The organism is Pseudomonas sp. SBT1-2 (assembly GCF_028640875.1).
Classification (GTDB): domain Bacteria; phylum Pseudomonadota; class Gammaproteobacteria; order Pseudomonadales; family Pseudomonadaceae; genus Aquipseudomonas; species Aquipseudomonas chlororaphis_I.
This window is the reverse complement of record NZ_JAQZAA010000109.1, coordinates 9,618-240,303: the sequence shown is the minus strand read 5'-3', so window position 1 is coordinate 240,303 and position 230,686 is coordinate 9,618. Positions and strand designations below refer to the sequence as shown.

Annotated in this window: 189 protein-coding genes and 2 pseudogenes (1 of these 191 running past the window's edge); 79 read left to right on the top strand and 112 right to left on the bottom strand. The window is 64.7% G+C overall.

The genetic code is table 11. From position 1 onward, the window contains the following. The 18 genes from nirB to PVZ78_RS24640 all read right to left on the bottom strand — a co-directional run. Positions 1–212, bottom strand: partial view of a nitrite reductase large subunit NirB gene (gene nirB / locus PVZ78_RS24725; protein WP_273829419.1) — the start only. 2,350 nt of this gene lie to the left of the window's left edge; the window shows 212 of its 2,562 coding nt (coding positions 1–212); it begins with the start codon at positions 210–212; its stop codon lies off the left edge, out of view. A 392-nt stretch (positions 213–604) separates the two neighbouring features. Beyond that, positions 605–1,219 (bottom strand): RraA family protein, encoded by a 615-nt coding sequence (locus tag PVZ78_RS24720; protein WP_273829418.1) that lies wholly within the window; start codon positions 1,217–1,219, stop codon positions 605–607. Further along, positions 1,216–1,995 carry an IucA/IucC family C-terminal-domain containing protein gene (locus tag PVZ78_RS24715; RefSeq protein ID WP_273829417.1) on the bottom strand — a complete coding sequence of 260 codons (780 nt, stop codon included), beginning with the start codon at positions 1,993–1,995 and terminating at the stop codon, positions 1,216–1,218. Before PVZ78_RS24715 ends, PVZ78_RS24720 begins: the two co-directional genes overlap by 4 nt. Next, positions 1,992–2,783 (bottom strand): ABC transporter ATP-binding protein, encoded by a 792-nt coding sequence (locus tag PVZ78_RS24710; RefSeq protein WP_009043984.1) that lies wholly within the window; start codon positions 2,781–2,783, stop codon positions 1,992–1,994. The genes PVZ78_RS24715 and PVZ78_RS24710 overlap by 4 nt, the downstream gene beginning before the upstream one ends. A gap of 10 nt (positions 2,784–2,793) precedes the next feature. Continuing rightward, entirely contained in the window at positions 2,794–3,825 is a 1,032-nt protein-coding gene (locus PVZ78_RS24705) for a FecCD family ABC transporter permease (protein ID WP_038632590.1), read from the bottom strand. Further along, positions 3,818–4,807 carry a FecCD family ABC transporter permease gene (locus PVZ78_RS24700; RefSeq protein ID WP_273829416.1) on the bottom strand — a complete coding sequence of 330 codons (990 nt, stop codon included), beginning with the start codon at positions 4,805–4,807 and terminating at the stop codon, positions 3,818–3,820. Before PVZ78_RS24700 ends, PVZ78_RS24705 begins: the two co-directional genes overlap by 8 nt. Then, complete coding sequence (locus PVZ78_RS24695) at positions 4,804–5,694, bottom strand: ABC transporter substrate-binding protein (RefSeq protein ID WP_124313606.1); 891 nt, start codon at positions 5,692–5,694, stop codon at positions 4,804–4,806. The genes PVZ78_RS24700 and PVZ78_RS24695 overlap by 4 nt, the downstream gene beginning before the upstream one ends. Then, positions 5,687–7,555 (bottom strand): IucA/IucC family protein, encoded by a 1,869-nt coding sequence (locus tag PVZ78_RS24690; protein WP_273829415.1) that lies wholly within the window; start codon positions 7,553–7,555, stop codon positions 5,687–5,689. The genes PVZ78_RS24695 and PVZ78_RS24690 overlap by 8 nt, the downstream gene beginning before the upstream one ends. Positions 7,556–7,559: 4 nt before the next feature. Then, the gene (locus PVZ78_RS24685) at positions 7,560–8,333 is read right to left on the bottom strand and encodes an HpcH/HpaI aldolase family protein (RefSeq protein ID WP_202338210.1); all 774 of its coding nucleotides are present in this window, start codon (positions 8,331–8,333) and stop codon (positions 7,560–7,562) included. Beyond that, on the bottom strand, positions 8,327–10,195 hold the full coding sequence (locus PVZ78_RS24680; RefSeq protein ID WP_273829414.1) for an IucA/IucC family protein: 1,869 nt from the start codon (positions 10,193–10,195) through the stop codon (positions 8,327–8,329). The genes PVZ78_RS24685 and PVZ78_RS24680 overlap by 7 nt, the downstream gene beginning before the upstream one ends. Before the next feature lie 18 nt (positions 10,196–10,213). Then, on the bottom strand, positions 10,214–11,632 hold the full coding sequence (locus tag PVZ78_RS24675; protein WP_273829413.1) for a DHA2 family efflux MFS transporter permease subunit: 1,419 nt from the start codon (positions 11,630–11,632) through the stop codon (positions 10,214–10,216). Then, the gene (locus PVZ78_RS24670) at positions 11,629–12,849 is read right to left on the bottom strand and encodes a type III PLP-dependent enzyme (RefSeq protein WP_273829412.1); all 1,221 of its coding nucleotides are present in this window, start codon (positions 12,847–12,849) and stop codon (positions 11,629–11,631) included. The genes PVZ78_RS24675 and PVZ78_RS24670 overlap by 4 nt, the downstream gene beginning before the upstream one ends. Then, entirely contained in the window at positions 12,842–14,641 is a 1,800-nt protein-coding gene (locus tag PVZ78_RS24665; protein WP_273829411.1) for an IucA/IucC family protein, read from the bottom strand. The genes PVZ78_RS24670 and PVZ78_RS24665 overlap by 8 nt, the downstream gene beginning before the upstream one ends. A 223-nt stretch (positions 14,642–14,864) precedes the next feature. Continuing rightward, a complete protein-coding gene (locus tag PVZ78_RS24660) occupies positions 14,865–16,241 on the bottom strand; it encodes a diaminobutyrate--2-oxoglutarate transaminase (RefSeq protein ID WP_273829410.1) in 1,377 nt (458 codons plus the stop codon). 363 nt (positions 16,242–16,604) lie between these two features. Then, positions 16,605–19,028 (bottom strand): TonB-dependent receptor, encoded by a 2,424-nt coding sequence (locus PVZ78_RS24655; RefSeq protein WP_273829409.1) that lies wholly within the window; start codon positions 19,026–19,028, stop codon positions 16,605–16,607. A 68-nt stretch (positions 19,029–19,096) separates the two neighbouring features. Then, entirely contained in the window at positions 19,097–20,071 is a 975-nt protein-coding gene (locus tag PVZ78_RS24650) for a FecR domain-containing protein (protein ID WP_273829408.1), read from the bottom strand. Beyond that, complete coding sequence (locus tag PVZ78_RS24645; RefSeq protein ID WP_007925423.1) at positions 20,071–20,580, bottom strand: sigma-70 family RNA polymerase sigma factor; 510 nt, start codon at positions 20,578–20,580, stop codon at positions 20,071–20,073. The genes PVZ78_RS24650 and PVZ78_RS24645 overlap by 1 nt, the downstream gene beginning before the upstream one ends. Before the next feature lie 228 nt (positions 20,581–20,808). Next, complete coding sequence (locus tag PVZ78_RS24640; RefSeq protein WP_273829407.1) at positions 20,809–22,953, bottom strand: phosphocholine-specific phospholipase C; 2,145 nt, start codon at positions 22,951–22,953, stop codon at positions 20,809–20,811. A gap of 290 nt (positions 22,954–23,243) precedes the next feature. Between PVZ78_RS24640 and PVZ78_RS24635 the strand changes: the two genes are divergently transcribed. Beyond that, on the top strand, positions 23,244–25,952 hold the full coding sequence (locus PVZ78_RS24635) for a membrane protein (RefSeq protein WP_009049147.1): 2,709 nt from the start codon (positions 23,244–23,246) through the stop codon (positions 25,950–25,952). A gap of 45 nt (positions 25,953–25,997) precedes the next feature. On the opposite strand, the gene PVZ78_RS24630 is transcribed toward PVZ78_RS24635, so the two are convergent. After that, positions 25,998–26,903, bottom strand: a complete 906-nt coding sequence (locus PVZ78_RS24630; protein ID WP_009049148.1) for a helix-turn-helix domain-containing protein — start codon at positions 26,901–26,903, stop codon at positions 25,998–26,000. A 162-nt stretch (positions 26,904–27,065) separates the two neighbouring features. On the opposite strand from PVZ78_RS24630, the gene PVZ78_RS24625 reads away from it, so the two are divergent. From PVZ78_RS24625 to PVZ78_RS24610, 4 genes are all read left to right on the top strand, one after another. Then, the gene (locus PVZ78_RS24625) at positions 27,066–28,424 is read left to right on the top strand and encodes a glutamine synthetase family protein (RefSeq protein WP_009049149.1); all 1,359 of its coding nucleotides are present in this window, start codon (positions 27,066–27,068) and stop codon (positions 28,422–28,424) included. 264 nt (positions 28,425–28,688) lie between these two features. Then, positions 28,689–29,777 (top strand): polyamine ABC transporter substrate-binding protein, encoded by a 1,089-nt coding sequence (locus tag PVZ78_RS24620; protein WP_053269127.1) that lies wholly within the window; start codon positions 28,689–28,691, stop codon positions 29,775–29,777. Then, a complete protein-coding gene (locus PVZ78_RS24615; protein ID WP_053269128.1) occupies positions 29,774–31,087 on the top strand; it encodes an NAD(P)/FAD-dependent oxidoreductase in 1,314 nt (437 codons plus the stop codon). Before PVZ78_RS24620 ends, PVZ78_RS24615 begins: the two co-directional genes overlap by 4 nt. A gap of 246 nt (positions 31,088–31,333) precedes the next feature. Further along, complete coding sequence (locus tag PVZ78_RS24610) at positions 31,334–31,639, top strand: YceK/YidQ family lipoprotein (protein WP_028684074.1); 306 nt, start codon at positions 31,334–31,336, stop codon at positions 31,637–31,639. A 206-nt stretch (positions 31,640–31,845) separates the two neighbouring features. On the opposite strand, the gene PVZ78_RS24605 is transcribed toward PVZ78_RS24610, so the two are convergent. Then, positions 31,846–32,613 carry an EAL domain-containing protein gene (locus PVZ78_RS24605; RefSeq protein WP_053269129.1) on the bottom strand — a complete coding sequence of 256 codons (768 nt, stop codon included), beginning with the start codon at positions 32,611–32,613 and terminating at the stop codon, positions 31,846–31,848. A 249-nt stretch (positions 32,614–32,862) separates the two neighbouring features. Here PVZ78_RS24605 and PVZ78_RS24600 point away from each other — a divergent pair, with 249 nt between their 5' ends. Beyond that, positions 32,863–33,867: an AraC family transcriptional regulator gene (locus tag PVZ78_RS24600; protein WP_016705170.1), complete on the top strand. Its 1,005-nt coding sequence runs from the start codon at positions 32,863–32,865 to the stop codon at positions 33,865–33,867. A 135-nt stretch (positions 33,868–34,002) separates the two neighbouring features. On the opposite strand, the gene PVZ78_RS24595 is transcribed toward PVZ78_RS24600, so the two are convergent. Continuing rightward, positions 34,003–34,527 carry an SgcJ/EcaC family oxidoreductase gene (locus PVZ78_RS24595; RefSeq protein WP_009049155.1) on the bottom strand — a complete coding sequence of 175 codons (525 nt, stop codon included), beginning with the start codon at positions 34,525–34,527 and terminating at the stop codon, positions 34,003–34,005. Positions 34,528–34,697: 170 nt separating this feature from the next. Here PVZ78_RS24595 and PVZ78_RS24590 point away from each other — a divergent pair, with 170 nt between their 5' ends. From PVZ78_RS24590 to PVZ78_RS24575, 4 genes are read left to right on the top strand one after another with little or no spacing between them, the layout of a single operon-like run. After that, positions 34,698–35,882 carry a sensor histidine kinase gene (locus PVZ78_RS24590; protein WP_038632621.1) on the top strand — a complete coding sequence of 395 codons (1,185 nt, stop codon included), beginning with the start codon at positions 34,698–34,700 and terminating at the stop codon, positions 35,880–35,882. Further along, positions 35,879–36,553 carry a response regulator gene (locus PVZ78_RS24585; RefSeq protein WP_009049157.1) on the top strand — a complete coding sequence of 225 codons (675 nt, stop codon included), beginning with the start codon at positions 35,879–35,881 and terminating at the stop codon, positions 36,551–36,553. The genes PVZ78_RS24590 and PVZ78_RS24585 overlap by 4 nt, the downstream gene beginning before the upstream one ends. Continuing rightward, positions 36,550–38,907 (top strand): ATP-binding protein, encoded by a 2,358-nt coding sequence (locus tag PVZ78_RS24580; RefSeq protein WP_273829406.1) that lies wholly within the window; start codon positions 36,550–36,552, stop codon positions 38,905–38,907. The genes PVZ78_RS24585 and PVZ78_RS24580 overlap by 4 nt, the downstream gene beginning before the upstream one ends. Continuing rightward, positions 38,904–39,356: a response regulator gene (locus PVZ78_RS24575; RefSeq protein ID WP_009049159.1), complete on the top strand. Its 453-nt coding sequence runs from the start codon at positions 38,904–38,906 to the stop codon at positions 39,354–39,356. Before PVZ78_RS24580 ends, PVZ78_RS24575 begins: the two co-directional genes overlap by 4 nt. Positions 39,357–39,370: 14 nt before the next feature. Here PVZ78_RS24575 and PVZ78_RS24570 read toward each other — a convergent pair whose 3' ends face one another. The 7 genes from PVZ78_RS24570 to gabT form a co-directional block, all read right to left on the bottom strand. Then, positions 39,371–40,627, bottom strand: coding sequence for a T6SS phospholipase effector Tle1-like catalytic domain-containing protein (locus PVZ78_RS24570; protein WP_273829405.1), 1,257 nt, complete (start codon positions 40,625–40,627; stop codon positions 39,371–39,373). 205 nt (positions 40,628–40,832) lie between these two features. Next, entirely contained in the window at positions 40,833–42,176 is a 1,344-nt protein-coding gene (locus tag PVZ78_RS24565; RefSeq protein WP_028684081.1) for an OprD family porin, read from the bottom strand. Positions 42,177–42,257: 81 nt separating this feature from the next. Further along, positions 42,258–43,463, bottom strand: a complete 1,206-nt coding sequence (locus tag PVZ78_RS24560; RefSeq protein WP_038632625.1) for a DUF1624 domain-containing protein — start codon at positions 43,461–43,463, stop codon at positions 42,258–42,260. Between the two features lie 78 nt (positions 43,464–43,541). Then, entirely contained in the window at positions 43,542–44,324 is a 783-nt protein-coding gene (locus tag PVZ78_RS24555; RefSeq protein ID WP_241191494.1) for a DUF4198 domain-containing protein, read from the bottom strand. A gap of 434 nt (positions 44,325–44,758) precedes the next feature. Continuing rightward, entirely contained in the window at positions 44,759–45,247 is a 489-nt protein-coding gene (locus PVZ78_RS24550) for an Lrp/AsnC family transcriptional regulator (protein ID WP_009049164.1), read from the bottom strand. Positions 45,248–45,290: 43 nt separating this feature from the next. After that, a complete protein-coding gene (locus PVZ78_RS24545) occupies positions 45,291–45,950 on the bottom strand; it encodes a hypothetical protein (RefSeq protein ID WP_009049165.1) in 660 nt (219 codons plus the stop codon). A gap of 96 nt (positions 45,951–46,046) precedes the next feature. Then, the gene (gene gabT, locus PVZ78_RS24540; RefSeq protein WP_009049166.1) at positions 46,047–47,336 is read right to left on the bottom strand and encodes a 4-aminobutyrate--2-oxoglutarate transaminase; all 1,290 of its coding nucleotides are present in this window, start codon (positions 47,334–47,336) and stop codon (positions 46,047–46,049) included. Between the two features lie 274 nt (positions 47,337–47,610). Here gabT and PVZ78_RS24535 point away from each other — a divergent pair, with 274 nt between their 5' ends. Then, complete coding sequence (locus PVZ78_RS24535; protein ID WP_009049167.1) at positions 47,611–48,534, top strand: 2-hydroxyacid dehydrogenase; 924 nt, start codon at positions 47,611–47,613, stop codon at positions 48,532–48,534. A gap of 801 nt (positions 48,535–49,335) precedes the next feature. Here the strand turns inward: PVZ78_RS24535 and PVZ78_RS24530 are convergent. The 13 genes from PVZ78_RS24530 to PVZ78_RS24470 form a co-directional block, all read right to left on the bottom strand. Beyond that, complete coding sequence (locus PVZ78_RS24530) at positions 49,336–50,415, bottom strand: tartrate dehydrogenase (RefSeq protein WP_009049168.1); 1,080 nt, start codon at positions 50,413–50,415, stop codon at positions 49,336–49,338. Positions 50,416–50,448: 33 nt separating this feature from the next. After that, positions 50,449–51,906 carry an NAD-dependent succinate-semialdehyde dehydrogenase gene (locus tag PVZ78_RS24525; RefSeq protein WP_198918935.1) on the bottom strand — a complete coding sequence of 486 codons (1,458 nt, stop codon included), beginning with the start codon at positions 51,904–51,906 and terminating at the stop codon, positions 50,449–50,451. Between the two features lie 258 nt (positions 51,907–52,164). Further along, on the bottom strand, positions 52,165–53,322 hold the full coding sequence (gene argE, locus PVZ78_RS24520) for an acetylornithine deacetylase (RefSeq protein ID WP_009049170.1): 1,158 nt from the start codon (positions 53,320–53,322) through the stop codon (positions 52,165–52,167). Beyond that, a complete protein-coding gene (locus PVZ78_RS24515; RefSeq protein WP_009049171.1) occupies positions 53,319–54,473 on the bottom strand; it encodes an NAD(P)/FAD-dependent oxidoreductase in 1,155 nt (384 codons plus the stop codon). The genes argE (PVZ78_RS24520) and PVZ78_RS24515 overlap by 4 nt, the downstream gene beginning before the upstream one ends. Next, positions 54,470–55,876, bottom strand: coding sequence for an FAD/NAD(P)-dependent oxidoreductase (locus PVZ78_RS24510; protein WP_273829404.1), 1,407 nt, complete (start codon positions 55,874–55,876; stop codon positions 54,470–54,472). The genes PVZ78_RS24515 and PVZ78_RS24510 overlap by 4 nt, the downstream gene beginning before the upstream one ends. After that, positions 55,858–56,166: a (2Fe-2S)-binding protein gene (locus PVZ78_RS24505; protein WP_009049173.1), complete on the bottom strand. Its 309-nt coding sequence runs from the start codon at positions 56,164–56,166 to the stop codon at positions 55,858–55,860. Before PVZ78_RS24505 ends, PVZ78_RS24510 begins: the two co-directional genes overlap by 19 nt. After that, entirely contained in the window at positions 56,163–58,004 is a 1,842-nt protein-coding gene (locus PVZ78_RS24500; protein WP_273829403.1) for an ABC transporter ATP-binding protein, read from the bottom strand. The genes PVZ78_RS24505 and PVZ78_RS24500 overlap by 4 nt, the downstream gene beginning before the upstream one ends. 1 nt (position 58,005) lies before the next feature. Beyond that, positions 58,006–58,881: an ABC transporter permease gene (locus tag PVZ78_RS24495; RefSeq protein ID WP_028684087.1), complete on the bottom strand. Its 876-nt coding sequence runs from the start codon at positions 58,879–58,881 to the stop codon at positions 58,006–58,008. Beyond that, entirely contained in the window at positions 58,878–59,834 is a 957-nt protein-coding gene (locus PVZ78_RS24490) for an ABC transporter permease (protein WP_009049176.1), read from the bottom strand. Before PVZ78_RS24490 ends, PVZ78_RS24495 begins: the two co-directional genes overlap by 4 nt. 48 nt (positions 59,835–59,882) lie before the next feature. Then, positions 59,883–61,520 (bottom strand): ABC transporter substrate-binding protein, encoded by a 1,638-nt coding sequence (locus tag PVZ78_RS24485; RefSeq protein ID WP_273829402.1) that lies wholly within the window; start codon positions 61,518–61,520, stop codon positions 59,883–59,885. A gap of 89 nt (positions 61,521–61,609) precedes the next feature. Next, complete coding sequence (locus PVZ78_RS24480; protein WP_081361332.1) at positions 61,610–62,884, bottom strand: NAD(P)/FAD-dependent oxidoreductase; 1,275 nt, start codon at positions 62,882–62,884, stop codon at positions 61,610–61,612. Between the two features lie 42 nt (positions 62,885–62,926). Continuing rightward, the gene (locus PVZ78_RS24475; RefSeq protein WP_009049179.1) at positions 62,927–63,595 is read right to left on the bottom strand and encodes a haloacid dehalogenase type II; all 669 of its coding nucleotides are present in this window, start codon (positions 63,593–63,595) and stop codon (positions 62,927–62,929) included. 453 nt (positions 63,596–64,048) lie between these two features. After that, positions 64,049–65,521, bottom strand: a complete 1,473-nt coding sequence (locus PVZ78_RS24470) for an aldehyde dehydrogenase family protein (protein WP_124301648.1) — start codon at positions 65,519–65,521, stop codon at positions 64,049–64,051. 267 nt (positions 65,522–65,788) lie between these two features. Between PVZ78_RS24470 and PVZ78_RS24465 the strand changes: the two genes are divergently transcribed. Both PVZ78_RS24465 and PVZ78_RS24460 read left to right on the top strand, forming a co-directional pair. Next, positions 65,789–66,646: a GNAT family N-acetyltransferase gene (locus PVZ78_RS24465; protein ID WP_273829401.1), complete on the top strand. Its 858-nt coding sequence runs from the start codon at positions 65,789–65,791 to the stop codon at positions 66,644–66,646. Between the two features lie 61 nt (positions 66,647–66,707). Then, a complete protein-coding gene (locus PVZ78_RS24460; RefSeq protein ID WP_016705151.1) occupies positions 66,708–67,433 on the top strand; it encodes a cupin domain-containing protein in 726 nt (241 codons plus the stop codon). Positions 67,434–67,501: 68 nt separating this feature from the next. On the opposite strand, the gene PVZ78_RS24455 is transcribed toward PVZ78_RS24460, so the two are convergent. From PVZ78_RS24455 to PVZ78_RS24415, 9 genes are all read right to left on the bottom strand, one after another. Next, positions 67,502–67,750, bottom strand: coding sequence for a hypothetical protein (locus tag PVZ78_RS24455; protein ID WP_038632647.1), 249 nt, complete (start codon positions 67,748–67,750; stop codon positions 67,502–67,504). A 195-nt stretch (positions 67,751–67,945) separates the two neighbouring features. Continuing rightward, positions 67,946–68,845: a polysaccharide deacetylase family protein gene (locus tag PVZ78_RS24450; RefSeq protein ID WP_101282556.1), complete on the bottom strand. Its 900-nt coding sequence runs from the start codon at positions 68,843–68,845 to the stop codon at positions 67,946–67,948. Between the two features lie 157 nt (positions 68,846–69,002). Then, positions 69,003–69,689: a phosphoribosyltransferase gene (locus tag PVZ78_RS24445; RefSeq protein WP_124301650.1), complete on the bottom strand. Its 687-nt coding sequence runs from the start codon at positions 69,687–69,689 to the stop codon at positions 69,003–69,005. A gap of 23 nt (positions 69,690–69,712) precedes the next feature. After that, entirely contained in the window at positions 69,713–70,603 is an 891-nt protein-coding gene (locus PVZ78_RS24440; RefSeq protein WP_016705147.1) for a universal stress protein, read from the bottom strand. 130 nt (positions 70,604–70,733) lie between these two features. Next, on the bottom strand, positions 70,734–71,501 hold the full coding sequence (locus PVZ78_RS24435; protein ID WP_273829400.1) for an ABC transporter permease: 768 nt from the start codon (positions 71,499–71,501) through the stop codon (positions 70,734–70,736). Next, the gene (locus PVZ78_RS24430; RefSeq protein WP_009049188.1) at positions 71,501–72,700 is read right to left on the bottom strand and encodes an ABC transporter substrate-binding protein; all 1,200 of its coding nucleotides are present in this window, start codon (positions 72,698–72,700) and stop codon (positions 71,501–71,503) included. Before PVZ78_RS24430 ends, PVZ78_RS24435 begins: the two co-directional genes overlap by 1 nt. A 141-nt stretch (positions 72,701–72,841) precedes the next feature. After that, on the bottom strand, positions 72,842–73,648 hold the full coding sequence (locus PVZ78_RS24425) for an ABC transporter ATP-binding protein (RefSeq protein WP_124301651.1): 807 nt from the start codon (positions 73,646–73,648) through the stop codon (positions 72,842–72,844). Then, entirely contained in the window at positions 73,645–74,715 is a 1,071-nt protein-coding gene (locus tag PVZ78_RS24420) for an acyl-CoA dehydrogenase family protein (RefSeq protein WP_273829399.1), read from the bottom strand. Before PVZ78_RS24420 ends, PVZ78_RS24425 begins: the two co-directional genes overlap by 4 nt. A gap of 63 nt (positions 74,716–74,778) precedes the next feature. Then, positions 74,779–75,339 (bottom strand): carboxymuconolactone decarboxylase family protein, encoded by a 561-nt coding sequence (locus tag PVZ78_RS24415; RefSeq protein ID WP_110176906.1) that lies wholly within the window; start codon positions 75,337–75,339, stop codon positions 74,779–74,781. Between the two features lie 104 nt (positions 75,340–75,443). Between PVZ78_RS24415 and PVZ78_RS24410 the strand changes: the two genes are divergently transcribed. Beyond that, complete coding sequence (locus PVZ78_RS24410; RefSeq protein WP_124301653.1) at positions 75,444–76,367, top strand: AraC family transcriptional regulator; 924 nt, start codon at positions 75,444–75,446, stop codon at positions 76,365–76,367. 24 nt (positions 76,368–76,391) lie between these two features. Here the strand turns inward: PVZ78_RS24410 and PVZ78_RS24405 are convergent, their stop codons facing one another. Further along, complete coding sequence (locus PVZ78_RS24405) at positions 76,392–77,339, bottom strand: ABC transporter substrate-binding protein (RefSeq protein WP_273829398.1); 948 nt, start codon at positions 77,337–77,339, stop codon at positions 76,392–76,394. Positions 77,340–77,677: 338 nt separating this feature from the next. On the opposite strand from PVZ78_RS24405, the gene PVZ78_RS24400 reads away from it, so the two are divergent. From PVZ78_RS24400 to PVZ78_RS24380, 5 genes are all read left to right on the top strand, one after another. Beyond that, positions 77,678–78,670 (top strand): aliphatic sulfonate ABC transporter substrate-binding protein, encoded by a 993-nt coding sequence (locus tag PVZ78_RS24400; RefSeq protein WP_273829397.1) that lies wholly within the window; start codon positions 77,678–77,680, stop codon positions 78,668–78,670. 64 nt (positions 78,671–78,734) lie between these two features. Beyond that, on the top strand, positions 78,735–79,583 hold the full coding sequence (locus tag PVZ78_RS24395; protein ID WP_273829396.1) for an ABC transporter permease: 849 nt from the start codon (positions 78,735–78,737) through the stop codon (positions 79,581–79,583). Positions 79,584–79,601: 18 nt separating this feature from the next. After that, positions 79,602–80,315 carry an ABC transporter ATP-binding protein gene (locus tag PVZ78_RS24390; protein ID WP_053269150.1) on the top strand — a complete coding sequence of 238 codons (714 nt, stop codon included), beginning with the start codon at positions 79,602–79,604 and terminating at the stop codon, positions 80,313–80,315. 133 nt (positions 80,316–80,448) lie between these two features. After that, on the top strand, positions 80,449–80,610 hold the full coding sequence (locus tag PVZ78_RS24385; protein WP_009049197.1) for a hypothetical protein: 162 nt from the start codon (positions 80,449–80,451) through the stop codon (positions 80,608–80,610). 53 nt (positions 80,611–80,663) lie between these two features. Beyond that, the gene (locus PVZ78_RS24380) at positions 80,664–81,254 is read left to right on the top strand and encodes a helix-turn-helix domain-containing protein (RefSeq protein ID WP_371356831.1); all 591 of its coding nucleotides are present in this window, start codon (positions 80,664–80,666) and stop codon (positions 81,252–81,254) included. Positions 81,255–81,397: 143 nt separating this feature from the next. Here PVZ78_RS24380 and PVZ78_RS24375 read toward each other — a convergent pair whose 3' ends face one another. Beyond that, positions 81,398–81,907, bottom strand: coding sequence for a hypothetical protein (locus PVZ78_RS24375; protein ID WP_016705135.1), 510 nt, complete (start codon positions 81,905–81,907; stop codon positions 81,398–81,400). A 66-nt stretch (positions 81,908–81,973) separates the two neighbouring features. Between PVZ78_RS24375 and PVZ78_RS24370 the strand changes: the two genes are divergently transcribed. Further along, entirely contained in the window at positions 81,974–82,147 is a 174-nt protein-coding gene (locus tag PVZ78_RS24370; protein ID WP_016705134.1) for a hypothetical protein, read from the top strand. Positions 82,148–82,276: 129 nt separating this feature from the next. On the opposite strand, the gene PVZ78_RS24365 is transcribed toward PVZ78_RS24370, so the two are convergent. Then, complete coding sequence (locus PVZ78_RS24365; RefSeq protein WP_009049200.1) at positions 82,277–82,492, bottom strand: TOBE domain-containing protein; 216 nt, start codon at positions 82,490–82,492, stop codon at positions 82,277–82,279. Between the two features lie 207 nt (positions 82,493–82,699). Between PVZ78_RS24365 and PVZ78_RS24360 the strand changes: the two genes are divergently transcribed. The 6 genes from PVZ78_RS24360 to PVZ78_RS24335 all read left to right on the top strand — a co-directional run bounded on the left by PVZ78_RS24360 (position 82,700) and on the right by PVZ78_RS24335 (position 92,179). Further along, complete coding sequence (locus PVZ78_RS24360; protein WP_009049201.1) at positions 82,700–83,521, top strand: aldo/keto reductase; 822 nt, start codon at positions 82,700–82,702, stop codon at positions 83,519–83,521. A 146-nt stretch (positions 83,522–83,667) separates the two neighbouring features. After that, positions 83,668–86,496 (top strand): response regulator, encoded by a 2,829-nt coding sequence (locus PVZ78_RS24355; RefSeq protein WP_016705133.1) that lies wholly within the window; start codon positions 83,668–83,670, stop codon positions 86,494–86,496. Further along, on the top strand, positions 86,483–87,673 hold the full coding sequence (locus tag PVZ78_RS24350; protein ID WP_009049203.1) for an EAL domain-containing response regulator: 1,191 nt from the start codon (positions 86,483–86,485) through the stop codon (positions 87,671–87,673). Before PVZ78_RS24355 ends, PVZ78_RS24350 begins: the two co-directional genes overlap by 14 nt. 111 nt (positions 87,674–87,784) lie before the next feature. Beyond that, positions 87,785–91,000: a hybrid sensor histidine kinase/response regulator gene (locus tag PVZ78_RS24345; protein ID WP_103330683.1), complete on the top strand. Its 3,216-nt coding sequence runs from the start codon at positions 87,785–87,787 to the stop codon at positions 90,998–91,000. Between the two features lie 74 nt (positions 91,001–91,074). Further along, positions 91,075–91,722: a response regulator gene (locus tag PVZ78_RS24340; protein ID WP_009049205.1), complete on the top strand. Its 648-nt coding sequence runs from the start codon at positions 91,075–91,077 to the stop codon at positions 91,720–91,722. 43 nt (positions 91,723–91,765) lie between these two features. After that, positions 91,766–92,179, top strand: a complete 414-nt coding sequence (locus PVZ78_RS24335) for a TIGR03067 domain-containing protein (RefSeq protein WP_028684103.1) — start codon at positions 91,766–91,768, stop codon at positions 92,177–92,179. 25 nt (positions 92,180–92,204) lie between these two features. On the opposite strand, the gene PVZ78_RS24330 is transcribed toward PVZ78_RS24335, so the two are convergent. Next, on the bottom strand, positions 92,205–92,831 hold the full coding sequence (locus PVZ78_RS24330) for a TetR/AcrR family transcriptional regulator (RefSeq protein ID WP_009049207.1): 627 nt from the start codon (positions 92,829–92,831) through the stop codon (positions 92,205–92,207). 73 nt (positions 92,832–92,904) lie between these two features. Here PVZ78_RS24330 and PVZ78_RS24325 point away from each other — a divergent pair, with 73 nt between their 5' ends. Further along, positions 92,905–94,113 carry a serine hydrolase domain-containing protein gene (locus tag PVZ78_RS24325; RefSeq protein ID WP_041983606.1) on the top strand — a complete coding sequence of 403 codons (1,209 nt, stop codon included), beginning with the start codon at positions 92,905–92,907 and terminating at the stop codon, positions 94,111–94,113. On the opposite strand, the gene PVZ78_RS24320 is transcribed toward PVZ78_RS24325, so the two are convergent. Together PVZ78_RS24320 and PVZ78_RS24315 are read right to left on the bottom strand one after the other, a co-directional pair. Then, positions 94,098–96,386 carry an ATP-dependent DNA helicase gene (locus PVZ78_RS24320; RefSeq protein WP_273829395.1) on the bottom strand — a complete coding sequence of 763 codons (2,289 nt, stop codon included), beginning with the start codon at positions 96,384–96,386 and terminating at the stop codon, positions 94,098–94,100. The genes PVZ78_RS24325 and PVZ78_RS24320 overlap by 16 nt on opposite strands. Beyond that, the gene (locus PVZ78_RS24315; RefSeq protein ID WP_101282569.1) at positions 96,383–98,035 is read right to left on the bottom strand and encodes a VRR-NUC domain-containing protein; all 1,653 of its coding nucleotides are present in this window, start codon (positions 98,033–98,035) and stop codon (positions 96,383–96,385) included. Before PVZ78_RS24315 ends, PVZ78_RS24320 begins: the two co-directional genes overlap by 4 nt. Before the next feature lie 218 nt (positions 98,036–98,253). Between PVZ78_RS24315 and PVZ78_RS24310 the strand changes: the two genes are divergently transcribed. Next, positions 98,254–98,478: a YgdI/YgdR family lipoprotein gene (locus PVZ78_RS24310; protein WP_007922767.1), complete on the top strand. Its 225-nt coding sequence runs from the start codon at positions 98,254–98,256 to the stop codon at positions 98,476–98,478. Positions 98,479–98,499: 21 nt separating this feature from the next. Here PVZ78_RS24310 and PVZ78_RS24305 read toward each other — a convergent pair whose 3' ends face one another. The 12 genes from PVZ78_RS24305 to PVZ78_RS24250 all read right to left on the bottom strand — a co-directional run bounded on the left by PVZ78_RS24305 (position 98,500) and on the right by PVZ78_RS24250 (position 118,695). Further along, positions 98,500–98,892, bottom strand: coding sequence for a hypothetical protein (locus tag PVZ78_RS24305; RefSeq protein ID WP_016705125.1), 393 nt, complete (start codon positions 98,890–98,892; stop codon positions 98,500–98,502). A gap of 310 nt (positions 98,893–99,202) precedes the next feature. Continuing rightward, positions 99,203–101,056: a polyurethane esterase gene (locus tag PVZ78_RS24300; protein WP_273829394.1), complete on the bottom strand. Its 1,854-nt coding sequence runs from the start codon at positions 101,054–101,056 to the stop codon at positions 99,203–99,205. 107 nt (positions 101,057–101,163) lie between these two features. Further along, positions 101,164–102,864, bottom strand: coding sequence for a polyurethane esterase (locus PVZ78_RS24295; protein ID WP_041983598.1), 1,701 nt, complete (start codon positions 102,862–102,864; stop codon positions 101,164–101,166). Between the two features lie 37 nt (positions 102,865–102,901). Then, positions 102,902–105,985: an autotransporter serine protease gene (locus tag PVZ78_RS24290; RefSeq protein WP_273829393.1), complete on the bottom strand. Its 3,084-nt coding sequence runs from the start codon at positions 105,983–105,985 to the stop codon at positions 102,902–102,904. 196 nt (positions 105,986–106,181) lie between these two features. Further along, positions 106,182–109,169 (bottom strand): autotransporter serine peptidase EprS, encoded by a 2,988-nt coding sequence (eprS, locus tag PVZ78_RS24285; protein WP_273829392.1) that lies wholly within the window; start codon positions 109,167–109,169, stop codon positions 106,182–106,184. Between the two features lie 72 nt (positions 109,170–109,241). Then, on the bottom strand, positions 109,242–110,597 hold the full coding sequence (locus tag PVZ78_RS24280) for a TolC family outer membrane protein (RefSeq protein ID WP_273829391.1): 1,356 nt from the start codon (positions 110,595–110,597) through the stop codon (positions 109,242–109,244). Positions 110,598–110,599: 2 nt separating this feature from the next. Then, positions 110,600–111,916 carry an HlyD family type I secretion periplasmic adaptor subunit gene (locus PVZ78_RS24275; RefSeq protein WP_009049217.1) on the bottom strand — a complete coding sequence of 439 codons (1,317 nt, stop codon included), beginning with the start codon at positions 111,914–111,916 and terminating at the stop codon, positions 110,600–110,602. A 14-nt stretch (positions 111,917–111,930) separates the two neighbouring features. After that, entirely contained in the window at positions 111,931–113,745 is a 1,815-nt protein-coding gene (locus PVZ78_RS24270) for a type I secretion system permease/ATPase (RefSeq protein ID WP_009049218.1), read from the bottom strand. Between the two features lie 238 nt (positions 113,746–113,983). After that, positions 113,984–114,367: an AprI/Inh family metalloprotease inhibitor gene (locus PVZ78_RS24265; protein WP_009049219.1), complete on the bottom strand. Its 384-nt coding sequence runs from the start codon at positions 114,365–114,367 to the stop codon at positions 113,984–113,986. Positions 114,368–114,472: 105 nt separating this feature from the next. Further along, entirely contained in the window at positions 114,473–115,921 is a 1,449-nt protein-coding gene (locus PVZ78_RS24260; RefSeq protein WP_009049220.1) for a serralysin family metalloprotease, read from the bottom strand. Positions 115,922–116,220: 299 nt separating this feature from the next. Then, entirely contained in the window at positions 116,221–117,321 is a 1,101-nt protein-coding gene (locus PVZ78_RS24255) for a DmpA family aminopeptidase (protein ID WP_038632682.1), read from the bottom strand. Positions 117,322–117,330: 9 nt separating this feature from the next. After that, entirely contained in the window at positions 117,331–118,695 is a 1,365-nt protein-coding gene (locus tag PVZ78_RS24250; RefSeq protein WP_273829390.1) for an APC family permease, read from the bottom strand. 230 nt (positions 118,696–118,925) lie between these two features. On the opposite strand from PVZ78_RS24250, the gene PVZ78_RS24245 reads away from it, so the two are divergent. Next, on the top strand, positions 118,926–119,729 hold the full coding sequence (locus tag PVZ78_RS24245; protein WP_009049223.1) for a helix-turn-helix transcriptional regulator: 804 nt from the start codon (positions 118,926–118,928) through the stop codon (positions 119,727–119,729). Positions 119,730–119,898: 169 nt separating this feature from the next. Here PVZ78_RS24245 and feaR read toward each other — a convergent pair whose 3' ends face one another. The 4 genes from feaR to PVZ78_RS24225 all read right to left on the bottom strand — a co-directional run bounded on the left by feaR (position 119,899) and on the right by PVZ78_RS24225 (position 124,781). Beyond that, positions 119,899–120,837 carry a transcriptional regulator FeaR gene (gene feaR / locus PVZ78_RS24240; RefSeq protein ID WP_041983590.1) on the bottom strand — a complete coding sequence of 313 codons (939 nt, stop codon included), beginning with the start codon at positions 120,835–120,837 and terminating at the stop codon, positions 119,899–119,901. 148 nt (positions 120,838–120,985) lie between these two features. After that, positions 120,986–121,579: a DUF3156 family protein gene (locus tag PVZ78_RS24235; RefSeq protein ID WP_029527385.1), complete on the bottom strand. Its 594-nt coding sequence runs from the start codon at positions 121,577–121,579 to the stop codon at positions 120,986–120,988. Further along, entirely contained in the window at positions 121,545–123,071 is a 1,527-nt protein-coding gene (locus PVZ78_RS24230; RefSeq protein WP_273829389.1) for an APC family permease, read from the bottom strand. The genes PVZ78_RS24235 and PVZ78_RS24230 overlap by 35 nt, the downstream gene beginning before the upstream one ends. A gap of 222 nt (positions 123,072–123,293) precedes the next feature. Next, complete coding sequence (locus PVZ78_RS24225) at positions 123,294–124,781, bottom strand: aldehyde dehydrogenase family protein (protein WP_273829388.1); 1,488 nt, start codon at positions 124,779–124,781, stop codon at positions 123,294–123,296. A gap of 590 nt (positions 124,782–125,371) precedes the next feature. On the opposite strand from PVZ78_RS24225, the gene PVZ78_RS24220 reads away from it, so the two are divergent. The 6 genes from PVZ78_RS24220 (at position 125,372) to PVZ78_RS24195 (ending at position 132,272) form a co-directional block, all read left to right on the top strand. After that, on the top strand, positions 125,372–126,706 hold the full coding sequence (locus tag PVZ78_RS24220) for an aspartate aminotransferase family protein (protein ID WP_009049228.1): 1,335 nt from the start codon (positions 125,372–125,374) through the stop codon (positions 126,704–126,706). 161 nt (positions 126,707–126,867) lie between these two features. Next, on the top strand, positions 126,868–127,557 hold the full coding sequence (locus PVZ78_RS24215) for a helix-turn-helix transcriptional regulator (RefSeq protein ID WP_016703851.1): 690 nt from the start codon (positions 126,868–126,870) through the stop codon (positions 127,555–127,557). 91 nt (positions 127,558–127,648) lie between these two features. Continuing rightward, on the top strand, positions 127,649–128,464 hold the full coding sequence (locus PVZ78_RS24210; RefSeq protein ID WP_273829387.1) for a molybdenum cofactor biosynthesis F family protein: 816 nt from the start codon (positions 127,649–127,651) through the stop codon (positions 128,462–128,464). 220 nt (positions 128,465–128,684) lie between these two features. Beyond that, entirely contained in the window at positions 128,685–130,067 is a 1,383-nt protein-coding gene (locus tag PVZ78_RS24205) for an aspartate aminotransferase family protein (protein WP_257373550.1), read from the top strand. Then, on the top strand, positions 130,064–130,828 hold the full coding sequence (locus tag PVZ78_RS24200) for an SDR family oxidoreductase (RefSeq protein WP_053269168.1): 765 nt from the start codon (positions 130,064–130,066) through the stop codon (positions 130,826–130,828). Before PVZ78_RS24205 ends, PVZ78_RS24200 begins: the two co-directional genes overlap by 4 nt. Before the next feature lie 241 nt (positions 130,829–131,069). Next, positions 131,070–132,272 carry an MFS transporter gene (locus tag PVZ78_RS24195; protein WP_273829386.1) on the top strand — a complete coding sequence of 401 codons (1,203 nt, stop codon included), beginning with the start codon at positions 131,070–131,072 and terminating at the stop codon, positions 132,270–132,272. A 44-nt stretch (positions 132,273–132,316) separates the two neighbouring features. Here PVZ78_RS24195 and PVZ78_RS24190 read toward each other — a convergent pair whose 3' ends face one another. The 4 genes from PVZ78_RS24190 to PVZ78_RS24175 are packed head-to-tail and all read right to left on the bottom strand — an operon-like array spanning position 132,317 to position 136,116. After that, positions 132,317–133,411 carry a polyamine ABC transporter substrate-binding protein gene (locus tag PVZ78_RS24190; protein ID WP_009049234.1) on the bottom strand — a complete coding sequence of 365 codons (1,095 nt, stop codon included), beginning with the start codon at positions 133,409–133,411 and terminating at the stop codon, positions 132,317–132,319. Between the two features lie 47 nt (positions 133,412–133,458). After that, positions 133,459–133,800 (bottom strand): cupin domain-containing protein, encoded by a 342-nt coding sequence (locus PVZ78_RS24185; RefSeq protein WP_009049235.1) that lies wholly within the window; start codon positions 133,798–133,800, stop codon positions 133,459–133,461. A 42-nt stretch (positions 133,801–133,842) separates the two neighbouring features. Next, on the bottom strand, positions 133,843–135,249 hold the full coding sequence (locus PVZ78_RS24180; RefSeq protein WP_053269170.1) for an NAD(P)/FAD-dependent oxidoreductase: 1,407 nt from the start codon (positions 135,247–135,249) through the stop codon (positions 133,843–133,845). A 51-nt stretch (positions 135,250–135,300) separates the two neighbouring features. Continuing rightward, positions 135,301–136,116 (bottom strand): helix-turn-helix domain-containing protein, encoded by an 816-nt coding sequence (locus PVZ78_RS24175; RefSeq protein ID WP_273829385.1) that lies wholly within the window; start codon positions 136,114–136,116, stop codon positions 135,301–135,303. Positions 136,117–136,393: 277 nt separating this feature from the next. Between PVZ78_RS24175 and PVZ78_RS24170 the strand changes: the two genes are divergently transcribed. Continuing rightward, entirely contained in the window at positions 136,394–136,663 is a 270-nt protein-coding gene (locus PVZ78_RS24170; protein WP_007924808.1) for a DUF1652 domain-containing protein, read from the top strand. Between the two features lie 61 nt (positions 136,664–136,724). Here PVZ78_RS24170 and PVZ78_RS24165 read toward each other — a convergent pair whose 3' ends face one another. Beyond that, a complete protein-coding gene (locus PVZ78_RS24165) occupies positions 136,725–139,184 on the bottom strand; it encodes a UvrD-helicase domain-containing protein (RefSeq protein WP_273829384.1) in 2,460 nt (819 codons plus the stop codon). Between the two features lie 278 nt (positions 139,185–139,462). Here PVZ78_RS24165 and PVZ78_RS24160 point away from each other — a divergent pair, with 278 nt between their 5' ends. Beyond that, a complete protein-coding gene (locus tag PVZ78_RS24160) occupies positions 139,463–140,158 on the top strand; it encodes a pirin family protein (protein ID WP_124313657.1) in 696 nt (231 codons plus the stop codon). 204 nt (positions 140,159–140,362) lie between these two features. Here PVZ78_RS24160 and pgm read toward each other — a convergent pair whose 3' ends face one another. Both pgm and PVZ78_RS24150 read right to left on the bottom strand, forming a co-directional pair. Then, the gene (gene pgm / locus PVZ78_RS24155) at positions 140,363–142,006 is read right to left on the bottom strand and encodes a phosphoglucomutase (alpha-D-glucose-1,6-bisphosphate-dependent) (protein ID WP_016703843.1); all 1,644 of its coding nucleotides are present in this window, start codon (positions 142,004–142,006) and stop codon (positions 140,363–140,365) included. Between the two features lie 237 nt (positions 142,007–142,243). After that, entirely contained in the window at positions 142,244–143,266 is a 1,023-nt protein-coding gene (locus tag PVZ78_RS24150) for a zinc-dependent alcohol dehydrogenase family protein (RefSeq protein WP_016703842.1), read from the bottom strand. A gap of 269 nt (positions 143,267–143,535) precedes the next feature. Between PVZ78_RS24150 and PVZ78_RS24145 the strand changes: the two genes are divergently transcribed. Then, positions 143,536–144,450: a LysR family transcriptional regulator gene (locus tag PVZ78_RS24145; protein WP_273829383.1), complete on the top strand. Its 915-nt coding sequence runs from the start codon at positions 143,536–143,538 to the stop codon at positions 144,448–144,450. A 153-nt stretch (positions 144,451–144,603) separates the two neighbouring features. Beyond that, positions 144,604–144,897, top strand: a pseudogene (locus PVZ78_RS24140) (Arm DNA-binding domain-containing protein); the annotation flags it as partial. Positions 144,898–145,037: 140 nt separating this feature from the next. On the opposite strand, the gene PVZ78_RS24135 reads toward PVZ78_RS24140, so the two are convergent. After that, positions 145,038–145,259: a hypothetical protein gene (locus tag PVZ78_RS24135; protein WP_273829382.1), complete on the bottom strand. Its 222-nt coding sequence runs from the start codon at positions 145,257–145,259 to the stop codon at positions 145,038–145,040. A gap of 82 nt (positions 145,260–145,341) precedes the next feature. Here PVZ78_RS24135 and PVZ78_RS24130 point away from each other — a divergent pair, with 82 nt between their 5' ends. From PVZ78_RS24130 to PVZ78_RS24105, 6 genes are all read left to right on the top strand, one after another. Further along, positions 145,342–145,632 (top strand): type II toxin-antitoxin system ParD family antitoxin, encoded by a 291-nt coding sequence (locus tag PVZ78_RS24130; protein ID WP_273829381.1) that lies wholly within the window; start codon positions 145,342–145,344, stop codon positions 145,630–145,632. A gap of 2 nt (positions 145,633–145,634) precedes the next feature. Continuing rightward, a complete protein-coding gene (locus PVZ78_RS24125; RefSeq protein WP_273829380.1) occupies positions 145,635–145,991 on the top strand; it encodes a type II toxin-antitoxin system RelE/ParE family toxin in 357 nt (118 codons plus the stop codon). 730 nt (positions 145,992–146,721) lie between these two features. Continuing rightward, positions 146,722–147,801, top strand: coding sequence for a DNA sulfur modification protein DndB (dndB, locus tag PVZ78_RS24120; RefSeq protein WP_273829379.1), 1,080 nt, complete (start codon positions 146,722–146,724; stop codon positions 147,799–147,801). Beyond that, positions 147,801–149,327 carry a DNA phosphorothioation system sulfurtransferase DndC gene (dndC, locus tag PVZ78_RS24115; RefSeq protein ID WP_273829378.1) on the top strand — a complete coding sequence of 509 codons (1,527 nt, stop codon included), beginning with the start codon at positions 147,801–147,803 and terminating at the stop codon, positions 149,325–149,327. The genes dndB and dndC overlap by 1 nt, the downstream gene beginning before the upstream one ends. Further along, positions 149,324–151,336: a DNA sulfur modification protein DndD gene (gene dndD / locus PVZ78_RS24110; RefSeq protein WP_273829377.1), complete on the top strand. Its 2,013-nt coding sequence runs from the start codon at positions 149,324–149,326 to the stop codon at positions 151,334–151,336. Before dndC ends, dndD begins: the two co-directional genes overlap by 4 nt. Then, positions 151,333–151,695 carry a DndE family protein gene (locus PVZ78_RS24105; RefSeq protein ID WP_273829376.1) on the top strand — a complete coding sequence of 121 codons (363 nt, stop codon included), beginning with the start codon at positions 151,333–151,335 and terminating at the stop codon, positions 151,693–151,695. The genes dndD and PVZ78_RS24105 overlap by 4 nt, the downstream gene beginning before the upstream one ends. A gap of 264 nt (positions 151,696–151,959) precedes the next feature. Here PVZ78_RS24105 and PVZ78_RS24100 read toward each other — a convergent pair whose 3' ends face one another. Further along, entirely contained in the window at positions 151,960–153,156 is a 1,197-nt protein-coding gene (locus PVZ78_RS24100) for a DGQHR domain-containing protein (protein ID WP_273829375.1), read from the bottom strand. Further along, positions 153,153–153,692, bottom strand: a complete 540-nt coding sequence (locus PVZ78_RS24095; protein ID WP_273829374.1) for a hypothetical protein — start codon at positions 153,690–153,692, stop codon at positions 153,153–153,155. Before PVZ78_RS24095 ends, PVZ78_RS24100 begins: the two co-directional genes overlap by 4 nt. 1,241 nt (positions 153,693–154,933) lie before the next feature. On the opposite strand from PVZ78_RS24095, the pseudogene PVZ78_RS24090 reads away from it, so the two are divergent. Beyond that, positions 154,934–155,116: pseudogene (locus PVZ78_RS24090) on the top strand (transposase); the annotation flags it as partial. Positions 155,117–155,550: 434 nt separating this feature from the next. Next, on the top strand, positions 155,551–155,796 hold the full coding sequence (locus PVZ78_RS24085) for a hypothetical protein (protein ID WP_273829373.1): 246 nt from the start codon (positions 155,551–155,553) through the stop codon (positions 155,794–155,796). 434 nt (positions 155,797–156,230) lie between these two features. On the opposite strand, the gene PVZ78_RS24080 is transcribed toward PVZ78_RS24085, so the two are convergent. From PVZ78_RS24080 to PVZ78_RS24070, 3 genes are read right to left on the bottom strand one after another with little or no spacing between them, the layout of a single operon-like run. Then, positions 156,231–157,565: an MFS transporter gene (locus PVZ78_RS24080; protein ID WP_273829372.1), complete on the bottom strand. Its 1,335-nt coding sequence runs from the start codon at positions 157,563–157,565 to the stop codon at positions 156,231–156,233. Between the two features lie 43 nt (positions 157,566–157,608). Then, on the bottom strand, positions 157,609–159,150 hold the full coding sequence (locus tag PVZ78_RS24075; RefSeq protein WP_273829371.1) for a class I adenylate-forming enzyme family protein: 1,542 nt from the start codon (positions 159,148–159,150) through the stop codon (positions 157,609–157,611). A gap of 2 nt (positions 159,151–159,152) precedes the next feature. Further along, the gene (locus tag PVZ78_RS24070; RefSeq protein ID WP_028682599.1) at positions 159,153–160,331 is read right to left on the bottom strand and encodes an acetyl-CoA acetyltransferase; all 1,179 of its coding nucleotides are present in this window, start codon (positions 160,329–160,331) and stop codon (positions 159,153–159,155) included. Positions 160,332–160,481: 150 nt separating this feature from the next. Between PVZ78_RS24070 and PVZ78_RS24065 the strand changes: the two genes are divergently transcribed. Continuing rightward, positions 160,482–161,054 (top strand): LuxR C-terminal-related transcriptional regulator, encoded by a 573-nt coding sequence (locus tag PVZ78_RS24065; protein WP_038632737.1) that lies wholly within the window; start codon positions 160,482–160,484, stop codon positions 161,052–161,054. A 235-nt stretch (positions 161,055–161,289) separates the two neighbouring features. Here the strand turns inward: PVZ78_RS24065 and PVZ78_RS24060 are convergent, their stop codons facing one another. Both PVZ78_RS24060 and PVZ78_RS24055 read right to left on the bottom strand, forming a co-directional pair. Further along, on the bottom strand, positions 161,290–162,348 hold the full coding sequence (locus PVZ78_RS24060) for a chitinase (RefSeq protein WP_273829370.1): 1,059 nt from the start codon (positions 162,346–162,348) through the stop codon (positions 161,290–161,292). Between the two features lie 37 nt (positions 162,349–162,385). Continuing rightward, complete coding sequence (locus PVZ78_RS24055) at positions 162,386–163,021, bottom strand: lytic polysaccharide monooxygenase auxiliary activity family 9 protein (protein ID WP_273829369.1); 636 nt, start codon at positions 163,019–163,021, stop codon at positions 162,386–162,388. A 352-nt stretch (positions 163,022–163,373) separates the two neighbouring features. On the opposite strand from PVZ78_RS24055, the gene PVZ78_RS24050 reads away from it, so the two are divergent. Beyond that, complete coding sequence (locus PVZ78_RS24050) at positions 163,374–164,285, top strand: LysR substrate-binding domain-containing protein (protein WP_028682595.1); 912 nt, start codon at positions 163,374–163,376, stop codon at positions 164,283–164,285. Between the two features lie 59 nt (positions 164,286–164,344). On the opposite strand, the gene PVZ78_RS24045 is transcribed toward PVZ78_RS24050, so the two are convergent. From PVZ78_RS24045 to PVZ78_RS24000, 10 genes are all read right to left on the bottom strand, one after another. After that, a complete protein-coding gene (locus tag PVZ78_RS24045; protein ID WP_273829368.1) occupies positions 164,345–165,385 on the bottom strand; it encodes an ABC transporter substrate-binding protein in 1,041 nt (346 codons plus the stop codon). A gap of 54 nt (positions 165,386–165,439) precedes the next feature. Beyond that, complete coding sequence (locus tag PVZ78_RS24040; protein ID WP_273829367.1) at positions 165,440–166,822, bottom strand: aspartate aminotransferase family protein; 1,383 nt, start codon at positions 166,820–166,822, stop codon at positions 165,440–165,442. Then, on the bottom strand, positions 166,819–168,255 hold the full coding sequence (locus PVZ78_RS24035) for an APC family permease (protein WP_273829366.1): 1,437 nt from the start codon (positions 168,253–168,255) through the stop codon (positions 166,819–166,821). Before PVZ78_RS24035 ends, PVZ78_RS24040 begins: the two co-directional genes overlap by 4 nt. A 57-nt stretch (positions 168,256–168,312) precedes the next feature. Next, a complete protein-coding gene (locus PVZ78_RS24030) occupies positions 168,313–169,836 on the bottom strand; it encodes an aldehyde dehydrogenase (RefSeq protein ID WP_443218363.1) in 1,524 nt (507 codons plus the stop codon). Beyond that, positions 169,833–170,996, bottom strand: coding sequence for an acetylornithine deacetylase (argE, locus tag PVZ78_RS24025; protein ID WP_273829364.1), 1,164 nt, complete (start codon positions 170,994–170,996; stop codon positions 169,833–169,835). Before argE (PVZ78_RS24025) ends, PVZ78_RS24030 begins: the two co-directional genes overlap by 4 nt. Continuing rightward, positions 170,989–171,663, bottom strand: coding sequence for a DUF1028 domain-containing protein (locus tag PVZ78_RS24020; RefSeq protein ID WP_273829363.1), 675 nt, complete (start codon positions 171,661–171,663; stop codon positions 170,989–170,991). Before PVZ78_RS24020 ends, argE (PVZ78_RS24025) begins: the two co-directional genes overlap by 8 nt. A gap of 10 nt (positions 171,664–171,673) precedes the next feature. After that, positions 171,674–172,084: a RidA family protein gene (locus tag PVZ78_RS24015; protein ID WP_007924833.1), complete on the bottom strand. Its 411-nt coding sequence runs from the start codon at positions 172,082–172,084 to the stop codon at positions 171,674–171,676. Continuing rightward, a complete protein-coding gene (locus tag PVZ78_RS24010; RefSeq protein ID WP_273829362.1) occupies positions 172,084–173,400 on the bottom strand; it encodes a flavin-containing monooxygenase in 1,317 nt (438 codons plus the stop codon). The genes PVZ78_RS24015 and PVZ78_RS24010 overlap by 1 nt, the downstream gene beginning before the upstream one ends. A 144-nt stretch (positions 173,401–173,544) precedes the next feature. Beyond that, positions 173,545–174,864, bottom strand: coding sequence for an LLM class flavin-dependent oxidoreductase (locus PVZ78_RS24005; RefSeq protein WP_016703833.1), 1,320 nt, complete (start codon positions 174,862–174,864; stop codon positions 173,545–173,547). Between the two features lie 16 nt (positions 174,865–174,880). Continuing rightward, entirely contained in the window at positions 174,881–175,843 is a 963-nt protein-coding gene (locus tag PVZ78_RS24000; RefSeq protein ID WP_273829361.1) for an ABC transporter substrate-binding protein, read from the bottom strand. A gap of 507 nt (positions 175,844–176,350) precedes the next feature. Here PVZ78_RS24000 and mexE point away from each other — a divergent pair. Genes mexE through PVZ78_RS23985 form a run of 3 tightly spaced genes read left to right on the top strand, consistent with a single transcriptional unit; the run spans position 176,351 to position 182,220 of the window. Continuing rightward, positions 176,351–177,607 carry a multidrug efflux RND transporter periplasmic adaptor subunit MexE gene (mexE, locus tag PVZ78_RS23995; protein ID WP_101282605.1) on the top strand — a complete coding sequence of 419 codons (1,257 nt, stop codon included), beginning with the start codon at positions 176,351–176,353 and terminating at the stop codon, positions 177,605–177,607. Between the two features lie 15 nt (positions 177,608–177,622). Continuing rightward, positions 177,623–180,802, top strand: coding sequence for an efflux RND transporter permease subunit (locus PVZ78_RS23990; protein WP_273829360.1), 3,180 nt, complete (start codon positions 177,623–177,625; stop codon positions 180,800–180,802). Next, a complete protein-coding gene (locus tag PVZ78_RS23985) occupies positions 180,799–182,220 on the top strand; it encodes an efflux transporter outer membrane subunit (RefSeq protein WP_273829359.1) in 1,422 nt (473 codons plus the stop codon). Before PVZ78_RS23990 ends, PVZ78_RS23985 begins: the two co-directional genes overlap by 4 nt. A gap of 200 nt (positions 182,221–182,420) precedes the next feature. On the opposite strand, the gene PVZ78_RS23980 is transcribed toward PVZ78_RS23985, so the two are convergent. The 3 genes from PVZ78_RS23980 to PVZ78_RS23970 are packed head-to-tail and all read right to left on the bottom strand — an operon-like array spanning position 182,421 to position 185,705. Further along, on the bottom strand, positions 182,421–183,368 hold the full coding sequence (locus tag PVZ78_RS23980) for an HlyD family efflux transporter periplasmic adaptor subunit (protein ID WP_053269184.1): 948 nt from the start codon (positions 183,366–183,368) through the stop codon (positions 182,421–182,423). Continuing rightward, positions 183,365–183,568 (bottom strand): DUF1656 domain-containing protein, encoded by a 204-nt coding sequence (locus tag PVZ78_RS23975; protein WP_007924845.1) that lies wholly within the window; start codon positions 183,566–183,568, stop codon positions 183,365–183,367. The genes PVZ78_RS23980 and PVZ78_RS23975 overlap by 4 nt, the downstream gene beginning before the upstream one ends. Beyond that, entirely contained in the window at positions 183,558–185,705 is a 2,148-nt protein-coding gene (locus PVZ78_RS23970) for an FUSC family protein (protein ID WP_273829358.1), read from the bottom strand. Before PVZ78_RS23970 ends, PVZ78_RS23975 begins: the two co-directional genes overlap by 11 nt. Before the next feature lie 290 nt (positions 185,706–185,995). On the opposite strand from PVZ78_RS23970, the gene PVZ78_RS23965 reads away from it, so the two are divergent. Continuing rightward, the gene (locus tag PVZ78_RS23965; RefSeq protein ID WP_273829357.1) at positions 185,996–187,051 is read left to right on the top strand and encodes a tetratricopeptide repeat protein; all 1,056 of its coding nucleotides are present in this window, start codon (positions 185,996–185,998) and stop codon (positions 187,049–187,051) included. A gap of 205 nt (positions 187,052–187,256) precedes the next feature. Here PVZ78_RS23965 and PVZ78_RS23960 read toward each other — a convergent pair whose 3' ends face one another. The 5 genes from PVZ78_RS23960 to PVZ78_RS23940 form a co-directional block, all read right to left on the bottom strand. Further along, entirely contained in the window at positions 187,257–187,634 is a 378-nt protein-coding gene (locus PVZ78_RS23960) for a response regulator (protein ID WP_009049261.1), read from the bottom strand. A gap of 78 nt (positions 187,635–187,712) precedes the next feature. After that, entirely contained in the window at positions 187,713–188,894 is a 1,182-nt protein-coding gene (locus PVZ78_RS23955; protein ID WP_016703827.1) for a hybrid sensor histidine kinase/response regulator, read from the bottom strand. Continuing rightward, positions 188,888–189,493, bottom strand: a complete 606-nt coding sequence (locus PVZ78_RS23950; RefSeq protein ID WP_273829356.1) for a chemotaxis protein CheB — start codon at positions 189,491–189,493, stop codon at positions 188,888–188,890. Before PVZ78_RS23950 ends, PVZ78_RS23955 begins: the two co-directional genes overlap by 7 nt. Then, positions 189,490–190,305, bottom strand: a complete 816-nt coding sequence (locus tag PVZ78_RS23945) for a CheR family methyltransferase (protein WP_273829355.1) — start codon at positions 190,303–190,305, stop codon at positions 189,490–189,492. The genes PVZ78_RS23950 and PVZ78_RS23945 overlap by 4 nt, the downstream gene beginning before the upstream one ends. Continuing rightward, positions 190,305–193,802, bottom strand: coding sequence for a response regulator (locus PVZ78_RS23940; protein WP_273829354.1), 3,498 nt, complete (start codon positions 193,800–193,802; stop codon positions 190,305–190,307). The genes PVZ78_RS23945 and PVZ78_RS23940 overlap by 1 nt, the downstream gene beginning before the upstream one ends. Positions 193,803–194,064: 262 nt before the next feature. On the opposite strand from PVZ78_RS23940, the gene PVZ78_RS23935 reads away from it, so the two are divergent. The 8 genes from PVZ78_RS23935 (at position 194,065) to PVZ78_RS23900 (ending at position 202,986) form a co-directional block, all read left to right on the top strand. Beyond that, on the top strand, positions 194,065–194,424 hold the full coding sequence (locus PVZ78_RS23935; RefSeq protein ID WP_009049266.1) for a response regulator: 360 nt from the start codon (positions 194,065–194,067) through the stop codon (positions 194,422–194,424). Positions 194,425–194,552: 128 nt separating this feature from the next. Next, positions 194,553–195,845, top strand: a complete 1,293-nt coding sequence (locus tag PVZ78_RS23930) for a glycosyltransferase (RefSeq protein ID WP_009049267.1) — start codon at positions 194,553–194,555, stop codon at positions 195,843–195,845. Positions 195,846–196,126: 281 nt separating this feature from the next. Then, positions 196,127–197,032, top strand: coding sequence for an AraC family transcriptional regulator (locus PVZ78_RS23925; protein ID WP_009049268.1), 906 nt, complete (start codon positions 196,127–196,129; stop codon positions 197,030–197,032). Positions 197,033–197,276: 244 nt separating this feature from the next. Further along, positions 197,277–198,119, top strand: coding sequence for an iron uptake transporter permease EfeU (gene efeU, locus PVZ78_RS23920; protein ID WP_273829353.1), 843 nt, complete (start codon positions 197,277–197,279; stop codon positions 198,117–198,119). A gap of 9 nt (positions 198,120–198,128) precedes the next feature. Beyond that, positions 198,129–199,328 (top strand): iron uptake system protein EfeO, encoded by a 1,200-nt coding sequence (efeO, locus tag PVZ78_RS23915; protein WP_038632764.1) that lies wholly within the window; start codon positions 198,129–198,131, stop codon positions 199,326–199,328. 18 nt (positions 199,329–199,346) lie between these two features. Continuing rightward, complete coding sequence (gene efeB / locus PVZ78_RS23910; protein ID WP_273829352.1) at positions 199,347–200,669, top strand: iron uptake transporter deferrochelatase/peroxidase subunit; 1,323 nt, start codon at positions 199,347–199,349, stop codon at positions 200,667–200,669. 32 nt (positions 200,670–200,701) lie between these two features. Further along, positions 200,702–201,526: an iron uptake system protein EfeO gene (efeO, locus tag PVZ78_RS23905; protein ID WP_273829351.1), complete on the top strand. Its 825-nt coding sequence runs from the start codon at positions 200,702–200,704 to the stop codon at positions 201,524–201,526. 260 nt (positions 201,527–201,786) lie between these two features. Then, a complete protein-coding gene (locus PVZ78_RS23900) occupies positions 201,787–202,986 on the top strand; it encodes an MFS transporter (protein WP_273829350.1) in 1,200 nt (399 codons plus the stop codon). A gap of 234 nt (positions 202,987–203,220) precedes the next feature. On the opposite strand, the gene pssA is transcribed toward PVZ78_RS23900, so the two are convergent. After that, positions 203,221–204,564 carry a CDP-diacylglycerol--serine O-phosphatidyltransferase gene (pssA, locus tag PVZ78_RS23895; protein WP_009049274.1) on the bottom strand — a complete coding sequence of 448 codons (1,344 nt, stop codon included), beginning with the start codon at positions 204,562–204,564 and terminating at the stop codon, positions 203,221–203,223. Between the two features lie 206 nt (positions 204,565–204,770). On the opposite strand from pssA, the gene PVZ78_RS23890 reads away from it, so the two are divergent. After that, entirely contained in the window at positions 204,771–205,349 is a 579-nt protein-coding gene (locus PVZ78_RS23890; RefSeq protein ID WP_273829434.1) for a TetR/AcrR family transcriptional regulator, read from the top strand. A 56-nt stretch (positions 205,350–205,405) separates the two neighbouring features. After that, positions 205,406–205,885: a nuclear transport factor 2 family protein gene (locus tag PVZ78_RS23885; protein ID WP_009049276.1), complete on the top strand. Its 480-nt coding sequence runs from the start codon at positions 205,406–205,408 to the stop codon at positions 205,883–205,885. 108 nt (positions 205,886–205,993) lie between these two features. Here PVZ78_RS23885 and sfnG read toward each other — a convergent pair whose 3' ends face one another. After that, on the bottom strand, positions 205,994–207,088 hold the full coding sequence (gene sfnG, locus PVZ78_RS23880; RefSeq protein ID WP_009049277.1) for a dimethylsulfone monooxygenase SfnG: 1,095 nt from the start codon (positions 207,086–207,088) through the stop codon (positions 205,994–205,996). Positions 207,089–207,469: 381 nt separating this feature from the next. On the opposite strand from sfnG, the gene PVZ78_RS23875 reads away from it, so the two are divergent. Both PVZ78_RS23875 and PVZ78_RS23870 read left to right on the top strand, forming a co-directional pair. Further along, positions 207,470–208,708, top strand: a complete 1,239-nt coding sequence (locus tag PVZ78_RS23875) for an acyl-CoA dehydrogenase family protein (protein WP_273829349.1) — start codon at positions 207,470–207,472, stop codon at positions 208,706–208,708. A gap of 226 nt (positions 208,709–208,934) precedes the next feature. Continuing rightward, the gene (locus PVZ78_RS23870; RefSeq protein ID WP_009044159.1) at positions 208,935–209,714 is read left to right on the top strand and encodes a TSUP family transporter; all 780 of its coding nucleotides are present in this window, start codon (positions 208,935–208,937) and stop codon (positions 209,712–209,714) included. Positions 209,715–209,789: 75 nt separating this feature from the next. Here the strand turns inward: PVZ78_RS23870 and nudC are convergent, their stop codons facing one another. The 3 genes from nudC to PVZ78_RS23855 form a co-directional block, all read right to left on the bottom strand. Next, positions 209,790–210,620: an NAD(+) diphosphatase gene (gene nudC, locus PVZ78_RS23865; RefSeq protein WP_009049279.1), complete on the bottom strand. Its 831-nt coding sequence runs from the start codon at positions 210,618–210,620 to the stop codon at positions 209,790–209,792. Between the two features lie 6 nt (positions 210,621–210,626). After that, positions 210,627–211,439: a crotonase/enoyl-CoA hydratase family protein gene (locus PVZ78_RS23860; RefSeq protein WP_009049280.1), complete on the bottom strand. Its 813-nt coding sequence runs from the start codon at positions 211,437–211,439 to the stop codon at positions 210,627–210,629. A 270-nt stretch (positions 211,440–211,709) separates the two neighbouring features. Further along, a complete protein-coding gene (locus PVZ78_RS23855; RefSeq protein WP_273829348.1) occupies positions 211,710–212,492 on the bottom strand; it encodes a class I SAM-dependent methyltransferase in 783 nt (260 codons plus the stop codon). 145 nt (positions 212,493–212,637) lie between these two features. Between PVZ78_RS23855 and PVZ78_RS23850 the strand changes: the two genes are divergently transcribed. Together PVZ78_RS23850 and pncA are read left to right on the top strand one after the other, a co-directional pair. Beyond that, on the top strand, positions 212,638–212,874 hold the full coding sequence (locus PVZ78_RS23850) for a hypothetical protein (protein WP_041983473.1): 237 nt from the start codon (positions 212,638–212,640) through the stop codon (positions 212,872–212,874). Between the two features lie 103 nt (positions 212,875–212,977). Continuing rightward, entirely contained in the window at positions 212,978–213,640 is a 663-nt protein-coding gene (pncA, locus tag PVZ78_RS23845) for a bifunctional nicotinamidase/pyrazinamidase (RefSeq protein WP_016704153.1), read from the top strand. A 62-nt stretch (positions 213,641–213,702) separates the two neighbouring features. Here the strand turns inward: pncA and PVZ78_RS23840 are convergent, their stop codons facing one another. Together PVZ78_RS23840 and PVZ78_RS23835 are read right to left on the bottom strand one after the other, a co-directional pair. After that, positions 213,703–215,004: an ATP-binding protein gene (locus PVZ78_RS23840; RefSeq protein WP_009049284.1), complete on the bottom strand. Its 1,302-nt coding sequence runs from the start codon at positions 215,002–215,004 to the stop codon at positions 213,703–213,705. A 4-nt stretch (positions 215,005–215,008) separates the two neighbouring features. Further along, positions 215,009–215,710, bottom strand: a complete 702-nt coding sequence (locus tag PVZ78_RS23835; RefSeq protein WP_007926528.1) for a response regulator transcription factor — start codon at positions 215,708–215,710, stop codon at positions 215,009–215,011. Between the two features lie 216 nt (positions 215,711–215,926). Here PVZ78_RS23835 and PVZ78_RS23830 point away from each other — a divergent pair, with 216 nt between their 5' ends. The 12 genes from PVZ78_RS23830 to PVZ78_RS23775 all read left to right on the top strand — a co-directional run bounded on the left by PVZ78_RS23830 (position 215,927) and on the right by PVZ78_RS23775 (position 230,648). Next, a complete protein-coding gene (locus PVZ78_RS23830) occupies positions 215,927–217,084 on the top strand; it encodes an efflux RND transporter periplasmic adaptor subunit (RefSeq protein ID WP_009049285.1) in 1,158 nt (385 codons plus the stop codon). A gap of 12 nt (positions 217,085–217,096) precedes the next feature. Then, positions 217,097–220,225 (top strand): efflux RND transporter permease subunit, encoded by a 3,129-nt coding sequence (locus PVZ78_RS23825; protein WP_273829347.1) that lies wholly within the window; start codon positions 217,097–217,099, stop codon positions 220,223–220,225. Between the two features lie 163 nt (positions 220,226–220,388). Beyond that, positions 220,389–221,030 carry a DUF1345 domain-containing protein gene (locus PVZ78_RS23820; RefSeq protein ID WP_009049287.1) on the top strand — a complete coding sequence of 214 codons (642 nt, stop codon included), beginning with the start codon at positions 220,389–220,391 and terminating at the stop codon, positions 221,028–221,030. A 75-nt stretch (positions 221,031–221,105) separates the two neighbouring features. Further along, positions 221,106–221,945, top strand: coding sequence for an AraC family transcriptional regulator (locus PVZ78_RS23815; RefSeq protein WP_009049288.1), 840 nt, complete (start codon positions 221,106–221,108; stop codon positions 221,943–221,945). Positions 221,946–221,997: 52 nt separating this feature from the next. Beyond that, the gene (locus tag PVZ78_RS23810) at positions 221,998–222,612 is read left to right on the top strand and encodes a LysE family translocator (RefSeq protein WP_009049289.1); all 615 of its coding nucleotides are present in this window, start codon (positions 221,998–222,000) and stop codon (positions 222,610–222,612) included. 274 nt (positions 222,613–222,886) lie between these two features. Beyond that, on the top strand, positions 222,887–223,831 hold the full coding sequence (locus tag PVZ78_RS23805; RefSeq protein WP_009049290.1) for a choline ABC transporter substrate-binding protein: 945 nt from the start codon (positions 222,887–222,889) through the stop codon (positions 223,829–223,831). Between the two features lie 128 nt (positions 223,832–223,959). Continuing rightward, a complete protein-coding gene (locus PVZ78_RS23800) occupies positions 223,960–224,886 on the top strand; it encodes an alpha/beta hydrolase (RefSeq protein ID WP_273829346.1) in 927 nt (308 codons plus the stop codon). A 319-nt stretch (positions 224,887–225,205) separates the two neighbouring features. Then, positions 225,206–226,270 (top strand): LacI family DNA-binding transcriptional regulator, encoded by a 1,065-nt coding sequence (locus PVZ78_RS23795; protein WP_273829345.1) that lies wholly within the window; start codon positions 225,206–225,208, stop codon positions 226,268–226,270. A 225-nt stretch (positions 226,271–226,495) separates the two neighbouring features. Beyond that, a complete protein-coding gene (locus tag PVZ78_RS23790; RefSeq protein WP_029526986.1) occupies positions 226,496–227,278 on the top strand; it encodes a sugar phosphate isomerase/epimerase family protein in 783 nt (260 codons plus the stop codon). Continuing rightward, the gene (locus tag PVZ78_RS23785) at positions 227,271–228,257 is read left to right on the top strand and encodes a sugar kinase (RefSeq protein WP_038578645.1); all 987 of its coding nucleotides are present in this window, start codon (positions 227,271–227,273) and stop codon (positions 228,255–228,257) included. The genes PVZ78_RS23790 and PVZ78_RS23785 overlap by 8 nt, the downstream gene beginning before the upstream one ends. A gap of 83 nt (positions 228,258–228,340) precedes the next feature. Next, positions 228,341–229,636, top strand: a complete 1,296-nt coding sequence (locus PVZ78_RS23780) for an MFS transporter (RefSeq protein WP_096374469.1) — start codon at positions 228,341–228,343, stop codon at positions 229,634–229,636. Between the two features lie 19 nt (positions 229,637–229,655). After that, on the top strand, positions 229,656–230,648 hold the full coding sequence (locus PVZ78_RS23775) for a 2-hydroxyacid dehydrogenase (protein ID WP_273829344.1): 993 nt from the start codon (positions 229,656–229,658) through the stop codon (positions 230,646–230,648). Positions 230,649–230,686: the final 38 nt, after the last annotated feature.

The following is a 230,686-nucleotide window of genomic DNA, read 5'->3' as shown; positions in this document are numbered from 1 at the left end:
AGGGCCAGGGATTCGGCGTCGCGACCGGTGAAATACTCGGACAGGTGCACCCGGTCGTAGGCGCGCATCGGCTCTTCGCTGAAGACGTGCAGGCGGTACTGCTCGAGGGCGCCGCGCGCCACCAGTTGTTCGACGCAATGATGCCCGACCATGCCGTTGCCGATCACGATCAGGGTTTTGTGTGTGTTCAAAGGGGCAACAATGGCATTCATAAATAGCACCCGACCCAAGCCAATCACGGTTTTTTTAAAGCAAAAAAAAGCGCCTGAAACCTCACGGTTTCAGGCGCCTTTGCCTGTTATTTGCGGTGTGCGATCGGGCTGCTGTGCCTGATTCACCGAGTGCCCATGGCCTGTTGGCCGATCGATCCGCGTTGACCGATGGGGCGGCCCGCCCGCGACATGCGCGGTGGGGCGTTATCGGCTGTCTTGCAGCCTTTGTGCCAGGCTGCGCCGCACGCCTTGAAACGCCGTGCTGGCGGGCTTGCGCGGCCATTCTGCAAGGCTCCCGGATAGCCTGCCCTGGGCCAGGAATCGCCTTAGCCTGGTGCAAGGTCGGGTCGGCGACGCCTTATAAAAGTGCAAATCCACCGCCGCGCCCCAACTCAGCCAATAGAAGCCAGACGCTGCAAGAACGCCGCGCGCCGCTCGCGGTCCAGCGCCTCCTTGACCAACAACTGCGGCAACAGCGCCTCGGCCCGTTGCCCGTCGAGGATAAACACCCCGTCGTCGTCGCCGATGGCGATATCCCCCGGGTTGACCCGCACCCCAGCCACCTCGATGGGCAGGTTGACCTTCCCTTGCTGGCCGATCCCCCGGGTGGTGTAGGCGCTGACGCCACGGCTGAACACCGGCAGGCGATGCTCGCGCAGGGCGGCGACATCGGTGACCGCGCCCTCCACCACCACCCCGGAAAGGCCCTTGATCAACCCGGCCAGGGTCCGCAGTTCGCCCCAGCAGGCGCACTCCTCATCGCCCACGCACTGGATCACCAGCACATCCCCCGGTTCGCTGAGCAGCAGCGCATCGCGCAGGATGGCGCCATCCGGGGCGAAGACCTTGACCGTGACCACAGTGCCGAGCATGCGCAGGCCGTCGAACAGCGGGCGGATACCGCGCAGGTAACCCTCGTCGCCAAAGTGGCCAAGGGTCGAAGGCGCGATGCCGCGGTAATGCTCGAGCAAGGCAGCACTGGCGGGTGGTTGGCGCGGAGCGATCATCGGCATTTCCTCGGGCGCAGCAGCGGGCAGGTGGAGCAGTATTCGGCGGGCTCAGTGGCCTCGTAATAGAAGCAGCAGGTGCGGCGAAAGCGGATGCTCTTGCCCTCCTCCAACTGCGTCGGCGGGCGGCGGAAGTGCCGCAGTGGGTTGTAGTCCAGGCCGAACAGCGGCGGTGCGGCCTCGTGCAGCAGCCAGTCGAAGTCCGCCTCATGACGCAGGCGGATCAGCGGGTCCTCGACCTTGCTCATGCGTTTTTCGTACAGCGAATAGACCCGTACCGCGGTGTTTTCCCAGAGGATGCGCCGGGAAATGCCGCTGACCCGGTTGAAGGTCTGCCACAGCGGCGCCAGCACTCCGGCGAACAACGACTCGACAATGGACGCGCGCCAGGTTTCGCGTTCGCCCGCGGCATAAACCTGCGGAGCCCGGTCCGGCAGCGGCATCGACGAAGTCCAGAGGCCGTCGTCGTGGCCGTACTCGATCACGCAATCGTCCAGGGACAGCAGCAGGCCCTGGTCGCACACCGACATGGCGTACAGGCAGGCGCCGGTGGCGAGGAAGGAAAAACGCTTGGCCAGCAGCGAGGCGGTGATCCCTCGGGTCGGCGAACCGATCACCGGCCCCAGCTGGTCGAGTAGCGCGATACAGGTTTCATCGTCAAGCAAGGCCCGGGCACTGAGGGAGCGCTGCCGGTCACATTGCGCCATGGGTTTCAGGCGCAGCGACCCGGATAGCACGCTCCAGTCTTGCGCGTTGAAGGCGGCTTGCAGGCTCATTGCGGCAGTTCCCGGCCAAAGGGAATGCACAGCGGCGTGCCGAAAAACGGATCGGGGATGATCCGGCAATTGAGGTCGAACACCTGCTTGACCAGTTCCTCGGTCAGAATCTCTGCCGGCCGGCCCTGGGCGAACGCGGTGCGCTGGTGCACCGCCACCATATGGTCGGCGTAGCGGCAGGCCAGGTTGAGGTCGTGCAGGACCATGACGATGGTCTTGTTCTCCTGGCGATTGAGCTCGCGCAACAGGTCCAGCACCTCGATCTGGTGCGCCAGGTCGAGAAAGGTGGTGGGCTCGTCGAGCAGCACGATCTCGGTGTCCTGGGCCAGGGTCATGGCGATCCACACCCGCTGGCGCTGGCCGCCGGACAAGGCGTCCACCGGCCGCTCCGCCAGGGCCTGCACGCCGGTCTGCAACAGGGCGCGCTCGACCATGGCTTCATCCTGGGCCGACCATTGCTGCATCCAGTTCTGGTAGGGATAACGCCCCAGGGCCACCAGCTGGCGCACGGTGATGCCTTCGGGGGCGCTGGGCATCTGCGGCAGGATCGCCAGTTCCCGCGCCACCGCCGCGGTGGATTTGCGCTGGATATCCTCGCCATTGAGGATCACCGAGCCCTGCTGCGGCTTGAGCAGCCGCGCCAGGGATTTGAGCAGGGTGCTCTTGCCGCAGCCGTTGCTGCCGATCAGCACCGACACCTGGCCCGCCGGCAGTTGCAGGTCCAGCCCGTCGATAATCACCTGGCGCTGATAGCCCAGGGTCAGTTGCTGGGTTGCCATCGAGGACATCGGGAATTCCTTAGTGCCGCTGGTTGATCAAAAGATAAAGAAAGAACGGCGTGCCCAGCACCGCGACGAAGATCCCCGCCGGCAGATCCAGGGGCAGGAACAGGGTGCGCCCGATCAGGTCGGCGAGCATCACCAGGTTGGCGCCGACCAGCGCCGCCATCACCGCTTGCCCGGCGAAACCCGGGGCCACCAGGCGCTTGGCGATATGCGGCGCAATCAGCCCGACAAAGGCAATCGCCCCGCCCCAGGCCACCGCCGCCCCGGCCAGGGCCACGCTCACCAGCAGCAGGCCGGCGCGCAGCCACTGTACCCGCACGCCGATGCCCTGGGCCAAGGCGTCGTCCAGTTGTTGCACCCGCACCTGGCGCGCCAGCCACACCAGCAACGGCAGGATCGCCAGCAGCCAGCCGCCCAGGGCCCGCGGCTCCGGCCAGCTGGCGCCGTAGACGCTGCCGGTGAGCCAGACATAGGCCGACAAGGTGGTGGTCAGCGGGCTGAACACCAGGACAAAGGTGGTCACCGCCGCCAGCAGCGCCGACACGCCGACGCCGATCAGCACCAGGCGCAGCGGCGAGGTGCCCTGCTTCCAGGCCAGCAGGTAAATGGCCAGGGCCGCCAGCCCGGCGCCGAGCATCGCCGCCAGTGGCAAGAACTGCGGGCCCAGCAGCAGGGAAAAGAACGACAGGTACAGCACCGCCGCGGCACTGGCGCCGCTGGTGATGCCCAGCAGATCGGGGGACGCCAGCGGGTTGCGGATGATGCTCTGCAAAATCAGGCCGGACACCGCCAGCGCCGCGCCGACCAGGGCCGCCAGCAGCAGGCGCGGCAGGCGCAGTTGCTCGACGATAAACAGCAGGCGCTCATCGCCGCCGTGCCACAGCAGCTCCAGCACGGTCAGCGGCGACAGCTTGAGTTTGCCCAGGGACAAGGCGCCGAGCATCACCAGCGCCGTCGCCAGCAGCGCCAGCGACAGCCGCCACAGGGTCGCCAGGTCGATGCGCCGCGAGAAACCGGCGCTGCGCAGGGTCAGGGTCTTACTCATAACGACCTCCACGGCGCGCCAGGAAAATAAAGAACGGTGCGCCGAACAACGCGGTCATCACCCCCACCGGCACCTCCTGCGGCAGGATCACCAGGCGCCCCAGGGTGTCGGCCAGCAGCAGGAGGATCGCTCCCAGCACCGCGCACCCCGGCAGCAACCAGCGGTGGTCGATGGACAGGCCCTTGCGCACCATGTGCGGCACCAGCAGGCCGATGAAACCGATGCTGCCCGCCAGCGCCACCGCACTGCCCGCCAGGCCGATGATCAGCACGCTCATCAGCCAGCGGATCAACCCGGTGCGCTGCCCGAGGCCGATGGCGATGGCTTCGCCGGCGTTGAGCACATTGACCTGCCCGGCCAGCAGCAACGACCCCAGCAAGGCCAGCAACACGCCCACCAGCAGCGGCGCGGCCAGCGCCAGGTCACGCTCGGACAACGACCCGGCGAGCCAGAACAGCACGGTGTCCAACCCCTCCTCGTTGACCACCAGCAACGCCTGGCTGAAGGCGGAAAACAACGCGGTGATCGCCGCCCCGGCGAGCACGATGCGTAGCGGGTTGAGGCTGCCCTGCCCGCGATTGCCGATCAGCCACACCAGGCTGCCGGCCAGCGCGGCGCCGATAAAGGCGCACCACAACCACTGGCTCATGGACGACAAGGCAAACAGCGACGAGCAGAGGATGATCGCAAAGGTCGCCCCGGCATTCACCCCGAACAGCCCCGGCGACGCCAGCGGGTTGCGGGTCAGCGCCTGCATCAGCGCCCCCGCCACCGCCAGGCTCGCGCCCACGGCGACAGCCATCAGGGTGCGCGCCAAGCGGCTGCTGAAGATCAACTGCTGGCCGGCGCTCAGGCTGTCCGGTTGCAGCAGGCCCTTGAGCAGTTGCGACGGCTCGATCCAGGTCGCCCCGGCCGCCAGGCTCAGGCCGGCGCACAGCAGCAGGACGACACACGCCAGGCCGAGTTTCAGGCCACGGCTCATGAAGGCGCCACCAGGCGGGCAATGTCGTCGAGCATCAGGTTGGCGCCGAGGATTCCGCCGGAGAAACTCCAGGCGATGCCATCCACCCGCCACACCTGCTGCTGTTGCACGGCGCGCAGCTGCTGCCAGAACGGGTAATGCACCAGCCGTTCATAGTTGTGCTGCACCGCCTGGCTGTCTCGCTGGAATACAAAAAACAGGTCGGCATCGACCACGGGCAAGTTCTCTTTGCTGGTGAGTTTGATATAGGTGCCGCGGGACTCGCGGGCGACCGGGTTCCAGGCGAAGCCCAGCTCAGTGAGCACCGAGCCGGCGAAACTGCTCGGCAGGTAACTGCGGATATGGTCTTCGCGCACATCCAGCACCGACACCGTAGGCGGCCAGCGCCCGGCGAAATTTGCCTGCAACTGCTCGCGCAAGCGCGCCACCCGCTGCTGCCATTGCCCCAGCAGGCTGCTGGCCTGCTGTTGCCGGTTCAGGGCCGCGCCCATCAGCGCCAGGGTGCGCTTGAACTCGAAGACTTCCTCGAGCATCAGCACCGTGCCCATGCGCTCGAGCAGCGGCGCGATGCGCTGGTGGCGAAAGCGCGAGGCGACGATCACGTCCGGCTCCAGCAGCACGATGTCCTCCAGGCTGGGCTGGGTTTCCAGGCCGACATGAGGAACATTCGCCAGCGCCGGGCGCAGGTAGCGGAAGGTCGGTTTCTCGCTCGACGACTCCACCACGCCGCAAGGCGTCACGCCCAACGCCACGGCGCTGTCGGTGGCGCCCTGGAACAGGGTGACCAGGCGCAACGGTTCGGCGCGGGCGATCCGGGGCAATGCCAGCAGCCCCAGGGACAGGCGCAACAGCGTGCGCCTGCAAGGATGGAGCAGCGGATCAGGCATCGGCGGCCAGCCGCTGGAACGGGTTGACCACTTCGCCCTTGCCGAACGGCATGCTGCCCGGGCCGCCGGCGCGTTCGATCATCGGCGTCAGCAGCAGCTTCTGCGGCCAGCGCGGCGCTTCGAACAGCTGGTGCCTGATCATCGCCCGCGCCTCGTCGTCGAAGTCGATGCTCTGCAGCAGCCCGTCCAGTACCTGGCGCAAGGCGCTCCACAATGCAGTCGCCGGCAAGGCGTAGACCTGGGCCAGGGTGTCGATGATCGCCCGCACGTTGACCTGGATCGCCAGGGTCTGCAGCCAGAACAGCAGGTCCTCGGGACGCTGGTGGTACAGGGTGTTGGCGTGGCCTTTCTTGATCCGGTACTCCGGGTCGGCCATGCCGTTGCGCTCCAGCCACGGCACGAAGATGCGCAGCGAATCGTGGTCGCGCAGCAGCAGGCCCTGGGCCTGGCCGGCCTTCCACACCAGCACCGCGTTCTGCCCGTGCACCTCGCCGAGCATGCCGAGGCGGAACATCCGCAGGTTGACGTCGAAGAAGCGCTGGCACAGCTCGCTGAACAGGGTCAGCACCGAAGCCTGGGTCACTGGCAGTTGGCGGTACTGCATCCATTCATCGAAGAAGTGCCGGTTGCTGCCGGGCAATGGCGTGCCCAGGGCGGCCATCGGCAGCAGGCGGCAGTCCGGGTCGTCGAGCAAGGCTTGCGGGTAACCGCGGACCATCGCCGACAGGTGCCGCGGCGCCTCGTCGAACAGGGTCGCCTGGGGCGGCATGAAAGCCCACCACTTGCTCTCGTCGCACAGGTGCAGGCTCTGCTCCAGCACCGGGTCGAGGCGCCGTACCTGATGCAGCAGCGCCTCGCTGAGGCCGCCGTTGATCATCTTCACCGCCGGCAGGTAACGCGAGGCGCCCAGGGAGTAGATGGCCATGGGCAGCTTCAGGTAGTCGGCGCTGGCGAAACAAGGGGTCATCGAGCGCAGCGACGAAGTAGCGAACACCGTGGCTTCGCTGAAGTCCAGGCGCTGGCAGTCGCCACGGGCGAAGGCATCGCCCAGTTGCGCCTGCAACACATGCTCGAACTGCCACGGGTGCACCGGCAAGGCTAGGTGGCTGTCACCGATACCGCGCTCGCGCAGTTCACCGGCCAGGCGTGCCTGCAAGGCTTCGGGCAACAGGTAGCGCGCCGGGTAGACCTGCTCCAGGTCCGTCACGCCCTCGCCGCCTTGCAGCAGGTCCTTGCGCACCGCCACCCAGTTCAGCGCCACCGGCTGGGCGAACTCGGCCTGGTACTGCTGGTATTCGGCCTGCAGCAAACCCTGCTTGGCCTTGGCCAGCGGGTGGTACGGACGATCGCGCAGCGAAGCCCACTGCTCCATGGTGCGGAAAAAGGTAGCGCCGTCCTGGGCCATCAGGCCCTGGTGGTCGACCCGGTGCTCCAGGGACAAGGCGGTCTGCCAGACGCTGATATGCAGCACTTCGAGGAACAGCGTCAGGCCCTTTTCGTTGTCCTGGAAACGCGGGCCCATGCCGGTGAATACGCGGCGCATGAAGTCCACCGGGCCCAGCGCGGTCCAGCGCTGCTCCTGGCGGGCCAGCACCTGCGTGCCCGGGACCTTCTCCCACTGCTGGGTGATGCCCGGGCGCAGGGCGATGCTGATAAAGCGCTGCTCCTGGGCGTCGCAGCACCATTCCCAGATCCGCTGCCGGGCATCCGCGCCTTCAAGGGCTGGGGCTTCAGGATGGGCCTGGCGCCATTGGCTGGCCGTCAGCAACGGCAAGGGTTCGCGGCCAAAGAAGTCTTCGGCCAGCAGGCAATCGATCAGGTCCTGCATCACCAGTTCGGCGGCCATGGTTGTGAAGTTCATCGGATCAGTTTCCTTCTAGAGAAAGGGTGGCCAACCTGGCCTGGAGAGCACGAAAGGCAATGCCGCGTTCGTCGCCGAGGACAAAGGCGCGGACCCCGCGCTCGCGCCAGCGGCCCAGATCGCCCTGCTGTCGGGGAATCGCGCAGTACGGCACGCCGGCATGGTCCGCCGCCTGCCAGGCATCGAGCAGGGCCTGCTGGACCGCCGGCTGGTCGATCTGCCAGGGCGTGCCGAGGGATTGCGAGAGGTCGGCCGCGCCTTCGAGAATCATGTCCAGGCCCGGCACCGCGGCGATCTGCGCGGCGTTGCGCACGCCGGCGGCGCTTTCGATCATCGCCACCAGCATGATCTGTTCGTTAGCCTCGGCCACGTACTGCGCCAGGCTGTGCTTGCCGAAGCTGCCGGGGCGCCCGGCGTTGAGGCTGCGCTGGCCCAGCGGGTGGTATTTGCAGGCGGCAATCGCCGCCTGCAACTGCTCGGCGGATTCGATCATCGGCAGCACGATGCCCTGGGCGCCGCCGTCGAGCAGGCGCAGCAGGGTCTTGGGGTTGAGGTCGGCGACCCGCACCAGCGGCGTCAGCTCATATGCTTCGGCGGTGCGGATCATGTGCTCGACGGTTTCCGGATTGATCAGCACGTGCTCCATGTCGATGATCACGAAGTCGAACCCGGCCTCGGCGATCAGCTCGATGGCCGCCGGCGCCGGGATCGAGCTGATCAGCCCGTACACCGCCTGCCCGGCCGCCAGTTTGCGTTTCAGCTGGTTGCTTCTCAGCATGCTTGCGGCCTGTAGGCGTGGAGTGGATTGGGCACCGACTTGAAGCGCCGTTCAACGTCGCCCAGCAGGCGGCGCTTGGTCAGCTCTTCCACCTCGTAGCTCGGCGCGAACACGTCGAACAGGCCGAAACGGTCGCGGTGCTGGGGATGGGCGTTCTGGTAGTCGAGAATTACGTCGGCGGTCATCTGCCAGAACTGGCCTTCGTCGAGCGGGTAGTGCTGGCGCAGGAAGATCGCCATCTCCGCCAGGCAGATGAAGAAGAAGCAGTCGCAGGAGAAATCGCGCACCGCGTTGACGTCGTCGGTGAGGATGAAAGAGTTGCGGTTGAGCTTGGCGTGGCTGGCCGGCAGCGGCACCAGCTCCGGGCACAGCTCGGGACGCGCCAGGTGCGCCGGCGAGTAACGCACGCCGTCGTGGAAGTCCTTGAGGGCGATGCGCTGCGGCCAGCCCTGTTTGACGATCAGCACGATGTTCTGGCCGTGGGACTCCATGCCGATGCCTTCGGCGTAGAGCATGTGGATGATCGGCGGCACCGTCACCTGCAGCAGCTGGCGGGTCCAGGCCTGCAAGCCGTACTGGCGGATCCAGGCATCGATGAACGGCTGCTGCGGCCCCGTGCCGTAGCGGTTCTCCACATGGCTCAGGCCGTTGAACGGCACGGCCTGCTCGTCGGCCTTCAGGTACTGATGGATGCTTTCGCGCCAGATCGCCCCCAGGGTGCCGTAGGCCTGGGGCCCGCGGGACTCAGGGAGGTGCTGGTAGTCGAAGCTGACCCCGGCCACTTCGCCGAGGATCACGAAGTCCAGCTGGCGCGCGGTGCTGTCGCTGGCGATCAGCTGTTGCAGCCAGTCGGTGATGATCGGCCCGTTCATCACTGTGTGCCGGGCCAGGATGCGCGTGCTGGAAGTGTTGGTCATGCTCATCGCCAGCTTGACGTAGGGCCGCTGCTTGGCCGTGGCGTTGGCCAGGGTGCGGATCGACTGCTGGGCCTTGTACTGGTCGTCCGAGGTGCCGAGGTAGATCAGCTCGCCGCTGAGCAGCTCCGGGTAGAAGGTCGAGACAATCAGGTTTTCCCACTGCCACGGGTGCACCGGCAGCAGTTGGTAGTCGTCCAGCGCCCGGCCCTGGCTGGCCAGTTGTCGCTCGACCTGCTGCCAGCGTTCGGCGCCCAGTTCCTGGCGGATAAAGGCCGGGAAATCGAGTTTTTGCGAATGGTTGAGCGAGGCCCGGTTGCGCGCCACCGCCAGCCACACCACGGCGATCGGCGTGGCGAACTCCGGGCCGTAGGCCTGGTTGTCCGCCAGGGAAAAACCGATGCGCGACTTGTAGCACGGGTGGTAGCTGTGGGCGTCCATGAAGTGCTGCTCCAGGGCGTCCACGTCCAGCTGGTGGGCCGGCTTTTCGGCCTGGTACCCCTGGCTGCGGGCTTGCAGGTCCTTGAGCTGGGTCTGCTCCAGTTCCTGGATGAAGCGCCCCAAGTGCGGGCTGTCCTGGTAGTCGCCGAGCAGCTCGGCCAGGGCCTGGTGCAGGTCCGGCACGCTGCGCTGGCCGTGGCTGTCGAAGCGTTCCAGGCTGGCGGAATCGAGGCGGATCAAATCGAAGCTGGCGCTGAGCAGGCCGTTGCAGTGGTACTCCACCCGCTCCTGGCGGCCATCGACGCCGAGCACCACAAAACGCCGCTGGCCGCCGTCCAGCGGCTGGCTGTCGAACGCCAGCACGCCTTCGTACAGCAGGGTCTGCAACAGCTGGCCGACCACCCGCTGCTGCACTTTTTCGTCGATACGCCCATCCACCGCGGCCAGCCAGGCGCCGGGGCTGGAGTGCTGGCTTGAGGTTGTCGAGATTGCAGTCGCCATGTTCATACCTTGTGCAAAGAAGGGTTAACGGTGTTCGAGCGCGCCGGGCACTGCCTCGGCGGTCTCGTCGGAAAGGGGAAAACGCCAGGCACAGGGCAGTGCCAGCAGGATCAGCAGGCCGGTGACCACGAACACCTCGCTGATGGCGCCCGACATGCCCGCCTGCTGGGCCTGCAAGCCACCATCGACGAGGCGAAACTCCAGCCACAGCGAGGCGATGACAATGGCCAGGGACGACACCAGGCGCCGCGAGATGTTGTTCATCGCCGCGCCCTGGGTGACCATCGGCTCGGGCAAGGCATTCAGCCCGGCGGTGGTCACCGGCATGTAGGACAGGCCCAGGCCGGCGCCGCGCAGCATCATCAGCACGAACACCAGGCCGATCGCCGCATCGGCCCGGAGCAGGCCCAGGGCCAGGGTCGACAGGCCGGTCAGCAGCAGGCCGATCGACACCACCAGCCGCGGCCCGTGGCGATCCAGGGCGCTGCCGCCCATGCGCCCGAACAGGCTGGCGAACACCGCGGTACAGAGCAGCGCCAGGCCGGTCCAGAGGGCGCTGTAGCCGAGCACCGTCTGCACCAGCAACGGCAGCAGCACCAGGCACTCGAACATGCCCACCGACTGCACCACGGCGATGATCACGCTCAGGCGATAACCGCGCAGGGCGAAGATCCGCAGGTTGAGCAACGGCGCCTCGCGGCGCAGCTCCAGGCGCACGAAGGCCACCAGGCACAGCAGCGCCACCAGCAGCATGCCCAGGTTCATCGGGTCCACCAGCCCGGCGGCGTGGTGCAGGCGGCTGATGGCGATCATCAGCAGGCCGATGCCCGAGGCGATCAGCAGGTAGCCGGCCAGGTCGAACGGCTTGCGTTCGGCCGGTTCGGCAGCCGGCAGGACCGCAAGGCCCATCAGCAGCGCGACGACGCCGATCGGCACGTTCATCAAAAACAGCGAGCGCCAGCTGAACCACTCCAGCAGCAGGCTGCCGCACAGCGGGCCCACCGCCGGCGCGAGCATCACCGCCGCGCCCCACAGGCCAGTGACCCGGCCGCGCTCGTCCTTGGCGTACACCGAGAAGATGATCGCCAGGGACAGCGGGATCATCAGCCCGCTGGCAATGCCCTGCACCACCCGCGCGGCGATCACCAGGGCAATCGAATCAGCCAATGCACCGAGCAGCGAACCGCCGATGAACAGCGCCACGCCCCACAGGTACAGGCGCCGGCGGCCCAGGCGCTGGCTGAGGAAACTGGTCAGCGGCATGGTCATGCCCATGCTGGTCATGAAGGCCGCGACTATCCAGGTGGCCATCAGCGGGCCGATGGCGAACGCCTCCATGAACGCCGGCAGCGCCGGGTTCAACGAGCTGTTGTTGAGGCTGACGGTCAGGGTGCCGAGCAGCACGTTGACCACCACCCAGCTACGCGGTGCGTTGAAGCTCACAGCGCGGCTCCTTCGAGCAATTCACCCTGGCGCAGGAAGTGCTGCGCCGGCCGTGGATGGCAGAGGAAATCGGCGTGGGAAATGTTGTAGCCATAGGCCCCGGCCATGGGCAGCACCAGCAGGTCGCCGACGCTGACGCCCTTGAGCGGCTGGGAGCGGCTCAGCACATCCTTGGGCGTGCACAGCTGACCGACCACGGTCCAGGCCTGCTCCGCGGTGTGCGCCGGCTGCGGCGTGCGCGGCAGGTGAATCAACGGGTGGTTGTGGCTCTGCGCCGCGGGCAGGCGGAACTGGTGGGTGCCGCCGCGGCACACCAGGAAGTGCTCGCCATGGCTGGTCTTGGTGTCCAGCACCTCGATCACGTAGTAACCGCAGAAGGCGCTGATAAAGCGCCCCGGCTCGAAGCGCAGGATCGGCGCCTCGCTGCCCTGCTCCGCCAGCCGGCGTTCCAGGTAGCGGCACAGGCGCTGCCAGTCGAACTGCTGGCCGCTGAGGTAATCGACGCCGATGCCGCCGCCGACATTCAGGTGGGTCAGTTGTTCGGGGTGCGCCGCCAGGGCCTTCCACAGCGGCCAGCGTTGCAGATAGAAGTCCAGCAACTGCTCATGGCGCTCCACCGACTGCTGGTGGGACATGGCGTGTACATGGAAACCCTTGAGGCGCAGATGGCTGGCCCGCTCAACTCTTTGCACGGCCTCGGCCAGTTCCGCCTCGTCGATGCCAAATGGCGTGGCGGTGCCGGCCATGGCCAGCCGGCTCGACTGGTTCTGCGGCAACTGCGGGTTGATGCGGATGAATACCGGCTGCACCCGCCCGACTTCCACGGCCAAGCGTTGCAGGCGCTCGATCTCGTTGAGGCTTTCCAGGTGCACCGCTTCCACCTGCTGGGCCAGGGCCGCGCGCAGGTCGGAATCGAGCTTGCCGGGGCCGGAAAACACATAGGGCTTGCGAGTCGGACAGGCCACCACCCGCTCGATCTCGCCGCCCGAGGAAATCTCGAAACCGCTGACCAGCGGGGCCAGCGCCGCCAGCACCGGCGCCTCGCTGTTGGCCTTGATTGCGTAATACAGCTCGACCCCGGCCGGCAACGCCGCCATCACCCGGCGCACATGGGCCTGCAAGGCATCCAGATCGTAGATAAAGGCCGCCAGCGGATCGGCACTGCCGGCCCGGGCCTGGTCGATGGCGTTCAGGACTGCCTGGGACAACTCAGCCATAACGGGCCTCCTCGCTCCACGGCGAACTCAGGTTGACGTAGCCGGCCTGGCGATCGGCCTTGGCGGCCAGGCGCACCTTGAGGTTGGTCTTGCAGGCAATCGGCTGGCCGGCGATCAGCGCGTCCAGCTCCGGCGCCGGGCGCACCAGCTCGTCACGGATGCGCCGCAGTTGCTGCTCGACCCGTTGCCACATCAGCGGCGCCAGGTGCGGGCGTTCCCAGCTCAGGGCCAGCACCGCTTCCGACAGGTTGTTGATCAGCAGGCAGTAGGTAATGCGGCTCCAGCCCTGCTCGCGGGAATACAGCAGCGACTGGCGCACCCGCGGGTGCAGGCCGACCTCGATCTGCGCCATGCCCAGCTCATCGGTGAGCTTGACCCCCTCGAAGTCCCGCAACAGCAGCTGTTGCGGCTGGCCCTGGTCGTGGATCAGCACGCTGTTCTGCAGGTGCGGCTCCATCACCACGCCGTGGTTGAAGAACAGCGCCAGCACCGGCCGCAGCAGCAGCGCCTGGTACTGGTCGAACCAGTCCACCAGTTGTTCGTCCGCCAGTGGCTGGGCGTTGAAGCCTTGCAGGAAGTCATGCACCAGCGGCCGCGAATGGATGTCGCGGGCAAACAGGGTGCCGGCCATCACGCTGCGCTCGGCGCCGGCGCGGCGGCAGAAGTTCTCCCGCAGGATCGCCCCGGTCTGTTCGCGGAACCAGTGGGCATCGGCTTCGCTGGCCTGCAGCGGCGCCCAGCTCATGGAACCCGGCTCGGCCACCGCCGACAGCCCGCCCAAGGTTTCGGCCTGGGTCCGCTGCAGGCGCTGGAACAGCTGGTCGATGATCAGTGTGCTTTCCAGCTCGTACCAGGCGTTCTTGCGCACGCAATTGGTGATGCGCACGTTCAGCGAGCCCTTGATGAAAAAGTCGTGGTTCTCGATGTACCAGGTGCGCATCGATGCCGTCGGGCTGGCGAGCGGCCCGGTGGCCCCATGGTCGACCACCTCGCCCAGCTCCAGCAGGCGCTGCACCCGGCGGTCCTGCATGAACAGCTCGGCCTGCACCGGGTGCATGCAGATCATCGCGTGCCCCGGGCGCGCCCGGCCCTGGTCGGCGAAACCGGCCATCACCTGCTCCTCGCTGAGGCCGCTGGCGGTCACCCGCAAACCCTGGCGCGGCACCTCGAACAGGTGCAGCGCGGTCTCGGCCTGGAATTCCGGGGCGTAGGTTTCCTGGGCCAGGTGGGCCGGCCACAGCCGCGCCTTGGGCGCCGGGTGGTTAGGGTGACCGAACCACAGGCCCTGTTCGCTGGCCAGGTAGCCGCTCAGTGGCGCCGGGCCCTGGCCGTCCATGTTGTGGGCGACGATGGCGGCGGTCAGCAGCTGGCTTTGCAGGACCTGGTCCAGCAGCTCGTCGTTGCTGGCCCGGGTCATGTGTTCGCAGGCGCCGAGCAATTGCTCGACGAACTCGGCGAAGGCCAGGCAACGCCAGGTCTCGCCCTCGCGCCGGGCATACACATCCGACAGGTAACGATGGCTGCCCAAGTGATCGCGGCGATCGACCATGACGAAGAACTGCTGCTGGTTGGGCAGGTCGATGGTCAGCGGGATGCCCTTCCATTCCAGGCCGTCCAGGTAACTGCCGGGGGCAATGCCCTGCATCTGTGTCGGCCAGCTGTAACTGAGGCAGTTTTCCGGCAAGGCGAACTCTTTGATCAGGCAATTGAGCAAGGCGCGTGTGGTCGCCAGTTCACTGACCATCTTCGATAAAACATGCTTTGATGAAACATCGCGATCTGAATAATTCATAGGTGCTCCACAGTAGCCCGTGCGGTCACTGGCTGCGTAATGTCGCGGCAAATGGTTAGTTGCTCTTCGGCCACACTGAAAAGCCGACAGATACCCGTCGGACGAAATCGTCCGCTTACACTTTCAAATAAAAATTTTCATCTGACAGTTTTTTCTATCAGGAACTTAAAGTGTGAAAAACGACACACTTTTATCGACTTCGGTTAATCCCCGAAACAGCCCTTCAAGAACGGCTCTGCAATAAAGCGTCCGCCACTGCGCGGGTAAACCGCTGGATAACCTGCTGGCACTGTTCGTCGTCGATGACCAGCGGCGGCAACAGGCGAATCACGTTGCCCCGGCGTCCGCCGCGCTCCAGCAGCAGGCCCTGTTTGAAGCAGTGCTGCTGGATGGCCACGGCCAGGCTCGGGTCCGACGGGAAATGCCCGTGACGGTCGGCCGGCTGGCGCTCGTCGACGATCTCGATGCCCAGCATCAGGCCGCGCCCGCGCACCTGGCCCAGGGCCGGATAGTTCTGTTGCAAGGCCATCAATTGCTCCTTGAGCCACTGCCCGCGGCGCTCGGCCAGGGCCGCGATGTTCTGCTCGCGCAGCACCTGCAGGGTCGCCAGGCCCGCGGCCATGGCCATCTGGTTGCCGCGGAAGGTGCCGGCGTGGTTGCCCGGCTCCCAGGCATCGAACTCGCGCTTGATGCCCAGCACCGCCATCGGCAGGCCGCCGCCCACCGCCTTGGACATGACGATCATGTCCGGCTCGATGCCGGCGTGCTCGAAGGCGAACATCTTGCCGGTGCGGGCAAAACCGGCCTGCACTTCGTCGAGGATCAGCACGATGCCGTGCTTGCGGGTCACTTCGCGGATCGCCCGCAGCCAGCTGGCCGGCGCGCAGTTGACCCCGCCCTCGCCCTGCACGGCCTCGAGAATCACCGCCGCCGGCAAGGACACGCCGCTTTCCACGTCCTCGATGAACTGAGTGAAGTAATGGGTCAGCGCCTCGACCCCGGCCTCGCCGCCGATGCCCAGCGGGCAACGGTATTCGTGGGGGTACGGCATGAACTGCACCCCCGGCATCAGGCCGGCGATGGCGTTCTTCGGCGCGGTATTGCCGGTCAGCGCCAGGGCGCCGTGGGTCATGCCGTGGTAGGCCCCGGAGAAACTGATGACGTTGTGCCGCCCAGTGTGGGTCTTGGCCAGTTTCAGCGCCGCTTCCACCGCGTCCGCCCCCGACGGCCCGCAGAATTGCAGGCAGTAGTCGCGCCCCTGGCCCGGCAGCAGGCTGAGCAGGGTTTCGCTGAAGGCGTCCTTGACCGCGGTGGTCAGGTCCAGGGTGTGCATGGGCAGGCCCGAGGCCAGGAAGCTGTCGAGGCTGGCCATGATCGCCGGGTGGTTGTGCCCCAGGGCCAGGGTGCCGGCGCCGGCCAGGCAATCCAGGTAGGTCTTGCCTTCGACGTCGGTGACCCAGACCCCGTGTGCCTTGGCGATGGCCAGCGGCAACTTGCGCGGATAACTGCGCACATTGGATTCGAACTTGCCTTGCCGGGCCAGATAGTCGGCATTGGTTTTTTGCAGAGGACTAGTGCGCAATATGCCATCATTCAACATCTGTTCACCCTCGTTAAATTCGACATGCAAATTATTATCATTAATAAAAAGGTGCAACTGCTTATTCGAACTTATTTGGAAATTTACATAGCCCTTCCAGTGCATAAGTTAAATAGCGCGCACACGCCAACAACCAAGTTGATAAACCTGGGAAAAGTCATTAACGATGCCATGAGTTAGCCATGTTATTGCCATCTTCCTGACAACTTCGTTAGTTGCCATTAAATGGCCAATACCTCATTCAAGAGGCCGGCAAGTTCATCATGTAATAACGGGCATACATCCTTCCTCGACCGGGGAACCGGTCATGGCCGATCGATACGGCGGCGCGCCCTTCCCTGTGGCGCTTGTCCGCATCGCTTCTCAGAAACCTACGGTTGCCGAGAGCAACAGGGTCCGTGGCGTCGCCAGGGTCAAGCCCGGCTCGCTGTCGTCCGAGGCCCCCGCCGAACTCCAGTAACGCTTGTCCAGCACGTTCTCGACATTGGCGCGCAAGGTGATGTCCTTGTCGTCGAGCTTGAATGCGTAGCGCGCACCCAGGTCGAAACGCTCCCAGGAGTCGATTTCCTTGCTGTTGGCCTGGTCCAGGTACTGCGAGCTGGAATAGATGCCGCGCGCGGTCAGGGTCAGGCCCTGGACTTTCGGCACATCCCATTCGGCACCCAGGTTGACGTTGTACTTCGGCGTGGCCGGCGCCCGGTTGCCGTCGAAGGTGCCGTTGGTGGTGTCCTTCAGTTCGCTGTCGATGTACATCACCCCGCCCAGCAGGCGGAAGCCCTTGAGCGGCTCGCCGAACACGCTCAACTCGACGCCGTCGTTCTGGCGCTTGCCGTTCGGGCCGAAGACCCGGGTAGTGGCGTTGGTCTCGTAGGCCGGCTGCTTGATGCGGAACACCGCGGCGGTCAGGGCGAACGCCCCAGCGTCGTACTTGGCGCCGGCCTCGACCTGGCGGCTGATGAACGGCGGGAAGATTTCGTCTTCGTTGATCGAGGTCGACGGCGCGATCTTGCCCTGGCTCAGGCCTTCCATGTAGTTGACGTACAGCGACAACTGATCGGTGGCCTTGAACAGCAGGCCACCCGAAGGCGAGACCTTTTCCTCGTCGTAGGCGGTGTCGCCTTTGACGCCGTCGCTCCAGTCGTCGACCTTGACCCGCTGCCAGCGCGCGCCGAGGGTCAGCAGCAGGCGGTCATCGAAGAAGCCCAGGGTGTCGGACAGCGCCACGCCGCTGAAGCGGTTCTCGGTGTAGACCTTGGGGTCCAAACGCGTCGGCCGCGACGGGGTCGGCGTCGGCCGTGGGTTGTAGAGGTTGCTGGGGGATGCGGCATAGCGCGCGCCGCCGTTTTCGAAATCCATGTAGAAGTAGCTGGCCGCCAGGTTGACCTCATGGCTCACCGGGCCGGTATGGAACCAGCTGCGCACGCCCGCCGTGGTGGTGCGCACGTTTTCGTCGCGGGTGAAGTCGCGGGGCTGGACGCTGAAGTCGCCGGCGTCGTTGGTGATCGACACGGCATGACGGAGGAAGTCGTGGTTACTTTTGCGCGCGCCGACGCCGCCGTACAGCATGACCGAATCATTGACGTCGTATTCGGCGTTGACCGTGCCGAAGGTGTCCTTGGTCCGCGCCTTGCTCCAGGACTGCGCATAGTTGTGTCGCACATCGTCGGCGTCCGGCACCTTGGCGTTGGCGCCGATCTGCACCCGCTCCTGGGGCGCATCGGTATCGCGCTCGGTGTGGCCGATGTCCGTCGACAGGCGCAGGCGTTCGCCACGGAAGTCCAGGCCCAGCACCGCCATCTCGCGGTCGACGCTCTGGTGATCCCACTTGGTGTCGCCGGACTGCTTGACCGCGTTCAGGCGCACGCCGAACTTGTTGTCCTCGCCGAAGCGCCGGCCGATGTCCACCGCGCCGCCGACCTGGCTGTCGGAGGCGTAGCTGCCGGTGAATTCGGTGATGGGCTTGTCGGTGGCGCGCTTGGGCACCACGTTGATCCCGCCGCCGACGCTGCCCCGCGGCGAGATGCCGTTGATCAGCTGGGTCGGGCCCTTGAGGATGTCCACCCGGTCGGCCATTTCCATGTCGATGGTGTAGGTCGGCAGCACGCCATACAGGCCGTTGTAGGCGACATCGCTGTTGAACAGGCTGAAGCCGCGGATGGTGAACTGCTCGTAGCGGCCGCCCGCCGGGTTGGTGGCGCGCACCGAGGGGTCGCTGGCGATCAGGTCGCCGAGGGTCCGCGCCTGCTGGTTCTTCACCACCTCGCTGGTGTAGGTGGTCATGCTGAACGGCGTTTCCATGAAGTCCTTCGAGCCCAGCAGGCCCTGGGAACCCCGGCGCGCCACCTGGCCGCCGGCGAAGACGTCGCTGTCGGTCGCGCCGCTGGCACCGAGAATCGAGGTCGGCGCCAGTTGCAGGCTGCCGCCTTGCGGCGCCGGGGTGAGGATATAAGCCTGCTCGCCCACCGGTTGCAGTTGCAGGCCGGAACCTTGCAGCAAACGGGCAAAGCCCTCTTCCACCCCGTACTCGCCGGACAGGCCGCTGCTGTTGCGCCCGCTGACCAGCTGCGGGTCCACCGACAGGTTGACCCCCGCCAGGCCGGCGAAACGGGTCAGCGCGGCGCTCAGCGGGCCGGCCGGCACCTGATAGCTGCGCCGCGCGGCATCGTCGGCCCAGCTGGCCTGGATGAAGAACGGACTGGAACTGAGGGACAGCATGAGGCCCAAGTGCAACAACGGGCGCAGGCCGGGGGCAACCGGGCGCAAACGGTAAGGCAATACTGCGGGCATGGGAGGAAGCTCTCGTTTTTTGTTCACTTACCTGGAATGACCGGCGAGGCGAAAAAAAGGGACAGGCTTCAGCCAATATTTTTTGGCGGGGTGTTTTTCGGCTGGCTTTTCTGCGGGATCAGCGTCACCCAGTAGCGGGTGCGCGAATGCACTTGCAGCGGCAGGCTGGCGGCCAGCAGCGACAGCACGCGGTCGGTGTTGTCGAGACGGAAGCTGCCGGTGACGCGCAAGGCTTCCAGTTCCGGGTCCCAGCGCAGCAGGCCCGGACGATAGCGACTCAGCTCGCGCAGGAAGTCCCCCAGCGGCTGGTTCTGCGCCATCAGCACGCCGTCGCGCCAGCCCGGCAACTGCGCGTCGAAGGCATCGATCTGCCCGACGCCCTCCGCGCGCAGCCGGACCCGCTGGCCTTCGCGCAACACCAGTTGCGGCCCGAACAAGGGTTGCAACTGCACCGAGCCGCTGACCACCGACACCCGGCAATCGTGCTCGTTGAGGCGCACGCAGACTTCGCTGCGGCTGACGATGATGCGCCCGTAACGCGCCTGGATGGTCAGCGGCGCGCTGCCCGCCACCTTGAGCGCCATCTCGCCGCGCACCAGGGTCACTTGCCGGGCGCCGAGGTCGACGTTGACCGCGCTGGCGGTGTTCAGCTGCAAGGAGCTGCCATCGGCCAGGGGCACTGTGCGGTGTTCACCGGTGCTGGTCTGCAGGTCGGCGCGCCACACGTCCAGCGGTAACTGGCGGGTCAGCAGCCAGGCGGTCGGCACCAGTGCGGCGACGCCGAGGGCGCGCTTGAGTACCGCGCGCCGCGACGGCTCGGGACGATCCAGGGTGGCCAGCGCCAGGGCCGAGGGCAGCGCGGAGAAGCGCTGGCGCAGCAGTTGCGCCTTCTGCCAGGCGCTTTCGTGACGGCTGTTGCTGTTGCGCCAGTGCTGCAAGCGGGCGTGATCGTCGGCGTTGGCCGCGCCGGATTCCAGCAGTGCCAGCCACTGGGCCGCGGCGCGGGCCACCTCGCGGGTTTCGCTGGACGGCGCCGAGCGCATCACAGCTCCACCAGCAGGCAGTGTTCGTAGGCCTGGGCCATATAGCGCTTGACGGTGCGTTCCGAGACGTCGAGGCGTTCGGCGATCTCGCGGTAGCCCAGCCCTTCCAGCTGGCTCCAGAGAAATGCCCGGCGCACCAGGGGCGGCAGGCCATCGAGCAGTTCGTCGAGGGCTTGCAGGGTTTCCAGCAGCACCCAGCGCTGTTCCGGGGACGGCACGCTGTCTTCGGGCAGGCTGGCCAGCGCGTCCAGGTAGGCCTGTTCGAGTTTGCGCCGGGTGTAGAAGTTGCTCAGCAGGCGCTTGCCCACGGTCACCAGGTAGGCCCGCGGCTCGCGCAGGTCGACCAGTTGCTGGGAGCTGGTGAGCACGCGCAGGAAGGTGTCCTGGCTCAGGTCCGCCGCATCCCAGGCGTTGCCCATGCGCTGGCGCAACCAACTCTCGAGCCAGCTTCGATGGTCGCGGTACAGGGCATGTAGGCTTTGCTCCGGTGGCGTCGCTGCTTCAATCATGTCAAGAGCCCTGCGCGAAGGATTATTCAAATGAGACTGATTCTAATTAATATTCATAAGGCAAACCAAGTCCTTTCGTGTGATACGCGTCTAGTTTTCATCTGACGGGGAAAATCGGCGGGCGCCCTGGGACCATGGTCCCAGGGGCATGCAGCGTTCCAGGCGCAGGGCCTGGTCGGGGGCTGGAACAGCGCCCGGCCCCTTGCGGGCCGGGCACGGGTGCGTGGGTTACACGCCCATCAACGGGTCGCTGATGCTGTGGGCACCGGTTTCCAGGCGCCCGGCCAGGCGCCGCAGCCAGCCGCCCTCGGCACGCACGGTCAGGTCGTACCAGCCGCCGCTGGCCTGGCAGGCGAACATCTGGTGGATCTCGCTGCGCCCGGGCACGTCGAAGCGCCATGGCCCCTGATGGGTGTAGGGGCAACGGTCGATGGTGATCGACACCGGCTCCTTACCCGGGTTGCTCAGGGTCAGCTGCAGGTTGTTGCCGCGGCTGAACATCGACACCTCGGGCTGACGCTCCAGCAGGTTGCCGTGGAAGCTGCGGTGGAAACCGTTGGGCCCCAGCAGCCACAGCTTGTAGTGCCCGGCGGTCTGCCAGCTGTCCTTGAGCTGCTTGCCCGCCTCCACCGTATAACGACGGGGAATGTCCAGCAGGTGCAGGCGATCGTAGACATGGAACACCGCGCCCTGCTCCCCGCTGTTCTGCAGGCTCAGGGTCAGGCTCAACGCCTTGCGCTTGGCCTTGGCTTCGACATTCAGCCGATACGGCAAGGCCCGCGACGGCCGGGCCACGCGCTGCTGCTGCGGCAGTTGCTGGCGGCTGGCGTCCGGCAGCGGCACCTGGGCCAGTTGTTCCTGGCGCTGGCGCAGCAGGTCCGCGGCCTGGCGGGTGGTGGTGTGCAGCGGCGGGAGGATCTCGCTGTTGGGATTGACGAAGTTGAAGGCCGAGGTCAGGTCGCCGCACACCGCGCGGCGCCAGGCGCTGATGTTCGGCTCGCGCACGCCGAAGCGCTTCTCGAGAAATTGCAGGACCGAGGTGTGGTCGAACGCCTGGGAGTTGACCCAGCCGCCGCGGCTCCACGGCGACAGCACCAGCATCGGCACCCGCGGGCCCGGGCCGTAGATGCCGCCGTCCGGGCGCGGTTGCTGGGTGGTCCCCGGTGGCGCCGGGTGGGTGAACACCTCGCTGTCGAAATCCACCGTCGACTTGCCGGCGAAGCTGCCGTCCAGGCGGCGTGAAGGCGCCGAGGGCGACGGCACATGGTCGAAGAAACCGTCGTTCTCGTCGTAGTTGACCAGCAGCACGGTCTTGCTCCAGACCTCGGGGTTGTCGGTCAGCGCCTTGAGGATTTCCTGGGTGAACCAGCCGCCCTGCACCGGGCTCGACGGCCCCGGGTGCTCGGAATAGGTGGCCGGCGCGACGATCCAGCTGACCTGGGGCAGCTTGCCCTGCTGCACATCGTTGCGAAACCCCGCGATCATGCCCTCCAGGTCGCTGCCGCTGCGGGCCGGCAAGGTGTTGCCATTGCCCTTGTACAGCGGCACCCGGGCATTCAGCGCGTCGCTGTAAGGCACGAAGGCGGTGAAGTCTTCCGGCGGCTGCGCCGGGTTGCCGGCCGCCACGCTGGCGCGGCGGTACTGGCGGAAACCGGCCAGCGGGTTGTCGCCGAAGTTGTCCGGCAGGTACTGGTAGATCTTCCAGCTGACGCCCCGCTCTTCCAGGCGCTCGGGGTAGGTTTTCCAGGTGTAGCCGACGTCCACCGCGCCCGGGCCGTCCCATTCGTTGACCACCGACGCCACGTTGGCCCCGGTCGGACCATTGGTGCCGGTCCAGTGGAACAGGCGGTTGGGGTTGGTCCCGGCGTGCACCGAACAGTGGTAGGCATCGCACAGGGTGAAGGTGTTGGCCAGGGCGAACTGGAACGGCAGCTCCTGTTCGCGGTAGTAGCCCATGGAGGTGTTGGTCTTGAAGGTCGGCCAGGCGCTCATGCGCCCGCTGCCCCAGGCCGCGTGCTCGTCGATCCACGAATGCGGCGTGCCGTTGACCCGCTGCGCGTTGCCCCGCGAGCTGTCCAGGTGATACGGCAGCACCACGCGCCCGACGCCCTGCTGCTCCCACACCGAACGCTTGCCGGGCAGCGGGATGGTGAAGCGATCGCTGAAACCGCGGACCCCGGGCAAGGTGCCGAAGTAATGGTCGAAGGAGCGGTTTTCCTGCATCAGGATCACCACGTGCTCGACGTCGCGAATGGTGCCGGTGCGGTTGTTGGCGGGGATCGCCAGGGCCTGGCGGATGGAGTCTGGCAGTAAGGTAAAGGCCGATCCGATGGCGGCGGCCTGCATGAGCTTCCTGCGAGTGAGAGTAGGCATACGCGGTTGAATTCCTTGAAGTTACAGGGCGGGAAATAGCGACCCACGCAAAGTAGTGACCTCAAGTAACAAGCAAGTTACACGGCGGTTGCAGGCCGGGGTCAAGGCATTCATTGATCCTGATACAGCCGCATTAACCCTCTAAACCTATGATTTTTAATTACATTTCTAAATAAAGAATATTTCGTGAACTTCATCCAGAGTTGCTCCTTGTATTCGGAAAAATCTGACGGCGTTCTGCTTTAATCCTATTTGCACAATGCCACTACTTCAGTTTGCAAGGAGCAATCATGGACTCGACCCAGCACTACGAGGGGGAAAGGAAGCGCATCGAGAACCGCCGTGCTGCGTTGGGTCTCAAATACCTTCCCGCGCCGGACGGCCAGCCCCTCAAGACCTGGGGCCTGGCGCTGTCCGGCGGCGGCATCCGCAGCGCCACCTTTTGCCTGGGAGTGCTGCAGGCGATGGCCCGGGCCAACGCGCCGGAACAGGCCAACCCACGCAAGTCGAGAACAGCGCAAGACAACCTCACCACCACCCTGCTGCCGCGTTTCGACTACCTCTCCACGGTCAGCGGCGGCGGTTATATCGGCAGTTTCTTCTCCAGCCTGTTCATCCCCAATCGCCTGCGCCGCGAGCAGGCCCAGGAGCGCGCCGAAGCCTCGCACCTGTCGCCCGCCCAGCAAGCGGCCAGGACCGCCGCGATCAACGCCTATGAGGTGCTGCACTACGAGCCGCCGGGACGCATCAGCACCGCCATCGACTTTTCCAGCGAAAAAGACATCGGCAAGGGCCCCACCGCCTGGCTCCGGGAGAACGGCCGCTACCTGACTCCGACCGGCTCGGGGGACGCGCTCTACGCCCTGGCGATCACCTGGCGCAACTGGCTGTCGCTGCACTTCGTCATCGGCATGCCGATCGTCCTGCTGCTGTCGTTGCTGATGCTGTTGCAGGTGAAGTACCTGCCCAATCTGTTCCTGCTGCCCGGCGCGCTGTTCATCCTCGGCTTGCTGCCCTGCTGCCTGGCCTACTGGCTGGTGCTGCCGAAAAACAGCCTGAGCAATCCGCCGGCCCTGAGCAACCTGGCAGCCGCGGCCTGCACGGTGATGGCGCTGCTCTTCGTCGGTATCTGGGCGCTGCTGCAACAACCGGACGACAGGCCGAACGTGCGCTACCTGTTCCTCGGGTTCGCCGCCATCGCGCTGCTGGGCATCGTCTACGCCTGGCTGCTGATCTGGCACCTGAAGTACCGGACCCGCAAGGCCAACGACGAAGACGGGATCTTTACCGTGCGCAACTACCGGGTCGCAGTCACCCGGGTGCTGTCGCAGGTCATCATGGCCCTCGGCGCGCTGCTGTTCGCCGCGTTCCTGGTGTCGCTCTCCGAAGCGATCTACCTGCACCTGCAGAGCCTGACCCAGGGCACCGTCGGCATCCTTGCGTTGCTGATCTGGTTGGTGCGCCGCCTGGCGCTGTTGCGGGACGAGAAGAGCCTGCCGGACTGGCTGCGCCTGCTGCCCCTGGAGGTCATGAGCCTGATCGGCGGCCTGCTGTTGCTGGCCGCGGTCTGCCTGGTGTGGATGCTGTTCGTTCTGTGGGTCACCGCCGATGGCGGTATCCGCCTGCAGGAAGATGGCTATGTGCTGCGGCTGGCCGTGCTGGCGGGTGTCGCGGCGGCCCTGACCTGGGTCAGCAGCCGCTTCGTCGGCTTCCTCAATACCTCGTCCTTGCAGTCCTACTACAGCGCCCGCCTGGTTCGCGCCTACATGGGCGCCACCAACGGCAAGCGCTTCGACGGCACGCCCGAGCAACGGCGCAAGCACATGAGCGTGGCCGAGCCGCTGAGCAACGACGACATCAGCGTCGAGCACTACTACGGCACGCCCAGCGCCGGCCCGCTGCACCTGATCAACGTGACCATGAACCTCACGGTCGACCCGGCCGAACAACTGGTGCAGCGCGATCGCAAAGGCAAGCCGCTGTGCCTGGCGCCGGGCAGCGTCAAGGGCGAAGGGAGCTTCATCCTCGACGGCAAGGTCTATCAGCGCGACGTGGACAACATCCCCGCTTCGGAAATCGCCTACCCGCTGACCATCGGCCAATGGATAGGCGTTTCCGGCGCGGCCTTCACCACCGGCCTGGGACGCGCCACCAGCCTCGGCATGTCGCTGCTGCTGGGCCTGGCCAACGTGCGCCTGGGCAACTGGTGGCCCAGCGGCTTTATCGAGGACAGGCCGGAAAAACCCAAGCAGTCCCTGGGCCTGAAGCTGTCGCACTGGCTACCGACCCAGACCTACCTGTTCTACGAATTGACCGCGCACTTCCATGGCCATCGGCGCGACTATCAGTACCTCTCCGACGGCGGCCACTTCGAGAACACCGCGGCCTACGAACTGCTGCGCGAGGCACGCCAGGTCGAGCTGATCGTGATGTGCGACTGTGGCTGCGACCCCGATTACCAGTTCGACGACCTGAGCAACCTCATCCGCCTGGCGCGCATCGACCATGGCCTGGAGATCAGGGAAGACACGCAGATCGCCGATGACGAGATGCTGGGCAAGGTGTTCGCGCGCATGGAGTACTTCAAGACCGCGCCTTCGCCGGCGGACCTGCATTGCGCGCTGCTGCTCAACGTCTACGCCTGCACCAAGCCAGACACCCTGATCAGCCGCATCCTGGTGCTCAAGCCACGGCTGATCGCCTCGGTATCGCCGGACGTGCAGAACTACGCGCTGATCAACCAGTCCTTCCCCAACCAGCCCACCGTCGACCAGTTCTTCGACGAAGCGCAGTTCGAGAGCTATCGCAAGCTCGGCTTGAGCATTGGCCAGGAAGTCTTCGGCAATGGGCTCAACGGCAATACCATCGCCCAGGCGCTGTGGCGCTACCTGCGCGAGCACCCTGAGGGAAGCGCGCACGAGGATGACCAGGCCAGGCCGCCGCGGCCGAGCCGCAACGGCCAGCGCCGCCCTTCGGCCGACCGCGATCCCCGCGCATGAGGCACGAAATGGCGACCAGCCTGCGGGCCCACGGTCAGCCAAGCCTCAACGCTGGCCGCGACGCAGGGTCTCGCTCGGCAGTTCCTTGAACAGCGCGCGGTAGCTGCTGGAAAACCGCCCGAGGTGCCAGAACGACCAGCGCATGGCCACCTCGGCCACGGTGGTTTCGTCCGGGCCGCGGCTGAGCAGTTCGCGGTGCGCGCTGTTCAACCGGCGCAGGCGCAGCCACTGGGTCGGCGCCATGCCGGCGAAGGCCCTGAACGCGCCTTGCAACTGGCGCAGGGAAACCCCGGCCACCTGCGACAGCTCCAGCAGGTTGAGGCTGTCTTCCGGGCCGTCCGCCGCCCATTCCGCGACCCGCTGCATGATCGCCCGCTCCTCGGCGCGCCGGCGCAGGCCGCCGCCGTCCAGGCGCACACAGGCGTTGTCGAGGATAAACAGGCAGTCGTCGAGCAGCTGCTGGGTCAGCGCTTCGCGACTTGGTGGGTCGAGGGTCTGCGACAGGCGCGTCAGGGTCGCGCTGAGCCAGCGGCTGAACAAGGCGTTCTGCCCGCAGTTGAGCGGCGCCAGGAACAGGCCGTCGAGGCGCTGCGCGTCGAGGCCATGGCCGCGGACGAATTCCGGGCCGAACACCACGGCGATTTCCTGGTAGTTCTCCGGGGTGATCCAGATGTTGCGGCTCTCGCCGTTGAGCAGGTACAGGGCGTTGTCGCTGCGATCGAAACAGAACGCCAGGGAGTCCTCGGGCGCGCTGAAATTCTGCTCGACCCGGGTGTTCATGCACTCCTCGTAGATCTGCACCCCTTGCAGGTCCAGGTAACGCACCTGCCCGGCGAAATGCCCGGGCGACATCTGCTGGTAATGCTGCACCCAACCCGGGGTGGCACGGATCTGATCGGCCACATCGAAGGTGTTGAAGGCCTGGACCTGAAGAGCTGTCGACGCTGTCATGAAGGGACCTTGCGCACTCTTTTGGTGCGCTTTGGTGCTGCTTAAAGTGGATAGATGGAACCGCAAGGCTTGCCCAAGATAGTCGCCAACGCGCCACAGGGGAAGCCTTGCCGGGCCAGCCCAAGCACTGGCGCGTCACCGACAATCATTGACGAGGTCCTTATGAATGCCCCTTTCGATCAGCTGTCTGCCTGGCTGAAAGAACACAAGATTACCGAAGTGGAATGCGTGGTCAGCGACCTGACCGGCATCGCCCGCGGCAAGATAGCGCCCACCAACAAGTTCCTGCATGAGCGAGGCATGCGCCTGCCGGAAAGTGTGCTGTTGCAAACGGTAACCGGGGACTTCGTCGACGACGATATCTACTACGACCTGCTGGACCCGGCCGACATCGACATGGTCTGCCGCCCCGACGCCTCGGGCATTTACCTGGTGCCCTGGGCCATCGAGCCGACCGCCATCGTCATCCACGACACCTTCGACAAGTTCGGCAACCCTATCGAGCTGTCGCCGCGCAACGTGCTGAAGAAAGTTTTGCAGCTGTACGCCGACAAAGGCTGGCAGCCGATCGTCGCGCCGGAAATGGAGTTCTACCTGACCCAGCGCTGCGAAGACCCGGACCTGCCGCTGAAGGCGCCGCTGGGCCGCTCCGGCCGGGCCGAAAGCGGACGCCAGTCGTTCTCCATCGACGCCGCCAACGAATTCGATCCGCTGTTCGAGGACGTCTACGACTGGTGCGAAGCCCAGGGCCTGGACCTCGACACGCTGATCCACGAAGACGGCCCGGCGCAGATGGAAATCAACTTCCGCCACGGCGACGCCCTCGACCTGGCCGACCAGATCACCGTGTTCAAGCGCACCCTGCGCGAGGCCGCGCTCAAGCACAACGTCACCGCCACCTTCATGGCCAAGCCGGTGGCCGACGAACCTGGCAGCGCCATGCACCTGCACCAGAGCGTGGTCGACAGCGCCACCGGCAAGCCGATCTTCGCCGACGCCGAGGGCCGCATGAGCGAGCTGTTCCGTCATCACATCGGCGGCCTGCAGAAATACATCCCCCAGGTGCTGCCGATGTTCGCGCCCAACGTCAATTCGTTCCGCCGCTTCCTGCCGGACACCTCGGCGCCGGTCAACGTCGAATGGGGCGAAGAGAACCGCACCGTTGGCCTGCGGGTGCCGACCTCCAGCCCGGAAGCCATGCGCGTGGAAAACCGCCTGCCCGGCGCCGACGCCAACCCCTACCTGGCCATCGCCGCCAGCCTGCTGTGCGGTTACCTGGGCATGGTCGAGGGCATCGAGCCGAGCGCCGCGGTGGAAGGCCGGGCCTACGAGCGGCGCAACCTGCGCCTGCCGATCACCATCGAAGACGCCCTGACCCGCATGGAAGAGTGCCCGACCCTCGAGCGCTACCTGGGCAGCAAGTTCGTGCGCGGCTACGTGGCGGTGAAACGCGCCGAGCACGAGAACTTCAAGCGCGTGATCAGCTCCTGGGAACGCGAGTTCCTGTTGCTCAGCGTCTGAGGCTTGCGCGCACTGCTGCGCACACCGTTGTAGCCGCTGTGGAGCGCCAGCGAGGCTGCGATCGATGGCGCAGCCATCGCCAGACCGTCGCACGCGGTGTACCTGATGCAAGGCGGTTGCCGGGTTTGCGTCGGCTGCGCCGCCGATCGCAGCCTCGCTGGCGCTCGGCAGCGGCTACAGGGCTACAGGAGGGCTACAGGGGGACCGGGCTACAGGGCTTCATGAATTTGGCAAACCAATAACAACCGCAAAAGGGGTATCGCTATGCGTCTATGGAAATCGGTGGTTCCGCTGGCCCTGACGGTGCTGTTCGGCGCCACGGCCCAGGCTGAATCGAAAGTCAGCGTGTACAACTGGACCGACTATATCGGCGAGACCACCCTCGCCGACTTCCAGGCAAAAACCGGGACCCGGGTGATCTACGACGTCTTCGACTCCAACGAAACCCTGGAAGGCAAGCTGCTGGCCGGCCGCACCGGCTATGACGTGGTGGTGCCGTCCAACCACTTCCTGGCGCGGCAGGTCAAGGCCGGGGCCTTTCTCAAGCTGGACCGCGCGCAGTTGCCGAACTGGCAGAACCTCGACCCGAAACTGCTGGCCCTGCTGGAGCAGAACGACCCCGGCAACCAGTACTCGGTGCCTTACCTGTGGGGCACCAACGGCATCGGCTACAACGTCGACAAGGTCAAGCAGGTGCTGGGCGTCGACAGGATCGATTCCTGGGCGGTGTTCTTCGAACCGGAGAACCTGAAGAAGCTCAGCCAGTGCGGCGTGTCGATGATGGACTCGCCGGACGAAGTGTTCCCGGCGGTGCTCAACTATATGGGCCTGGACCCGCGCAGCGAAAACCCCGCGGACTACAAGAAGGCCGAAGCCAAGCTGCTGGCGATCCGTCCCTACATCACCTACTTCCACTCCTCCAAGTACGTCTCGGACCTGGCCAACGGCAATATCTGCCTGGCCTTCGGTTATTCCGGCGACGTGTTCCAGGCCGCCAATCGCGCCAAGGAAGCCAAGAACGGGGTGAAGATCGCCTATTCGATTCCCAAGGAAGGCAGCAACCTGTGGTTCGACCTGCTGGCGATCCCGGCGGACGCGAGCAACCCCAAGGAGGCTCATGCCTTCATCAACTACCTGCTGGACCCGAACGTGATCGCCAAGGTCAGCGCCTATGTCGGCTACGCCAACCCCAACCCGGCGTCCCAGCAATTCATGGACCCTGAGCTGGTGAACAACCCCGAGGTCTACCCACCCCAGGCGGTGCTCGACAAGCTGTATATCTCCAGCACCCAGAGCCCGCAGACCATGCGCCTGATGACCCGCGCCTGGAGCAAAGTGAAGTCCAACAAATGAACCAGCACAGCCACGCGCAACACACCCGCTCCTACTACGCCGCCTCGGCCAACGCGCTGCCGGACTACCCGCCCCTGAATACTGACCTAAATGCAGACCTGAGCGCCGATGTCTGCGTGATCGGCGGCGGTTTCACCGGGGTCAACACCGCCATCGAACTGGCGCAGCGCGGCCTGTCGGTGATCCTCCTGGAAGCCCGGCGCATCGGCTGGGGCGCCAGCGGGCGCAACGGCGGGCAACTGATCCGCGGTATCGGCCACGACGTCAGCGGTTTTGCCCGCTACGTCGGCGCCGAGGGCGTGCGCTACCTGGAGCAGGCCGGCATCGACTCGGTAGCGCTGGTCGGCCAGCGCGTGCGCGAACACGGCATCGACTGCGACCTGCGCTGGGGCTTCTGCGAGCTGGCCAATACCCCGGCGCAGTTCGCGGCGTTCCAGGCCGAGCAGGAGCATCTGGCGGCGCTGGGCTACGTGCATGAAACCCGCCTGGTGGCCCCGCAGGACATGGCCCAGGTGGTGGCCTCGTCGCGCTATGCCGGGGGCCTGGTGGACATGGGTTCCGGGCACCTGCACCCGCTCAACCTGGTGCTCGGCGAGGCCGCCCTGGCCCGGTCGCTGGGGGTGCGGATCTTCGAGCAGAGCCCGGTGCTGGAGCTGATCCACGGCGACAGCGTGCAGGTGCGCTGCGCCAACGGCACGGTGCGCGCCGGCAGCCTGGTGCTGGCCTGCAACGCCCACCTGGATGACCTGGAGCCACGGCTGAGCGGCAAGGTGTTGCCGGCGGGCAGCTATATCGTCGCCACCGAGCCCCTGGCGCCGGCCCTGGCCGCCGAACTGATCCCGCAGAACCTGGCGCTCTGTGACCAGAAGGTCGGCCTCGACTACTACCGGCTCTCGGCGGACCGGCGCCTGCTGTTCGGCGGCGCCTGTCACTACTCCGGGCGTGACCCGGCGGACATCGGCGCCTACATGCGACCCAAGCTGCTCAAGGTATTCCCACAACTGGCGCACGTGGGCATCGACTATCAATGGGGCGGCAAGATCGGCATCACCGCCAACCGCTTCCCCCAGGTCGGGCGCCTGCGCCAGTACCCCAACGTGTATTACGCCCAGGGTTACTCCGGGCACGGGGTCAACGTCACCCACTGGACCGCGCGCCTGCTGGCCGAAGCCATCCACGCCGGCCACAGCCGAGGCCTGGATATCTTCAGCGCAGTGCCGCACATGACCTTCCCCGGCGGCCCGGCCCTGCGCGCGCCGCTGCTGGCGCTGGGCATGCTGTGGCATCGGTTGCGCGAGGTGCTGGGCTAAGGCAGTAACTGCGCAAGCGAATGGACCACCGCTATCACGAGCAAGCTTCGCTCCTACAGAAGCGAGTGCCAGATACGGACTACCGGGCGCTCCACAAACCTGTAGGAGCCAGCGGGCGGCGATCCGGCTTGCCGGCGATGGCGTCATCGAATGCGCCGCCATCATCCCTGGCAGCTCGCTGCGATCATTGCCACACAGGCTGGCCTGAAACCTCGAGCGGTGCGAAGATGCGCGCCGCAAACCGGCTTGCTAAGGAATGGCATCATCAAAGCGCTCACTGCTCTCGTCCTGCTTGGGACACTCGCCCTCTCGGGCTGCGGCACCCTGATGGCCCGTGCCAGCAATCAGTACATCTCCTACGACTTCTACAAAGGCACCCAGCAGAATATCCAGCTGCTGACCATGCGTGACGCCCGCGGCTACGACGGCTACGCCACGATCTACTGCTGGATGAGCATCGTCTGCCCGCTGGTGGCGGTGGTGAGCCTGCCGGTGGATGCTGCGGTCGATACCGTGCTGCTGCCCTACGACGCCAAGGGCGTTTATTACTGAAGCCGCGTTTGGTCGATAGCGGCATGGGTGAATGGACCACCGCTATCGCGAGCAAGCTTCGCTCCTACAGAAGCGAGTGCCAGATACGGACTACCGGGCGCTCCACAAACCTGTAGGAGCCAGCGGGCGGCGATCCGGCTTGCCAGCGATAGCGATCTCAAATGCGCCGCTGTCATCCCTGGCAAACATCGGCAAACCGTCACCACTCAGCCCGCCACCACAGGCTCGGCCAGCACCCCACGCAACCGGCACGGCGCGCCCAGGCGGTCGAGCCGTGGCCGGCCGAACAGGTAGCCCTGCCCCCACTCGCCGCCGCAGGCGGTGGCGAGGGCGCGGTCGGCTTCGCTCTCGATGCCTTCGATGATCACGCAAGGCGCCAGGGTCTTGCACAGCTGCACCAGGTGTTTCAGGGTCTGCACGCTGTTGGGTTCGCTGCGGGCGCGTTGCAGGTAACCCTGGTCGATCTTGACCATGTCGGGGCGGGTCTGGCGGATGAATTCCAGGGTGCCCAGGCCTGCGCCGAAGTCGTCCACCGCCACCCGGCAGCCCAGCTCGCGCAGGCACAGGACAAACTCGATGGCCGCCTCGGGGCTCGGCGGCGTGGCGCTTTCGGTGATTTCGATCACCAGGCGCGCAGCCACCGAAGGCGCGTCGCGCAACTGCGCGAGGGTGGCGGACCAGAACGGATCGATGATCGCGCTCTGCGCCGAGATATTGCAGCCCAGGCGCAGGTGCTCGTCCTCCAGCAGGCGCTCGATCACGCACCCCACCACGCTGCGGTCCAGCTCGCGCATCACCTGATGGCGCTCGAGCATGGCGAACGGGTAGACACCCTTGCCCGGCTGCTCGACATGGCGCAGCAAACCTTCCTGGTACAGCACCCGGTTGGCGTCGGGCAGCCACACCACCGGCTGGAAGGCCAGCGCCAGTCGCCCCTGCGCCAGTTCCCGATAAAAGTCTTTGACGCTTTGCATGACAGATCCGTAGTCGAAGCGGCGACAGCGCGCCGGGTGGGTTGGCCAGGATGCGTCGGCGCGCCCGACGAGATAATGGCTCATTGCCACTTATGATCCCCCCTGCCCGAGCGGCTCGAAAGTGTTCCCGGATACCTTTCGTTTGTCCTTGGAAACACCGCACCGCCCTTTCTCGACTGTGGCCCAGGGTTTATTGCGATCATGCGCCGGCGCCAATGACATCAATTAGCCACCAGTCCAGGAAGTACTATGCACAGAATGACCGGCACCAGTTTCCGGGTGCTTGCCGATGTCCTGACCGATGCCGGCGTCAAGGTCGAGGCCTTGCTCAAGCGCCACGGCAGCAGCCACCAGGAGGCCTGTGAAAACCCCACGGGCGTCAGGCTGGAGCTGGTCTACGCGGTGCTGCAGGACGCCGTGCACCTCTGCGGCAACCCGGACCTCGGCCTGCTGGCGTACACCAAGGCCCACCCGGCCAACCTGGAAGTGCTCGGCTATGCGCTGATGTCCGGCGCCACCCTGGACACCGCGCTGCAACGCCTGGTGGACTATCACTCGCTGGTCAGCAACGGCTTTTACCTGTGCCTGGAGCGCAGCCCCCAGGCCGTCACCCTGATCGGCTTCGACCTCGCCCTCGAACCGGGCCTGGTGCCGCGGGCCTTCATCGATGCCGGCGCCGCGCAGACCCTGGGCCTGGTGCACTGGCTACTGCCCGGGCGCAAGCCGCAACCGCTGGCGGCGAGCTTCACCTACCCGCGGCCGGCGGACACCCGTGCCCTGGAGCGCCTGCTGGGGCCCAACCTGCAGTTCGACGCGCCCTACAACAGCCTGAGCTTCAGCCCGCGCGATTGCGCGACCGCCCTGCCCAGCGCCGACCCGGCCCTGGACGTGCTGCACATGGAATACGCGCGCAGTCGCCTCAAGCTGCTGCTCGATGGCTCGATGACCGCGCAGGTAAGGCGGGTACTGTCCGAACGCCTGGCCCAGGGCGGGCCCAGCGACCTGCGGCATATCGCGCAGTTGGTGGGGGTCAGCAGCCGCAGCCTGCAACGGCGCCTGGGCAGCGAGGACATGCACTTCTCGGCCCTGCTCGACGAGGCACGGCTGATGCTCGCCCACAGTTTCCTGCGCAACTCGGCGCGCAGCGTCAAGTACATCGGCGCCCTGCTCGGCTTTCGCGACCAGAGCAGCTTTCACAAGGCCTGCCGCCGCTGGTTCGGCATGACCCCGGGGCGTTATCGCCAGGAAGGCTGAACACAAACGACCAAACAAAAACTGTAGGAGCGAGCTTGCTCGCGATGGACGTTAACGATTGCGCGTACCGACTGGATGAACGCGGCGCTCTTGAGTCCATCGCGAGCAAGCTCGCTCCTACAGGGGGGGCAGGATTCAGCGATGGCTGGCCTGCAATGGCGGCTGCGCCTGGGGCATGGCCGAAGAGTGGTGGTTGAGGATCTTCCACTGGCCGTCGATGCGCTCGTAGAGGAAGGTGTAGCGCGCCTGCACCTGGCGGGTCGCGCCACCGGCTTCGTGCAGGGTGAAGGTGTAGACGCCGCTGTCCATGGCCGCGTCCGGGCCCAGGTGGCGGATTTCCCGGTAGTTGATCTGGCCCACCGGCTTGCCCGCGAGGAAATGCTCGAAGTAATCCTGGATCTGCGCCGGGGTGGTGCGCACCTGATTCGATACGGTTGGCTGAAGGATCGCGTCGGCGGCGTAAAGACTGGTTACGTTTTTTGCGCTGCCGGTTTGCAGGGCCGCGTTCCAGCGATCGAACAGGCCGGCGATCTCCCGGTCGCCCTGGCTCTGCGGCTGCGCGGCGACGGTGCGGTACACATAAGGCGTGGCGTCCAGGGCCTGGGCCAGGGGCGCGGTCAGGGCCAGCAACAGGGCAATGGCGGGGGTTGGCAGTTTCATCGGAAGGCTCCAGTGGGTTTCAATGCGCCCACTTTGCCCACCCGGCACAACCTCGCCATCGGCCAACCGGTGCCGGCGGCCTATGCCATTCGGCAGATAGGCCCACAGCCGGCAAGCAGGTCTAATGCCTGCTCGCGAGCGCACGCCCTTCACGCTGGAGCCTGTTTTTCATGCAAAGCCCGACTCACGACCCCGGCAGCGCCCTGGCCATTCGCAGCCAGTATCGCCAGTCGCAAAGCCGCGCGGCGCGCCTGCGCCTGTTGGTGGACACCGGCCAGGAACTGACCCAGTTGCCGCCCGCGGCCATGCGCCAGCGCGCCCTGCAACGGGCCTGTGCCTTTATGGCGATGGACCACGGCCTGCTGCTGGAATGGCACGCCGCCCAGCCGCCCCGGGCCACCGCCCAGCATGGCAGCAGCGAACGCCTGGCTGCCCTGCACCCGTTGGCCAAGTCTGCGACCCTGCACCCCGAATGGCTGCCGCAGACCGATGCCGCCCTGCCCCAGGTGCTGCGCATTCCCCTGCCCGGCGCCGACGGCCAGGCCTTCGGCGCGCTGCTGCTGGCCAACAGCGTGGCCCTGGCCGCGCCCGACAGCGAGGACCTGGAATCCCTGCAACTGCTGGCCACCCTGTTGGCCGCGCACCTGGAAAACCAGCGCTTGCTCCAAGCCCTGCAAGCCCGGGAACGGACCATGTCGGAGCTGGTGCACCGGCTGTTCAGCGCCCAGGAGGACGAACGCAAGCGCGTGGCCTACGACCTGCACGACGGCCTCGCGCAAACCCTGGCCGGGCTGCACCAGCGCCTGCAAGGTTTTGCCGGACGCTGTCCGACATTGCCGCAAGAACTGCACAGCGAACTGCAAACCATCCTGACCCTGGCCCAGGGTTGCGTCGGCGAGGGCCGGCAGTTGATCGGCGGCCTGCGCCCCAACGTGCTGGACGACTTTGGCCTGTACAAGGCCATCGACAAGGAAGCCGACCGCCTGCGCGACGCTGGCATCGAAGTGCACTGGCAGCAACAGTCCGGCGCACGCCTGCCGGGTGCCAGCGAGATCGCCCTGTTCCGCATCGCCCAGGAAGGCATCAACAACATCCTCAAGCATGCCCGGGCCAGCCGCGCCGAGTTGAGCCTGCAACTGGCCGATGGCCAGGCCCGGCTGACGCTGGCAGACAACGGCGTCGGCTTTGCCCTGGACAGCCCGCTGTCCAGCTGCGGCGGCCAGCACCTGGGGCTGGCGGCGATGCAGGAGCGCGCCAGCCTGCTGGGCGGCGAGCTGTCCTGGCACAGCACCCCTGGCGATGGCACCCGCCTGCAAGCCCGGGTGCCGCTGCCCACAGTTGGAGAACACCCATGAGCCCTGCCCTGCGCCTGGTGCTGGCTGACGACCATGAAGTCACCCGCACCGGCTTTGTCGCCCTGCTCGCCGGCCACCCGGAATTCGAGGTGGTCGGCCAGGCCCGCGATGGCCAGGAAGCCCTCGAGCTGTGCGAGCGCCTGCAACCGGACATCGCCATCCTCGACATCCGCATGCCGCTGCTCAACGGCCTGGGCGCGGCGCGCCTGCTGCAACAGCGGCAACCGGCGATCAAGGTGGTGATCTTCACCATGGACGACAGCCCCGATCACCTGGAAGCGGCGATTGCCGCCGGCGCGGTCGGCTACCTGCTCAAGGACGCCAGCCGCAGCGAAGTGCTCGGCGCCCTGCAACGGGTGGCCCAGGGCGAGGAAGCCCTCAACAGCACAGTCAGCGCCCGGCTGCTGCGGCGCATGGCCGAACGCAACGCCGGCGGCAACGGCGGCACCCAAGTCGTCGCCCTGACCGCCCGCGAACGCCAGGTGCTGGGGCTGGTGGCCGGCGGTTTCAGCAACCGCGAGATCGGCGAAAAGCTCGGCATCACCACCGGCACCGCCAAGGCCCATGTGGAGCGGGTGATCGGCAAGCTCGGCGCGGCGGACCGGACCCAGGCCGCGGTGCGTGGCATCGCCCTGGGGCTGGTGGCGCAGCCCGCGGGAGACTGGCCATGAGGCTGCTGGCGAGCCGGCATTGGCTCGACCTGCCCCTGCGCAGCAAGGCGCTGGTGGTGATCTCCCTGCCGCTGGTGATCCTGCTGCTGTCGCTGGTGCTGATCTACATCACCGAACGCCAGACCGCCCGCGCCGAGGAAGACGTGCGCCGGGTGCTGCTGGTGCAGGGCGATATCCAGACCGTGCACACCCTGCTGGCCGAAGCGGCGGCCAGCGTGCGCGGCTACCTGCTGACCCGCCGCGAAGACTTCCTGCCCAGCTACGAGCGCGCCCAGCCGCTGATCCAGGCCGCGCTGCAACGGCTGGACAGCAACATTCGCGATGCGCGCATGCGCGATCACCTCAAGGCCATCGCCCCGCTGATCGGCCACAAGCTCGACGGCCTGGTCGCCCTGCGCAACGGCCGGCCCGATGACAGCGCCAGCATCACGGCGATCCTGATCGAGAACAAACAGGTGCTGGACGTGCTGCGCGAGCAGATCAGCGCCATGCGCATCCGCGAAGACGGCTTGCTCGCCGAGCGCAGCGCCGCGGCCTCGGCGACCCGCATGCGCCTGCTGATGGCCACGCTGCTGGCGGCGCTCTGCGGCCTGTTCGGGGCGATTGTCGCGGTGCTGTTCTTGTCCAAGGGCATCGTCGCCCGGGTGCAGCAGGTGCAAGGCAACGCCCAGCGCCTGGCCCTCGGCCAACCGCTGCGCCCGCAGGCCCCGGAACAGGACGAGATCGGCCAGCTCGGCACCCGCCTGGTGGAGGCCGGGCAACTGCTGGCCGAGCGCGAGCGGGCCCTGCGCGACAACGAAGAGCGCCTGCGGCTGATCATCGACGGGGTCAAGGACTACGGGATCTTCGCCCTCGACACCCAGGGCCGGGTCACCACCTGGAACGCCGGCGCCGAGCGGATCAAGGGCTACCGCGAGCAGGAAATCCTCGGCCGACACTTCTCGCTGTTCTACCTGGCGGAAGAATGCCCGGCGCACCCGGACATGGCCCTGCGCGAGGCCACCCGCGACGGCCATTACATGGAAGAGGCCTGGCGCTGCCGCAAGGACGGCAGCCGCTTCTGGGCCAGCGTGGTGATCACCGCGCAGTACGATGCCAGCGGCGCGTTGCGCGGCTTCTCGAAGATCACCCGCGACATCACCGACCGCCGCGCCGCGGAAATCGCCCTGCGCACCGCCCGCGAAGAAGCCGAAAGCGCCAGCCGCGCCAAGAGCGAATTCCTCTCGCGCATGAGCCACGAACTGCGCACCCCGCTCAATGCCATCCTCGGTTTCGCCCAGTTGCTGGACATGGACTCGCCCAGCGGCCAGCGGCCCCAGGTCGGGCATATCCTGCGCGCCGGCCAGCACCTGCTGACCCTGATCAACGAGGTGCTGGACATCGCCCGCATCGAGGCCGGGCACTTGCCGCTGACTGTCGAGCCGATCGCCCTGGCCTCGGCGCTGCACGAGGCCCTGACCCTGGTCTCGCCAATGGCCACCGACGCTGGCATCCAGCTCGCTGCCCTGCCCGCGCTGAGCGAACACAGCGGGGTGATCGCCGACCGCCAGCGGCTGATCCAGGTGCTGCTCAACCTGCTGTCCAACGCCATCAAGTACAACCGGCCCCAGGGCCAGGTGCGGATCGCGGTCAAGGTCCTGGGCCCGCGGGTCGAGGTGGCGGTCAGCGACACCGGCGCCGGCATTCCCCTGGAGCGCCTGGACCAGCTGTTCCGGCCCTTCGAACGCCTGGGTGCCGACCCGCGGGTGGAAGGCACCGGCCTGGGCCTGGCCCTGAGCAAGAGCCTGCTGGAAATGATGGACGGCAGCCTGCGGGTCCACAGCACGCCGGGCCAGGGTTGCTGCTTTACCTTGCAACTGCCGTTTGTCCAGGTGGCCGCGGCCGGCGCGCACCGCCCCCTGGAACAGCAGGCCCTGGAGCAGCAGGCGCTGGAGCAATCGGTGTCGGTGCTGCCGGCCCGGGTCGAGACCGTGGAATACCGTGGCCAGGTGCTGTGCATCGAAGACAACCTGTCGAGCCTGGCGCTGATCGAAACCCTGCTGCAACGCCGCCCCGGCATTCGCCTGCTGTCGAGCATGCAGGGCCAGATGGGCCTGGACCTGGCGCGTCAACATGCGCCGCAACTGATCCTGCTGGACGTCAGCCTGCCGGACCTTGCGGGCCTGGAGGTGCTGCGCCGGCTGCGGGAGTCGCCGAGCACCGCCAGCACCCCGGTGCTGATGATCACCGCCGACGCCAGCGCCCTGACCCACCGCGCCCTGCTGCAGGCCGGGGCCACGGCGATCCTGACCAAGCCCATTCATATCCCGGCGTTTCTCGCCCACCTTGAGCAACATCTACCGGAGCCCGCATGAACCACGATTTGCGCATCCTGATCATCGACGACCAGCGCCCCAACCTCGACCTGATGGAGCAGCTGCTGGCCCGCGAAGGCCTGCACAACGTGCTGAGCAGCACCCAGCCGCTGCGCACCCTGGACCTGTTCAACAGCTTCGAGCCGGACCTGGTGATCCTCGACCTGCACATGCCCGAGTTCGATGGCTTCGCCGTGCTCGAACAGCTCAACCGGCGGATCCCGGCCGACGACTACCTGCCGATCCTGGTGCTGACCGCCGACGCCACCCGCGACACCCGCCTGCGGGCCCTGGCCCTGGGCGCCCGCGACTTCATCAGCAAGCCGCTGGACGCCCTGGAAACCCTGCTGCGGATCTGGAACCTGCTGGAAACCCGCGCCCTGTACAAAGCCCTGCGCCAGCAGGTACCGGCGCAGCAGATCGAGCTGCTGCGCCGGCATCGGCAGTGAGTGGGCTGTCGACCCTAGAGGTTGTACTCATCCAGCCTCGGCGAGTCGCCCACCTGCTCGATCGACTCGGAATCGATGTCCGGCAGGTTTTGCGGCTGGTAGCTCAGTTGGCTGCCCCACGGCTGGTCGCTGTTCAGCGGCCCCTTCAGCCGAGCGGCCACTGAGGCATGGACCCGGATTTTCTGTCCGTTTTCAGGGGTGGGAATCTCCCGCGACCGGGCTTTGCCGAACGGCGGCATCGAACCGTACTCACGGGTTCGCTTGTGGGTCTTCGGGTTCCAGACCAGGCGCGGCACCCACTCGGCGATCAGCCAGTTGCGGGTCAGGGAATTGTGGGCCTGGGCCAGCGGATCCTGTAGCACAGAGGCTGGATAGAGTTCAGCGCGACAGGCCTCGACATCGATGCTCAACCCGGCCTCCAGGCACTCGCCGATCATCCAGCGCAAGGCAATCAACGCCAGTTGCGACTCGCCGACCGGGTAACCGCCACCAATATCGGCATGCACGCCGGCGAACCAGACCTGCTTCAGGTTCACGTTCTTGTCCTCTGTCCAGAGGTTCTGGCGGAAAAAGCTGCGGCGCTCGTCCAGGGACACCGCATGGCGGATGATCTTCACGTCCTCGTTCCTGCGGGTGTAGGGAACGATCAGCGGGTCATACACCCAGCCCACCGAACTCACGGTGTCGAACAGCCCGAGAAAGTGAATGCTCACCTTCCGGGCAAAGCTGCCCTTGAACGCCTCCATCAAGTCGAAGTCCGGCTTTTTATCCGCGCTCATGCGCCACCAGGTGTAACTCATGGCCCGTTGGCGATTCGGTTTGGAATTATCAGCGGATCGCTGGCGAGTGGTCAGCAGTGACCAGGCAAAGTCCATCAACTGGACCTGATGGGCCGGCAACAGGCCAATGGTATACAGCAGCGCCGCCAGCACCCGCACCGCGTAGGAGCCGCGGGAGAAACCGAAAAGGAAGATCTGGTCGCCGTCCCTGTAGTTCTCCATCAGGAAGCGATAGGCATTGAGCACGTTGCGCTTGATACCCCAGCCGAACATCAGCCCGGCGATGCGCGACGGCACCTTCTGCCATTCGAACAGGGTTTCGCTGAGCCCGAAGGTGCCCACGCCCTGGTCGTAATAGGCCAGCAGCGTTTCGCTGTCCTTGGGCAGCGAGCGAAACAGCCGGACCACGTTGGTCGGCTCGTCACTGAAACGGTTGTTGGTGCCGTCGATGCAAACAATCAGCTGGCGCGCCTTGATCCTTGTGTTGTCCACGACCTGGTTCCCTCGAGAGTCGTCAAGTGAGGTTCCCGCGCGGCCAGTCGGCCAGGCGAGGACCGGTGTCACCCTACGTCCGTGTCATGACAACTGCTGCGGTAAAGCCTGAAGGGCTATCCAAGGCATAGCAGCATTAACGGCGCCCGGCCATAAAAACCCCTCCACCGGGAGGGGCTGGTCACCGACAAGCCTTGCCTGGGCGCTAGAACCTGCCGCCCAACGGATACTCGATCGCCAGCCGCAGCTGGTCGGCATCCAGTTCGGCCTGGGCCTTGTTGCCGCGGTGCACGGCGTGGCGCAGGGTGACGGCGAGGTTTTTCGCCGGCCCGGACTGCACCACGTACTTGGCCTGCAGGTCGCGCTCCCAGTGCTTGCCGCCTTCGCCGTAGCCCAGCCAGGCGTAGCCGCCGCGCGGGTCCATGTGGCTGCCGTCGATGCCGCTGCCGCGCACATACAGGGCACTGAAAGTCAGGCCGGGAACCTGGTAGCCGGCCATGTTGAGGTCGTAGCGGGCCTGCCAGGAGGCTTCTTCAGGGGCGTTGAAGTCCGACAGGGCCACCGCGTTACTGAGCAGGATCGCGCCGCGGGTGACGTAGTCGTAAGGCGTGTCGCCGTCGACCTTCTGGTAGCCCAGGCCAAAGCTGTGGGCGCCGCTCCTGTAGGTCGACATCAGGCTCCAGGTGGTGTTGTCGATGCGCCCGGACAGGGCCTTGCCGGTGTCCTGGGTGCGGTACAGGTTGAAATCGAACGTCAGGTCCTGGCCCTGGCTCAGCGGCAGGTTGTAGAGCGCGCCAAGGTACTGCTGGCGCCAGGTGTCTTCGTACAAGGCGCTGAACAGGCTGGCGTTGAGGCCCTTGATCGAGGTGTTGCGCACGCCGATCAGGTCGAAGCTGTCGCCCTGCTTGCCGTTGGAATAATTGACCACGAAACCCTGGTCGTGGCTGCTGGCGTTACGGTCGGTGCTTTCGTTGAAGTGGCCGCCGTACAGCGTGGTATTGCTCAGTTCGCGGCTGGTGAGGAACCAGCCGGTGGCGGTCTCGGGCAGCAGGCGGCTGTCGGAGGAACCGAACACCGGGGTCTTGACCCGCTGCTCGCCGTAGCGCAGTTCGGTGGAGGAAAAACGCAGCTTGGCCACCGCGCCGCCACGGCTGAATTCATCCTTGGGATGGCCGTCGTTGTCCACTCCCAGCAGCCGCGCCTTGCCGGCCCGGCCACCGCCGCTGTCGAGTTTCCAGCCGGAATAGACGTGGGCATCCAGGCCGAAGCCGAGCGTGCCCTGGGTGAAACCGGAGCTGTAGTCGGCCATCAGGCCGTAAGCCCACTCCTGCGCCAGGTCGCTGCGTTCGGCGCGGGGTTTGTAGGCATTGCGCGCGCCGTTGCTCAAGGAACCGTGCTCATAGTCGCGACGGTCGTAGAGGCTGCGGTTGAACAGGCTCCACTGGCTGTCTTCGATAAAACCCTTGGCATTGTCCTGCTCCGCGGCCAGCGCGAGCAGGCTCTGGCCTCCCAATGCCAACAGCAGGGTGTGTCGGGTCAAGGTCTTCACTGTCGAACTCCCGAAAATCGATAAATGGCGGGCGATATCAGGCAGTGCGCCGCTGTACGGGCGCACCACCGGGACCCCAACTCAGAGGTATTTGAGGATCGCGATATCGCGGCGACGCTGCTTGAGGCCTGCGAACCAGCGTGTCGGGAAGAACAGCAGCACGCCGAGGATCAGGCTCCACAGCCAGACCCCGGACAGGTTGTCGAAGCCGTAGTAAGTGCCCTGGTTGGCGCCCCAGATGGCCACGGCCACCAGGTACATGGCCTTGAGCACGTACAGGTGCAGCAGGTAGAAGAACATCGGCGCGCCGCCGTAGATCGCCAGTTGCGCGGTCGACCAGCGTTCCTGGACCCTCTCGAAGTACGCCAGGAGGATCAGCCCCAGGCCCAGGGTCGGCATCAGGAACATCAGCGACGGCGGGTATTTCTTGGCGCTCATGAAGCTCATGAAGGTGCGCAGCGCATCGCCGGTCTGGACCCAGGGCTTCTCGCCGTAGACGTTCAGGTAGCGAATGAACACGAAGGCCACCAGCAGGCCGACGCCGACCTTGAGCAACCGCGAAATCCGCGCCGCCGGTTGCATGTCCTTGCCGAACCACGGGCCGATGGCCCAGCCCAGCAGGATCACCCCGATCCACGGCAGCACCGGGTACGTGGTGCGGGCCCGGGTGAACTCGGTGATGTCGATGAACACCCGCTGGTGCAGGATCGACCAGGGCACGAAGAACGGCGACTCGGGGCCCACCACCACGTCATCCAGCAGGTTGTGCCCGGCGACTATGGCCACCCCCAGGACGATCAGCCAGCCGCGTTTGAAGTGCAGCAGGCCGGCCAGCACGATCATGCAGATGCCGATGCACCAGATCACCTGCAGCCACAGGGTCTTGGGCGGGAACTCGGCGTTCCAGGCAAAACACACGAAGGTCAGTTCGAGGAACACCAGGAACAGGCCGCGCTTGAGCAGGAACACCGAGGTTTCCCCGAGGCTGTGTTTCTGGCTGTAGAGCCAGGCCGACAGGCCGGTGAGGAAGATGAACACCGGCGCGCAGATCTCGCTGAGCAGGCGGGTGAAATACAGGTCCGGGGTCACGCTCAGGGCGTCGATCGGGTCGGTGACCTGGCGATGCAGGAGGAAGGTCTCGCGCACGTGGTCCACCAGCATGCACAGCATGACGAAGCCGCGCAGGGCATCGATCGCCAGCATCCGCGTATTGGCCTTGGCCACGCTGCCCGCCAGCGCAGGGGACGCAACGCCCGCCTGCCCTGCCAATCCAGTAGAAAGGGTCATATCAGTCACTCATGTTGAAGGTCGTTAAGCCTGGGCAACCCCCTGTCGCCGACACGGCACAGGGGTCGGGGCAGCGGGTCAGGATTGCTTTTTCAAGCGCGCGACTTCCGAGGCCGGCAGCGTTGCAGGCGCCCGTGGCAACGGCGGCTTGCCCTGTGGCTGGTGGAACGACAGCGTGGAACTGAAGCTCTTGAGGTCGTAGGCCTCGGCCTGGCTGTCCGGGCCCTGGCGAGTGCCCGGGGTGCGGTCCTTGTATTCGGCGGCCACCACATAGGTGCCCTGCCACGGCAGCGCGAAGCTGACCTTGCCGTCCTGGTCGCTGGTCTGGGTGAAGACCTCGCCGGAGCCGGTTTCCAGGATCACTTCCTGGGCGGCCAGCGGCTTGAGTTCATAGAACACCTGGAACTGCGCCTTGCCCGCGGCGGCCACGCCGGTGGGGACGATGTCCAGCGCCAGTTCCGGCTGGCGCGCGCGCAGGTCGCCGACCCAGCGGGTGGCGGGCGTCCAATGAGTCTTGAGGGTCTTGCCGCCTTCATGCAGGTCGAAGAGCGGATACTGCGAGTCCTGCGCCAGCAGGCTTTCATCGGCCCTGGGCTGATGGTCAACGCTGAACGACTGGCGTTGCAGGCCCAGACTCAGACCCAATGCCGGGGCCGGCAGCGGATTCGCCGCCGACCAGCCCTTGAGCTGGCGGAAGCGATCGAGGCCACCGGGGGTCACTTCCAGCATGTTCTTGTCGTACTCGCCGTAATACAGCGTCAGGGGCTGCCCCGGCGTGTGTTCGTACCAGATCTGGTGAGCCTGGGTACCGCTGGCCAGCATCAGCGCGCCCAGCCCTATCAAGGTGTTTGCCGTGCTCATTCGCATCGTGTTGCGCTCCTTTGTGCTCTCATTCAACGAATCGCCGCCCCCGCTCTGATGGCGTTGAACTTCCCGGGGCGACGATGCGCACCTACCACTGGCTGGCATTACAGCGCAGGCCGTTCTGTGCTTTGTTCCGATTTGCCGCGGCACAAGCCCGTTGCCTGCTGTTTTCTCCAGGCAAACAGCGATTTATGCGGTGTGCGCCAGGCTGAAGCATCCAGGGGTAAGCGGTGCGTGGATTGTCCGATCGGGGTGCACGCGAGGCCTGCATGGCCGGTGTCGCTTGCTTGCGCGCAACCCGCTGTGCACTCACCGGCCAGGCAAAATGGCCGGCCCAGACGCAAGCGCGCCCGGTGAGAGGCGCGCGCATGAGTGATTGATCAGACGGCAAAATGTTATCAGATAACATTTCACTTTGAGAGAAGAACGAGTCAGTGGCGCAATAATTTACGCAGGGGCACGCCGTCTTTGAGGACCGGCGACTTGATGACGATGTAGCTGAAGTACTTCGAGATACCGATGTTTTTGTCCAGCAGGCTTTCCACCACCTCCTGGTAATGCTGGATGCTGCGGGTCATGAACCGCACCAGATAGTCGTAGCCGCCGCTGATCAGATGGCACTCCAGCACCTCGTCCACCAGGCGGATATTGGACTCGAACTTGGCGAAGTCCTCGCGCTTGTGGTCGCTCAGGGTGATCTCGGTGAACACCGTGACCGAGTCGGTGATCTTGGCCAGGTTCAGGTGTGCCTTGTAGCTGGAAATGTAGCCGGCCGATTCCAGGCGCTTGACCCGCTGCAGACACGGACTGGCCGACAACCCCACGGCGTCGGCGAGGCTGACATTGGTCATGCGTCCGTCTTTTTGCAGCTCAACCAAGATGTTGATATCAATACGGTCCAGTTTGACTAAACCTTCCATCGTTTACCTCTTGATTGCTGTGGGATGCAATCGACAAGCAAGATCAGCGCCGTAACGACGCCTGATGCTGGGCCACCAGGTCGGCCATGCTGTTGATGCAGTAGTCGGCGGCGCAGGGTTGCGGGTTGCGGCTGCCGGCACGGCAGATCAGGCACAGGCCCGCCGTCGCTTGCGCCGCGGCGGCCGGCGGCCGGGTCACCTGGAGAATGTCCTGGGCCCGCAGGTCGTTGTCCGCCAGCCACTGGCGATCCTGCAACGGCTGGCTGGCCAGGGAGATGAAATCGTCCTGGGCGATCCCCAGCCGCTCGCACAGCAGCGCGCGATCCTCGGCATCGCGATCGCCCTGCACCAGCAGCCGATAGAACTTGCGCAGGTACAGCATCGCCCCCGGTGCATCCTCGAACAGAGACCAGCCCGCCACCGAGCGGGCGAAGCTCATGCCCTCCTCCCATGACGCCTTCAGGCCCCAGCGTTCGGCCAGCTGGCGATGGGCGAAACACAGCAGGCCGCTGAACCCCAGCTCGGCGAAGCGCGGGTACAGGCCCCGCACCGTCTCGGCGAACTCGCCCAGCACCTGCTCCTTGTCCGGTTGCCCGCGGCGACTGTCGAGCAAGGGTTGCAAGGCCGCCCAGACCCCCGAGTCACGGTCCACCAGGACCGCGTCGCAGTCGATCAGCAACGCACGATAATCAGTCAGCCCCATGGCGTGTACAGCCTCCTATGATGCGTTCCATCGATCCATGCTCCAAAAATGCCCATCGGTGGCGCCCGGCAGCCCGGCGCCGACCGGGGCATCAGCTCAGTTCAAGACTCGTGCCAGCGCGGCGTCGAGAATCGCCAGGGCTTCGTCGATCTGCTCGGGAGTTGTTACCAGCGGTGCCAGGAAGCGCAGGACGTTACGGTGCACCCCGCACTTGATCACCAGCAACCCACCCAGGCGCGCCTGGTCGATCAGCCGTTGCGTCAACTCGGCATCGGGGCTGTGCGCCGCATCGTTCTTGACCAGTTCCAGCGCCAGCATGAAACCGCTGCCACGCACATCGCCGATGCACGGGTACAGCCTCTGCAGGCTCAGCAACCCTTCGCGCAGGCGCAAGCCCAGCGCCACGCCACGGGCCAGCAACTGTTCCTCTTCGTAGGCATCCAGCACCGCCAGCGCCGCGGCGCAGGCCAGGGCGTTGCCGCCGTAGGTGCCACCGAGGCCGCCGGGCAGCGGCGCGTCCATGATCTGCGCCTTGCCCACCACGCCGGACAACGGCAAGCCACCGGCCAGGCTCTTGGCCACGGTGACCAGGTCCGGCTGGATATCGGCGTGCTGGAAGCCGAACCAGCTGCCGGTGCGGCCGAAGCCGGTCTGGATTTCATCGAGGATCAGCACGATACCGTGTTGCGTCGCCAGGGCGCGCAAGGCCTGGAGGAACTCCGCCGGAGCGGCGAGGAAACCGCCGTCGCCCTGCACCGGTTCGATGATGATCGCCGCCACGCGCTCGGGTGCGACCTGGGTGGCGAACAGCTCCTGCAACGCCTGCAGGGCCATCTCGCTGCTGACCCCGCGATAGGCGTTCGGGTACGGCGTATGGAACACCTCGGGGGCGGTGCCGAAGTTCTGCTTGTACGGCTGGCTCATGCCGGTCAGCGTGCTGCCGAGCAAGGTGCGGCCATGGAAACCGCCACGAAAGGCGATCACCGCCGAACGCTGGGTATGGGCGCGGGCGATCTTCACCGCGTTCTCCACGGCCTCGGCGCCAGAGGTGAAGAATGCCGCCTTGTAGGGCTCGGCGCCGCCGATCATCTGGCTCAGGCGCCGGGCCAGGTCCAGGTACGGTTTGTAGGCCACCACCTGGAAGCAGGCGTGGGAGACTTTCTGCAACTGCGCCTGCACCGCCGCCACTACCCGCGGGTGGTTGTGGCCGATGTTCAACACGCCGATCCCGCCGACGAAATCCAGATAGCGCTCGCCGTCCACGTCCCACACCTGGGAGCCCTCGGCGCGGTCGATGACCAGCGGATGGGCAGTGACCACGCCCCGCGGCACGAACTGATCGCGCTGCTGGAGCAAATGAGGTGTTTCGTCGACCTTGCTATTCATGGCGTTCCTCATACTGAGCCAGGCAACCGGGAAGCGGTTGCGATGGCTTCAGATTAAGGCTTCGGCGGAACCGACTTAGCCGAACTTGGCCCCTGAGAAATCCGGATCCACTGTTTTCACCCCGGCAAACGGCAGATTCCTTCAGCCCCGCCGAATCTGCCGGCCAGGGCCTCGAAGCGCGCGGCACAAGGCGTTCGCACGCGGCCTTTCGACAGATCCTGCTTTGCCGTTGCGGCATCATGAAACCCATCCCTCCATCGATCAGGAACCGCCCATGGCCCTCCTCTATAAAGCTGACCCCGTGCGTGGCGAACACTGGCGAGCGCTGTTCGCCGAACAGGCCCCGGACATTCAATGGCGTGCCTGGCCGGACCTCGGCAACCCCGAGGACATCCGCTACCTGGCGGCCTGGCAGGCGCCGGACGACCTGAGCCTTTTACCTAACCTCGAGGTGCTGTTCGCCCTCTCGGCCGGGGTCGATCAGCTGGACCTCGCGCGCCTGCCGCCGGACTTGCCGGTGGTGCGCCTGCTGGACCCGGGCATCACCCGGGGCATGTGCGAATACGCCAGCTTCGCCGTGCTCAGCCTGCACCGCGACATGCTGCGCTACCGGCAGCAGCAGTTCGCCCGCTGCTGGCAGGCGCACCTGCTGCAACCGGCGGCGCAACGCCGGGTCGGGGTCATGGGCCTGGGCCAACAGGCGCAGCAGATCCTCGCCACCCTGCGGCCGCTGGGGTTCGCGCTGTCCGGCTGGGCCCGCAGCGCCCATCGCATCGACGGCGTGCAGTGTTTCGCCGGCAACCAGCAGCTGCCGGCCTTTCTCAGCCAGTGCGACATCCTGCTGTGCGTGCTGCCCCTGACCGAACAGACCCAGGGCATCCTCGACCGCGAGCTGTTCCGCCAACTGCCCCGCGGCGCGGCGCTGATCAACATGGGCCGTGGCGGCCACCTGGTGGAGCAGGACTTGCTCGACGCCCTGGCCAGCGGCCAGCTCAGCGGCGCGGTGCTCGACGTCCTGCAACAGGAGCCGGCCCCGGCCGAACACCCGTTCTGGGATCACCCGCAGATCCTCCTGACCCCGCACATCGCCGCCATGACCCAGCCGGAAAGCGCCTTCGCCGTGCTGCTGGACAATATCCGCCGCCACCAGCGCGGCGAACCGATGCTCGGGCAGATCGACCGCAGCCAGGGTTATTGAAAGCCCCCGCGATCGTGTAGCCGCTGGCGCAGCCGTCGTAAAACCAGTGACAGCGGTGCGTCAGGGCTATCCAGCGTGCAGGTTTGGCGGGCTGGCGCCCGATCGCAGCCTGCGGCAGCGGCTACAGGGTTCGGCGTTCGGCGAAGAACGCAGGAACCCCGCCCTCGCTGTAGCCGCTGGCGCAGCCGTCGCAAACCGCTGACCGCGGTGTATCAGAGCGATCCGGGACGCAGGTTTGGCGGGCTGGCGCCCGATCGCAGCCTGCGGCAGCGGCTACAGGGTTCGGTGTCGACAAAGAACGCAGGAGCCCCGCAATCGCTGTAGCCGCTGGCGCAGCCTGCGATCGACGGCGCAGCCGTCGCAAGACCGCTGACCGCGGTGCGTCAGAGCGATCCGGGATGCAGGTTTGGCGGGCTAACGCCCGATCGCAGCCTTCGGCAGCGGCTACAGGGTTCGGCGTTCGGCAAAGCACGCAGGAACCCCGCCCTCGCTGTAGCCGCTGGCGCAGCCTGCGATCGGCGGCGCAGCCGTCGCAAGACCGCTGACCGCGATGCGTCAGGGCGATCCGGGACGCAGGTTTGGCGGGCTGGCGCCCGATCGCAGCCTTCGGCAGCGGCTACAGGGTTCGGTGTCGACAAAGAACGAAGGAACCCCACAATCGCTGTAGCCGCTGGCGCAGCCTGCGATCGGCGGCGCAGCCGTCGCAAACCGCTGACCGCGGTGTATCAGGCTGGTCCGGGATACGGTTTAGGCGGGCGCCAGCTCAGAACGCCGCCCGCACTAGCCGCTACAGGGTGGGGCTCAGAGCCTCTCGGCAATCGCCGCGCCCACCTCCTGGGTCGAGGCCTGGCCACCCAGGTCCGGGGTGATCGGGCCCTGGGCGATCACTTGTTCGATGGCCTCGAGAATCCCGTCGTGGGCGGCGCGATAACGCTGGTCACCGTTGCCGAGGAAATCCAGCATCAGCGCGCCAGACCAGATCATCGCGATCGGGTTGGCGATATTGCGCCCGTAGATGTCCGGCGCCGAGCCGTGCACCGGCTCGAACAGCGACGGGAAGCGCCGCTGCGGATCGAGGTTGGCCGAGGGCGCGATACCGATGGTGCCGGCACAGGCCGGGCCGAGGTCGGAGAGAATGTCGCCGAACAGGTTGGAGGCCACCACCACGTCGAAACGCTCCGGTTGCAGGACAAAACGCGCGCAGAGAATATCGATGTGCTGCTTGTCCCAGCTCACCTGCGGGTACTGCTCGGCCATCAGCGCCGTGCGCTCGTCCCAGTACGGCATGCTGATGGAAATCCCGTTGGACTTGGTCGCCGCCGTCAGGCGCTTGCGCGGCCGGGTCTGGGCCAGGTCGAAGGCGTACTTGAGAATGCGGTCCACGCCACGCCGGGTGAACACCGACTCCTGCAGCACGAACTCATGCTCGGTGCCCTCGAACATCTTGCCGCCCACCGAGGAATACTCGCCCTCGGTGTTCTCGCGGACCACCACGAAATCGATGTCCCCCGGCTCGCGCCCGGCCAGCGGGCACGGCACCCCGGGGAACAGCCGCACCGGGCGGATATTCACGTACTGGTCGAAGTCGCGGCGGAACTTGAGCAGCGACCCCCACAGGGAAATATGGTCCGGCACCTTGTCCGGCCAGCCCACGGCGCCGAAGTAGATGGCGTCGAAATCCTTGAGCCGCTCGAACCAGTCCTCGGGCATCATCCGCCCGTGCTCCAGGTAGTAATCGCAGTGCGCCCAGTCCAGCACCTCGATCTGCAGGTCCAGCTGCCACTTGCGCGCCGCCTGCCGCAGCACCCGCAATCCTTCTGGCAATACTTCCTTGCCGATTCCGTCGCCGGCGATGGCGGCGATCCTGAATGCCTTGCTCATGTCGCATGTCTCCTCGAAGTCGGTGCGGGCCGGTCACAGGCCGCCGATGTGGAAAGCCTTGATTTCCAGGTATTCGTCCAGGCCGTACTTGCTGCCTTCGCGGCCCAGGCCCGATTGCTTGATGCCGCCGAACGGCGCCACTTCCATGGAGATGATCCCGGTGTTGAGGCCGACCATGCCGAACTCCAGCGCTTCGCCGAAACGCCAGGAGCGGCGCAGGTCCTGGGTGAAGTAGTAGGCACCCAGCCCGTAGGGCGTGGCGTTGGCGATGGCCAGCGCCTCGGCCTCGTCGTGGAAGCGCATCAGCGGCGCCACCGGGCCGAAGGTTTCCTCGTGGGCCAGGAGCATCTCGGTGTTGGCCTCGCCCAGCACCGTGGGCTGCACGAACTGGCTTTCGCCCTGGGGAATCCCGCCGCACAGCAGGGTCGCGCCCTTGCCCAGGGCATCGTCGATATGCCGGGCGACCTTGCTCACCGCCGCGGCATTGATCAGCGGGCCGATGCTCACGCCTGGCTCCAGGCCGTTGCCGACCTTGAGCTTGGCCACCTCTTCCACCAGGCGCTGGGCAAAACGCTGGTAGATGCCGTCCTGGACCAGGATGCGGTTGGCGCAGACACAGGTCTGCCCGGCGTTGCGGAACTTGCTCTGCATGATTCCGGCGATCGCCTGTTCCAGGTCGGCGTCGTCGAACACCACGAACGGCGCGTTACCGCCCAGCTCCAGGCTCAGGCGCTTGATGTGCTCGGCGCTCTGGCGCATCAACAGACGGCCGACCGCGGTGGAACCGGTGAAGGAAATCTTGCGCACCGCCGGGTTGCCGGTCAGCTCTTCGCCGATCCCGGTCGGCATGCCCGTAAGCACACTGAACACCCCCGGCGGAATCCCCACCCGCTCGGCCAGCACCGCCAGGGCCAGGGCCGACAGCGGCGTAAGGTCGGAAGGCTTGACGATGATCGGGCAGCCGGCGGCCAGGGCCGGCGCGCATTTGCGGGTGATCATCGCGTTGGGGAAATTCCACGGGGTGATGGCCGCGCAGACCCCCACGGGCTGCTTGAGGGTCAGCAGGCGCCGGTCGCCAGCGGGCGCCGGCAGGGTGTCGCCGCAGATGCGCCGCGCCTCCTCGGCGAACCATTTGACGAAACCCGCGCCGTAGCGGATTTCGCCTTGGGCTTCGGCGAAAGGCTTGCCCTGTTCGGCGGTCATGATCAGGGCCAGGTCGTCGAGGTTGTCGAGCATGGCCTGGTACCAGCGCTCCAGCAGCTGTGCCCGCTCCGCCGCCGAGCGCGCGCGCCAGGCCGGCCAGGCGCGTTCGGCGGCGGCGATGGCCAGGCGGGTCTGCGCGCCCTGCAGGGCCGGCACCCGGGCCAGGCATTCGCCGCTGGCCGGGTCGAGCACCGCCAGGGTCGCACCATCGTCGGCGGCCACCCACTGCCCGTCGATATAGGCCAGTTCCACCAAGAGGCTTGGGTCTTTCAAACGATTCTTGAGCATGGTCGAGTCCTGTTCCGAGACAGCCTCCAGTCTAAGCAGGCGCCACAGCCCAGGATGCTGAAAGCGCCGGGCCGACAGCGTCGGATGCTGAAAAACGCGGCGGCGCAGCAGGCTCTACCGAGCATATGAACAGCGCCCTGTAGCCACTGGCGCAGCCGGCGCAAAACAGATAACCACGGTGCGTCAGATCGATCCGGGATACAGGCTTGGCGGGCTAGCGCCCGATCGCCGCCTCCGGCAGCGGCTACAGGTGACCGCTCAACGTTTCAGGGAACCCAGCAGGCCTTCGAGAAAACGCTGGCCGGCGTCCATCTGGCTGACCTCGATGAACTCGTCGGGCTTGTGCGCCTGTTCGATGGAGCCCGGGCCGCAGACCACCACCGGGATGTCCAGGCGCTGGCTGAACAGGCCGCCTTCGGTGCCGAAGCCGACCTTGGCGTAGCCAGTGCCCGGCGCGGCGAAGGCGTGGAGCAAACGCACCGCCTCGACACTCGGATGGGTCTCCAGCCCCGGGTAGACATTGAGGGTTTCGATCTCGATGGCCGCCACCTCGGAGACCTTGCGGGCCTCGCGCACGATCAGCTCGGCGCGTTCGCGCATCTGTTCGAGGAACTGCTCGAGATCGTCCGCCGGCAGGTTGCGCACCTCGAAATCCAGGGTGCACAGGTTCGGCACTATGTTCAGCGCCTTGCCGCCGCCGATCTGCCCGACGTGCACGGTGCTGTAGGGAATGTCGTAGTCGGCGTCGCGCGCGCCCTGCTCGCGCAGACGCTGCTGGCTGTCGCGCAAACCGGCGATGAAATCGCAGGCCAGGTGAATCGCGTTGGCCGCCAGCGGCGCCAGGGAGGAATGCGCTTCCTGGCCACGGCAATAGGCGCGGTACGACCCCTTGCCCTTGTGCCCGAGCACGAACTGCATGCGCGTGGGTTCGCCGATCAGGCACAGGAACGGCCGCACCGGCGCCAGGTGCAGCACGTCCAGCAGGCGGCGCACGCCGACGCAACCGATTTCCTCGTCATGGGACAGCGCCAGTTGCAGCGGCCGGCTCAAGGTGCTGTCGGCGGCATCGAGCATGGCGTCTATGGCCAGGGCGATAAACCCCTTCATGTCGCAGCTGCCGCGCCCGTAGAGGCGCCCGCCTTGCTCGGTGACCTGGAACGCCGGCAGGGTCCAGGCCTGGCCGGCGACGGGCACCACGTCGGTGTGCCCGGACAGCAGGATCCCCGGCAGCTCCCGCGGCCCGGTGCTGGCGAACAGGTTGGCCTTGCGCCCGCTTTCGTCCTTGACGATCAGCGACTCGATGCCCTTGCCCAGCAGCAGCTCGCGCACGTATTCGATCAGCGCCAGGTTCGACTCCGAGGACACGGTGTCGAAGGCGATCAGGCGCTTGAGGATCTCCAGTACCCGGGGTTTCATGAGGCCTTGCTCCGTTGTGCGGTTGTGCCGGCGAAGCGGCGAATCGAAAAGGGCTCGATCGGGGTGCTGGTGCTGCCGGTGGCGATCAGCTCGGCCATCACGTCGCCGACGCCCGGGCCGAGCTGGAAGCCGTGGCCGCAGAAACCGAAGGCGTAGTACAGGCCGTCGACCTGGCCACTGGGGCCCATGATCGGCAGCGAGTCGGGCAGATAACCTTCGATGCCGCTCCAGACGCGGATGATGTTGAGGTTGCCGACGCCCGGCAGCAGCCGGCGCATCTGCTGGATCTGGTTGAGGATGCTGCGCGGTTCGACCTGGGCGCGCCGTGTGAGCATGTCCGGTTTGCTGCGGTAGCCGCCGCCGATGATGATGTTGCCGCGGGGAATCTGGCGGAAGTAGATCACCTCCTCGGGGATCTTGGTGTAGACCCCGATCACCGTCGGCAAGGCGTAAGGCACCGGCTCGGTGACCGCCATCTGCGGGCCGTTGGTGTCCAGCGGCACCGGCTCGCCGAACTGCTCGGAGAGTTTCTGGCCCCAGGCGCCGGCGGTGATCAGCAGGCGTTCGGCGCTGAACTGGCGACCGTCGGTGGTGCCGACCCGGAACCCGCCGCCGACCTTCTGCACCTCGGCCACTTCGGTGCGCTCTTCGATCCGCGCGCCGGCGCGCACCGCCGCCCGGGCAAAGGCCGGGGCCGCCAGGCGCGGGTTGGCATGGCCGTCATGGGGCGCGTAGGAGCCGCCCTTGACGTCCGGCCCGAGGAACGGAAAACGCTCGTGCAGCTCGCGGCCGCGATAGATCTTCAGGTCCAGCTGCCGCGCCTCGGGCGCCGCGGCATAGGCCTCGAGCTCAGCGATCTCGTCCTCGCGGTAACACACCCGCATATGGCCGCTGGCGATGAACTCCAGGTCGTCGTCGATCAGTTCCGGCAGGCGCCTCCACAGGGCCCAGGAACGGTTGGCCAGCTCCAGCTGGCCGAGATAACGCCCCTGGCGCCGCACGTTGCCGAAGTTCACCCCGCTGGCGTACTGGCCGATCTGGTCGCGCTCCAGCAGGGTCACCGACTGGCCGCGCTGGCGCAGGAAAAACGCCGCCGCCGAGCCCATCAGGCCGCCGCCGACAATCAGTACATCGGACTGTTGCACCGTCATGGCGTCACCTCCCCGGTGAGCATCGAAAGGGGCTTGACCGGAGCCTGGCCTCGCTGCCGGCCCACCTCCTGCACCGCGACCCCGGCCGCGGCGGCGATCACCTCGGCCCCGGCCTGGGAACAGTAGCGCCCCTGGCAGCGGCCCATGCCGACCCGGCTGAAGGCCTTGGCGCGGTTGACTTCGCAGGCGCCCTTCTCGCGCACCGTGCGCCGCAGTTCGCCGGCGCTGATCATCTCGCAACGGCAGACGATGGCGGTGTCCGGCAGCGCCTCGGCCTGGGCGCTCGGCCAGGGAAAAGCCTGGGCCAGGCCGAGGCGGAACTGGTCCATCACCGCCAGGGCCTGGCGCTGTTCGTCGCGTTCCGCGGCGTTGACCGGCAGTTGCAGATCCTCGAGCAGGGCCAGCGCCGCGAGGCGCCCGGCGTGTTCGGCGGCGTCGGCGCCACGGATCTTCGCCCCGTCGCCGGCGGCATAGACCCCGCTGACACTGGTGCGCCCGGCCTCGTCGAGCTCCAGCAGCCACTGGCTGGACGCCGGGTCGAAGGCCAGGCGGCAACCGGCAAGGTCGGCCAGCTGGGTTTCCGGACGCAGGTGATAGCCCAGGGCCAGGGCATCGCACTCGACATCCAGGCTGTCGCCCTTGGCGGTCTTGACCTGCACCAGGCTGACCCCGCCCTGGGCATCGCCCAGCACCCGGACCGGCTGGATCCCCAGGTGCACCGGCACCCGGGCCAGGCACAGCTGCGCCAGCAGCTTCATGCCGGTCCAGAGCAGTCCCGGGCGCGCCAGCAGTTTCGGCAAGGCGCCGATGCGCTTGCCCAGCGGCGAGGTGTCGAGCACCGCGGCGACCTGCGCCCCGGCCTTGAGGTACTGGCTGGCCACCAGGTACAGCAGCGGCCCGCTGCCCATGAACACCACGCGGTGACCGATGGACACCGATTGCGCCTTGAGGGCGATCTGCGCGCCGCCGAGGCTGTAGGTGCCCGCCAGTTGCCAGCCTTCGAGCGGCATCAGGCGGTCGGTGGCGCCGGTGCAGAGGATCAGCGCGTCATAGTCCAGGGTGAAGTGCCGGCCCTGGCTGACGCAGCACAGTTGCCCCGGGGTCAGGTTCCACACCAGGGTGTCCGGGCGATAGTCGATGCGCGGGCGCAGGCGCTCGAAGCTGTCGTGCAGGGCCCGCGCCTTGTGCGCTTCGCTGCCGTACAGGGTGGCGTAGTCGCGGTGGAAACCTTCGGGCTGGCGGCGGTAGATCTGCCCGCCGTCGCGACGGTTCTCGTCGACCAGGGTCGGCACCAGGCCGGCCGCCAGCAGGGTTTCGGCGCAACGGACACCGGCCGGGCCGGCGCCGACTATCACGACCCGCGGCGCGGCGCCGGACGCGATGTTCAGCCGTGCAGTGGCCATACCGCCTCCGGTTGTGTGGTGAGGATATCCAGGCCCTCGCGGACCTCGCTGGAACAGGCGCGCAGGCGTTCGCCGGCACGGGTCCAGACCCAGCAGTCCTGGCAGGCGCCCATCAGGCAGAAGCCGGCGCGCCGGCCGGAATCGAACTCCGACTGGCGCAGGGCCGTCCCCTGGGTCAGCAACGCCACCATCAGTGTGTCGCCCTGCAACGCCTCGATCGGCGCACCATCCACCCACAGTCTGACCGGCGCCCGTTCGCGCTCGCCCAACCGTACAAAACGCCCCTTCATGCGTAGGCTCCCTCGGTCATGCCATTGAAGTTCTGTTGGCTCTGCAGCAACTCGCCGCTGTCGCGGTGGCAGAGAATCTCGCTGCCGCCGTCGATGGCGCGGCGGTTCGGCGCGGTGCGGTTGCACAACCCGTCGATGCGCACCGGGCAGCGATTGAGGAAGGTGCACAGCTCCGGCACGTTGGCCTTGGCGCCGATCGGCGGCAGGCTGGCGCAGGTGCTGCCGCAGCTTTCCAGCCAGCCCTGGCGCAGCTCCGGCACCGAGTGGATCAGCAGGTCGGTATAGGGATGGAACGGCGCCAGGGCAAAGGCCGCGCGGCTGCCCGCCTCGACCTTGTGCCCGCTGTACATCACCACGATGTCGTCGCACAGCGCGCGCACCGTGGAAATGTCGTGGCTGATGAACAGGTAGGACACCCCCAGTTCCTGGCGCAGGTCGCGCAGCAATTCGAGAATCGCCGCCCCAACCACCGTATCCAGGGCCGAAGTCACCTCGTCGCAGAGGATCAGGTCGGGCTTGGCCGCCAGTGCGCGGGCCAGGTTGACCCGCTGTTTCTGCCCGCCGGACAGCTCGCTGGGCCGCCGGTCCGCGAGCTTGCGCGGCAGCCGCACCAGGTCCAGCAGTTCGTCGATGCGCTGGCGCAAGGCCGCGCCCTTGAGGCCGAAATACATCTTCAGCGGCCGGCTGAGAATGGCGCTGACGCTGTGCATGGGGTTGAGCGCGGTGTCGGCATTCTGGAACACCATCTGGATCCGCCGGAACTGCTCGTCGGTGCGGCTCGACAGGCTACCGCCCAGGGGCTGGCCGTCAAAGCTCAGCTGGCCCAGGGCCGGGCTCAGCAAACCGGCCACCACCCGCGCCAGGGTCGACTTGCCGGAGCCCGACTCACCGATCACGCCAATGGCCTGGCCACGGCGCACGGTCAGGTCGATGTCCTCCAGCACGCGGATCATCGGCATGCCTTGCAGGTTCTTGTTGCCGTAGCCGGCGGTCAGGCCCTTGATGGTCAGCAGCGGCTGGTCCTCGGCGATATCGCTGGGCGGGCGAATGGTCGAGTCCGGGCGCGCCGCCGCCAGCAGGCTGCGGGTGTAGTCGTGGGCCGGGCCCTCGAGCAGCGGCGCGGTGGCGCTCTGTTCGAGGATCTGGCCGCCGTTGAGCACTACGATCTGATCGGCCATCTGCGCCACCACCGCCAGGTCGTGGGACACATACACCGCCGTCGCCCCGCGTTCGCGCACCACCCGCTTGAAGGCCCGCAGCACGTCGATCTGGGTGGTGACGTCGAGCGCGGTGGTCGGCTCGTCGAGGATCACCAGCAGCGGGTCGCTGATCAGCGCCATGGCCGCCATCACCCGTTGCAACTGGCCGCCCGAGACCTGGTGCGGGTAACGCTGGCCGATGTGTTCCGGGTCCGGCAGGGCCAGGTCGCGGAACAGCTCGATGGCCTTGGCTTCCAGGTTGGCGCGGCTGTCCAGGCCATGGATCAGGGCGCCCTCCACCACCTGGTCGAGGAGTCTTTTCGCCGGGTTGAAGGCCGCCGCCGCGCTCTGGGCGATGTAGGACACGCGATTGCCGCGCAGGCCCTGCAACTGCTCCTCGCCCAGGGCCAGCATGTCGTGTTCGCCGACCCGCACCACCCCGGACGCCAGGCGGCAACCGCGGCGGGCATAACCCAGCAGGGCCAGGGCGATGGTGGTCTTGCCGGAGCCGGATTCGCCGATCAACGCCAGCACCTCGCCCTGCTCCAGGGCGAAGCTCACGCCCTTGACGATCTCCACTTCGCCGCTCTCGCCGCCGGCGACCACCCGCAGGTCTTCCACTCGAATCAACTGGCTCATCTCAATGACCTCCCGGACGGCGGCTGCGGCGCGACGAGATCCTGTCGATGAACAGGTTCACGCCAATGGTCAGGGTGCCGATGGCCAGCGCCGGGATGACGATGGCCGGCGCGCCCTGGTTGAGGCCGCCGATGTTCTCGCGCACCAGCGAGCCGAGGTCGGCGTCCGGCGGCTGCACGCCGAGGCCGAGGAAGCTCATGCCGCTGAGCAGCAGGACGATGAAGCCAAAGCGCAGGCCGAGGTCGGTGAGCACCGGGTTGAGCATGTTCGGCAGGATCTCCACGCAGGCGATGTACAGCCGGCGCTCGCCCCGGGTGCGGGCCACCTGCACATACTCCAGGGCCTCGATATTCACCGCCAGGCTGCGGGCGATACGGAACGCCCCGGGGGTGAAGCTCAGCACCGCGGTGCACACCAGCAGCACCACCGAGGAGCCGAAGGCCGAGACCATGATCAGCGCCAGCATCTTGCTCGGGATGGAGATGAAGGCATCCATCAGGCGGCTGATGACTTCATCCAGCCATTTCGGCGCGACCACCGAGAGCAAGGCGCAGGCGGTGCCCAGGCCGCTGGCCAGGACCGCGGAAATCAGCGCCAGGCCGACGGTGAACCGCGCGCCCACCAGCACCCGGCTGAGCATGTCGCGGCCCAGGTAATCGGTGCCGAATGGATAGGCCGCGCCCATGGCGTCGAACACATTGGCGGACACCACTTCGCCCACCGGGTGCGGCGCCAGCCAGGGGCCGAACAGCGCCACCAGCAGCCACAGCACACACATCGCGGCCCCGGTCAGGCCGAGCCAGGACGGCCCGTGGGACACCTTGCCAAGCGCCAGGTCGGGCGTGGCAGGCGTCGACTTCAGCATGAGATTGCTCATTGGTTTCTCAGCCTCGGATTGGAAAGAATCGCGCACAGGTCGGCAATCAGCACCAAGCCCAGGTAGGCCGTGCAGAACAGCATGGTGCAGGCCTGGACCAGCGCCATGTCGCGGTTGGTCACCGCGTCGACCATCAGGCTGGCGATCCCGGGATAGTTGAAGATGGTTTCGACGATCACCACCCCGCCCAGCAGGTACGACAGGCTCAGCGCCACCGCGTTGGCAATCGGCCCGATGGCGTTGGGCAAGGCGTGGCGCAGCACGATGCGCACCGGGCTGACGCCCTTGAGCCGGGCCATTTCCACGTAGGGGCTGTCGAGCTGGTCGATCACCGCGGCGCGGGTCATGCGCGCCATTTGCGCGACGATGACGAAGCACAGGGTCATCACCGGCAAGGCGTAGGTGCGCAGGAACTGCAGCGGCGAGTGGGTTTCGCTGGCGTAGGACAAGGCCGACAGCCAGCCCAGGTTCACCGCGAACACTAGCACCGCCAGGGTCGCCACCAGGAACTCCGGCACCGCCACCAGGGCCAGGGTGATAAAGCTCAGGACGCTGTCCAGGCGCCCGCCGCGGCCCATGGCCGAGCCGATGCCCAGGGTCAGCGCCACCGGCACCGAGACCACCGCGGTCACCGCCGCCAGCATCAGGGTGTTGGGCACCCGCCCGGCCATCAGCTCGCTGACCGGCATGGCGTTGGACACCGAGGTGCCCATGTCGCCGGCCAGCAGGCTGAGCAACCAGTGCAGGTAACGCACCACACCGGGCTGGTCCAGGCCCAGTTTCAGGCGCAGCGCCGCCACCTGTTCCGGCGTGGCGAACTGCCCCAGGGCCTGTTGCGCCGCGTCCCCCGGCAATACCGCGGTGATGGCGAACACCACCATGGAGACGATCAACAAGGTCACGACCGCGGCGCCCATGCGCCGCCCGATCAACCACAGTGTGTTGCTATTCATCGCCCTTCCCTCCTGCCTTGCAGCTCCGACGGAACCCGCTTTCGCCCCTCACGCGTCCAGCCACACCTGCTCGGCGAACATGTAGCCCATGAAGCCGCCCAGGGGGTTGCTGCCATAGCCCTTGATACGCTGGTCGACCCCGTCGATGTTGCTGATGAACACCGGGATGCCGATGCCACAGTGGTCGTGCACCAGGGTCTGCATGTCGGCGTACATGGTGCTGCGCTTGGCGTCGTCGGTCTCGCCGCGGGCCAGCATCAGCAACTGGTCGAACTGCTCGTTCTTCCAGCCCGACTCGTTCCATGGCGCGCTGGACTGGAAGAACTGCGAGAAGATCACGTCGGCGTTCGGCCGCGGGTTGATGTTGCCGAAGCTCAGCGGGTGCTTCATCCAGTGGTTGGACCAGTAGCCGTCGCTGGGCAGGCGGTTGACGTTGAGGGTCAGCCCGGCCTGCTTGGCCGACTGCTGCAGGAGCACGGCGATGTCCACCGAGCCGGTGGCGGCCGGCGAGGCCACCAGCGGCATGCTGACCTTCTCCATGCCGGCCTTCTTCAGCAGGAAGCGGGCCTTTTCCGGGTCGTACACGGTCTGCGGCAGGTCAGCGTTGTAGTAACGCGAACCGGGCGCGATCGGGTGGTCATTGCCGACCACGGCGTAGCCGCGGAACACCGCGGATTTCACCTGTTCGCGGTCCAGCAGGTGCTTCAGCGCCTGGGTGAATTCCGGGCTCTGGCCAGGCAACTGGTCCTGGCGAATGATCAGGTCGGTGTAATTGCCCGACGGCGCGTCCACCACCCGGTGCCCGGCGCTGGCGGCGATGCGCGCGGTGGAGCGCGGGTTGACCTCGTTGATCAGGTTGACATCGCCGGAGAGCAAGGCGTTGACCCGCGAAGGCTCGTCGGCGATGGCGATGAACTCGATCTCGTCCAGGTACGGCAGGCCCGGCTTCCAGTAGTTCGGGTTGCGCGCGGAGACCGAACGCACGCCCGGCTTGAACTCCTTGACCTTGAACGGCCCGGTGCCGATGCCCTGGCTGAAGTCGGTGGTGCCTTCGGGCACGATCAGCAGGTGCGAGACCGCGAGGATCGACGGCAGCTCGGCGTTCGGCGCCTTGAGGCGGATCTGCACCTCATGGGTGCCGGTGGCCTTGATCTCGGCGAACTGCTCCATCAGCGGCATGACCTTGGAGCCGGTGGCCGGGTCCTTGTGCCGCGACAGCGAGAACACCACGTCGGCGGCGGTCAGGCCCTTGCCGTTGTGGAAGGTCACGTCCTTGCGCAGGGCGATGATCCACAGGGTGGCGTCGGTATTGTCGATGCGCTCGGCCAGCTCCAGCTGCGGCACCAGGTGGCTGTCGAAGCGGGTCAGGCCGTTGTAGAACATGAAGTGCCGCACATAGTCGGTGGACAGTGCGCCGCGGGCCGGGTCGAGGGTGTCGGCGGTGGAACTGGACATGCCGGCGACGCGGATGCGTCCGCCCGGCTTGCCCTTGCCCGGCGCCGCGCTGTCGCTGGCGAGCAAGGTGCCGGCACTGCCGAACAGGCTGCCGGCGCCCGCGGCGGCGACACCGGCCACGCCAAGCATGCGCAAGGCACTGCGGCGGGACATGCCACGGTTCAGGCCCTCGAAAACCCGCAGGCTTTCTTCGCCGGAAATCAGTTGCGGATCGACTTTGTTGTCAGTCATAGCAGTTCTACCTGTCGAATAATGAGAAGGCTCGAGTGCTCGCGGTTGACCGGAGCGTCCTGGAAACGCAAAACGACGGTGCAGCAAACTCAGTGCAGATAGTCCTGGAAGCGGTAGTAAGCCCCTACCAACGGCAGGAACCAGGGCTTGCCGAAGTGCCCGGGAATCGCCGGCCACGCCAGGTCTTGCCAGGGGTTGGCGCTGGCCTTGCCGTCCATGACCTCGGCCATGACCTGGCCCATGTGCACCGACATCTGCACGCCATGGCCGCTGTAGCCCATGGCGTGGTAGATGCCGTTGCGTTCGCCGGCCCGGGGCAGCCGGTCGCTGGTCATGTCCACCAGCCCGCCCCAGCAGTAGTCGATCCCGACCCCGGCCAGTTGCGGGAACATCTGCACCATGGCCGCCTGCAGCACCTTGCCGCTCTTGGCGTCGGAGCTGGGGCTGGACATGGCGAAACGCGCCCGGCCGCCGAACAGCAGGCGGTTGTCCGGGGTCAGGCGGAAGTAGTTGCCGATGGTGCGGCTGGTGACATAGGAACGCTGGTGCGGCAGGAGCCGCTCGACCAAGGCTTGCGGCAGCACCTCGGTGGTCACCACGAAGCTGCCCACCGGCACGATGCGCCGCCGGTACCAGCCGAGGTCGCCATGCTGGCAGGCGCCGGTGGCCAGCAGGATCTGCCGCGCCTGCAACGAACCGCGCGCGGTGTCGAGCCGGTAGCCGCCACTGTTGCCCTGCCAGCCTTTGACCGTGCAGTCCTGATAGATCAGCGCGCCATGGCGTGCCGCCGCCTGTGCCAGGCCGACGCCGAAGCGCCCGACATGCATCTGCACGCCGTTGCGCTGCAACAGGCCGCCGTGAAAACCGGCGGAATCGACTTCGCCGCGCACCTGCTCGGCGGACAGCAACTCGACATCGGCATCGACCTCGCGGCGAATCAGCTCGCAGGTGCGCGCCAGCCCTTCGTAATGCAAGGGCTTGGCCGCCAGCTTGAGCTTGCCGTTGCGCTTGAGGTCGCAACCGATGCCCTCCTGCTCCACCAGCGCCACGACGCTCTGCACCGCCCGCTCGTAGGCCTGGTAATAGGCCCGCGCCCGCTCGGCGCCGAGGCTGGCGCTGAGGGCGGCATAATCCTGGGCCACCCCGGTGTTGCACTGGCCGCCGTTGCGCCCGGAGGCTTCGCCGATCACCCGGCCGGCCTCCAGCACCACCACCCGGGCGCCCTTCATGGCCAGCGCGCGGGCCGCGGACAACCCGGTGAACCCGCCACCGACGATCGCCACGTCGACGCTGTCCGGCAACGCGCCGGCCTGTGCCCCGGTGAACGCCGGCGCACTGTCGAGCCAATAGGATTCACTGCCCATGCCTGACTCCCTGACCATGCCTTGAAGAGCGCCCATGACCGATCAGAGACCGACCAGCGCGGCCAGGCCGCCGATGTCGGGGATCTGCTGGTAGCCGTAGATGGCGTTGGCCGGCTGTTCGTGGCCACGGGCGACGAAGGCCTTGTGCTTGATCTTCATGTCGTGGGCCGGCATCAGGTCGTAACGGAAGCTGGAAGACACGTGGAGGATGTCTTGCGGGCCGCAGCCGAGGTTGTCGAGCATGAACTCGAAGGCCGCCAGGCGTGGCTTGTAGGCCTGGGCCTGTTCGGCGGTGAAGACCTTGTGGAACGGCGCGCCGAGCTTGTCGACGTTGGACATGATCTGGCTGTCGCTGGCGTTGGAGAAAATCACCAGGGGGATCTTGTCGGCGATCTTCGACAGGCCGGCCGGCACGTCGGGATGGGGGCCCCAGGTCGGCACCGCGTCGTAGTACAGCTGGCCTTCGTCACGGTACTCGACGCCCCAGCGTTTGCAGGTCCGCGCCAGCGCGGTCTTGAGGATCTCGTCGTAGGGCCTCCAGTCGCCCATCACCTGATCCAGGCGATAGGCCGAGAAGTCCTTGACGAACTGGTCCATCTGCTCGGGGCTGACGCGGTCGGCGAACAGCTCGCGGGTCATGGTGCCCATGTGGAAGTTGGTCAGCGTACCGTAGCAGTCGAACGTAATGAATTTGGGACGAAGAAAGCTCATTGAGTGCGGTCCTGAAGTTCGTTGAGGTCATGGCGTGACACGCAAGAGCGCGGCTGCCGGAGCCCTGATGCAGCGTTGCAATCACAGCTTCATTACAACACCGTGAAATCAGCAGATGGCGTTAAAAGCGCGGGCTGCTCGATACAAACCACCGTTTTTCGGGGTGCCCTCAGCAGACTTTGCGGGGCGCGCCAGCCTTGGGCAAAGCCCGTATTCATGCGCTTTTATGGACCTTTTCCGGCCGCCGGGGCTCAAGCCAGGGCCCGACCGCCGCAGAACCTGCGCCGCCCCCAACAAAAACGGGCGCCCCCGTCTGGAAGCGCCCGTTTCGCTGAATCGCAGAGTGTGTCCCGGTCAATCCCCAACCGGTGGCGGCCGGCCTTCGGCCGCGCCGGAAGGTTCAATGCATACTTCGTACCGCCCCGCTCACCCGCCGCCCGCCGGTCATGGCTTTCAGCCGGCGATATCGATCAGCACGCTCTTGAAGCGCAGGTTGGCCTCGAAGGCTTCGCGCCCCAGGTCCTTGCCGATACCGGAACGCTTGTAGCCGCCGGTGGGCAGGATGTAGTCGTTGCTGCGCCCGTAGCGGTTGACCCACACCGTACCGGCCTCCAGGCGCCGGACCAGGCGCAGGGCGCGGTTGATATCGGCGGTGTGCACCCCGGCGGCCAGGCCGTAGGTGGCGTGCTCGGCCAGGCCCAGGGCCTCGGCTTCGTCGTCGAAGGCCTGCACCGTCAGCACCGGGCCGAAGATCTCCTCGCAGACCGCAGGGTTGCTGTTGTCCAGGCCGGTCAGCAGGGTCGGCTGGTAATAGGCGCCGCCCAGGCCATCGAACAAGCCGCCGCCACAGAGCACCTCGGCGCCGGCCTGGCGCGAACGCTGGACGATGCCGTCGATGCGGTTGGCCTGCTGCCGGGAAATGATCGGCGACAGCGTGCTGGTCGACGACCAGGTCGGCCCCGGGCGCAATTGTTCGAAGTACGTCCGCAGGTGCTCGACGAAGGGCTGCATGATCGAGCGTTCGATCAGCAGCCGCGAACCGGAAACGCAGACCTGCCCGGCGTTGCCGGTAATGGCCATGGCCACGGTGCGCGCGGTCCTGGCGATGTCCGGCACGTCGGCGAACACCAGTTGCGGGCTCTTGCCGCCCAGCTCCAGGGTCACCGGCTTGGGCCCGACCAGGGCACAGGTGGACATGATGCTCGAACCGGTGGCGGTGGAGCCGGTAAAGGTCACCTTGGCCACCCGCGGATGGCGACACAGGGCATCGCCAGTGACCCGGCCGTCGCCCTGTACCACGTTGAAGATGCCCGCCGGGATCCCCGCTTGCAGCGCCAGTTCGGCGAAACGCAGGCTGGAGAACGGCGTCAGTTCCGACGGCTTGAGCACCACCGCGTTACCGGCGGCCAGGGCCGGGGCGACTTTCCACGAGGCCATGCTCAGCGGGAAATTCCACGGCGCGATGGCGGCGATCACCCCATAGGGTTCGGCGATCTGCATGCCCAGGCGGTCGGTCTGGGTGGCGGCCAGCGAACCGCCGTGCTTGTCCGCCAGCTCGGCGAAAAAGCGGATGCCTTCGGCGACATAAGGAATGTCCCAGGCGATCACGTCCTGGTGCGGACGGGTCGAACCCACGGCCTCCAGCGGCGCGAGGATCGCCGCGTCTGCTTCCACCAGGTCGGCCCAGCGCCGCATCACCCGCGCCCGCTCCCGGGGCGGACGGCTGGCCCAGTCGGAGCGGGCGAAGGCCTGCCAGGCGTTGTTCACCGCCTCGTCCACCCATTCGGCGTCGGCGATCGGCAACTGTCCATAGGCCTGGCCGTCCGACGGGCGCGAGACTTCCAGCCCGGGCGCGGCGTCGCGGTACTGGCCGGCGATGAAATGAGCGCTGCGCACAGCGACAAGACGAGGATCGAAGCTATCCATGGAGCACTCCACTAAAGGCGGCAATAAGGTCGGCGAAGGCCGGTCCGGAAGGTAAAAACCAGGCCTCCATCCTAGGAAAAAAGCGCAAGCATTTGCTGCCGACCTTATGCCCCTTTTAAGTAGTTACTGTGGTCTGCCGGCCGCTCTTTTAGGGATTCTGCCGAATCGCTGCCGGGCTCTTGCCAGGTCTCGGCGCAGATGGGATACAGACGCATCGCCGCACAGCAAAGCCGACGATCGCGCTTATCTTTTCCACGGAGTCTTGCCATGTCCGCCACCCCTCACCCCGCTTATGTGTATCGCCCGATGACTGTCGCCGACCTGCCGGCGGCCCACGCCCTGTCGGTGCAATTGAAGTGGCCCCATCGCCTGGAAGACTGGGCGATGTTGCAGCGGGTCAGCCAGGGCTTCGTGGTGGAAGACGGCGAGCGCCTGATCGGCAGCGCCTTCGCCTGCCTCCAGGGTGACTACGCCACCATCGGCCTGGTGATCGTCAGCAACGACTACCAGGGCCAGGGCATCGGCCGCGCCCTGATGGAAAAGGCCCTGCACGCCTGCGGGTCGCGCACGCCGGTCCTCAACGCCACCCTGGCCGGCGCGCCGCTGTATGCCAGCCAGGGCTTCGTCGAGTTCGGCATGATCCAGCAGCATCAGGGTCAGGCACAGGCGCCTGAGGTCGGCTCCCTGCCCGCCGGCGAAAGCTGCCGGCCGCTGCGCAAGGCCGACCGCCTGCGCCAGCTGAGCCTGGCCAACGCCGGCAGCGGCCTGGACCGCCAGCAGGTGCTGGAAGACCTGTTCGCGGTGGTCGAGCACGGCGTCGGCATCGAGCGCGACGGCCAGTTGCGCGCCTTCGCCCTGCTGCGGCCGTTCGGCCGTGGTCGCTGCATCGGCCCAGTGATTGCAGAAAACCCCGAGCAGGCCCGGCAGATGATCGCCAGCCTGCTGAGCAAGGTTCCCGATGCCTTCGTGCGCATCGACATTCCGGCCGACTGCGGCCTGGCCGACTGGCTGCAAAGCGCTGGCCTGAAACAGGTCGACCAGGTCGCGCAGATGGCCCGCGGCACCCCGCCCCGGGCGCTTGGCGGCGTTCGCCAGTTCGCCCTGGTGACCCAGGCCATCGGCTGATCCACAACGCCGCGGGCGCCCGCCGCGCGGCACCTTTTCCACTTCCCAGAGAGTCATCTGTATGTCCACACCCGCCGCTTTGCTGCTGGCAGGCGCCGACGGTCGCTTCGACGCCAGCCTGTTCACCCCCGCTGCCCTGGGCAGCCACGACCCTTTCGGCGCCGATCGGCTGGTTGCCTACAACGGCAGCGACGGGATTGCCGCCGGTGTCGTGCGCACCAGCGCAAGTTTTGCCATCGAGGATTTCCCCCACATCGAAATGCTCGTGGTGCACGCCGGCAAGGTGCTGCTCCACAGCGCCGAGCCGTCTGCGGAACCAGCCCTGGAACTGGCCCCGGGCGCCAGCGCGGTGATCGGCCGTGGCAGCACCTTCAAGCTCGAGGCCGAACCCGGCACGCTCTGGGCCTTCTGCGCAGTGAAACGCGCCGCCGCGGGCGCCGAACCGGGCCTGACGCTGCTTGACCCGCGGGCCATGCTCTCGCCTTCGGCGGCCCCCGAGCCGCAGATCCTGATCGGCCCGGAACCGCAATGCCGCTCGCGCAACGCCTTCGAGGACGACGCCTGCGACCTGCGGATCGGTGTCTGGGACTCCACGCCTTACCGCCGCCATGGCCGGCCCCACAAGCTCCATGAGCTGATGCACCTGGTGGAAGGCAGCGTGACCCTCGAGGGCGCGGATGGCAGCCGACTGACCGCCGGCCCCGGCGCTACGCTGTTCGTTGCCCAGGGCACGCCCTGCGCGTGGCACAGCACGGCTTATGTGCGCAAGTTCTATGCGGTGAAGTAACGCCCGGCGCAAACGACAACGGCGCCCTCGGGCGCCGTTGTCATGTCAGGCGAAAACCGCCCTGCGACTCAATCGTCATCGTCGTCATCGTCACGGTCGCGACGATAGCGCCCGTCCTTGTCCCGCCGGTCGTAGCGGCGGTCGTAACGGTCGTCGTCATGATCGCGGTCGCGGTAGTAGTCGCGGTCATAACGACTGTGGTCGCGCCAGCGGTCATGGTCGCGATCGTAGCGCCGGCCGTCGTCCCAATGGGGGTAGCAGCCACCCAGCAGCAGCGTGGAGCAAAGGGTCAGGGTGAGTGTCGCGAGTCGCTTCATGGGAAGTGTCCTAGAACCTGGGTCAGAACGATGGGTTGGCAAAGCAGCCCGGCAACGCGCCGGGCCCTGTGCGAACCGGCGGCGCCGGCGCCTGCAACCCCCCATGTGACTGTAAAACCAGAGATTTATTCGATCCTGGCAAGGCACTGGCGGACCGACGGTCATGTCTTGTCCCATGCGAACGGTCACGCCTGCTCAATGGGAATTCCTGTCCCACAGCCAGTTCCACAGCCCCGGCAACCGCACCGGCTGCTCGCTGCTGGTGACGGTGCGGGTCATGACCGCCCGTTGCAGCGCCGCGGTATCGTCGTAGAACGGCTTGGGCGCGGTCCGAAGGCCATTGGCCTGAGCGCTGTCGAGCAAGATCTGCAGGTATTCCCGGGTATGCCGGGCGGTGTAGCGATTGAGGTCGTGGAAGGTCACCACCACCGGGATCGCTCCGTCCACCGTCGGCAACTGGCCCAGGGCAATGCGTTCGCGCACCTCCGACAGCTGGCGCAGCATGTTGGCCCGGCGCCGTGGGCTGGCGTTGAACCCCCAGACCTTGCCGTCGTTGGCGCTGAGGTCGGTCAGCAACACATGCAGGCCATGCCGTTGATAGGCGGCGAAGGTGCGCTTGTCGTAGTTCCAGAATGGCGGGCGCACCAGGTTCGGCGGCACGCCGGTGATCAGCGCGATATCGGCGCCGCCGTCGTTCAGGGACGCCTCCAGCTCCTGCGGGTCGAGCGAGCGATGGTTGGTGTGCCTCGGCGTGGCGGTATGAAAGCCCAGCACATGGCCCTCGGCGTGTTCGCGGGCCATTATCCGCCGCCCGATGTCGCTGCCGCCGGCCCGCGAGGCGCGGGTCTGGACGAAGAACACCGCCTTGATCGCCGGTTGCAGCGGGTTGTCGAGCAGGTCGTCGAGTACCCGTTCGGTCGGGTTATAAAGGCTGGAAGCGCTGGGGCCGTCGTCGAAGGTCAGCAGAAAGCGGATCGGCGCCTGAACGCGCAAGCGTTGCTCGGTCTGCGCGGTCATTTCGATGGGGGCAGCAATGCAACCGGCCAGGCCGGCGGCGAGTAGCACTGCGCAGAGAAGCTTGAAGCCTCGTTTCATGTTTTGCCCTGTGTCGGACCGTTGCGGTCGTCACCTCAATGGCAAAAATCCCTCGCCCATGGATCCCTCGCCCGGCCTGCACGCAGCGCCGGGCACAGCTTGGAGGGGCAACCAGGGTTTTGGTTCCGGGGCGCCCGGTTTCAGGCCGCCGAGACGTTCATACCGCAGCGCCTTCGCACGGCCGCTGCCAGGCCTGTTGCAACAGTTCGATCACCTCCTCGTCCGAGGTCTGGGCAAAGTCCGCATAGCCGTTGCCGATCGACACGAACCACAGCGGGGTGATCGGGCAGATCAGCTCGTCGACCTCGAAACTCAGGGTGTCCACGGTTTCCTGCGGCGCCAGGGGCACGGCCACCACTATCCGCGCCGGGTGCTGCAGGCGCGTGGCCTGTACCGCGGCGTGCATCGAGGCACCGGTGGCCAGCCCGTCGTCCACCAGGATCACCACCTGGCGACGCAGGTCGGGCGCGGCCCGGTCGCCGCGGTAGACCCGATCGCGGCGCTGCAACTCCTGGGTTTCCCGCTGGGTTACCGCTTGCAGCGCGGCATCACCGATGTGATGACCGTTCAGGACGTCCTGATTGAGGATGCGGATGCCGCCGCTGGCGATGGCGCCCATCGCCAGTTCTTCATGACCGGGCACGCCGAGCTTGCGCACCAGCATCAGGTCCAGCCGCACCTCCAGGGCCCGGGCGATTTCCCAGGCCACCGGCACCCCGCCCCGGGGCAACGCCAGCACGATCACCTCGGGCCGGCGACTGTATTTCTGCAACGGCGCGACCAGCCCCTGCCCGGCGGCCTGGCGGTTGCGCAAGGTCATCTGCAATGACGGATATTCGCTCATGTCTCACCTCCCCAGGCGCCCGGCTACAGCGCCAGCAGGCTGCAGGGCAGCTGATACAGCGCGTGCTCGGTGGTGCTGCCCACCAGTTTCTCCAGGCCCTCGCGATGCACACGGCCCATGACCAGCACGTCGGCCTGGTTCTCGGTGACGAAATTGGCCAGCACCGTAACCGGCTGCCCAAGGATGAAATGCCGCCGTTCCTCGGGCACGCCGTAGCGCTCGGCGAGTTCGAGGAAAGCTTTTTCCAGGGTGACCCGCAGTTCCCGGGTCAGGTCCGCCAGCACCAGGCCACCGCCCCCGGCATCGCCCAGGTAGACCGACGACACGTCATAGGCGTGCAACAGGTGCAGCTCGGCATTGCATTGCAGGGCCAGGCTGTTGGCTTCGTGGATGATCCGGTCGTTGAGCCCGTTGTGCTGGTACTCCGGCCGCGACGGGTCGACCGCCGCCACCACCATCTGCGGCAAGGTATGGCCGTGGCGGCCCATCAGGTACAGCGGGACCGGGCACCGGCGCAGCAGGTGCCAGTCCATCGGCGTGAGAAAGGCGCGTTTGAGCGCCGGTTCGTGCTGCACGTCCTTGATCAGCAGGTCGGGCTGGATTTCCGCGACGTGCTGCAGGATTTCCTCCAGCAGGTCGTCGGCCCAGGTCACCTCGCCGTTGACCGTGACGCCATGGCCACGCAGCCGATGCACCTCCTCCTGCAACCAGTTCTGATGTTCCAGGCGATAACGTTCGCGCGCCTCATTGCGCACGTGGTGCTCGAACAGGGAAAGAATCGACACCGGCTTCAGCAAGGCCGCGATATGCAGGGTCGCGCCGCTGGCCTTGGCCAGGGCGGCTGCACGCGGGATCGCCGGGGATTGGCGCATTGCCGGGTCGATGACCAGCAACAAGCGTTGGTACTGGCTCATGGCGCACCTCCAGATAGGCTGGACGCCCACGCCGGCCACCGGCGCCTCTTTATAAACGCCGGTGCGTCAACGCCGGATCGAACGCCAGCATGACTTCAGACTTCCCACTGACAATGCGCCCGTCGCGGCGTTACGGCAAGGGCGTCCAGCGTCGGTGCAGACCGCGGGCCAGGCTGTCCAGGGCAAAGCCCAGGGCGCCGATCAGCAGCACCATGGCCATCAGTTCCGAATAGGCCAGGCGGTCACGGGTATCGAGGATGAAATAGCCCAGGCCGGCGCTGACGCCGAGCATTTCGCAGGGCACCAGGACGATCCACAAAATGCCGATGGCCAGGCGCACGCCGGTCAGCACATGGCCCAGCACCCCGGGCAGGATCACCTTGCGCAGGGTTTCCCAGCGGGTGGCGCTGAGGCTGCGGCTCAGTTGCAGCCAGCGCGGGTCGAGCTGGCGCACCCCGGCCGCGGTGTTGAGCAGGATCGGCCAGACCGCGGCGAAGGCCAGCAGGAAGTAGATCGGCTGGTCCCCTACCCCCATCAGCATCACCACCACCGGCATCCACGACAGCGGCGAGATCATCCGCAGGAACTGGAACGCCGGGGTGGTGGCCGCCTCCAGGTGGCGGTAGCTGCCGATCAGCAGGCCCAGGGGCACGCCGACCAGCAAGGCCAGGGCCAGGCCAACCAGGATGCGCTTGAGGCTGACCAGCACATGCTCGTACAGCTCGGCGCGGCCCAGCAGTTCCAGCAGGCTGACCAGGGTCGCCGCCGGCGAAAAGCGCGCCGCCAGCCCCTCGGTGCTGCCGAACAGGCGCACGCCAAGCCACCACAACAGCAGCAGGCACAGCAGCCCGCCCACGCCCAGCAGCCAAGGCAGGTTCGATGCGGATCGCTTGGCCATCAGAGGCTGAACTCCTCGCTGCGTTCGAAGCTGTCGGGCAAGCCGAATGCCTTGAGCCCGCCGACCGACGCGATGGCGTTGCGCACGAAGCGCTCGTCCACCAGGTCGCGGGCGGTGTGCTGCGGGTCGAGGCTGGCCAGGAAACCCTTGTCGCCTTCGATCAGGGTGTCCTTGAGGCGCTTGACCAGCTCCTCGGTGTAGCTGGGGAACGGGTACGGCTGAAAGTCGATGCGCTGCTCGTCCCACTGCGCGTGCTGGATCGCGCCGTCGGCCAGGTATTGCTGGCGTTCGCCGGCACTCGGCGCCAGCACCCGGCTCAGCACCTGAGGCGCATGCGGGGTGTAGCGGTTGGCGCCGTCCCGGGACAGCAGCCGGGCGGCCTCGGCGCGGTTGTCGCGGGTCCACAGCTGCGCCTTGACGATGGCGTTGACCACCTTCTGCGACCATTCGGGGCGATTGTTCAGATCCTGCTCATGCATGAACACCACGCAGCAGGCGTGGTTGCGCCAGATATCCCCGGTAAAGCGCTGCACCCGGCCGACCTTGAGTTCCTCGGCCAGGGCATTGAACGGCTCGGCGACGATGTAGCCGGCGATGCGCTTGCTGGCCAGGGCCGGCGGCATGTCCGACGGCGGCAGCACCAGCAGGTTGACCTCGTTGGCCGCCAGCGGGCTGCTGGCCGGCCGGCTCACCGGGGTCAGGCCGTTGTCGCGCAGCAGTTGCTGCACCACCACGTTGTGGATCGAGTACCAGAACGGAATCGCCAGCGCCTGCCCGCCCAGTTGGCGGACCTCGGTGATGCCCGGCGCCACCGTCAGGCCGGAGCCGCCAACGTGGTTCCAGGCCACCACCTTGGCCGGCACCTTGCTGCCATAACGGGCCCAGACGGTCATCGGCGACAGCAGGTGGATCACATTGACCTGCCCGGAAATGAACGCCTCGATCACCTGCGCCCAGCTGCGCAACAGCACCGGGCGCTCGGAGCGGATGCCCTCGGCCTCGAACAGGCCGTTGTTATGGGCCACCAGCAAGGGCGTGGCGTCGGTGATAGGCAGGTAACCGATGCGCACCGGCGCGTCCGGCTCCGCGGCGGCGCGGGCCTGCAGGCTACCCAGCAACGGCAAGGCGCCGCCGGCGGTGAGCAAGGCGCTGAGTTTGAGGAAGTCGCGACGGCTGTGAGTGAAGTCATCCAGGCACATGGTGTATCTCCGACAATTCGGGCGAGGGTTTGGCCGCGATCTCCTGTAGGAGCGAAGCTTGCTCGCGAAAAACCTCAACGTTGACGGGGTGTCTGGGACACTGCGCCGCTCTGACGTTTTTATCGCGAGCAAGCTTCGCTCCTACAGGGGTAGAGGCTGCGGTAAGGCTTGGGGTTGTGCAGTGCGGCTCGCCCGCCGAAGGGTTTTGAGAATCTCGATACGCAGGGTGCCCAGCTCTTCCACGAGCTCGGCACGCGGCTGAGGCAGGTCGATGCGCCACTCGCCGAGGGTTCGCGCCGGGCTGTTACCCAGTAGCAGAATGCGCTCGGAAAGCAGCAGGGCTTCGTCGATGTCGTGGGTGATCAATAACGCCGCGGTGCGGTGCTCGGCGATCACCTTGAGCAGCAGTTGCTGCATGTCGGCGCGGGTCACTTCGTCCAGCGCGCCGAAGGGTTCGTCGAGCAACAGCACCTGTGGCTGGCGCGCCAGGCAACGGGCCAGCGCGGTGCGCTGGGCCATGCCGCCGGACAGCTGCGCCGGGTAGTGCCCGCGGGCATGCTGCAGGCCGACCTCGGCGATTGCCTGGTCGACCCGCGCCTGGCGCTGTTGGGCGTCCAGCGCCGGCTGGCGGGCGAAGTCGAGGCCGAAGGCGACGTTGTGTTCCAGGTTCAGCCAGGGCAGCAGGCTGGGGTCCTGGAAAGCCACGGCCACCCGTGGATGCGGGCCGTCCAGCGTTTGCCCCAGCAGGCTGACACTGCCACCCTGAGGCGCCTGCAAGCCGGCCAGGACCCGCAACAGGCTGGATTTGCCGACGCCGCTGGGGCCGAGGATCGACACCACCTCCCCCGGCTGCAAGCGCAGGTCGAAGCCTTCCAGCACCGCTTGCCAGCCGTGTTCGCCGGGGTAGCCGAGGCTGACCTGCCGGGCTTCGAGCAAGGCCGCGCTCATGCCGCCGCGTCCCGCGCCTGGCGCTGCAACTCGGCGCGCAACTGCACCAGGCTCGGCGTGACGACCGGCACGAAGGCCGACTCGCGCCAGCGCCGGGCAAAGCCGCTGCCATGTTCGCTCAGGTAGGCCTTGCCGCCACTGGCCTGCAACTCCAGCTGCACGGCGTTGGCGACGGCCTCGGCCAGGGCGATGCGCAACCGGAACAGCGCCGCGGGCTGGGTCAGGAAACGCCCCTCCAGCAGGCCGCGCTTGAGCTCATCGACGCGCTCTTCCAACTGCTGGCGTTGCTCCTGCAAGGGCTCGCGCAGGATCGAACGGCCGCTGTGCAAATGGGTTTGCACTTCATCCAGCGCGCGCCGCGCCAGGCCGATGGCCATGCCACATTGCAGGCCGAGAAACGCCGGGCGCACCGCCGGCAGAAAGACCTTGGCGTCCTCGTGCAGCAACCAGTCATGGCCAACCTCGACCTGTTGCAACTCCAGCGCCGCGGTGTTGCTCGACTGCAAGCCCATCAGTTGCAAGTCCTCCGAGCGTTGCAGGCCATCCAGCGCCGCGGGAATCGCCAGGACAAAGGGCGCGCCACCCTCTTCGTGCTCGATGGCCGCGGCCACCACAAAACCGCTCTTGCGCAGATTGGTGACCCAGTGCAGGCGCCCGTTCAGGCACCAGCCGCCGGCTTGTGGCAACGCACGGACTTGCAGGGCCTCGATGCCCGAGAGGAACTTCATGGCGTTCGACAGCCCGGTGGCTCCCGCCAACTTGCCGCTGAGCAGGTCCGGCAACAGACGCTCGCGCAAGGCCGCGTTGGGGCTGTGCAGCAGGTATTCGATAAAGGCCCGCTGGCCCCAGAACACAAAGGCCGCCGCCAGGGAATGGCTGGCCACCGCGGCCACCGCTTCCACGGCAGCGCCCAGGTCGCCGTCGCTACCGCCCTGCCCGGCCGGAATGCCGATGCGCAGCACCTGGGCCTCGGCCAGTCGCGCCAGCACCTGCTGCGGGTCGCAGTGGCCCAGATCCAGGGCCTGGGCCTCGGCGTCCAGCCATTGACTCAATGCGGGGTCGAGCATGTGGTTTTCTCCTTTTCTACGCGGCAGCGGCCCACCGGCCGTGCCTTGAATCCAGCCGCTGCATCATTGCTGCGGCGCTTGCCAGCGGTACTTGGCCAGTTCCGGGTTCAGCGGCGTGCGGGCGAACACGTTGGCGAAGTTGCACAGGGTCGCCAGGCTCACCCCGAGAATCACCTCCAGGGCATTGCCCTCGCTGTAGCCGGCGGCCTTGAACGCCGCGAATGTCGGCTCGCTGACGTTGCCGCGGGTGGCGATCACCTCGGCGGCGAAGGCGGCCAACGCCTGCAGTTTTGCCTCCGGCAAAGGAGTCAGCTCACGCAACGCGCTGATCACTTCGTCCGGCAGCTTGGCCTTGTTCTGCGCCACCGCAGTGTGCCCGGCCACGCAGAAATCGCAACCGTGGGTGGTGGCCGCCACCAGTTGCACCACTTCCCGTTCGGCCAGGCTCAGCTCAGCCTTGCCATTGAGCGCCGATACCGTAACGTAGGTCTCCAGCGCCGCCGGGGCATTGGCCAGGATGCCCAGCAGATTGGGGATGAAGCCCGAGTTGTTCTGGGCGTTCTGCAAAAACGGCCGGGCCGCTTCGGGAGCGCTTTGCAGGCTGTGTAGAGTGATGCGCGACATGCGATGGACTCCTGTTGTGTAGGTGTCCGGCCAGTCTGTTGGTTATAAGAATTTCGATCCATATTCTAAAGTAGCGATTACTTGCTCCTGAGTGTTTCCATTAGATGATTTCGTCCAGCCCACTGGTTGATTGGTTATTAGAAAGCCTCGAACTCGACGCCAGCCTGTTCCATGTCGGCCGTTACTGCGGCGGCTGGCACGCCAGCACCCACGGCCTGGCCCGGGCCAGCTTCCACCTGATCGTGCAAGGCCATTGCTGGCTGCATATCGAGGGCCAGGAGCAGGCCCAGCGCCTGAATGCCGGGGATGCGCTGTTCCTGCTGCGCGACCTGGACTATCGCCTGTCCAGCGCCGAACAGCGTAGTGCCGCCCATGAACTGCCACGCAGGGCCATGCAGGCGTTCGACGCTCACGCAAAAGATCAGGCCGAAGATGGCGTGGGCCTGGTCTGCGGTTTCTTTCACTTCAGGTCCGGGCTGTCGTCGCTGATCATCGACGGCCTGCCGGACTGGATCGTACTGCGCGCCGGCGACCCGTCCCTGAGCGCGGCCCGGGCCCTGTTCGAGCTGATCCTGGAAGAATGCCAGCGCATACCCGCGCCCTCTTCGGCGCTGCTGGAACGCCTGAGCCATCTGCTGTTCCTCTATGTGCTGCGCCAGCAGGTGGCCGACAACCAGGGCCTCGGCGGACTGGTGGCGCTGGCCCGGCATCCGGCCTTCGCCGCGCTGCTGGAACAGCTGATCGAACACCCCGAACAGCCCTGGCCCCTGGAAAGCATGGCGGCCTGCACCGGGCTGTCGCGCTCGGCCTTCTTCAAGCGCTTCAACGAACTGGCCGGGCAATCCCCGGGCCAGGTCCTGCTGGCGCTGCGCATGCGCCACGCCTGCCAGTTGCTCAAGGCCAACCACACCGTGGAACAGGCCGGCGCGGCGGTGGGTTATCAATCGGTGGCGGCCTTTACCCGCGCCTTCGCCAAGGCCGTAGGCGTGCAGCCGGGGGCTTATCGCCGCCAGCACGAAGGACGCTGACGCTCGGCAGTCCTCAGCGTTCGCTTACGGGTTCAGGGCCTGGGTAAAGGACGTATCGACAACAGTCGCGGTGGCCAAGGGCTCCGGCAGCGCCTTGACCTTGAACAGGAAGTCCGCGGTGCTTTGCAGGTCGGCGGCGGCCTGCGGGTCCACCGGGCCGACGCTCATGTGCGCCTGGCGCAGCCAATGGCGGGAGACGTTCGGGTCGAGGTTGGCCTTTTTCGCCCACAGGTCGGCGTACTGGTCGGTGTGGCTGTCGACCCAGGCACGGGCCTGTTTCAGGCGGCCGAGGAAGTCGGCGATGGCGGCGCGCTTGCTGTCGATGGCCGGGGTCGAGGCGGCGATGGCGCTGAGGCCGGGCATCAGGTTCTTCGCGGTGAGGATCGGCCGCGCGCCGGAGAACAGGATCTGTTGCGAGATATAGGGCTCCCACACCGGGAAGGCGTCGATGCTGCCCTGGGGCAAGGCCGCGGCGGCGTCGATCGGCATCAGCTTGATGAACTCGACATGGTCCTCCGGCAGGCCGGCCTGCTCCAGGGCGCGCAGGGTCAGTTGCTGGCTCCAGGCGCCGGGCCAGTAGGCGACCTTCTTGCCCTTGAGGTCGGCGATGGTTTGCACCGACGAGTCCTTGGGCACCAGCAAGGCGATGGTGTCCGGGTTCTGCCGTGAGACGCCGATCAGCTTCACCGGCGCCTGTTTCGCGGCGAGGAACAGAAAGCCCGAATCGCCGAGGAAACCCAGGTCCAGGGCGCCGGTATTCAGCGCTTCGGCCAGCGGTGCGGCGGCCTGGAAGTGTTTCCAGTCGACCTTGTAGGGCGCGCCTTCGAGTACACCCGAGGCCTCCACCGAGGCTCGCACGTTGTAGTAGTTCTGGTCGCCGACATGCAGGACCAGCGGCTCGGCGGCCTGGGCCAGGGGTACCGCGAACAGGGTGCTGAAGAGCAGGCGGCGCAAGCGTCGGGAGAGCGTCATGGGAAATTCCTGGATGATTGGAAAAGCGGATTTTCTAGAACATAACGCTCTTAGAATCTGGTTTTGAAATTCTGTTAACGCATAAGCTCATAGCCGCTTCTGCATCCGCAACCCGTAGCTGTTGATAGAGAAACAGCAAGGCAACAGGCTGTTGGCCAGGCAACATCGCCTGAAGCTTCTTTCTCCTGGCAACGCCTGGAAACCGCCCTTCCCCGGTCTATGGCACAGAGCCTGCAATATTCCTTTCCGGCAGGACTCACCCCTGCCTTCCGTTACTTTTGAAATAAGAGACGGAAATAACAACATTGCCCTCTCGCCGCCTTGTCCGGAGCCGCTCCATGAAACCCGTCTTCCGCTTCCCCCTGGCCCGCGCCAGGTACCTGCTCGGCGCCTGCGCCCTGGCGCTTAGCCTGCAACCCCTGGCCCAGGCCGCGGAAAGCCCGCCGGCCGAAGTGCACCTGGACTACGCCTATTACTCGCCGGTCAGCCTGGTGCTCAAGCGCTTCGGCTTTCTCGAGAAGGCCCTGCCCCAGACCAAGGTCAGCTGGGTCCTCAGCCAGGGCAGCAACCGCTCCCTGGAATACCTCAACAGCGGCGGCGTCGACTTCGCCTCCTCCGCCAGCCTGGCGGCGGTGCTGAGCCGGGCCAACGGCAGCCCGATCAAGTCGGTGTACGTCTACAGCCGCGCCGAATGGACCGCCCTGGTGGTGCGCAAGGATTCGCCGTACCGGACAGTCGCCGACCTCAAGGGCAAGAAGATCGCCGCCACCAAGGGCACCGATCCCTACCTGTTCACCCTGCGCAGCCTGCAACAGGCCGGGCTGAAAAAAGACGATGTGGAACTGGTGCACCTGCAGCACCCGGACGGCCGCACCGCCCTGGAAAAAGGCGACGTCGACGCCTGGGCCGGCCTCGACCCGCATATGGCCGCCAGCGAAGTACAGGCCGGCTCGCGCCTGCTGTACCGCAACAGCGCCTTCAACAGCTACGGCGTGCTCAGTGTCACCGAGCAGTACGCCAAGGAGCATCCGCAGACCATCGCCACCGTGCTCGCCGCCTACGAGCAGGCCCGCGAATGGTCGGTCAAGCACCCGGACGAGTTGGCCAAGCTGCTGGCGGACGAATCCGGCCTGCCGCTGGAAGTGGCCCGGCTGCAACTGTCGCGCACCGACCTCGGCAGCCCACAGTTGAGTGCCGAGGATGTGCTGGCCTCCAAGGCCGCCGCGCCGATCCTGGTCTCCGAGGAACTGGTGCGCCGCGGGGTGAACGTCGATCAGGTGATCGACCAGTTGCTCGACACCGGCGTCAAGCAGGCCGTGGCCCGTCAATAACCTACCGCCCAGGCGACAACCGAGCCCGCGCCTGACGCGGATTCGGCGTTGCCGGAGAATCGCCATGAGCAGCGACAGCAACAACCTCTCGACCCGCCTGGCCTTGTCCGCGCAGGGCAAGCTCCCGCGCTTCAACCCCGTCCGCTGGCGCCTGCGCCTCAAGGGCCTGGTCCTGCCGATAGCGATCATCCTGCTGCTGGAGATCGTGGTGCGCCTCGGCTGGCTGCCGTCGTACCAGATGCCGGCCCCCAGCGAGATCGCCCTGACCCTCGGCGACCTGGCCCAAGGCGCGCTGTGGAAACACATCGGCGCCAGCCTGCTGCGGGTGCTGCTGGGCTTTGCCATCGGCGCCAGCCTGGCCCTGGTATTCGCCGCCTGGGTCGGCCTGAGCCGGGAAACCGAAGCCTACCTGGAGCCGACCTTCGCCGGCCTGCGTTCGATCCCCAGCCTGGCCTGGGTGCCGTTGCTCCTGCTGTGGCTGGGCATCGACGAGACCTCGAAGGTGGTGCTGATCGCCATCGGCGCCTTCTTCCCGGTGTACCTCAATGGCGTGGCGGCGATTCGCGATATCGACCGCAAGCTGGTGGAGGTCGGGCATATGTACGCTTTCGGCCGGCGCCGGCTGGTGCGGCGGATTCTCCTGCCGGCCGCCCTGCCCGGCCTGTTCACCGGCTTGCGCAGCGGCATGAGCCTGGCCTGGATGTTCCTGGTGGCCGCCGAACTGATCGCCGCCACCAAGGGCCTGGGTTATCTGCTCAGCGACGGCCGGGAAACCTCGCGGCCGGACATCGTGCTGGCGGCGATCATCGTCCTCGCCGTGCTCGGCAAGCTCAGCGACGGCCTTCTCGCCGGCCTGGAAAAACGCTGCCTGGCCTGGCGCGACACCTTCAATGGCCAAGACAGCCATGACTGAAACACAGAGGATCGAGCCATGACCCAAGCCCTGCTGGATATCCACGTGGAGCGCAAGACCTTCGCCACCACCACCGTCCTCGACGATATCCACCTGCAATTGCAGCCGCGGGAAACTGTCAGCCTGCTGGGCCCCAGCGGCTGCGGCAAAAGCACCTTGCTGCGGATCGTCGCCGGCCTGGAGAAGGACTTCCAGGGGCAACTGCTGAGCCATACCGAACGCCTGGCCTTTGTCTTCCAGGAGCCGCGGCTGATGCCCTGGCTGACGGTGGAACAGAACATCGGCTTCAGCGACGACAAGCATTACGACCGGGCCTGGGTCGCGCAACTGATCGCGGAAGTCGGCCTCGCGGGTTTTGCCCAGGCCCTGCCCAAGGCGCTGTCCGGCGGCATGGCGCAGCGGGTGGCGATCGCCCGCGGCCTGTACTCGCGGCCGCAGGTGCTGCTGCTCGACGAGCCCTTCAGCGCGGTGGACGCCTTTACCCGGATGAAACTGCAGGACCTGCTGCTGCAACTGGCCGAGCGTCACGCCATCGCCCTGCTGCTGGTGACCCACGATGTCGACGAGGCGCTGTACCTGAGCGACCGGGTGCTGGTGTTGGACAACCGTCCCAGCCGCATTCGCCAGGAACTGGCGGTGCAACTGAGCCACCCGCGGGACCGCCGCGACCCGCTGCTGGCGCGCCTCAAGGCGTTGGCCCTGACCGAATTGCACAAGGCCCATGTGATTTGAGCGGGCGTTGTTACGGGCTCGAAAGCTAAGAACACAAAGGAATTAATAAATAAATAATCAGTATTTATGGTTATAAAAATAACCACGTACTCTCAGCTCATCCCGCCCATTGGTCACGACAGTGAAGTGCCTTATGAAACCGACTGACAACGTTATCGACTTCGCCCAGTTCCGCAAACGCAAGCAGGCCCAGCAACTGGCCCGGGCCATGTGGGAGCTGTACGCGCGCAATGCCGGTTACCAGGCGTTCCAGTGGATTCAGGCGGCCCAGCCGACCAGGACATACCACGCGTGAGCGTCCAGGAACCCTCGCGCTTTCTGGCGAGCGCCGACGAACCCGGCCTTGATTTGAGCCACCTGGAAACGCAGGAAGAAGACCCGATCAGCGAACGGGTCGCGCAGAACCTGCAACGCCTGCGCAGCAAGCGTCATCTGTCCCTGGATGCCCTGGCCCGCCAGTGCGGGGTCAGCCGGGCGATGCTGGCGCAGATCGAGTCCGGGCGCAGCGTGCCGTCGATCAAGGTGCTGTGCAAGATCGCCAAGGGCCTGAAGGTGTCGGTCGCGGCCTTTCTCGAACACCGCGCCTTCGAAGGTGTGGCGGTGCTGCCATCGAGCCAGAGCAAACGCCTGGTCAGCGCCAACGGCGCCTTTGTCAGCCGCGCCCTGTTCCCCTTCGACGTGGCGCGCCAGTCGGAATTCTACGAGCTGCGCCTGAGCCCGCTCGGCGAAGACCAGTCCGAAGGACACGGACCGGGGGTCCAGGAAAACCTGGTGGTGTCCCAGGGCGTACTGGAAATCAGCGTCAACCAGGAACGCTACCTGCTTTCCACCGGCGACTCGATCCTGTTCTACGCCGACCAGCCGCACCGCTACCGCAACCCGGCCGACAGCGAGGCGGTGGCCTACCTGGTGGTGACCTATCCGGAACGCCTGGACTGAACCAGCCGGGACTGTGCTGACAGGGCGGGTCCTGCGGCCCCGATCGCAGGCTGCGCCAGCGGCTACGAATGCCAATAGTCCCTCTATAGAAAAAGCCCGGCGGGATCATCCCGGCCGGGCTTTTTTTGTGCCGCTGCGAGGAATCAGCAGGTGCAGCACATCATCGGCATGCCGTTGCAGCTCATCATCATGGGCATGCCGCAGTCGTTCATCATCTTCATCATCAGGGCGCAGCAGCTTTTCATCATGTCCATGTTCATGCCGGCCATCGGCATGATCTTGCACATCATGCAGTCGGCTTCGAGGGTGCATTCCATCACGCACTTCATCGACGGCATCGGCATGCCCATCATCGGCATTGGCATCATGGCGCCCATCATCGGCATGGCCATGCTCGCCTGGGACATGCACATCATGCTCATGTTGGCGCAATGCATCATCATCGGCATGCCGCAGTTCATCATCATCTGCATCATTTGCGCGCTGTTCTTGAACATGGCCATGTCCATGCCCGCGGCCGGCATCATCTTGCACAGCATGCCGTCGTCCATCATTTCGCAGCTCATGGTCGCCATCATCATCGGCATGCCCATCATCGGCATCATCGGCATGTTGGCGTTCATCGGCATTTGCATCTGCATGGCATTCATCATGGTGAAACTCCCTAAGCGATTCGATAGTTGGACGAAGCTGATGGGGCGGATTCTAGGGAGTGGCGAATGCCGCACAAGATGCCGATCGAACAGCAATCGCGGCTGCCGGGGCAGCTTCAGCGCAGCCGTTCGCGCGGGATTTTCCGCTTGAGCAGCCAGATGGATTTCATCGCGGACGGGAGCAGGACCGCAGCGTGTTTTCCGCTGCGATGGATATGCGCGAATCAGCGCAGCCAATAACCCAAAGAAATAATCATTCTAAGGAGGCCCGACTTTTCTCGGGAAAGGCGGCTTGCCACCCTTGCCGGTGCCCCTGTGGCAGGGTTCGGCGAGCGTGGCAAGCGAGGTGCAGGGTCGGGATCGAAAGCCTCAGAGCTTGGCGATCGACACTTCAGTGGATTTGACGAAGGCGATGACCTCGCTGCCGACCTTCAATTCCAGGTCGCGCACCGAGCGCGTGGTGATCACCGAGGTGACGATGCCCGAGGCGGTCTGCACATCGATTTCCGAGACCACCTGGCCTTCATGGATCTCCTTGATGACGCCCTTGAACTGATTGCGAACGTTGATTGCCTTGATGGTCATGGTGGGCCTTCCTGTCTGGGGTGGGCACTGGCGCATCGCCGTGCAGGCCTCTAAGGTGCCCTGTGTTTTCATACATTAAAAGGAATAAATAGTAGTTATTTTATTCCTTAAATGAATATAAAAGATCGCCTCCCTCACTTCGTTACCTTGACCGGCAACCGCGCCTTTGCTTCTCTGGGTCCTTGCTAACCCTTTCAGGAGATTGTCATGCGAACACTCGATCTGGCGGGCGTGCCCGTCCCGGTGATTGGCCAGGGTACCTGGCGCATGGGCGAGGAGCGCCACCAGCGCAACGCCGAGATTGCCGCATTGCAGGCCGGTATCGAACGGGGCATGAGCCTGATCGATACCGCCGAGATGTATGCCGAGGGCGGCGCGGAGGAAGTGGTTGGCGCCGCCATCACCGGCCAGCGCGACCGGGTGTTCCTGGTCAGCAAGGTGTACCCGCACAACGCCAGCCGCAAAGGCATTCCCCAAGCCTGCGACCGCAGCCTGCGGCGCCTGGGGACCGACTATATCGATCTGTACCTGCTGCATTGGCGTGGCCAATACCCTCTTGAAGAAACGCTGGAAGCCTTCGAACGCCTGCGCGAAGACGGCAAGATCGGCCGCTGGGGCGTTTCCAATTTCGACCTCGATGACCTCGAGGAACTGGCGAGCCCGGCCTGCGCCACCAACCAGGTGCTGTACAACATCGAGGAACGCGGCATCGAATTCGACCTGCTGCCCGCCGCGCAACAGCAGCGCTTGCCGCTCATGGCTTACTGCCCTATCGCCCAGGCCGGCAAGCTGCTGCGCCACCCCGCGCTGCAGCAGGTCGCCGAACGCCATGGCGTGACCACGGCCCAGGTTTCCCTGGCCTGGGTCCTGCGCCAGGAAGGTGTGATCGCCATTCCCAAGGCGGTGCACCCCGAGCATGTCCGGCTGAACGCCGAGGCGGCCGGGTTGCGCTTGCACGACGAAGACCTGGCGGCCATCGACCAGGCCTTCCCCGCGCCACTGCGCAAGCAGCGACTGGCAGTGGTCTGATCCGGTCGCGAGCGGCACCGCAGCGAAAAAACCTGGCACCCGTGCCAGGCTCTTTTCGTCGTCGACAAGGCTGGAAGCGGCGAAATACCAGCGACTTTAAGGATCGTCCTATCCCGGATTAAGGAGGGTTTATTTAGAGTGGGTCCATGAGATTAAAGACCTACCTTCATCAGATCAGTCCCGTATTTTCCAGTCCTGAAGCCGCTAGCAGGTTGCTGCGTCTTTTCGCGCTCATTCTTTTGGTTGGTATCCTCGGAGCCGTCTACAACTTCCTCAATTCCACCCTCAGCAACGACATTTCCCGGCGCCGCGGCTACATGAGCAGCGCCATCGCCGAAGCCCAGACCTTCTTCACCAGCCGCGAGGCCTTGCTGGAAAGCCTCAGCCTGTCCGCGGTACGCCGCTCCAAGCAGGCCCAGGCCCTGGTGTACCTGCCCTCCACCGAAGAACTGCACCTGCAACTGGGCGACCTTGATGACCCATGGAGCATCTGGCTAAGCGTGCGCATGCGCGAATACTTCAAGGCCAAGCAGGTCAACCTGCTGTATGTGAGCCCCGGTCCCGAGGCCCGGGTCATGCGCCTCTACAGCAGCAACCCGACCTCCCCCAACCTGCCCAGGACCATCCTCTCCAAGCTTGAGGCGCTCAACCATGGAGAGCATCCGGACACCAACGAGCTGTGGCTCACCGACCCGTCCACGCAGACTTCGCAGCTGTACATTTTCACCCGGCTCGACGAGCGCACCGATGACTCCGGCTGGCTGGGCCTGGAAATGGATGGGCGGGAAGTGCTCAAGGCCCTCAGCGACCAGAGCGCCGGCGAGTTCATGATGTTCAACTCCGAAGGCGCGCTGCTGTTCACCAACACTCCGGCCGGACGCCTGGGGCAGGCCCTGCAGCAACTGCAAGGCAGCAACTTCTTCGGTTTTGTCGGCAGCCGCTGGTGGCCCGATCACCTGGTGATCCGCAAGCAACTGATGACCTCCGACTGGCAACTGGTCTACTCCTTCAGCCTGCAGTCGCTGCTGATCGCGCTCTGGCCCCAGCTGGCCGGCGCCCTGGTGTTCTGCCTGTTCAGCATCAGCCTGATCTGCCTGCTGACCCGCCGCATCGAGCACCGCTTCATCACTCCTGCGCTGAGCCGTATCCAGGCCCTGGTCGAGAGCGAGCTGTTCAGCCGCGACGTGATCCAGACCGCGCCCGTGGCCTTGTGCGTGCTGCGGCGTACCGATGGCCAGGTGGTCCTGGAAAACACCCTGGCGCAGCAGTGGCTGGGCGACGGTATCGAACGGGAAATACTCTGCGCCGGCTGGATCCAGCAAGCCTTCAAGAGCCACGAACCGAACCGCTTCGACTACTTCGAGACCGCCGATGGGCGCCACCTTTACCTGAGCTCCGCGCCCACCCGCTACAAGGGCGAAGACGTGTTGTTCTGCGCCTTCAGCGACATCAGTGCGCGCAAGCAGGTGGAAGCCGCGCTGGAAGAAGCCCGGCAGATGGCCGACGCCGCCAACGAAGCCAAAACCCTGTTCCTCGCCACCATGAGCCATGAAATACGCACCCCGCTGTATGGCGTGCTGGGCACCCTGGAGCTGCTCGCGCGTACCCAGCTGGATACCCAGCAGCGCGACTACCTGCGCGCCATCGAGTGTTCTTCCTCGACCCTGTTGCAGCTGATCTGCGATGTGCTGGACGTGTCCAAGATCGAAGCCGGGCAACTGGCCCTGGAGCTGAATGAGTTCTCGCCGCTGGACCTGGTCCACGAGCTGATCCAGGGCTATTCCGCCGCCGCGTCGAACAAGGGCCTGCTGCTCTATTCCTGCGTGGACCCGCAGATCCCCGAGCGCCTGATCGGCGACGTCACCCGCATCCGGCAGATCCTCAGCAACCTGCTCAACAACGCGGTGAAGTTCACCGACCTGGGGCGCATCGTGCTGCGGGTCAACCTGCTGAGCCGCGATGGCGAGCGCTCCAGCATCCTGTGGCAGGTTTCCGACACCGGCAAAGGCATTGCCCAGGATCATCAGCCGCTGATCTTCGAACCCTTCTATCAAACCGGCGGCAATACCAACGTGGTGGCGGGCACCGGCCTGGGCCTGCCTATCTGCCAGCGCCTCACGCAATTGATGAACGGCAGCCTGCGCATGGTCAGCGAACTGGGGCTGGGCAGCAGCTTCTCCCTCACCCTGCCCCTGGAAGCCGCGATCGACGGGCCGGTCACCCTGCCCGCCACCCAGCTGCTGCCGGAAACCATCTATGTGATGTCCAGCGTGCGGGAGCTCGCGGAGTCCATCGGCGGCTGGCTGCGCCAGTGGGGAGCCCGGGTGCAGCTGTGCCATCCCTCGAAGATCGCCCCGACCAGCGATTGCCTGCTGGTGGAGGTCCACCCCGGCGAACTGGAACAACGCCTGCAACCGGACTGGCCCGGTCCGCTGATCCTCGCCACCGGCACCGGCAACAACGAACCGCAGGTTCGTACCGGGTGCTGGCACGTGAACCTGAACCACCTGCGCTCCATTCACCAGGCGGTCAGCCAGGCCCAGGGGCTGTGGGTGGCCAAGGCCGAGAACCACAACGAACACTGGACGCTGAAGCAACTGGACCTGAAGGTGCTGGTGGCCGAAGACAACGTCATCAACCAGTTGATCCTCAGGGATCAGCTCGAAGAGCTGGGCTGCAGCGTGGAGCTTGCGTCGAACGGCGAGGAAGCCCTGTCGATGTGGAACCCCGAGCGGTTCGACCTGGTCCTCACTGACGTCAACATGCCCGTGATGAATGGCTATGAACTGGCCAAGGAGTTGCGACGCCGTGGCTGTACGGTCCCGATCATCGGTGCCACGGCCAACGCGATGCGTGGAGAAGAAGAGCAATGTCTGGCGGCCGGAATGAACCATTGCCTGGTCAAACCTTTTGCATTACGCGCCCTGTTCAATTACCTAGCGCCCTATGAAAGAGCGAAGAATGAAGCCCTGTAGCATATTGATCGTTGAAGACCATCCCTTCCAGCACATGTACCTGCAGCATCTGTTCGGTGAGCTGGGCCCCTATTACCTGGAAGGCGCAAGGGATGGCGAAGAGGCGCTGGAACGCTTGAAATGGCGCAAGTTCGACCTGGTGCTCACCGACCTGTTGATGCCGGGAATGGATGGCGTACAGTTCATCCAGGGACTGGCGGCCCTGCACTCCAAGCCGGCGCTGGCGATCATGAGCTCGGCTTCGCGGCGCATGCTGATGAGCGCCAGCCTGGTCGCCAAGAACCTCGGGGTGAAAGTCATCGGCCTGATTTCGAAACCGGTGAACCTCGCCGCCCTGCAAACCCTGACCACCCAGCTGAGCATCTCGCAGCCGAGCTCGCCACGCCCCTTGCCGACCGCCATGCTCAATCGGGCCGCGCTGGCCCAGGCCATCCAGGAAGAGCAATTCGAGGCCTGGTTCCAACCCAAGAAATCGCTGTTCAACGGCCGCATCGTCGCCGCCGAAGCCCTGGTCCGCTGGATGCATCCGACACAGGGCATGCTGCTCCCCGACGCCTTCCTGCCCGCCCTCAAGTCCTTCGATCTCGAGGAGGAGCTGCTGTGGCTGGTCCTGCGCCAGGCGATCCAGGCCCAGGCCCGCTGGCGCCAGCATGACTACGACATTCCGGTGTCGATCAACCTGCCGACCCATCTGCTCAACAGCCACGACCTGGCGGACCGCCTGTTCGACTTTGTCATGGAACATCAGGGCGTACCGGGGCAGATCTGTTTCGAACTCATGGAATGTTCGGTGCCCCAGGACATCAGTAACTTCTATGCCGGCGCCTGCCGCTTGCGCATCAAGGGCTTCGGCTTGTCCCAGGACGACTTCGGCAAGGGCTACAGCTCGTACATGAACCTGGTTTCCACCCCGTTCACCGAGCTGAAGATCGATCGCGCCCTGGTCCAGGGATGCCATGCCAGCGAAGAACTGACCAAGGCCCTGACCAGCATCATTGCCCTGGGTCGCCAACTGGGCCTGACCGTGGTCGCCGAAGGCGTGGAAAGCGCCGAGGAGTTGGCGCTGTTGCGCAAGATCGACTGTAGCCAGGTGCAGGGGTTCCTGATCTCTCGCGCAGTCCCCTCCGAACAGTTTCAACAGCTGCTGGTGAACGACGGTCCAGCCGCCAGTTATTGAACCGAGGACACCCACCCTTCAGGATTACATGCCCCACATCACTGACAAGTCGTTGTTTAAAGGTAAAATCCTCAAGGCTTCGACTTTTTCATGCTTTTTTGGATACCAGTGATGAACCACCAGGACACGCTTCTCGAGAATCTGAAACGATACTCGACTCGCCTGAACAAGGGATTGTTGATTTTTCTCGGCTTGACCCTGCTGTTGATCGCCATCAGTTACTGGTCGTCGCACAAACTGCTCGAAGAACAACACGACAGGTTCAAGGCGCACTTTGCGCGGATGATGGAAGACATCCGCGAACATGAAGACTTCCTCCGTGGCGTCGCCGTACAAGGCACCCAGGTCCCCTTGCGCTCCAGCGACTCGGGTTCGTACCTGAAAAGCGCCTTGCCCGAAGAGGGATTGCACAACTACCTGGGCCAGGAATTCGCCTTTTCCACGCCCTTCAGCCTGTCCGTCAACCAACAGAACATCGCACCTGACACCTTGGCCAGGCTATCCGATCTGGGAGAGCACCTGACCGACTACTACAGCGCCTTCTGGTCCACTTCCCATTACCAGTCACCACCGTTTTTTCTGTTCGATGTCGAGGACAGCTTCAATATCGGCATTCCGGCAGCCGGGCATTCACGGGACCCGCTCTGGAAAAACGACACCCCCAACAAGGCACTCGTCCTGCAAACACTCAAGCTGCTGCTGGCGAACGATCCGGCACGGGCCGATGGCGTGGTCGATTGGGAACCCCTGGTCCCGCATCAGGCCAACGAGGCCCCCGTCCGGCTGCTGGCCTATGTCAGCGCCCACCTCGGGCCGCAAGGGTCAGGCGTCCAGGACGCCGGCAACCCGGTCGGCATTGCGTCGCTGTTGAGCATGGACCTGGTCAGTGACATCAAGCGACTCATGCCGTGGTCGACCTATGACCATGTGACACTGATCGCCCCCTCCGGCAAGGTGCTGAGCGGTTCGCTGCAACCGGGCGACGTGCTGCATGACGGGCTGAACATCACCGGCGACGGCATGGTCTTCAAAGTCTCGAGCAACTCCGCCGAGCCCTGGACCGCCCTCTACACCATCGGTTTCAAGAGCTACTTCAACTACACCCTGTGGCCCTTGCCGGTCTTGCTGGCCTTGCTGATCGGCGGCATCGGCTGTGGCTGGCTGGTCAGTCGCCGGTATCAGTCGCGCATCGTCAAACCGGTCTACGAGGCTTACCAACGCACCGCCGAAAGCGAGGCCTTCAGCCGGGCCGTGATCGATAGCGCGCCCACCGGCCTGTGCGTGGTGCGTCGCTCGGACTTCAAGGTCCTGCTGGAAAACCGCAAAGCCCAGCAGTGGCAAGGCAGCACAAAACTGCGGATGGCCCTGGAGAACCGGCAGGACCTGTCCGTCGCCGGTGAAACCCGGCTGGACATTGACGGTACCCACCTGCAGGTAGGGTTCGTGCCCACCCGTTACCAGGGCGAGGATGCCGTGCTTTGTGCCTTCCACGACGTGACCAGCCATATCGAGGGCGCGGCCATGCTGGAACAGGCGCGACGCTCCGCCGATGCGGCGAGCGAAGCCAAGACCCTGTTCCTCGCCACCATGAGCCACGAAATACGCACCCCGCTCTACGGCGTGCTGGGCACCCTGGAACTGCTCGGGCTGACGCGCCTGGATGCGCGGCAGCGCGAACACCTGCAAACCATCCAGCGCTCGTCCAGCACCCTGTTCCAATTGATCAGCGATGTGCTGGACATTTCCAAGATCGAATCCGGGCAGATGGCGATCGAGTCCCAGGCGTTCTGCCCGTTGCAGATGATCGAGGACACGCTGCATGCCTACAGTGTCTTCGCCGAAAACAAGGGCTTGCTGCTGTACGCCTGTGTCGATGCAACGTTGCCCGACCAGTTGCAGGGCGACCCGATACGGATCCGCCAGATCCTCAACAACCTGCTCAGCAATGCCATCAAGTTCACCGACACCGGGCGTGTCGTGCTGCGGGTCAGGGTCCTGGAATCCGTGGAGGGCCAGGCCAGCCTGGAATGGCAGGTCACCGACTCCGGCATCGGCATCTCGCCAGCCCAGCAGGAGCGGCTGTTCGACACCTTCTACCAGGTACGCGACGCTTCCAGCGAGGCCGGTGCCGGGCTCGGCCTGGCGATATGCCGCTGGTTGACGGAAATGATGGACGGCCAGATACGCGTGGTCAGCGAGCCCGGCCTGGGCAGCAGCTTCTCGCTGCGGCTGGGGCTGAAGGTCATGCCGGGCTCGCTGGATGGCTGCGCGGACATCCTGCCGACCACCCAGGCGGTGTATGTGCGGGCGCCCGCCGTGGAGCTGACGCAGAGCACCTGCGACTGGCTGAATCGCCTCGGCGTGGTCGCCAAGCCATTGCCGGCCTTTGTCGAAGAGTCGCGCCAGGCCAACCTGCTGGTCGATGTCCTGCCCTCCGACAACCTGCCCGCCTGGGCCGGCCCCCGGGTCCTGTGCGCCAGCGGCGAACACCCGCCGGCACAGCCAAAGCCAGGCTGCAGCGTGGATGCCCATGATGTGCGGGCCATTGCCAGGGCCGTCTCCCTGACCCTGCATGGGAAAACCATTGCGCCCGCCGCTCCCGAATACGACCTGAGCAGCAGGCTCGGCCTGCATATACTGGTGGCCGAGGACAACGCGATCAATCAGGCGATCATCAAGGAGCAACTCGAAGCCCTGGGCTGCACGGTGACCGCCGCCTCCAACGGCGAAGAAGCCTTGCAGCTCTGGCAGCCGCAGGTGTTCGACCTGGTGCTGACCGATGTGAACATGCCGCTGCTCAACGGTTATGAACTGACCCGGGCCCTGCGTGAGCGCGACCGGGAAATTCCGATCGTCGGGGTCACGGCCAATGCCCTGCGCGAAGAAGGTGCCCGCTGCATGGCTGTCGGCATGAATGCCTGGCTGGTCAAACCCTTGAGCCTGCAGACGCTGCACCACTACCTGTCGAATCTCTGCGCGAACGCGCCTGCCCAGGAACCGCAACCGATGATCGATGCAACGCCTCCCCCCGCGACCGGCGACACCATGATCGAGCTGTCTCCGAAAATGCGTGCGCTGTTCATTACCACCATGCGCCAGGATATCCAGAGCGTGACCGACGCCCTCGACGCCCAGGATGCCAAGCGGCTCGCCGAGCGACTGCACAGCGCCGCCGGCGCGCTGGGTGCCGTGCAGTTGAGCACGCTGGCGAAAAACTGTGCCGAACTGGAGTCCCGGATACTGCAAAGCGCGACGACTTCTTCCGTGACCCTTGAGGTGAAAAGCCTGATACAAAGCTTGACGGATATTCTTAATGCACTTGAATGAGACGCGACAAGATTTGATGAACGCAATCCCTTATTCTTTCTCCTTACCAACCGGCGTATTACGAGTGGCTAGTCATGGAAAAATTTAAAGTAGTCATCGCCGACGATCACCCGATTGTTCTGCTCGGCGTTCGCGAGTTGATGGAACGAGAAAGCAACTTTGAAATAGTCGGTGAAGCCATCAGCTCACAGGGCTTGATCGAAATCCTCGAGCAACAACCGGTCGATATCGTCATTACCGATTACAACATGCCCGGGGATTCTCCCTACGGCGACGGCCTCAAGCTGGTCGAGTACCTCAAGCGCCACTTCCCGCGCCTGCAGGTACTGATCCTGACCATGATCTCCAACCAGTTGATCCTTACACGCCTGCATGAGCTGGGGGTGGTCGGGGTGATCCAGAAAAGCCAGCTGCACAATGAAATCCAGGTGGCGCTCAAGACCATCGTCGAAAGAGGTTCCTATCAGAGTATCGAACCTGCGCCGAGCTCGGTCATCGAGTCCAATGCAAGCATCGACGACCGGATTTCCATGCTCTCGCCCAAGGAGTTTGAAATCCTGCGGCTGTTCGTTTCCGGCAAGAGCGTCAGTGACATTGCCCGAAGCCAGAACCGCAGTTCGAAGACCATCAGCGCACAGAAAATCTCCGCCATGCGCAAGCTGGAAGTCGAGAGCGACCAGGACCTGCTGACGTACTGCATCGGTCGCAACATCTTCAACTGACCCCGCCCCTTTCACCCAGCGAAGACAGAAGGCCCGAACGGCGATGACCGGCGACGACCAGTTCGATCTGCAACAGCTTCAAGGTGCCTGGGAACAGGTGGAGTACGAGGACAACGGGGTCAGCAACCCACCTGACGAACATGGCGCCCCAGGCGCCCTTACCCTGATCCAGGGGCAAGGGTTCCGTGTCGTGACGCTTGAAGGCGAGCTGTTGCTCGCGGGTAGTTTTACCCTCGATACCCGGACCACGCCGAAGTCCATTACCTGGGTCGATTCCATGGGTGCCGACACCGGCAAGCACTTGCCGGCCAGCTATCGACTCGAAGGCGATGAATTCGTCTTCATCGCCGCGGACGAGGGCCAACCCAGGCCCACCGAGTTCCGCACCGGGCCCGGTGAAACCCTGCGTCGGTTCATCCGCGTCTCACAGGACGGCACAGGCCTCGGCAACCGCTGAGGCTCGCTTATTGGCGGGCATCCCGTCAGGCCCTGGCCCGCTGTATTTCCCGTCCCGCCAACTCGCCGATCGCCAGCAACGCTGCGCAATCCGCGCCATCCTGGGCCTGTACCGACATGCCTTGAATGATCGCCCCGATATACCGGGCCAGCGCCACGGCCTGGGTATCGGCGCGCAGTTGCCCGCTGGCGATGCCCTGCTCGATATGCGCTTCAAAGGCCTGGAGGGTGTTGGCCCTCAGGGCACTGACAAATTCACGGATAGCGTCGTTTTCCACCGCGCAGGTCAGGGTCGCGGTGGAGATCATGCAGCCCCGCGGCCGGCCCGGCAGGCTGTACTCATGAGCCGCCTCGCGCAGCAGGCGGAGAAAACCGTCCACCACGTCCGCTTCCTCGCGCAGTGCCCGCTCGGCAAAGGCGCCGGTGCTGCGCTGGTAATGCAGCAGCGCCTGCTGGTAAAGCTCGGCCTTGGACCTGAACGCCGCATACAGGCTTTGCACCGTGATGCCCATGGCCGCCGACAACTCCGGCATCGAGGCGCCTTCATAACCCAGGCGCCAGAACACCTCGGCCGCCAGGGCCAGGACCTGGTCGCGATCAAAGGCAATCGGCCGTCCACGACGGCGCACCACGGCAGCAGGGTTATTTATCATAGTGATCACTATTGAAATTAGAACAAATGCCGGTTAATCATAACGAACACTGTGATTATAGAGGCTTCCTCCCATGGATCGAACCTGTAAAGGTCTGCTTGCCCTGGCCGCCACCCTCGGCGCTTCGCTGGCCAGCGCCGCCACGCCGGACGAGGAACTCGGCAGGCGCATGGACACGGCCATCGAACGGGCCATCGACGAACAGCGGATCGTCGGCACCGTGGTGGTGGTGATGCGCGACGGCCAGGTGGTGTACCAGCGCGCCGCCGGTTTCGCCGACCGCGAAGCGGCCCGGCCCATGACCGGCGACACCATCCTGCGCCTGGCGTCCGTCACCAAGCCCATGGTGTCCGCGGTCGCCATGCGCCTGGTGGAACAGGGCACGCTGTCGTTGGACGACACAGTCAGCCAATGGCTGCCGGATTTCCGCCCAACGCTGGCCGATGGCACGCAACCGCCGATCACCCTCAAGCAGTTGCTGACCCACACCGCCGGCCTGAGCTACGGCTTTCTCGAGGCCGAGCACGGGGCGTATCGCACGGCGGGGGTGTCGGATGGCCTGGCCGAGCCGGGCATGAGCCTGGAAGACAACCTCAAACGCATTGCCAGCGTGCCCTTGAGTTATCCACCGGGCACGCAATGGCGCTATTCCATGGCCATCGACGTACTGGGCGCCGTGCTGGAAAAGGCCAGCGGCAAAAGCCTGCCGACCCTGACCGAGGAACTGCTCACCAAGCCTCTGGACATGAACGACACCGCGTTCTCGGTCAAGGATCCTGCCCGCCTCGGCGCGGTGTACCGCGATGACCGTCCGCGGCCGAGCCGGATGCAGGACGAAGCGGCGATCAGGGTCGGCGAAAGTACCACGCGGTTCTCCCTCCAGCGGATCTTCGACCCGCGCTCCTACCCCTCCGGTGGCGCCGGCATGGCCGGTACCGCCATGGATGTGGCGCGTTTTCTCGACACCTTGCGCCAGGGTGGCGGCCCGCTGCTTTCCGCGCGCAGTGTGCAGGCGATGATGACCGATCAGGTCGGCGCCCAGGCCCAGACCCAGGGGCCGGGCTGGGGCTTCGGCTACGGCTGGGCGGTGCTGGACGATCCGGCCCTGGCCGGCACCCCGCAATCCAGGGGCACCCTGCAATGGGGCGGCGCCTACGGCCACAGTTGGTTCGTCGACCCCCAGGCCAGGCTGACCGTGGTGGCGCTGACCAACACCGCTTTCGAGGGCATGTCGGGGGCCTTTACCCGGGAGATCCGCGACGCCGCCTACCCGGCGCCCTGAAGCGCCTCGCCGCCCGGGGCGTCGAGCGACCACCAGCCCGGCAGCAATTGCCGGACCCTGGGCTCGGCGAAGCGGTCGTCGATCAGCATCACCACGCCACGGTCCTGCTGGCTGCGAATCACCCGGCCCGCGGCCTGCACCACCTTCTGCAGGCCGGGGTACAGGTAGGTGTAGTCGTAACCGGCGCCAAAAATCGCCGCCATGCGCTGTTTCAACTGCTCGTTCACCGGGTTCAACTGGGCCAGGCCGAGGGTGGCGATAAAGGCGCCGATCAAGCGCGAACCCGGCAGGTCGATGCCCTCGCCGAACGCCCCGCCCAGCACGGCGAAACCCACTCCCTGGCCATCGGCGTCGAAGCGCTCGAGAAACGCCTGGCGTTGCCCTTCATCCATCCCGCGGGACTGCTGCCACAGAGGAATATCCGGGTGCTGTTCGGCCAGCAGGCTGGCCACCTGTTGCAAGTAATCGAAGCTGCTGAAGAACGCCAGGTAATTGCCGGGGCGCCGGCGGAACTGGCTGGCGATCAGCTCGACGATGGGCGCCAGGGACGCCTGGCGATGGGCAAAACGGGTGGAGATCCGGCTGACGATGTGCACGTCCAGCTGCGCGGCACTGAACGGCGACTCGACATCCACCCACACCGTGGTCTCCGGCAGCCCCAGCAGGTCGCGGTAGTAATGCCAGGGATTGAGCGTCGCCGAGAACAGCACCGTACTGCGCGCCGCACTCAGCCGCGGCGCCAGGAAGCCCGCCGGCACCACGTTGCGCAGGCACAACTCGGACAGGCTGCGGCGGGCATTGAGTTCGCGCTTGCTGATATCGAACAGGAACTGCTCGTCGAACAGTTCGGCCACCCGGGCGAATTGCAGGGCGTCGAAATAGAAGCCCTGCAACCGACTGTCCAGCCCTTGCGGATGGTCGTTGAGGTAATCGCCGATCGCCGAGATACACAGCGACAGCGCCTTGAGCAACGGGGCCGGCGCCTGGTCATAGGCCTGGTACGGCCGCGACTGCTCCTTGTGCAAGGCATTCCATTCGCGGTTGAGCCGTTGCAGCGGCTTCTTCAGCGGCTCCGGGGCGACCTGACGCACGGTGTTCAACTGGTACTGGTCGAGGCTGGCGCTGTACATCGAGCGCCCGCGCTCCACCAGGTTATGGGCTTCGTCCACCAGCGCGGCGACCTTCCATTGGTTGGCCTGCGCCAGGCCGAACAGCAAGGCGCTGAAATCGAAGTAGTAGTTGTAGTCCGCCACCAGCAGATCGCTCCAGCGGGCCATTTCCTGGCTCAGGTAATACGGGCACAGCCCATGCTCCAGGGCGATCTCGCGCACCGCCTGCTGGTCCAGCAGCGACACCTGGCTCGCCGCCTGCCGCGCCGCCGGCAGACGGTCGTAGAAACCCTTGGCCAACGGACAGGACTCGCCATGACAGGCCAGTTCCGGATGCTCGCAGGCCTTGTCCCGGGCCACCAGTTCCAGCACTCGCAACGGCAGCCCGGGGCGGCGCTCGAACAGCACCTCGGCGGCATCCAGCGCCAGTTTGCGTCCCGGGGTCTTGGCGGTGAGGAAGAACAGCTTGTCCAGTTGCTGCCCCGGCATCGCCTTGAGCATGGGAAACACCGTGCCCAGGGTCTTGCCGATCCCGGTCGGCGCCTGGGCCATCAGGCAGCGCCCGGTGCTCACCGCCTTGTACACCGACTCGGCCAGGCTGCGCTGCCCCGGACGGAAGTCGGGATGGGGGAAACTCAACGCCGCCATGGCCTGGTCGCGGGCGTGCCGGTGGGCCAGTTCCTGTTCGGCCCATTGCAGGAACAGGCTGCATTGCTGGTTGAAGAACTGCTCCAGGGCCTCGGCCCCGTGCTCTTCCACCAGCGACGTCTCGCGCTCGCTGAGGATGTCGAAGTACACCAAGGCCAGACGGATGCTGCTCAGTTGCAACTGCTGGCACAGCAGCCAGCCATAGATTTTCGCCTGGGCCCAATGCAGCTGGCGATGGTTGGCCGGCATGCGCTCCAGGTCGCCGCGGTAGGTCTTGATCTCTTCCAGCAGGTTGGCGTCCGGGTCGTAGCCGTCCGCCCTGCCCTTGACGGTCAACGCGCCGAAGCTGCCTTCGAGGGACACTTCGCTCCGATAGTTCGCGCTGCGCCGCGCCGCCACCGTGCGGTGGCCCTGGATGCCTTCCAGCGCGGTGGGCGACGGCGTGAAGCGCAGGTCGAGGTCGCCGACCTTGGCGGTGAATTCGCACAGCGCCCGTACCGCGATGCGGTAGTTCACGCGCCCTGCTCCGCCCATTGCACGTAGCAGACCGCCACCGGCATCTGGTGCTGCTGGCAGAACTCCAGCCAGCGCAGCTGGTTGTCCTGCAGGCGGTCGCCAGGGCCCTTGACCTCGATCATCCGGTAGGTTTTCTGCTGCGGCCAGAACTGGATCAGGTCCGGCATGCCGGCGCGGTTGGCCTTGATGTCCTGCAGCAGGCGGTCGAACCAGTGCTTGAGGTGCTCGGCCGGCAGGCAGGCCAGGGCCTGCTCCAGCAGCTCTTCGCTGAGGGCGCCCCAGAACACGAAAGGCGATTGCACGCCCCACTTGTCGAGGTAACGCTGGCGGATGGTCTGCACATAACGCCCGTCATCCAGCTCCGCCAGGCAGGCCTGGAACAGCTCGGTGCGCCGGCTGTGGAAGTCCTCGCTCAACAGGTCCGCCGGGCCGCGCTGGAACGGATGGAAGAACGCCCCGGGCAGCGGCGCGAAGATCGCCGGCCAGCAGAGCAGCCCGAACAGCGAATTGATCAGGCTGTTCTCCACGTAGTGCACCGGCGCCTGCTCCTCGTGGAGATGGGCCTGCACATGGAACTCCACCGACAGCTCTGGATCGACCCGCGGCAGGCTGAGGTCCAGGCGCAGCGTCGGCCGGGTGCCGCCACGCGGCGTGGCCGGGCCGCCGAGTTTGCGCCGCAGCCTGGGCAGCAGGCGCAGCAGTTGCTGCTGCTCGGCCGCGTTGTACGGGGCCAGTGCCGCCGCCTCGGCCAGGGCCAGCGCCTGCGGGTAATCGCCGCTGCGCTCGAAGACGCGGATCAGCCGCGCTCTCGCCCCGGGATAAGCGCAGGCCTGGTAGATGGCGGCCGCCAGCGGCCATTGCGCGAGCCGCTCACAGTGCTGCCCCAGCAGGAACAGCAGCTTGGCCCGGCGCCGCTGCAGCCAGGGGTTGTCACTGGCGAACGCCTGGATGCTCGCCAGCACCTCATCCAGCGCTTCACCGCTTTCGAAGCGCTGCCGACAGTCCTCCAGGTACACAAAACCCTCGACATCGGCGCGGCTGCGCAGGGCCCGGGCGTCGTCGCGGAACTCGACCTTCTCGTAGGTGAAGATGCCCAGGTCGGCCAGCACGAACTCCGACCAGTCCTGGTACAGGTTGCCGAAGAACATCAGGCGCAAGCGGTCGCACAGCGCCATGACCGTCAGGCTGCACACCCCGTCTTCCAGCCCCGGGCACCATTGGTCCAGGCTCCGCGGCTCGTCGAACAGCGGCGCCAGCGCCGCCAGCCAGTCGGACTTGCGGGCCTTCGGCTGCTCGATCACCGGGCGAAAACCGTGGAGGATTTCCGCCTTCTGCAACAGGTTGAACAGCTCTTCCAGGGTCAGCGGCGCGTGTTCGTCGACCCAACCCAGGCGCACCAGCGGCGCGACGGCCGCGCGGGTATCACCGATTTCTTCATAGACCAGCCGGGACATGCGAAAATGACAGCCCTTGCGCATGATCATGCGCACCAGCAGAGCCTGGGATGGCTGGGCCAGGGCCGCGAAGTCGGCAATGAAGCTAAGCTCTTCAGGTGACAGCACATCGGCATAGCGCAGCTCGAGCCAGGCCAGCACCTGCTGGAAGTTGTGCAGGTAATAAAGAGGGTTTTCCAGAGGGTTGGAAGTCACAGGACAAGCGCGCCGCAAAGAGGTGGATACTGGTTATGCATACAGATAACAGCTGCCGACCTGCCCTGGCAAACACTATTGGATAAGTGGCGTTACAGGTTTTTTTACGGGGCCGCAGAACTTTCTTGCGGTTAATCACACCAAGGGCGGATAGCCATATAGTCGCGAGCCGCCAATCATGGGTGGACTCACAGAGATTCATGAAGAGAGGTTTGTCTATGAACGTCAAATACCTGGGCCTGCCGTTGGCCGTTGCAGCCTTCCTGGCACTGGGCGGCTGCGCCTCGCCGACCGTGGTGACCCTGCAGAACGGCACGCAATACCTGACCAAGGACATGCCTAACGCCAAGACCGCCGACGGGTTCTACGAATTCGAAGACATCGCCGGCAAGAAGATCCGCATCAAGGCGGCCGATGTCGCCACCGTCCGCCAGGAGGACTGAGCCGATCGAACCTGGTCGCCCTCAGGGCGACCAGGGTGCCGAATTCTGCCCCGGCACGCTGTTATCGCAGGAAATGTATCGCTGTTCCCCACGCTTCTGCAGCTCTCCACGCACCCGCTGGCAACGCTCGAATTCCCGGGCGGCCGCATTATCGATGCTGATATTGCCGGTGGTTTCAGGCTTTTTACCCTCCCCCAGAGTCACGCTCGCCCAAGGCCGTTCCGCGTCGATATGAAAGCGGCTGCTCGGCTCGGGCTCTACTTGCTTGTCGGTGGCCGGCGCAGCGGCCGGGAGCTGGTCCGGGGTCACGCCGTAGCGCTTCAGGATCGATTGCTGAGGCAAGTCCTCGGCCATGACGCTGCCTGCTATCAGGACCAGCGCCAGACCGATGCCATACCTCTGGTTATCACTCACCTTGTAGTTCTCCTGCTGTCACTGTTGCCGTTGAATGAGCATTGGCCGCTACCTGGGCTGCGGCCGCCTGCCTTGATAACGCGCCAGCTCCTGCGGACTTTAATGGCCCTGGAACGCACACGCGCCATCACCCCGCCTGGCGCTGAGTCGATGCTCTATCGAACGCCGCGTCGCAGCTGGGCAGGTATTGGAGTCATTTCCAGGCTTGCGGGTCACCCTACGGGCGAATCCCCTTGCTTTGGCGAGAAGTGCTGCCGAGGGAAAATCCGTGACCGCGCGAGGCAAAATCGCCACCCCGCGCGGTCTGGCTTCAGGCGATGGTGATACTCGCGCCGTTGAGGCTGTCCAGGCTGACCCCTACCAGGGTCACCGAGTCGCCACCGAAGGTCAGCAGGGTATCGTTGCCCACCGTGCTGGCATGGGCGCGGAAGTCGTCGTTGGCGACGACGCCTTCGACGCCGAGGAACACCAGTTTGTCGCTGCTCTGGTAGCCCAGCACGCGGTCCTGGCCGAAGTCGCCGCTGAACAGGAAGGTATTGCCGCCGCCGCCCGCCTGCAGCAAATCGTTACCCGCGCCACCGACCAGCACATCGTTGCCCTGGCCGCCGATCAGGTGGTCATCGCCGTCCAGGCCGAACAGCCAGTCGCCGCCAGCGTGGGCGGTCAGGGTATTGGCCGCGGCGTCGCCCTTCACCGAAGAGGCGTACTGGGTCAGGTTGCTCCCCGCCAGCAGGCCCTTGTCGGTGACGTTGTGGGTCACGTCGTCCTTGAACAGCCCCCAGAGGAAGCCCGGCTCCTTGCTGGTGATCGCACCGATATCGCGGGTGATGCTGATGCCGCCATTGGCATCGCGCACATACAGGGTGCCGGCGCCGTCGTTGGCGAAGCTGAAGTTCTTCACCGACTGCTGCAGGTCCAGGGTGTTGCTGCCCTGCCCGCCCAGCAGGATGTTGTAGCCACCGGCGTCGCGGAAGGTGTCGTTGCCCGCGCGGCCTTCCAGGTAGTCGTTGCCCTGGCCGCCCTGGATCAGGTCGTTGCTGTCGGTGCCGATGATGAAGGTGCTGCCCTTGTGGGTCTCGGCATTGCGGTTGAGGTCCTGGACCCAGGTGGTGGCCCGGGCCGGGTCCGACAGGTTGGCGACGATGATGGTCGAGTCCTTGCTCGTCAGGTCGTAGAACTTCGACTCGAGGATCCGCGTCATGCCGTCGCCGTAGCCGGTGGGCAGGTGCGACAGCCAGGTCGGAATATTCAGGATGGAAAACGGCAGCAGGTTCCAGGCCGCCGAAGCGTAATGGTCGTTGAAGCTGACGATGTTGTTGGTCGCCGATTCCTGCGCCGTGTCGTGCACGCCGAGGGACGCCAGGTTGAACGAAGAGCCGTCGAGGGCGCGGAACACCGGGTCGTTTTCGTAGCCGATGTTCAACACCTTGTCCCCCGCGCTCTGGGTCGGCGAGGCGTAGGCGACATAGCTGGCATCCTGGTAGAACCCCGACCAGTGATCGCCGCTCAGGTCCGCCAGGCTGTTGACCGCCAGGCCGCCGAGGCTGTGGCCACTGACCAGGATGTCCTTGCCCGTCAGGCCGTTGGCCTGGGCGAAGGCCGCGACATCGGCGAGCAGCTTGCCGAAGGCTTCGCCGGCGTAGTTCTTCGCGTAGTCCTTGGGCCCGAACGCCGCCATCAGGTCGTTGATCACATCGCCGATGGAGTCACCGATCACCGATTCACGGGGGCCGCTGGTGCCGCGAAAGGCAATGCCGATGGAGGTCAGGTGGCCCTGGTCGTCGTACTTGCCGAGCACTTCGGCCTGGGCGGTGGTGTAGCCGGCCTTTTCCCCGTAGTAGGTGCCCCTGAAGTCGGTCTTGCCGTCGTAGCCCAGCTGGGAAGCGCCGATTGGCGTCCAGCCGGCCTTTTGCACCGCCTCCAGCGCGGCTTTCTCCGAGTCGGGGTTCCACGGCACGCCCGGAATCACCCCTTGCGAATCGCTGCTGCCGATCAGCGCCGTGACCAGGGTCGCCGGTAGGCCCAGGCCGAAACCGTACTGCTGATAACCGGCGGAAAAGCCGTTATCGAGGTTGTGGTAGGAATACAGCGTGATCGCCAGCGCATCGGAAAACAGCGCCTTTGAATCTTCTGTGCCGAGGTTTTTGTAGTCATACACACCCATGGTATTGCCTCTCTTTGTTGTTGAACTTTATTCGAGATAGCTCACGCGAGCGGAGCGCCTTCAGCTGGCGCCCCGCCCTTAGTGCAATGCCTGCTTCTGTTTTTTATCTAGGCGAAGACGATCCCCCCTGCGGAGAGACTGTCCGGCGCGACCCCGACCAGCGTCACGGCGTAGTCGCCGACGCTGAGCAAGGTGTCCTGGCCATTCTGTGACAGGTGCTGCGTGTAGTCGTAGCCCTGCCCCGCGCCCGCCACGCCCATGAACACCAGCTTGTCGCTGCCCTGGTAGCCATGGATCGCGTCGAAGCCGAAGGCGCCGCTGAACAGGAAGGTGTTGGCCCCGCCGCCGCTGGAGTACATGACATCGTTGCCGGCGCCGCCGACAAAGGTCACGTCGCTCTTGTCGCTGCGCAGCACATCGTCGCCCCCGTGCCCGAACAACCAGTCGCCATCGACGCTGGCCACCAGCGCATTGCCGTAGGCGTCGCCATTGAGCGAGTGGTTGTAGGGGGTCAGCTGGTTGCCGGCCAGCAGGCCCTGGTCGGTCACGCTGTGGGTCACGTCCTTGCTGAACAGGCCCCAGGCAAAACCCGGCTCCTTGCTCACCAGCGCGCCGATGTCGCGGGTCATGCTGATGCCACCATAGGCATCGCGCACATACAGGCTGCCGTCGCCATCGTTGACCACGCTGAACTTGCCCAACGACTGCTGCAGGTCGAAGACGTTATGCCCCTTGCCGCCCAGCAGGATGTTGTAGCCACCGTCGTCGCGGAAGGTGTCGTTGCCGTCGCGGCCTTCGATGAAGTCGTTGCCGCGCCCGCCCTTGAGCAGGTCGTTACCCTCGGTGCCGAAGATAAAGGTGCTGCCCTTGTGCGGTTCGGCGTTGCGGTTGAGGTCCTCGACCCAGGTCTTGCCGCGATTGGCCTCGGACAAGGTGGAAACGATCAGGGTCGAGTCCTTGCCGGTCAGGTCGTAGAACGCCGAATCGACCACCCGATTCAAGCCATCGGCGTAGCCCGCGGAACCGTGGGCCTTCCACGACAGCGGGTTGAGGATGCTCTGCGGCAACAGGTTCTCCAGGGTCGACGCGTAGTGCTCGTTGAAGTTGACGATGTTGTTGGTCGCCGACGCCTGGACCTTGTCATGGCTGCCCAGGGACGAGGCGTTGAAGGTGGTGCCGTCGAGCACCCTGAACACCGGGTCGTTTTCGTAGCCGATGTTCAGCACCTTGTCCCCCGGGCTCTGGGTCGGCGAGGCGAACGCCACATAGCGGGCGTCGGCGTAGAAACCGCCCCAGTGCTCGCCGCTCAGCTCGGCCAGGCTGTTGACCCCCAGGCCGCCCAGGCTGTGGCCGCTGACCAGCACATCCTGGCCGCTCAGGCCCTGGGCCTTGGCGAACTCGGCGACGCTGGCGAACAGCTGGTCGAAGGCATTCTTGCTGTAGTTCGCCGCGTAACCCACCGGCCCGACCGCCGCCAGCAGGTTGTTCTTGATGTCGCCCAGGGTATCGCTCAAGCCCAGCCCGCCGGTGCCGCGAAAGGCGATGCCGATCGACAGCAGCTTGCCGGCCTCGTCATAACGTCCCAGCACTTCCACTTCGGCGCTGGTGAAGCCCGGCTGCTCGCCGAAGAAGGTGCCCTGGGGCCCGACCTTGCCCTGATACCCCAGCCGCTCGGCACCAATCGCCGTCCAGCCCGACGCCAGCGGCTGCCCGGTGGGCGTGTAGGCATAGAGCGTCAACGCCAGGGCATCGCTGTACAACGCCTTGCCCGCCTCGCCCTTGAAACTCCGGTAATCGAATACACCCATGTTGTGTCTCACTCTTATAGTCATTGGCCCGCAGGCCTCAGAACTGCCAGTCGAGGGTCAGGCCGACCCCGTGACTCTTGTCCCGAGAACCCAGCAGGCCGTTGTAGTCCAGGTTTACCCGGGTATCGCGCCCCAGCAACAGGCCAGCGCGAGCCCCGACCACAGCGGCGTTACGATCCAGCGCAACGCTCTGTATGTTGAACGAACCACCATTGGCAAAAGCCAGGTGCTGATCCGAGCGGGTGTCGCTCAGGTTGTGCTGCCAGCCGAGGGTGCCGGCCAGTTCCAGCTGCCGGGCATCGGACAGGGCGAAGCGTTTGCTGGCCCGCAGGCCGAGGGTCGAGAGCACCGCGTCGCGGTTGTCATCGCCACTGCGCAGGGCGGTGGCCCCGCCTTTTTCGCGGAAGCTGTCGCTGCCCACATGCACGTAGGCCAGATTGACGAAGGGCTCCAGGGCCACGCCTGGCAGCGCCACTTGCCATGCTGCTTCGGTGAACAGCTGGGCGGTCTGGGCGTCACGCTTGACCTTCTGCCGGTCGGAGAACTCGCCGTATTGCAGGTCGCGCTTCACATCGATGCGATGCCAGCTGTAGGAACCGCCGACGCTCAGGCGCACGGCATCCAGCTGGTGGCCCAGGTAGGCACCCAGGTGATAGCTGTCCACCGAGGCCGAGGAATGGGTGCCATCGCCCATGCTCAGGGAACTGTCGCTATAGCCGGTGAACAGGCCGAGACGGGTGTCCTCGGCGATCAAGCCATCGACCCCGGCGAGCAGGCCGCCGATCGAGGTGGTGTAGTTGGCATGGTCATAACCACCGTCGGACTTGCCCCAGGCCCCCAGCACCTTGAACCACACGTTGTTGTCGCTGGCCGCGGGCGCCGACGAATCGAGCAGGCCGTCCTGACGCAGACGGTCGCCCACCGCATCGCGCAGCTGGCGGCTGTCGTTGATCAGCAGCGTGCCGATGGCCGGATGGATCTCCCCGGTCAATTGCTGGAAGGCCTGTTGCGCGCTGGCGGCGTTTTCCGACAGCAGCAGGCTTTCATACACCGGATTGCCCGCCCCCAGTTGCTCGGCGGCGGCCGCCACGGAGCGCTGGTTCGGGGTCAGGCCGACATCGCTGAAGGACGTCGCGTTACGCGCGACCTGCAACTGCACGCCGGTGGCCGAGTAATCGAGGCTGCCACCAATGAACAGGTAGTTCGGCGCCACCGAACCGAAACGGCCTTCGATGCCACCGGCCGCCTGCAGGATGTTGTATTGGCGGCCCAGCAGGCTTTGCGCCTCGCGGGCGCTGAGCAGGGTCGGGCTGTTCTCCAGGGCCAGGGTCACGTTGGCTCCTTCCACAGTGGCCTTGCCGCCGGCGACTATCTGGTCGCTGCTGGTCGGCGACAGCTCCACCGCGTAGGTCGAACCCGGTTGCAGGGTCACGTCGCCCGCCACCTGCAAGGTGCCGATGGAGTTGCCCGGCGCCACGGTACCGCCGCGGTTGGCGGTCAGCGCGGCGATGCGCCCGTTGCCGCCGAGGATGCCGCTGTCATTGACTGTCACGCTTGATGCCAGCGAACCATTGATGGCCAGGCGTCCCTGATTGACCAGGGTCGGGCCGCTGTAGCTGTTGTTGCCGGTCAGCACCAGGGTGCCGATGCCCTGCTTGGTCAGGCCGCCGTGGCCGGAAATGTCGTTGCGCCAGACATCCAGCCCGCAAGACAGACCAGTGCACAGGCGCTCGGTGGGTTTGCCGGCATCCACCACGGCGCCGATGCCGGGCAGATCGACGACGAACTGGCCGGAGCCATAGGCGCCTTCGACACGGAACTCCTGGGGAATGTCCGCTTCGGTGACGAACATGCCCGGGCCGTCGATGCCCTTTTGCAGGTTGATCATGCCCCAGCCGTACAACGCGTCGATGCCCGGATCGCCCATGTCGGTGGCGGTGGTTCTCAGCACCGTGGCGATCTGCGAAGCGCTCATGTAGGGAAAGCGCTCCATCAGCACCGCCGCCGCGCCCGCCACGTGGGGAGCGGCCATGGAGGTACCGCTCTTGTTGGCGTAGCCGATGGTCATGTCGTCCAGGTTGGTGCCGCCGATCACCGCACTGTAGATCCGCGTACCCGGCGCCGAGACACAGAAGCTCGCGGTGTAGCCGCAGCGCGAGGAGAAGGTGCTGAGGGTGTAGGGATTGGGGCTGGCGGTGTCCGGGTTCTTCTGCAGGGCCGCCACCGTCATCCAGTTAGGTGCGATCTCCGGCACGAAATAGGCCAGGCCGGCGATGGCGTCCGGGTTGTTCAGGTTGTAGTCGTTACCGGCGGCGAAGATGGTCAGCACGCCACCGCGAGCCGCATCGATCGCCCCGCTGTAGGCGCCACCCTGGCGGATGCCCAGCAGCGGCTGGATCTGGTCGAACTGCAACTGGGCGTCCTGCACGGTGAAGTGCGGAAAGGCCGGGTCGCGACCGCCCTGGTCGAAGCGGTCGGTGATGCCGATGCCCCAGCTGTTGTTGATGATCCGCGCGCCACTGTTCACCAGGGCGTCCCAGCCGGCCCGGTAGACCGCGCCGTCGTTGCCGAGAATGATCCCGTCCTCGGGGCCCGGGTCGCCGTTCTCGGCACTGATGATCTGCGCGTCGAAGGCCACGCCATGCATCGGCCCGCCATCGCGACTGCCGGCGGCGATACCGCCGACGTGGGTGCCGTGGGAGCCGAGCTTGCCGTCGGAACCCACCGAAGGCGTGCCGTCATAACGGAAGGCATCGCCGGCTTTGACCGGAATGTAGGGGTCGGTGTATTCGCGGATGCCGCTGGTGACCAGGGTGATCACCTTGTTGTTGCCGCTGAATTCCGGGTGCTGGGCATACACCGGCTGGTCGAAGATCCCCAGCTTGACGCCCTTGCCGGTATAACCGGCGGCATACGCCTGCTCGGCGTGGATCGCCCCCAGGCCCCATTCGGCATTGAACTCGGCACTGCGCCAACTGCCGGGATCGCCCGGCTTGCCGCCTTCCACATAAGGCGCGGCCTGGGCGCTACCCGCCGCGGCCAGGCCACAGATCAAAGCGCCGCAGGAGGCGCGCACCAGGCTGTTGGCTGCCGGAGCAGCCCCCGTAAAGCTGTATTTCATCGGTACCTTCCTTAGTTGCCTTGCTGGAAATAGTTGCCTTGCTAGAAACAATTACCTTGATAGAAACACCGCGCCAGACCCGACGCGGCTGGTTTTACCGAACAGCCGGCCCGCCAACGGCGAGCCGTGCTGTGCCGATAGCTGCTGTGCCGTGCCGACGCGACCTTGCGTCAGCACGGCGCTGTCAAAAGCCGGGTCAGAACTGCCAGTTCAGGCTCAGCCCTGCCCCGTGGTTCTTCTCGCGGCTGGCCAGCTGGCCGTTGTAGTCCAGGCTCAGGCGCAGGTCGCGACTCAACGCCAGGCTGGCATGGGCGCCGACCAGCGCGGCATTGCGCGGCAGCGAGGTGCTTTCGACGCTGAACGGCGCGCCGCCGGACGCAAAGGCCAGGTGCTCTTCGGCCCGGGTGTTGCTCAGGTTGTGCTGCCAGCCCAGGGAGCCGGAAAGGTCCAGGCGGGTTTGCCCGGACAGTTCGAGGCTTTTCAGGGCACGCAGGCCGAGGGTGCTGAGCACAGCTTCGCGACTGTCGCTGCCGCCTTTCAACGCGGCGGCATCGCCCTTCTCGCTGAAACTGTCGCGGTGCAGGTGCACGTAGGCCAGGTTGGCGAAGGGTTCCAGGGCCAGCGCCGGCAGGTCCAGGCGATAAGCCGCCTCGCCGAAGACCTGGCTGGTGCGGGCATCGACCTTGGCTTTCTGCTTGCCGCTGACTTCGCCGAACTGCAGGTCGCGCTTGACGTCGGCGCGATGCCAGCTGTGGGCCGCGCCCGCGCTCAGGCGCCAGGCGCCCAGCTCGTGGCCGAGGTAGGTGCCCAGGTGATAGCTGTCCACGGAGGCCTTGGAATGGGTACCGCCACCCATGCTCAGGGAGCTGTCGCTGTAGCCGGCGAAGGCGCCCAGGCGCGTGCTGTCGCTGAGTGCGCCGTCGGCCCCCAGCAGCAACCCGCCGATGGACGTGTTGTAGGCCTCGGTGTCGTGGGCGCCGTCGTTCTTGCCCCAGGCGCCCAGCACCTTGAGCCAGAGGTTGCCCTCGCTCTGCACCACCGCGCCCGGCACCTGCAGACGCTCGCCGACCGCCTCGCGCAGCTGACGGCTGTCGTTGAGCAGCATCGAGCCCAGCGCCGGGTAGATTTCCCCGGACAGTTGCTGGAACGCCTGTTGCGCCACACCGGCGCTCGGCGAGCGCAGCAGGCTTTCATACACCGGGTTGCCTGCCCCCAACTGCTCGGCGGCGGCCGCCACCGAGCGCTGGTTCGGGGTCAGGCCGACACTGGCGAACGAGGTGGCGTTACGCCCGATGTTCAGCTGTACGCCACTGGCGGAATAATCGAGGCTGCCACCGAGGAACAGGTAGTTCGGCTCCACCGAGCCGAAGCGCCCGTCGATCCCGTTCGCCGCCTGGAGGATCTGGTACTGGCTGCCGATCAGGCTTTGCGTCTGTTCCAGGCTGAGCAACTGCGGGCTGTTTTCCAGGGCCAGGGTGACCCCGGCGCCGTTGAGGGTGGCCTTGCCGCCGGCGACGATGCGGTCGCTGCTGGTGGGCGACAGCTCCACGGCATAGGTCGAGCCCGGCTGGAAGGTCACGTCCCCCGCCACCTGCAAGGTGCCGATGGAATTGCCCGGGGCCACCGTGGCGCCGCTGTTGGCCAGCAACGCGCCGATGCGGCCGGAACCGCCGAGGGTGCCGCCGTCATTGACCGTAACGCTGGACGCCAGCGAGCCATTGACCGTCAGCAAACCGCCATTGACCGTAGTCGCCCCGCGATAGCTGTTGTTGCCGCTGAGCACCAGCCAGCCGGCGCCGGACTTGACCAGGCTGCCCTCGTACACCCGCTGCACCGCGGCCGCGTCGCGGGCCATGCCGACGGCGTAGTCGGTCTTGTCCTGCTGGCTGGCGCCGGCGCCGAGGCCGTTTTCCCAGCCCTTGTCCTTCAGGGTCTGTTGCCAGGCCGCGTGCTCGGCGGCGTCTTCGCTTTGACGCTGCAGCAGCGCCTTGTCCGAGATGTCGTTGCTCCAGACATCGCCCTGCCCGGCGCCCAGGTTGGCGTCGAACGCCCCCAGCAACTGCCCGGGGCCGCGCATGGCCCGCTCCAGGTTGGGCACGCCCCAGCCGACCAGGCGGGTGGGCGCCTCGGTGATCGAACCGTCCAGCTGGGTGGCGGTGGTCAGCAGCACCTCCAGGGCCTGCTGGTTATTCATGTAGGGATAACGCTCCATCACCAGGGCCAGCGCGCCCGTGGCATGGGGCGCGGCCATCGAGGTGCCGGACTTGGTGGCGTAACCGCCGCCCGGCACGGTGCTGGAGATCAACCGCCCGGGCGCGGCCACGCACCAGTACTTGGCGATGCCGCACTGGTTGTAGCGCTGCTGGTTATTCGCATCCAGGCCGGACACCGCCAGCCAGTGGCCTTCCAGCTCCGGCTGGAAGTACGGCAGCGCCGCGCGCACGCTGGCGTTGGCGTAACCGCTGTTGCCGGCGCTGAACACATTGATCACGCCCTGGCGCGATATATCGGCGGCCGCGTCCAGCCAGGTGCCCTGGCCATAGTGCTGGGCATAGGCGGCGTGCAGGTCGCCCAGGGTCTGGTAGCTGACACCTGGCGGCTGGCTGCCCCAGCTGTTGTTGATGGCCCGCACCCCGGCATCCGCCAGGGCCCCGTACACCGCCTTGAAATACTGCGGGTCCGGGGTCGGGCCGAACAGGAAGCTGTCGTTCTTGTTGGTGTTGCCCACATAGACCTGGGCATTGAAGGCCACGCCGTGCATGCCAACGCCGTCGCGGGCCGCGCCCATGGTGCCGGTGACATGGGTGCCATGGCTGTCGTTGTTGCCGTTGAGCACCCCGGAGACGCTGAACGGCGAGCCATCGACATAAGTGCCGCTGGCGGTGACCCCGTGGAAGCGCTCGGGCGATGCTTCGCCGTGGCTGGCGTCGAAGCCCGAGTCGAGGGCGCCGATCTTTACCCCGCTGCCGGTGATCCCGGCGGCATAGGCGGAGCTGGCGCGCATGCGTTCCAGGCCCCAGTCCTGGGTGTATTCGGCCGATTGCCAGCTGGCCGGCACCCCCAACTGGCCGGTTTCCTGGTACTGCGCCTGGACCATGCCGGGCAGTGCCACCGCCGATAGCGTGGAACAGGCCAGCAACGAGCGGCGACTCAGCGCCTTGAGCTGATAAAAGCGTCTATCCATGTGATGACTTCTCGTTTTTTGTTTTTGTCGAAAATGTCAGGTCGGGCCGCCCTCGGCCGCCTTTTTGTCAGTTCATGAGCCGGGCCTGAAGGCTTCGTCGACCCGGGCCAGGTCATCTTCACGCAGGGTGCCTGCGTAGTAGTGCAACTTGGTCCACGCCATCAAATAGTCGTAACGGGCCTGCGCCAGGTCGCGGCGTGTGGTGTACAGCTGTTGCTCGGCGTTCAGCGCGTCGAGGTTGACCCGTTCGCCGCCGAGGATGCTCTGCTTGGTCGAGATCACCAGGGCCTCGGCCGAGGTCAGCGCCTTCTGATAAGCCCGCAGCTTGCTGACCCCGGACAGGCAGGCGCTGAATTGGCGCCGCAGCTCGATCAGGGTGGTGCGGGTCTGCGAATCCAGCTCGTACTCGGCCTGCTCCATGGTCCGGCTGGCCTGGCGGGTGGCCGCCGAGACCCCGCCACCGGCGTACAGCGGCATGCTGATTTCGATGCCGATGGTGTTGGTGTCGTAGCGCTGGTTGTAGGTGTTGCCGCTTTCCGACTCGACCCGGCGCGAGGTGGCATAGGCACTGAGCCGCGGCAGGTGGCCGGCGCGGTTGCGCTCGATCTCGTAACGCGCCACTTCCACGGCGTGGCGCTGGGAGGCCAGATTCGGGTTGTTGCTGATCGCCAGCTCATGCCAGGCGTCATAGTTGGCCGGCGACAGGGTGAAGGACTCGAAACGTTCGCGCAGCGGGTCGAGGTCGCGGATGTCCACGGTCGGCACGCCGATCAACGCCCCCAGCTCGCGCAGCGCCGCGTCCTGCTCGTCGCGGGCCTCGATCTCCTCGGCGGTCGCCAGCTCGTAGCGCGATTCCGCTTCGAGGATGTCGGTGCGGGTGCCCTCGCCCTGGCGAAACATGTGCTCGTTCTGCTGGAACTGCTGTTCGAAGGCCTTCTTCTTGGCCTGGGCGATCTCGATCTGATCCTGGGCGAACAGCGCCTGGGTGTAAAAGGTCAGCACCCGTACCAGCAGCTCCTGGCTCTTGCCGCGAAAGTTCTCGTCGGCGAACAGCGCCTGGGCCACGCCCTTGCGGTAGGAGGCATAGGCCTCGTAGTCGATCAGCGGCTGTTGCAGGGTAAAGGTCGAGCCGTAGCTGTCGTAGTTGCGGTCATCGTGGCTGGTGCCGCCACGGCCGTCGGGCACGGTGGCCTCGGAGTTGTTGCGGCCCTTGTTGTAGCTGTAGTTGAGTTTCGGCAGCAGCCCGGCGCGACCGATGATGCGGTTTTCCAGGCCAGCATCGCGCTCCTTGATCGCCCCGAGGAACACCGGGTCGTTGCGCAGGGCCTGTTCGTAGACCTGGAACAGCCCCATGGCCTGGGCGTTGGTGCATACCAGCAAAGCGACTGTGGCTCCGAAGATGGAAAGCTGACTCATGCGACGGAACATCCTTATTCCTCGGTCAATGCGGAACCCGCCCGGTCGAGCAGGGGTTTGAACAGGTAATTGAGCAGCGAGCGCTCGCCGGTGCGGACGAACATCTCCGCCGGCATGCCCGGCTTGATCACCAGGCCGTTGAGCTTTTCCATGGCCTGGTCGCTGACGCTGCTGCGCAGCACGTAATAAGGCACCCCGGTCTTTTCATCGACCATCTGGTCGGCGGAGATCAGGCTGACCTCGCCGGACACCCGCGGCGTGCGGCTCTGGTTGAAGGCGGTGAACAGGATGTCCACCGGCAAGTGGCTGCCGACCTTGTCGATCAGGTTCACCGGCAGGTGCCCTTCCACTTCCAGGCGCGTGCCCTGGGGCACGATCTCCAGCAGGTTTTCCCCGGGGCGGACCACGGCGCCTTCGGTGTGCACCCCGAGGTTGACCGCGATGCCGTCGGCCGGGGCGAGGATCTCGCTGTGCTGCAGGTCGAAACCGGCCGAGGTCAGCTGCTGTTCCAGGGTCAGGCTTTTCAGCTGGGCGTCGGCCAACTGGCTGCGCACTTCCTTCTGGTACTCCTCGCTGTGCTGCTGCAACTTGAGCCGCGATTCGAGAATGCCCTGCTCCACCCGACCGCTTTCGCCGGTGTTCTGCGCCAGCTCCTGCTGCACCTGGGACAGCTGGCGCTGGTACTCCATCAGACGGTTGCGCGGGATGTAGCCGTTGTCCGCCAGGGGCTGCAGGTTGGCCAGCTGTTGGCGCAAGGACTCGGCCTGATTGTTGAGGTCGGTGCGCGCCCGGCGCATCCCGGCCAGTTGCGCGGTGGCGCCTTCGATACTGGCGCGGATCCCCGCCTGCTCGCGGGCGAAGGCCTCGCGCCGGCTGCTGAACAGTTGCCGCTGGCCTTCCAGGACCAGGGCCAGGCGTGGGTCGGGATCGGCGCTCAGGGCCTCGGGAAAGTTCACCTGCTTGAGGTTGTCGCGCTCGCTCTGCCAACGCGCCAGGCTGGCCCAGGCCATGCGGTACTGCGCTTGCAGCGACTGCACATCGGCCTCGACCTGGGTCTGGTCCAGGCGGAACAGCGGCTGGCCCTGCTTCACCGCCTCGCCTTCACGCACCAGGATCCGGCTGACCACGCCACCGCTCATGGATTGCACGGCCTTGCGCTTGCCCGAGACCACCACCGTGCCTTGCACCGGGATGCCCTGGTCCAGCGGCGCCAGGGCCGCCCAGAGAAAAAAGCTGCCGGCGCCGGCCAACGCCAGCACCCAACCCATACGCGCGAAAAACCGCGCATCGCGCTCGGGACGTTCCGGCGCATAACCTTGTTCGATCATCATTTCGCTGTCCTTGCTCATGCGCCTGGGTTCCGTGTCGGGGCCTGATACTGGCGGCTCATGCTCAAGCCGCCCGGGGCCGTCGGGGCCGAGGTTTTTTCCCGCTGCTGTTCCTGGGGCTGGGCCTGGTGTTGATTTTGTGCCTGAGCCTGGGCACCGCTGGACAGCGCCTTGAGCACTTCCTGGCTCGGGCCGAAGGCCTGCAGGCGCCCTTCGTTGAGCACCAGCAGCTTGTCGGCCTGGGCCAGCGCCGAGGAACGATGGGTGACCAGGATCACGCTGGTGCCCTGGGCCTTCATCTGCGCGATGGCGGACGCCAGGGCGCTTTCGCCCACGGTGTCGAGGTTGGAGTTCGGTTCGTCGAGCACCACCAGCCGCGGCTGGCCATACAGCGCCCGGGCCAGGGCCACGCGCTGCTTCTGGCCGCCGGACAGGCCGCTGCCGTCATCGCCCAGCAAGGTGTCGTAGCCCTGGGGCAGGCGCAGGATCAGTTCGTGCACGCCCGCCTGTTGCGCGGCCTGCACCACCTTCTGCGGGTCGGCCTCCTGAAAGCGCGCGATGTTCTCGGCGATGCTCCCGGAAAACAGCTCGATGTCCTGGGGCAGGTAACCGATGTAGGGCCCCAGTTCGTTGCGGTTCCAGCGATGGATATCGGCGCCGTCCAGGCGCACCGTGCCGGCCAGGGTCGGCCATACGCCCACCAGCACCCGGGCCAGTGTGGATTTGCCGGAACCGGAAGCGCCGAGCACCCCCAGCACCTCCCCCGCCCCGAGGTTGAAACTGACCTGCTGCAAGGTCGCCATGCGCTTGCCCGGTGGGCCGGCGCTGACCTGCTCGAAACTCACCTGGCCCTTGGGCGCGGGCAACGACATCGCCGTGTCGCTCGGCGGAAAGGCCTGCAACAGGGAGTCCAGGCGCTGGTAGGCCAGCTTGGCGGAACTCCATTGCTTCCATACGGCGATCAACTGGTCGATCGGGCTCAGCACCCGGCCCATCAGGATCGAGCCGGCGATCATCATGCCGGCGGTCATGTCGCCCTTGATCACCAGCAAGGCGCCCAGGCCCAGCACCAGCGATTGCAGGCACAGGCGCAGGGTCTTGCTCAGCGAGCTGATGACCGCGCCGGTGTCGCTGGCCTGGTTCTGCAGGCCGAGAAAGCGCGAATGCACCTCGAACCAGCGCTTGCGCAGCGCGCCGAGCATGCCCATGGCCTGGATGGTCTCGGCGTTGTGCAGGTGGCTGGTGGCCAGTTGCGTGGACTTCTGCGAATAGCCGCTGGCCTCGCCCAAGGGCTTCTTGGTCATGGCCTCGTTGAGGTACGCCAGGGCGATCAGCAAGACCGCGCCCGCAGTGGCGAACACCCCCAGCCAGGTATTGAACAGGAAGATCACGAACAGGTAGACGGGGAACCAGGGCGCGTCGAAGAAGGCGAACAACGCAGGTCCGGTGACGAACTGGCGGATATGGGTCAGGTCGCCCAGGGACTGCCCGGCATGCCCTTCGCCACGAAACAGGTTGCGCTCGAACGCCGCCTGGTAGACCCGCAGGTTGAAACGCCGCTCCAGCTGACTGCCGATGCGGATGACGATGAAGCTGCGCACCACCTCCAGCAGGCCGATGAACGCGAAGAACCCGACCACCATCAGCGACAGCATCGCCAGGGTGGTTTCGTTCTGCGAGGAAAGTACCCGGTCGTAGACCTGGAGCATGTAGATCGAGGGGACCAGCATCAGCACGTTGATCAGGGCGGTGAAACACCCGACGCTGATCAGAATGCCTTTGTAATCGCCCAGTGCCTTGAACAGCGGTGCAGTGGTCTTCGCCATCTTCATTGGTCTTTCCTGAGCTGTATATCCCGTGCCAGGGGCGCAGGACAAATAAACCGCCCGTACTTGAGTCGGGACATTATTGGATTATTGTGGCGGACAGGCGAAAGGACTCTACCGCCAGACGAAACGGAGTTCTAGTTATTTAGTTGTCTTTAATCGAACGAAGGACATCGCGTATATGGCACTGCCTTATACGCTTATCCATACAGATACATTTAAAGATGCATACAGCCGCGATTGTTCAGGGGGCTCGCTGCAATATAATCGTTATGCCTGATTTCAAAGTGCCTTGATATAAGCCTTCTTTCTGGCGACTTAAAAAGATGATCTTCGAGCCCTCTTTGCCGGTCACGGCAATACCGTCCGGCTCGGGAAACCAGCCGATGGCCGAATCGCCCAGCCAGGCGGAAAAACACTCGGCGCCGGCGCCCAGGGTGCCGTTCAGCTCGAGGTCCAGGGCACAGTGGCTGGCAGGTTGTGCCGGCTGCGACAGTTGCCAGTGTCCGGCCAGTTCCGCGGGGTCCGCCAATCTCAGGCTGCTTGCCATGCTTGTCTCTCCATAAAACATCATCAGCGTCGCGATCAGGTACGCGCCGGCCTTAGCGATCAAGGCAGTTCGAATCATAAGGGGGTCGCTCCGGGGCACAGCCTCAGGCAGTTCGCCAGTCAATGCAAGGTCGGAGGGCGACGCCTGGGCGCCACCCTCCTTCCTTTACTTTACCGCAATGACTCAGGCGACGATGTCGGTGTAGGCCGCCTGGCCGACGGTGCTGACCAGGAAGTCCGCCACGCCGTGCCCGGAGAAGTCCACCGACAAGGTGCTGTTGCCAGCCGAGGTGCTGAGGATCGCGTCGCCGGCATTACCGGTGAACGCGTTCACGAAGTGCAGCCCGGCGCCCTTGGTGATGCCGGTCAGATCGATCTTGTCCAGGCCGCTGACAAAATCCAGGATCTGGTCGGCGGCACCCGGAGCGGAGTCCGAGCTGGCACCGAAGACGAAGGTATCGGCACCCGAGCCACCCCAGAGTTTGTCCGCCCCACCACCGCCGTAGAGGATGTCGTTGCCGGCACCGCCCTTGAGCTCGTTGGCCACCTTGTTGCCGATCAGCAGATCGCTGCCGGAACCGCCGATGGCGTTCTCGACGGTGACGCCCTTGGCAATGGACACGTTGCCCACCAGGCCGCCAACGTCGGAGAACGAGGTTTCATTGAGGTTGATCTTCTGGTTCTGGGTAAAACCGGAGAAGTCCAGGGTGTCCTTGCCGCCCGCGTCCCATACCGAGAACACCAGCTTGTCCGCCGACGAGGTCGCGCTGAGGAAGTCGCGGCCGGTGTTGGAGTTGAAGCCGTAGGTGGTGTCGCCGGTACGGGTGGTGGTGTTGGCCCCGTAGAGCTTCTGGATCGCCGCGATATCGTCCATCAGCGGGCCGGACGAATAGGCTTCGACGCCGGCCTTGCTGAAGTTCTGGCTGGTATTGCTTTCGCTCCAGTAGCTCATGACGCTGTAACCGCGCGTGTCCTGTCCGTAGGTCGCGTCGTTATAGGTCGGGTTGCCATTCCCGGCGTTGTAGTCGCCAGGGTGAGCCAGGCCCAGGGTGTGACCGATCTCGTGGGTCAGCGTCTGCCGGCCGTAGTTGTTCAGATCGGGGTTCTTGTTCTGGGTGTAGCTGCTGTTGATCAGGTACCAGGACGTCCCGTCGTAGCCAGCACCGGTGCCCGGCAGGTAGGCGAAGGCCGCCGCGCCGTCCTGACCGCCGCTGTAGTTGCCGAAGGTCATGTGACCGTCACCACCGGAAGCCTTTTCGGTGAAGGTGACATTGGCCACATCCGCCCAGGACTGCATGGACAGCACGGCCTGGGCCTTCTGCTGGGCGCTGAACTGGCTGAACCCGGAGATGCCATGTTTGTACAGGGTGCTCGAGGACGCCGAGGTCAGGAAGGTATAGGTCAGTTCGATCTTGCCGCTGCCGTTGAGGTCCTGGTACGCAGCACCGTCGCGCAGTATCTGGGTAGCGGCTTGATCGACCGTGTAGGAGGGTTTGCCATTGACCGTCAGATTGCCGCCCCGGTCATACTGATGGCTGAAGCTATTGATCTGGTTGTAAGCCGAACTTGCCGCGGCCAAAGGCACGAGTTCTTGTTCGGCGGTCACAATAGCTTTCGATTTAACTTTCGACATAAACACACTTCCTTGTAATCAATGGAACAGTTTTTGTCCGATAGCGACAATCCCTGGCGAGATCGTCCTATCACTCGCCCTATCCGGGCGTAAGCAACCTGACACAATTTGAAATCAGGCGTCCACTACTTTTTGACGCCTGATTTTCGCTGTTCCAGCAAACTCCCGAAAACAATGACTGGTGAGTCGAAATATTCTTTAAGCCTCAATACCCGTTGATAATTGTCCGACAATCTAGAATTTAAATATTAAATAACAGTACAGATAGTTTTGCCGACTACGTCGCAGTTTTTAGTTCATCAAAGTTTGTTCCATCCAGTTAGTTTCATGGCTTCCAACAAGGTTTCCCCGGTCAGTGCCGGAACGCTCGCGCCACTGTCCGCGGTCATCGGTTCGCCGGCCAGCAAGGCGTTGACGATGGCCTCCTCCACCGCTTCGGCGGCGGCGCTGAACAGCGCCGAGATGTAATCGTTGTTGAGCATCGCCAGGGGCGTGCTGAAGGGCACGCCCTCGCGCCCATAGGCAGAAGGCGGCAGGTCGCGGTTGCCGGTGGCGAAAGCCAGGAAGATATCGCCGCTGGAATCCTCGGTGCCGCCGCCGGTGCGGGCGATGCCGATCGACGCGCGCTGCGCCAGGCGCTGGCACTGGTGCGGCAACAAGGGCGCGTCGGTGGCCAGGATCACCACGATCGAGCCCATGCCCGGCGTACCGCGCTGGGCGAAGGGCGACGGAATGCCAGTCAATTGCCGCCCCACCGGATAACCGTCGACCCGCAACTCCTCGCGCTTGCCGTGGTTGGCCTGCACCAGCGCGCCGACCGTGTAGCCGCCCTGCTCCCCCGGCACCCGGCGCGAAGCCGTGCCGATCCCGCCCTTGAACTCATGGCAGATCATGCCGGTGCCGCCGCCCACCGCGCCCTCGCGCACCGGCCCGGACTCGGCATTGGCCAGCGCCTCGCGGACCTGCTGCGGGCCGACATGCTGGCCCCAGATGTCGTTGAGCAGGCCGTCGTAGGTCTCCATCACCACCGGCATGCACCAGTATTCCGAAGGGTCCGCCAGGCTTGCGTGTTCCTCGGCGATCAGCGCATCGCGCACCACGCCGACGCTGTGGGTGTTGGTGATGGCCAGCGGCGTGGTCAGCAGGCCCGCCTCGCGGATCCACTCCAGCCCGGTGGCATCGCCGTTGCCGTTGAGCACATGGCAGCCGGCGAAACAGGGTTGCAGCCGGGCAAAGCCTTCGCGGGGCTGGATCAGGGTCACCCCGGTACGCACCTGCTTGCCGTCGACCGTGGTCCTGAGGGTGCTGTGGCCTACCCGTACCCCCGGAACATCGGTGATGGCATTGAAGGGGCCGGGAGTACCCAGGCCCAGGCTGATCCCCAATTGACGTGCGCGCATGACTTCTCCTTAGAGTTTCTGGAACGCCGGGCTGAACCGGCCGTTGGTGCCATACAGGATCACCGACAGCGCCAGCAGGCCGACGATCACCATGATGTCCCTGAGCGAAGCGTCCAGGAACAGATTGAACAACAGATAACCGGCGCCGATCACCGCCAGCAGCGCCGGCAACGGCCACAGCGGCATGCGGTACGGGTGGGCGCGATCGCGCAGCAGCACCCGGCTCATCAGCGCGCTGAGGGCGACGATCAGGTACACCAGCATGATCAGCAGCACGCTGAACGAGGTCAGGTCGGCCAGGTTCGAGCTGAAGCTGAGCACCGCCGAGGGAACGGCCAGGAACAGCGTGGCCAGCCACGGCGAGTCCCAGCGCGGATGAATGCGCGTGAACAGGCGGTTGATGCCCGGCGTCCACAAGGCATCGCGGCCACTGGAGAACACCACCCGGCCGATCTGGATCACGATGGCGACAATCGCATTGAACACCGACAGGAAGATCCCGGCGCTGACCACCCGCGACAGGGTTTCGTTGCCGTGGCTGGTGAGCAGATAGCCAATGGGATCGGGGCTGGCGAGCATGGCGCTGAGGGACGGCGCGCCGATCAGCAGCGCGGTCAGCGGCACCAGTTCGATGATCACCACCAGCGCCAGCGACCAGAGCACCGCCTTGTGCACGCCCTGCCCCTTGCATTTCATGTCTTCGGCCAGCAGCACCGCCGGGCCGTAACCGTTGTAGGAAAACAGGCCGATACCCACCGCGCCGATCACCAGGGCCCAGGGCGCCATGTGCAGCACGCCGTTCTCGACGATCTGCGGTTGCAGCAGGATGCTCGCCGGCTGCGAGGCGTTGCCGAAGCCCAGGAACACGATCACCAGCAGCGCGGCAATCTCCAGCAGCAGGCAGGTTCCGGTGATCCAGGCGTTGAGCTTGATATTGAGGATGCCCAGCGCATAGCTACAGACCACGATCACCAGGGCCACAGTCTGCGAATCGAAACGCGTGCCCAGGGCGTTGTTCAGGTAAGTCGCCGCGCCGGTGGCCAGCACCGGCGGAATGAACAGCAACATCACCAGCACCGTGAGAAAGGTCGCGTAACCGGCCATGCCGCCGAACACCCGCTTGGCGTACACATATTCGCCGCCGGCGCTGTTGTGGGCGCGGCCCAGTTCGGCATAGCAGAAGGCGAACATCAGGGCCAGCAGCCCGGCCATGACAAAGGCCAGGAACACCCCGCTGCCGGCCTGGTGAATGGCGAACGGCGCGATGACGAAGACCGAACTGGCCGGGGTCACGCCCGACACGGTAATGGCCACCACATCGAACACGCTCAGCGTGGGTTTCAGGGCGCCTTGCGGCGCGCAGGGAGAGCTCATGTCGTTATCCTCGTGGTTATTTTTGGTCTGAGGCAGAAACGAAGAATGTCAGGCGGATGCGCTCTGGGTCGCACTTGATGGAGGCCACTTTAGGCAGCCGGGGGTACAGGGCCAATTCCCCTATTGGAGTACTCCCCCTTGACGTGGCCGGGCAAATCGCCGAAACCGTGCTTCCAGCTGGCGCAAAGCAGCACGCCAGGCCACAGCAACATCGACGCGGAGCCACCTATTTGATCACTCTGTTCAGGGAAATCGGCATGCATGCCGGACTCGGGCGCACCCTCTCGCAGATCGGCGGCGAGCGCTTCTGGAAGCAACTGGTGCTGTTGCTGCACCAGGCCTTGCCGTTCGATAACGCCCTGGCGATCTTCTATCCCCACAACGGCCTGCCCATCGCCCTCGAGGAATACGATGCCGAGCCCTCGGACAAGCCAGCGTCGATGCTCACCTACCTCAACGGCCTGTACCTGCTGGACCCGTTTTTCCAGGCCTGCCGCGAGGGCTACCCCAACGGCCTGTACCGCCTGGAAGAAGTGGCGCCGGACCATTTCCGGCAGACCGAATATTTCTCCAGCTACTTCCACGACAACGTGCTGGAGGACGAGCTGCAGTTCATCCTGCAGATCCCGGAGGCCGGCACCCTGTCCCTGTCGCTGGGCATGCAGCGACCCTTCAGCGCCGAGGAAATCGGCCAGCTCACCACCTTCTCGGCCTGGGTCCTGCCGCTGATGCAGCAGCACTGGCAGCAAAGCAACCAGCGTCCGCCAGCGCCCGCCGCGGAAGAAATGGCCAGCCAGATCCGCGACGCCCTCAGTCATTTCGGCTGTGGCGTTTTGTCGGATCGGGAAGTGGAGATCGCCCGGCTGATCCTCCGCGGTTTTTCTTCCAAGGCCATGGCCGAGCGGCTGAAGATCTCGCCGGACACCATCAAGGTGCACCGGCGCCATCTCTACGCCAAGCTGGACATTTCTTCACAGCCGGAACTGTTCTCGCTGTTTATCCAGTCCCTGGGGCACGACTTGGAGAATCCGTAAGGCATCACCGGTTTTGTCGCGAGCAAGCTCGCTGGCTCCTACAGGCAAACCAGCCCAACTGTAGGAGCGAGCTTGCTCGCGATGGCAATCCTGCGGGCGACAACCCTGTTGAATGCACCGGCCCTATCGCGAGCAAGCTCGCTCCTACAGGATTGGGGTTGATCGGACCTCAGGCGTTCAGCGAACGAGCCCGGTAATCCCGTGGCGACTGCTCGAAATGCTTCTTGAAGGTGCGGCTGAAGTGCGCCGAGTCGGTGAACCCCCACTTGAAGGCAATGTCGGTGATCGACGCGTGGCGCAGGCGCGGGTTGCTCAGGTCCGCCGCGCTGCGGTCGAGGCGCGCGCGCTGGATGAAACGGCAGACGCTGTCGCCCTGCTCTTCGAACAGCCGGTACAGCTGGCGCACCGAGATATTCATCTGGCTGGCCAGTGATACCGGGGTCAGGTTGGGCTCGGTGAGGGACTGGTTGATCAGCTGCCGGGCCTGGCTGCGCAGGCAACCGCCGTGCTGGCTGTCGTAGCCGTCGAGGCTCGCGCCGGGCGTCTGGCGCAGGGTCGGGCCGAGCAAGGCGATCAGCGCTTCCTGCAACGCCTGGCCTTCCTGCTGGGCGGCGCAACCTTGCAGCTCGTCGCCACAGATCTGCTCCACCAGCAGGCGCATCAAACGGCCACTGGCGCAATTCTGCGAGAGCTTGCCGAACTTGCGCTGCTGCGCCGGCAGATGGCGATACACCTCGTCCCGGGACAAATGCAGCGAGGCATGTTCGATCAAGCCGTGAGGGACAATTTCACAGGCCCCGGCGGAGTCCAGCAAGGCCATTTCCCCCGGCGCCAGTTCGATGCGCTCGCCGCCCTGGCTGATCTGGGCATGGCCGCTGCGCTGCATGATCAAGAAGCAGAAGCGGTCGTCTTCGTGATCGACGCTGGTGCTTTTGCGCGAGATCAGTCCGGCATTGGTGCGGATCTGCGCCACTTCGAGCCCGGCGTAGTCGCGCAAGCCGACTTCACCGATGAACAACGCCGAGTTCAACGCCTGGCGGGCGTCGAAGCGACCGCAAACCCCCTGCAATGCGTCAATCCAGGAACCGAAACTTTGCGAAGCAAGCACTGTGCACCTCCAGAAGCCGGCTGAAACCGCCTTTGTTGTTATGGCGATATCATTAACATGTTATCTATTTGCCGGGCAAGGAAGCGCGGCGCAATGGATAGTCTGTTATAGCCTAAGCACGGGCTGTGCCAGCACGGGTGGGCATGGCTCAGTGATTGCGCAACAGGGAATGCAGACGTTTGAAAGCCGCCAGCAAGGCGCCACGCTGCTCGGCGCTCAGACGGATATAACGGCGGAAACCGGGCAGCCGGTTGACCACCTCGCTGGCGCCGAAATGCTCCAGGCGCACCAGCCAGCCCTGCTCGTCGCGCTGCAGTTGCAGGCGCTTGAAGTCCAGCGGCAGCAACGCCGCCAGCAGTTGCGGATCGCTGTGCAGCTGCTGCAACAGCCCTGCCCACTCTTCTTGAGCGCCCTGCTTCAGGCCTGCAGCGACGCCCTGGCGACGGATCGCGCCGGTATGGCGGATATCGATCCGCGCCTGCGGCCCCGGCGAACCGGGGACGCGCAGGCGAAATTCGCAGACCACCAGATGCATCAGGAATTGCGCCTGTGGCAGCTCCTGGACCTCGAAGCCCAAGCCCTCCTCAGCCCAGGTGAAGTGCGCCAGCCCGGGGGCCTGCGCGGCACAGTCGAGCCCTGGCAGGTCGCGGCGCAACTGGCTCAGGGTCACCCCCGGGCGATAACCCGAGGGTGGCCGCCGCCAGAACTCAGAGAGGTTTTGCCGCCAGCTTGTACTGCTCATTGGGCTTGGCTCCAGGCAGGGTCTGCGCTTGGGTTTCAGGGGATTGCAGGTTGAAGGCATTCTCCAGCACCTCTTCCACCGGCACCGGGCGGAATGGGTTGACCTTCTGCACGAAGACCGTCCAGACCAGCGCATAGATCGCCGTCAGGCCGAGCATGCTGCCAAAGGGCACGTAGATGTCCCGCGGGTTCATCCCCGGCGGCGTGATGAACCACATGCCCAGGAGGATGCCGATCGACGAGACGATCTGCGGCAGCGGGAACCAGGGCGACTTGTAGGCCCGCGGCAAATCCGGACGACGGATACGCAGCACCACCACCGCCAGGGTCACCAGCAGGTAGGCGGTACTCCAGGCGCAGACCGCGGCCAGCACCAGGTGCATGATGTTGTCCGTGCTGCCGCCCAGCCACCAGGCGTGCAGGCAGGGAATCAGCACCGCCACGGCGATGCACAGCAGCGGCGTCTTGAAGCGCGGGTGCAGGTAGGTGAAGGCCTTGGGCAGCGCGCCGTCCAGCGCCATGCCATAGAGGATGCGCGGCAGCCCGGCCATCAGCGTGTTGATGGTCGCTGCCCCGGCGAACAGCAGGCCGACGCCCAGCCAGATCCGCCCGTACGGCCCCATCACCTGCTCGGCGAACTGCGGGATGGCCATGGGCGTGTCCAGCAGGTGCACGCTGCCGTCTTCGCTCAGCGCACTGTTCGCCACCTGGCGCTTCATCGCCGCGCCGTAGATGAACATGCAGGTGGCCACCCCCACCAGCCCCAGGGCCATGGCCCGGGGAATGGTTTTCGCCGCCTTGCGCACCTCCGGCGTCAGCGGCGTGACGAACTCGCAACCGACGAACATGAACATGGCCATGCCCACCAGCGAAAGAATGGTGGTCAGGTCGGTGCCGACCATCGACTCGCCGAACCAGCCGCTCAGCTCCACCGCCGGCGCCTTGAACACCCCGACCACGCCGAAGATGATCAGGGTGGTCCACATGCCGAAGGTGAGGATCACCTCGGCCCGGCTGAACGCGGTGATGCCCACGGCGTTCAGCAGGCCGAAGAAGATCACCAGCCCGACACCCACCAGCCAGGCGCTGCCGCTCTGTTCCAGCAGGGTGTTGAGGGACTCGAAGTTCACCAGGGCCATGACGCCGCTGAGGATGGTTTCCGCCGTGCCGGCGAACACATGCACGATCAGGTAGGCGGAAATGGTCCCGGTGATCGCGAAGAAGCGCCCCAGGCCGCAGGCCAGGTAGTCATACACCGAGCCGGTGGTGGGAATCATGCAGGCCGCTTCGGCGAAGGTCGTCGATTGCGCGAGCATCATCAGCATCGCGATCAGCATGGCCGCGGCGAACGCCCCGCCGCCGATGCCGAAGCCGGTGGTGGCGGTGAGGATCACCGGGCTGGCCATGATCAGGCCGACGGCGCTGGCCAGGGCCGTGGGAAAGCCGACCACGCCCTGGTTCAGGTGGCGGGTGAGTCTGTCGTTGAAAGACATGGTGCTAAACCTCGAAAGCATGGGTGATGTTGTTGTTCTAGGCATTTCAAGGGCACGCCGGGCGTGCGTGTTACTGGCTGTCTGCGCAGCCTGCAGTCGCCGGATGACTGCATCCGACTGTAGCCGCTGGCGCAGGCTGCGATAAGGCCGAAGGCCTTCGGCGATCTTGAGATCTTGCGCACCCTACGGGCGCGATCGCAGCCTGCGGCAAGCGGCTACAGGTCAGAATGCGATGCACACCGACTTGTTCTCGGTGTACGCCTCGATCGCCGCATGGCCCATTTCGCGACCGATGCCCGATTGCTTGTAGCCGCCAAACGGCATCGACGGGTCGAGCATGTTGTGGGCATTGACCCAGACCGTGCCGGCCTTGATCCGCGGGATCAGGTCCATGACCTTGGCCAGGTCGTTGGACCAGATGCTCGCCCCCAGCCCGTACTGATTGTCGTTGGCCAGCGCCACCACCTCGTCGATATCGTCGAAAGGCGTGGCCACCACCACCGGGCCGAAGATTTCCTCGCGCACCACCTGCATGCCCGCGTGCACGTCGGCCAGTACCGTCGGCCGCACATAGAAGCCCTGCTCGCCATAGGCGACCCCGCCGCACAGCACCCGGGCGCCGTCGGCCACGCCCTGGCCGATCATGTCCAGCACGCGCTTCTGCTGCTTGGCGGAAATCAGCGGGTTGATCTGTGCCTGTTCGTCCAGCCCGGGGCCGATGCTCAGGGAGCCGGCGATGGCCGCCAGGCGCTCCAGCACCTGGTCGAAGATCGCCCGCTGGATATACAGGCGCGAACCGGCGGTGCAGACCTGCCCCTGGTTGAAGAAGATCGCCCCGGCGGCGCCGGCGGCCGCGGCCTGGGGGTCGCAGTCATCGAGCACGATCACCGGCGACTTGCCGCCCAGCTCCAGGGAAAACCGGGTCATGTTGTCCACCGCCGCATGGCCGATGACCTTGCCGATCTGGGTCGAACCGGTGAACGCCAGCTTGTCGATGCCCTTGTGCGCGGACAGGGCCGCGCCGGCCTGGGCGCCGCTGCCGGTGACCACGTTGACCACCCCCGGGGCGATCCCGGCGTCCAGGCACAACTGGCCCAGGCGCAAGGCGGTCAGCGGGGTTTCGTCGGCCGGCTTGAGCACCACGGTGCAGCCGCAGGCCAGGGCCGGCACTATCTTCCAGATGGCCATCAACAAGGGGAAATTCCACGGCACGATGGCCCCGACCACGCCCACCGGCTCCGGCACCGTATAGGCGCGGTAGCGGGCGCCGGGAACGGCGGCGATGGACAGGTCGAGGCTCTTGCCTTCGATCTTGGTCGCCCAGCCCGCCATGTAGCGGGTGAACTCGGCAGCGGCGCCAACTTCCAGGGCTCGGGCCAGGTGGATCGACTGGCCGTTGTTGAGGGTTTCCAGCTGCGCCAGTTCCTCGCCGTGGGCTTCCAGCAGATCCGCCAGCTTCAGCAGCAGGCGCTCGCGATCCGCCGGGCGCTGCGCCGCCCAGGGCCCCTCGAAGGCCCGTCGCGCGGCGGCCACGGCCAGGTCGATATCGGCGTCGGCGCCGGCGGCGACGCGGGTCAGCTCTTCGCCGGTGGCCGGGTTGAACACCGGCATCTGCGCACCGGACAAGGCCGGCTGGCTGCGCCCGTCGATCAACAGGCCGTGCTGGCTGTCGATAAAGGCGGCGACACGTGGGTCGATGGCAATACTCATGGGCAATCCTCGCTAGTTGGCCTCATGGATCGAACTCTGAGACCAACGCCGGCCAGCGTCTTGATCCTGGCTGCCGCGAAACTTGCCACTGGCTGCCAGGGAAACCGCGACACACGCTTTTGCCGCCACTGGCGTATCTATCCAGATAGACCGCGGACTCAGCATTTGCGATTGCTTCGCAACCGATCGCAGCCTCGCGAGCTCGGCAGCGGCTACACAACGCCGCGTGCCCTGTAGCCGCTGGCGCAGTCTGCGATCGGCGGCGCAGCCGTCGCCAAACCTGCCAACGCGTTTTTCCAGACAGATTGCGGACTCAGGATTTACGGTTGCTTCGCAACCGATCGCAGCCTCGCGAGCTCGGCAGCGGCTACACAAGCGCCGCGTGCCCTGTAGCCGCTGGCGAAGCCTGCGCTCGGCCGCGCAGCGGTCGTAAATCCTGCCAACACGGTTTTCCAGGTGGATAGCGAAATCAGGGACAGCGGATCGATGGCAGTGGCGATCAAGTACCTGGCACACAGAGGCAAGCACGCATCCGGTAAAGGGCGCACTACTATGTCCCACGCTGTCCGTGCGTTTTCAGGAGACTCAACGTGAGCGAACCAAGCCGCTTCTGGCATCCCATGCTGCACCCCAACGAAATGCAACAACGCGAGCCGATTCGTATTGTCCGCGGCGATGGCTGCTATGTGTACGACGACCAGGGCCACCAACTGGTGGATGGCGTCGCCGGGTTGTGGAACGTCAACGTCGGCCACAACCGCAAGGAAGTGAAGGCGGCGATCACTGCCCAACTGGACGAACTGGAATACTTCCAGCTGTTCGACGGCGTCAGCCATCCGCGCGCCGAAGAGCTGTCGCGGGTGGTGATGAACCTGCTGGAACCCGAGGGCATGCGTCGCGTGGCCTTCAGCTCCGGCGGCTCGGACGCCATCGAGACCGCGCTGAAACTGGCCCGCCAGTACTGGAAACTCGAAGGCCAGGCCGATCGCACCAAGTTCATCTCGTTGCGCCAGGGCTACCACGGCACCCATTTCGGCGGCGCCTCGGTCAACGGCAACACGGTGTTCCGGCGCAACTACGAGCCCCTGCTGCCCGGCTGCTTCCACGTCGACACCCCGTGGCTGTACCGCAACCCCTACAGCCAGGACCCGGAAGAACTCGGCAAGATCTGCGCCGACCTGCTCGAGCGGGAAATCCAGTTCCAGAGCCCCGACACCGTCGCGGCCTTTATCGCCGAGCCGATCCAGGGCGCCGGCGGCGTGATAGTGCCGCCGGCCAACTACTGGCCGCTGATCCGCGAGGTCTGCGACAAGTACGGCGTGCTGCTGATCGCCGACGAAGTGGTGACTGGTTTCGGCCGCAGCGGCTCGATGTTCGGCAGCCGCCTGTGGGGCGTGAAACCCGACATCATGTGCCTGGCCAAGGGCATCACCTCCGGCTACATCCCGCTGGGCGCCACGGTGGTCAACGAGCGGATCGAGTCGGCGTTCAGCAAGAACGCCAACTTCACCGGCGCGATCATGCACGGCTACACCTACTCCGGGCACCCGGTGGCGTGCGCGGCGGCCCTGGCCAGCCTCGACATCGTGGTCAAGGAAGACCTGCCGGCCAACGCCGCGAAAATGGGCGACTACATGCTCAATAAGCTGCTGCCGTTCGCCGAACGCTTCGACAGCGTCGGTGAAGTGCGCGGCAAGGGCCTGATGATCGCCCTCGACCTGGTGGCCGACAAGAGCACCCGCGAGCCGATCGACCCCATGGGCGGTTATGCCAACCAGGTGGCGCAGATCGCTCGCGACAATGGGGTGATGGTGCGTCCGGTGGGGACCAAGATCATCCTGTCGCCGCCGCTGGTGATCCAGCCACCGCAGATCGACGCCATAGTCGCGGCCCTGGAGCTGGGCTTCACCCAGGCCCGCCGCTGAGGCCCTGATAGCCGCTGCCGTGTCCCTCGCCTCCCGGGCGTTGGAACCGGCAGCGTTTTTTTGCCCTCCGACATTCCCGACAATGTCCATACTGCATCGCGACTTGCCCGCTTCTTCTGCCCATTGACGCGAAGCCGTCAGTATCCGCCAGGAGCCCTTCGATGATCAGTACCCATAGCCTCAACAGCCCCCTGCCCAACGCCCATGAACTCGGCCAGCGCTGCATCGGCGCCTTTACCCGGGTGGTGCCAGCGACCCTGTGCGCCTTCTACCGCATCGACGCGCAGCTGCAGGCCGAGCATTTCTCGCTGTATCACATGAGCCAGCAGATGCATGAGGCCTACCTGCAACGCTACCGGCACTACGACCCACTGCGCCCGCGTAACTGCGTGGCGGCGGGCCGCCCGGTGCTGTCGCTGCACATGGGCATGGCCCAGCAGGGTCGGCATGAAACCGAGGTTTACCAGGGCTTCCTGCAACGCCATGGGGTGCTGGATGTGGTGGAGATCCTCGCGCGCAATGCCAGCGGCAGCCCGATCGCCGGCCTGTCCCTACTGCGCGACGCCAGCCTGGGCCCGTTCCAACCTGACGAACTGAGCACCCTGCATGTGCTGCAAGGCCTGCTGGAAATCGCCGCCCAGGCGCCCTATTCGCGCCACGACGAACGCCTGGAGGCCCTCACGCCCCGGGAGCGGCAGATCGCCTGGCTGCTGCGCGACGGCGCCTGCAACAAGACCATCGCCCAGCAACTGGCGCTGGGCCTGCCGACGGTCAAGACCCACCTGATCAACCTGTTCCGCAAGGTCGGGGTGAACAACCGCACCGAGCTGGTGAGCGCGCTGTTCCTGTAAAAAACCGTCGCGCCTCAACCATTCGGTTGATGGGCAACAAGGGCTTGCACGCTGAACATGAGGTTCTCCTTCATCGACAAGAACCGCCCTCATGAACCTGCAACCCGAATGGATTACCGTTGGCGCCCTGGCCGAAGGCTTTGCCGCCGACAACCATGTCCTGCCCAGCCTGGATGACCTCAACGGCCGCAGCCTGACCCTGCATTTCGCCAACGGCTGGCGCATCGAACACCTGTTCGGCTCACAGACGCTGCATTGGCGGGACACTGAAAGCCAAGCCTGCGGCGAGGCTATTTATCGAGCCACTTCAATACGTTCCGGCATTTACCTGGTGGACTTTCTCAAGTCGGAGAACGGCCAGGTCCACTCGGTGAGCCTGATCCTCGACCTGGGCCGGAACCTCTTCACCGCGGTGATCGGGCAGATGCCAAGCCAGGCCGAGACCCGGGTCGATCTGTTCAGCCGCGCCCTGTCCGGCCGCGAGCTGACCAGCGTCCAGGCCCAGTTCATCCATGGCAGCATCGACGCACCGCACAGCGCCAGCAGCGCGCAACACGCGCTGAGCGAAGAGCTGGTCGGCCTGCGCAACCAGTACATCTACAGCGCCACCGAGGCCTACGAGCACGTTTACCTGAACCGCAACTTCTACAGCTGGCAATGCCTCAAGGGCGTCGAGCAGGGCCTGGCGGACACCGATCGCTGCCATTGCTACAAGATCGCCGAACAGCTGTACCTGTTCGTCTGGCGCGAAAAGATCGTGCCGACCCTGGGCCTGGTGCTGATCGACCTGCAAGCGGGCAGGACCGACGGCAAGATCTTCGGCTACCAGGGCACCGACTTCGCCACCCCCAGCAACTTCCCGGTGGGCGCCCTCGCCCATGTGCTGAACCGCACCGATTACACCTGATGCCAACCCGTAGCCGCCTGTAGCCACCTGTAGCCGCTGCCGAGCGACAGCGAGGCTGCGATCGACCGCGCAGCGGGCGCAATCCGGGCAACGCGTTCCGCCTGACGCACCGCAAGCGCAGGTTTCGCGGCAACTGCGTTGCCGATCGCAGCCTCGCTATAGCTCGGCAGCGGCTACCCAGGCCCCGCCTTCCTCCTCTAAATCCCACAGGACTCCAATCATGACCCTCGGCCTCAATCTCGACCGCGTCGCCAGCCGTTACCAATCCGAGCTGCAGCTGTTCGCCGAACGCCACCCGCGTTCCGCCGGCTTCTACCGGGAAAACCTCAAGCACTGGCTGTACGGCGCGCCGCTGCACTGGATGCAGCAATGGCCGGGGCTGTACCCGATCCTGGTGGCCGACGCCCAGGGCGCGACGCTGACCGACTGCGACGGCAACCGCTACGTCGACTTCGCCCTGGGCGACACCGGCGCCATGTTCGGCCATGGCCAGCCCGCCGTGGCCGACGCCATCGCCCACCAGGCCCGGCACGGCTCGACCCTGATGCTGCCGACCGCCGACAGCCTGTGGGTCGGCGAGGAACTGGTACGGCGCTTCGGCCTGCCGTTCTGGCAGGTCACCACCTCCGCCACCGACGCCAACCGTTTCGTGCTGCGCCTGTGCCGGATGATCACCGGCCGGGAGAAAGTGCTGGTGTTCAACTGCAACTACCACGGCAGCGTCGACGAGTCCCAGGTCGAGTTCGACGCCGACGGCCAGATGATTCCCCGCGAAGGCGTGCACGCCAATGGCCTGCGGCACGACGCCACCACCCGGCTGGTGGAGTTCAACGACCTGCCGGCACTGGAGGCGGCACTGGCCCATGGCGATGTGGCCGCGGTGCTGACCGAGCCCTTCATGACCAACGTCGGCATGGTCCCGCCTGCCCCCGGCTTCCACGATGGTTTGCGCGAGCTGACCCGGCGTTTCGATGTGCCGCTGATCATCGACGAAACCCACACCATCTCCTGCGGCCCGGCCGGCTACAGCGGCGAACACGGCCTGCAACCGGACTTCTTCGTGCTCGGCAAATGCATCGCCGGCGGCATCCCCACCGCCGTCTGGGGGACCAGCCAGGCCATGGCCGAGCGCATCTGGCAGGTGCTGCCGCACTTCCAGCCCGGGCAGGCGATCAACCACTTCGGCTTCGGCGGCACCCTGGCCGGCAACGCCCTGCAGATGGCGGCCATGCGCGCCACCTTCAGCGAGGTCATGAGCGAAGCCAACTACGCGCACATGATCGCCCTGGCCGAGCGCCTGCGGGCCGGGGTCCAGGCGCTGATCGCCAAGCACCGCCTGCCCTGGCACGTGACGCGGATCGGCGCCCGGGTCGAATACCTGTTCATGGACCACGCGCCGCGCAACGGCGGCGAAGCCCACCATGCCCGTCATGGCCTGATCGAGGCCTACCTGCATCTCTACCTGCTCAACCGCGGGGTGTTGCTGACCCCGTTCCACAACATGGCGCTGCTGTGCCCGGCGGCCACCAGCGACGACGTCGACCTGCACAACCGTCTGCTGGACGAATGCCTGGGCACCGTCACTCAAGGAGAAAACCCATGATGCTCGACCTCACCGGCCGTATCGCCCTGGTCACCGGCTCCGGCCAAGGCATTGGCCGCGCCATCGCGCAAGTCTTCGCCGCCCAGGGCGCCAAGGTAATGCTCGCCACCCGCAGCGAAGCCTCGGGCACCGAGACCCTGCGCCTGATCCGCGAAGCCGGCGGCAGCGCCGAGCTGCTGACCGTGGACCTGAGCACCCGGGCCGCGGCCAACCAGGCGGTAGCCGCCACCCTCAGGACCTTTGGCGGGCTGGACCTGCTGGTGCACAACGCCGCGGTGTTTCCGATGGAGAACCTGCGCGACCTGAGGGACGAAATCCTCGAGTCGACCCTGGCGGTGAACCTCAAGAGCTGTTTCTGGCTGACCCAGGCGGCGCTGCCGGCGTTATGCCGGGCCGAACACCCGCGCATCGTCATCACCTCTTCGGTGACCGGGCCGCGCACGGCGATTCCCGGGCTGTCCCACTACGCCGCGTCCAAGGCCGGGGTCAACGGCTTCATCCGCGCGGCGGCCCTGGAACTGGCCGAACACCGGATCACCGTCAATGGCGTCGAACCCGGCCTGATCGCCACCCAGGCCATGGCCAACCTTGGCGATTGCGCGGCCCTGGCCAGGGGCATCCCGCTCAAGCGCCTGGGCAGCCCGCAGGATATTGCCCATGCCATGCTGTTTCTCGCGTCCGAACAGGCCAGCTATATCACCGGGCAGACCCTGATCGTCGATGGCGGCGCCCTGCTGCCGGAAAACACCCAGTTCACCTGAAGCCTGACGCCTCACCCACGGCGCCCGACCGGGCGTCGACACTATCACCACCCCGCTTCTGGCACCGTTCCGCCCGGGCATTGCGCCCGGCGGGATCAGCCGCTGAATGACGTCATGGACAGAACGCAACATCCCGTTTTTGTCGATTGACTTGAAGTCAACTTTAACTTTTACAGTCAGCTCCGACCCAGTGGCGCGCCGCACCCCGACCATCCTCGCGCGCCTGCCTTCGGAGAAGCCCATGACCTCAACCAAGCCAGACACCCTCAGCTACGCCGTCGCCGATACCGCCTATTGGCCCGCGGTGTTCAACGTGCTGTTTGCCGGCATTGCCGCGGCGCTGCATATCGGCAAGGCCACCATCGCCCTGCCCGAGTTGCAACAGGAGTTCGGCCGCTCCCTGGAGTCCCTGAGCTGGGTCATGTCGGCCTTCCCCTTGGTCGGGGTGTTTGGCGGCATCGCCGCCGGCATCCTTGTGCAGCGCTGGGGCGACCGTTATCTGCTGGCCCTCGGCCTGCTGATCATGTGCGCCGCCAGCGCATTGGGTGCCAGCCTGCATGACTTCCACGGGCTGCTGGCCACGCGTTTTGTCGAAGGCCTGGGGTTCGTCATGGTGGTGGTCGCGGCACCGGCGGTGCTCAACCGCCTGGTCCCGGCGCACAAACGCAATCTGGTGTTCGGTATCTGGAGCACCTTCATGGCGTTCGGTATCGGCACCTCGATGCTTATCGGGCCATTGCTGGGGGGCTGGCAACAGGGCTGGATCGCGGGCGCGGCCCTTACCTTGCTGGCGGCCCTGCTGTTGCCGCTGACCACACCCAGGGACTCGCTGGCGCTGCGCCACCAACCGCAATCCGGCTTGCGCCACTCCCTGAGCAGCGTGCTGCGCGCCCGCCAGCCGCTGCTGATGGCGCTGATGTTCACCGCCTACAACCTGCAGTTCTTCGCGGTGATGGCCTTCCTGCCGGTGTTCCTCATGCAGCGCGTCGGGTTGTCGATCACCAGCGCCGGGCTGGTCAGCGCCGCGGTGGTGGCGGTCAATATCATCGGCAACATCGGCGCCGGCCTGCTGCTGTCACGCGGCGTCCGCCCGCAAGTCCTGCTTGCCGGCACCAGTATCGTCATGGGGCTTTCCGGGATGGGCATCTTCCTCTCGGCCACGCCGACCGATCTGGTGATCCCCTTGTGTTTCTTCTTTTGCGCGGTGGCCGGCATGCTCCCCGCCACTATCCTCGCCAGCACCTCGCTGACTTCGCCGCAGCCCGCGCTGGTCCCGCTGTGCCTGGGCCTGGTGATGCAAGGCAACTACCTGGGCCAGGTGCTCGCGCCCATCGCCCTGAGTGCCGCCGTCGCCTACGCCGGCTGGTCCGCCCCGGCGGCGCTGGTGCTGGCGGCCGCGCTGCTGGGCGTGCTGCTGGCGATGCGACTGAAGATAACGCAATAAAGGCAGCGCTCCCCGGTCGCCAGATCGGGGAGCGGCGCAATGTCTCAGCTACCGGTACGGATCTTGTTCCACACCCGGGTGCGGATCCGGTCGATATTCAGCGGCATGGCTTCCAGGGCGAACAGCTTGCCCATCATGTCCGGGCTCGGGTAGACCTTGGTGTCGCTCTTGATGGCCGGGTCGACCAGGCTGTCGGCCTGCTCGTTGCCGTTGGCGTAGTGCACATGGTTGGTGATCTCGGCCATCACCTCCGGGCGCAGCAGGTAGTTCATGTAGGCGTACCCGGCCTTTTCGTCCGGCGCGTCGTTGGGCATGGCCACCATGTCGAACCAGATCGGCGCGCCTTCCTTGGGAATCGCATAACCGATTTCCACGCCGTTCTTGGCTTCCTTGGCCCGGCTATCGGCTTGCAGCACATCGCCGGAGAAGCCCACCGCCACGCAGATATCGCCATTGGCCAGGTCGCCGGTGTACTTGGAGGAATGGAAGTAGCTGACGTAAGGCCGGATCTTCAGCAGCAACGCTTCGGCCTTCTTGTAGTCCTCGGGGTTCTTGCTGTGGTGCGGCAGGCCCAGGTAATTCAGCGCCGCCGGCAGCAGCTCGGGGCCGTTGTCGAGGATCGCCACCCCGCACTTCTGCAGCTTCTGCATGTATTCGGGCTTGAAGATCAGGTCCCAGGAATCCACCGGCGCGTTGTCCCCCAGCACCGCCTTGACCTTGGCGACGTTGTAGCCGATCCCGGTACTGCCCCAGAGGTACGGGAAGCCGTGCTCGTTGCCCGGGTCGTTGGTCTGCAAGGCCTCGAGCAGCACCGGGTTGAGGTTCTTCCAGTTCGGCAACTGGCTCTTGTCGAGCTTCTTCAGCGCCCCGCCCTCGATCTGCCGGGCCATGAAGTGGTTGGAGGGAAACACCACGTCATAACCGGAGCGACCGGTCATCAGCTTGCCGTCCAGGGTTTCGTTGCTGTCGTAGACGTCGTAGCTGAAACCGATGCCGGTTTCCTTCTGGAAGTTCTTCAGGGTGTCCGGGGCGATGTAGCTCGACCAGTTGTAGATCTTCACGGTTTCGGCCGCCTGGCTGAAGGAAGCCACCAGCAGCAACGGCACGCACAGCGATAAAGCCGGTTTTTTACGGATCATGGGGCGATTCCTGTGTGGGTTGTTTTTATTGGCAGGCAATCAAAGGATCAGAAAATCAACACATAGGTCTTGCGCACGGTTTCCTGGATGTCCCAGGTCCCGGTGCTGTTGGCCGGCAACATCAGTGCATCGCCGGCTTCTATAAGCAGGGGTTCGCCGTTGTCCGGAGTGAAGGTGCAACGCCCCTGGATGAAATGGCAGAACTCCTGCGCAACGATCTGCCGCCGCCAGCGCCCGGGCGTGCACTCCCAGATGCCGGTTTCGACGCCGTCGTTGCGCTCGACGCAGGTCACCGAAGTCACGGCGACCGGGCTGCCCAGGGGCACGGCCACCGGGGCCGACTGCTCCAGGGTGGCGTGGGCGGTGTTCTTGAATTGAGTGATGCTCATGGCGTTACCTGTCGATGGAAAAACCGCTGTAAAAAACCTGGCTCAGTGCATCAGCCCTTCCATGAAACCCGCCACCCGGCTGGCCAGGCGGCGGCGCCAGGGCGGCGTGGCCGGGTTGGCCAGGGTCTGGTCTTCATGGACGAAGCTGCGAATGATCGCGTTGTAGCCCAGCCAGCGGCACGGCTCCGGTTCCCAGGCGCGCAAGGCGTCGAGGCCACCCTCGGGGATCACCCAGGGCTGGCGGGTCAGCTCGCTGTCGCGCTCGAGAATCAGCTCGGCCAGGGTCCGCCCGCCCAGGTTGCTGGCGCCCACGCCTTCGCCGCCGTAGCCGCCGGACAAGGCGATGCCGTGTCGACGGTCGCAGAGCATGTGTGGCCGGAAGTGCCGCGACATGCCCAGGTTGCCGCCCCAGGAATGGGTGATCCGCACGTTTTTCAGCTGCGGGAAAAGCTCGCTGAACAGGTAGCGTCGCAGCTCGACTTCGCTGCGGGTCAGGTCGAAGTCGTGGCGCAGCTTGCCGGCGAACTGGTAGCCGCCGCGGGCGCCGAACACCAGGCGGTTATCCGCGGTGCGCTGGCCGTAGGTGACCTGGCGGCTGCTTTCGCTGAACGCCTGGCCCTGGCTCAGGCCAATCTCGTCCCAGGTCGCGGCTGGCAAGGGCTCGGTGGCCACCAGCAGGCTTTGCACCGGCAGCTGGTAACGGCCCAGGGGCGGCAGGGTTACCGAATAGCCCTCCACCGCCGGCACTATCCAGCGGCAACGCACGCTGGCCGTGGCGGTTTGCAGGCTGCCGGACTGCCAGTGGCTGACCGGGCTGTTTTCGTAGATAGGCACGCCCAGGCGCTCCACGGCCCGCGCCAGGCCACGTACCAGCTTCGCCGGCTGGATGGTCGCGCAATGGGGCGCGTAGATGCCGCCGTAGGCCTTGGCCACGCGGATCTGCCGGGCCAGTTGCTCGGGGCTCAGCCAGCGGTAGTCGCGCTCGTCGAGGCCCTGGCGGTAGAGCTTGTCCAGGTAGCGGCGCTGGGTGATTTCCTGCTCGGGGTAACGCGCGGCGCAGTACAGCACCCCGCCCTTGCGGTAATCGCAGTCGATGCCTTCACGTTCAAGGACGCTGGCCACCTCATCGGGAATACCGTGCAGCAGGTCGAAGGAGGCGCGGCGCTGCTCCACGCTGAGCCCGGCCAGCAGCCGGTCCTCCCCCAACAGATTGCCCATCAGCCAGCCGCCGTTGCGCCCGGAGGCACCGAAGCCGGCGGTCTGCGCCTCGACGATGGCGATGTTCAGGGTCGGCGCCAGGCGCTTGAGGTAATAGGCGGTCCACAGCCCGGTATAACCGGCGCCGATGATCGCCACGTCGACATCCAGGTCCTGCTCCAGCGACGGCCGGGCCAGCAGCGGCTCGTCGAGCTGATCCATCCATAAACTGATGTTGCGCCACGCTGGCATACACGCACTCCGCCACCCGAACTTCGAATGCGGCGATCCTAGTGCCTGGGCTCAGGGGCTGTCTTGCGCGCGTGCACGCAAAGAAATTTGCTTGGCATAAGCCTTGGGCGAGAGGCCGGTGTGCTGGCGGAAACAGCTGTAGAACGCCGACAGCGAATTGAAGCCGGCGGCGAATGCCAGCTCATCGATACGCAGCGGCGGCGCGGCCTGGTCCAGCGCCGCCAGCAAATGCTGCAGGCGTGCCTGGTTCACGTAGCGATAGAAACTCTGCCCCAGCACCTGGTTGAGCAGGTAGGAGATCTGGTTGCGACTGTAGCCGCACTCCTTCGCCACCCGCTGCAGGTCCAGCTCCGGGTCGAGGTATGGCTGCTGGCGCTCGAAATACTGCTGCAGGTCCTCGGCCATGAAACTCAGCTGGCGCGGCGACAGGCCCAGGCGGCTGGCCGCCGGCCGCGCGCCGCCACCGGCCTTGCTCGGCGCCGCCTCGCGCACCAGGGAAGCGTATTCGTTGACCCGCCAGATCAAGCCGTCGCGCACGGTGATCGCCTCGCTGGCGCGAAACGACACCAGGCCCTGCCCGCCGCGCAGGGTCACCTGGTATTGAATGAACGCGGTATTGCCGTCCAGGCGTATGCGGTCGCTGTGCTCCAGGGCCTCGTCGGGCGCGCGCGGCATGCTGTTGCGCACGTATTCGCGCAACTCGTCCAGGCCCAGGGTGCGGTTCTGGAAAAAGTCGTTGTACTGGATTTCCGGGTGATACAGCGCCATGACGCCATCGAGGTCGCGGTGCTTCCAGCACAGGTGATAGCGCAGCACCGTCTCGCCGGTGGCCTGGGTTTGCGCCGGGCTATCATCAAGGGCAGACATTAAGGTACTCGGGGGACGGAAAGGCGCAGCTTGCCGAAGTTCCTCCAGCGCTTCAATGGCCAATGCATGGCCCCTGGATACTGGCGTTTTGCCTAAACCGCTACCGGAAATGACCTGCATCAAAAAAGTGCAAGGCAATTGCCAAACGGCCTGAAAAAAAGCCGTTGAATGTCATATCCCGGTGCTATTTTTAAAAGCTCCACGGTTGGTCCATTGACGGTCCTTCCATACCTACCGCGAGCACAAGGAAGCGCTCAATGAACAAGGTGGGCAATCCATGAATAGAGTCTCCGCCAGCAAAGTCACCTTTCCCAACGCCTGCCAGCTGATGCGCTGGCATTTTCACCCCATGGGCTTCGAGGCCAGCATGGATGCGCCCGGCAGCATGATCGCCCGGCTCTTCGATCGTGCCAGCGGCGAGACCATGATCGCCATTGCCGGCATCCCCTGCGCCACCGTGATGAACGCCACCGATGTCGAACGAATAATCGAGGCGGTGGAAGACGAGCTGGAGGCCTTCATGCCGCCACTCGCCTTGAAAGCCTAGGGCCGCTCCTTTTCTTGAGCCGCCCCAGGTTGTCCTCAAGCCCGCCGTTGCGCGGGCTTTTTCATGCCCGCAGGTCGGCGAAGAACGGCTTGCCCTGGGGAATCCGGTCCGACGCCTTGGGCGCATTGGCCGCCTGGGTGTCCGGGCTGTCCACATACCAGTAGCAATGTTTCACCGCCCGGGTGATGCCGACATAGGCCAGGCGCAGGGTCTCGTCCTTCTGCGCATTGTCGTAGGGCTCGCTGTCGCCATCCTTGCCCAGGCCGGCCATGCGATAGACCTGGTTCTTGTAGGGCGAACTGGTCAGGTGCTGGCAGTCACCGAGCAGGAACACAGCATCCGCCTGCAAGCCCTTGGAGCTGTGGTAGGTCAGCTGTTTGAGGCGTCGCTCTTCCGTCGGCAACCTAGAATCAACATTAACTATTGGTAAAATATGTTCTTCTATCAATAACTTATCGCTACTTTTTCGAAACAGCATCAAGATTGAATCACCGTTGCGATAGTGCTCCGCCAGCCGCGCCGCCAGCCCCTGGTCGTCGCGGTCCAGCACATTCACCGGCAACACTTCCTTGGGCTCGCCGCTGGCCTTGGCCTTCTTCCCGGCAATCGCCGGCGCCGCGCGGACGATATGTTCCGCCGCGTCGATGATGTGCTGATGGCTGCGATAGTTCTCGCTGAGCATCACCCGGCTGGTCGCTGGCGACGGGAATTCCTTGTTGAACTCCATGAAGTACTTCGGCGAACTGCCACGCCAGCCGTAGATCGACTGCCAGTCGTCCCCCACGCAGAGCAACGACGAGCGCTGCGCCCCACGCCCGACATGCATCGCCGGCCCGCGACTGCGGATCTCGCGCAGGCTGGCGCGAATCCACGAGACGATCTGCGGCGAGACGTCCTGGAATTCGTCGATCATCAGGTGCGACATCGGCCGCAGCCGCTCATCGCTGAGCAGCTTGAAGTTCTCCGGGGTGTTCTCGCCGAACAGCGAGAACATGCGGTTGTAGCTCATGATCGGCGGCGACTGGTCGAGCAGATGGTCGTCCAGCGCCCGCCAGAACAGGCTCAAGGCCTCGAAGAAGTAGCGATCCGGGTCGTCCTGGGGGAAAACCATCTGGCCTACGGCCACCGACACATCCAGCCCGAGGTTCTCGATAAACCCGGCCGCGGCGACAAAACAGTCCAGCAGCGGCGCCGAAGCCAGCTCGCCCTTGACCTTGTAATCGAAGCCCGGCCCGGCAGTGGCGTCGCCGGCCAGGGACGACAAAACTCGCTTTGCCGAATCGTAACTATCTAACCAAATCGTAGGCTTACGACAGAAAGCTTGAAACAGGGTGCGTTTTACCGCCCACTCCGCACGTACCGAAAGCTTCGATCCGGGGCGACTCAGCTGCGGGTTTTCCCGAGGATCGAACCCCAGCACCACCCAGGCATCCAGCTCGGCGATGTAGCCATGGCAGTGGAACTGCGAGCCGTTGATCTCCACCGTCTGCCGGTTCGGCTCGATGCCCTTGATCGGCCAGGCCCCGGCGCGAAACCACAGGTCTTCGAGGGTGTCGCACAGCTCTTCGTCGCGCTTGGCCGCCAGTTCGGTCACGGCCATGCGTTTCTGCACGTCCGGGTGATCGCGTTCCAGTTCCTTGAGTTGCAGGGCGTGGCGCAGCAACGGCTTGATCGCCTCGCGGAAACGCCCGTCGCGCCGGTGCAAGGCGTGATAACAGGCATTCAGGTGCTTGCGCTGGGCGTCGTTGATCCGCAGGTCGAAGGGATTGCTGTCGACCTCCAGATCCCCCGCCGCCGGGCGATCGCTGAGGTTCTCGAACGCCTGCAGGCGCTCGAAGCCCGGCAGGCTGCGGACCATCGGCAGGATGCGCGAGTGGAAGGTGCGCACCAGTTCCCGCGCCTCCTTGAGTCCCAGGGGCCGGCCCCAGAGCGCGAACACCTCCATCAACTTGTTGATGAAGTCCTTGCGCGACTCGCGGGTGAAGGTCACCACGGTCATCGAGTCGAGCTCGAAGCCCAGGTAATGATTGAGCAGCAGGATGCGCAGGACCAGAGAGGTCGACTTGCCCGCGCCCGCGCCGGCAATCACCGAGGTCGACGGGGTTTCGCTGAAGATCATCTTCCATTGCGCGCTGCTGGGCTGGGCATGGGCCGGCAGCAGGCGGCCAACGTCGGCCTTGATGCGTTTCTTCAGCTCGGCGCTCAGCGGCAGGCGCCAGTCGTCGAACAGATGATCGTCGACGCCAGGGGCCGGATGCTCGGTGGAGCGGCTGTCGCGAATCAGCAATACCTGACGGCCCTGCTCCAGGCCTTCGGCCTTGCCCTCCTGGTAACCGTACTCCACCCCGGCGGTGTGCCCGCTGCGAAAGCCATCCGCCTGGCCGTGCAACCAGGACGCGCGATGCTGGGCGCGCAGGCGGCTGAGGCCGTGACCGAAGAACCTGGCCGCCAAGCGCTTGAGCAGCGGCATTTCGGCCAGGGGCAAGAGTTCGGGAGGAAGATCGGGGGTGTGTTGCGGCACGCTGACTCCAGGGTGTGAGGCTGTGTGGGGCGGTATGGTCGCTTCATTCGTCGATGACTTCTAGTGAAATGCTTACAGGTCATTCACTTAAGATCCGAACTGAATGTATGAAAGCAGAAGAAACACTGCCAAATATATCTATTTATTAGATCGGATTACGGCATTTTTTGCGCTTTTTATCGATGTTTGGCTGATGGATGATGAGCGCCATCAACCCACCGGTCTCGTTCTGCGGCTCCACCAAGACGCCCCATGACGAACCCTGACAGGAGACGATCATGCTTGAACTCAGACCCTTCAAATCCCTGGGCGGCGCCCATCATGGCTGGTTGGATGCCCACCACCACTTTTCGTTCGCCGAGTACTACGACCCCAAACGCATGAACTGGGGCAACCTGCGCGTGTGGAACGACGACGTGATCGCCCCCGGCAGCGGTTTCCCGCAACACCCGCACCGCGACATGGAGATCATCACCTACGTCCGTGAAGGCGCCATTACCCACCAGGACAACCTGGGCAACAAGGGCCGTACCGAGGCTGGCGACGTGCAGGTGATGAGCGCCGGCACCGGGATCGCCCACAGCGAATACAACCTGGAAGCCGGCGCAACCAAGATCTTCCAGATCTGGATCATCCCCAACGAGGCCGGCTCCGCGCCGTCCTGGGGCGCCAAGCCGTTCCCCAAAGGCCAGCGCGAGGGTTTCGTGACCCTGGCCAGCGGCAAGCAAGGCGATGACCAGAGCCTGCGGATCCGTGCCGATGCGCGGCTGGTGGCCGCCAACCTGAAGGCCGGCGAGTCTGCCGAGTACTCTCTGGACCAGGGCCGCCGGGCCTACCTGGTGCCGGCGACCGGGGTGATTGAAGTCAATGGCTTGCGCGCCGAAGCTCGAGACGGTGTCGCGGTCGAAGATGAACGCCTGCTGCGGGTCACCGCCCTCGAGGACAGCGAAATCGTCCTGGTGGACCTGGCTTGAGACAGCGAAGAAACGGTCGGCTTCTGTAGGAGCGAAGCTTGCTCGCGATGGGCGGCAAAGCCGCCCTTTCCGTACTAGCTGAAGATCGTTGTCGCCCAAACGGCAGCCATCGCGGGCAAACCTCGCGCCTACAAGACACAGCAGCAATAAAAAGGGGCGACCGCTTGGTCGCCCCTTTTTTGTCTGCCGCGAAACGCCGCTGGATCAACCGCTGATCGCGCCGTCCACCAGGGTCTGCGCTTCCTGCACCAGCTGCTTCAGGTGCTCGTCGCCGATAAAGCTCTCGGCGTAGATCTTGTAGATGTCTTCGGTGCCCGATGGACGCGCGGCGAACCAGCCGTTCTCGGTCATGACCTTGAGGCCGCCGATCGCCTGGTCGTTACCCGGCGCATGGCTGAGGATCTGCTGGATGCTTTCGCCGGCCAGCTGGGTCGAAGTCACCTGCTGCGGCGACAGCTTGCTCAGCAGCGCCTTCTGCTGCGGATTGGCCTTGGCATCGACGCGCACCGAGAACGGCTCGCCCAACTCGTCACACAAGGCGCGGTAGGCCTGGTTCGGGTCGCGACCGGTGCGGGCGGTCATTTCCGCGGCCAGCAAGGCCGGGATCAGGCCATCCTTGTCGGTGCTCCAGACCCCGCCGTCCTTGCGCAGGAACGAAGCCCCGGCGCTCTCTTCACCGCCAAAGCCCAGGGAGCCATCGAACAGGCCGTCGGCGAACCATTTGAAGCCCACCGGCACTTCGTACAGGCGACGGCCCAGGCGCGCGGCCACACGGTCGATCAGGCCGCTGCTGACCACGGTCTTGCCCACGGCCGCGTCGGCGCGCCATTGCGGGCGGTTCTGGAACAGGTAGTCGATGGCCACCGCCAGGTAATTGTTCGGCGCCAGCAGGCCGCCAGTCGGAGTCACGATGCCGTGGCGATCGTGGTCCGGGTCGCAGCCGAAGGCCACGTCGAAACGATTCTTCAGGCCGATCAGGCCCTGCATCGCATAGCTGGACGACGGGTCCATGCGGATCTGGCCATCCCAGTCGACGGACATGAAACGGAAAGTCGCATCGACTTCCTTGTTGACCACTTCCAGGTCGAGGCGATAGTGCTCGGCAATCGCCGACCAGTAGCGCACCCCTGCTCCGCCCAGCGGATCGACGCCCAGGCGCAGCTTGGCGTTGCGGATGGCGTCCAGGTCGATGACGTTGATCAGGTCGGCGACATAGGTGTTGACGTAATCATGACGATGGGTGGTGTCGGCTTTCAGCGCCTGCTCGTAGCTGATGCGCTTCACGCCGGCCAGCTTGTTGGCCAGCAGTTCGTTGGCCTTGGCTTCGATCCACTTGGTGATGTGGGTGTCGGCCGGGCCGCCGTTGGTAGGGTTGTACTTGTAGCCACCGCTTTGTGGCGGGTTGTGCGACGGGGTGATCACGATGCCGTCGGCCAGGCCGCTGGTGCGACCACGGTTGTAGCAGAGAATCGCGTGGGACACCGCCGGCGTCGGGGTGTACTCGTCGCCCGCGGCGATCATCACGGTCACGCCGTTGGCGGCCAGCACTTCCAGGGCGCTGGCGCCGGCCGGGGTGGACAGCGCGTGAGTGTCAATGCCGACAAACAGCGGGCCATCGATGCCCTGGGCCTGGCGATACAGGCAGATCGCCTGGCTGATGGCCAGGACGTGCCATTCGTTGAAACTCAGATCGAACGAGCTGCCACGATGCCCCGAGGTGCCGAAGGCGACCCGCTGGGTAGAGATGGCGGCATCGGGCTGGCCGGTGTAGTAGGCCGTTACCAGTCGCGGAAGATCGACCAGCAATTCTGTCGGTGCCGGTTTGCCCGCAAAAGGACTGAGTGTCATGCAAAACCTCGGGAAATGGATGGTTCGGTGAGTGCTGCGCAGTTTACTGGCAGTTTGACCGCAACGCGACGGGATCTATCCGTGGCGGCTCGCACAATAGGCAGCTATGGCCAGCTTGATACAGACCATGGTCGGCAGCTGCGCGCGAGCCTCTCAGGATCGAGGCAGGAATAAAGAAGGGAGTGACCGCAAAGACAGAAACGCCAGAGTGCGCGATGGCGAACCCTGGCGTCAGGATCAGGCCGGTTCGACCTGCAGTGCGACCCGTTCGCGACAAGGACACTCGTCCATGTAGCGGTGGGCTTCGACGAACTCGTTGAACGGGAAGACCCGGGTCTTCAGCGGCAGCAGCACACGGTCCGCCGTCAGCTGGTTGATGTCGCGCAAGGCGCGCTGCAAGGCCACCTGGTCCTGGATGATGCCCAGCTCGGGCTTGCCGGTGAAGTTGCCGATGCAGTGCACGAAGAACTGGATGTTCTTCTGGAACGCCGCGCAGGCCGGGAACGGTGTCTGGTTGCCGCCTTGCAGGCCATACAGCACCAGGCTGCCGCGCGGCGCCAGGACGTCGCCGAGCATCGACATCTGCGGACCGCCCAGGCCATCGAACACCACGTCGACACCACGGTTGTCGGTGTACTTGTTGATCTGCATGAGCAGGTCCTGCTCTTCGGTGACGATGACTTTCTCGGCACCCAGGGACAGCAGGTACTCACGCTCTTCAGCGGTCTTGGTCGCGGCAATCACCCGCACGCCAAGTGCCTTGCCCAGCTGGACAAAGGACGGACCGGCGCAGTGGCTGGCATCGGTGACCAGGGCGAACTGCCCGGGCTTGACCCGCGCCAGGTCGACATAAGCGAAGTAGGCCACCAGCAGCGGCGTGTAATGCACCGCGGCTTCGGTCGGGCTGAGCACATCGGGATAGCGGGTCAGCGCCGAGCGTGGCAGGACAATCAGCTCGCCGTAGACCGGATAATCGTTCGGGCTTTCGGCCGGGAAGCTGGCCACCTTGTCGCCCACGGCCAGGTCGTCGACGCCTTCGCCGACCGCAGTCACCACGCCGGCCATCTCATGGCCAAGGCCGGAAGGCAGGCGGGCATGGGAGGACGCCAGGTTCTGGCGCCAGAGCACGTCGTACCAACTGATGCCGATCGCTTCGACACGCACCTGCACTTCGCCTGGCGCAGGCAGAGCGGCCGCATGCTCTTCGCACTTGAGCACCTCGGCCGGACCAAACTTGTGAAAACGGATCGTGCGGGACATCGCAAACCTCGTCAAAGTAACCTCTAATGCCCTGAACTCTATCTGGGCTTTCTGGCCAAGACCATCAGTGGCTATTAATAGTCGACATGCCTGTCATTGATTCCGCGGCACCTGCAACAACGATAAACAGCGTGCCAGAGCGCAGGCTTCCTTACAGGAAAAAACAATTAGCCGGTGCAGAGTAGCAGCCTTTCCCCGTAAGATTCATGCCGGCCATTGTTCTCATATGGTCGCTCTCGTCAAGTTTGCTGACTCTGCCAGGACTCAAGATGAATCGTAATGACCTGCGTCGTGTCGACCTGAACCTGTTGATCGTGTTCGAAACATTAATGCATGAACGCAGCGTGACCCGGGCGGCGGAGAAACTCTTCCTCGGCCAGCCGGCCATCAGTGCGGCGCTGTCGCGCCTGCGCAGCCTGTTCGACGACCCGCTGTTCGTGCGCACCGGGCGCAGCATGGAGCCGTCAGCCCGGGCGGTGGAAATCTTCGCCCTGCTCTCGCCCGCCCTCGACTCGATCTCCACCGCGGTCAGCCGCGCCGCCGAATTCGACCCGGCGACCAGTACCGCAGTGTTCCGCATCGGCCTGTCCGACGACGTCGAATTCGCCCTGCTGCCGATGCTGCTCAAGCGTCTGCGCGCCGAAGCGCCGGGGATCGTGCTGGTGGTGCGCCGCGCCAACTACCTGCTGATGCCGGCCCTGCTGGCCTCCGGCGAAATATCCATTGGCGTCAGCTACACCCAGGACCTGCCGGCCAACGCCAAGCGCAAGGTGCTGCGTCGCAGCCTGCCCAAGCTGCTGCGGGCCGACAGCATGCCCGGCGCCCTGAGCCTCGACGACTTCTGCGCCCGCCCCCACGCCCTGGTGTCGTTCGCCGGCGACCTCAGTGGGTTTATCGATGAAGAGCTGGAAAAACTCGGGCGCAAGCGTCACGTGGTGCTCGCGGTGCCGCAGTTCAACGGCCTGAGCACCCTGCTCACCGGCACCGACATCATCGCCACCGTGCCGGACTACACCGCCGAAGCCCTGACCGCCGCCGGCGGCGTACGCGCCGAAGACCCGCCCCTGCCGGTACGCACCTTCGAACTGCACATGGCCTGGCGCGGCTCCCAGGACAACGACCCGGGCGAACGCTGGTTGCGCTCGCGGATTCAGATGTTTTTTGGGGACCCCGATAGCTTGTAATAGAATTCCAGTGAATTCCATAAAAATGTTTTATAACAGTGGCTTATGCGTAATTTTAGTCCGTTGCCGTCTGTCTAGATCTAATGGATTCCATGACTCGTGGGGGCATAATTGGGGGCAAATTTCGGTTCCTTAAAAAGGATGCCCCCACCGATGCCCCCAGATAATGCGGTTGTTTTCAAACGAAAACTCAGCGATGCCTTTATCCGCTCGCTGACCGAACCCGGCAAACACGCTGACGGCGAAGTCCCTGGTCTCTACCTGGAGGTCAGGGCGTCAAGCAAGGCCGGCAAAGCTCCCTCCAAGTTCTGGCGCTTGAAGTATCGGCTGCACGGCAAGGAGAACCGCTTCTCCATCGGCGCTTACCCCGATATCGGCCTGAAGGAAGCCCGCGACATTGCCCGCAGTGCACGCCGCGATGTGGCTAACCACACCGCCCCGCTTAAGGTGTTGGCGCTGATGAAGAATTGACCCATCTGCCGAAAAAACGCTGACCCAAGCAGCCTTCAAGGTTACGGCTGTCTGTGCTGGGTATCTACCTATCCATGCTGGGGCAGTCTTGCCCCAGCAGGTAGGGCAATTCCGCATCAGCGCCAACAGCAGATCCAAGGAAAGCGGAACAGCTGGTTGGATATGCCGAAGCCATTCAGGAACAATGCTTGAGTGTCGTCAGCCGCTGCGGCGACCCTCTCGTCTTGGCTGACTAAGGTTTTGTTGATGCCAAAGTTAAGATGAAATCCGTCGTCGCGGAAGCCGAAGTGGATCCCGCGTTCGCTCACACCCCGTACGACAGAGTTGGTCAGATTCAAATCCCAAACTATTGTCCGTCAGCAAAATGGCATAAGATGCCAATGCTCGATAGAACCTGTTTGCCGAAAGCTGGAGCTCATTATGGCGACGCGAAACGTTGTGCTCACCCCTCACCAGGAACAGGTTATCCATGACCTGGTGCAGTCTGGCCGCTATCAGAATGCTAGCGAAGTGATGCGGGAAGGTTTGCGGCTATTGGAACAGCGCGTCGCCGAAGACACGGCCAAAATTGAGGCCCTGCGTCAGGCCACCTCGATTGGCATCATGGACCTTGAGCGCGGGCGCGTCACTGAGCTCAACGAAGGGGATCTGGCGCACTACCTCGAGGGCTTGAGCTTGGAGGCAACGATCCCGACGAAAGAGAAACACTGAACATGTCGCAGTATCGGATTTCCAATGCGGCGCGCGCCGACATTGTCGACATCCTCAGGCTCTCCCAGACGCAGTTCGGTGATCAAGCACGGCAACGGTATCAAGCGCTGATCCTCGCGGCGCTGCAAGCGATTGCCGGCACGCCTTATCGCATTGGCAGCCACGAGCGCGATGAGCTTGCACCGGGCCTTCGCAGCTATCACCTCATCTATTCACGCCAGCAGGCCAAACACCCCCATGGGACGGTCAAAAGCCCACGCCACGTCGTATTTTATCGTGTGGCAAATGACGAAGTGATCGAGGTCGTCCGACTCCTTCATGACGCCATGGACGTGCAGTTGCACTTGCCTAATGACTGATCAGCGACCTGCTCAACGGCTCAACTGGCCATCACCAGCGAAGTTAAGGCATCGTCTCCACATTGCAATCCGAGCGTCCTCGCTGCCGGCCTACTCGGCCGTCAATTGAAGTGGTGGGTTCTGGGTCTGACCGGACTATCCGCTTGGATATCGACTCATTACCCATTTCCTCTTCCGCACGGCCAAGTACTGGAGCCCGTCGGAGATCGCCATTCGCGATCACCAGCCTAGTCGGTACAATTGGGGGCAAAACTGGGGGCACAATTCGATTTTTTCGGGCTATAACTACCGTTTTAGAGATCAGTCAAAATGTTTTTCGGCGACCCTGAGAGTCTATGACAGGGCTTACGGAATGACGCTGAATGGTCCGTAATGCCTGACCTTTAGGCCCTTTAACATTCCATTGCCATTCCCTGCTCCCCTATTTTGGCCGCCTATAATTTAGGTCTCAAATTTATCCATTATCCGACCATCTCGAGACGCTCGGTGTGCCTTATCACCGCGCGTCGACGATATCCAAATGAAGGCCAACTGCCATCTAGATTCCCCTGTTCCCGTCCCCCCCATAAACTAGGCTCCTGCCACGTGCAAGCTCCGCTGCTTAACCCGCCGGCTTACTGAGCTCACCTCACAAGCTAGCCGCCGAACTTTGCCATTACGTCATCCCACCTTGCGTGTATGTTAAGATTATGCAAAATAACGTACCTGCTGAGAAAAGACATGCGAACACATGACGACCTATATTCACTCCTTCCCCTGCGTCAGAGGCATTCAAGCCGGTAGGCCTTGCTACATAGCGATGTGCCCGATGCGCCTTGTGCCAAAGATCTTCTCTTTTAACGAGGAAAATGTGCCTGCGGATTTGCGCGCACAGCGCACGCTGAACTTGGCTAGGGTTCCTGAGATTTCAGCATATTTGCTTGACAACCGCGATGACTACACCCTCTCTGCAATCACCGCTTCAGTTGATGGGGTAGTCCAATTCAATCCTGCTTCCGATACCGGCCTAGAGCAAAGCATCGGCACGCTAACCATACCAATGGATGCCCAAATTCTGATCAACGACGGTCAGCACCGTCGGGCAGCCATTGAGCAAGCCATTCGCGAAAATCCAGAACTTGGCTACGACAACATCCCCGTGCTTTTCTTCATTGATGAGGGCCTGAATCGTAGTCAACAAATGTTTGCTGATCTCAACAAGCATGCTGTAAGACCGAGTAACTCAATAAGCACGCTTTACGATCATCGAGACCAAATTTCCGATCTGGCCAGGTACCTGGCCAAAAACGTCGAAATTTTCTCCAGGATGACAGAGCTGGAAAAATCTAGCCTCTCTCCCCGCAGCTCCAAGCTATTCACCCTCAGCGCTATAAAAAACGCCTCCCGCGTCTTATTGAAAAAAGGGAAAGGCGATCTCATTGCTCAGAATGAGCGGGAGCTCGCAAAATCGTTCTGGGAAGAGGTGTCCTTGCAGATGCCTGATTGGATCAGAGCAAAAAACAAAGAGCTGTCGACGTCCGAATTACGGGACAATTACATTCACGCCCACGGCGTGATGCTGCAAGCAATGGGACTTGTCGGAGCTGAACTGATTATCCGCAAAGAGTCTGAATGGAAAAATACCATCAGCCAGCTCCGGAGCATCGATTGGTCTCGAGCAAACCCGGAATGGGAAGGTCGTGCCATGGTTCACGGCCGGATCTCTAAAGCCACAACGAACGTGGCGCTCACAGCAAGTCTTATCAAGAAAAAACTTGGCGTCCTGCTATCCACGGTTGAACGCGAGTTAGAAAACAGGTTTCCTCAATAATGAGTAATGATCAATTCCTCTATCCATCGCACGATGATTTCGTTCAAGAAGCGATCATTTCTGGAAGACCACTAGCGGATGCTGTCCGTGAACTTCAAAGCATCTACAAGGCCGATAATCGCCCATGGGTAGTGGGTTTCAGCGGCGGCAAGGACTCTACCGTCATCCTGTCGCTCACCTACTATGCCCTGAAGATGTTGCCGCCTGAGGAACGCCACAAGCACGTGTACGTCGTCTCCTCCGACACTCGAGTAGAAACCCCCGTAGTAGTCGACATGATCCACCAGGTACTTGATTCGGTGAACGCTCAAGCCGTTGAAGATCAGATTCCGATGACAGCCCATTCTGTCACCCCTAAAATTGGAGAAACGTTCTGGGCCAACCTCCTAGGTAAGGGCTACCCAGCGCCGACCAAGGCGTTTCGCTGGTGCACAGAGCGGATGAAAATCGATCCAGTTAGCGAGTTTATCAAAGACAAGGTAGCCCGTTTCGGCGAAGTCGTGGTTGTGCTCGGCTCGAGACGTGAAGAAAGCAACACGCGTGCGCAGGTGATCACGCGCCACAAAATCGATGGATCTGCTTTGGGCCGGCATACCACCCTGCCAAATGCCTATACCTATATGCCCATTGAGCTATGGCACGCTGACGATGTCTGGGAATATCTCATGAGTGCTGCCAGGCCTTGGGGTGGTTCCAATCGAGTGTTGTTTGAGCTGTACAAAGACTCCAACGCTGGCGAGTGCCCACTGGTAATCGACACCAATACACCATCCTGTGGCAACTCACGCTTCGGCTGCTGGACGTGCACCGTGGTGACTCATGACAAAGCGATCGAGGGCCTCGTAAACAGCGGCGAGGATTGGATGCTGCCGCTGCTGCAGTTCCGCAACCAGCTGCATGCCAGCTCACTCCCCGAAAACAAAACTGAATACCGTAACTACAAACGTCGTACCGGGAAAGTGACCTTCGCGAGAGGGGCTATAGACGACGACACGAATGCTGCAACCAAACACGTGCCTGGCCCGTATTGGATGAAATATCGCAAAGAGTGGCTGAAGCTGCTTCTGGAAATTGAGAAAGGTATTCGTGAGACGGATCGTGATATCGAACTGATCGGTCGTGATGAGCTGCAAGTGATCCGTCAGCAATGGCTAAAAGACCCGAATGAGCCGGACTGGATTGATTCACTCCCTAAAATTTACGCCGAGGTTTATCCCGCGGATACGGTTGAGTGGATCAAGAATGACGCCGGCGCCTTCACTGAGCCCGATGCCGCCATCCTCAACGCATTGGAGCAGGAGCACGGCGTGCCGGCGGTCCTGATCATGAAGCTGATCGATACCGAATTATCATTCTCTGGCCTCTCACGTCGGAAAGGAATTCTGGAAGAGCTGCAAAAAATCCTGGAGCAAGATTGGGGGGGGCTGGATGAAGCGCTGGAACGTCGCGCCGTACCTACAGTTAACGACACGTATAAGACCGCTTTCGAATCTCTGAAAGCCGAACTAGATGGCTTGCTGCAATGATTATAGATTCCCTTTCAGTACTAGATTTCCGAGTTTTTAGCGGAGCCCACGACTTTGATCTAGTTCCTAAGATCAAAAGAGGCAAAAACGCGCCTATCGTTTTGTTCGGCGGTTTAAATGGCGGCGGCAAGACAACCATTCTTAGCGCGCTAAAGCTTGCCTTGTATGGCAAAGGCGTACTGGGCTCTGGCGCATCAGTTGTCGACTATCACCAATATCTTCGTGACTGCATCCATAGAGCACACAACAGCATTGCCAAACCTACACGGGCGGCTGTCGAACTTACCTTCCGCTATGCGCAGTATGGAATCATCTCGAGCTATCAATTGACACGGGATTGGTTTGTTGATCATGGTGGCAAGATCAAAGAAGGCCTTATAATTTTTAGGGACGGCCAACATCTGACCGAGCTTTCATATGATCAGGCACAAGCTTTTCTTAACGAGTTGATCCCGATTGGCGTATCTGAGCTGTTCTTCTTTGACGGCGAAAAAATCGCAAGTCTCGCTGAGGAAACATCTGGGGATACTTTGCGTGAGTCGATCAACAAGCTTTTGGGCTTGGACCTCATCGACAGACTAAACTCTGATCTATCCGTGATTATCAGAGGCCGCTCAGTAAAAAAAGCATCCGAAGATCGCAAGCAAAAAATAGCCGAGGCAGAACGCACCTACAATGATATAAAGCAGCAGGTTTCAGAAACAAGCGGAAAGCTTTTCCTTATGCGCTTGAATACCGTCGAGGCTAATAAAAACTTGGCCAATATTGAGGCAAGCATTAACGCACGCGGCGGAGCTTGGAGTGCCTCAAAGCAAAAAGAGACCGCTAACCTCGACTCGTTGATTGCCGAAAGAAAGATCATAGAGCATACGTTACATGAAATGTTAAGTGACTTACTACCATTTGCAATTACTCGAAATCTGAACAAAAAACTTCTTGCGCAATTAGAGGCTGAGCAACGCACGGAAAAAACGAAAATTCTTTCCGAATATCTAGAGCGTCAGCAAAGTAATTTCCTGACAGAACTCGAATCGGAGCTCAAAATCACCAAAGAGCATCACCCTGCTCTTCAGGATATTTTTCTTAGAACATTCGGCTCAGAACTCGGCAACAGCGTTGAAAGTTCATCAACAGTGCATGAACTCTCGGACACCCAGCGTTCCAGCATAACTCACCGCCTGATGAACGATGTAAGTTCACTCCAGCAACGCACTACTGGCCTAGTGAACACGCTTCAGGACATTGATAACAGAATCGAATCCGCGAGAGAAAACATCGCTAGAGCACCAGAAGAAAAAGTGCTGATGCCTCTATTCATTGAACAAGGGCGGCTACAAGAACGGTTATCTATTCTAGAAGAGCAAAGATCCATGGTAACCGAGGAAGCTAAGACCCTTCTTACTCGGTTATCAACCGCAGCATGTCAATTAGATGAGCTCTATACAGAAATTGCTGAGTCGCAAGAAGCAGAACGTCTGATCGGGCTCGCACAAAGTGCCAGAGTTGTTCTAAAAGAATTCTCTGTACGTGCACGAGTTGAAAAGCTCAAGGAGCTTGAGTCGCAGTTCTACACGTCATTCAATGGGCTCGCTCGCAAAGAAAATCGGCATCTCAGCATTCAGATCGATCCGGATTCCTTCGAGGTCGTTCTTATTGACGATGAAGGTTTAACGCTACGTAAGGATGAGTTATCAGCAGGGGAAAAACAGATTTTCGCAATCTCTATTTTAGAGGCATTAGCACGCACGTCGGGTCGAAGCCTTCCAGTAGTAATCGATACGCCGCTTGGTCGCCTTGACTCTATTCATCGTAAAAAACTCGTGGGAAATTATTTCCCCAAAACCAGTCACCAGGTGATTATTCTCTCAACGGATACAGAAATTGATTCTGCTTTCTATGAAGGGCTTGAGGAAAGTATCTCTCACTCTTATCACTTGGTATATAACCCGAAAACTCGATCCTCTCAAGCCGAGGAAGGATATTTCTGGCGGTGGGCTAGCAACGCATGAATACATTTCCGCATAAATTCAAGATATCCAGTTCGTCGACCGCAAAACTTAAATATCTGAAATCCAAAACAGGGCTAACGCCTAATATCTTAAGTAGATATGCCATCGCCCTTGCGCTGGCCGATGAAAATGGCCTAGGCAATGCCAGCGTATCCGATTTAGAAGGACAGGAGTTCAATGCTCCCACCCTGTTTGGTGAACACTTGGATATTTATGAAGCGCTGCTCAGACAATTCACACATCAAAGCAATTTTGACTGGGACCCCGTTAGGCATGTCGCCTCCCTGATTGAGGTAGGCCTGCATAAAATGGGGCATGTGCGCGCCCTTAAAGATGTGGCTCTATTAATAAAAAGTTGAATAAGGCCATCATGAATACATGCTTAATACCTGATACGTAAGGTCTCTACTGGACCCAAAATTCGTATTAGAAAAGGAACTCTTAGGTTTGTTTTTTGCGGATGCAATCGCAAACCTAAGAGAGTTGTTCCGTGCTAGCGATTAGCATCCGACAATGAGAACGCCGTTAATGCGCCTTTGAATGAGCAGGACGTGGGGAATACGCCATAATCTATTTATTTAATTTTCGACACCCCTAAGTTGGCACAGCACAAACTTGAAGAACTAGTTTTTTAGCGCAAAAGTTGCCAGTGACATTATTATAGACTTTCGAACTTCCGCCTTGATCACCATAATTGTCTTCTGCGTTGCATCCCAGACCCTATTTCTTAAAAAGTCAGACTCCAGCCATAGGTCAACATCCTGCGTTTTTTCTATAAATTTAAAACAAGCACTTTCGAAATCCATGGACTTACTCAACTTAGCAAACTTGCACATAGATTGAAGATAAATTTTGAGGCCAGCTGGCCTATACAAGAAATGGCCACCGTTTTCTCTATTGCGATATAATGCTACAACCTGTTCGCGAGAGGCATGATTTTTAGCATTATCAAATTCCGCCAAGCAGGAGATAGTTGAAAACATATAAGAAAAAATATTTTCAACCAGATTGAAATACTTCTCTTTTTCTTCCTCGCCACCCCTATAATTATCAATCTCTCTCGGGGACAGGCCGCAACCTTCTTTTATAATGACCTTAATCAAATCGTACAGATTTCCGATTGTTGTAAGGTTTTTAGTATCTGTATAACCCACATTGTTTGTAGCTTGATACTTTAATTTGTCGCCCCCAAAAAAACTAGATTCTTCAACCAAATATCGGGTAGCACAGGCACATAAATCATCTTCATCCAACGAAATTATAGCATCTTTATTTACAGGTTTAGCTCTCTTGTTTAGCGTAGTAAACAATCGCCTGGTTCTTTTCAGCCCTGCAGCATCATTAAAGTGAGCTAGAAAAATTACTGATATCTGTTGCCTGCCAATATCTTCATCTTTCTCGAGCGCATATTGGATACCTGCCAGTCGATGCTGTCCATCTAGTGCAAATATTTTTTCTTCACGACTTAAACTCAAATACCCCATACTTTCCAAGGTATAGTCCGGCGTTTCAAAATCTTCAATCCCAAGAGTATTACTACCAATTTTATCAAACTGATGCCAGCGGGGTTCACCTTCATAAACAGCAACAACTAGAGAGTTAAAAAAAGCCTCTGCATCATTTAAAAGATAATCGCCTATCTCTTTCTTCCGCTCTTTCTTCAACTGACGCTGAATCAACTGCGATAAGTTTTTATTATTATGAAGATCATCAGCGAATGAAATCAATTCCTTAATATCTGAGAGCCTCATCAGACACGTATAGGTGACCCAATTACCGATAGCACCTCGAAGACATGGTAACAACAGCCTCTGAGTCATAGTATGTTTGCTCCTTTTAACAAACTAGCTAACTCCGGTGAAAAATCACCTCGATTATATGGCGGCACTAGTATATCAAGTAACGTCCGTTCAATTTCTGCTGTCCCCATAGAGTCATCAATTATTGCATAGTGATATACGAGATGCCCTTGCCATTGCTGAAGCATCTCGTGTATTCGCGGCCTATCGTTCTTCCGCTCCGTAACCATATAGTCATAGTAACGCCGCCAAAGTGTATTCTCAGAGGTGACATCACCCGCTTTGCCGACATACAATATATGGCTATTAGTTGGCAACTTGCTATCATTAAGAGCGACTGCAAATGCGTATACACCACGAAACCTAGGAATACTGGCACGCGATTCCGCACAAAAAGGTACCGATTTCCAATTTAAATCTGGAAGAGTCTTTTTCCGCTCCAGAAAAGGTGGGTACATAATGTGCTGACACAAATATTTTGAAAGTGCTGCTTGCAACCTTTGCTCAGGCGTCATTGCCGTCAAGCTTGCATTAGCCAAATCTAATAAAGTCCCCATTCCACGCATCCCTACTCGCTATCTAACTCTTGTCTTCACGAACACTCAATTACCACTTAAACTTTATCAAGCCTCTAAAAAATCTATCTTACAAGGCAAAATACTCGTCACTTCCATCACCTTCTGCACAGGCGAAGTGAATTGATAGCTCACTCGAAAATAAAAATAATTAAAGTTTGCACCCCCAACTTATAAATCCCATAAATAATTTTTCTTAGAGTTTTTAACAGCCGTAGATGATCTGAAGAGGCAATAGTCTCGACTCTGCAATGCTGAGCATCGCCACCATTGAGAGCAGACGACTCCATATCAAACTTCTTCATGCCCACAGTATCGCGTGTGGGACAGAAGTCTGGTTACGAGGCCTCACACGCTCACTCAGTCGTCCCCTCATCAGGTGGTAAATGGCTAAGGCGAAGGTCCCAAGTCGAGGGCTCAGGCTTAAGCAGATTTTCCCTGAATAGCGCGAATCAAAAAAAGCCAAGTCATGTGAATACACCTTGGAACATCCGTGTTTCAAATTTCCCACACAGTATCCAGATTGCTACCTCCGGTAAAGTCCCCTACAAGCGAACTGCTGCTCACTTTCCTAGCTACATCGTGCTGGGGCAACGCAAAAATCAGCTCATTCACTCCATCGTCGTAATGCTCGTACGAAAGCCGGCTCATGCATAACCTGGTAAAGAGGCTTCCCCCTATATTCCGGCAACGCTCAGGGTGCGTGCCGAACGGCATCCGTTGCTGCTCCCCCGCCATTGAAAACGATAACGCCAGCGCTTGGAGCCCGTAATCGCCACCTGAAGTGACAACCCATCTGCATCATGGCGTAGCGGACGAGACTCGAACACAAATATGCCATCTCAGATCGAAGCGCTACCAATATCCAAGATATGCGTGGGGAGTAAATTTCCGAGCATGAAAAAGCCGAACTGGTAAGAGTTCGGCCAAATCATTGAAAAATATGGTCGGGACGGAGTGATTTGAGCACTCGCCCCTAGCACCCCACACATGGCGTAGCCGCATATTGGCGCCCACATCGGCAAAGGTCGCTGCCTGATTCTCATCGCCTGGCAGCCCACCGACACGGCGACCAGGTCGTCGCAGAAGCCTGCTGCGAGCACGAAGACATCGTCGCCATCGAGCGCACTAGGCTCTGTACGAAATCCGGGAAACCCAATCGTTGCTCCTCAGACGCTGAGTTTTTGTAGAGTCGCCCGCTATCAACGGAAAGAAATTCTGTAATGGCAAAGCATTACAAACTCTCTGATGAAGCCTGGACTGTCGTCGTCGATCTATTCACCGAAATTTATGGCAGGGGGCGGCCTCACCTGAGTGACCGCCTGATGCTCGATGGCGTGCTTTGGGTGCTCTGCTCGGGTGCTGCGTGGCGAGATATGCCAGAACGATTCGGCCCCCTGGCCACGTCTAAGGGGCCTTTACGGGTGCAGCACAAGAGCGCAAGGGACTTCTTGCGCAGACGGATGGCGGCATTCTATTTCTTGATGAAATCCAGGATCTACCACGGCCAGTACAGCGCCAGTTGGTGCGGGTGTTCCAAGATCGGCAGTGACAAGGAGATCAGTGAGCTGGTCTGCGCCTCGAACCTTCCCATGGGGCAACTGCGCGAACGCCTGGACGAGGACCTCTGTGATCGCCTGAGCCACCTTTGCGTGTCGCTGCCAGCCTTGCGCGATTGCCGCGAGGATTTGCATGAAGACTGGCAACGAGTTTGGGGAGATTGCCGTTTAGATGCAGACCTCCCCGTAACGGCCCCCTGGTCAAATGCCCTAGCGAAACGGATGGCAGAGCCCCCCTGACCGGCAACCTACACGACCTGCAGCGCCTTGCGCCGCTGTGTATGGCCTGGTTCGAACCCGGCAACGAGGCCCATTGGCTGGATAAGGCTCTTCAGCAGTGGTCCAGCGCAGCCCATGACTCATCAACTGCCGAGTTCAAAAGAACGGGCAGCCGCGAGGAGCAAACCAAGCATTTCCATGCAGAATTGGCACTACGAACCAAAGCAACTGAAGAGCGCTGGAAGGCTGCTGCCAAGGCGTTGGATTGCAGCTTAAAAACACTGCAACGCGACACCGAGGGATACTGAGGCCTCCCAGAAGAACTAAATACTAACTTAAGGGAATACACTGAAAGCCATCCGAATCCATCTTGGTCTCTGGCAGAAATCACCACTCGCGATCACTCGCGAACCTGATGCACTGGGGGCAAAACTGGGGGCATATCTGAAATTTCTCTGCCTGAGAATCTTGTCCTAGAGCCTAGTCAAAATGTTTTTTGGCGACCCGGACAGCCTTTGATCCATAAACCGGATCCCCTGCCATAGACAAAAGCGGCCAGTCCTGACTGGCCGCTCGCGGGACTTTCCTGTTTCCGGGCTGACACCGAGCGTTGCAGCTATGTGCTTGTTCGACCCGCCCGATGCCATTGCCCACCACTGCCCCATACCGACGTTCTGGCCGCCAGGCCGCGACGCGCGGCCGGGTGGCGCCAGCCAGCCGGGGCTGGCGCCGACAGGTGGGCTCAAGCTTGCGGATTGACCAGGAGTTGCGCAGCCCCGCGGCCCTGGGGCCGGGCGTCGTGGGTACAGGCGACGAAGTCCTCCTTGCGCAGCACTACCAGGGCCAGCAGTGACGCGACTCCGGTCGCCACGTAGAAGTACCAGGGCGCGGTGATGTCGCCAGTGAGCTTGATCAGCCAGGTGGAAATCAGCGGCGCGCTGCCGCCGAACACCGCCACCGGGATGTTGTAGGCCACGGCGATGCCGGTGGAGCGGATGCGGGTCGGCAGCAACTCGCTCATCAGCGCGTAGGTCGAGGACGCGTAGAGCCCGAACAGGATCGCCACGGCCATCAGCGGCCAGAACAGGGTGGCCGGGGTGGCGTTGGGCGCTGTCTTGAAGAACCAGTACATGGCCAGGGTCGCCAGGGTACCGATCACCATCAGGAACGGCTTGCGCCCGTAGCGATCGGTGAAGGCGCCACCGAAGGGCATGACCACCGCCGCCGAGAGGCTGGCGACAAAGACATAGAGCAAGGTGGTGCCGCTGTCGAACTTGAGGGTGTTGGACATGTAGGTCGAGGCGAAGGTCAGCACCAGGTAGAAGATCGAGCTGTGCAGGGTAATGATGAAGAACACCAGGGCGATCGAGCGCTTCCACTGCCAGACCTCGCGCAGCGGCGCCTTGGAGGTCTGCCCGGCCTCTACCAGGGCGAGGAATTCCGGGCTGTCTTCCAGCTTCAGGCGGATATACAGCGAGATGAAGCCCAGGGGACCGGCGAGCAGGAACGGGATCCGCCAGCCCCACTCCTGCATCAGCTCGGCGCCCAGGGCCCAGGTCATGCCATTGGCCACGGCGCCGCCCAGGAGCAGGCCGAGCACGGCGGTGACCATCAGCCAGCAGGTGGCGAAACCCCGGCGCCCGGGGCCGGCGTATTCGGAAATGAAGCTGGTGATGGTGCCGATCTCGCCACCGGCGGAGAAGCCCTGCACACAGCGGATCAGCACCAGGATCACCGGCGCAGCGATGCCGATGCTGGCGTAGGTCGGCAACAGGCCCAGCAGGCAGGTGGAGCCGGCCATCATCACCAGCACCGTGATCAGGGTCTTGCGTCGACCGATCTTGTCGGCCAGGGGGCCGAAGAACAGGCCGCCCAGGGGCCGGATGAAGAAGCTCAGGGCAAAAGCCGCAAAGCTCGCCAGAAGGCTGCTGGTGGGATCGTCGGAGACGAAGAAGGCTTTGCCTATATACAAGGCCAGGAAGCCGTAGACGCCATAGTCGTACCACTCGATCAAGTGGCCGGAAGTGGCGCCGATGAAGGCTCGGCGGCGCTGGAAGTTGGAAGGTGACACATCCATGTCGGGGACTCCTGTCGTCGTGTTATCCATGAAATGCAGCGCTTCAGAGGTTGTTCAAAGGCCCCGTGGGGTCCTGCAACCACTGGCGCAATCGGGTCTTGAGAATCTTGCCATAGCTGTTTTTCGGCAGCTCGGCGCAAAACAGGTACTTCTTCGGCTTCTTGAACGAGGCCATGCGCGCCAGGAACCACTGGTTGAGCGCCTGCGCATCGAGGCTGCCGGCCGTGCGCAGGACCACGAAGGCCACCACCGACTCGCCCCACAGCGCGTCGGCCTCCCCCACCACGCACACATCGAACACCTCGGGGTGCTGGATCAGCACTTCCTCGACTTCCCGCGGGTAGATGTTGCTGCCGCCGGAGATGATCACATCCTTGCTGCGATCGGTCAGGGTCAGGTAACCCCGCTCGTTCAGGAAACCGATGTCGCCGGTGAGCAGCCAGCCGTCCACCAGGGCCTCCCGGGTGGCTTGCGGATTGCCCCAGTAGCCCTGCATCACCACAGCCCCACGCACGGCGATCACCCCAGGTTCGCCGGGGGCCAGGGGTTGGCCGGTAGCATCCACCACCCGCACCTCGACACAGGCGTGGGCGCGCCCTACCGAGGCGGCAATGGCCGGCCAGTCGGCATGCCCGCGGTCGGCAATCGCCTCCCGCGACAGGGCGCTGATGGTCATCGGGCATTCGCCCTGGCCGTAGATCTGCACCAGGCGCGGGCCGAAGGTATCCAGGGCCTGGGCGAGGTCCGCCAGGTACATCGGGCCGCCGCCGTAGACGATGGTCTTGATGCCTTCGCCGCAATAGCCCTGCTGCCGGGCCTGCTCCACCATGCGCTTGACCATGGTCGGCGCGGCAAACAGGCTGACCTGGCCCAGCGCCTGCGCCAGCTCGAACAACTCCGCCGCCTGGAACCCTCGGGACGCCGGCACCACGTGCCGGGCGCCACAGCGCACATGGATGAAGTTGTAGAGGCCGGCGCCGTGGGACATCGGCGCGGCATAGACCACGGCGTCATCAGCGGCCACCGGATCCACGTCCAGCGGATAGCACAAGGACATGGCGATCAGATTGCCATGGGACAGCATCACACCCTTGGGGCGCCCGGTGGTGCCGGAGGTGTAGAACAGCCAGGCCAGGTCGGTGTCCTCCCGCAAGTGCGGCTCCACCAGCTCATCGCTCGGCGCCAGGCCTTGCATGGCCAACCCGGACGCGGCCAGTTCGCGGCAGCCGGCCGGCAGGGTCGCAGCGTCGAAGCTTCGGCCCTCATCGGTGTAGATCAGCCGGGCCCCGGCATTGCCGGCAATCCAGGCGGCTTCCTGGGTGTGCAGCTTGCTGTTGATCGGAACCGCCACCGCCCCGCTCCACCAGATGGCATACAACAGTTCGAGATAAGCGCAGCTGTTCTGCATCAGCAGCGCCACCCGGTCGCCAGGCACAATGCCGTGCGCGTGGCGCAGTTGCAGCGCGCGGGCCCGGGCCTGCGCGGCAAACGCCTGGTAGTCGGCGACCTGGCGGCGCCCCTCGAACAGAGCCGGCCGCCGGGGCCAGCGCTCGGCCGCATCGCGCAGCCAATGGGCGATGTTCATCCTCAGACCTTGACCGCTTGCAGGACGCTGGCGTAGTTGGCCACCGCCATGCCGCCCATGTTGAACAGCAAGCCGAACTCGGCACCGGGCACCCCCAGGCCGATGGGTTTGCCGATCAGTTGGGCAAAGCCCAGGGCATGCATCGATACCCCGGTGGCGCCCACCGGATGCCCCTTGGCCTTGAGCCCGCCGGACAGGTTCACCGGCAGGCGTCCGCCCTGGCGCACGGTGCCGTCGTCGAGGGCCCGGTGCCCCTCGCCCCTGGGCGCCAGGCCCATGGCTTCGTAGATCAGCAGTTCGGCGATGGTGAAGCAGTCGTGTACCTCGGCGAAACTCAGGTCGCCGAGGGTCACGCCAGCCTGGCGCAAGGCCCCGTGGATCGCCCGTTTCGGCCCCTCGAAGGCCAGCACGTCGCGGCGCGACAAGGGTAGGAAGTCGTTCACCTGGGTCATGGCGCGGATCGCCACCTGGCGTCGCATCGAACGGGCGCGCTGCGGCGAGGCCAGGATGATCGCCGCCGCACCGTCACTGATCAGCGAGCAGTCGGTCAGGCGCAGCGGCGGTGCGATCAGCGGGTTGCCCTGGGAAACGTTGTTGCAGTGTTCAAAATCCATCACGCGGTGCATCTGCGCCAGGGGGTTGGCCATGGCATTGGCGTGGTTCTTCACCGCGATCATGGCCATCGAGGCCATTGGGCTGTGGTAGCGGTCGGCGTACTGCTGCGCCACCTGGCCAAACAGCTGGGCGAAACTCAGGCCGGCCTCCTGGAGGGCGTTCTGGTAGCCGGCGCCGGCCAGGGCGCGGGTGACTTCGACGGTGCTGTTGCCGGTCATTTTCTCCGCGCCGACCACCAGCACCAGCTCGGCGGCGCCGCTGCGGATCGCGTGGATCCCGGCCTGGATCGCCGCCGAACCGGAGGCGCAGGCGTTCTCGCAGCGAGTGGCGGGCTTGAAGCGCAATTGCGGGTCGGCCTGGAGCATCAGCGAGGCGGGGAAACCGTCCGCTACCAGGCCGGAGTTGAAGTGCCCGAGAAACAGCGCGTCGATTTGTCCAGCGTCGATCTCAGCGTCTGCCAGGGCCTCGCGGGTAACCTGGACGATCAGGTCTTCGAGGTTCAAGCCGTCCAGGCGCCCGAAAGGGCTATGGGCGGCAGCGACGATGGATACGGAATCGTGAGTCATGGTGATTTTCTTCTGTCCTTGAAGCGGGTATTCCATACAATGATTCAGCACCCGAATCACACGCTAGTTGGGGCAACTACGTACGGCAGTAAGTAGTACGTATCCCCCCCAAAAAAGGGACGCGCCGATAAACCCGAGGCAGGATGCCTGATGACCGTATACGCCCAGCAATTCCAGGACCTCGAGCGCCTGGCCTTCCAGGTTTCCCCCGCACCGCAGATGATCACCGGGCATCGCCGGATGCTCGACTGCAACCAGGCCTTCGTTCGCCTGTTCGGCTATGAACGCGAACAGTTGCAGGGCCACCTGACCCTGCTGTTGTACCCCTCCCAGGCCGACTACCAGAGCATCGGCGAACGCAGCGAGCACTGGCTGCGCAACGGGCCCGGTGCCTTCTACTCCGACGAGCGCTTCATGCAGCATCGCAACGGCGAGGTGTTCTGGGCCCGCGCCCACGGTTTTTCCCTGACGGCCGAGGATCCCTTCAAGCTGATGGTCTGGCATTTCGAGCGCCTGGACCGCCAGCCGGCGCCGATGATCCAGTTGACCCCGCGCGAGCGGGAAATCTCGCTGCATATCGTCAATGGCCTGACCTGCAAGGAAGTGGCGCGCAAGCTGGGCATTTCCCACCGCACCGTGGAAGTCCACCGCGCCCGGCTGATGAAGAAGCTTCAGGCCAAGAACAGTGCAGAGCTGGTGTCGAAGATCATCTTCATCAGTTGAGCGCCCAGGCAAGCCTGTCGCCGGCACTGATGCGCAGCAGCTGCAATGACCCGGTAGCCGGGTCCTCCACGCTGCCGTCCTCTGCCGGGACCTGGTGGACGGCACCCATCTTGAAAGCCAAAAAAATCCGATGCCGGAAGGCATCGGATTTTCATTGCTTACCCTCATCGATCAGTCAACAGGCTTGACTGTTGGAGCATCAGGCACGTCTGCCGGATGTTTCCTTGATCGAGTACTAGCGGGCGGTCTGCGGGAGGGGCTCATCCTGCGTTGACGGGGACTGCTTGCCACCGCTGATCAACGGCCCGTAGCGCCGGCTGAATTCCTGGTTGTAGGGCACGTGGTCCTTGTTGAACCCGTTGTCCCAGTTGACCGACCAGGTCATCAGGCCCTTGATCGACAGCCCTTTGGCATGGAGGCGTTTGAACGCATTGGAAACGGCCGTCGGGTTGACCACGTACCCGGTGGCAGCGGCATCGACGTTGGCGGGCAGGCCAATGACGAATTTGTCAGGCGCAATCCGGGTGAAACCGCGAGTACCACTCACCAGGCTTTCGCTCAGGTAATAGAGGAAGTCCTCTTTCATGGCCTCGTTGTTCTGGGCGATCCAGGCCCCCTTGCCGTTGTTGGCCTCCTGAACCCAGAGGCCATCGCCGCCCTGGTTGTAGAACTGCGGCGCGATGAAGTCGTAGTAGCCCTCCAGCGCCTTGAGGTAGTCGACGTATCGACCGGCAGCGGTCAGGTAGGGGAACTCCGGCGCCATGCTGATGATGAAATGCTTGCCCTCGGCAGCATAGTGATCCTTGACCAGCTTCAGCGCGGCAGGCAGGACGGTCTTGTTGCTGGCAGCGTCAATCGCGCTCTGTTCAAGATCGATGTCCAGCCCGTCAAAGCCGTAGGTTTCCACCAGACGGATGATTTCATTGGCCAGGGGCTGTTCGTGGCCCGGGTTCAATGCGATATGGGCGTCAGCGCCCCCCAGGGACATCAGCACCGCCCTGCCCTGGCTGTTCAGCACGCCCACCTGGCGACGAAACTCGGCATCGGGCAGGTTGTACGGCTTGAACGTCGGAATACCGCTGCCTTTCATGAACGCCACGACCACCACGTTGTAGTCGCGAGGCACATCCTCCAGGTTCATATTGGCAAACTGCCCGCGCTGGTAGCCGTCCGAGGGGCCGGCCGGCCAGTTGTGCCAGTAGCCCATGAGGATTTTCTTGCCATCCAGGCTCGGCATCCGCGACGCGGCATCGTCCTGCGTCGTTTTCAGTTGGGTAAAGTCAATCTGTGACATGTTCTAATCCTTCAGAACGTTTGAATGATCCGCAGACTTATTTGAAGTCGACGTCGAAGGCCTGATAGAAGGCGTTGCCGGTATTGGCCACGATCCACATCAGGACAATCACGTGACGGCCCTTTTTGTTGGCCGGCAGCTTCACCTGGTGATCGACCTTGGCCTTCAATTCGCCGGCATGACTGTAGTAAGGCACCTGCGGATAGAAGTCCTCGGCGAAAGGTTGGGCCTCCAGTTGGGCGCGGGTGATGCGCTGTTTCGGGTCCCAGCCGTCCTTGGTGATCAGCCAGCGATAGCCACGGGTGGTATGCGGCGCGGTGTACTGCCAGGTCACCTTGAAGATCTGGCCGGGGTCGACGTTGAGCAGCGGCCAGGTGAAGGCGCGGTTGAGCTTCTTGCTCATCTCCGCATCGGTGAAGTTGACGCAGTCCCGGGCATCGGCCTTGCCACCGCTGAGGATGAAGCCATCGGCCGGCGGCGCGACGCTTGGGTTGTCCGAGTCGAACGGTGCAGGGAACGGACCGGCGACCAGGGCCGGGAAGTTCTTGCCGCCTTCCATCTCATTGACCTGCCAGCCGCCCAGCAGGCCCAGGTCGATGGCGACTGCGCCGCGGGAGGCTGGGAAGGTGACGCGACCGTGGCGAAGCGGCGATTGGGTTTGTGGTTGGTTCATGTTTATTGCTCCATTGATTTAAGAAACTCTCCCTTTCCAAAGGAGAGGTCTGCAAATTAACCGAGCTGGAATTTCTGTCCACGCACCCATTTTTCGTTCTGCATCACGCAGGCAGAGGAATCGCCCGAAAATACTGGATATATAACCAGTACACCCGAATTTCTCCTACCCAACTTGAAGTAAAAGTCCTACATGTCCAGGCGGCACCTGGAAGCTGTACCTCTACCCGCAAGCCTTTGCGGCACTGCGCGCCTACCCAGCGAAAATATGCCCACTACCGAGCAAAATCCGCTGCAGTGCCAGCCCGCGGAGCGGGTATCGTGGGAGCCAAACAATCAGCCAGAGGTGCACTGTGGCGTCCTATTCCTTGCGTCAATTGAAGTATTTCGTCACCACCGTCGACTGTGGCAGCGTCGCCGAGGCTTCGCGCAAGCTGTATATCGCCCAGCCGTCGATTTCCACGGCGGTCAAGGGCCTGGAAGACAGCTTCGGCGTGCAATTGCTGATCCGTCATCACGCCCAGGGCGTGTCCCTGACGCCCGGCGGCGCGCGTTTCTACCGCAAGGCCCAGGAACTGCTGCGCATGGCCCATGAGTTCGAGCAGAACGCCCTGGCCGACAACGACGTGGTGAGCGGGCAGATCGATATCGGGTGCTTCGAGACCGTCGCCCCGCTCTACCTGCCACGGCTGATCGCCGGTTTTCGCGAGCGCTTTCCGGGGGTGGAGATCCGCCTGCAGGACGGCGAGCAGCAGGAACTGGTGCAGGGTTTGACCGGCGGGCGCTTCGACCTGGCGATCTTCTACGAGCACGACCTGGACAGCACCATCGAGACCGAGGCGCTGATGGCGCCGCAACGGCCTTATGCCCTGGTGCCGGCCGGGCACCGTTTTGCCGGGCAGGCCCAGGTGTCACTGCGCGACCTGGTGCTGGAGCCGATGATCCTGCTGGATGTGCAGCCCAGCCGCACCTACTTCGTGAGCATCTTCGAGGAGCTGCAACTGACGCCGAATATCGTCTTCGGCTCGCCGTCGATCGAGATGGTGCGCGGCATGGTCGGCCAGGGGTTCGGCTTTGCCTTGCTGGTGACCAGGCCCCATGGCAACAGCACCTATGACGGCCAGGAAGTGGTCTGTGTGGAGATTGCCGAGGATGTCACCGGTTCGGCGCTGGTGGCCGGCTGGCTGAAACGGGCGCAGCTGACCAAGCCTGCGCAGTTGTTCGTCGATTACTGCAAGGAACAGTTCAAGGCCTGGCTGGCCTGAAATAGCCAGCTTGCGGGAGCGGATTTACCCGCTCTCGCAAGCCCGGCGATGCCGCAATTTCAGCGCGCCGCCCAGGCGTTGAAGCGCTGCTCCAGTTCCTCGCCGTGGTCCACCCAGAACTCCGCGTCCACGGCCCGCGCCCCGGCCAGGTTGGCTGCAGCGGTGGGCAGCTGCTGTTGCACCGCCGTCGGCAGCAGCGCCAGCGCGTCACGGTGCACCGGCCCGTAGGGGATCTCCTCGGAGAACACCTTCTGGGTCTGCGGCTGGCTGGCGAAGGCGATGAAGTCTTCGGCCAATGCCTTGTTCGGCGTGCCCTTGACCACCGCCCAGTACTCCGGGTCGTACAGGCTTTGCGGCCAGACAATGCTCAGCTTCATGCCTTCCTTCTGCGCCGAGGCGATCCGGCCGTTGTAGGCCGCGCTCATCACCACATCGCCGGCGATCAGCCATTGCGGCGGCTGCGCGCCCGCCTCCCACCACTGGATATTGCCCTTGATCTGGTCGAGTTTGGCGAACGCCCGGGTCACGCCCTCGGGAGTGCCCAGCACCTTGTACAGCTGGTCCGGCTTGACCCCGTCGGCGAGCAAGGCGATTTCCAGGGTGTACTTGGCGCCCTTGCGCAAGCCGCGCTTGCCGGGGAAGTCGGCGACGTTCCAGAAGTCCGCCCAGGAGGTCGGCGCCTTGGCCAGCTTGTCCTGGTCGTAGGCCATGACCATCGACCAGACATAGGTGGCCACCCCGCATTCGCTCAGGGTCCCCGGCACGAACTGCGCCGGGTCGCCGAAGCGCGCCGGGTCGAGGCGTTCGAACAGGCCTTCGTCACAGCCGCGCAACAGCTCCGGGCTTTCGACTTCGACCACGTCCCAACTGGTATGGCCGACATCGACCATGGCCTTGATTTTCGACAGCTCCCCGTTGTACTCGCCGGCGACCACGCGTCCTGCGCCGCTGGCGGTGAAAGGTTGGAAGTAGGCCTTGTCCTGGGCCTGCTTGGTGGCACCGCCAAAGGAGATGACGGTGAGGCTCTGCGGTGCGGCCGCAACAGCGCTGCACAACAGGGCCAGGGCAAAGGGAACACAGCAACGCAAGGATCTGGACATGAAGCGGTTCCTCTAACAGGCCGACGCGCCCGCGCGCGCCGGCCGCTTTTGGGCCTACAGACGACCGTATTCGCGGGCGGTCCTGTCTACGGCGGTACGGGTCTTGTCGACCAGTTCATCGATGTCGGCGTGGCTGGCCACCAGGGCCGGGGCCATGATCATCCGGCCCAGGGTCGAGCGGATGATCAGGCCCTCTTCGAAGCCGATGGTGCGGCAACGCCAGGCCATGTCGTTTTCGTTGGCGAAGCGCTTGCGGCTGGCCTTGTCTTCGGCGAACTGCAAGGCCGCCACCAGCCCGGCGCCCTGCACCTCGCCAATCAACGGATGGTTGTCGAAGACTTCGCGCAGGCAGCGCTGCAGGTAAGGCCCGGTCTCCTGCTTGACCCGGCTGACAATGCCTTCGTCGCGCAGGGCCTTGAGGTTGGCGATGGCCACCGCCGCCGCCACCGGGTGGCCGGAATAGGTCAGGCCGTGGGCGAACACCCCGCCCTGCTCCACCAGCACTTCGGCCATGCGCCTGGAGAGGATCAGCCCGCCCATGGGGATGTAGCCGCTGGTCAGGCCCTTGGCGATCGACAGGGTGTCGGGCTCGAAACCGAAGTGCTGGTGGGCGAACCATTCGCCGGTACGGCCGAAACCGCCGATCACTTCATCGGCGCACAGCAGCACGTCGTACTGGCGGCAGATGCGCTGGATCTCCGGCCAGTAGCTTTCTGGCGGGAAGATCATGCCGCCGGCGCCCTGGAAGGGTTCGGCGACGAAGGCCGCGACATTCTCGGCGCCCAGTTCGAGGATCTTCTCTTCCAGCTGCCGCGCGGCGCGCAGGCCGAACTCGGCCGGGCTCAGGTCGCCTTCGTGGGCGAACCAGTACGGCTCGTCGATGTGCGCCACGTCCGGGATCACCCCGCCCATGTCGTGCATGAACTTCATCCCGCCCAGCGCCGTGGCGCCAAGGGTCGAGCCGTGGTAGCCGTTCCAGCGGCCGATCATGATCTTCTTCTGCGGCTTGCCGAGGATCTGCCAGTAGCGGCGCACGGTGCGGATCAGCACCTCGTTGGCCTCGGAGCCGGAGTTGGTGTAGATCGCGTGGCTGTAGTGCGCAGGCAGCAGGCTGAACAGCAACTCCGACAGCTCGACCACCGCCGGGTGGGTGGTGTGGAAGAACATGTTGTAGTACGGCAGTTGCTCGAGCTGCTGGCTGGCGGCTGCGGCCAGGTCCTTGCGGCCGTAGCCGAGGTTGGTGCACCACAGGCCCGACATGCCGTCCAGGTAGCGCTTGCCGTCGTTGTCCCAGAGCGCCAGGCCCTCACCCCGCACGATCACCCGCGGCCCTTCGGCGTTCAGCGCCTTCTGGTCGAGGAACGCATGAATGTGGTGCGCGGCATCCGCGGCCTGGTAGTCGCCGGTGCTGCGGACGGGTTTCACTTGAACGGTCATTGCGAGTCTCCTTGCGGTTTTTTATCGAGGCTGCCGAGCACGCTGGCCAGCGGCTCCGGCTTGAACAGTGGCTTGCCCATCACGCCCTTGATCCACAGCACGGCGATGATCGAGACGATCAGCAGCACCAGGCCTGCGTAGGCAAAAATCGAAAAGGTCATCTCCGGGCTGGGCGACACGTTGCAGATCGCAAACAGCATGCCGGCGATGCCGAACAGCTGCGGCAAGGGGTAGAACGGTGTGCGGAATGGCCGCGCCACCTGCGGGTAGCGCCGGCGCAGGGCGATGACGTTGACGTGGGTGATGATGTAGGCCAGCAGCCAGGCCAGGGCCGCCGAGAGCAGCAGCTGGTTGATCGCGTCGGCATGATCGTGCATCAGCAGCAACGGCAGGCCGGTGACCGCGGCAATGAACAGCACCGCGACCCAGGGCGCGCCGGTGTGTTTGCCCTGGCGCTTGAACACGCCAAAGGCCTGGCCGTTGCGGGCCATGCCGAACAGCATGCGCGGGATCGCCGCCAGCGAACTGTTGAGGGTGCTGCAAGTGGCGGTGATCGCCGCGGTCACCAGGAACACCTTGCCCGCCTCGCCGAACACCGTGGTGGCGAACAGGTAATGCGGCAGGCCGTTGCTGGCCAGTTCCGCCTGGGGCACGGTGAGCAAGGCGCCCAGGGCGTACAGGCTGATGATCACGAAGATGATGGTCAGGCCGAGCATCATCGAACCCGGGATATTGCGTTCGGGGCGCCGGGTTTCTTCCACCAGCGGGCAGACGAACTCGGCGCCGACGAAACCCCAGACCGCCATCGCCGTCAGGGCGATCACCCCCAGGCCCATGGGGTTCCAGTGGGCGCTGTCGAACAGCGTCGGGTTGGGCGCGACGATGTCGCTGTTCATCGCGCTCAGGCCCATCACCAGCAACACCACGGTCATCACCACCGCCAGCACCGTTTGCAGGCGGGCGAAGATGTCGATGTTGAACAGGTTGAGCACGGTGAACAGCGCCAGTACCGCCAGGGCCACGGTCAGCGGCGGCATGGAGTGCGGGTAGACCTTGTCGATGATGAATTCCATCAGCAACAGCTCGGCCGACAGGGCGAACATCGCCACCACCACGTAGCCGGAAAAGGTCGCCAGGATCGCCGGGAACTGGCCGATGGCGACTTCGGTGTAGGTGCTCAGGCTGCCGGCGCGGGGGATCATCAGCGCCAGCTCGGAGAACGAACAGGCGTAGCTCAGGGCCAGCAGGTAGGCCAGGCCCAGGGGCACGATAAAGCCCAGGCCGGCGATGCCGACGCCTTGCAGCATCAGCACCATCACGCCTTGTGAGACCACCAGGCCGATGGCCACCGCCAACAGCGCGGTAAGGCCGAGTTTCTTGCGACTCGCGGGCGGCGCCAGAACGCCGGTTTGCACGCTTGCATTGCTGTTCATCGGTTGCTCCGTCTTGTTGTTCTATTTTTTGGAAGATCGGTGCTGCGCTCGGGGCCCTCAGCCCCGCAATTGAATCCAGGTGGTTTTCAGCTGGGTGTACTTGTCGAAGGAATGCAGCGACAGGTCGCGGCCAAAGCCCGACTGCTTGCCGCCGCCAAAGGGCACGGTCACGTCCAGCGCGTCGACGGTATTCACCGATACGGTTCCGGCATTCAGCCGCCGTGCCACCCGGTGCGCGCGGTTCAGATCGTCGGTCCACAGCGACGCGGCCAGGCCATAGATGTGCTCGTTGGCCAGGGCCACCGCCTGGTCTTCGTCGTCGAACAACGTGACCGCCAGCACCGGGCCGAACACTTCTTCGCGGGCCAGGGTCATGTCGGCGGTCACGCCCGTGAAGAGGGTCGGCTCGATGAAGTTGCTCGAGCCGTCGAAGCTCAGTTGCCGACCGCCGCACACCAGCTGTGCGCCCTCGGCCTGGGCCTGTTCGATGTAGCGTTTGATGCGCTGCGTCTGCCGCGTATCGACAATGGCCCCGGCCCGGCTCGCCGGGTTAAGCGGATTGCCCGGCTGCCACTGGCGCGCCTTGGCCACCAGGCGCTCGATGAACCCGTCGGCGATCGAGCGCTGCACCAGCAGGCGCGAGTTGGCCGAGCAGACCTCGCCCTGGTTGAAGAAGATGCCGAACGCGGCTTTCTCGGCCGCCAGGTCCAGGTCCTGGCAATCGGCGAACACCAGGTTCGGGCTTTTGCCGCCGCACTCCAGCCAGACCTGCTTGAGGTTCGATTGCGCGGCGTACTGCATGAAGTACTTGCCCACCTCGGTGGAGCCGGTGAACACCAGGGCATCCACCTCCATGTGCAGGCCCAGGGCACGACCGGCCTCCTCGCCCAGGCCCGGCACCACGTTGAGCACGCCCTTGGGAATCCCGGCTTCAATGGCCAGCTCCGCCAGGCGCAGGGCCGAGAACGGCGACTGCTCGGCCGGCTTGAGCACCACGCTGTTGCCGGCGGCCAGGGCCGGGGCCAGCTTCCAGGCGGCCATGTCCAGCGGGAAGTTCCACGGCACCACCGCGCCGATCACCCCCAGCGGCACCCGGGTAATGGTCGCCAGGACATTGCTCGCGCTCGGCGCCACCTGGTCGTAGAGCTTGTCGAGGCTTTCGCCGTACCAGGCGAACACCTGCGCGGCGCCCGGCACGTCGATGTTCCAGGCATCCATCACCGGCTTACCCATGCTCAGGGAATCGAGCAAGGCCAGTTCGTCGCGGTGCTCCAGCATCAGCCGCGACAGGCGCAGCAGGATCGCCTTGCGCTCGCCCGGCGCCATCCTGGCCCAGGGGCCCTGCTCGAACGCACGACGGGCGCTGCGCACCGCCCGGTCGACCTCGACCTCACCGCAGGCGGCCACCTGGGCCAGGAGTTTCTCGGTGGCCGGGTTGACCACAGCGAAGCGCGCGCCGCTCTCGGCCTGGCACGCCTCACCGTCGATAAAGGCGCTGTCGATCAGGCGTTGGCGTTGCGCCAGGGCTGTCCACTCGTTGAAATCGTTCACCGCGGATTCCTTGTTCTTATGAGTTGTCATGAAGGGTTGCAGAGGTATTCGGCCAGGCGCTCCATCAGCCGGTCGCAGGCCGCCATCTGCTCGACGCTGACGAATTCGTCCGGCTTGTGGCCCTGGTCCATGCTGCCGGGGCCGCAGACCACCGCCGCAATGCCGGCCTGATGGAACAGTCCGCCTTCGGTGCCAAAGGCCACGGTGCTGAAGGCCGCACTGCCACAGAGTTGCGCCACCAGTTGCGCGGCGGCGCTTTCAGGGGCAGTCGCCAACCCCGGATAGGCCGAGATCGCTTCGAAGCGGATCGCCGTGTCGGCCTTGATTGCCTGCATCGCCGGCAACAGCGCCTGTTCGGCATAGCCTTGCAGTTCGTCCACCACCGCCTGGGGCTCGAAGGCCGGCAAGGCACGCACCTCGAAGTCGAAGCGGCAGTCGGCCGGAACGATATTCAGCGCCGTGCCGCCCTGGATCACCCCGACCTGCACGGTGGAGAACGCCGGGTCGAAACGGCCGTCGTGATGCTCGGGGGCCGCCAGGCGCTGGCCGATCTCCCCCAGCCGGCCGATCAGCCGCGCCGCCTGCTCGATGGCGTTGACCCCGTAAGGCGCATAGGCCGAATGGCACGGCGCACCGTGCACATGGCAACGCATGGCCAGCTTGCCCTTGTGGCCGAGCACCGGCTTGAGCTCGGTGGGCTCGCCGATCAGGCACAGCGCCGGTTGAGGAATGCGCCGTGGCAACAGCTCCAGCAGGCTGCGCACGCCGAGGCAGCCGAACTCCTCGTCATAGGAGAACGCCAGGTGCACCGGCCGGCGCAGCGGGCTTGCGAGAAACAGCGGCACCGCGGCCAGCACCGAGGCCAGGTAGCCTTTCATGTCGGCGGTGCCGCGCCCGTAGAGCTTGCCGTCGCGCTCGGTCAGGCTGAAGGGCTCGAACGTCCAGGGCTGGCCGTCCACCGGCACCACATCGGTGTGGCCCGACAGCACCACGCCGCCCTCCACCGCCGGGCCAATGCTGGCCAACAGGTTGGCCTTGGTCCGCTCGGCGTTGTAGATCAGCTCGCAGCTCACCCCCAGACCGTGCAGGTAGTCGCGGACGAACTCGATCAGGGCCAGGTTCGAATCGCGGCTGACCGTGGCAAAGCCCACCAGCCTGGCCAGCAAGGCGCGGCTGCGCAGCTCACTCATCGCCCGGTACTCCGTAGCTCGGCGCCAGGGTCGGGTCGAGGGCGCGGGTCAGGTAGTCCTGCAGTTGCGGCTCGTAGGCGCTCCAGAGTTTCTGCAACTCGCCGATGGGGTTGGCCTCGGCCCAGTCCACCCGCAGGTCGACGATCGGCCAGACCAGTTCGCCGACCACCGACAGCGCCGCCGAATGCACCGCGCCCGCCTCGCCCCCGGCGTCCTGCCCGGCCTGCAGCGCGCTGAGCAGCCGCGCCGCCAGGCAGCCTTCGCTGCTTTCGAAGGCCTCGACCATGCGCTCGATCACTGCGCTGTTGGCCAGCAGGTTGCCGGCCGCCACGCACTGCTCACCGGCCACGGCATTATTAATGCCCAGCGCGTGGTTGCCGCTGAACAGCGCCGTGCGCCCCTGGGCATCCACCACCGCCACCTGGCGGTACTGGCTGTAGCCGTTGCGGGTCAATGCCCGGTCCAGGGCCTGCGCGGGCGCCAGGCCTTCGCCCAGGCCGTCGAGCACCTGCGGGCCGAGGGCCGGCAAGGTGATGTTCTGGCTCGACACCGCGCCCACCCCGCTGCGCAGCCAGGGGCAACGGGCGCCGACGGCGATGCTCGACGAGCTGATGGCAATGCCCAGCTGGCCGGTTTCGGCGCAGCGGCCGACGATGGAGAAAGTCATGGCGAACTCCTTATTCGGGGATGACCGCGATCACGTCGATTTCCATCAGCCACTGCGGCTGGCCCAGGGCGCTGACCACCAGCCCGGTGGAGATAGGGAACACGCCCTTGAGCCACTTGCCGACCTCCTGGTAGACCGGCTCGCGGTAACGCGGGTCGATCAGGTAGGTGGTGGTCTTGACGATATGGCTGAGGTCGCTGCCGGCCTCTTCCAGCAGTTGCTTGACGTTGCGCATGGCCTGTTCGGCCTGGGCTCGCGGATCGCCGAGGCCGACCAGCTGGCCATTGAAGTCGGTGCCGACCTGGCCGCGCACATACACAGTGTTGCCGGCGCGCACGGCCTGGCACAGGTCGTTGTCCAGGCTCTGGTTCGGGTAGGTGTCTTTGGTGTTGAACATGCGGATGCGGGTATGCGTAGGCATCAGCGGGCTCCCATGAGGCTGGCGGATTGAACGGAGGATTCGCGCTCGGCTTGACGCTGCGCGGCGTCGCGGTAATCGAAGTAGAGGCGCTGTTTGACGATGTGCTCGGCGATGTGCCGGGCGTCGTGCCACACGCCCCAGATAAACGCCGAGCCACGGCGCGACAGCCACGGCAGGCCGACGAAATAGACCCCGGGCTCGCTGGACACGCCGCGCTGATGGCGGGGCTTGCCGTTGTCCTTGAAGGCATCGACCTGCAGCCAGCTGTAGTCCACCGAATAACCGGTGGCCCAGATGATGGTGCCGACGCCGGCCTTGGCCAGGTCGAGTTCGAGGAGCGGCTGGGTCAGGCACGGCGGGTCCGGCAGCATCACCCGCGCTTCGGGCTCTTCCGGCAGGTCCAGGCCGTTGCGGGCGATGTAGGCGTCGGCGGCGTCGAGCAGCGCCAGGTAGTTTTCGTCGCCGCGGGCAATGTTCTCGGCCAGGTTGGCCTCGAAGCGGGCCACGCCGTTCTCGAAGGCCTTGGTCAGGCCGACCAGGGTCATGCCCTGATGGGCCAGCCGACGGAAGTCCACGGTATGCCCGCCACGGGCGCCGCTGACAGCGATGGTCACGTGCTCCTTGCCCGGCTGCATGGTCTCGGCATCCCACTCGCCCAGCACCCCCAGCCACCAGCAGAAATCACGGTTGCGGTAGGCCCGCGGCGGGCGGTCATGGGCCCCGACCGAAAGGTAGACCTGCTTGCCGGCGCGTTGCAGCTCATCGGCGATCTGCACCCCCGAGGAGCCCGCTCCCACCACCAGCACCGCGCCTTCGGGCAACTGCTGCGGGTTGCGGTAGGCCGCCGAGTGCATCTGCAGCACGCGCGGATCCTGCGGGGCGATCGGCGGGATCACCGGGCACTGGAACGGACCGGTGGCCACCACCACCTGGCGGGCTTCGATCACCCCGTCGCTGGTGTCCACGGTGAAGCCCGGGCGGTTAGCGTTACGCACCACCTTCCTGACTTCGACGCCGGTGCGGATCGGTGCGTTGAACTTGCGGGCGTAGGTTTCGAAGTAGTCGGCCACCTGGTCCTTGCCGGCAAAGGCATCGGGGTCCAGGCCTGCGAATTCCAGGCCGGGAAAGCGGTCGTGCCAGGCCGGGCCGTTGGCCACCAGCGAATCCCAGCGCCCGGTGCGCCAGGCTTCGGCGATACGGTTGCGTTCCAGCACCAGGTGCGGCACGCCCAGGCGGCTCAGGTGTTCGCTCATGGCCACGCCGGCTTGGCCGGCGCCCACTACAAGCGTATCGATTGTTGTTTTATGGGTTGTCATGTCTGCGCCCTACTGAGTGATCCCACGTAGGCAGCCGTGGGAGGTGTAGGACGCATTCTGGGAGAAGGCGGGAAATGCCGAAATTATGATTTTTGTGGTTGCTAGAGAGTAAAAAACTCTCTGGCTATCTGGGGTTTCTGTGCATCAGCGCAGATTGCGCGGAATCCTCAGCCCGAGGTTTTCGCGCAAGGTGCTGCCCGGGTATTCGCGGCGATACACCCCGCGCTCCTGGAGCAACGGCACCACCTCCTCGGTGAACCGGCGAAACTGCCCCGGGTGGCCGATGTAGAGGTTGAAACCGTCCACGGCCCGCGCCTCGAACCATTCACTCATCTTCGCCGCGACGGTTTCGGCGCTGCCGACAAAGGCGCCGGGGCGCAGCTGTCGGGAGGCTTGCACCGCCTGGCGCAGGCTGAGTCCTTCGCTGACCGCGCGCTCGGTGATGCGCTTGGCCAGCGTGAAAAAGCTGCTGCGGGCGAACTCCAGGGCCTGCGCCGGGAAAGGCGCGTCCAGCTCGTACTGGCTGAAGTCATGCCAGCCAAAGGAACGGCCGAACTCCAGCAGGGCCTGCTCGAAGCTGTGATCGGCCGCGTGGTAATGGCGTTCCAGCTCCCGCGCCTGCTCGTCGCTGTCGCCGACGAACACCTCGGCCCCCGGCAGCACCAGCACCTGTTCCGGGTCGCGGCCCTGGCGCAGCGCGCGCTCCTTGATTTCCCGGTAGAACGCCTGACCCTGCTCCATGCTCGGCGCATGGGTGAAGACCACGTCGGCAATCGCCGCGCCCAGCTCGCGGCCTTGTTCGGAGTCCCCCGCCTGGAAGATCACCGGCTGGCCTTGCGGCGAGCGTTGCAGGTTGAGCGGCCCGACCACGGAAAAATGCTCGCCCTTGTGGTTCAGCGCGTGCAGCTTGGCCGGGTCGAAATAACGCCCGCTGGCGCGATCCCGGACAAAGGCGTCGTCCTCCCAGGACTGCCACAAGCCCTGCACCACCTGCACATGCTCCCGGGCCCGGCCATAGCGGGTGTCGTAGTCGTAGTGCTCGTCGCGCCCGTAGTTGCCGGCGGTGCCGGCGTCGCCGCTGGTGACCACGTTCCAGCCGGCGCGGCCCTTGCTGATCAGGTCCAGCGACGCCAGGCGGCGGGCGACGTTGAACGGCTCGTTATAGGAGGTGGTGAGCGTGCCCACCAGGCCGATATGCCGCGTGCTCACCGCCAGCGCCGAGAGCAGCGTCAGTGGCTCCAGGCGGTTCAGGTAATGGGGCGGCGAGCCCGGGGTGATGAACTGGCTGTCGACGATAAAGATCAGGTCGAACAAGGCCGCCTCGGCCTGGCGCGCAATGTCGATGTACCAGTCGATATTGACACTGGCGTCGGCCGGCAATTCGGGGTCCAGCCACAGGTTGTGCCGCCCGGGGCCACCGACGCCCATGGTCAGGGCGCCCAGTTTCAGTTGTCGTGTGCTCATGGAAGGTCCTTGATGGTTACGGCGCGGCCTGAACCGTCACAGCAGGATTCTGCAAGGCGGCATTAAAGGAGGTGTCGAACAGGCTGGCGGCCGGGTAGGACTTGATCAGGCCGATGCCACTGAAGAAATCCACGGTCTTCTGCGCGTCGGCGATGTTCTGCGGGCTGATCGGCCCCACGTCGGTTTGCGCCCGACGGAACCAGGCACGGGCGATCTCCCGGTCGGCGCGGGTGCGCTCGGCCCAGGCATCGGCATAGGCCTCGCTGTGGGCAGGATCGTTGACGCTCCAAGCCCGGGCTTTTTTCAGCCGTTGCAGGAAGTCGCCGATGGCCGCGCGTTTTTCTTCCAGGGAACGGTTGTTGCCGACCACGAAGCTCTGCGCCGGGATCAACCCTTGCGCCGTGGCGATCACCCGGCCGCCGCGCCGCTCCTGTTGCGTCACGTAGGGTTCCCAGGTGGCGATCACATCCACCGAGCCGCCTTCCAGCGCATGGAAGGCATCGAGGGCGCTGAGGTAGCGGATGTCCACCGCGTCACGGGGCACGCCAGCCTGGTCCAGCGCGCTGAACAGCAGTTGCTGGCTCCAGGAGCCCTTCCAGATCGCCACGCGTTTGCCACGGATGTCGGCGACGGTCTTGATCGGCGAATCCTGGTTGACCACGATGGCCACCCCGGAAAGATTCTGCCGGGTGACCGCGATCACCTTGATCGGCGCCCCCAGGGCACCGAGGAACAGCGGTGGCGCATCCCCCAACAGCCCGATGTCGAGGCTGCCGGAGTTCAGCGCTTCGGCCACCGGCGAGCCGGCGGTGAACTGCTTCCATTCCAGGGTGTACGGCAGGTTGTCGAGCACGCCGGCGGCATCCATCACCGCGCGGGTGTTGTAGCTTTGGTCGCCGACGGTGAGGGTGAGCGCCGAGGCACCGAGGCTGATGGACGCGGCCAGCGCGGCGGCGGCCAGTTGCAGAAGTGTACGCAAGGCAATCTCCAGGAAGTCGAAAGTCGGGGCTGTCATTTATTTGGTTATATAAGGAGAAACCTTAAAAACCACAGCCTATAAGCTAACGACACCAAGGAGCGCTGTAAAAGTCATTTTAGGAATAACTTAATATGCAAAACTTGCATTTAAAGACAGCCCTGTCGTAACACGCACGCCCAAGCCCTCGCCCCGGTAACCCGGGCGCACCGCGAGCAGGCTCGCTACAGCAGGCGTAAGGGATGCTTTTATAAGTCCGGTACAGAAAGCTGTGGGTCGATGCTCAATGGCTCGCGATGGGACTCCTCCCCTCTCCCCACCCTTGCAATCCGGGAAACAATGAAATTCCATTTAAGGAATTGATAGCACCCTAACTAAAGGTGCATGCTAGAGAGCTTTCATCGCGCTTATATCATTCCGAATGATAGTTACCTTCGGCTCATTCGATTCGTGCGATACAACCCCTGCCGAGCATCATCCGCCCATCTCAAATACATTGGCGGATGATCCATGGAACAGTCACTCAAACACTTACGCTTCCCTCTCGCATTATTGGCTGTGCTGGTGATGAGCGCCTGTGGCAAGGCACCGGAGACGGCCGCCAACATGCCCGCCGCCAAAGTCAGCGTGGCCAAGGTGCTGGAGCAACCGGTCAACGAATGGGACGAGTTCACCGGGCGCCTCGAGGCGCCTGAAACCGTCCAGATCCGCCCACGGGTTTCCGGCCAGATCGACCAGGTGGCCTTCACCGAAGGCGCCCTGGTGAAGAAAGGCGACCTGCTGTTCCAGATCGACCCACGGCCGTTCCAGGCCGAAGTACGCCGCCTGGAAGCCCAGCTGCAACAAGCCCGCGCCACCGCCACCCGCAGTGCCAATGAAGCCCAGCGCGGCCAGCGCCTGCTGACCAGCAACGCGATTTCCGCCGAACTGGCCGACACCCGCACCAGCGCCGCCCAGGAAGCCCGCGCCGGGGTCGACGCGATCCAGGCGCAACTGGACGTGGCCAAGCTCAACCTGAGCTTCACCCGGGTCACCGCGCCCATCAGCGGTCGCGTCAGCCGCGCGGAAATCACCGCCGGCAACCTGGTGACCGCCGACGTCACCCCGCTGACCAGCGTGGTCTCCACCGACAAGGTCTACGCCTACTTCGACGCCGACGAGCGTGTGTACCTCAAGTACACCCAGCTCGCCCGCCAGGGCCAGCGCGGCCAGACCACCCCGGTCTACCTCGGCCTGTCCAATGAGGATGGCCACCCGCACCTGGGCCAGATGAACTTCGTCGACAACCAGGTCAACCCGCAGACCGGCACCATCCGCGGTCGCGCGGTGTTCGACAACAGCGACGGCAGCTACACCCCGGGCCTCTATGCGCGCCTGAAACTGGTGGGCAGCGGCACCTACTCCGCCGTGCTGATCAACGACGAAGCGGTGGGTACCGACCTGGGCAAGAAGTTCGTGCTGGTGATGGACGCCGACAACAAGCCGGCGTACCGCGCCGTCGAGCTGGGGCCGAAGATCGAAGGCCTGCGCATTGTGCGCAACGGCCTGAACAAGGACGACACCATCATCGTCAAGGGTCTGCAGCGAGCCCGTCCGGGCGCGCCGGTCAGCCCTGAAGTAGTGCCGATGGCCAGCAAGGAAACCCTCGCCGCCCTGGCGCAACAACGACAAGCCCTGGAAGCCAGCAACCTGCCTCAAGTCGCCCCCGCCAAGGGCGCGCCTGAAGCGGCTGCGAAACTGGCCAGCGCTGCGACTCCACGCGGTTAAGGGAAAAGACTCAAGATGAATTTCTCCCAATTCTTCATTTCACGGCCGATCTTCGCAGCGGTGCTATCGCTGCTGATCCTGATCGCCGGCTCCATCTCGCTGTTCCAGCTGCCCATCAGCGAATACCCGGAAGTGGTACCGCCGACCGTGGTGGTACGCGCCAACTTCCCGGGCGCCAACCCGAAAGTCATCGGCGAAACCGTGGCCGCGCCCCTGGAGCAGGCCATCACCGGCGTCGAGAACATGCTCTACATGTCCTCGCAGTCCACCGCCGACGGCAAGATCACCCTGACCATCACCTTCGCCCTGGGTACCGACCTGGACAACGCCCAGGTGCAGGTGCAGAACCGCGTGACCCGGACCGAGCCCAAGCTGCCTGAAGAGGTGACGCGCATCGGTATCACCGTGGACAAGGCATCGCCCGACCTGACCATGGTCGTGCACTTGACCTCGCCGGACAAACGCTACGACATGCTCTACCTGTCCAACTACGCCATCCTCAATATCAAGGATGAGCTGGCACGCCTGGGCGGCGTCGGTGACGTGCAGCTGTTCGGCATGGGCGACTACTCGCTGCGGGTCTGGCTCGACCCGAACAAGACCGCTTCGCGCAACCTCACCGCCACCGACGTGGTCACCGCCATTCGCGAGCAGAACCGCCAGGTCGCCGCCGGTACCCTGGGCGCCCCGCCCGCGCCGAGCGCCACCAGCTTCCAGCTGTCGGTCAACACCCAGGGTCGCCTGGTGACCGAGGAAGAGTTCGAGAACATCATCATTCGCGCAGGCGACAACGGCGAGATCACTCGCCTGAAAGACATCGCCCGGGTCGAGCTGGGCTCCAACCAGTACGCCCTGCGTTCGCTGCTGAACAACCAGCCGGCGGTGGCGATCCCGATCTTCCAGCGCCCAGGCTCCAACGCCATCGAGATCTCCAACGAAGTGCGGGCCAAGATGGCCGAGCTGAAGCAGAGCTTCCCGCAAGGCATGGACTTCAGCATCGTCTACGACCCGACCATCTTCGTCCGCGGTTCCATCGAGGCCGTGGTGCATACCCTGTTCGAAGCACTGATCCTGGTGGTGCTGGTGGTGATCCTGTTCCTGCAGACCTGGCGCGCCTCGATCATCCCGCTGGTGGCGGTGCCCGTCTCGCTGATCGGTACCTTCGCCGTGATGCACCTGTTCGGCTTCTCGCTCAACGCCCTGTCGCTGTTCGGGCTCGTCCTGGCCATCGGTATCGTGGTGGACGACGCCATCGTGGTGGTGGAAAACGTCGAACGCAATATCGGCCTCGGCCTGAACCCGGTGGAAGCCACCAAGCGCGCCATGCGCGAAGTGACCGGGCCGATCATCGCCACCGCCCTGGTGCTGTGCGCGGTGTTCGTGCCGGCGGCCTTCATCAGCGGCCTGACCGGGCAGTTCTACAAGCAGTTCGCCCTGACCATCGCGATCTCCACGGTGATCTCGGCCTTCAACTCCCTGACCCTGTCGCCGGCCCTGGCCGCGGTCTTGCTCAAGGACCACCACGCACCGAAGGACCGCTTCTCCAGGTTCCTCGACAAGTTGCTGGGTGGCTGGCTGTTCAAACCCTTCAACCGCTTCTTCGACCGCGCCAGTCATGGCTACGTCGGCACCGTGCGCCGGGTGATCCGTGGCAGCGGCATCGCCCTGTTCCTCTACGCGGGCCTGATGGTGCTGACCTGGTTCGGCTTCGCCCACACGCCGATGGGCTTCGTCCCGGCCCAGGACAAGCAATACCTGGTGGCCTTCGCCCAACTGCCGGACGCCGCGAGCCTGGACCGCACCGAGGACGTGATCAAGCGCATGTCCGACATCGCCCTGAAGCAACCGGGCGTGGAAAGCGCGGTGGCCTTCCCGGGCCTGTCGATCAACGGTTTCACCAACAGCCCGAACAACGGCATCGTGTTCGTGACCCTCAAGCCGTTCGACGAGCGCAAGGACCCGAGCATGTCCGCCGGGGCCATCGCCGGCGCCCTGAACGGCAAGTACGCCGATATCCAGGAAGCCTACATGGCGATCTTCCCACCGCCGCCGGTACAGGGCCTGGGGACCATTGGCGGCTTCCGCCTGCAGGTCGAGGACCGCAGCGGCATGGGTTACGAAGAGCTGTATAAAGAAGTGCAGAACGTCATCACCAAGAGTCGCAGCGTGCCGGAACTGGCCGGGCTGTTCACCAGCTATCAGGTCAACGTGCCTCAGGTCGATGCGGCTATCGACCGGGAAAAGGCCAAGACCCACGGCGTGGCCATCAGCGATATCTTCGACACCCTGCAGGTCTACCTGGGCTCGCTGTACGCCAACGACTTCAACCGTTTTGGCCGTACCTACCAGGTCAACGTCCAGGCCGAACAGCAGTTCCGTCTCGAGGCCGAGCAGATCGGCCAGCTGAAAGTACGCAACAACAAGGGCGAGATGATCCCGCTGGCGACCTTCATCAAGGTCAGTGACACCGCCGGTCCCGACCGCGTGATGCACTACAACGGCTTCGTCACCGCGGAAATCAACGGCGCGGCCGCACCGGGCTACAGCTCCGGCCAGGCGGAAGCGGCGATCGAGAAGCTGCTCAAGGAAGAACTGCCCAACGGCATGACCTACGAATGGACCGAACTGACCTACCAGCAGATCCTTGCCGGTAACACCGCGCTGTTCGTCTTCCCGCTCTGCGTGCTGCTGGCGTTCCTGGTACTGGCGGCGCAATACGAGAGCTGGAGCCTGCCGCTGGCGGTGATCCTGATCGTGCCGATGACCCTGCTGTCGGCCATCACCGGGGTGATCCTGTCCGGTGGCGACAACAACATCTTCACCCAGATCGGCCTGATCGTACTGGTGGGCCTGGCCTGTAAGAACGCGATCCTGATCGTCGAGTTCGCCAAGGACAAACAGGAAGAAGGCCTCGACCCGCTGGCCGCGGTGCTGGAAGCCTGCCGCCTGCGTCTGCGGCCGATCCTGATGACCTCGTTCGCCTTCATCATGGGTGTGGTGCCCCTGGTGTTCTCCAGCGGCGCCGGTGCGGAAATGCGTCATGCCATGGGTGTCGCGGTGTTCTCCGGGATGCTCGGGGTGACCTTCTTCGGCCTGCTGCTGACCCCGGTGTTCTACGTCCTGATCCGCAACTATGTGGAGCGCAGCGAAGCCCGCAAAGCGACCCGTGCCCTGAAACTGGAGGCGCAACAATGAGCCTGAAAGTCTTCCTGCCGAGCTTGCTGGTACTGGCCCTGAGTGCCTGTGCCGTCGGCCCGGACTACCAGACCCCGACGACCGAGGCGGCCAACATCACGGCCGCCACCGATGGCGCCGCGGGCCAGAAGAATTTCGACCGCGCGCGTTTCGAAGGCATCTGGTGGCAACAGTTCGACGACCCGGTGCTCAACCAACTGGTGACCCGGTCCCTGCAGGGCAACCGTGAGTTGCGCGTGGCCTTCGCCCGCCTGCGGGCCGCCCGGGCGATTCGCGACGACGCCAGCAACGATGCGATGCCGACCATCACCAGCCGCGCCAGCAGCGACCTGGCCAAGGGTCAGATCCCCGGCCAGACCACTCGCCGGGTCAACAGCGAACGCTACGACCTGGGCCTGGACATGGCCTGGGAACTGGACCTGTTCGGCCGCATCCAGCGCAACCTGGAAGCCAGCGAAGCCGACCAGCAGGCCGCCGAGGCCGACCTCTACCAGCTGCAAGTCACCATGATTGCCGATCTGGTGGATGCCTACGGCCAGCTGCGCGGCGCCCAGCTGCGGGAAAAGATCGCCCTGGCCAACCTGAGCAACCAGCAGGAGTCGCGCAAGATCACCGAAAGCCTGCGTGACGCCGGCGTCGGCGACCAGCTCGACGTGGTCCGCGCCGATGCGCGCCTGGCCGCGGTAGAGGCCAGCGTGCCGCAACTGCAGGCCGAACAGGTGCGCCAGCGCAACCGTATCGCCACCCTGCTGGGCGAGCGTCCGGACAAGCTCAGCGTCGATCTTGCGCCCGCGCAGCTGCCGGCGATTGCCAAGGCCCTGCCGATCGGCGACCCGGGCGAGCTGCTGCAACGCCGTCCGGACATCCTCAGCGCCGAACGCCAGTTGGCCGCCGCCACCGCGCGGATCGGCGTGGCCAAGGCCGACCTGTTCCCCCGGGTCAGCCTCAGCGGTTTCCTCGGCTTCACCGCCGGCCGTGGTTCGCAGATCGGCTCCTCGGCCGCCAATGCCTGGGCCCTGGGCCCGAGCATTACCTGGGCTGCTTTCGACCTGGGTAGCGTGCGCGCCCGTCTGCGCGGCGCCAATGCCGACGCCGACGGCGCCCTGGCGACCTACGAGCAGCAAGTGCTGCTGGCCCTGGAAGAGTCGGAAAACGCTTTCAGCGATTACGGCAAGCGCCAGCAACGGCTGATCTCGCTGATTCGCCAGAGCGAGTCGAGCCGCGCCGCGGCGGACCTGGCACAAATCCGCTACCGCGAAGGCACCGTCGATTTCCTGGTGCTGCTCGACGCCCAGCGCGAACGCCTGGCCGCCGAAGACTCCCAGGCCCAGGCCGAGGTCGACCTGTACCGTGGCATCGTCGCCATCTACAAGGCCCTGGGTGGCGGCTGGCAGCCTGAGACGGTCGCCAGCAAGTAAGGCTTCAACCGAGCTCCTTTGGTTGGCCGCAACCAACCAAATTTTTGCCCCGTGTTCTCATTCGGTCACGGGGCTTTTTTTGCCTCAAAAAAAGCATCGCGGGCAAGTCGGATCGCCGCCCGCTCGCTCCCACAGACGCCACTGTCCGTAGGAGCGAGGCTTGCCCGCGATAAGATCGTTCATCCACAACAACCTCTCGCCTATTCCAGCACCGTCACCGTCGCCGTAGTCCCGGCGCGCAACCTGTCCTTGCCCGGGTAATCAGGGTCGATGGCGATCCGCACCGGCACCCGCTGCGCCAGCTTGACCCAGGTGTAGCTGGGGTTGATGTTGGCCAGCAGGCGGCTGCCCTGGGAGTTCTCGCGGTCGGTAATGGCGAAGGCGATGCTCTGTACCTGGCCGTCGAAGGTCTCGCCGCTCATCAACTGGATGCGCACCGCACTGCCCTCCTCGATCCGTGGCAGCTTGGTCTCCTCGAAGTAACCGCTGATATAGAAGGAGTCGCTGTCCACCAGCGCCAGCAAGGCCGCGCCGGCACTGGCGTAATCGCCCTGGCGGGTCTGCAGGTTGGTCACGTAGCCGCTGACCGGGGCTTCGACCCGGGTGCGCTGCAGGTCCAGCTCGGCCTGTTTCAGCGCCGCCTGGGCCAGGTGCACGTTGGCCTGGGCCAGGCCGAGATTGGCCTGGTCGCGCAACAGGTCGGCCTGGGCCACCGCCACATCGGTATTGGACTTCTCCCACTCCTCGCCGGAAATCGCGAAGCCCTGCTTCAGGCTCCGGCGCCGACGCTCTTCGCTTTGCCGCTGCTTGAGCTGCGCGGCGCTGGCGGCGATCGCCGCTTCGGACTGGCCGAGGGTGGCGACCGCCACTTCCACCGAACGCTTGGCATGCTCCACGGCCAGGGCATATTGCGCCGGGTCGATCTCCAGCAGCAGTTGGCCCTTGTCCACGTGCTGGTTGTCCTGCACCTGCAGGCTGACGATGCGCCCGGCGACGTCCGCCGACAGGGTCACCACATCGGCCCGCACCCGCGCATCGCGGGTCCAGGGCGCGCGGGTGTAATGCTCCCAGGCGAACCAGCCCAGCACGAGCGCCAGCACTACCGCCACCAGGGTGATCGAGCGGGCCAGGGTGTTTTTCAGATTCATAGGCTTCCCATCAGCAAAATGACCGTGGCGCAGACGCAGGCATACAGCGCCCCTTCGAACAACGCTTCGTGCCAGACGAAGCGCAACACACCGAGGCGCCGCAGCCCCCAGTCCAGCAGCAGGAAAATCGGCAAGGCCAGCAACAGGGCCTGGGCAATGGGCGGCAGGTAGACGCCGCCGAATTCGAAATCAATGGGCAAGGGCCGGTTCTCCTGTTTCCGTGGGTTGCAGCATGGGGCTGTAGCGCTCCAGGAAGGCGCCGACGATCAGCAGCGAGACGCGCATGCGGAACACCGACCAGAGCTGCTCGTGGGCCTGGGGCCGGTCGTCGGTGTGCAGCTGGTCGAGGTAGTCGCCCAGCTCCCGCAGCCGTGCCAGCAGCTCGTCCACATCCAGCGCCGAGCGCCCGGCCACATAACGCCCGACCCGCCGCAGCAACTGCTGCAGGTCGGCGTTGGCCGCATTGCTCAGCCAGGGGTTGTCCAGGCTCTGCTGCTTGAGCTGGTTCATCGCCACGCCCAGGGTCATGCAGGCCAGGCTGGTTTCGAAACGCTCGGCGGAAGCGCGGTCGCCGGCGGCGGGCAACAGCCCGAGCATCTGGGTCAGGCGGTCGACCATGCGGCTTTCGAAGACAAACTGCTCCTCGTCGCTGGCCGTGGTTTTCTGCAAGGCGTACACCTGCTCGCGGGTGTCGCGGAACAAGCGGCGAATGCGCAGCACCGGGTTGAACGGGAAGATAAAGGCATACACCAGCAACGACAGCACCCCGCCGCTGACATAGGCCCCGGCGAACTCGAACCACTGGATGGCGCTGTTCTGCCAGGCGCCGATGTTCTGCGGGCCGATCATCAGCAGGCTCGACAGCCCCAGGCCCATGCCGATGCCGGCGGTCATCGGACTGGCCAGGCCCACCGCGACCGTGTACAGCAGCGGCACCAGCAGCAGCGCCAGCCACTCGAAATCGCCAATCAACGGCACCAGGGCGAAAACGTAGACCGCCGAGATCACCAGCGCCAGGGCCTGGCCACGCATATAGCTTTGCGCCGCCGCCAAAGGCCGCGGGAAGGTCGCCATCAGCGAACAGAGAATACCCACCAGGACCATGCTCGAACGCGCGCCGTCCCAGGCGGTTTCGATCCAGATCAGCCCGGCGACCAGCAGCGCGGTAAAAGCCCGCAGCGCATTCATCGCCGCCAGCGGCCAGTCCAGGTGCAAGGGATTGGCCCGGCCCTGGCGGTACAGGCAACTGGCCTGGCGACCGTCCTGGATGGCATCGCTGAACTCGAGAATGTCTTCGAGCTGCTTGAGCATCCGCGCCTGCTCCCAGCGCAGGGCCCAGGCCAGGGAGCGCAAGGTGGCGGGCAAGGCATCGGCCTCGCGCTCGGCGCGCCGCGCCTGTTCGTCGAAACGCTGCTGCAATTGCGCGAACTGCTGCCGCGAGGCGGCGGGCAAGGCGCGACCGTGCTGCGCCAGTTCATCGAGAAACGCCAGCTCGTCGGCGCGCAGTTGCTGGATCGCCTCCGGCAGCTCGCCGACCCAGCGCGCCCGCAGCAGTTCGCGCTGGTGGCGCAGCACAGTGAGGCGCGAGGTCAGCAACACCAGTTGGTTGCCCAGCAGTTGCACCAGGCCGTCGGCGCTGCGCAGGCGCGGCGCGTCGAAATACAGATGGCGGCGCAACCCTTCCAGGGCGCTGATCTCGCCCAGCAGCTGCATCTGCCGCTTATGGAAGTCGGCCTCGCTTTCGTCGGTGCGAATCGCCGCCGCGGCGTGGGTCGCCAGCAGCTTGAGCACCTGGTCGATCTTGGCGAAGTAACCGTGGGCCACGGCCTCCGGGCGCGCCGTCAGCAGGCTGACCACGCAGACGCAGGCCACCGCCAGCAGGGTCTCGGTGACCCGGGTAATCGCCAGCATCAGGGTATTGCCCTGCTCGGGGATCGCCAGCATCGCCACCACCACCGCGGTGTAGCCGCTGAGCACGAACGCCTGGGAACTGGTGTAGCGCAACAGGGTGCCGCCGGCGGTGCACAACGCCAGCCACAGGCCCAGGGTGACCAGGAACGGCAGCGGCGCCTGGGGGAAGATCGCCATGATCAGCACCGCCACCGCGGCCCCCAGGGTGGTGCCGACCACCTGGCCGAAGCTGCGGGCCAGGGCCATGCCGGCCAGGGGCTGGCTGACGATGATCACCGCCATCAGCGACCACTTGGGCTGGTCGAGATCGAAGATGAACGCCAGGTACAGGGTCAACAGGCCCGCAACGATGGTGCGCAGGGCGAAGCGCAGCACCGCGCCTCCCGGATGAATGACGACCTTGAAGTAGTTGATCAGTGGCTGCATGAGTGGGTTCTGGGCAAAGGGGCACCTGCGGCTAGCGTAGTCAGTCTGCGGCCGGGAAAGCTTATCGTCCCGGCCTTCCCGGCAGGAAGGCAATTTTTCCCGAACTGTCGATCGTTCGTGCCAACCGCGTGGGCAAGCAGAGTGATTGGGCCAGCCGATGCCGCTCTTGCGGCCTGGCCCCGGCGCGAAAACCCGAGTCGTGCCCATCGACCCGCAAGCGGGTTTGACTCCGGGGGGAACCTGACCGAAGCTTGCGCCTTCGTAAAGCCGCCCCTGCCATGGATGCCTGCATGACCAAGCCCCGCCGCACCCTGTTGATCAGCCTTCTCGTCGTCCTGGCCCTGGGCCTGGCGTGGCTGTTCCTGCGCACCACGCCGCCGGTGGTGCCGGATGCGATCAAGCACGGTTACGGCAAGGCGCTGGAACAGGCGCGCAACGGCCAGCCCGGCGCCGCCCGAGTGCTGTATCAGCAGCTGGGGCGGCCCGACCTGTCGGACAGCCGGCGCATCCGCCTGCTCGCCGAGCTGCACAACTACCCCAGCCCGCAGGCGTTGAAACTGGCCGACGCCGACCTGCACCACGCCGAGCCCGAGGTCCGCGAGGCAGCCATTCAGGCAGTGCTCGGCCTGGTCCCGGCGCGCCAGCGCAGCCTGCTGATCGGCCCGCTGCTGGACGACGAAGTGCAAAGCGTGCGCTTCGCCGCCGTCACCGCCCTGCTCGGCCTGTCGCCGGATGAACAAGGCCTGTATTTCGGGCCGCTGCAGCAAGTGATCGATGAGTACACCCAGGTGCTCAAGGCCCAGCCGGAGAATGTCGAGGCGCAATACCAGCTGGCGCGCCTGTACCTGCACAACGCCAACCTGGACCAGGCCCAGCAGACGCTGGAGCACGCCTTGAGCCTGCAACCGGACAACCTGCAAGCGGTGATCCTGCAACTGGAGGTGCTGGACCGCCAGGGCCGCAGCGAAGATGCCCGCAAGCTGCTGGCCAAACAACTGCAGGCACAACAGGATTCCGCCTACCTGCAACACGCCCTGGGCATGTGGCTGCTGCACCACGACCAGAGCGAGTTCGCCCTGCTCGGCCTGTCCCGCGCCGTGGAGCTGGAGCCGAACAACGCCGACTACCGCTACGACCTGGCCACCACCCTGCACAGCGAAGAAGAGCTGGAAGCGGCGCAGAAACAGCTCCAGGAAATCGTCCAGCGCCAACCCGCCAACCGCAAGGCGCGGGTGCTGCTGATCAAATACTGGAAGGAAAGCGGCCAGCTGCAGAACGTGCAGATCCTCCTGGCCCAGCTGGAACAACAGAACCCCGACGATCCGGCCTTGCAGCAAGGCCTGTAAACCCGCGCCGCCGGACGATATTTCAATGTCGCACCCGCCCCTGTAGCCGCTGCCGCAGGCTGCGATCGCCTGTGTAGCAGGCGCAAGATTTACCTGATCCATCGTGGAGCCCGGTCTTGCGGTTGCTACGCAACCGATCGCAGCCTCGCGGGCTCGGCAGCGGCTACAGGGCTGCAGGGCTGCAGGGCTGCAGGGCTTAGAGGTGTCACGCCAGCAGGCGCTGGATCTGCTCTTGCAGGCTGTTGAGGTCGAAGGGCTTGGCCAGGATCGGCGCGCTTCTGGCGATCGGGCTGCCGGATTCGAGAATCTCGGTGGGATAGCCGCTGATGAAAATCACCTTGAGGTCCGGACGCAGCTTCACCGCGGGTTCGGCGATCATCACCCCGGTAATCCCGCCCGGCAGCCGGTAGTCGGTGATCATTACATCCAGGTGCGGTTTGCTGGCGAGGATCTCGAATGCCTGCTCGCCGTTCTCCGCCTGCAACACCCGGTAGCCCAGGCCCGACAGGTAGTCGGCGAGCAACATCAGAATCACCGGTTCATCTTCGACGATCAGTACGACGTCTTGTGCATCTTCACTCATGAGAAGCCTTTGTTCGGTCAATAGCTGCTGATACGACCATCCGGTCATCCAGAAGGTTGCGTGGGCGCCGGTGTTTTCCTACAGCGGCAGACAAACGCGAAACAGCGCACCTTCGCCGATCCTGCTGTCGACTTCAATGGTGCCGCCATGGGCGGTGACGATCTGCTCGGAAATGAACAACCCCAGCCCGAGCCCGGCCACCGCATGATTGACAGAGACGCGCTCGAACTGCTGGAAGATACGCGCCTGGTTTTCCTCGCTGATGCCGATCCCGTGATCGCGCACTTCGACCCGCGCCTGCCCGTCCGCGCTGTAGACCCGCACTTCGATCGGGCTCTTGGCGCCATACCGCAAGGCATTGGTCAGCAGGTTGGAGATCACCTGTTCGATACGGAACTCGTCCCACTGGCCGAGCACCGAGCCTTCGGCGCTCAGGGCGATCGAGGATTCGGCGGCCTCGACCTGGGGCGCGAAATTCTCCAGCAGGCCACGCACCAGCTGTACCAGGTCGACCTGGCTCGGGCGGATCGACAGCTTGCCGGTCCGGATCCGCGAGATGTCCAGCATGTCTTCGATCAGTCGGATCAGGCTTTTGATCTGGCGCTCATCGCGCTCGACCATGGCCTGCATCTTGTCCAGGGTGAACGCGGAAGCATTGTCGCGGGCCAGGTGCATCTTGCGCAGCTGGGTCTCCAGGATCAGGCCGTTCAACGGCGTGCGCACCTCGTGGGCGACGATCGACATGAAGTCGTCACGCATGCGCACCGCCTGCTCCAGTTCGTTCTGGGTCGCCTGCAACTGCTTGAGCAGCGCCTCCTGCTCGCGCCGGCTCTGCTCCAGGGCTTCGACCTGCCGCTTCATGGCCTTGCTCTGCCGGTACAGGTCGACGAACACATTGACCTTGCTCTTCACCGCATGGATATCCAGCGGCTTGTGCAGGAAGTCCACCGCGCCGCTCTCATAGCCCTTGAAGGCATAGTCGAGCTCGCGCCCGGCGGCGCTGACGAACACGATGGGGATGTTCTTGGTCTTCTCGGTGCCGCGCATCAGCTCGGCCAGCTCGAAGCCGTTCATGCCGGGCATCTGCACATCGAGGATGGCCATGGCGAACTCATGCTCGAGCAACAGCGACAACGCCTCGTCCGCTGACAGCGCCTTGTACACCTGGCGATCCTCGCGCTTGATCAGCGCTTCGAGGGCCAGCAGGTTCTCTGGCAGATCGTCGACGATCAGCAGCTTGGCTTGGATATTACTTAACATGCGATTCGTTCCAGCTCGACAAGCAGACGGCTGATGCCGTGCAAAGGGAGAATGTAATCCGGTCGGTGCAGCGCGATGGCCGCCTCGGGCATGGTCGCCACCTGGGCCTCGGCCGGGTCCTGGACAATGCTCAGGCCGCCGCGTCGCTTGACCTGGGCCAGGCCATGGGCGCCGTCCTGGTTGGCCCCGGTCAGCAGCACCGCGGCCAGGCGCGGGCCATAGGCATCGGCGGCGGAGTCGAACAGGTAATCGATCGAGGGACGCGAATGATGCACGCGCTCCTCCTGGCTCAGGGACAGGCTGCGGTCCTGCTCCACCGACAAGTGATAACCGGGCGCGGCGAAATACAGGGTGCCGCGCTCGATGCTCTCCTTGTCGCGGGCCTCTTTCACCGGCAGCGCCAGGCGCAGGGCGAACAGCTCGGCCAACTGGCTGCGATGCTCTTCGGGCAGGTGCAGCACCACCACGATCGGCAGGCTGAAACCCTCGGGGAACGCGGTGAAGATTTTCAGCAGCGCCTCGACGCCGCCGGCCGACGCGCCTATCACGATGGCCTCGACCCGCGGCAAGGCGGATTGCCCTATGACATGGTCGTTCATGATTTGCGGTAGACCCGTTCTTGTTTGACCAGCGGTTCGAAATGCTGGGCATAGGCCGAGAAATCCAGGGTTTCCTTGCTGCCCAGCACCAGGAAGCCCCGATGGCAGAGCGACTCGTGGAACAGGCCGAAGGCGCGGTCCTGCAACTTCTTGTTGAAATAGATCAGCACGTTGCGACAGGAAATCAGCTGGGTTTCGGAGAACACGCTGTCGGTCGCCAGGCTGTGGTCGGCGAAGGTCACGTTCTCGCGCAGGGTCTTGTCGAAGATCGCGTAGTCGTAGGCCGCCGTGTAGTAGTCGGCAAAGGAGCGCAAACCGCCGGCCTGCTGGTAGTTCTGGGTGTAGGCGCGAATGTTCTCCAGGGAAAAGATGCCTTGCTTGGCCTTCTCCAGGGAGCTGGGATTGATGTCGGTGGCGTAGATGATGGTGCGCTCGAGCAACCCTTCCTCGCGCAACAGGATGGCCATCGAATAGACCTCCTCGCCCGTGCTGCAGCCGGCGATCCAGATCTTGATCGAGGGATAGGTCTTGAGCAGCGGCACCACTTCCTGGCGGATCGCCAGGAAGTGCGACGGGTCGCGGAACATCTCGCTGACCGGGATCGTCAGCAACTGCAGCAGCTGCATGAACGCGCCCGGATCATGCAGCACCCGCTCTTGCAGGGCGGAAATGGTCTTGCATTCGAACTGGCGCAGCGCATGGTTGATCCGGCGCTTGATCGAGGCGCCGGAGTAATCGCGGAAGTCGTAGCTGTACTTGAGGTAGATAGCTTCGATCAACAGGCGTAGTTCGATCTCGGTATTGCGCTCCACTAGATTCTTTCCATCTTGGGTAACCAGACTCGAATAAGGGAAAACAGCCGGTCGAGGTCGATCGGCTTGGCCAGGTAATCGTTGGCGCCGGCTTGCAGGCAGCGCTCCTGATCGTCCTTCATGGCCTTGGCGGTCACCGCGATGATCGGCAGCTTGCGCCAGCGCGGCTGCTTGCGGATTTCCAGGGTGGCTTCGTAACCGTCCATCTCGGGCATCATCACGTCCATCAGCACCAGGTCGATGTCCTCGACTTCATCGAGCTTGGCGATCGCCTCACGGCCATTGCGGCCGATGACCACGATCGCGCCCTTCTGCTCCAGGGCGCTGGTGAGGGCGAAGATATTGCGCACATCGTCGTCCACCAGCAGGACCTTGCGCCCCTCGAAGACCTTGTCGCGGCTGCGGGCGGCCTTGAGCATCTTCTGCCGCTCATGGGACAACTGGGACTCGACCTTGTGCAGGAACAGCGTCACTTCATCCAGCAGGCGCTCGGGCGAGCGCGCGCCCTTGATGATGATCGAGCGCGAATATTTGCGCAGCTCCGCCTCTTCGTCGCGGGTCAGGTTGCGCCCGGTGTAGACGATCACCGGCGGGAAGGAGCAGATGTCCTCGGTGGACATGCGCTTGAGCAGGTCGTTGCCGAGCATGTCCGGCAGCTTCAGGTCGATGACCATGCAGTCGTAGAGGTTGTCGCGCAGCAGCTCCAGGGCCTCCTGGGCCAGGCCGACGGCGGTGATCTCAATGTCGTCGTCGCCGATCAGCCGGGCGATGCTGTCGCGCTGCAGGTCGTCGTCCTCCACCAGCAGCACGCGCTTGACCTTCTGGGTGAGCTTGGCTTCCAGGCGGGCGAACACGTCCTTGAGTTCTTCGCGGGTGGTGGGCTTGACCGCATAGCCGATGGCGCCCATGTGCATGGCGGCCTCGACCCGGTCTTCCACGGAAATCACATGCACCGGGATGTGCCGGGTGCTGGCGTGCGCCTTGAGGCGCTGCAACACCGTCAGGCCGGAATGATCCGGCAGGCGCATGTCCAGCAGGATCGCGTCCGGCACGAACTGCTCGGCCAGGCTGTAGCCCTCGTCGGCGCCGTGGGCCACCAGGCACTGGTAACCCAGCTCGTGGGCCAGGTCATACAGGATGTGGGCAAAGTTCGGCTCGTCCTCCACCACCAGGATGCAGCGGGTGGCGAACGGCGCCTTGTCGCGATCGTCGGCGAAACGCGGAATCTCCAGCTCAGGCACCAGGGGGGCCGGCGCCGGCGCCGGTTTGCTCGGCGCCTGGGTCAGCGGCGCAGCGACTGGCTTGAGTTCGCCCTGTTGCTCTGCCGCACGCTCGACGTACTGCTCCGGCAGCACCAGGGTGAAGACACTGCCCTGCCCCGGCTCGCTGGCGACCGTGATCGAACCGCCGAGCAGCGCCGCCAGGTCACGGGAAATCGACAACCCCAGGCCCGTGCCGCCGTAACGGCGGTTGGTGGTGCCGTCGGCCTGGCGGAAGGCTTCGAAGATGCTTTCCTGCTGCTCCGGGGCGATGCCGATGCCCGAGTCGCGCACGATAAAGGCAATGCCCGCCTCGGGCTGCTGCGACACGCTCAGGCTGACCTGGCCCTTCTCGGTGAACTTCACGGCGTTGGACAGCAGGTTCTTGAGAATCTGCTCGACCCGCTGGCGGTCGGTGAACAGCATCTGCGGCGTACCGGGCTGCAACTCGACACGAAATTCCAGGCCCTTGTCCGCCGTCAGTGGCTGGAACAGCCCGCGCAAACCTTCGACCAGGCGCGCGACGCTGGTGTTTTCCGGACGCACTTCGAGCTTGCCGGCTTCTACCTTGGAAATGTCGAGAATGTCGTTGATCAGGTTGAGCAGATCGTTGCCCGCCGAATAAATCGACTCGGCGAACTGCACCTGTTCGGCGCTGAGGTTTTCCTGGGGGTTTTCCGCCAGCAGCTTGGCCAGGATCAGCGAGCTGTTCAGCGGCGTGCGCAGCTCGTGGGACATATTGGCGAGGAATTCCGACTTGTACTTGCTCGACCGCTGCAGCTCCTCGGCGCGTTCTTGCAACTGCACCTGGGCCTGGTTCAGCTCGCCGTTCTTGCGGTCCATGGCGTCGCGCTGCTGCGCCAGCGCCTGGGCCTGCTCGGCCAGTTGCTCGTTGGTCTGTTCCAGCTCCACCTGCTGGGCTTCCAGGTGCACCTGGGATTCCTTGAGCACCCGCGACTGTTCCTCGAGCTCTTCGTTGGCGGTCTTCAGTTCTTCCTGCTGCACCTGCAGCTCTTCGTTGAGTTGCTGGGTCTCGGCCAGCACTTCCTGCAGGCGCTGGCGATAACGCGCGGCTTCGATGGCGGTGCCGATATTGCCGGCGATCAGCTCCAGGAACTCGACATCGCGCTCGCTGAGGGCGCGCAGGAAGCCCAGTTCGATCACCCCGTTGACCCGGTCGTCGTCGCTGGTCGGCACCACCAGCACGCTGCGCGGCACGCCATCGCCCAGGCCGGAGCTGACCTTGAAATAATCGACGGGCACCTCGTCCAGGCGGATCAGCCGATCCTGCTGGGCCGCCTGCCCGACCATGCCTTCACCGATGAAAATCGACTGTTCGCGTTCTTCCTGCTCGCGGGAGAAGCCATAGGCGGCCACGCGCTTGAGGCCACCGTGCTCTTCACGCACGTACAGCGCCGCCACGGCGCTGCCCAGGTATTGCGCGCAGAACTGCAGGATATTGCGCCCCAGCAGGTTCAGCGTCAGTTGCCCGAGCAACTGCTCGGCCAGTTCGGTCTGGCCACTGCGCAGCCAGGCCTGTTGCGCCAGGCTCTGGGCGCTTTTCTGCTGGGCGGCTAGGTTGGCGCTGTAGCTCTTCGACAGGTTGAGCAGGTCGCGGCGACCGATAAAGGCCAGCAGGCCACTGATAACCACCACGAACAGCAGGTACAGGACCACGCTGAGGACCGTGGTACGGGTGACGTTCTCGTTGCGATCGACCCGCAGCTGCTGCTCCATCGCCACTGCTTCGTCGTATTCCTTGCGCATCTGGTCGGTCAGGCGCTTGCCCCGGCCGGACTGCACCGAGCGGCGATAATCGCCCTCCTGGCGACGCATCTCGATCATGCTTTTCGCGTGCAGGCCCCACTCTTCCTGCAAGGCTTCCAGGCGCTTGAAGCGATCGACCTGCTGCGGATTGTCCGCCACCAGCCCCCGCAACTCGCGCAGCTCGCTGAAGATCTGCGGCTTGGCCACTTCATACGGGTCGAGGAAATGCTCGTCGCCGGTGATCAGGAAGCCGCGCATGCCGGTTTCCAGGTCGACCGTCAGCTTGGCGGCCTGGTTGATGCTGTTGATCACCCGGTCGCTGTGCTGGACCCACTGGATCGCCGAGAGCAGATAGCTGATCAGGGACACGAAGACCACCGCGCTGAGCACGCCCACCCCCAGGGGAAGCGCGATGTTGCGGCTTAGCAGCTTGCGAAAACTCTGTTCATCAACCGAAGACGGGGAGCTCATTGAAAGGCCTTGGTGAAGTGTCAAAATCCATGGAGTTTGCCCCAAAGGGGGGCAGCGCATCTATTCTTCCGACAAGCTCGGTGGCAATTTTTCATCCTGCACTGCCCGCCCTCGATCAGACAGGTTATTCTGGCACAGCTTGTACAGAATTACTTTTTTGTACAGCTTCGGGAACTTGTCATTGCGCGTCATTTACTGATGCAAGAGACAAGCACCTTTTTCCGCTGCCGTCCTTTTTTTCCATTTTTTCGAGAGCCTTGCCATGTCCCCCACCGATTCCACCATCCTGGTCGTCGAAGACGACGCCATCGTGCGCATGCTGATTGTCGATGTGCTGGAGGAGCTGGAATTCAAGGTGCTGGAAGCCTCGGGCAGCGAAGAAGCCCTGACCCGGTTGCAGGACAGCGCACTGCAAATCGACCTGATGATGACCGACGTCGGCCTGCCCGGCATGGACGGCAAGGAACTGGCGGCCCGCGCCCGCACCTTGCGCCCGGAGCTGCCGGTGCTGTTCGCCAGCGGCTACGCGGAAAACATCGAGGTGCCCGCCGGCATGACGGTGATCGGCAAGCCCTTCTCCATCGACCAGTTGCGCGACAAGGTCCGCGCCATCCTCGGCTGAACCCCCGGTAACCCGCTCCGAGCCGACCAGCGCCTGGGCCATGGGCGCCGGGACGGCCGCGCCAGCGCCCTGCTGTGGTTTAATGGCGCCCCCGCAAACACCCCCGCTTTTTTCAGGAATACCCACCCATGAGTCCGACCGCCGCCACCAAAGTCCTGGTCATTGGTTACGTCTGGCCCGAACCCCGCTCCTCGGCGGCCAGCGGGCACCTGATGCAGATCCTCCAGGTCCTGCTCGGGCAAGGCTGGGACATCACCTTCAGCAGCCCGGCCAACCCTGGCGAGCACAAGGAAGACCTCAGCGCCCTGGGCATCCGCGAGTGCCCGATCGAACTGAACAACAGCAGTTTCGACCGCTTCATCGCCGAACTGGCGCCGGATATCGTGCTGTTCGACCAGTTCATGATGGAGGAACAGTTCGGCTGGCGCGTCGAGCAGCAGTGCCCCGGCGCCCTGCGCGTGCTGGAGACTTCCGACCTGCAGAGCCTGCGTCACGCCCGCCATCAGCGCCTCAAGAAGCGCCTGGGCGCCTGCGACGACAACGATGACTTCAGCGCCCTGTTCGCCCCCGCCGCCGAGCAGGAGTTCGCCGGCATGGCCGAGACCGACCAGGCCCGGCGCGAGATCGCCGCGCTGTACCGCTGCGACCTGAGCCTGATGATCTCCGAGTTCGAAATCGATCTGCTGGTCAAGCAATTCGGCCTGCCGCCGGCCCTGCTGCACTGGTGCCCACTGATGCCCGAGCAGATGCCGCACAGCTATGTGCCCTTCGCCGAACGGGCGCACTTCCTGAGCATCGGCAACTTCCGCCACGCGCCGAACTGGGATGCGGTGCTGTGGATGAAAAACGCCGTCTGGCCGCTGATCCGCCAGCAACTGCCGGGCGCGCAACTGCATATCTATGGCGCCTACACCCCGCCCAAGGCCGCGGCCCTGCACAATCCGGCCCAGGGTTTCCAGGTGATGAACTGGGCCGAGGATGCCTTGGAGGTCATGTCCGCCGCGCGGATCTGCCTGGCGCCGCTGCGTTTCGGCGCGGGCATCAAGGGCAAGCTGCTGGACGCCATGCTCTGTGGTACGCCGAGTGTCACCACCCCGGTCGGCGCCGAAGCCATGCACGGCGACGCGCCCTGGCCGGGAGCGGTGGCCGAGTCGGCCAGCGCCATCGCCGCGGCGGCGGTACGCCTCTATCAGGACCAAGCGCTATGGAGCGCGGCCCAGGAACAGGGTCGCCAGCTGTTGCTTGCGCGCTATCGGCAACAGGTCCACGGCCCGGCCCTGATCGAGCGCCTGCAGCACTGCCGGGCGAACCTGGCGCAACTGCGCCGCGACAACTTCACCGGTGGCATGCTGCGTCACCATCACCACAAGAGCACCCAGTACATGGCGCAGTGGATCGAGGCGAAAAACCGCCTGGCCTGAGGCTCCTGTAGCCGCTGCCGCAGGCGTCAAGAGCGCGTCCCTTCGGGGCGATCGCAGCCTTCGGCAGCGGCTACAGAAACCGAGCCGTGCCTCGATCTGTCAGCCGGCACAAACCCTGTAGCCGCTGACGGGCACCAGCGAGGCTGCGATAGGGCCGCAGGCCCTCAGCGATCTTGAGAACGCCGCGCCCGAGCGCCTGCAGGGATCTCCTGGCCAGCACTGGTGCTGGATATCCGATGGAGGCATGATCTGGCGCAACAACGATAAGAAAGCGCAGCGCCATGAGCCGATCAGCGAGAGTCACCGACCCTTCCTACGAATTGATGGACGACCACAACGGCCTGTCGATCATCTATCGCCAGCACGGCTTCCCCTGCCCCCTGGTGCGCTGGCACTTCCACAAGGAGTACGAGCTGCACCTGATCGTCGCCAGCTCCGGCAAGGTGTTCATCGGCGACTACATCGGCAACTTCTACCCCGAATCGCTGTTCCTCACCGGCCCCAACCTGCCCCACAACTGGATCAGCCAGGTGGCCGAGGACGAAGTGGTGGCCAAGCGCGACATGCTGGTGAACTTCACCGACGAGCTGTTCGAAAGCGGCTATCAGGTGTTCGCCGAGCTCAAGAGCCTGACCCCGCTGCTGGAGCGCGCGCAGTACGGCATCGAGTTCCGCTGCAAGCGCACCATCGCCCAGGCCATGGACCTGATGCAGCGCATCGCCGACTCCAGCGGCATCACTCGCCTCGGGCACTTTTTCATCCTGCTGGAACTGCTGGCGGCCTGTGACGACTACCAGTTGCTGTCCGGCGCCACCAACGTGCAACTGGCCGACGAGCACAACGTCGACCGCACCAACCGCGCGGTGGACTACATCTTCGCCCACTACGCCCGCGAGCTGCCGCTGGAAGAAGTCGCCGACTACCTGGGCATGAAACCCACCTACTTCTCCCGGGTGTTCAAGCAGGCCACCGGCCGCTGCTTCGTCGAGTTCGTCAACCGCCTGCGCATCAGCAAATCCTGCGAACTGCTGGCCGACGGCGACAAGCCGGTGACCGACGTGTGCTTCGAGTCCGGCTTCAACAACATCTCCAACTTCAACCGGCGCTTCCAGCAACTCAAGGGCATGACCCCTTCCCACTACCGGCGCCTGGCCGTGCAGCGCCTGACCGAACAGAACCTGGCCTGACCTCCCCGCCCCCTGTAGGAGCGAGCTTGCTCGCGATCAATCCAGTTAGCACCGCGGGCATCTGATCTGGCGCTATCGCGAGCAAGCTCGCTCCTACAAAAAGCCTCACCCTCAAAGACCAGAGGCCGACTTGGCAAACGCGCTCCGTTCAGCTGACGTTCAGCAAATAGCAATCATAGTCATTTGCGAATACGTATCAACATGTTACAACTTAGCTCCCTATCTATCTGCCCGCCGGTGCTGAATGCTCGTTCCATTTCTGATCATGCTGCGCGAAGGGATCGAAGCCGCGCTCATCGTTGGCATCATCGCCAGTTACCTGCAACAGACCGGGCGCGGCCAGTGGATGCCGGCCGTGTGGATCGGCGTGTTTCTCGCCGCGGCCCTGGCCCTGCTGGTGGGCGGCGGCCTGGAGCTGATGAGCGCCGAGTTTCCGCAAAAGCAGCAGGAACTCTTCGAAGGCATCGTCGGCCTGGTGGCCGTGGGCATCCTCAGTTCCATGGTGTTCTGGATGCGCAAGGTCGCGCGTTCGATCAAACACTCCCTGCAAGCCTCGCTGGACCAGGCGCTGACCGGCTCCCGGCACCAGGTCACGGCGCTGATCGCCATGGTGTTCTTCGCCGTGGCCCGCGAAGGCCTGGAAACCGTGTTCTTCCTCCTCGCCGTGTTCCAGCAGAGCCAAGGCCCGGCGGCACCGATCGGCGCCCTGCTCGGCCTGGCGCTGGCGATCGTCGCAGGCGTGCTGATCTACACCGGCAGCATGCGCCTGAACCTCGGCGCGTTCTTCCGCTGGACCGGCCTGTTCATCCTGGTGGTGGCCGCCGGCATCCTCGCCAATGCAGTGCAGGCCCTGCATGAAGCCGGGGTCTGGAATCACCTGCAGAGCGTGCTGTTCGACTTCAGCGCCAGCCTGCCGATGGACGGCCCGCTGGGCTCGGTGCTGGCCGGCATGTTCGGTTACCAGGACACCCCGACCGTCAGCACCCTGGGCGCCTACCTGCTCTACCTGCTGGTGACCCTGGTGCTGTTTTTCCTGCCCGGCGCGGCACCCGTCGCCAGCCCATCGTCTTCCGTTTCCAGCCACTAAGGCCTTTCCATGACCCAGCAAGCCTCCCCACAGCCCCCGGCACCGAGCGCCCTGCGCTGGGCGCTGGCGGGTTCCGTGATGGTGATGATCGCCGCCGGCGGGCTGTTCTATTACGCCTCGCAGCTGGCCGCCAGCAAGCGCCAGGCGCACAAGGACGAAATCACCGTGACCATCCACCCCCACAGCTGCGAGCCGAACGCCCTGAGCGTACCGGCCGGGCCGGCGAGCTTCCGTATCGTCAACCGTTCGGACCGCGCCGTGGAATGGGAAATCCTCGACGGCGTACTGGTGGTCGAAGAACGGGAAAACATCGCGCCGGGCCTGAGCCAGGTGATCAACGCCAGGCTGCAACCCGGCGACTACGCCATCACCTGCGGCCTGCTGAGCAACCCGCGCGGCACCCTGCATGTAACCCCGACCGCCGAGTCCGACGCCCAGGCCAAGGCCCGGCCGTCGATGGTCGCCTTTATCGGCCCGCTGTCAGAGTTCCGGGTCTACCTGAGCAGCCAGGGCACAGCCCTGATCAAGGCCGTGAGCGCCCTGGAGCAAGCCATCCAGGCCGGCGACCTGGCCCAGGCCCAGGCCTTGTACCTGCCGGCGCGCGCGGCCTACCAGCGCCTCGCCCCGGCCGCCCAGCGCCTGGGCGAGCTGGATAACCGCATCAACGCCCGCGCCGACTACTTTGAAAAACGCGAGCAGGACCCCGGCTTCGTCGGCTTCCACCGCCTCGAATACGCGCTGTTCCAGCAACGCGACCTCAGCGGCCTGGCGCCGATCGCCCAGCGCCTGCTCAGCGATGTCACCACGCTCAAGCAACAACTGCTGGCCCAGTCGCTGCCACCGGAGCAACTGGTCAGCCTGGTCGCGCGCGCCCAGCGCAGCATTGCCGAGGTGCGTGCCGGCAGCGGCGAAGAAGAACGCTACAGCCACAGCGACCTCAACGGCTTTGCCGCCAACCTGGAGACCACCCGCAAGGTCGTCGACCTGCTGCGCCCCTTGCTGGCCAAGCCCGCCGCCCCGTTGCTGGCGCAGATCGACAGCGCCCTCGGCGCCCTCGACAGCCAGTACGGCGCTTTGCGCAGCGCCGAGGGCTATGCCTCCTACGACAGTGTCGGCGCCGATCAGCGCAAGCGGATCGCCGACCAGGCCAAGGTTCTGGCCGATGCACTCGATGGAATCGATCCCGCCCTTGGCCTCTCAGGCCTGTAAGCAGAAGACGCCCGCCCGATGAACGACTCAGATCCATCCAATCCAGCTTTCTCCGCCCAACGCCGCCGTGTACTGCTGGGCATGGGCGCCGCCGGTGTCGCCCTGGCCGGCAGCGGCCTGAGCTGCCCGGCAATGGCAGCCCAGACCGGGAAAACCACCGCCCAGGTCACAGAAGCCCCGAGCAGCGACAAGACCCAGGACCGCCACGATTTCCACGGCCAGCATCAAAGCGGCATCGTCACCCCGCGCCCGGCGGCCGGCATGCTGGTGTCGTTCGACGTGCTGGCCAGTGATCGCGAAGACCTGGAGCGACTGCTGCGCACCCTCGACCAGCGCATCCGGTTCCTGATGACCGGCGGCCCGGTCCCCCAGGTCGACCCGAAACTGCCGCCGCTGGACTCCGGCATCCTCGGCCCGGTGGTGACCCCGGACAACCTGACCATCACCGTCTCGGTGGGCGCTTCGCTGTTCGATGAGCGCTTCGGCCTGGCCGCGGCCAAACCCAAGCGCCTGATACGCATGGTCGGTTTCCCCAACGATGCGCTGGAACCCGACTGCTGCCACGGCGACCTGAGCCTGCAGTTCTGCTCCAACACCGCCGACACCAATATCCACGCCCTGCGCGACATCGTGAAAAACCTCCCGGACCTGCTGCTGGTGCGCTGGAAGCAGGAAGGCAGCGTGCCGCCCCAGGCCCCGGCGCGCCCTGGCGAAGCGGCGCAGAGCGCGCGCAACTTCCTGGGTTTTCGCGACGGCTCGGCCAACCCCGACTCCAACGACCGCAAAGCCATGGAACAGATCGTCTGGGTCCAGCCCGGCAGCGACGAACCGGCCTGGGCCGCCCACGGCAGCTATCAGGCGGTGCGCATCATCCGCAACTTCGTCGAGCGCTGGGACCGCACGCCTTTGCAGGAACAAGAAAGCATCATCGGCCGGGTCAAGGCCTCGGGGGCGCCCATGGACGGCCAGCAGGAACACCAGGTGCCGGACTACCGCAAGGATCCCCACGGCCAGCTGACCAAGCTCGACGCCCACATCCGCCTGGCCAACCCGCGCACCGCCGAGACCCAGCGCAACCTGATCCTGCGCCGGCCGTTCAACTACTCCAACGGCGTGAACAAGAACGGCCAACTGGACATGGGCCTGCTGTTCATCTGCTACCAGGCCGACCTGGAGCAAGGCTTTATCTCAGTGCAGACCCGCCTCAACGGCGAGCCCCTGGAGGAATACCTCAAGCCGGTCGGCGGCGGGTATTTCTTCACCCTGCCCGGCGTCACTGGCGACCGCGACTTCCTCGGTCGCGGGCTGCTCGAGGCCACCCAAGCAAAAACCAGCGCCTGACCACCACTCACCCCCCCCCACGGAAACGTCCCATGAAAAAGTCGCCTCTCGCTGTGTTGCTGACCCTTGGCTTGCTCCATGTTCCGCTGTCGGCTGTGGCCGCCACATCGCCGCTGGAGCTGGTGGGGCCGATTTCCGACTACAAGATCTACGTCACCGAGCAGCTCGACGAGCTGGCCAGCCACACCCAGGCCTTCACCGACGCGGTGAAGAAAGGTGACCTGGCCACCGCCAAAAAGCTCTACGCCCCGACCCGGGTGTACTACGAGTCGATCGAGCCGATCGCCGAGCTGTTCAGCGACCTCGACGCGGCCATCGACTCGCGGGTCGACGACCACGAACAAGGCGTCGAGGCCGAGGACTTCACCGGCTTCCACCGCATCGAGTATTCGCTGTTCGCCCAGAACTCCACCCAGGGCCTGGACGCCCTGGCCGACCGCCTGAACAAGGACGTCAAGGACCTGCAGGCCCGCGTCGCCGGCCTGACCTTCCCGCCGGAGAAAGTCGTCGGCGGCGCCGCCGCCCTGCTGGAGGAAGTGGCCGCGACCAAGGTCTCAGGCGAAGAAGACCGCTACAGCCACACCGACCTCTACGACTTCCAGGGCAACATCGACGGGGCGAAGAAAATCGTCGACCTGTTCCGTCCGCACATCGAGCAGCAGGATGCAGCCTTCGTCGCCAAGGTCGACAAGAACTTCGCCACGGTGAACAAGATCCTGGCCAGGTACAAAACCGCCGACGGCGGCTTCGAGACCTACGACAAGGTCAAGGACAACGACCGCAAGGCGTTGGTGGGCCCGGTCAACACCCTGGCCGAAGACCTCTCGACCCTGCGCGGCAAGTTGGGGCTGAACTGAGCTCCGGGTACCCGGGCCGATTCTGTAGGAGCGAAGCTTGCTCGCGATAGCCGCGCAGCGGCGATATTCAAATTTCACCGCGTCGTCCTGGCGAACTTATCGCGAGCAAGCTTCGCTCCTACAGACAAGCGCCGGCGTGCCGATGACTCGCCCCATCACCCAGGCTGCTGATCTACCCTCACCTGCGCCGATAACCCTGGGCGGCGGCGCGTTTTAGCGATAACGTCCCGCGCACTCCTGACTTTCATGGAAGATTTTGCATGTCCACCCCAACGGCCCAACCGCCGCAGACCGCCGCCCCGTTCAAACTCTTGCCGCTGATGCTCGCCTACATGGCCTGCACCATGTCGATGATGGCCTTCGTCTCGCTGATCGGCCCGATCGTCCGTGTGCTCGGCCTGGCCACCTGGCAGGCCGGCGCGGCGATGACCGTGTCCGGGGTGATCTGGATGCTCCTGGCGCGGCCCTGGGGCCAGGCCAGCGACCGTTTCGGGCGCCGTCGGGTGCTGCTGCTCGGCACGGCCGGCTTCACCCTCGCCTACTGGGCGCTGTGCCTGTTTATCGATGTCTCGCTGCACCTGCTGCCGGGCATGTGGCTGGCCTTTATCGGCCTGATGCTCGGGCGCGGCCTGATCGGGGTGTTCTACGCGGCCATCCCGGTGGGCGGCTTTGCCCTGATCGCCGACAACGTCGAGCCCGAGCATCGGGCCCGCGCCATGGCCACCCTGGGCGCCGCCAATGCCGTCGGCCTGGTGTTGGGCCCGGCCGTGGCCGCGCTGCTCGCCCGCGTCAGCTTGAGCCTGCCGCTGTACGCCATGGCCGTGCTGCCGCTGGCGGCGTTCCTGGTGCTGCTGTACAAGCTGCCGCGCCAGGAGCTCCACCTCAAGCAGGCGCCGCGCTCGGTACGCCTGAGCGATCCGCGGCTGCGCCGGCCGATGGCGGTGGCCTTCGTCGCCATGCTTTGCGTGTCCATCGCGCAGATCACCGTGAGCTTCTACGCCCTCGACCGCCTGGGCCTGGACAGCGCCGACGCCGCCCAGGCCGCCGGCATCGCCCTGGCCATGGTCGGCGTGGCGCTGATCTGCTCGCAACTGGTGGTGCGCAAACTCGAATGGCCACCGCTGCGGATGATCCGCGCCGGCGCGCTGCTGGCCGCCAGCGGGTTTGCCGGCTGCATGCTGGTGGAGAACGCCTGGGGACTGTGGCTGGGCTTTTTTATCTCGGCGGCGGGCATGGGCGCGATCTTCCCGTCCTTCTCCGCCCTGGCGGCCAACGCGGTGGACGCCTCCGAACAAGGCGCCACCGCCGGTTCGATTGGCGCGGCCCAGGGGTTCGGCGTGGTGATCGGCCCGTTGGCCGGCTCGCTGATCTACGCCGTCGAACCGCGCCTGCCCTACCTGATTGCCACGCTGTTGCTGCTGTTGGTGGCGAGCTGGCCGGCGGCGAAAAGCCCCAGCTGATCTGGGCGCCGATACAGCTGTAGCCGCTGCCACAAGCTGCGTACGTCCCGAGGGGACGTGGCGATCTCGAGACCGATGAAGGCCCTGCGGGCCTTGTCGCAGCCTCGCGGGCTCGGCAGCGGCTACAGGATCGGGGTCTGGCTTCGTGTAGCCGCTGCCGCAGGTTGCGATAAGCCCCGCAGGGGCTTCAGGGCCAGCAAGAACGACCCCATCGTGGATCGTTCGCCGCGGACCTCAGAGGATGCGGTAGAGCAACCGCTCGATCCGCACCCGGCTGACCCGGCGCAGGAACTTGCCGACCGCCGCCGGGTAGTCCACCAGGGTTTCCAGGCGCTGGAAGTGCTCGATGCGCTGGGTGTGGCGGAAGATCGTTTCCAGCTCCTGGCGCCGCGGCTCCAGCAACTCGCCCTTGGGGTCGTCGAGCAGCAAGGCGTTTTCCAGGTCGAGGCGGAAGGCCCGCGGGTTGAGGTTGTTGCCGGTGAGCAAGGTGTAGCGCTGGTCCACCCACATGCCCTTGAGGTGATAGGTGTTGTCGCCGTCGCGCCACAGGTGCAGGTTCAGGCGGCCGCTGTCGATGGCCTTCTGATGCCGCTTGGCGAAGCGCCGCAGGCTGATCTCGTACAGATAAGGCAGCGCGGCGATGACCTTGAACGGCTCGCTCGGCGGAATGTAGAAGTCGTTGGCGGTCTTGTCGCCGACGATAATGTCGATCTTCACCCCGCGCGCCAGGGCGCGGTTGATTTCCCGGGTCACCGCCAGCGGCAGGTTGAAGTACGGCGTGCAGATGGTCAGTTGCTGCTGGGCGCTGGCGATCAGTTCGCAGATGACCCGGCTCAGCGGGTTGTTCTTGCCCACCCCGAGCAACGGGCTGACCGACAGTGTGTCCTTGAGCACCCCGCCGGCACTGGTGTCGTAGGCCGCGTGCTTGAGGCGGCTGCGCAGGTCGCCGATGTCGTTGCGCAGGCTGCGGGTGGTCGGCAGGTTCGGCAGGTCCAGGCGATGCACCGCCCGCGACGCCACCAGGCCATGCTGGACCAGGTGCTGCATGGAGTCGGCCAGCTCGCGGTTGTGCAGCAGGTGGTAGCGGTCGAAGCGGTACTTGTCGAACTTGTGCAGGTACACGTTGTTCAGGCTGGCGCCGCTGTAGATCACGCAATCGTCGATCACGAAACCCTTCAGGTGCAGCACGCCGAACAGCTCGCGGGTCTGCACCGGCACGCCGTACACCGGCACCTCACTGGCGTGGGTACGGGTCATTTCCTGGTACCAGGCCGAGTTGCCCGGCTGCTTGCCGGCGCCGATCAGCCCGCGCTGGGCGCGCAGCCAGTCGACCACGACCACCACGTCCAGCTCCGGGCGCGCGGCCTTGGCGGCGTGCAAGGCATCGAGAATTTCCTGGCCGGCCTCGTCCTGTTGCAGGTACAGCGCGACGATATAGATGCGCCGGGTGGCCTGGGCGATTTTCTCCAGCAGGCAACGGCGGAATTCGGCGGCGCCATTGAGGATGGTCAGGTCATCGGCAGCCAGCGGGAAGCTGCGCAATTTGGGCAGCAGGGAACGTTTGAAAAGCGACGGCATAGGGCTCGCAGAAGGTCGAATCCAAAAGAGCGCAAGAGCTTACACCAAGGTGCCGGTTCGGGTCTTGCGGGTCGCTGTGAAGATTTGTCGCCTGTCCTTCGTCCCCGCCGCACAACCGCTCGCAACGGGATAAGCGACGACAATAATTTCGCGCGTGGAAAAATAAATTATTGACCAAGGAGAACGATCGTTCTACTGTACGCCACATGAACGAAATCACTAGCAACGACACACGCGACATCATTCTGGATGTCACCGAAAAGTTGATCTACAAAAGTGGCATCGCCGCCACTGGCATGGATCTTCTGGTGAAGACCGCCGGCGTCTCCAGAAAAAGCATCTACCGCTACTTCACCACCAAGGACGAGCTGGTGGTGGCCGCCCTGCAGCGCCGCGACCTGCGCTGGATGCACTGGTTCACCCGCGAGGTGGGCAAGGCCCCGACGCCGGCCGCGCGCCTGCTCAACCTGTTCACGGTGCTGGGCGACTGGTTCGCCTCCGAGGACTTTCGCGGCTGCGCCTTCATCAATACCAGCGGCGAAACCGGCGACCCGCAGGACCCGGTACGGGTGGTGGCCAGGGAACACAAACAGAAACTGCTCGACTACGTGCTCGAGCTCTGCAAGGCACACATTGCTGCAAAACACGGCACCGAGGATCCGGAGGAGCAAGCCAGACAGCTGCTGATCCTGATCGACGGCGCCATTACCGTTGCACTTGTGATGGGCGATCGCAGTGCCGCCGATAATGCGCAATGCATGGCGCGAAAGTTATTGGAGCTGTAATCGTTTAAAACAAGTTCGACACCCTGCTGAACCTCAACTTTCATTGGAGACTTTAAATGTCATCTAACGCTGAAGTTCGTCCGCCACTTCCCCCGTTCACCCGCGAATCGGCCATTGAAAAGATCCGCCTGGCCGAAGACGGTTGGAACTCCCGCGACCCGCAGCGAGTGTCCCTGGCCTACACCCTGGACACCCAATGGCGTAACCGCGCCGAGTTCGCCCACAACCGCGAAGAAGCCAAGGGCTTTTTGACCCGCAAATGGGCCAAGGAGCTGGACTACCGCCTGATCAAGGAACTCTGGGCCTTTACCGACAACCGCATCGCCGTGCGTTATGCCTACGAATGGCACGACGACTCGGGCAACTGGTTCCGCTCCTACGGCAACGAGAACTGGGAGTTCGACGAGCACGGCCTGATGTCCAACCGCTACGCCTGCATCAACGACATGCCGATCAAGGAAAGCGAGCGCAAGTTCCACTGGCCGCTGGGCCGGCGCCCGGATGACCACCCGGGGCTGTCCGAACTGGGCTTGTAACCCGCTTCTGTAGGAGCGGCCGGTCGACGCTCGATTGCGCGCGATGCTGGCGACGCAGTATGTCCGCTAAACCGCTATCGCGAGCAAGCTTCGCTCCTACAGTCCACCTCAAGCCGCGGCATCCTCGCGCTTCAGCGCCGCCTTGGCTTCCAGCTCGCGCACCAGTGGCAATACGCGCTTGCCGAAGTACTCCACCTCTTCCTGGAAATGCAGGAACCCCGCCAGCACCAGGTCCACGCCCACCGCCTTCAAGGCGACGATGCGCTCGGCGATTTGCTGTGGCGTGCCGATCAGGTTGGTCTTGAACCCATCGTTGTACTGCACCAGGTCCTCGAAGGTGGACTTGGCCCAGTTACCCTCGCCTTCCGGCGACGCCTTGCCCGCCTGTTTCGCCGCATCGCCAAAGGCATTCACCGCTTCCGGGTCGGCCTGGTCGATGATCTCGGCCAGCACCGCGCGCGCTTCTTCCTCGGTGTCGCGGGCAATCACGAAGGCATTGACCCCGACTTTCACCGAATGATGGTTCGCCGCGGCCTTGGCACGGATGTCGTCGACCTGGGCCTTGATGCCTTCCGGCGTGTTGCCGTTGGTGAAATACCAGTCGGACACCCGCGCGGCCATGTCCCGCGCGGCCCGGGAGCTCCCGCCCTGGAACACTTCCGGCTGGCCCAGCGGCTTGGGCTTGAGGCTGTAGTTGTCGAAGCGATAGAAGTCGCCGCGAAAGCTGAAGTTGTCCTGGCTCCAGATGCCCTTGAGGGAACGGATGAATTCTTCGGAACGCCGATAACGCTCGTCGTGCTCCAGCCAGTGTTCGCCGATGGCCTGGAATTCGCCCTTGAACCAGCCGCTGACGATGTTCACTGCGATCCGGCCATGGGTCAGCTGGTCGATGGTCGCCAGCTGCTTGGCCGCCAGCGCCGGTTGCCAGGGACCGGGCAGGATCGCCGCGATCACTTTGAGCTTCTCGGTGGCGGCCAGCAGCGCATGGCTGAACGCCACGGACTCATGTTGGAACTCGGCGCCGTAGCCGGCGGTGAAACGGATCTGGGTCAGGGCGTACTCGAACCCGGCGGCCTCGGCCAGCTGCGCCAGCTTGCGGTTGTAGTCGATGCCCCAGTGGGTGCGCTGCTCGATCTTGCTGACCACCAGCCCACCACTGACGTTCGGCACCCAGTAGGCAAATTTCACGGCTTGCTGACTCATTGGCTTGTCCTCGCGACTGAAGTGTCCGGGGAATAGAGCAGCAACCGTGCCAGCCACAAAACGCCAGAAGACACTCGCCCCTGTAGCCGCTGCCGCAGGCTGCGCAAAGGCCCTAAGGGCCTTCCTGCGTCGGCAAAAGCGGCGTCTGCTGCGCAGCCGATCGCAGCCTGCGGCAGCGGCTACAGGTAGACCGTCGTCTCCTCCATCAACAGGTCGATTTGTTGATGCACTGTTGGCTGGGCAACAGTTGCCGGCGAGCCGCCTAGCGCCCGGCCCGCTGATTACGGCTACCCGCCTCCCGGCACGGACCGTGCAATCCGCTCCGCAGAAGTCACGCTTTTCACTGCCGAGCCAATTTATTGCTGAGAAGGAGCTGTGCCCATGACCGAACACCAGGTAATCAACCCATTGTCCGTAGGCGTCGACTACGAAGCCCTGGCCGGGCGCTTCCGGCCGATCTTCAGCCGGATCGCCGCCGGCGCGGTGGCCCGCGAGCAATCGCGCAGCCTGCCGTACGAAGCGATCCTGTGGCTCAAGGAAGCCGGCTTTGGCGCAGTGCGGGTGCCCGTGGAATACGGTGGCGGCGGCGCCTCCCTGCCGCAATTGTTCCAGCTGCTGATCGAGTTGGCCGAGGCCGATTCCAACGTGCCGCAAGCCTTGCGCGGGCACTTCGCCTTTGCCGAGGACCGGCTCAACGCCGCCCCGGGGCCGGCGCGGGACCTGTGGTTCAAGCGTTTCGTCGACGGCGACATCGTCGGCTGCGCCTGGACCGAGATCGGCAACGTGGCGATCGGCGACGTGATCACCCGGGTCTCGCCGGATGGCGACAAATGGCGGCTCAACGGCGAGAAGTTCTACAGCACCGGGAGCATTTTCTCCGACTGGATCGATGTCTACGCCCGCCGCAGCGACACCGGTGGCGACGTGATCGCCGCCGTGCGCACCCGCCAGCCGGGCATCGTGCAGAGCGACGATTGGGACGGCTTCGGCCAGCGCACCACCGGCAGCGGCACCGCGCATTTTGTCGATGCCGAAGTGGAAGCCGAGAACCTCATCGACTTCGCCACCCGCTTCAAATACCAGACCGCCTTCTACCAGTTGGTGCTGCTGGCGACGCTGGCGGGCATCGGCCGCGCCGCCGTGCGCGATGTGGCCAACGAAGTGCGCAACCGCAAGCGCATCTACAGCCACGGCAATGCGCCACGGGTCAGCGAGGATGCCCAGGTGCAGCAGGTGGTCGGCGAGATCTCGGCCCTGGTGTACGCCGCCGAGGCCAGCGCGGTGCGCGCGGCGCAACCGGCGCAGCAGGCCTACCTGGCGCGTTTTGCCGGTAATGACGAGGCGGAACGGGCGGCCAATGTCGCGGCGGAAATCCAGTCGGCCACGGCCCAGGTGGTGGTCACCGAGCTGATCCAGCGCGCCACCAGCGAACTGTTCAATGCCCTCGGCGCTTCGGACATCCGCCAAGGCAAGGCCCTCGACCGCCACTGGCGCAACGCCCGCACCGTGTCGTCGCACAACCCGGTGATCTACAAGGCGCGCATCGTCGGCGACTGGGCGATCAATGGCAGCGAACCACCGTTCGTGTGGCAGATCGGCAACGGGCCCGAACGCCAATAGCAGCCTCACAGGCTCTCCTGTAGGAGCGGCCGGTCGACGCTCGATTGCCCGCGATGGCGTCAGTGGCCGCGCCGCTATCCTTAAAGAATTGTGGCGTTTATAAGGGCCTCATCGCGGGCAAGCCTCGCTCCTACCGGTATCGGGCGGTCGCGGGCGTGAAAGGTTATGGGTAAGATACCGACCCTTCGCGCAGCTTTTCTGCGCCCCGCCGAAATAAGTCGATCCCATGCCTTTCGAACTCAGCGTAGATTTGACCACCCTCGCCATTCTTGCCCTCGTTGCCTTCATTGCCGGCTTTATCGATGCCATCGCCGGCGGTGGCGGCCTGCTCACCACGCCGGCGCTGCTCACCGCCGGCCTGCCGCCGCACCTGGTGCTGGGCACCAACAAACTGAGTTCGACCTTTGGCTCGGCCACCGCCAGCTTCACCTTCTACCGGCGCAAGCTGTTCCACCCGCGGCAATGGACCCACGCCATAGTCGGCACCCTGGTGGGCGCGCTGACCGGCGCGGTGGTGGCCCATTACCTGCCGGCCGAATGGCTGAACAAGATGCTGCCGGTGATCGTCTTCGCCTGTGGCGTGTACCTGCTGTTCGGCGGCACGCCGAAAGCGCCGCTGGACAGCGAGGCGCCGATCAAGAAAAAGTGGCAATCGACCCAGGGCTTCAGCCTCGGTTTCTACGACGGCGTGGCCGGCCCCGGCACGGGCGCCTTCTGGACCGTCAGCAGCCTGCTGCTCTACCCCATCGACCTGGTCAAGGCCAGCGGCGTGGCGCGCAGCATGAACTTCGTCAGCAACGCCGCGGCGCTGTCGATCTTCATTTTCTCGGGCCAGGTGGATTGGGCCATCGGCCTGAGCATGGGCCTGTCGTTGATGGTCGGCGCCTTCTTCGGCGCCCGCACCGCCATCAGCGGCGGCGCGAAATTCATTCGCCCGGTGTTCATCACCGTGGTCCTGGGCCTGACCGTGCGCCTGGCGTGGCAGCACTGGTTCAGCGCCGTCTGACCTCCTGAAACGACAGCGGGCGAACCCAATGGATTCGCCCGCCCCGTTTTCTTCCAGCTTCCTTCCAGCCGGCGCTCAACCCGGCAATACAGGCTCCGCCAACCCCAGGCGCCGGGCCACATACAGATCGATCAGGTAGCGGGCAATCGAGCGCGACGCCGGCAGCGGCGGCAACGCATGCACGTTGAACCACTGCGCATCCTCGATCTCGTCTTCCTGCGGCACGATCTCGCCGCCGGCGTACTCGGCATGAAACCCCAGCATCATCGAATGCGGGAACGGCCAGCACTGGCTGCCGATGTACTGGATATTCTTGACCTCGATCTGCACCTCCTCGCGCACCTCGCGCACCAGGCAGTCCTCGGCCGACTCGCCCGGCTCGGCGAACCCGGCCAGGGTGCTGTAGACCCCGGGGACAAAGCGCGGCGAACGGGCCAGCAGCACCTCGTCGCCACGGGTGATCAGCACGATCATGCTCGGCGAGATCCGTGGGTAGCTGCGCAGGTCGCAGGGCTCGCAGTACATCGCCCGCTCGCGCATCACCTGGGTCATGGGCTGGCCGCAGTTGCCGCAGAAGCGGTGCTCGCGGGCCCAGGTGCCGATCTGCGCGGCATAGCCCAGGACTTTGTACAGGGTGTGGTCGCCGTCGAGCATGAACGCCCGCAGGCCTTTCCAGTTGCATCCCGGCACCTCGGAAACGCTCTTGAGTTCCAGCAGGTAGACCGGCTCGCCATCCAGGTGGCCGATGCCGTGCTCGGCGAGGATCGGCAGGTCCTGGCGCTTGAGCCATTCGCGGGGGAACAGCGCGCCGTTGTCGTCGAACAGAAAGCCCTGCGGGCCGCGGGCCACGGCCCAGCCGCCGGGAAGGTCGATATCCAGTACTGCGGTGGTCCAGCGTGAAGTCATGTTCAATCAATCCAGAAATTCAGGTTTCTGTTTGCTCATATGGGCGGCCATGGCCACGCGCAGGTCGGTGGATTGCAGCATGGCGGCGTTCCAGGTAGCGATGTATTCCAGGCCGTCGTCGATGCGGTGGTCGCGCATGTAGCTGATCATTTCCTTGGTACCGCTGACGGCGATCGGCGACTTGCTGGCGATTTCCCAGGCGATGCCCATCACGCCGTCGAGCAGGCTTTCGCTGTCGGCGTAGGTGCGATTGACCAGGCCGATGCTGCGCGCTTCCTCGGCGCCGAAGGTGCGTCCAGTGTAAGCCAGTTCGCGCAGCATGCCGTCACCGATGATACGCGGCAAACGTTGCAAAGTGCCGACATCGGCGGCCATGCCGATATCGATTTCCTTGATCGAGAATTGCGCGTCCGCGGCGGCGTAGCGCATGTCGCAAGCGGCGATCAGGTCGATGGCGCCGCCCAGGCAGTAACCCTGGATCGCCGCCAGCACCGGCTTGCGGCAGTTGTCGACGGCATTGAAGGACGCCTGCAGCTGCAGGATCTTGCGCCGCAGCAGGCGCGCGTTGCGCCCGACGTCCTTGCCCAGTTCGTTGGCCACCCCGGCCAGCATCATCAGGTCGATGCCGGAGGAAAAGTGCTTGCCGGCGCCGCTCAACACCACCACGCGGACCGCGTCGGTGTCGTCGATCCAGCGGAAGATCTCGACGATCTCGCTCCAGAACGCGGCGTTCATCGAGTTGATCTTTTCCGGACGATTGATCTGCACATGGGCGATGTTGTCAGCAAGTTCGACGCGAAAGGCTTGATATTCGGACATGGGCAGCATTCCTTACCGGGCAAAAAAATGAGGCCCGAACTATAGCAAGGGCCCGTGCCGCGCAGTAAGGCAGCGCATCGGCCAAAACCGGGACTGGCAACACTGCGGCCCCCTGTAGGAGCGAGCTTGCTCGCGATAGAGCGCGTAGCGCTCAATTCCTGACCCGCGCGTACTCACAGGTTAAACGGGTGATCTTCAAGGCGAGCGCTTTGCGCTCATCGCGAGCAAGCTCGCTCCTACAGGAAGGTTGCGGGCAATGGGATTGCGCGATCACGGGATTTTGTGGGCCCAGAACGCCGCGGTTTCGTAAGGCACGCTGACCACGCACTTGTCTCGCAGCTCCGGCTCCTCGGCGATCAGTGCGGCGATCTGCCGGTCGACCTGCGCCCGCTCCGCATCCGGCAAGGCGGCGATGAAACTGGTGGAGCGCACCCGGTCGAAAATCACATTCTCCGGCGCGCCGCTGTGGCTGTTGCTGAAATGCTGCTCCTGCAAGGGCGTGAACAGCGGATGGGGAAAGGCCTGGCGCCAGGCTCCGGTGTAATAGCGCGGCGTGTCGCCTTGCAGGGCGTTGACGATCCGGTCCAGGCGTTGCACCCACGGCACCCGCGCATCGCGCAGGTTCCACACCAGGCCCAGGCGGCCGCCCGGCTTGAGCACCCGGGCGATTTCGTTCAACGCCTCATGGCTGGCGAACCAGTGGAAGGCCTGGGCGCAGACCACCGCGTCCACCGACTCGTCGGCCAGCGGAATAGAAGTGGCGGAGCCGCTCAGGGCTTCGGCCCGGGGATGGCTGGCGGCGAGTTTGGTGAGCATTTGCGCCACTGGCTCCACGGCAATCACCCGCGCCCCGGTGGCTAATAGACGCCCGGTGAACTTGCCGGTGCCGGCGCCGAGATCGACCACCACCTGGCCGGCCTGCAAGCCCAGGCGGGCGCGCAGCCACTGGTCCAGCGCCGGCGGGTAATCCGGGCGGCCACGCACATAGGTGTCGGCCGCGCCCTTGTAGCCGTCGGCGGCAGCGTGATGGATCGAAGGTTGCGGGTCTTTCATCGGTCGCCTCCAGGTCATTGGCCAATGCTGCCCAGCATAGCCCCGCCCAGGCGACTGACGGCATGAAAAATCTGTCAGTTTGGGCGGCGCGGCCAGGACGATGGACCTTTAATGGGGGGACCGCTATCCGAATGGAGACTGCGCGATGAACCTCCCTCCCCTCGTCTTCGGCGCCCCGCTGCTGCTCGCCGGCAGCCTGCTGGCGAGCGTGCTGGCGGCCGCCCCCAATTGCCCGGACGGCCAGGTCTGGGACAGCAGGAACCAGCGCTGCGTCAGCCAGCGCACCACCCGATTGCCGGACGCCGAGCGCGGCGACTACACCAATCGACTGGCCCAACAGGGCCGCGACGAAGCGGCCATTGTGGCTGGCAACCGGACCTGACGTCAGGCAGCGCCCACGCCCTGACCGGCGGAGCGGTGCCATGGACCGGGCGCGCTATGCTCTCGGAGAATGGACTGATCGTTCAACCCCAGGGAGCTTGCACATGCCTACGACCAAAACCTCCAGCAGCCGTCGCTCACGCAAGGCGCTGCTGGTCATCGATGTACAGAACGACTTCATCCCCGGCGGCGCGCTGGCGGTGCCGGGGGGCGACCAGATCGTGCCCTTGATCAATCGCCTGGGCGGCCACTTCAAGCAGGTGGTGATCGCCCAGGACTGGCACCCGGCCGGGCATATCTCGTTCGCCTCCAGCCACGAAGGCCACGCGCCGAACGACATCATCCAGCTGCCCTATGGCCCGCAGGTGCTCTGGCCGGACCATTGCGTGCAGGCCAGCCGTGGCGCCGAACTGCACCCGAAACTCAACCTGCCCCATGCCCAGCTGATCCTGCGCAAGGGTTGCAATCCGGATATCGACAGTTACTCGGCCTTCGTCGAGGCGGACCGCAGCACCACGACCGGCCTGGCCGGCTACCTGAGCCAGCGCGGCATCGACACGGTGTATCTGGTGGGGCTGGCCCTGGACTACTGCGTGGCCTGGTCGGCGCTGGATGCGCGGGCGGCGGGCTTCAATACCTTCGTGATCGTCGATGCCTGCCGGGCCATCGACATGGACGGTTCGCTGGACAAGGCCACCCGGCAGATGCGCGCGGCAGGCGTGAACCTGATCAAGGCCAGCGAGCTACAGCCGACCGCGCTGTGCTGATGCAGCCTCTTCCATAACGCCGACTGCCGGGCCTTCCCGTCGCTGGGGATGCCCGGCATGGCTCAGGCCGGTGTCGGCAGCCACAGGCGAAAACGCGCGCCGCCCAGCGGCGAGGCCTCGACGGTCAGGGTCCCGCCCTGGGCTTCCAGGGCCCGGCGGCTGATCGCCAGGCCGAGGCCGAAGCCGCCGGTGGCGCGATCGCGGCTGCGGTCCAGGCGGTAGAACGGTTCGAACACCCGCTCACGCTCATCGTCGGGAATGCCGATGCCATCGTCGTCGACCCAGATTTCACAGCCGCTGTCGCTGACCTGCACCCCGACCTTGATGCGCTTTTCGCAATAACGCATGGCGTTGCGCAGCAGGTTCTGGATCGCCCGGGCGGTCAGCCGCGGATCGAGGGTGAAACGCTCCAGGCTGCCGAGCAGCAACACATCGATGACGATGTCCGGGGATTCCAGCTCGTCGTCGACGCTGCCGAGGATGCTGTCGATGAACTCGTCCAGCGACACCTCGACCTGCTCCGGCAACTGCGCCGGGATCTGCAACCGGCTGTAGGACAGCAGCTCGAGCACCAGTTCGTCGAGCTCGCGAATGTGCGCCACCAGCCCTTGCAGGCGTTCGCGGCTGGTCGCCGGCAGGTCGTCGGAGAGCGCCAGGGCCAGGCCGAAGTCGAGCCGGGTCAAGGGCGTGCGCAGCTCGTGGGACACCGCGTTGAGCAGGTCGCGTTGCTGGTTCAGCAGGTTTTCGATGTCGCCGGCCATGGTGTCGAAGACATTGGCCAGGCTGCCGATGTTGGAGCTCGAGGGGATCTGCGTGCGCTCGCTCAAGTGGCCCTTGCCGAAGCGCTCGGCGGCGTGTTTCAGGCGTTCCAGGTCGCGCCAGTGCGGCCGTAGCCAGAGCAACAGGCAGGCAAGCATGGTCGCGCCGATCAGCACGTTGATGCTCCAGTACAGCAGGCTGACGTCGATCGGGTCCGGCGGCACCACCATCTGCACCGCCATCTGCTCGTCCAGCGGCGCCACCGCGAGGGTGCGCCAGCCCCAGTCGCCGACCCGCACCACGTTCTCGCCGCGTTGCAGGCGTTCGCGCTCGTACAGGGTGAAATCGGCATCGTCGTTGCGGGTCAGGACGATGTGCAGCGGCTGGAACTCCTGGTCCATTTCCGCGGCCAGGGCCGGCCACTGCTCTGAGGGTACGCCGCGAAACTGTTTGACGATCAGGCTTTGCAGGCCCCGGGAATAGTCCAGGTTGTAGGTGATGAAACGCTCGTGGAAGACCTTCACCACCAGCTCCGGGACCAGGTAGATCGCCGCGCTGAACGAGACGATGGTCACCAGGTACAGGCGAATCAGGATTCTCAGCATCGACTCAGCATTCCCATTCGGAACGGCTGAACAGGTAGCCCTTGCCCCATACGGTCTTGATCTTGCGCGCCTCGCCGGCGTGGTCGTCGAACTTGCGCCGCAGCTTGGAAATCGCCACGTCCACCGAGCGGTCGGTGCCGTTGAACTCGATGCCCCGCAGGCGTTGCAGGATCTGGTCGCGGCTCAGCACCTCGCCGGCATGCCGGGCCAGCACCACCAGCAGGTTGTACTCGCCGCTGGACAGTTCCACCAATTGATCGCGCCAGCTCACGGTGCGCTCCGACAGGTCGATGCACAGGTTACCCATGAGGATCCGGTCGCTGGCGGTCTGCGGCTCGCCGAGGCTGCTGCGGCGCAACAGGGTACGCACCCGCGCCAGCAGCACGCGCGGCTCGCACGGTTTTGTCACATAATCGTCGGCGCCCATTTCCAGACCCAGCACCTGATCGTGGCTATCATCACGGGCGGTCAGCATCAGGATCGGCAGCGACGCCGAGTCGGCCCGCAGCAGGCGGCAGACCTGCAGGCCGTCCAGCCCCGGCAGCATCAGGTCGAGAATCACCAGGTCCGGCGGATTGACCCGCGCCCGTTCACGCACCTGGTCGCCGCGGCTGATGACATTGACCTGATAGCCGTTGCGCTCCAGGTAACTGGCGATCAGTTCAGAGAGCGCGGGGTCGTCTTCGACCAGAAGAATGTTGGGCATGGGAATGAGCGTCTTTGAGTGAAGAAAAACACAGCGACAACGTTCCTTGGAGTGTTCCCTGGAAAGCCGTCGCCCGATCAGCGAGGCACAAAGGATATACAACCTCGTGCGCGCCCGAGCATTCGCTTCACACTTTTTCACACAGCACCTACACAGCTTCACAGCGGTTCTTGCGGCATGCCCTTAGCATGCCGCAGTCATCATTGGGGTATCAGCATGTCGAAAAACCTGTTTGCGCCGTTCTGCCTGTTGTTGCTGGCAGCCGCGCTGAGCGCTTGTGACAAGGCCTCCACCGCCGAGGAACAGGCGCCGTTGGCCAAGGTCCGGATCGAAACCATCGAAACTCGCCCGCTGTCGATCAGCAGCGAACTGAGCGGGCGCATCGCCGCGCCGCGCATCGCCGAGGTCCGTGCGCGGGTGGCCGGCGTGGTGCTGCAACGGACCTTCCGCGAAGGCACCGACGTCAAGCAGGGCGACGTACTGTTTCGCATTGACCCGGCACCGTTCAAGGCCGACCTCGACAGCGCCCTGGCCAGCCTGCGCAAGGCCGAGGCCAATGCCTTCCAGGCGCGGCTGCAGGAGCAGCGCTACGCCCAGTTGATCGAAGACAAGGCCATCAGCGCCCAGGAATACGACAACGCCCGGGCCAACGCGCGCCAGACCGCCGCCGAGGTGGCCGCCAACCAGGCCGCCGTGCAGCGCGCCCGGCTGAACCTGGGCTACGCCACCGTCACCGCGCCGATCTCCGGGCGGGTCGGCCGCGCCCTGGTCACCGAGGGCGCGCTGGTGGGCCAGAACGAAACCACGCCGCTGGCGCTGATCCAGCAACTGGACCCGATCCACGCCGACCTCACCCAGTCGACCCGCGAGCTCAACGACCTGCGCCGGGCCTTCCGCGCCGGCCAGTTGCAGCAGGTCGGCCAGGACCAGGCCAAGGCCACGCTGATCCAGGACGACGGCAGCCTCTACCCGCTGCCGGGCAAGCTGCTGTTCGCCGACATCAGCGTCGACCCGAGCACCGGCCAGATCATCCTGCGCAGCGAGTTCCCCAACCCGGACCTCGACCTGCTGCCCGGCAGCTTCATTCGCGTGCGCCTGGAGCAGGCGGTGAACCGCCAGGGCATCAGCGTGCCGCAGCGCGCCATCCAGCGCGACAGCGCCGGCATCGCCCAGGTGCTGCTGGTGGATGCCGAGCAGCGGGTGGTGCAGCGCCCGGTGCAACTGGGCGCCGCGCAAAAGGACCGCTGGATCGTCAGCGACGGCCTCCAGGCCGGCGACCGTATCGTCGTCGAGGGCCTGCAGCACGCCCGTCCGGGCGAAAAGGTGCAGATCGACGACAGCCCTCTTCCCCTTGCCCAGACCACTGGACAGTAGGTAGGAACCCTCATGCCGCAATTCTTTATCGACCGTCCGGTGTTCGCCTGGGTGGTCGCCCTGTTTATCCTGCTGGCCGGCGCCCTCTCCATCCCGCAGTTGCCGGTGGCGCAGTACCCCGACGTCGCCCCGCCGAGCATCGAGATCTACGCCGTGTACCCGGGCGCCTCGGCGCAGACCGTGGACGAAAGCGTGGTCAGCCTGATCGAGGAAGAGCTCAACGGCGCCGATCACCTGCTGTACTTCTCGTCCCAGAGCAGCCTGGGCAGCGCCACCATCACCGCCACCTTCCAGCCGGGCACCAACCCGGAAATGGCCCAGGTCGACGTGCAGAACCGCCTCAAGGTGGTGGAGTCGCGCCTGCCGCAAGCGGTGACCCAGCAAGGCTTGCAGGTGGAGAAGGTCTCGGCCGGCTTCCTGCTGCTGATCACCCTCACCTCCAACGACGGCAAGCTCGACGACACCGCGCTCAGCGACTACCTGGCGCGTAACGTGATGAACGAGATCCGCCGCCTGGACGGGGTCGGCAAGGCCCAGCTGTACGGCGCCGAGCGCGCCATGCGGGTGTGGATCGACCCGCAGAAGCTGATCGGCTTCAACCTGACCCCGGCCGACGTCAACGCGGCGATCGTCGCGCAGAACGCCCAGGTCTCGGCCGGCAGCATCGGCGACCTGCCGGGCAGTTCGAGCCAGGAAATCACCGCCACGGTGCTGGTCAAGGGCCAGCTGTCGACCCCGGAAGAGTTCGCCGACATCGTCCTGCGGGCCAATCCGGACGGCTCCACCGTGCGCGTCGGCGATGTCGCCCGGGTGGAAGTCGGCAGCCAGGAATACCAGTTCTCCACCCGCCTCAACGGCAAGCCTTCCACTGCGGTCGGCGTGCAGCTGTCGCCGGGGGCCAATGCCCTGAACACCGCGACCCTGATCCGGGCGAAGATGGACGAGCTGTCGCGCTACTTCCCGGCCGGCGTGGAATACAAGATCCCCTACGACACCTCGCCCTTCGTCAAGGTCTCGATCACCAAGGTGATCTACACCCTGGGCGAAGCCATGTTGCTGGTGTTCGCGGTGATGTTCCTGTTCCTGCAGAACATCCGCTACACGCTGATCCCGACCCTGGTGGTGCCGGTGGCGCTGATGGGCACCTTCGCCACCATGCTGGCGCTGGGTTTCTCGATCAACGTACTGACCATGTTCGGCATGGTCCTGGCCATCGGCATCCTGGTGGACGACGCCATTGTGGTCGTAGAGAACGTCGAGCGGATCATGGTCAGCGAGGGCCTGTCGCCCCGGGAGGCGACGCGCAAGGCGATGCAGCAGATCACCGGCGCCATCATCGGCATCACCCTGGTGCTGGTGGCGGTGTTCCTGCCGATGGCCTTCATGCCAGGTTCGGTGGGCGTCATCTACCAGCAGTTCTCGCTGTCGATGGCCACCTCGATCCTGTTCTCGGCCTTCCTCGCCCTGACCCTGACCCCGGCCCTGTGCGCCACCCTGCTCAAGCCGATCGCCAAGGGCGAGCACCATGAAAAAGGCGGCTTCTTCGGCTGGTTCAACCGGCGCTTCGAACACCTCAGCGACGGCTACCAGCGCTGGGTCGCCTATGCGCTGAAACGCTGCGGCCGCTACCTGCTGGTGTATGGGGTGCTGCTGGTGGGCCTGGGGCTGCTGTTCAGCCGCCTGCCCTCTTCGTTCCTGCCGGTGGAAGACCAGGGCTACACCATCACCGACATCCAGCTGCCACCGGGCGCGAGCAAGAACCGTACGATCCAGGTGGTGGAGCAGATCGAGGCGCACAACGCCAGCGAACCGGGGGTCGGCGACAGTACGGTGATTCTCGGCTTCAGCTTCTCCGGCAGCGGGCAGAACGCCGCATTGACCTTCACCACCCTCAAGGACTGGTCACAGCGTGGTAGCGACGATTCGGCGCAATCCATCGCCGACCGGGCCAACGCCGCCTTCAGTGAAATCAAGGACGCGGTTTCCTACGCCGTGCTGCCACCGCCGGTGGACGGCCTGGGCACCTCCAGCGGCTTCGAGTTCCGCCTGCAGGACCGCGGCGGCATCGGCCATGCCGCGTTGATGCAGGCCCGTACCGAGCTGCTGGCGGCGGCGGAAAAGAGCCCGATCCTGGTCAACGTGCGCGAAAGCGCCCTGGCCGAGGCGCCGCAGGTGCACCTGGAAGTCGACCGCAAGCAGGCCAATGCCCTGGGCGTGTCCTTTGCCGACATCGGCAATGTGCTGTCCACCGCGGTCGGTTCCAGCTACATCAATGACTTCCCCAACCAGGGGCGGATGCAGCGGGTGGTGGTCCAGGCCGAGGGCGATCGACGCAGCCAGGTGGAAGACCTGCTGAAGATCCATGTGCGCAACAACCTCGGCAAGATGGTGCCGCTGTCGGCCTTTGCCCAGGCGCGCTGGACCCAGGGCCCGACCCAGCTGACCCGCTACAACGGCTACCCGGCCATCAGCATTTCCGGCGAGCCGAGCGCGGGCCACAGCACCGGCGAGGCCATGGCGGAAATCGAGCGCCTGGTCAGCCAGCTGCCGGCCGGCCTGGGCCAGGAATGGACCGGCCTGTCGCTGCAGGAACGCCTGTCCGGCAGCCAGGCGCCGCTGCTCCTGGGGCTGTCGCTGCTGATCGTGTTCCTGTGCCTGGCGGCGCTGTACGAGAGCTGGTCGATTCCCACCTCGGTGCTGCTGGTGGTGCCCCTGGGCGTACTCGGCGCGGTACTGGCGGTGACCCTGCGCGGCATGCCCAACGACGTGTTCTTCAAGGTCGGGCTGATCACCATCATCGGCCTGTCGGCGAAAAACGCGATCCTGATCATCGAGTTCGCCAAGAGCCTGTACGACGAAGGCCACGACCTGGTGGACGCCACGGTGCAGGCCGCGCGCCTGCGCCTGCGGCCGATCGTCATGACCTCGCTGGCGTTCATCCTCGGCGTGGTGCCCCTGGCCATCGCCAGCGGCGCCAGCTCGGCCAGCCAGCAGGCCATCGGTACCGGGGTGATCGGCGGCATGGTCACCGCGACCCTGGCGGTGGTGTTCGTGCCGGTGTTCTTCGTGGTGGTGATGAAGCTGGTCAGGCGCCGCAGTGAAAAACAAGCGGGCGTCACGGCGCCAGGAGCAGCCGAATAGTCATGCGGCGGGTCTTCAACGCACCGCGTTATTGTTGAGGACTTATCGCGAGCAAGCTTCGCTCCTACAGAAGAAGACCTATGTGACCGCAGGGTGCCGCCGGCCCTGCGGCTACAGGGCCGGCATGCTAAGGTTTGCGGCAAATCCGCCACAGCGAGCCGTCATGTCCCTTCTTGTACGTACCCACCCTCGCCTGACTATCGGCGCCTTTATCGGCCTGGCCGCGGGCATCCTGGTGCCGGCCGACACCTTGATCAGCAAGATTCTCATCGGCTGGAACGCCGGGGTCTGGAGCTACCTGGCGCTGATGTGCTGGCTCACCGCACGGTCCAGGGCCGACGACGTGAAACGCATCGCCGAGGTCGAGGACGAAAACGCCGGGCTGGTGCTGTTCATGGTGTGCATCGCGGCCATCGCCAGCCTCGCCGCCATCACCTTCTCCCTGGCCGGCAGCAAGGACCTGGAAACCGGCCGACGCCTGCTGCATTACGCCTTTACCGGCCTCACGGTGCTGGGTTCCTGGTTGCTGATCGGGGTGATCTTCAGCGTGCACTACGCCCGCCTCTACTACACCTGGGGCGGCAAGGAACCGGCCCTGCGTTTCGCCGAAGGCCTGACCACCCCCAATTACTGGGACTTCCTGTATTTCTCCTTCACCATCGGCGTGGCGGTGCAGACCTCCGACGTCGGCGTCGCCACCCGCGAATTGCGCAAGATCGTCCTGGCCCAGTCGCTGATCGGTTTTCTGTTCAACACCGCGATTCTCGGGTTTTCCATCAACATCGCCGCCGGGCTGTTCGGCTGATGCCGCACAAATGTTCTAGATCTGCCCCGGCCGGCGGGCGCTAACTGGCGGTCCAACCCTCGTCACGGATATTCCATGAACGCGCACAACTGGATCGATCTGGCCCAGGACGCCGACACCGGCATCGAGACCCTGCGCGCCCATTTCACCGGCCATGCCTACGACCCCCACTGGCATGACAGCTACCTGGTGGGCGTGACCGAAGAAGGCGTGCAGCAATTCCACTGTCGGCGCGAGCGTTTTCACAGCACCCCGGGCAAGGTGTTTTTGCTCGAACCCGGGGAAATCCACGACGGCGACGCGCCCACCGAAGGCGGCTTCACCTACCGCATGCTGTACCTCGACCCGCAGTGGCTGGAGCGTGAGCTGAGCGCGTTGTTCGAAGAGGCGCCGGCCGACAGCCAGCTGAGTTTCGCCAGCACCCTGGCCAGCGACCAGCGCCTGGCCCAGGCCACCAGCACGGCCTTCCACAGCCTGCACCACGGCGAGCTGCGCATCGTTCGCCAGAGTGCCATGGACCAACTGCTCGACCAGCTCACCGGCCACCTGCACTGGCGCAAGCGCTACCACCAGGACCCGCGCCTGCCGCTGGTGGCGCACAAGGCCCGCGACTACCTGCATGCCCATGCCCAGCAGGACATCAGCCTGGACGAATTGGGCGCGGTCTGTGGCGTCGACCGCTTCCGCCTGACCCGCGCCTTCAAGGCCGCCTATGGCCTGCCGCCCCACGCCTACCTGGTGCAATTGCGCCTGGCCAAGGCCCGGCGCCTGCTGGCCCGCGGCGCACAACCGGCCGAGGTGGCCATGGCCCTGGGGTTCGCCGACCAGAGCCATATGGGCCGCTGGTTCGTCCGCGCCTACGGCCTGACCCCGGCGGCCTACCGCAAGCGCTGCTCAAACCTTCCAGACGCCTGAACCCGCGCCGGCGAAGATCGCCTTCATCGATCTTCACTGGAGCCTGCCTGCGATGTTGTCTTCCCTATCCACCCTGCTGCCCTTCCTGCTGTTCGCCTTCGTCGCCTCGATCACCCCGGGGCCGACCAATATCCTGGTGCTGAGCAACAGCGCCCGCTACGGCTTCAAGGCCGCGCTGCCGATCGTGCTCGGCGCCTGCGTGGCCGCCGCCGGCATCGTCATGCTGGTGGGCAGCGGCCTCGGCCGCACGCTGATGGAAGTGCCCGGGCTGCCGAGTGCCATGCGCTGGGCCGGGGTGATCTGGCTGAGCTACCTGGCCTGGCAGATCTTCCGCGCCCCGGCCCCGTCCCTCGACCCACAGGCCGATACCCCACACCGACGCCTGGGCCTGCTCGGCGCCGCCAGCCTGCAACTGGTCAACCCGAAAACCTGGATGATGGCCCTGGTCGTGGCCAGCGTGTTCGCCGGCAACGGCAGCGAACACCAGGGCCGGATGCTGTACCTGTCGCTGGTGTTTTTCCTGGTGTCCCTGCCCTGCCTCGGCACCTGGGCGCTGCTCGGTGCCGGCTCCGCCCAGCTGCTGCGCTCGCCGCGGGCCATGCAGCGTTTCAACCAGGGCATGGCGCTGTTGCTGCTGGCCTCGGCCTGGGCCAGCCTGTGGGCCTGAACTGAGTCGCCCCAGTGCAAGAGCCGGTCGCCTCAGGGCGCTTTCATAACGGTCTGCGTTACCTAAAGTGGTGCTGGGGTCTTTACGAAAAGTCGGCGAGCGATGGCCAGGCAAGGCAAAAACAGGCGAGGAAGCGGAGTTTAGGGGCCTAAATGAGCATTCCGAGCCTGTTTTTAACGCAGCATGGCCGAGCGCAGCCACTTTTCGTACAGACCCCCACGGCGCAACAAGACGCCGCCTTTGACAATAACGACCTGCCGGACGAGACCCTGTGATGAAAACCCTGTTCAAGCCTTGTCTCCCGCTTCTCTGCGGCGCCCTGCTGCTCGGCGCCAATGCCTGGGCCAGCGAGCCCGCTTCCTGCAAGACCGTGCGCATGGGCGTGGTCAACTGGACCGACGTCATCGCCACCAGCGGCATGGCCGACGTGCTGCTGACCGGCCTGGGCTACGACAGCAAACAGACCAGCGCGGTGCAGCAGATCATCTTCGCCGGCATCCGCGACAAGCGCCTGGACATCTTCCTCGGCTACTGGAAACCGGCGATGGACAAGAACATCGCGCCGTTCCTCGAGGCCGGGCAAGTCAAGGTCCTGGATAAGCCGAGCCTGGCCGACGCCCAGGCCACCCTCGCCGTGCCGGACTATGTCGCCGCCGCGGGCCTGAAGACCTTTGCCGACATCGCCCGCTTCAAGGAGCAACTGGGCGGCAAGATCTATGGCATCGAGCCCGGCAGCGGCGCCAACACCACCCTCAAGACGATGATCGACAGCGACCGCTTCGGCCTCAAGGGCTTCAAGCTGGTGGAGTCCGGCGAGGCCGGTATGCTCGCGGCAGTGCAACGGGCGATCAACCGCAAGGAGTTCGTGGTCTTCGTCGGCTGGACCCCGCACCCGATGAACATCAATATGCGGATCGAATACCTGACCGGCAGCGAAGACGTCTACGGCCCCAACGAAGGCGCGGCCAGCGTGTCCACCGTCACCGCGCCGGACTTCGCCGAGCGCTGCCCCAACGTCCAGCGCCTGCTGGAAAACCTGACCTTCAGCGCGGCCCAGGAAAGCCAGTTGATGGTGCCGATCATGGAACGCAAGACGCCCCAGGACGTGGCGCGGCAATGGCTGCGCGAGCACCCCGAGGACCTGCAACGCTGGCTGGCCGGGGTCAGCAGCTTCGACGGCAAGGATGGCGTGGCGGCCGTGCAGGCCAGCTTGAAATAGTGACGTCCTGCCGGCCTTATCGCGAGCAAGCTCGCTCCTACAGATATTTGCGCCATTCCCTGTAGGAGCAGCCGGTCGGTGCTCGACTTCGCGATGCCCCTCTTCCAGACAACGGACATCCCCCGCTCATGCGCCACTACCCCCTCTCCCCCCAACTCGCCGCCTTCGTCGCCAGGACGCAGAGTTTCACCAGCCCCGACAGCAGCTTCAAGGGCTGGCGCGACAGCTACAACCGCATGTGCCGCGCATTCACCCCACCTCGCCCCAGCGGCTTGCAAGTCAGCGACCTACAACTGGCCGGGGTGCCGGCGCGCGCCTATTGCCCCGCCAGCCCGATGCCCGCGCAGGGCTGGCCCTGCCTGCTGTACCTGCACGGCGGCGGCTGGGTGGTGGGCGACCTGGATTCCCACGATTTCATCACCGCCTACCTGGCGGCGCAGTTGCAGGTGCTGGTGATTGCCGTGGATTACCGCCTGGCGCCCGAGCATCCGTTTCCCGCCGCCTTCGACGATTGCCTGGCGGCCTGGCGCGCCTTGCAGGCCGGCGCCAGCCCCTTTGCCCTGGACGCCCGGCGACAGCTGGTGATCGGCGACAGCGCCGGCGGCAACCTCGCCGCGGCCTTGTGCCTGGCCCTGCGCGATGCCGGCGAACCCTTGCCCGCCGCCCAGGTGCTGCTGTACCCCGGCCTCGGTGGCGCCGCCGACCTGCCCTCGCGCAGCCAGTGCGCCGACGCGCCCCTGCTCGGCAGCAACGACCTGGACGCCTACCAGGCCCTGTATTTGCCCGGCCCTCCCCAGCGTTCGCCCTATGCCCGGCCCTTGCTGGCCACGGATTTCAGTGGCCTGCCCGCCGCCTTTATCGCCCTGGCGCAGTTCGACCCGCTGCGCGACGACGGCGCGCTGTATCACCAACGGTTGCTCGCCGCCGGCGGCCACAGCCAGCTGTACCCGGGCCTCGGCCTGGTGCATGGCTGCCTGCGGGCCCGGGGCCTGGCGCCGGAGGTGGATGCGCTGTATGGCGTCCTGCTCGACTACCTGCGGGGCTGCCTCGAATAGCTTTTTTTCAACGACACCGCGTAGTCCTTATCGCGGGCAAGTCGGATCGCCGCCCGCTCGCTCCTACAGACTTGTGAGTTCTCTGTAGGAGCGAGGCTTGCCCGCGATCACCTGCAACGCAGGTGCCAGACGCCTCCCTCTGCCAAAGAAGACCACCCGCGCTCGGCCGCATGACATTTTTTTCATCCCGCTGGCGCTGATCGCGCTTGACGGCGAAAGCGCTTTGCTGTTTCCTGAAACCGGTTTCAGCGATGCGGCAGAACGTCGCACCTGGAACGGATACGCCCATAACAAGAACGCCAAAGACAGGTCGCCGCCCGTGAACAGTTTTTCCGCCGCCCAGCGCAGCCGCGTCACCATGCTCGATGTCGCTGAACGCGCCGGGGTCTCCAAGGCCAGCGTGTCGCGCTTTATCGGCGAAGACCGCGCCCTGCTCTCCGATGCCATCGCCCTGCGCATCGAACAGGCGATAGCCGAACTGGGCTACCGCCCGAACCAGATGGCCCGCGGCCTGAAACGCGGGCGCACGCGCCTGATCGGCATGCTGGTGGCCGATATCCGCAACCCCTATTCGATTGCCGTGATGCATGGCGTGGAAACCGCCTGCCGCCAGCACGGCTACAGCCTGGTGGTGTGCAACACCGACCGCGACGACGAACAGGAACGCCAGCACCTGGCCAACCTGCGCTCGTACAACATCGAAGGGCTGATCGTGAACACCCTCGGCCATCATCTGGACGAACTGCGCGAACTGCATCGGGAAATGCCCATGGTCCTGGTGGACCGCAAGGTCGAGCAGCTGCACAGCGACCTGGTCGGCCTGGACAACCCGCAAGCCGTGCGCAGCGCCATCGAACACCTGCAAGAGCGCGGCTACCGCGACCTGCTGCTGGTCAGCGAACCCCATGACGGCACCAGCTCGCGGATCGAGCGCAGCAACAGCTTCAAGGCGCAGATCGAGCAGCGCCCGGCCTTGCAAGGCGCGGCGGTGGAAACCGGCGCCGCGCTGAACCAGCAGCTGCAACAGTTTCTCGCCGCCCCCGGCCCCGGGCCGAAAGCCCTGTTCTGCGCCAACGGCGTCGCCGCCCTGGCCGCGACCCGGGCCTTGCGCGAGCTGGGCTGCGCGCTGTTCGACGAGATCGGCCTGATCGCCCTCGACGACCTCGACTGGTATCCGCTGGTGGGCACCGGCATCACCGCCCTCGCCCAGCCCACCGAGCGCATCGGTGCCAGCGCCTTCGAGTGCCTGTTCAAGCGCTTGCGCGGCGATGTCGAGCCGCTGCGGGTGCTGGACTTCCCGGCCGAGCTGATCGTCCGTGGCTCCACCCGACAACGAGGGTCTCTGCAACCACTGATCGACTCGGGAATCGCGGTGCCGGTGTAGCCGCTGCCGAGCCTGCGAGGCTGCGATCGGCAACGCAGTTGCCGCAAAACCTGCGTCCGCGATCTGCCTGGAAAAGGCTTCGGCCGGGTTACGACGGCTACGCCGCCGATCGCAGCCTGCGGCAGCGGCTACAGGGAACGGCGCAGGCATGAAGATAGGGAAATGAGCTTCTTTTGTGGGGCTTTTTTTTGAGAACAAATGAAACCGGTTTCAGAGGCCATGACCATGAATAAATCGCCTGTCTCCATCAGCCTTTCCAGCTACGGCGCCGACCGCGTCCGTGAGCAGGGCCAGGGCAGTTTCATCGAGGTGCTGGCCGCCGCCGGCGCGTCGCGCATCGAATGGCGCGAAGAGCTGTTGACCGTCGAAGACCCGTCCCAACTGGCCCAGGCCACCCGCGAGCAGCAACTGGAAAGCGTGTTTTCTTCGCCGCTGGAACTCTGGGTGGCCGGGCGTTCCCGGGCCAACCCGCTGCTGGAACAGGCGCTGCAACGGGCCGAGGCCTTCGGCGCGAAAAGCCTCAAGGTGTCCCTGGGGTACTTCACCGAACACAACGACCTGCCCCAGCTGGCCCTGCTGCTGGCGCAGTCCCCGGTGCAGCTGCTGGTGGAAAACGACCAGACCCTGCACGGCGGGCGCATCGAACCCTTCCAGCGCTTCTTCGCCGAGGTCGAGCGCCACCGCCTGCCAGTGCAGATGACCTTCGACATCGGCAACTGGCAGTGGCAGGACCAGTCCGCCTCCGCCGCCGCGCGCCTGCTCGGCCGCTATGTCGGCTACGTGCACTGCAAGGCCGTGGCCCGGCGCGCCGACGGCAAGCTGGTGGCAATACCGCCGGGCATGGCCGACCTGCATCTGTGGGAACAATTGCTGCGGCACATGACTCAAGGTGTGACCCGGGCCGTGGAATACCCGCTGCAAGGCGAAGACCTGGTGCAGCTGACCCGCGAACACGTCGCCACCCTCGCCCGCCTTGGCCAGTCCCGCCTGGAGCACGCCCATGTCTGAGCTCGATATCCTGTCGTTCGGTGAAACCATGGCGATGTTCGTCGCCGAACAGAGCGGCGACCTGGCCCAGGTCGGCCACTTCCACAAACGCATCGCCGGCGCCGACAGCAACGTCGCCATCGGCCTGTCGCGCCTGGGTTTCAAGGTCGGCTGGCTGAGCCGGGTCGGCGCCGATTCCCTGGGGCGTTTCGTCATCGACAGCCTGCAGGCCGAAGGCGTGGACTGCCGCTTCGTCGCCACCGACCGGCAACACCCCACCGGTTTCCAGCTCAAGTCCCTGGAAGAGCACGGCGACGATCCGCGGGTGGAATACTTCCGCCGCGGTTCGGCGGCCAGCCACCTGAGCGTTGCCGACATCGCCCCCGAACTGCTGCGCGCCCGTCACCTGCACGCCACCGGCATTCCCCCGGCGCTGTCGGCCTCGGCCCGCGACCTGTCCCACAGCCTGATGAGCAGAATGCGCGCGGCCGGCCGCAGTGTGTCCTTCGACCCGAACCTGCGGCCCAGCCTGTGGGGCAGCGAAAAACTGATGATCCACGAAATCAACCGCCTGGCCGTGCTCGCCCATTGGGTGCTGCCGGGCCTGAGCGAAGGCCGCCTGCTGACCGGCTATGAAGACCCGGCCGACATCGCCGCGTTTTACCTGGACCAGGGCGTCGAGGCCGTGGCGATCAAGCTCGGTGCCCATGGCGCCTATTACCGCACCCCGTTGCACGAAGGTTTCGTCGAGGCCGTGCCGGTGACCCAGGTGGTCGACACCGTGGGCGCCGGCGACGGTTTCGCCGTCGGCCTGATCAGCGCCCTGCTGGAGAACCACAGCCTCGCCGAGGCGGTGCAGCGCGCCAACTGGATCGGCAGCCGCGCGGTGCAGAGCCGGGGCGACATGGAAGGCCTGCCGAGCCGCGACGAACTGCCCCTGGTTGCCGCACAAGCGCTCGCCAGCCGGCCCGCGGCAACGGAAACCGTACAAGCCCTATAGCGACAAAACCGTGAAGACACCTCAACCCGACTGAACCTTGCGTTACCTGTTGCGACAAAAACAACAAGCTCAGGAGCACCCTTATGCAAACGCTGAAACTCGCCACCCGCCGCTGGTGGTACATCATGCCCATCGTGTTCATCACCTACAGCCTGGCGTACCTGGACCGCGCCAACTATGGGTTCGCCGCCGCCTCCGGGATGGCCGCCGACCTGATGATCACCCCGGGGCTGTCGTCCCTGCTGGGCGCCTTGTTCTTCCTCGGTTACTTTTTCTTCCAGGTACCGGGGGCGATCTACGCGCAAAAACACAGCGTGAAGAAGCTGATCTTCGTCAGCCTGATCCTCTGGGGCGGCCTGGCCACCCTCACCGGCGTGGTGTCCAACGCCTACATGCTGATCGCCATCCGCTTCATGCTCGGGGTGGTCGAGGCCGCGGTGATGCCGGCGATGCTGGTCTACCTGTGCCACTGGTTCACCCGGGCCGAACGCTCGCGGGCCAACACCTTCCTGATCCTCGGCAACCCGGTGACCATGCTCTGGATGTCGGTGGTCTCGGGCTACCTGGTGGAGCATTTCAGCTGGCGCTGGATGTTCATCATCGAAGGCCTGCCGGCGGTGCTCTGGGCCTTTATCTGGTGGCGCCTGGCCGATGACCGCCCGAGCGCGGCGAAATGGCTCAGCGACCAGGAAAAACACGACCTGGAAAGCGCCCTGGCCGCCGAGCAGGTGGGCATCAAGGCGGTGAAGAACTACGCCGAGGCCTTCCGCTCGCCCAAGGTGATCATCCTCGCCCTGCAGTTCTTCTGCTGGAGCATCGGCGTCTACGGCTTCGTCCTGTGGCTGCCGTCGATCCTCAAGCACGGCGCGCAGATGGACATGGTCGAGGCCGGCTGGCTGTCGGCGCTGCCTTACCTGGCCGCGGTGATCGCCATGCTCGGGGTGTCCTGGGGCTCGGACCGGATCCAGAAGCGCAAGCGTTTCGTCTGGCCGCCGCTGCTGATCGCCTCCTTCGCCTTCTACGGCTCCTACCTGCTGGGTGCCGAGCACTTCTGGTGGTCCTACACCCTGCTGGTGATCGCCGGTGCCTGCATGTACGCGCCTTACGGGCCGTTCTTCGCCATCGTCCCGGAGATCCTCCCGGCCAACGTCGCCGGCGGCGCCATGGCGCTGATCAACAGCATGGGCGCCCTGGGCTCGTTCGGTGGCTCCTACCTGGTGGGCTACCTGAACAGCGCCACCGGCTCGCCGGGCGCCTCCTACCTGCTGATGAGCGGCGCGCTGCTGCTGTCGGTGGTGTTGACCATCTTCCTCAACCCGGGCGCCAGCGACCGCCAGCGCACCGCGCTGCCGGCACGTCGCCGCCTGGCGCATTCCTGAATCGAACAAGGTGAACCCCATGAAAAAACAGGTCGTGCTGTACAAGAAACTCTCGCCGCCGCTGATGGCCCGCCTGCATGAGCAGGCCCAGGTGACCCTGATCGAAGACCTCGGCGCCCAGGGCCTGGCCAAGCTGCGCAGCGCCCTGCCCTCGGCCCAGGGCCTGCTCGGCGCCAGCCTGCGCCTGGATGCCGAACTGCTGGACCTGGCGCCGTACCTGGAAGCCGTGGCCAGCGTGTCGGTGGGCGTCGACAACTACGACATCGACTACCTGACCCAACGCCACATCCTGCTCAGCAACACCCCGGACGTGCTCACCGAAACCACCGCCGACACCGGTTTTGCCCTGATCCTGGCCAGCGCCCGGCGCGTGGTGGAACTGGCCAACCTGGTGCGCGCCGGCCAGTGGAACCGCAATATCGGCCCGCTGCATTTCGGCAGCGACGTGCACGGCAAGACCCTGGGCATCATCGGCATGGGGCGGATCGGCGAAGCCCTGGCCCAGCGCGGCCATTTCGGCTTCGGCATGCCGGTGCTCTACCACAGCAACAGCCCGAAGCCGGCGGTGGAGCAACGTTTCGGCGCCCGCTACTGCAGCCTGCCGGAGCTGCTGCAACAGGCCGACTTCATCTGCCTGACCCTGCCGCTGACGGACCAGACCCTGGGCCTGATCGGCCGCGAAGAGTTCGCCCTGATGCGCCCGGAAAGCATCTTCATCAATATTTCCCGGGGCAAGGTGGTGGACGAACAAGCGCTGATCAAGGCCTTGCAGCAGCGGCAGATTCGCGCGGCCGGGCTGGATGTGTTCGAGCGTGAGCCCCTGGGCCACGACTCGCCGCTGTTGCAGCTGAACAATGTGGTGGCCACCCCGCATATCGGCTCGGCGACCTTCGAGACTCGCGAGGCCATGGCTCGCTGCGCCGTCGACAACCTGCTGGCGGCCCTGGCCGGCCAGCGCCCGGCCAACCTGGTGAACCCCCAGGCCTGGGAACGGCGCAAGGCTGTGGTCTGAGCCCTGCATTCGCCGGGCCTGCCCCCCCTGTAGGAGCG

Coding starts and splice junctions, on each gene's coding strand:
- PVZ78_RS24720 (WP_273829418.1), bottom strand. CDS start 1,219: ATGATCGCTCCGCGCCAACCACCCGCCAGTGCTGCCTTGCTCGAGCAT.
- PVZ78_RS24715 (WP_273829417.1), bottom strand. CDS start 1,995: ATGAGCCTGCAAGCCGCCTTCAACGCGCAAGACTGGAGCGTGCTATCC.
- PVZ78_RS24710 (WP_009043984.1), bottom strand. CDS start 2,783: ATGTCCTCGATGGCAACCCAGCAACTGACCCTGGGCTATCAGCGCCAG.
- PVZ78_RS24705 (WP_038632590.1), bottom strand. CDS start 3,825: ATGAGTAAGACCCTGACCCTGCGCAGCGCCGGTTTCTCGCGGCGCATC.
- PVZ78_RS24700 (WP_273829416.1), bottom strand. CDS start 4,807: ATGAGCCGTGGCCTGAAACTCGGCCTGGCGTGTGTCGTCCTGCTGCTG.
- PVZ78_RS24695 (WP_124313606.1), bottom strand. CDS start 5,694: ATGCCTGATCCGCTGCTCCATCCTTGCAGGCGCACGCTGTTGCGCCTG.
- PVZ78_RS24690 (WP_273829415.1), bottom strand. CDS start 7,555: ATGAACTTCACAACCATGGCCGCCGAACTGGTGATGCAGGACCTGATC.
- PVZ78_RS24685 (WP_202338210.1), bottom strand. CDS start 8,333: ATGCTGAGAAGCAACCAGCTGAAACGCAAACTGGCGGCCGGGCAGGCG.
- PVZ78_RS24680 (WP_273829414.1), bottom strand. CDS start 10,195: ATGAACATGGCGACTGCAATCTCGACAACCTCAAGCCAGCACTCCAGC.
- PVZ78_RS24670 (WP_273829412.1), bottom strand. CDS start 12,849: ATGGCTGAGTTGTCCCAGGCAGTCCTGAACGCCATCGACCAGGCCCGG.
- PVZ78_RS24665 (WP_273829411.1), bottom strand. CDS start 14,641: ATGAATTATTCAGATCGCGATGTTTCATCAAAGCATGTTTTATCGAAG.
- PVZ78_RS24660 (WP_273829410.1), bottom strand. CDS start 16,241: ATGTTGAATGATGGCATATTGCGCACTAGTCCTCTGCAAAAAACCAAT.
- PVZ78_RS24655 (WP_273829409.1), bottom strand. CDS start 19,028: ATGCCCGCAGTATTGCCTTACCGTTTGCGCCCGGTTGCCCCCGGCCTG.
- PVZ78_RS24650 (WP_273829408.1), bottom strand. CDS start 20,071: ATGCGCTCGGCGCCGTCCAGCGAAACCCGCGAGGTGGCCCGCGCCGCG.
- PVZ78_RS24645 (WP_007925423.1), bottom strand. CDS start 20,580: ATGATTGAAGCAGCGACGCCACCGGAGCAAAGCCTACATGCCCTGTAC.
- PVZ78_RS24640 (WP_273829407.1), bottom strand. CDS start 22,953: ATGCCTACTCTCACTCGCAGGAAGCTCATGCAGGCCGCCGCCATCGGA.
- PVZ78_RS24635 (WP_009049147.1), top strand. CDS start 23,244: ATGGACTCGACCCAGCACTACGAGGGGGAAAGGAAGCGCATCGAGAAC.
- PVZ78_RS24630 (WP_009049148.1), bottom strand. CDS start 26,903: ATGACAGCGTCGACAGCTCTTCAGGTCCAGGCCTTCAACACCTTCGAT.
- PVZ78_RS24625 (WP_009049149.1), top strand. CDS start 27,066: ATGAATGCCCCTTTCGATCAGCTGTCTGCCTGGCTGAAAGAACACAAG.
- PVZ78_RS24620 (WP_053269127.1), top strand. CDS start 28,689: ATGCGTCTATGGAAATCGGTGGTTCCGCTGGCCCTGACGGTGCTGTTC.
- PVZ78_RS24615 (WP_053269128.1), top strand. CDS start 29,774: ATGAACCAGCACAGCCACGCGCAACACACCCGCTCCTACTACGCCGCC.
- PVZ78_RS24605 (WP_053269129.1), bottom strand. CDS start 32,613: ATGCAAAGCGTCAAAGACTTTTATCGGGAACTGGCGCAGGGGCGACTG.
- PVZ78_RS24600 (WP_016705170.1), top strand. CDS start 32,863: ATGCACAGAATGACCGGCACCAGTTTCCGGGTGCTTGCCGATGTCCTG.
- PVZ78_RS24595 (WP_009049155.1), bottom strand. CDS start 34,527: ATGAAACTGCCAACCCCCGCCATTGCCCTGTTGCTGGCCCTGACCGCG.
- PVZ78_RS24590 (WP_038632621.1), top strand. CDS start 34,698: ATGCAAAGCCCGACTCACGACCCCGGCAGCGCCCTGGCCATTCGCAGC.
- PVZ78_RS24585 (WP_009049157.1), top strand. CDS start 35,879: ATGAGCCCTGCCCTGCGCCTGGTGCTGGCTGACGACCATGAAGTCACC.
- PVZ78_RS24580 (WP_273829406.1), top strand. CDS start 36,550: ATGAGGCTGCTGGCGAGCCGGCATTGGCTCGACCTGCCCCTGCGCAGC.
- PVZ78_RS24575 (WP_009049159.1), top strand. CDS start 38,904: ATGAACCACGATTTGCGCATCCTGATCATCGACGACCAGCGCCCCAAC.
- PVZ78_RS24560 (WP_038632625.1), bottom strand. CDS start 43,463: ATGACCCTTTCTACTGGATTGGCAGGGCAGGCGGGCGTTGCGTCCCCT.
- PVZ78_RS24555 (WP_241191494.1), bottom strand. CDS start 44,324: ATGAGCACGGCAAACACCTTGATAGGGCTGGGCGCGCTGATGCTGGCC.
- PVZ78_RS24550 (WP_009049164.1), bottom strand. CDS start 45,247: ATGGAAGGTTTAGTCAAACTGGACCGTATTGATATCAACATCTTGGTT.
- PVZ78_RS24545 (WP_009049165.1), bottom strand. CDS start 45,950: ATGGGGCTGACTGATTATCGTGCGTTGCTGATCGACTGCGACGCGGTC.
- gabT (WP_009049166.1), bottom strand. CDS start 47,336: ATGAATAGCAAGGTCGACGAAACACCTCATTTGCTCCAGCAGCGCGAT.
- PVZ78_RS24535 (WP_009049167.1), top strand. CDS start 47,611: ATGGCCCTCCTCTATAAAGCTGACCCCGTGCGTGGCGAACACTGGCGA.
- PVZ78_RS24530 (WP_009049168.1), bottom strand. CDS start 50,415: ATGAGCAAGGCATTCAGGATCGCCGCCATCGCCGGCGACGGAATCGGC.
- PVZ78_RS24525 (WP_198918935.1), bottom strand. CDS start 51,906: ATGCTCAAGAATCGTTTGAAAGACCCAAGCCTCTTGGTGGAACTGGCC.
- argE (WP_009049170.1), bottom strand. CDS start 53,322: ATGAAACCCCGGGTACTGGAGATCCTCAAGCGCCTGATCGCCTTCGAC.
- PVZ78_RS24515 (WP_009049171.1), bottom strand. CDS start 54,473: ATGACGGTGCAACAGTCCGATGTACTGATTGTCGGCGGCGGCCTGATG.
- PVZ78_RS24510 (WP_273829404.1), bottom strand. CDS start 55,876: ATGGCCACTGCACGGCTGAACATCGCGTCCGGCGCCGCGCCGCGGGTC.
- PVZ78_RS24505 (WP_009049173.1), bottom strand. CDS start 56,166: ATGAAGGGGCGTTTTGTACGGTTGGGCGAGCGCGAACGGGCGCCGGTC.
- PVZ78_RS24500 (WP_273829403.1), bottom strand. CDS start 58,004: ATGAGCCAGTTGATTCGAGTGGAAGACCTGCGGGTGGTCGCCGGCGGC.
- PVZ78_RS24495 (WP_028684087.1), bottom strand. CDS start 58,881: ATGAGCAATCTCATGCTGAAGTCGACGCCTGCCACGCCCGACCTGGCG.
- PVZ78_RS24490 (WP_009049176.1), bottom strand. CDS start 59,834: ATGAATAGCAACACACTGTGGTTGATCGGGCGGCGCATGGGCGCCGCG.
- PVZ78_RS24485 (WP_273829402.1), bottom strand. CDS start 61,520: ATGACTGACAACAAAGTCGATCCGCAACTGATTTCCGGCGAAGAAAGC.
- PVZ78_RS24480 (WP_081361332.1), bottom strand. CDS start 62,884: ATGGGCAGTGAATCCTATTGGCTCGACAGTGCGCCGGCGTTCACCGGG.
- PVZ78_RS24475 (WP_009049179.1), bottom strand. CDS start 63,595: ATGAGCTTTCTTCGTCCCAAATTCATTACGTTCGACTGCTACGGTACG.
- PVZ78_RS24470 (WP_124301648.1), bottom strand. CDS start 65,521: ATGGATAGCTTCGATCCTCGTCTTGTCGCTGTGCGCAGCGCTCATTTC.
- PVZ78_RS24465 (WP_273829401.1), top strand. CDS start 65,789: ATGTCCGCCACCCCTCACCCCGCTTATGTGTATCGCCCGATGACTGTC.
- PVZ78_RS24460 (WP_016705151.1), top strand. CDS start 66,708: ATGTCCACACCCGCCGCTTTGCTGCTGGCAGGCGCCGACGGTCGCTTC.
- PVZ78_RS24455 (WP_038632647.1), bottom strand. CDS start 67,750: ATGAAGCGACTCGCGACACTCACCCTGACCCTTTGCTCCACGCTGCTG.
- PVZ78_RS24450 (WP_101282556.1), bottom strand. CDS start 68,845: ATGAAACGAGGCTTCAAGCTTCTCTGCGCAGTGCTACTCGCCGCCGGC.
- PVZ78_RS24445 (WP_124301650.1), bottom strand. CDS start 69,689: ATGAGCGAATATCCGTCATTGCAGATGACCTTGCGCAACCGCCAGGCC.
- PVZ78_RS24440 (WP_016705147.1), bottom strand. CDS start 70,603: ATGAGCCAGTACCAACGCTTGTTGCTGGTCATCGACCCGGCAATGCGC.
- PVZ78_RS24435 (WP_273829400.1), bottom strand. CDS start 71,501: ATGGCCAAGCGATCCGCATCGAACCTGCCTTGGCTGCTGGGCGTGGGC.
- PVZ78_RS24430 (WP_009049188.1), bottom strand. CDS start 72,700: ATGTGCCTGGATGACTTCACTCACAGCCGTCGCGACTTCCTCAAACTC.
- PVZ78_RS24425 (WP_124301651.1), bottom strand. CDS start 73,648: ATGAGCGCGGCCTTGCTCGAAGCCCGGCAGGTCAGCCTCGGCTACCCC.
- PVZ78_RS24420 (WP_273829399.1), bottom strand. CDS start 74,715: ATGCTCGACCCCGCATTGAGTCAATGGCTGGACGCCGAGGCCCAGGCC.
- PVZ78_RS24415 (WP_110176906.1), bottom strand. CDS start 75,339: ATGTCGCGCATCACTCTACACAGCCTGCAAAGCGCTCCCGAAGCGGCC.
- PVZ78_RS24410 (WP_124301653.1), top strand. CDS start 75,444: ATGATTTCGTCCAGCCCACTGGTTGATTGGTTATTAGAAAGCCTCGAA.
- PVZ78_RS24405 (WP_273829398.1), bottom strand. CDS start 77,339: ATGACGCTCTCCCGACGCTTGCGCCGCCTGCTCTTCAGCACCCTGTTC.
- PVZ78_RS24400 (WP_273829397.1), top strand. CDS start 77,678: ATGAAACCCGTCTTCCGCTTCCCCCTGGCCCGCGCCAGGTACCTGCTC.
- PVZ78_RS24395 (WP_273829396.1), top strand. CDS start 78,735: ATGAGCAGCGACAGCAACAACCTCTCGACCCGCCTGGCCTTGTCCGCG.
- PVZ78_RS24390 (WP_053269150.1), top strand. CDS start 79,602: ATGACCCAAGCCCTGCTGGATATCCACGTGGAGCGCAAGACCTTCGCC.
- PVZ78_RS24385 (WP_009049197.1), top strand. CDS start 80,449: ATGAAACCGACTGACAACGTTATCGACTTCGCCCAGTTCCGCAAACGC.
- PVZ78_RS24375 (WP_016705135.1), bottom strand. CDS start 81,907: ATGATGAATGCCATGCAGATGCAAATGCCGATGAACGCCAACATGCCG.
- PVZ78_RS24370 (WP_016705134.1), top strand. CDS start 81,974: ATGCCGCACAAGATGCCGATCGAACAGCAATCGCGGCTGCCGGGGCAG.
- PVZ78_RS24365 (WP_009049200.1), bottom strand. CDS start 82,492: ATGACCATCAAGGCAATCAACGTTCGCAATCAGTTCAAGGGCGTCATC.
- PVZ78_RS24360 (WP_009049201.1), top strand. CDS start 82,700: ATGCGAACACTCGATCTGGCGGGCGTGCCCGTCCCGGTGATTGGCCAG.
- PVZ78_RS24355 (WP_016705133.1), top strand. CDS start 83,668: ATGAGATTAAAGACCTACCTTCATCAGATCAGTCCCGTATTTTCCAGT.
- PVZ78_RS24350 (WP_009049203.1), top strand. CDS start 86,483: ATGAAGCCCTGTAGCATATTGATCGTTGAAGACCATCCCTTCCAGCAC.
- PVZ78_RS24345 (WP_103330683.1), top strand. CDS start 87,785: ATGAACCACCAGGACACGCTTCTCGAGAATCTGAAACGATACTCGACT.
- PVZ78_RS24340 (WP_009049205.1), top strand. CDS start 91,075: ATGGAAAAATTTAAAGTAGTCATCGCCGACGATCACCCGATTGTTCTG.
- PVZ78_RS24335 (WP_028684103.1), top strand. CDS start 91,766: ATGACCGGCGACGACCAGTTCGATCTGCAACAGCTTCAAGGTGCCTGG.
- PVZ78_RS24330 (WP_009049207.1), bottom strand. CDS start 92,831: ATGATAAATAACCCTGCTGCCGTGGTGCGCCGTCGTGGACGGCCGATT.
- PVZ78_RS24325 (WP_041983606.1), top strand. CDS start 92,905: ATGGATCGAACCTGTAAAGGTCTGCTTGCCCTGGCCGCCACCCTCGGC.
- PVZ78_RS24310 (WP_007922767.1), top strand. CDS start 98,254: ATGAACGTCAAATACCTGGGCCTGCCGTTGGCCGTTGCAGCCTTCCTG.
- PVZ78_RS24300 (WP_273829394.1), bottom strand. CDS start 101,056: ATGGGTGTGTATGACTACAAAAACCTCGGCACAGAAGATTCAAAGGCG.
- PVZ78_RS24295 (WP_041983598.1), bottom strand. CDS start 102,864: ATGGGTGTATTCGATTACCGGAGTTTCAAGGGCGAGGCGGGCAAGGCG.
- PVZ78_RS24290 (WP_273829393.1), bottom strand. CDS start 105,985: ATGAAATACAGCTTTACGGGGGCTGCTCCGGCAGCCAACAGCCTGGTG.
- eprS (WP_273829392.1), bottom strand. CDS start 109,169: ATGGATAGACGCTTTTATCAGCTCAAGGCGCTGAGTCGCCGCTCGTTG.
- PVZ78_RS24280 (WP_273829391.1), bottom strand. CDS start 110,597: ATGTTCCGTCGCATGAGTCAGCTTTCCATCTTCGGAGCCACAGTCGCT.
- PVZ78_RS24275 (WP_009049217.1), bottom strand. CDS start 111,916: ATGATGATCGAACAAGGTTATGCGCCGGAACGTCCCGAGCGCGATGCG.
- PVZ78_RS24270 (WP_009049218.1), bottom strand. CDS start 113,745: ATGAAGATGGCGAAGACCACTGCACCGCTGTTCAAGGCACTGGGCGAT.
- PVZ78_RS24265 (WP_009049219.1), bottom strand. CDS start 114,367: ATGATTCGAACTGCCTTGATCGCTAAGGCCGGCGCGTACCTGATCGCG.
- PVZ78_RS24260 (WP_009049220.1), bottom strand. CDS start 115,921: ATGTCGAAAGTTAAATCGAAAGCTATTGTGACCGCCGAACAAGAACTC.
- PVZ78_RS24255 (WP_038632682.1), bottom strand. CDS start 117,321: ATGCGCGCACGTCAATTGGGGATCAGCCTGGGCCTGGGTACTCCCGGC.
- PVZ78_RS24250 (WP_273829390.1), bottom strand. CDS start 118,695: ATGAGCTCTCCCTGCGCGCCGCAAGGCGCCCTGAAACCCACGCTGAGC.
- PVZ78_RS24235 (WP_029527385.1), bottom strand. CDS start 121,579: ATGAGCAGTACAAGCTGGCGGCAAAACCTCTCTGAGTTCTGGCGGCGG.
- PVZ78_RS24230 (WP_273829389.1), bottom strand. CDS start 123,071: ATGTCTTTCAACGACAGACTCACCCGCCACCTGAACCAGGGCGTGGTC.
- PVZ78_RS24225 (WP_273829388.1), bottom strand. CDS start 124,781: ATGAGTATTGCCATCGACCCACGTGTCGCCGCCTTTATCGACAGCCAG.
- PVZ78_RS24215 (WP_016703851.1), top strand. CDS start 126,868: ATGATCAGTACCCATAGCCTCAACAGCCCCCTGCCCAACGCCCATGAA.
- PVZ78_RS24210 (WP_273829387.1), top strand. CDS start 127,649: ATGAACCTGCAACCCGAATGGATTACCGTTGGCGCCCTGGCCGAAGGC.
- PVZ78_RS24205 (WP_257373550.1), top strand. CDS start 128,685: ATGACCCTCGGCCTCAATCTCGACCGCGTCGCCAGCCGTTACCAATCC.
- PVZ78_RS24200 (WP_053269168.1), top strand. CDS start 130,064: ATGATGCTCGACCTCACCGGCCGTATCGCCCTGGTCACCGGCTCCGGC.
- PVZ78_RS24195 (WP_273829386.1), top strand. CDS start 131,070: ATGACCTCAACCAAGCCAGACACCCTCAGCTACGCCGTCGCCGATACC.
- PVZ78_RS24190 (WP_009049234.1), bottom strand. CDS start 133,411: ATGATCCGTAAAAAACCGGCTTTATCGCTGTGCGTGCCGTTGCTGCTG.
- PVZ78_RS24185 (WP_009049235.1), bottom strand. CDS start 133,800: ATGAGCATCACTCAATTCAAGAACACCGCCCACGCCACCCTGGAGCAG.
- PVZ78_RS24180 (WP_053269170.1), bottom strand. CDS start 135,249: ATGCCAGCGTGGCGCAACATCAGTTTATGGATGGATCAGCTCGACGAG.
- PVZ78_RS24175 (WP_273829385.1), bottom strand. CDS start 136,116: ATGTCTGCCCTTGATGATAGCCCGGCGCAAACCCAGGCCACCGGCGAG.
- PVZ78_RS24170 (WP_007924808.1), top strand. CDS start 136,394: ATGAATAGAGTCTCCGCCAGCAAAGTCACCTTTCCCAACGCCTGCCAG.
- PVZ78_RS24160 (WP_124313657.1), top strand. CDS start 139,463: ATGCTTGAACTCAGACCCTTCAAATCCCTGGGCGGCGCCCATCATGGC.
- pgm (WP_016703843.1), bottom strand. CDS start 142,006: ATGACACTCAGTCCTTTTGCGGGCAAACCGGCACCGACAGAATTGCTG.
- PVZ78_RS24150 (WP_016703842.1), bottom strand. CDS start 143,266: ATGTCCCGCACGATCCGTTTTCACAAGTTTGGTCCGGCCGAGGTGCTC.
- PVZ78_RS24145 (WP_273829383.1), top strand. CDS start 143,536: ATGAATCGTAATGACCTGCGTCGTGTCGACCTGAACCTGTTGATCGTG.
- PVZ78_RS24130 (WP_273829381.1), top strand. CDS start 145,342: ATGGCGACGCGAAACGTTGTGCTCACCCCTCACCAGGAACAGGTTATC.
- PVZ78_RS24125 (WP_273829380.1), top strand. CDS start 145,635: ATGTCGCAGTATCGGATTTCCAATGCGGCGCGCGCCGACATTGTCGAC.
- dndB (WP_273829379.1), top strand. CDS start 146,722: ATGACGACCTATATTCACTCCTTCCCCTGCGTCAGAGGCATTCAAGCC.
- dndC (WP_273829378.1), top strand. CDS start 147,801: ATGAGTAATGATCAATTCCTCTATCCATCGCACGATGATTTCGTTCAA.
- dndD (WP_273829377.1), top strand. CDS start 149,324: ATGATTATAGATTCCCTTTCAGTACTAGATTTCCGAGTTTTTAGCGGA.
- PVZ78_RS24105 (WP_273829376.1), top strand. CDS start 151,333: ATGAATACATTTCCGCATAAATTCAAGATATCCAGTTCGTCGACCGCA.
- PVZ78_RS24100 (WP_273829375.1), bottom strand. CDS start 153,156: ATGACTCAGAGGCTGTTGTTACCATGTCTTCGAGGTGCTATCGGTAAT.
- PVZ78_RS24095 (WP_273829374.1), bottom strand. CDS start 153,692: ATGGGGACTTTATTAGATTTGGCTAATGCAAGCTTGACGGCAATGACG.
- PVZ78_RS24085 (WP_273829373.1), top strand. CDS start 155,551: ATGGCCTGGTTCGAACCCGGCAACGAGGCCCATTGGCTGGATAAGGCT.
- PVZ78_RS24080 (WP_273829372.1), bottom strand. CDS start 157,565: ATGGATGTGTCACCTTCCAACTTCCAGCGCCGCCGAGCCTTCATCGGC.
- PVZ78_RS24075 (WP_273829371.1), bottom strand. CDS start 159,150: ATGAACATCGCCCATTGGCTGCGCGATGCGGCCGAGCGCTGGCCCCGG.
- PVZ78_RS24070 (WP_028682599.1), bottom strand. CDS start 160,331: ATGACTCACGATTCCGTATCCATCGTCGCTGCCGCCCATAGCCCTTTC.
- PVZ78_RS24065 (WP_038632737.1), top strand. CDS start 160,482: ATGACCGTATACGCCCAGCAATTCCAGGACCTCGAGCGCCTGGCCTTC.
- PVZ78_RS24060 (WP_273829370.1), bottom strand. CDS start 162,348: ATGTCACAGATTGACTTTACCCAACTGAAAACGACGCAGGACGATGCC.
- PVZ78_RS24055 (WP_273829369.1), bottom strand. CDS start 163,021: ATGAACCAACCACAAACCCAATCGCCGCTTCGCCACGGTCGCGTCACC.
- PVZ78_RS24045 (WP_273829368.1), bottom strand. CDS start 165,385: ATGTCCAGATCCTTGCGTTGCTGTGTTCCCTTTGCCCTGGCCCTGTTG.
- PVZ78_RS24040 (WP_273829367.1), bottom strand. CDS start 166,822: ATGACCGTTCAAGTGAAACCCGTCCGCAGCACCGGCGACTACCAGGCC.
- PVZ78_RS24035 (WP_273829366.1), bottom strand. CDS start 168,255: ATGAACAGCAATGCAAGCGTGCAAACCGGCGTTCTGGCGCCGCCCGCG.
- PVZ78_RS24030 (WP_443218363.1), bottom strand. CDS start 169,836: ATGACAACTCATAAGAACAAGGAATCCGCGGTGAACGATTTCAACGAG.
- argE (WP_273829364.1), bottom strand. CDS start 170,996: ATGAGTGAGCTGCGCAGCCGCGCCTTGCTGGCCAGGCTGGTGGGCTTT.
- PVZ78_RS24020 (WP_273829363.1), bottom strand. CDS start 171,663: ATGACTTTCTCCATCGTCGGCCGCTGCGCCGAAACCGGCCAGCTGGGC.
- PVZ78_RS24015 (WP_007924833.1), bottom strand. CDS start 172,084: ATGCCTACGCATACCCGCATCCGCATGTTCAACACCAAAGACACCTAC.
- PVZ78_RS24010 (WP_273829362.1), bottom strand. CDS start 173,400: ATGACAACCCATAAAACAACAATCGATACGCTTGTAGTGGGCGCCGGC.
- PVZ78_RS24005 (WP_016703833.1), bottom strand. CDS start 174,864: ATGAGCACACGACAACTGAAACTGGGCGCCCTGACCATGGGCGTCGGT.
- mexE (WP_101282605.1), top strand. CDS start 176,351: ATGGAACAGTCACTCAAACACTTACGCTTCCCTCTCGCATTATTGGCT.
- PVZ78_RS23990 (WP_273829360.1), top strand. CDS start 177,623: ATGAATTTCTCCCAATTCTTCATTTCACGGCCGATCTTCGCAGCGGTG.
- PVZ78_RS23985 (WP_273829359.1), top strand. CDS start 180,799: ATGAGCCTGAAAGTCTTCCTGCCGAGCTTGCTGGTACTGGCCCTGAGT.
- PVZ78_RS23980 (WP_053269184.1), bottom strand. CDS start 183,368: ATGAATCTGAAAAACACCCTGGCCCGCTCGATCACCCTGGTGGCGGTA.
- PVZ78_RS23970 (WP_273829358.1), bottom strand. CDS start 185,705: ATGCAGCCACTGATCAACTACTTCAAGGTCGTCATTCATCCGGGAGGC.
- PVZ78_RS23965 (WP_273829357.1), top strand. CDS start 185,996: ATGACCAAGCCCCGCCGCACCCTGTTGATCAGCCTTCTCGTCGTCCTG.
- PVZ78_RS23960 (WP_009049261.1), bottom strand. CDS start 187,634: ATGAGTGAAGATGCACAAGACGTCGTACTGATCGTCGAAGATGAACCG.
- PVZ78_RS23955 (WP_016703827.1), bottom strand. CDS start 188,894: ATGTTAAGTAATATCCAAGCCAAGCTGCTGATCGTCGACGATCTGCCA.
- PVZ78_RS23950 (WP_273829356.1), bottom strand. CDS start 189,493: ATGAACGACCATGTCATAGGGCAATCCGCCTTGCCGCGGGTCGAGGCC.
- PVZ78_RS23940 (WP_273829354.1), bottom strand. CDS start 193,802: ATGAGCTCCCCGTCTTCGGTTGATGAACAGAGTTTTCGCAAGCTGCTA.
- PVZ78_RS23935 (WP_009049266.1), top strand. CDS start 194,065: ATGTCCCCCACCGATTCCACCATCCTGGTCGTCGAAGACGACGCCATC.
- PVZ78_RS23930 (WP_009049267.1), top strand. CDS start 194,553: ATGAGTCCGACCGCCGCCACCAAAGTCCTGGTCATTGGTTACGTCTGG.
- PVZ78_RS23925 (WP_009049268.1), top strand. CDS start 196,127: ATGAGCCGATCAGCGAGAGTCACCGACCCTTCCTACGAATTGATGGAC.
- efeU (WP_273829353.1), top strand. CDS start 197,277: ATGCTCGTTCCATTTCTGATCATGCTGCGCGAAGGGATCGAAGCCGCG.
- efeO (WP_038632764.1), top strand. CDS start 198,129: ATGACCCAGCAAGCCTCCCCACAGCCCCCGGCACCGAGCGCCCTGCGC.
- efeB (WP_273829352.1), top strand. CDS start 199,347: ATGAACGACTCAGATCCATCCAATCCAGCTTTCTCCGCCCAACGCCGC.
- efeO (WP_273829351.1), top strand. CDS start 200,702: ATGAAAAAGTCGCCTCTCGCTGTGTTGCTGACCCTTGGCTTGCTCCAT.
- PVZ78_RS23900 (WP_273829350.1), top strand. CDS start 201,787: ATGTCCACCCCAACGGCCCAACCGCCGCAGACCGCCGCCCCGTTCAAA.
- pssA (WP_009049274.1), bottom strand. CDS start 204,564: ATGCCGTCGCTTTTCAAACGTTCCCTGCTGCCCAAATTGCGCAGCTTC.
- PVZ78_RS23890 (WP_273829434.1), top strand. CDS start 204,771: ATGAACGAAATCACTAGCAACGACACACGCGACATCATTCTGGATGTC.
- PVZ78_RS23885 (WP_009049276.1), top strand. CDS start 205,406: ATGTCATCTAACGCTGAAGTTCGTCCGCCACTTCCCCCGTTCACCCGC.
- sfnG (WP_009049277.1), bottom strand. CDS start 207,088: ATGAGTCAGCAAGCCGTGAAATTTGCCTACTGGGTGCCGAACGTCAGT.
- PVZ78_RS23875 (WP_273829349.1), top strand. CDS start 207,470: ATGACCGAACACCAGGTAATCAACCCATTGTCCGTAGGCGTCGACTAC.
- PVZ78_RS23870 (WP_009044159.1), top strand. CDS start 208,935: ATGCCTTTCGAACTCAGCGTAGATTTGACCACCCTCGCCATTCTTGCC.
- nudC (WP_009049279.1), bottom strand. CDS start 210,620: ATGACTTCACGCTGGACCACCGCAGTACTGGATATCGACCTTCCCGGC.
- PVZ78_RS23860 (WP_009049280.1), bottom strand. CDS start 211,439: ATGTCCGAATATCAAGCCTTTCGCGTCGAACTTGCTGACAACATCGCC.
- PVZ78_RS23855 (WP_273829348.1), bottom strand. CDS start 212,492: ATGAAAGACCCGCAACCTTCGATCCATCACGCTGCCGCCGACGGCTAC.
- PVZ78_RS23850 (WP_041983473.1), top strand. CDS start 212,638: ATGAACCTCCCTCCCCTCGTCTTCGGCGCCCCGCTGCTGCTCGCCGGC.
- pncA (WP_016704153.1), top strand. CDS start 212,978: ATGCCTACGACCAAAACCTCCAGCAGCCGTCGCTCACGCAAGGCGCTG.
- PVZ78_RS23840 (WP_009049284.1), bottom strand. CDS start 215,004: ATGCTGAGAATCCTGATTCGCCTGTACCTGGTGACCATCGTCTCGTTC.
- PVZ78_RS23835 (WP_007926528.1), bottom strand. CDS start 215,710: ATGCCCAACATTCTTCTGGTCGAAGACGACCCCGCGCTCTCTGAACTG.
- PVZ78_RS23830 (WP_009049285.1), top strand. CDS start 215,927: ATGTCGAAAAACCTGTTTGCGCCGTTCTGCCTGTTGTTGCTGGCAGCC.
- PVZ78_RS23825 (WP_273829347.1), top strand. CDS start 217,097: ATGCCGCAATTCTTTATCGACCGTCCGGTGTTCGCCTGGGTGGTCGCC.
- PVZ78_RS23820 (WP_009049287.1), top strand. CDS start 220,389: ATGTCCCTTCTTGTACGTACCCACCCTCGCCTGACTATCGGCGCCTTT.
- PVZ78_RS23815 (WP_009049288.1), top strand. CDS start 221,106: ATGAACGCGCACAACTGGATCGATCTGGCCCAGGACGCCGACACCGGC.
- PVZ78_RS23810 (WP_009049289.1), top strand. CDS start 221,998: ATGTTGTCTTCCCTATCCACCCTGCTGCCCTTCCTGCTGTTCGCCTTC.
- PVZ78_RS23805 (WP_009049290.1), top strand. CDS start 222,887: ATGAAAACCCTGTTCAAGCCTTGTCTCCCGCTTCTCTGCGGCGCCCTG.
- PVZ78_RS23800 (WP_273829346.1), top strand. CDS start 223,960: ATGCGCCACTACCCCCTCTCCCCCCAACTCGCCGCCTTCGTCGCCAGG.
- PVZ78_RS23790 (WP_029526986.1), top strand. CDS start 226,496: ATGAATAAATCGCCTGTCTCCATCAGCCTTTCCAGCTACGGCGCCGAC.
- PVZ78_RS23785 (WP_038578645.1), top strand. CDS start 227,271: ATGTCTGAGCTCGATATCCTGTCGTTCGGTGAAACCATGGCGATGTTC.
- PVZ78_RS23780 (WP_096374469.1), top strand. CDS start 228,341: ATGCAAACGCTGAAACTCGCCACCCGCCGCTGGTGGTACATCATGCCC.
- PVZ78_RS23775 (WP_273829344.1), top strand. CDS start 229,656: ATGAAAAAACAGGTCGTGCTGTACAAGAAACTCTCGCCGCCGCTGATG.